Below are 216,808 nucleotides of genomic sequence, written 5' to 3' on the forward strand. Positions count from 1 at the left end.
TGGCCTTGGCCTGGCTGATCAACTGGTCGAGGTCCGGGTTGCAGTAGCGGGCGAAGTTCAGGCCCGACTGCACCGAGGCGCAGGCGAATTGAGGCGTGAGGAAGTTGTCCGGGTCGCCGTTATCGCCCGCCCAGCCCATGAACAGCAGGTCGTGCTCGCCGGCCTTGGCGCGCCGGATCAGTTCGCCCCACTCGATGACGCGGATGTCGGCGCGGATGCCCACCTTGGCCAGGTCGGCCTGCAGCATCTGCGCGCCCAGGTTCGGGTTGGGGTTGAGCACGCTGCCGGAGGGGCGCGTCCACAGGGTGGTGCTGAAACCGTCCGGCAACCCGGCTTCGACCAGCAGTGCCTTGGCCTTGCCAGGGTCGTAGGCGTAGCCGGGCAGTTCCTTGGCGTAGCCCCAGGTGGTGGGCGGGAACGGGCCGTCAGCCGGTGTGGCGGTGCCTTCGAACACGGCCTTTATATAGCTGGCCTTGTCGAAGGCGAGATTGATCGCCTGCCGCACCTTGGCCTGGTCCAGCGGCGGATGCTGGCTGTTCAGCGCGACGAAGGCGGTCATGAAGGCCGGGGTTTCCACGACCCGCAGGTTGCTGTCCTGGCGTGCCTGCCCCACATCCAGGGGCTTGGGCGACAGGGCGATCTGGCATTCGCCCCGGCGCAGCTTCTGCAGGCGCACATTGGCATCCGGGGTGATGGCGAACACCAGGTTGTCCACCGCCGGCTTGCCGGCGAAGTAGTCCGGGTTGGCGCTGTAGCGGATCGCCGCGTCCTTCTGGAAACGCTTGAACACGAAGGGGCCGGTACCGATGGGCTGGGCGTTGAGCTTCTCCGGCGTGCCAGCTTTCATCAGCTGGTCGGCGTATTCGGCGGAATAGATAGAAGCGAAGCCCATGCTGAGCATCGCCAGGAAGGTGGCATCGGGGTGAGTCAGGTTGAAGCGGACGGTGTGCGCGTCGACCTTCTCCACCGAGCGCACCAGGCCCGGCAGCTGCATGGACTGGGCGTGGGGGAAGCCGCTTTGCGCCACCTTGTGCCAGGGGTTGGCCGGGTCGAGCATGCGCTGGAAGCTGAACAGCACGTCGTCGGCATCCAGCTCGCGGTTCGGGGCGAAGTAGTCGGTGCGGTGGAAGCGCACCCCCGGGCGCAGATGGAAGCTGTAGCTGAGGCCGTCCTCGGACACCTCCCAGCGCTCGGCCAGGCCCGGCACCAGGCGGGCGGCCTGGGCATCGAATTCCACCAGGCGGTTGATCAGCACGTCGGCCGAGGCGTTGGTGGTGGTCAGGGCGTTGTACTGCACCACGTCGAACCCGTCCGGGCTGGCTTCGGTGCACACGCTCAGGTTGGCCGCCTGTGCCAGCAGCGGGGCGAACAGCAGGGGGAGCAGGGCAAGGCGCATGGCGGATTCCTCGGGATGCGTTGGCCAGGAGGCGAACGCTAGCCCAGCCAGCGCGGTGGGGCAATCGCAGTTGCCGACGAATGGTCGCCAGGGCGAGGCGCCCCGCCTCGCGGCGGAACGCACGCCGTGGCCGGGCGGCAGGGTGTGGGTAAGTTGGTGGAGCCCTTGCTGCACTAGGGGTGTTCTGGTATAAAGCAGCGCTCTTTTCTGGGGCCCGGTCTTTCGCAATCACTGTGCGGCCGGTAAGACCCTGACGAGACGGGCGCTAAACACGCCCACAATTGAGAGTTCAAGCGGCCAACCCATGCCGGGTTGGGCATGAGGTTTAGAGGGCTGAGGCATGTCTAGAGTCTGTCAAGTAACCGGTAAGGGTCCGGCTACCGGGAACAACATTTCCCACGCAAACAACAAAACCCGTCGTCGTTTCCTGCCGAACCTGCAGCACCATCGCTTCTGGGTCGAGTCCGAGAAGCGCTTCGTGCGTCTGCGCGTTTCCGCCAAGGGCATGCGCATCATCGACAAGCGTGGCATTGACGTCGTTCTGTCCGAGCTGCGCGCTCGCGGCGAAAAGGTTTAAGGAGCAAATCATGCGTGAACTGATCCGTTTGGTGTCCAGCGCCGGTACCGGCCACTTCTACACCACCGACAAGAACAAGCGCACCACTCCCGACAAGATCGAGATCAAGAAGTACGATCCTGTCGTGCGTAAGCACGTGATCTACAAGGAAGCCAAGATCAAGTAATTGATCCGGCCCTTGCGAAAAGCCCGCCTCATGGCGGGCTTTTTCATGCCCGCGATTTGGCGTGCCAGGCGCAGGACATAAAAAAGCCCGCTTTCGCGGGCCAGGGGTGACAAGCATCGGGTGTCGGCAGGCTTATTTGGCCTGCTCGAAGATGACGTAGACCTTGCGGCAGGCTTCCAGCACTTCCCAGGTGCCGGAGAAGCCGGCCGGGATCACGAAGCGGTCGCCCGCGCGCACGGTCTTGGCGCTGCCGGCGGCGTCGCGGATGACGGAGACGCCCTGGAGGATCTCGCAGTACTCATGCTCGGTGTAGTTCACCGTCCACTGGCCGACCGCGCCCTCCCAGATGCCGACGTTGAACTGCCCGCAGGGGCTGCCGTAGTGGTTGCGCACACTCTGTTCGGGGTCGCCCTTGAGGATCTTCTCGGGCGCGGGGCGGTAGTGCTCGGCGGTGGCGGGGCTGGTGGCGAAGTCGACGATGGATTCGATGTTCATGGCGATTCCGTAGCGGCGTTGTGGAGGTCGCGCAGGGCGGCCTGTTTCTTATTCTGCCCGGCAGGTGTTCGGAATCCCGCCATGCACGGTGGCGGGAAATGCTGAATGCGGGCGTACCGGTCCTGAGTCTATGTTTAATAAAATGAACATTACAAGGCCCCTGCTCCCGGCAGTGTCAAAAATATTGAAAATCCAGGGGCCTCTGGTTTAGGGTGTCGCACAGCTTTGGCCGCGTGTAGGCCTTGCAGAATTCTTGACAGTGTCGGTCCCTCCCCTGCCGGCACTTCCACTAATAAAAGTAAGAGGAACGCCCCATGACCACCCTCACTCGTGCCGACTGGGAACAGCGCGCCAAGTCCCTGCAGATCGAGACCCGCGCCTTCGTCCATGGCGAATACACCCCGGCTGCATCCGGTGCCACCTTCGAGTGCATCAGCCCTGTGGATGGTCGTGTGCTGGGCCTGGTCGCCAGCTGTGACCTGGCCGACGCCGAGGTGGCGGTCAAGGATGCCCGCGCCACTTTCGAATCCGGTGTCTGGTCGCGCCTCGCCCCGGTGAAGCGCAAGGAAGTGATGATCCGCTTCGCCGACCTGCTGGACGCCCATGCCGAAGAGCTGGCCCTGCTGGAAACCCTGGACATGGGCAAGCCGATCGGTGACTCGCTGAACATCGACGTGCCGTCAGCGTCCCGCGCCATCCGCTGGAGCGGCGAGGCCATCGACAAGATCTACGACGAAGTCGCCGCCACCCCGCACAACGAGCTGGGCCTGGTGACCCGCGAGCCGGTGGGCGTGGTCGCCGCCATCGTGCCGTGGAACTTCCCCCTGCTGATGACCTGCTGGAAGCTCGGCCCGGCGCTGGCCACCGGCAACTCCATCATCCTCAAGCCGTCCGAGAAGTCGCCGCTGACCGGCATCCGCATCGCCCAGCTGGCCATCGAGGCCGGCATCCCCGCGGGCGTGTTCAACGTGCTGCCGGGCTTCGGCCACACCGTCGGCAAGGCCCTGGCCCTGCACATGGACGTCGACACCCTGGTGTTCACCGGCTCCACCAAGATCGCCAAGCAACTGATGATCTACGCCGGCGAATCCAACATGAAGCGCGTCTGGCTGGAAGCCGGCGGCAAGAGCCCGAACATCGTCTTTGCCGACGCCCCGGACCTCAAGGCTGCCGCCGAGTCCGCCGCCGCCGCCATCGCCTTCAACCAGGGCGAGGTCTGCACCGCCGGCTCGCGCCTGCTGGTGGAGAACTCCATCAAGGAGAAGTTCGTGCCCATGGTGGTCGAGGCCATCAAGGGCTGGAAGCCGGGCAACCCGCTGGACCCGGCCACCAACGTCGGCGCACTGGTGGACACCACCCAGATGAACAACGTGCTGTCCTACATCCAGGCTGGCCATGACGACGGCGCCAAGCTGGTGGCCGGCGGCAAGCGCGTGATGGAAGAGACCGGCGGCACCTACGTCGAGCCGACCATCTTCGACGGCGTGACCAACGCCATGCGCATCGCCAAGGAAGAGATCTTCGGGCCGGTACTGTCGGTGATTGGCTTCGACAACGAGGCCGAGGCCGTCGCCATCGCCAACGACACCATCTACGGCCTGGCGGCTGCGGTGTGGACCAGCAACCTGTCCCGCGCCCACCTGGTGGGCAAGGCCCTGCGGGCCGGCAGCGTGTGGATCAACCAGTACGACGGCGGCGACATGACCGCGCCGTTCGGTGGCTTCAAGCAGTCCGGCAACGGTCGCGACAAGTCCCTGCACGCGTTCGATAAGTACACCGAGCTGAAGGCCACCTGGATCAAGCTCTGAACAGCGGCGGTCTGACCGCCTGACACGGCGCGGCCGGTTCCGGTCGCGCCAAGGTCCGCCCTCCTCTCGGGGAGGGCCGGCTCAGCGAGAGCCACACCTGCGGCCGGGTTTCCCTTCGGGAGCCCGGCCGTTTTTGCTTTTCCGCCAGCCAGTAGCCGTAAACGGGAGGAACACCGTCATGCGTTGGGGCACCTATTTCGCCGTGTGTGGCGCCGTCATCAGCATCGGTCTGGCGCTGGGCGTAACCATGCCACTGGTGTCGCTGCGCCTGGAGAGCTGGCACTACGGCTCGTTCGCCATCGGCGTCATGGCCGCCACCCCGGCGGTGGGCGTGCTCCTCGGCGCCTCCCTGGCCGGACGCCTGGCGGCGCGCTTCGGCACCGTCCCGCTGATGCAGCTGTGCCTACTGCTGGGGGCAGCCTCGGTGGCGCTGCTGGCGCTGGTGCAGAGTTACCCGGTCTGGTTGCTGCTGCGGTTGTTCATCGGCGTGGCGCTGACCGTGGTGTTCATCCTCGGCGAGAGCTGGATCAACCAACTGGCGGTGGAGCAGTGGCGTGGCCGCCTGGTGGCGCTGTACGGCACCGGCTATGCGCTGAGCCAGCTGTCCGGCCCCCTGCTGCTGACCCTGCTGGGCAGTGACACGGACCGCGGCTTCTGGACCGGCACCGGCCTGTTGATCGGCGGTTCGCTGCTCTTGCTCGGGCGGGGCGGCGCGCCCCAGGTCGACGAGCACGGCGCCTCCGGGCGTGGCCTCTGGGTCTTCTGCCAGCGCATGCCGACCATCGCCTGGGCGGTGGTGCTGTTCGCGGCCTTCGAAGCGATGATGCTCACCCTGTTGCCGGTCTACGGCCTGCGCCAGGGCTTCACCCAGGAGGTGGCCCTGCTGATGGCCAGCGTGGTGGTGGTGGGGGATGCGGCCTTGCAATTGCCCATCGGCTGGATGGCGGACCGAGTACCCCGGCGTGCGCTGTTCCGGGCCTGCGGCCTGGCCCTGCTGCTGTCCAGCCTGAGCGTGCCGCTGGTGCTGCACACGGTGCTGATCTGGCCGGTGTGGGTGGTGTTCGGCGCCAGCGCCGGCGGGCTGTTCACCCTGGCGCTGATCCTGATCGGCGAGCGTTTCCGGGACGATGAGCTGGTGCGGGCCAATGCCCATGTCGCCCAGCTCTGGGGCATCGGCTGCCTGATCGGGCCGCTGGTGACCGGCGCCGCCAGCCAGTGGATCAGCGGCCATGCGTTGCCGCTGATGATGGCCGTGGGGGCAGCGGGGTTCGTCTGGCTGGCCTGGACCCGGGAGCCGATGGGCGAAGACGCCCCGGCCGGCTCCCCAGGCGCCTGAGGGTCAGCGCGCCAGGCTGTTGCCCAGCGTCTCGCGCAGGCGGTACCAGAGCATCCCCAGCGCCAGCAGCGGCGAGCGCAGCAGCTTGCCGCCGGGGAAAGTGATGTGGGGCACCTTGGCGAACACCTCGAAACCGCTGCCCTGTTCGCCGCAGATGGCTTCCGCCAGCAGCTTGCCCGCCAGGTGGGTGGCGTTCACCCCGTGGCCCGAGTAGGCCTGGGCGAAGTAGACGTTCGGGTGTTCGGGCAGTCGGCCGATCTGCGGCAGGCGGTTGGCACCGATGCCGATCATGCCGCCCCACTGGTAGTCGATGCGCACATCGGCCAACTGGGGGAAGGTCGCCAGCATCTTCGGCTGCATGTAGGCAGCGATGTCCGCCGGATCACGCCCGGAATAGTGGCAGGCGCCGCCGAACAGCAGGCGGCGGTCGGCGGAAAGGCGGTAGTAGTCCAGGGCCACGCGCTGGTCGCAGACCGCCATGTTCTGCGGCAGCAGCTGCCGCGCCAGGTCTTCGGGCAGCGGCTCGGTGGCGATGATGTAGCTGCCGGCCGGGAGCACCTTGCCGCCCAGTGTCGGGTCGAGATCGTTGATGTAGGCGTTGCAGCCCAGCACCAGGGTGGCGGCCTTCACCTGGCCGCTGGCGGTGTGCACCGTCACCTCGGGGCCGTGGTCGATGCGCGTGGCAGCGGAGTGTTCGAATATCCGCACGCCCAGGGAGGTGGCCGCCGCCGCTTCGCCCAGGGCGAGGTTGAGCGGGTGCAGGTGGCCCGAGCCCATGTCGATGAGCCCGCCGGCATAGCGGTCGGACCCCACCACGCTGCGCATGTCACCGGGTTGCACCAGCTTCATCTCGTGGCGATAGCCGAGCCCGCGCAGCTCCTCCATGTCCTCGGCGAAGCCGGCGAAGTCACGGGCCGTGTTGGCCAGGTCGCAGTAACCCCAGGTCAGGTCGCAGTCGATGGCGAACTCGTCCACCCGCTGGCGCACCAGTTCCACGGCCTCCAGGCCCATCAGTTTGAGGGCACGTACGCCTTCGGCGCCGATCACCGGCGAGAAGTGGTCGACGTCATGGCCGACCCCACGGATCAGCTGGCCGCCGTTGCGCCCGCTGGCACCCCAGCCCACCTGGCGGGCCTCCAGCAGGACCACCGAAATGCCGCGGCGGGCCAGTTCGATGGCGGTGTTGAGGCCGGAGAAACCCCCGCCGACGATGCACACGTCGGCCCGGACCTCGCCCTGCAGGGGCGGGTAGGCCAGTTGGCGGTTGGCTGTGGCGGCGTAGTAGGAGGGGGCGTGGCGGTCACTGTGGACCGGTTGGCGAACGCGGGCGTTCATGGGCGCAATCCTGATTCTTGTGTTTGAAAAAAGCGACGCAGGATAGGCAGGCCCCTCTCCATGCGCCAAGGGGACTTCGGGAAAAATCCCTGTGCCCCCGGGGCAAGGATCGGTTCAGTCGGGAATGGGCAGGCTGAGGGTCTCCTTCACCTCTTCCATCACGATGTAGGACTTGGATTCGCGGACGTGGGGCAGCTTGAGGAGGATGTCCCCCAGCAGCTTGCGGTAGGAGGCCATCTCGTTGATGCGGGCCTTCACCAGGTAGTCGAAGTCGCCGGACACCAGGTGGCATTCGAGCACATGGGGCAGCTTGAGCACGGCGCGGCGGAACTCCTCGAAGGTGTCGCCGGACTTGTAGTCCAGGCTGATCTCGACGAACACCAGCAGGCTGGCCTTGAGGTGCTGCGGGTTCAGGCGGGCGTTGTAGCCCATGATGATTCCCTCGCGCTCCAGGCGGCGGACGCGTTCGGTGCAGGGCGTGGTCGACAGCCCCACCCGCTCGCCCAGTTCGGTGAAGGAGATGCGACCGTCCTCCTGGAGGATGCGTAAAATATTCCGGTCTATCTTGTCCAGCTCACGACGCGATTGATGCTGGGTTCTCATGGTGGATGCCCCTCCGCAAAAGCCGATATTGCCAAGAATTATCGCCAAATATAGCTGGCTATATAGTGAATATCACTGGTCACGCCTTCTTATACTGCCGACATCTACGCTCAAAATAACAAACGCGCCGGCAAGGCCGTCGCGGTGGAGGCAGACATGCGAGTAATGGTGCTGGGCAGCGGCGTGATTGGTACCGCGAGTGCCTACTATCTGGCCCGGGAAGGCTTCGAGGTGGTGGTGGTGGACCGTCAGCCGGCCGTCGCCATGGAAACCTCCTTCGCCAACGCAGGCCAGGTCTCACCTGGCTACGCATCCCCCTGGGCCGCCCCCGGCGTGCCGCTCAAGGCCATCAAGTGGCTGATGCAGCGCCACGCGCCCCTGGCCATCAAGGCCACCGGCAGCCTGGACCAGTACCTGTGGATGGCGCAGATGCTGCGCAACTGTACCGCGTCCCGCTATGCGGTGAACAAGGAGCGCATGGTGCGCCTGTCCGAGTACAGCCGCGACTGTCTCGACGAGCTGCGCGCCGAAACCGGCATCGCCTATGAAGGCCGCCAGCTCGGCACCACCCAGCTGTTCCGCACCCAGGCCCAGGTTGACGCCGCCGCCAAGGACATCGCCGTCCTCGAGCGTTCCGGCGTGCCCTACGAGATCCTCGACCGCGACGGCATCGCCCGCGTCGAGCCGGCCCTGGCCAGCGTCAAGCACAAGCTCGCCGGCGCCCTGCGCCTGCCCAACGACCAGACCGGCGACTGCCAGATGTTCACCACCCGCCTGGCCGAGATGGCCGTGCAGCTGGGGGTCGAGTTCCGCTTCGGCCAGGACATCCAGCGCCTGGACTTCGCCGGCGACCGCATCAACGGCGTGTGGATCGACGGCAAGCTGGAAACCGCCGACCGCTACGTGCTCGCCCTCGGCAGCTACAGCCCGCAACTGCTCAAGCCGCTGGGCATCAAGGCCCCGGTGTACCCGCTCAAGGGCTACTCGCTGACCGTGCCGATCACCAACGGTGCCATGGCCCCGACCTCGACCATCCTGGACGAGACCTACAAGGTCGCCATCACCCGTTTCGACGATCGCATCCGCGTCGGCGGCATGGCGGAGATCGCCGGCTTCGACCTGTCGCTGAACCCGCGCCGTCGCGAGACCCTGGAAATGATCACCACCGACCTCTATCCGGAAGGTGGCGACGTGGCCAAGGCCGAGTTCTGGACCGGCCTGCGCCCGGCGACCCCGGACGGCACCCCCATCGTCGGGGCCACGCCGTACCGCAACCTGTTCCTCAATACCGGACACGGTACCCTTGGCTGGACCATGGCCTGCGGTTCCGGCCGCCTGTTGGCGGACCTGATGGCGCGCAAGCGTCCGCAGATCAGCGCCGAAGGCCTGGACATCTTCCGCTACGGCAATTCCAAGGAGACCTCGAGCAATGCCAATCCAGCGACTGCACACTGAAACCCGCTACAGCGAAATCGTCATCCACAACGGCACGGTCTACCTGGCCGGCCAGCTTGACGAGAAGCTCAGCGCCGGGATCGGCCAGCAGACCCGCGAGACCCTCGCCAGCATCGACAAGCTGCTGGCCGAGGCCGGTACCGACAAGAGCCACCTGCTCTCGGTGACCATCTACCTCAAGGACATGGCGGCCGACTACGCCGCCATGAACGCGATCTGGGACGCCTGGCTGCCGAAGGGCGCCGCCCCGGCCCGCGCCTGTGTCGAGGCCCGGATGTATTCCCCCGAGGTGCTGGTGGAGATGACCGTCGTCGCCGCCCTGCCCTGACCCCTTCCTCAGCCCGGCGCCCGAGCCGGGTTTTTTCCATAACCAGAAGAAGTGCCCGCCATGCGTCCCGCCCGTGCCCTCATCGACCTCGAAGCGCTGCGCCACAACTACCGCCTCGCCCGTGAAGCCTCCGGTGCCCGCGCACTGGCGGTGGTCAAGGCCGATGCCTACGGACATGGCGCCGTCCGCTGCGCCCGTGCCCTGGAGGCCGAGGCCGACGGGTTCGCCGTGGCGTGCATCGAAGAAGCGCTGGCCCTGCGCGAGGCGGGCATCCGCGCGCCGATCCTGCTGCTCGAAGGCTTCTTCGAGGCCGACGAGCTGCCGCTGATCGAACAGCATGATTTCTGGTGCGTCCTGCATGCCCCCTGGCAGCTGGAAGCGGTGGAGCGAGCGACCCTCGCCCGGCCGCTGACCTTCTGGCTGAAGATGGATTCCGGGATGCACCGGGTGGGCTTCCACCCCGCCGAGTTCCGCGACGCCCACCAGCGCCTGCTGGCCAGTGGCAAGGCGGCCAAGGTGGTGCTGATGAGCCACTTCGCCCGTGCCGACGAGCTGGACAGCGACAGCTGCGCCCAGCAGGTCGCCGTGTTCCAGCAGGCCCGCGCCGGCATCGAGGCGGAAGTCAGCCTGCGCAACTCGCCGGCCCTGCTGGGCTGGCCCCAGGTTCCCAGTGACTGGGTGCGCCCCGGCATCATGCTCTACGGCGCCACCCCCTTCGAGCAGGCGCATCCCCTGGCCGACCGCCTCAAACCGGTGATGACCCTGGAGTCCAAGGTCATCAGCGTGCGTGAACTCCCGGCCGGGCAACCGGTGGGCTATGGCGCGCGCTTCGTCACCGAACGGCCGACCCGGGTCGGCGTGGTGGCCATGGGGTATGCCGATGGCTATCCGCGCCACGCGCCCACCGGCACGCCGGTGGCCATCGACGGCCAGCCCTCGCGGCTGATCGGCCGGGTCTCCATGGACATGCTCACCGTCGACCTCACCGACCTGCCCCGGGCCGGCCTCGGCAGCCGCGTCGAACTGTGGGGCAACCAGGTATCCGCCGCCGAGGTGGCGATGCACGCCGGGACCATCCCCTACCAGATCTTCTGCAACCTGCGCCGGGTCCCCCTGAGCGAGCGCTAAGCCTCGCCCAGCGGGGCCTGCGGACCATCGGTTGCTTGCCAACTTCCTGATTTTCCTGGGATTTCCCAGGGGGTTCGTTTTTTTGCGCAGTATTGACGGCCGAAGTGTTGTAAATACTGAACGCTAGCCGCATGATTGCGCGCACCAAGCCCCCCTAACAAGAATCCAGAGGAGGATCCCAGCATTGGACGTCGGTGTTCGACTGCAAGCTATCCGCAAGCTCAAAGGCCTTTCCCAGCGTGAACTCGCCAAACGTGCAGGCGTTACCAACAGCACGATTTCCATGATCGAGAAGAACAGCGTCAGCCCCTCCATCAGTTCGCTGAAGAAGGTGCTCGGGGGCATCCCCATGTCGCTGGTGGAGTTCTTTTCCCTCGACCTGGAACAGGACAACCAGACCCAGGTGGTCTATCGGGCCTCCGAACTCACCGACATCTGCAGTGGCGCCATCACCATGAAGCTGGTGGGCAAGGCCCATCCCAGCCGCGCCATCGCCTTCCTCGACGAGACCTACCCACCGGGCACCGACACCGGTGACGAGATGTACGCCCATGAGGGCGAAGAGGCCGGCATGCTGGTCGAAGGGCGTCTCGAACTGACCGTCGGCAACGACGTGTACATCCTCGAGCCGGGCGACAGCTACTACTTCGAAAGCAGCCGTCCGCACCGCTTCCGCAATCCGTTCGACCTGCCGGCTCGCCTGATCAGCGCGACCACTCCGGCAAACTTCTGAAAGACCGCTGCCGCCGATATCCCTGCGACGCGTTGGGTTGTTTCGGCCGGACGGCCATGACGTTATACTTGCGCCCGCTCGCGAAACCGTGGCCGCGGGCGTATCTAGCCACGATGAGGGTGAAAGGGTGAACCTGATAAATAAGATGCTGGCAGCGCATGTTGCCGTATTGGCCCTGTGGGCAGTTAGCGCCCAGGCCGCGACCGACGACGCCATCGCCGAGCGCATCAAGCCGGTGGGCGAGGTCTGCGTGCAGGGTCAGGAATGCAAGGGTGTCGGCGCCGTGGCAGCGGCTGCAGGCGGCGGCGCACGTACGCCGGACGACATCATCGCCAAGCACTGTGGCGCCTGCCACACCGCTGGCGTGCTGGGTGCACCGAAGATCGGTGACACCGCAGCCTGGAAAGAGCGCGCAGACCACCAGGGCGGCCTCGACGGCATCCTGGCCAAGGCCATCACCGGCATCAACGCCATGCCGCCGAAGGGCACCTGCGCCGACTGCACAGACGACGAGCTGAAAGCCACCATCAAGAAGATGTCCGGCCTGTAAGCGTCGCGAAGCATCGAAAAAGCCGCCCGAGGGCGGCTTTTTTGTGCCTGCGCGGTGCGACTCGTTGTCGCAGCGCCGCCGGGCCCGAGGTGTTCGGGCCCGGCAACGGGTCAGTCGATGAAGCTGACCTGGCCGTCCGCGAGGGAGGCCACACGAGCCAGCGACTCGATGCGGTAACCCTCCTCCTCCAGCAGGCGGCGCCCGTCCTGGAAGGACTTCTCGATGACGATGCCGAGGCCGGCGATGCTCGCGCCCGCCTGGCCGATCAGGTCGATCAGCGCCTTGGCCGCGTGGCCGTTGGCGAGGAAGTCATCGATCACCAGCACATGGTCGGCGGCCGTCAGGTGCTTGGCGGAGATGGCGATGGTGCTCTCGGTCTGCTTGGTGAAGGAGAACACCTTGGAGATCAGCAGGTCGTTCTTCAGCGTCAGCGACTGGAACTTGCGCGCGAAGATCACCGGCACGCCCAGCTCGAGGCCGGCCATCACGGCCGGGGCGATGCCCGAAGCCTCGATGGTGACGATCTTGGTGATGCCCTGGCCGCGGAAGCGCTCGGCGAACTCATGGCCGATGAACTGCATGAGCTTGGGGTCGATCTGGTGATTGAGGAAGGCGTCGACCTTGAGCACCTGGTCGGAAAGCACGATGCCTTCGGAAAGGATCTTTTCTTTGAGAATGTCCACGGGAGGGGCTTCCTGCGAAGCGGCTGTCGCTGATGAAGCGGCGCATTCTACCTTGGCCAGGGGCTATCGCGCGATGCCCTTCTGGCCGTTCGGTCAGACTTCTCCGCAGGCCCGGTCAGGGCTTCTTCAGCATCGCCCGGATGTCCGCCAGCGCCGTGTTGCCACGCACCGCCTTCACCTCGGTCGGCGTGTCGTCCATGCCTTCCCACTCCAGGTCTTCCGGCGGCAGCTCGTCGAGGAAGCGGCTGGGTGAGCAGTCGATGATCTCGCCGTACTGCTTGCGCTTGGCGGCGAAGGTCATCGCCAGGTTCTGCCGGGCGCGGGTGATGCCCACGTAGGCCAGGCGGCGCTCTTCCTCGATGGTGTCGGCCTCGATGCTGGAGCGGTGCGGGAGGATGTCCTCCTCCACGCCCATGATGAACACGTAGGGGAATTCCAGGCCCTTGGACGCGTGCAGGGTCATCATCTGCACCCCTTCGGCGCCCTCTTCCTCCTCCTGCTGGCGTTCGAGCATGTCGCGCAGCACCAGCTTGGCGATGGCTTCCTCGATGGTCATGCCGCCTTCCTCGTCGCGCTCGAGGGTGTTCTTCAGCGCATCCACGAGGAACCACACGTTGCCCATGCGGAAGTCCGCGACCTTGTCGCTGGAGGCGTTCTGGCGGATCCAGTTCTCGTAGTCGATGTCCATCACCATGCTGCGCAGGGCGGCGATCGGGTCGCTCTCGGCGCACTGTTGGCGGACCTTGTCCATGAAGCGCTTGAAGCGCTGCAGGCGCTCGGTGTAGCGGCTGTCCAGGTGCTCGGCCAGGCCGATCTCGTCGGCGGCGGCGTACATCGAGATCTTCCGCTCGGTGGCGTAGTTGCCGAGCTTCTCCAAGGTGGTGGAGCCGATCTCCCGGCGCGGCACGTTGATCACCCGCAGGAAGGCGTTGTCGTCGTCCGGGTTCACCAGCAGGCGGAAGTAGGACATCAGGTCCTTCACTTCCTGGCGCCCGAAGAAGCTGGTACCGCCCGAGAGCCGGTAGGGAATCTGGTGGTGCTGCAGCTTCAGCTCCATCAGCTTGGCCTGGTGGTTGCCCCGGTAGAGGATGGCGAAGTCGCTGTAGGGCCGCTGGGTGCGCAGGTGCAGGGTGAGGATCTCCATGGCGATGCGCTCGGCCTCGGCGTCTTCGTTGCGGCAGCGGATCACCCGGATCGGGTCGCCCACGCCCATCTCGCTCCACAGCTGCTTCTCGAACACGTGAGGGTTGTTGGCGATCAGCACGTTGGCGCACTTGAGGATGCGGCTGGTGGAGCGGTAGTTCTGCTCCAGCATCACCACCTTGAGGGAGGGGAAGTCCTCCTTCAGCTGCATCAGGTTCTCCGGCCGCGCGCCGCGCCAGGCGTAGATCGACTGGTCGTCGTCGCCCACCACGGTGAACTGCGCGCGGTGCTGCACCAGCAGCTTCACCAGCAGGTACTGGCTGGCGTTGGTGTCCTGGTACTCGTCCACCAGCATGTAGCGCACCCGGTACTGCCACTTTTCGAGGATGTCCGGGTTGTCCTGGAAGAGCTTCACCGGCAGCAGGATCAGATCGTCGAAGTCCACCGCGTTGTAGGCCTTCAGCGTGCGCTGGTAGTGCAGGTAGACGATGGCCGCGGTTTGTTCCTTGGGGTTGCGCGCGTTGGCCAGGGCCTCTTCGGGCAGCACCAGGTCGTTCTTCCAGTTGCCGATGCAGTTCTTGATCTCGTCGACGCCGTCGTCGCCCGAGTACTCCTTCTGCATGATGTCCGACAGCAGCGCCTTGATGTCCGTCTCGTCGAAGATCGAGAACCCCGGCTTGTAGCCCAGCCGCGCGTGCTCCTTGCGGATGATGTTCAGGCCCAGGTTGTGGAAGGTGGACACCGTCAGCCCACGGCCTTCGGCACCGCGCAGCAGGCTGCTGACGCGCTCCTTCATCTCGCGGGCGGCCTTGTTGGTGAAGGTCACGGCGACGATGTGCTGGGCGCGGATGCCGCACTGCTGGACAAGGTAGGCGATCTTGCGGGTGATCACGCTGGTCTTGCCGGAACCGGCACCGGCGAGCACCAGGAGCGGGCCGCCGACGTAGTTCACGGCTTCCTGCTGCCGGGGGTTGAGTCGGGACATGCGGGCTGTACGGGGGAAGGGAATGGCCGCGCATTCTACCAAACCCCGCCGGGCATGCCGAAGTCCGTTCCACAGTGTGATCCAGCCCCCCTTTGGGGCAGGTTGCGACTTGGCTATTTCCACACTTCCAGTACGATTGTTCCGGCACCTGGGTCTGAGAGGCGATCTCATTCGAGCCCGGTGAGCCAACAACGTGCCGGTAGTGCACGAATAAGACGACGTCGACTACGACGCGAACAGGCGCCTGGCGCCACTGCTTCTTGTGACCTGGGGAGGTCAGATTGTCTGCGCTCGCGAAGCCCCTGCACCTGTTGCTGCTGGCGGACACGCCTGGCTGGGCGGAAGGGGTTCGCCCGCTGTTCGAGGCCCTCGGGCCCGATTACCTCCTGATCACCGCCCCCACCTGGGAAGCCGCCTCGAGCCTGTTCGACGACGGCACCGAAGGCATCCTCTTCTGCACCGCCGAGCTGTTGCCCATGCCCGGCCGCTGCCACCTGCCCACCGTGCTGCTGCTGGAGCAGGACCCGGGCGAGCTGCCCGCCGGCGTCCATGACTGGCTGCCGCGCGAGCGCCTCGACCTGGACCTGCTGCGCCGCTGCCTGCGCTACCTCGGCGAACGCCAGCGGATGCAGGGCACCCTGCAGGGCCTGGCCGAGCAGGACCCGCTCACCGGCATCGCCAACCGCCAGGGCTTCCAGACCCTCCTGGCCGCGCGGCTGGTGGAATACGGCGGCACCGGCCTGACCCTCGGCCACCTCGACCTGGACAACTTCCGCCACGCCAACGATGCCCTCGGCTACCAGGCCGGCGACCGGCTGATCCTGCAGGTGGTGGCGCGGCTCAAGGCCGAGCTGTCCCCCGGTGACCAGGTCGCCCGCCTGGGCAGCGACGAATTCGCCCTGCTGCTGGACACCCGCCGCGACCCGCAACGCGCCGAGCGCCTGGCCTCGCGCCTGATGGAGGCCCTCGGCGAGCCCTTCTGGGTCGATGGCGAGAGCCTGCTGATCGGCTGCAGCCTGGGCCTGGCCCATGCCCGCCCGGACGAAGGCGCCGACCCGCTGATGTGGCACGCCCACATCGCCATGCAGCAGGCCAAGGGCGCCCAGGGCTGCACCTTCCACCTCTTCGACGCGCACCTCAACCGGGGCGCCCGCAGCCTTGCCGACCTGGAAGGCGAGCTGCGCCGGGCCCTGCGCCGGGACGAACTGGAGCTGCACTACCAGCCGCGCCTGTGCCTGAAGACCGGCCGCATCGTCGGCCTCGAAGCCCTGGTGCGCTGGCGCCACGCCGAGCGCGGCCTGCTGGCGCCCAGCGAGTTCGTGCCCCTGGCCGAGCAGAGCGGGCTGATCGTGCCGCTGGGCTACTGGGTCATCGCCCGGGCCCTGCGCGACATGCAGTGGCTGCGCGGGCGCGGCCTGCCGGCCTTGCACATGGCGGTGAACCTGTCGTTCCGCCAGTTCCAGGACAGCCAGCTGCTGCCCACCCTCACCCGCCTCATCGACGAGCGCGGCGTGGACGCCCGCTGGCTGGAGTTCGAACTGACCGAGACCGCCGTCATGCGCCGCAGCGAGCAGGTGCTCACCACCATGCAGGCACTGGGCAAGGTGGGCGTGCGCTTCTCCCTGGACGACTTCGGCACCGGCTTCTCCTCCTTCGTCCACCTCAACAGCCTGCCCATCACCCTGCTGAAGATCGACAAGAGCTTCGTCGGCGGCATGCAGGCGCGCCCGGAGAACCAGCAGCTGGTGCGGGCCATGATCAACCTGGCGCACAACCTCAAGCTCGAAGTGGTGGCCGAAGGCGTCGAGAACACCGACCAGCTCGCCCTGCTGCGGCAGTTCGGTTGCGACCAGGTGCAGGGCTACTGGATCAGCAAGCCCCTGCCGCTGGTGGAGCTGGCGCGCTTCCTGGTGTTCGGCGTGCGCCAGCCGGCCCTCGGCCAACCCGAGGGCTGAGCCTCAGGCCGCCACCGAAGCCCGGGCGGCAACCGCCGGCTCGACGCGCAACAGGCGGCGGGTCTTGAACTCGAAGCCCAGGGTCAGCCCCAGCGCCGCGCAGGCCAGCCCCGAGGCCAGCCCCCACCACACGCCCTGCGGGCCCCAGCCGAAGTGGAAGGCCAGCAGCCAGGCCGCCGGGGCGCCCACCAGCCAGTAGCAGCCGAGGCCGACCAGGAAGGTGGTCTTGGCATCCTTCAGCCCCCGGATGGCGCCCATGGCGATGGTCTGGATGCCGTCGAACAGCTCGAACCAGGCGGCGATCGCCAGCAGGCCCACGGCCATCTGCACCACCGCTTCGAACTCGGCGTTGCCACGCTCCAGGAACAGCCCCACCACCCACTCCGGCGCCAGCCAGAACAGCGCGGCGAAGCTCAGCATGCAACCGGCGCCCAGGCCGATGCCCAGCCGCCCGGCGCGGCGTGCGTCCTCCAGGCGGCCGGCGCCGAAGTGCTGGCCGATGCGGAAGGTCACCGCATAGGAGATACCCACCGGCACCATGAAGGCCACGTACACCGACATGATCGCCACCTGGTGCGCGGCTAGCGCCTGGCTGCCCAGGGCTCCCATGCACAGCGCAGCGAAGGCGAACAGGCCGGACTCCACCGCATAGGTGCCGCCGATGGGCAGGCCCAGGCGCAGCAGCTCGCGCAGGTCGTCCAGGCGCGGCTGCAGCAGGCCGTGGCGCAGCGAGTAGGCGGCATAGGCCGGGTGACGCGTCACGTGCCAGGCCAGCAGCAGTGCCATGGCGGTCATCACCAGCGCGGTGATCAGGCCGATGCCCGCCAGGCCCAGCCGGGGCAGGCCGAACCAGCCGTGGATCAGCACATAGTTGAGGGCGAAGTTGGCCAGCGCCCCGCCGATGCTGATGGCCATCACCGGGCCGGGCCGGCCGATGGCGCTGGTGAAGCCGCGCAGGGCCATGAAGGTCATGTAGCCGGGCAGCGCGAACACCAGGGTGGAGAGGAACTGCATGGCGCCCTCGATGTTGTGCGCCTCCTGGCCGAACACCCGCAGCAGCGGCGCCAGGTTCCACAGCAGCAGCCCGGCCGCCAGGGCCAGGCCCCAGCCCAGCCACATCCCGGCCTGGGTCAGCCGCGCGGCGCCGGCCACGTCCCCGGCGCCGTGGCGGATCGCCACCAGGTTGCCCACGGCGGCGATCACCCCCACGCAGAAGATCGAGACGAAGGAATAGCTCGCCGCGCCCAGGCCGCCGGCAGCCAGTTCGGCCGGGCCCAGCAGGCCCATCATCACCGTGTCGGTGAACACCATCAGCACGTTGGCCAGTTGCGCGGCGATCAGCGGGCCGGCAAGGCGGAGGATGGCCAGGAGTTCCGGCCGGAGGGATGCAGGCATGAGTAATGATCACCACGCAGGGGAGAGACGCCAGGCGGGCGGCCCTGATGCGGCGAATTCTCCCAGGCCTTGAAGCCCCGCCACAAAAGGAAAAAAATGATCCCTTCCATGACTCTGACTCATGCGAGAGTGTCGCCATGTCCCGCCGCCTGCCCCCGCTCTATGCCCTGCGTGCCTTCGAGGCAGCGGCACGCAACGCCTCCTTCACCCGCGCGGCCGAGGAACTGGCCATCACCCAGAGCGCGGTGAGCCGGCACATCCGCACTCTGGAGGAGCACTTCGCCTGCCGCCTGTTCGAGCGCCGGGGTCGCCACCTGCAACTGACCGAGGCCGCGCGGGTCATCCTCCCCGGCCTGCGCGAGGGCTTCGACGCCCTGGAGCGCGCCTGTTCCATCCTGCGGGTGGACGACGGCAACCTCTGCCTCAAGGCCCCCTCCACCCTCACCATGCGCTGGCTGCTGGCGCGGCTGTCGCGCTTCCGCCACCTCAGCCCGGAGAACGAGGTGCAGCTCACCAGCGCCTGGATGGACGTGGACAAGGTGGACTTCCAGCACGAGCCGTTCGACTGCGCGGTGCTGCTCTCCAACGGCCACTTCACCCAGGACTGGGAGGTGACGCGGCTGTTCCCGGAGTGGCTGATCCCGGTCTGCGAGCCCGCCCAGGCCCGGCAGCCCTGGACGGTGCAGCAGCTGCGCCAGGCCGAGCTGCTGCACCCCACGCCGGACCGCCGCGACTGGCGGCGCTGGCTGCAGCGCATGGGGCTGGAGGAGCAGGTCTCGCTGAAGGGCGGCCAGGTGTTCGACACCCTGGAGCTGGGCATCGTCGCCGCCACCCGGGGCTATGGGGTGTCCATCGGCGACCTGGTGATGATCGCCGAGGACGCCACCAGCGGCCGCATCGGCCTGCCCTGGCCGGCTGCAGTGGCCAGCGGCGAAAGCTATTACCTGGTCTGGCCACGCGGTCGCCGGGACCAGGAACGCCTGCAGCGGCTGCGGGATTTCCTCCTCGCCGAAGTGGCCGCCATGGACCTGCCGGCTGTGGAATTGCTGGACTGAGCGGCCGTTCGTCGGCCTGACGGCAACATCGGAAAGAACAGCTCGCAGCGAAGCACAGCCGTCCTATACCTCAGTAGGGCACTCAAGTATTCTCGCCGCCCCGCGAAGGGGGCAGAGACCTCCTCGCGTGTCGCCTTGCCCTATTTCCGGAGATTCCCCCCATGAACCAGCCCAGGTCACGCATTGCCTGGCAGCTCGCCGCCGCCCTCGCCCTGATCCTCGTGTTGCTGATCAGCGGCAGCACCCTCTTCGCCCTGCGCTCGCTGGACAAGGCCAACCTGGCCACCCGCGAGGAGCACCTGGCCAGCGAGGCCCGCCTGCTGGCCGACCAGCTCACCACCTTCCATGGCAGCCTGCGCGAGAGCACCCAGCGCCTGGCCAGCCTGTTCGAGCAGCGCTTTGCCCAGGGCCTCACCCTGCACAGCGGCGAGCGCGTACCGGTGGCGGCCCTGACCCCGCCGGCGCTGTACCTCAACGGCCAGGTGCTGAACAACGACTTCACCCTGGTGGACGAATTCCGCCAGCTCACCGCTGGCGTCGCCACGGTGTTCGTCCGCGATGGCGCCGACTTCGTGCGCATCACCACCTCGCTGAACAAGCAGGACGGCACCCGCGCCATCGGCACCGTGCTCGACCACGCCCACCCGGCCTACCAGCGCCTGCTGGCCGGGCAGAACTACGTGGGCCGGGCCCTGCTGTTCGACCGCTACTACATGACCCAGTACACCCCGGTGCGCGACGACACCGGTGCGGTGATCGCCGTGCTCTTCGTCGGCTTCGACTACACCGACGCGCAGAACGCCCAGTTCAGGAACCTGGAGCGCTTCCGCATCGGCCGCACCGGCTCCCTGGCATTGCTGGACGAAACCGGCAAATGGCTGGTGGCCCCCGCCGGCGTGCGCCGCCCGGAAGCCATCGGCGATGCCCTCAAGAGCCTGCAGGCCAACCCCGGCAAGGGGCTGTTCTGGAGCGACGGCACCGAGGACTTCTTCAGCATCGCCCTGCCCTTCGTCGACGGGCCCTGGCAGGTGGTGGCGAGCATGCCCGAGGAGGAGATCGGCGAGGTCACCTGGCGGGTCGGCAGCCAGCTGGCCCTCGGCAGCCTGCTGGCGATGGTGCTGGCGGTGGCTGCGGTGATCGGCCTGCTGCGCCTGCGCCTCAAGCCCCTGGGCGACCTGGTGGACCAGGCCCGCGCCCTGGGCGCCGGCAACCTCGGGGTGCGCCTGGACGTGTCCAGCCGTGACGAGATCGGCGAGCTGGCCGGCAGCTTCAACCAGATGGGCGAGGCGCTGTCGACCATGGTGGCGCACATCCGCAGTTCCGCTCAGCAGGTGAGCAGCCGCTCCCAGGTGCTCTCGGGCCTGGCCAGCGGCGCCCACGAGGGCATGGAGCAGCAGTCCGGCGAGATCAGCAGCATGGCCGGCGCGGTGGAGGAGTTCAGCGCCACCTCGCTGAACATCGCCGACAACATGCGTGCCACCGAGCGCCTGGCCAGCGACAACGCCCAGCAGACGCGCATCGGCCAGGTGGCGATGGACGAGGCGTCCACGGCCCTGGAACAGATCGCCAACGCGCTCAACGACACCGCCGAGGTGATCAACACCCTGGGCCAGCGCTCCCAGGAGATCGGCGGCATCGTCGGCGTCATCACCGCCATCGCCGACCAGACCAACCTGCTGGCCCTCAACGCCGCCATCGAGGCCGCCCGGGCCGGCGAGCAGGGCCGTGGCTTCGCCGTGGTGGCCGACGAGGTGCGCAGCCTGGCCGGCCGCACCCGCGAGGCGACCACCGAGATCTCCAGCATGATCGGCAGCATCCAGCAGGAGACCGCCAGCGCCATCAGCACCATGGAGCACGGCAAGGCGCTGATGCAGGAAGGCCTGGCACGCAACGCCAAGGTGGCCGACGCGCTGGCACGGATCGCCCAGCAGAGCGCCGCCGCCGGCGAGCAGGTCACCGCCATCACCACCGCCACCCAGGAGCAGAGCAGCACCGCGACCCTGCTCAGCAGCAACCTGCAGAGCATCGCCCTGGCCAACAGCGAGCAGCGTGAGGTGGTGGCGAACCTGGCGCAGACGGCCCGGGAGCTGGACCGCCTGGCCGAGGAGCTGCGCCAGGAAGTGGGCCGCTTCCGCTGACCCACCGGGGCCCGGCCAGGCCGGGCCCTGTCATCGGTGCCTAGCGCACCACGTGGAGGAAGTGCAGGTGCTTCTCGTACTGGTCGAGCAGGTCGCCGATCACTTCCTCCCGGCTCCAGCCCATCACGTCATAGTCCTGGCCGCCCTCGCGCAGGTACACCTCGGCACGGAAGTACTTGCGGGCGTCGCCGTTCTCCTCGCCCCCTTCGCGGGCCATGAAGCGCGGCAGCAGCAGCGAGCGCGGGCGCACCTCGTAGCTGAAGTCCACCTCCTCGCCATGGCCGACGTTGAGCTTGCAGCGGCCGTCCTCGCCGTTCAGCACTTCCACCGCGCAGCCCTGCTTGCGCAGCTCGTCGGCCACCTCCAGGCAGGCCGGGCGCACCACTTCGTCGATGAAGCGGGTGACGTGGCTGCGCCGGGGGAACATGAGGATGTTGCGCAGCCGCCGCTGCCAGCCGCCCAGCTGCTGCTGCGCCGGGCGCGAGAGGGCGAGTGCCTGGTAGCGGATACCGCGCTTGGTGGCGTCCAGCCGCAGGGCCTTGAGCAGGCCCCAGGTGGCGGCCAGCAACACCGCTGCGAAGGGCAGCGCGCTGGCGATGGTGGCGGTCTGCAGGGCCTTGAGGCCGTCGGCCAGCAGCAGCGCCATGGCCACCACGCCGGTGAGGATCGACCAGAACAGGCGCTGCCACAGCGGGGTGTTCTCTTTTCCCCCCGAGGCCAGCATGTCCAGCACCAGGGCACCGGAGTCGGCCGAGGTGACGAAGAACACCACCACCATCGCCACTGCCAGCAGCGACAACAGGGTGGACAGTGGGAAGTGGTCGAGGAAGGCGAACAGTGCCAGCGAGCTGTCCTGCTGCACCGTTTCCACCAGGTCGAGGTAGCCCTGGTTGAGCACCATGTGGATGGCGGTGTCGCCGAAGATGGTCATCCACAGCAGGGTGAAGCCGGCCGGGACGAACAGCACCCCGCAGACGAACTCGCGGATGGTGCGGCCGCGTGAGATGCGGGCGAAGAACAGCCCGACGAAGGGCGACCAGGACAGCCACCAGCCCCAGTAGAGCAGCGTCCAGCCGCCGATCCAGTCGGTGGGTTCGTAGGCGTAGAGGTTGAAGGTCTTGCTGACGATCTCCGACAGGTAGCCGCCGGTGTTCTGCACGAAGGTCTGCAGCAGGAACACCGTGGGGCCGAGGACCAGCACCAGCAGCATCAGCAGGGTCGCCAGCGCCAGGTTCAGTTCCGACAGGACCTTGATGCCCTTGTTCAGCCCACTGGCTGCCGAGAGGGTGGCCAGGCCGCAGGTGCCTGCGATCAGTGCCAGCTGCACCGGAGTGCTGACTGGGACGCCGAAGAGGTGGTGCAGGCCGCCGTTGATCTGCAGCACGCCGTAGCCCAGGGAGGTGGCGATGCCGAACACGGTGCCGAGGATGGCGAAGATGTCCACCGCATGGCCGATGGGGCCGTAGATGCGATCGCCGATCAGCGGATAGAGCGCCGAGCGCAGGGTCAGCGGCAGGTCATGGCGGAAGCAGAAGAACGCCAGGATCAGCGCGACGATGGCGTAGATCGACCAGGCGTGGAGGCCCCAGTGGAAGAAGGTCAGTTTCATGGCCTCCTTCGCGGCGGCCACGGTGTGGGGGTCGCCTACCGGCGGGTTGACGTAGTGCATCAGGGGTTCGGCGACGCCGAAGAACATCAGGCCGATGCCCATGCCGGCGGCAAAGAGCATGGCGAACCAGGTGCCGTTGCCGTAGTCGGGGCGGCTGTGGTCGGGGCCGAGACGGATGTCGCCGAAGCGGCTGACGGCGAGGAAGACGACGGTGATGAGGATCAGCGCGACGCTGAGGACGTAGAACCAGCTGGCATTCAGGACGATCCACTGCTGGATCTGGCCGAACAGCCACTGTGCCTGGTCGCGGGCCAGGGTGCTGTAGAGCACCAGGGCGATGACGAGGACGGCAGAGCCGTAGAACACCGGTGGGTTGAGGGTGGATGGGGAAGACGAACGTGCCTCCATTGAGCTAGCTCTCCTTTCGATCGGATGGCCGCCAAGGGCGGAAGGCGGCGCAGTCTAACAGAGTCGATAGATCGGCTCTTTCGGCACCTTGTTCCTCATAGTTTTTTCAGCTGCTGGTCGGCCGGTACTGCAGGGCCTCGGCCAGGTGGTGGCGCTGGATGTCGGGCGCGTCCGCCAGGTCGGCGAGGGTGCGGGCCACCTTGATCAGCCGGTGCGCGGCACGCAGGGACAACCCGAGGCGCTCGCAGGCCTGCTCCAGCCAATGCTGGTCGTCGGGCGTCAGCGGACAGTGCTGGTGCAGCCGGGACAGGTCGAGGAAGGCGTTGGCGCAGCCCTGGCGAGCCAGTTGCCGACGCCGGGCTCGTCCGACTTCCCCGGCAGCGGTGGCACTGTCGAGCCCGCCGCTGACGGGCGCGCCCAGGTGCGTGGCTTCGCGGGCGACCGTCAGGTGCAGGTCGATGCGGTCCAGCAGCGGGCCGGAGAGCCGGGCCCGGTAGCGCTGGATCTGCTCCGGCGTGCAGCGGCAGCGGTGGGTCTCGTCGACCAGGTAGCCGCAGGGGCAGGGGTTCATGGCCGCTACCAGCTGGAAGCGCGCCGGGAAGCGCACCCGGTCGTTGGCCCGGGCGATGATGATCTCGCCGCTTTCCAGGGGCTCTCGGAGGACCTCCAGCACCTTGCGGTCGAACTCCGGCAGCTCGTCGAGGAACAGCACACCCTGGTGCGCCAGGGTGATCTCGCCGGGTTTCGGACGACTGCCCCCACCCACCAGGGCCGGGCCGGACGCGCTGTGGTGAGGCTGCCTGAAGGGACGCTGGGGCCAGCACGCCAGCGGCGATTGGCTGGCCACCGAATGGATGGCGGCCACTTCCAGGGCCTCGTGTTCCTCCAGCGGTGGCAGCAGGCCTGGCAGGCGGCTGGCCAGCAGTGTTTTGCCGGTGCCGGGCGGGCCGGACAGCAACAGGTTGTGGGCTCCTGCGGCGGCCACCAGCAGCGCACGCTTGGCTGCCAGTTGGCCCTGGACATCGGCGAGATCGGGATAGGGCGCGGCCTGCAGCGGCAGGCCCTGGCTCTGGAACGGTGCCAGCGGCGACTGGCCGTTGAGGTGGGCGGCCAGCTCCAGCAGGTGACCCACGGCGAACACCGTCAGGCCGCTGGCCAGACTGGCCTCCTCGGCGTTTTCCCGGGGCACCACCAGCGCCCGTCCGGCAGCGCGCGCCGCCAGCGCAGCGGGCAACACGCCCTGCACCGGACGCAGGGCACCGGACAGCGCCAGCTCGCCGAGGCACTCCAACTGCTCCAGGGCTGCGGCGGGCACCTGGCCGCTGGCCGCGAGGATGCCGAGGGCGACGGCCAGGTCGAAGCGTCCGCCTTCCTTGGGAAGATCGGCTGGTGCAAGGCTGAGGGTGATGCGCCGCAGGGGGAATTCGAAACCGCTGGTGAGCAGGGCGCTGCGGACGCGGTCCTTGCTCTCCTTCACGGCGGTTTCCGGGAGGCCGACCAGGGCCAGGGACGGCAGGCCGTTGGCCAGGTGCGCCTCCACCGTGACGGCGGGTGCTTCCACGCCGACCTGGGCGCGGCTGTGGACGAGGGCCAGGGACATGGATCGCTCCTTGATCGGTCCGCCCGGCCGGAGTGGCTTACTCCGTGGGCGGCGGGTTCAGCTGGGCTTCCAGCTCCGCGACCTTCGCCTCCAGGGCTTCCAGGCGCGCGCGGGTACGGGCGAGCACCACCATCTGGCTGTCGAATTCCTCGCGGCTGACCAGGTCCAGCTTGCTGAAGGCGCTCTGCATCAGGGCCTTGAACTGGGCCTCGAATTCGGCGCGGGGCAGCGGGGTGTCGCCATTGAACAGGCGGGAGGCGTGGGAGCCGAGGGCATCGAGCAGGGCTTTGGGCGGCAGCATGGTGGGCATCCGTTGACAGGGCGGGCCGGAGTTTACCACGGGGTCCCGGCCGAGTCGGGCGACAGGCCGACGCACGATTTCCGAGCAATGGCTGAAGTGCGCGTGCACCTTTTCCGTGCATCGTTTTGGGGCAGTGCCGCCCGGCGCCACGGCCAAGGGCCACTATCTGCTTGAAAAACCGGGCTTTTGGGCGAGCTGGCAAGCTTTCTGCTTTAGCGCTGGTGAAGGGTGCACCGATGCAGTACCGGTGCGTCAGGCGAGGCGGGGGAGTGTTTCGCCAGGAGCGGTTGGTTGGCGTCGAAGCGGGCCGGGCCAGGGCGGTTCGACGCGTTACAAAGCCAGGCACTGCGCTTAGACTTGAGCCGGGTTCGTTTTCCTGGGGCAAGTCCACCAAATACGGGAGAAGTTTCATGAAGCTAGTCACTGCCATCATCAAGCCGTTCAAACTCGATGACGTGCGCGAGTCGCTGTCCGAGATCGGCGTGCAGGGCATCACCGTTACCGAGGTCAAGGGCTTCGGGCGCCAGAAAGGCCACACCGAGCTGTACCGTGGCGCCGAGTACGTCGTCGACTTCCTGCCCAAGGTGAAGATCGACGTCGCCATCGCCGATGACCAGCTCGACCGTGTCATCGAGGCCATCACCAAGGCGGCCAACACCGGGAAGATCGGTGACGGCAAGATCTTCGTCGTGAATCTGGAACAGGCCATCCGCATCCGTACCGGCGAAACCGGCACCGACGCGATCTAAGCCTCCGAACCCCAACGCCCCAGGAGAAAACCACATGACTCTGCGTAAAGCCGCAGGGCTAGGAGCCCTTTTGTCCCTCGTTACCCCCGGCCTGGCCATGGCCGCCGACGAGGTCGTGCTGAACAGTGGCGACACCGCATGGATGATCGTCGCCACGGCACTGGTGCTGTTCATGACCATTCCCGGCCTGGCGCTGTTCTACGGCGGCATGGTCCGCTCCAAGAACGTCCTCTCGGTGATGATGCAATGCTTCGCCATCACCGGCCTGATCAGCGTGCTCTGGGTCGTCTACGGCTACAGCCTGGCCTTCGACACCACCGGCATGGAGCAGGGCGTCGTCAACTTCAATTCCTTCATCGGCGGCCTGTCCAAGGCCTTCCTCAGCGGCCTGAACACCAGCAGCCTGGTGTACGCCGTGCCGGAAAGCGTGTTCATCACCTTCCAGATGACCTTCGCCATCATCACCCCGGCCCTGATCGTCGGTGCCTTCGCCGAGCGCATGAAGTTCTCGGCGATGCTGATCTTCATGGCCGTGTGGTTCACCCTGGTCTACGCGCCGATCGCCCACATGGTGTGGAGCGGCAACGGCGGCCTGATGTGGGACTGGGGCGTGCTGGACTTCGCCGGTGGCACCGTAGTGCACATCAACGCCGGTATCGCCGGCCTGGTGGCCTGCATCGTGCTGGGCAAGCGCAAGGGCTACCCGACCACCCCGATGGCCCCGCACAACCTGGGCTACACCCTGATCGGCGCGGCCATGCTGTGGGTGGGCTGGTTCGGCTTCAACGCCGGCTCCGCCGTGGCGGCCAATGGCACTGCGGGCATGGCCCTGCTGGTCACCCAGATCGCCACCGCGGCGGCTGCCCTGGGCTGGATGTTCGCCGAGTGGCTGACCCACGGTAAGCCGAGTGCCCTGGGCATCGCCTCCGGTGTGGTCGCCGGCCTGGTCGCCGTGACCCCGGCCGCTGGCACCGTCGGCCCGATGGGCGCCCTGGTGATCGGTCTGGCCGCTGGCGTGATCTGCTTCTTCAGCGCCACCAGCCTCAAGCGCAAGCTGGGCTATGACGACTCCCTGGACGCCTTCGGCGTGCACGGCATCGGCGGCATCGTCGGCGCCCTGCTGACCGGCGTGTTCGCAGCACCGGCCCTGGGTGGCTTCGGCACCGTCGAGAACATCGCGGCCCAGCTGTTCATCCAGTTCAAGGGCGTGGCCTTCACGGTCGTCTATACCGCTGTGGTCACCTTCGTGATCCTCAAGGTGCTGGACCTGGTGATCGGCCTGCGGGTCAACGAAGAGGAAGAGACCGTCGGCCTCGACCTGGCGCAGCACAACGAGCGCGGCTACAACCTGTAAGCCCGCCGGCCCCTCCGGGGCGTGCGAACCGCTGCCAAGGGCGCCGAAAGGCGCCCTTTGCTTTTTCAGAGGCCGCGCTAGAATGCGCGCCGAGCGAAATCCGAGGGAGTGGCGCCCATGTGGCACCAGACGCTGATCACCTTGAAGCCGCGTGCGCGAGGCTTCCACCTGGTCACCGACGAGCTGCTGGCCGGATTGCCGGAACTGGGTCGCTGCCGTATCGGTCTGTTGCACCTGCTGCTGCAACACACATCGGCTTCACTGAGCGTCAACGAGAATGCCGACCCCTCCGTGAGGCGCGATTTCGAGCGGTTCTTCAACCGCCTCGTGCCCCAGGGCGAGGGTGGCTACGAACATGACTACGAAGGCCCGGACGACCTGCCGGCGCACTTCAAGTCGAGCCTGCTGGGCTGCCAGCTGACCTTGCCGGTGCGTGACGGGGCGCTCGCCCTGGGTACCTGGCAGGGGATCTACCTCGGCGAACACCGCGATCAGGGCGGTGCGCGTCGGGTGCTGGCGACCCTCTACGGCGAGGCATCGTGATTTTTTCCGGGCGCGTAGAAACCTGGCGCGACTGGGCTATAACTAACCTGCTCTTGCAAGACACGAGGTAGAAGAATGAGCGACGAAGAACTGGAACAAGACGAGCTCGAAGCGGGCGACGAGGACGAAGGCGAGGAGCTGGCTGCCGCCGAGGACAGTGGCGACGACAGCGATGACGGCGAATCCCCCGCCCCTGCCGGCAAGGGCAAGAAAGCCGCTGCCGTCGAGGTCGAGGAGCTGCCCAGCGTCGAAGCCAAGCAGAAGGAGCGCGATGCGCTGGCCCGTGCCATGGAGGAATTCCTGGCCCGTGGCGGCAAGGTGCAGGAGGTGGAGCCCAACGTGGTCGCCGACCCGCCCAAGAAGCCGGACAGCAAGTACGGCAGCCGCCCCATCTGATTGAGTTGCCTGGAAGAGCCCGCTTGATGCGGGCTTTTTCATGCCTGCGATTCGGGGTCAGGCACCCCGGTGCCAGCGCTCCAGCAGTGTGGGTAGCTGGTCCAGGGTACGAATCTCCGCGTCGGGGTGGTCGTCGCCGTCCCAGGGTTTGCCCTGGGGGTTGAACCACACCGCGCGCATGCCGGCATTGCGGGCGCCCTGGATGTCGTCGCTGGGGTGATCGCCGATGTGCACCGCCTGGGCGGCGGGGACGCCGGCCCGGCGCAGCGCTTCTTCGAAGGGATGTGGGTCCGGCTTGCCGATGCCCAGTTCCTCGGCGCAGAGGGCGAACTGGAAGTAGTCCGCCAGGCCCAGGCGGCGGACGTCGGCGTTGCCGTTGGTGATCACGGCCAGCCGGTAGTGGTTGGCCAGGCGCTCCAGGGTCGGGTGCACCTCGGGGAACAGGTCGATGCGGTGCCGCGCCGCCAGGAACACCTGGAAGCCGGCCTCCGCCAGCTCTGCGGCCTCGGCCTGTGGATAACCGGCCTCTTCCAGGGCATGGAAGAGGATGCGCCGGCGCAGCTCGCTCAGGCGGTGCCTGAGCCCGGGGGTGGCGTCCACCAGGCGGGCGCGGATCGCCCACAGGTGCTCGATCGGCACGGGCCCCAGGCGCGGCGCCTCGTTGCCCAGCCATTCGCGCAGGGTGGCTTCGGCGCCCTGCATCACCACCGAGACGTCCCACAGGGTGTCGTCCAGGTCGAAGGTCACCAGTTGGATGCTCATTCCTCGTCCTTGGCTCCGTTGCGTCGTGCCCGGGGGTGGGCCTTGTCGTAGACCGCCGCCAGGTGCTGGAAGTCCAGGTGGGTGTAGATCTGCGTGGTGGAGATGTCGGCGTGGCCGAGCAGCTCCTGCACCGCCCGCAGGTCCTGGGAGGACTCCAGCATGTGGCTGGCGAAGGAGTGCCGCAGCATGTGCGGATGGACGTGCTGGCCCAGTTCGCGCACCCCGGCCACCCGCACCCGTTCGCGCACGGCGCGGGGGCCGATGCGCCGCCCCTGGCGGGTGACGAAGACGGCGCCGTCCACCGGGGACACGCTGGCGCGGTGGGGCAGCCAGCGCTCCAGGGCCTGGCGCGCCATGCGCCCGAGGGGCAGCTCGCGGATCTTGTTGCCCTTGCCGATCACCCGCACGCTGCCGTCGGCCAGGTCCAGGCGGTCCAGGTCCAGGCCCACCAGTTCCGAGAGGCGCAGGCCGGAGGAATAGAACAGCTCGAGGATGGCCTGGTCGCGGCGGGCCATGAATTCATCTTCCACTGCACCATCCAGCAACTGCTGGGTGCGGTCGGCATCCAGGGTGCGGGGCAGGCGTCGCTCGCCCTTGGGCGCACTGATGCCGCTGGCCGGGTCGTGACGGCAGCGGCCCTCGCGGATCAGGTAGCGGTACAGGCCGCGTACGGCGGAAAGCAGGCGGGCGAGGCTGCGAGCGGACTGCCCCTGCTGGTGCAGGCGCGCCACCATGCTGCGCAGCGGACGGGGTTGCAGCGTGGTCCAGTCATCGAGGCCGAAGCCTTCGGCCAGGGCCACGACCTTCTCCAGGTCGCGCCGGTAGCCTTCCAGCGTGTGCGGGGAAACCTGGCGCTCACTGCGCAGGTGTTCGAGGTAGCGCTCCAGATCGGCCTTCATCGGTCCTCCCGGCGCGCTGCGCTCAGCGCACCGAGCGCAGCGGAGTGGCGTGGCGCGGCAGCACCCGGGCCAGGACTTCGGCGATGTAGCTGAGGAACAGGGTGCCGAGGGAACTCTTGTAGTGCTGCGGGTCCGGGCTGCCGATGGCCAGCAGGCCGTGCTGGCCCTGGTGGTTGAGGGAGACGACGGCGGCCGAGCCGACCTTGGCGCCCTCTTCCGCGCCGAACAGGAACTCCAGCTCGTGGGTCCGCAGCACGCCGCAGATGGTCTTGCCCGCCACCAGCAGGCCACCGATGGCCTGGTGCGCTTCGGCGCTGGAGACGCTGCGGCCCACCGGCAGGGTGCTGTCGCTGAACAGGATCAGGCTGACGAAGGGCACCTGGAACTCATGGCGCAGGCTGTCCTCGATGGCACCGACCACTTCCTCCAGCGTATTGGCGTCCAGCAGGTCGAGCACCAGGCGGCGGGTCTTGTCGAACAGGCGGTCGTTGTCGCGGGCCACGTCCATCAGCTGGGACAGGCGGTGGCGCATCTCGATGTTGCGCTCGCGCAGCAGCTTCACCTGGCGCTCCACCAGCGAGACGGCCTCGCCAGGCTGGTGGGGGATGCGCAGTTCGGGGATCAGCTCCTCGTGGTCGACGAAGAACTCCGGGTGCTGGCGCAGGTAGGCCGCGACCGACTCGGAATCGAGGGCGCGCGGCGCGTCGGGGTGCTTCTCGCTCATGCTCTCGGCTCGTTCATAGGCGGACCTGGCCTTCGTACACGCGTACGGCCGGGCCGGTCATCATCACGGGCTGGCCGGGGCCGGCCCATTCGATGGTCAGCTTGCCGCCCGGCAGCTCCAACTGCACGGGGGAGTCCATCCAGCCCTGGCGAATGGCTGCGACGGCGGCGGCACAGGCGCCGGTGCCACAGGCGCGGGTTTCCCCGGCGCCGCGCTCCCAGACCCGCAGGCGGGCCTGGTGGCGATCCTGGACCTGCAGGAAGCCGACGTTGACCCGCTGCGGGAAGCGCGGATGGTGTTCGAGTTTCGGGCCCAGCTCGTGGACCGGGGCGCGGTCCACATCCTCGACGCGCAGCACGGCATGGGGGTTGCCCATGGACACGGCGGCGAGCTGGACGGTCTGGCCGTCCACGTCGACCGGGTAACTCAGGGCCTCGGCCTCGGCGACGAAGGGGATCTGCTGGGGCACGAGGCGCGGCGGGCCCATGTCGACCCGGACCTGGCCATCGGCGCGGACATCCAGCTCGATGATGCCGGCCTTGGTCTCGACGCGGATCTGCTTCTTCACGGTCAGGCGCTTGTCCAGCACGAAGCGGGCGAAGCAGCGGGCGCCGTTGCCGCACTGCTCCACCTCGGAGCCGTCCGAGTTGAAGATGCGGTAGCGGAAATCCACGTCCGGGTTGGTGGGGGCCTCGACGATCAGCAACTGGTCGAAGCCGATGCCGGTGTGGCGGTCGCCCCACTGCTTGGCGTGCTTGGGCTGGATGTGCGCGTGCTGGCTGACCAGGTCGAGCACCATGAAGTCGTTGCCCAGGCCGTGCATCTTGGTGAAACGCAGCAGCATGGACTTACTCCGGAAGCAGGCTTTCGCCGGCGTAGAGTTCCTCGAGGGTTTCGCGGCGACGCACTTCGTAGGCCTGTTCCCCATCCACCATCACCTCGGCGGCACGGCCGCGGGTGTTGTAGTTGGAGCTCATGACGAAGCCGTAGGCACCGGCCGAGCGCACGGCCAGCAGGTCGCCCTCGGCCAGGGCCAGGTCGCGGTCCTTGGCGAGGAAGTCGCCGGTCTCGCAGATCGGGCCGACCAGGTCGTAGCGCTGGGCCTCGCCGTCGCGCGGCTGCACCGGTACCACGTCCATCCAGGCCTGGTACAGGGCCGGGCGGATCAGGTCGTTCATGGCCGCGTCGATCACGGCGAAGTTCTTATGCTCGGTGTGCTTGAGGTATTCCACCTGGGTCAGCAGCACGCCGGCATTGGCGACGATGTAGCGGCCCGGCTCGAACACCAGCGCCAGGTCACGCCCGGCGATGCGCTCGCGCACGGCCTTGATGTAGTCGCCGGCAACGGGCGGCTGCTCGTCCTTGTAGCGCACGCCGAGGCCACCGCCGAGGTCCAGGTGGCGGATGTGCACGCCCTGGGTGGCGAGGCGGTCGACCAGTGCCAGCAGGCGGTCGAGGGCGTCGAGGAAGGGCGGCAGGCTGGTCAGCTGGGAGCCGATGTGGCAGTCCACGCCGATCACGTCCAGGTTCGACAGCGAGGCGGCGCGCAGGTAGACGGCCTCCGCCTGCTCGATGGCGATGCCGAACTTGTTTTCCTTCAGGCCGGTGGAGATGTACGGGTGGGTGCCAGCGTCCACGTCGGGGTTCACCCGCAGGGAGATCGGCGCTTTCACGTCCATCTCGGCGGCGACCACCTGCAGGCGCTCCAGCTCGTCCACCGATTCCACGTTGAAGCAGTGCACGCCCACTTCCAGTGCGCGGCGCATGTCGTCGCGGCTCTTGCCGACGCCGGAGAAGACGATGCGGTCAGCCGAGCCACCGGCGGCCAGCACGCGCTCCAGCTCGCCGCTGGAGACGATGTCGAAGCCCGAGCCCAGGCGCGCCAGCAGGTTCAGCACCGCCAGGTTGGAGTTGGCCTTGACCGCGTAGCAGACCAGGTGCGGCACGCCCTGCAGGGCATCGGCATAGGAGCGGTACTGCGCCTCGATGTGCGCGCGGGAATAGACGTAGGTGGGGGTGCCGAAGCGCGAGGCGATGGCGGACAAGGCCACGCCTTCCGCGAACAGCTCACCGTCGCGGTAAGTGAAAGCGTCCATCTAGACCCCTCAGTGCGCGTGTTCGGAGGAGGACTTGGTGTCGTCAGGCAGGTACAGCGGGCCTTTCTGGCCACAGCCGCCCAGCAGGCAGGCAACAGCGAGGAGCGCAACGATGGGGGTGAGCAGCCGCTTCATGGCGAGATCCTTGAACAATGCGTAATTGGGTCGGGAGTATACCGACCACCCATCGCCTTGCCTATGCGCCGAAACACCCGCCGGGCGGGCGCTGCGCCTAGCCAAACGGGCTTTCGCGCCACTAGGATGGGCGGCAAAAACGGAGGCCGAATGGACCCCTCTTCCCCCCTTGCCGGCTCGGTTTCGGTTGCCTACCTCCAGGGCCTGGTGGACCACGTGGCGCGCCACGGCATCGAGCCGGCGGCCTTCCTTGCCGGCATCCAGCTGACCCCTTCCATCCTCGCCCAGCGCGAACAGCGCATCGCCGCCAGTGCTTATCTCGAACTCCTGGGCCAGGCCATGGCGCGGCTGGACGATCCACGCCTGGGGCTGCACCTGGGCGAAGCGGTGCGCCCCGGTTACTACGGCGTGCTCGGCTACCTGCTGATGAGCTGCCCGACCCTTTCCGACGCCCTCCACCGCCAGGCGCGCTATGCCGCCCTGGTGGGCAACCTCGGCCAGGTGGAACTGGACGACGAGCCTCCGCGCGCCGGCCAGGAGCCCCTGGTGCGGCTGGCCTGGGAGCCGTCGCTGCCGCTGCTGCGCGACCAGGTGGCGGAGGAGTCCCTGGCCGGCTGGGTCACCTTCGGGCGCTGGATCAGCGGGCTCGATATACCGCCCACGGAGGTGCGCTTCCAGCACCCCGCGCCTGCCGACGCCGCCGAGCACCGTCGGGTATTCCGCTGCCCGGTGCTGTTCGGCCAACCCGACAACGCCCTGGTGTTCCCCCGCCGTCTGCTGGCCACGCCCCTGGGCCAGGCCGACTCACACGTCCGGCAGATGCTCGATGCCTACGCCGACCGCCTGCTGGGGGAATTGCGCCAGGGCCAGAGCGTGCTCGACCGGGCGCGCCTGGCACTGGCCGGGCGCCTGGTCGAGGACGGCGCCGACCTGGAACACCTGGCCGCCGACCTGGGCCTGAGCCCGCGCACCCTGCAGCGGCGCCTGCGTGACGCGGGCCTGACCTTCAGCCAACTGGTGGACGAGACGCGGCAGCAACTGGTGCTGCATTATCTGCGCGATCCGGCCCTGGAGCTGGCCGACATCGCCTTCCTGGTCGGCTTCAGCGAGGCCGGCTCCCTGGCGCGGGCCTTCCGCCGCTGGACCGGGCAGAGCCCAGGCGAGTACCGTCGCCACCTCGGGCGCTGAAAGGTCGCCCACGTTTCCATTTTTCCTGAGGTACATCCGATGAGTTTGAGCGAAGCGCGTTTCCACGATCTGGTCGACGAAGTCCAGGAGGCCGTCGAGGACCTCTTCGATGGCAGCGACCTGGACGTGGACCTGGAGAACAGCGCGGGCGTCCTCACCATCCGTTTCGAGAACGGCAGCCAGGTCATCCTCAGCCGCCAGGAGCCCCTGCGCCAGCTGTGGGTAGCGGCCCGCTCCGGCGGCTTCCACTTCGACTACGACGCGGAGTCGCAACGCTGGATCTGCGACACCAGCGACGAGCCGCTGGGCGAACTGCTCGCCCGCGTGACCCGCGAGCAGGCGGGCGAAGACCTTGAGTTCGACGAGCTCTGAGCCGCCGCCCGAGCCCCGGCCCGCGTCACCCTGCGTGCGTCGTTGCTGCCTGGACGACGCCGATATCTGCATCGGATGCGGGCGCAGCCTGAGTGAGATTCTGCAGTGGGGCGAAGCCAGCGACGACCGTCGCCGGCAGATTTGCCGCGACGCCGCCCAGCGCCTCGCGGTGCGACGGCCATGACCGGATGGTCTTGCCAAGAGCCTCCGTGGTGACGTAGTGTCGGTCGGGCCGTCGCCATGGCGTACGGCCTGAACAGCATCTGGAAACCCCGCCTTCGGGCGGGGTTTTCGCTTTTTCGAGCCTAGGAACCGGAGTATCGGATTTGCCATGACCACTCAACCCTCGATCATCATCACCCGCCTCGACCTTCAGCGACTGGAGCGTCTGCTCGATGAACTGGAGGAGTTCGGCCCCGGCGCCGAGGCGCTGGAGCGGGAGCTCGCCCGCGCCCAGGTGGTGGGCCACGACGAGGTGCCGCCGGGCGTGGTGACCATGAATTCCCGCGTGCATTGCCGCGAGGATGCCAGTGGCAAGGACTACCACCTGACCCTGGTCTACCCCCAGGACGCCGGTGGCGAAGGCAAGGTGTCGGTGCTGGCGCCGGTGGGCAGTGCGCTGCTCGGCCTCTCCGTGGGGCAGGACATCGACTGGCCGGTGCCCGGCGGCAAGACCCTCAAGCTGACGCTCCTGGCTGTGGAGTACCAGCCCGAGGCCGCGGGCGAATACGACCGTTGAGCCCCTCCGGGCCTGGCGTCAGGCCAGGCCCAGCGCCCGATTCAGTTCCCGTTCCAGCTCCGCCTTGTAGCGCAGGTAGTGCACCGTCTGCGCATGCCCCTCGCCGAGGACCCGCGACAGGTCCAGGTCGGTGATGTAGCAGGGATAGCGCTCGGCGGTGCTGCGCTGGGCGAGGATGTGGCGCGCCACGGCGGCGAACAGCTCGCCGCCATATTCCAGTTCGGAAAACTCCCGGTGGTTGCAGTAGAGCGTGATGTGGACGCGGTTCGCGTCCAGCGGCTCGACGATCGCCTGCACGTCGTAGAACGGGTGGCTCACCGGTGACTGCGGCGCAACCCGCCGTTCCACCTGCTGCGCGCGCAAGGGCGGCGACGGCAGCACCTCGTAATAAAGAACCTCAAGACCGCTCTGCGGGGCCGGTTGGTCCAGCGGCAGCAGCGCGTTGCGCCGGTAGAGCACCGACTGCAGGAAGCGCTGCAGCGGCGTCAGCAGGCTTTGCGGATCGCGGAAGGGCAGGCGCTGGCGCCACACGGCGTTGTGCTCGTCGAGCACCGTGAGCTCCGCCGTCTCGCCGTCCTGGCGGTAGAACACCTGGATGCAGCCCGGGCGCCCCAGTGGCAGGATCAGCGCCAGGTCCTCGTTCTCCAGGGCGTAGCGATCCAGCTGCAACGGGCTGTAGGCCGGCAGGTCCTCGCCCAGGTGTTCCAGCAGCGCCGGCAGGTCCGGCAGCGCGGTGTGGGCCACCTGGCCCGGCAGCAGTTCCAGCACGTGGTACTGCTGCTGCACCTGCAGCAGGTAGCGGGTCACCTGGCCGTTGCCGAGCAGGGCGAGGGTGTCGAGGAACAGATCCTCCACCCGCTGGGCGATGGGTTGCGCGCGGTTGCGGCAGAAGCAGCGCACCCGCAGGTCCGGTGGCGCAGCGGGGTCCACGCTGTTGAGGAATTCGCGCAGGCAGTCCAGCGGGGCGTAGGGCCCGTCGTAGCGGGTCACCAGCAGCTCGTTCCAGCTGTTCAGGGTCACCTGGTCGAGGGTCAGCACCAGGTTCTCCCGCGAGCCGGCGTAGCCGAGCGAATCGGTGCGCTCGGTGGTCATGTGCAGGTTCATCTGGCTGTGCTGCTTCAGCGGATCGATGCCCACGTTCACCAGCAGCAGCACCTGGCGCGGCACGCTCGGTCGCAGCAGCGCGGCCTCGTCCACCATCGGCAGCGGCAGCGGGAAGCCCTGCTGCAGGCTGCTGACCAGGTTGGACAGCTCGTACTCGGTGAGGTCGCTGTCGCCCGGGTGCAGGGACAGGCGCGTTGAGGCGTCGATCACCCCGTTGCGGTGACACCAGGCCAGCAGTTCAACCAGTTCGCGGGCCCGCTTGATCGGGGCGAAGTCGCGCCATTCGAGGGCGTTGAGGCTACCCGGGTAGAGCGCCCAGAGGGTCTCGCCTTCGCGCTCGGGGCTCGGGCTCTGAGCCAGGGTGAGGGTGTCCTCGGCCAGGTCCGGGGCGATGCCGGGGTTGATGAACTCCACCTTGCCCGCCTTGCGTTCGAAGGCGGCGTACAGGCGGCGGCCGAGCACGCCCAGGTCGCGGCTGTTGAGCGAGCTGATGGCGTGCTGGGCGCGGGCGAATTCGGAGAGGAAGCGGTAGCTGTAGGTCAGCTCGTTGACCAGCGCCCGGCGCTCGGTGCCCACCTGGCGCACCTTCCATTGGCTGCGGCTGTCGAGCAGCGCCAGTTGTCGGTCATCCCACCGCCACTCACGGGTCAGGCGCTCGAACAGCAGGCGTTGCCAGCTCTTGGCGCGGTTGCGTGGCGGGCGGCTGAGCTTCTTGTCGATCTTCAGGTAGAGGCAGCGGCGGATCAGCTCCAGGCGCTCGCGCTCGCCCCGGGCCAGCAGGTATTCCTCCAGACGGCGGTAGATCACGATGTAGGGGTCGAGCTCGTCCAGGTCCAGGTGGTTGGCGTACACCGCCTGCTTGAAGCGCAGCGACAGGCACTGCACTTTCGGGTGCTCGCTGGCGTAGACCTCGGTCAGCAGCAGCTTGAGCACCGACTTGTAGGGTGACTCGATGCCCTTGAACAGCTGCCACATCCCGGCCCCGACGAACTCGCCCACGGGGATGTGCGACAGGTGCCCCAGGTCCAGCACTTCCTCGGCACGGATGAAGCGACGCGAAAGCAGCTTGGCGGTGTAGTCGGCGTAGCGCCCTTCCTCATACACCGGTACCAGCCACCACAGCGGCGTGCGTCCGCCGAGCCAGATGGCGGTGCGGTAGAACTCGTCCAGCAGCAGGTAGTGCTGGGTGGTGCCGCAGTCGTCGGAGGTGAGGTGGGTCTCGCGGTCGCCCACCACGAAGCGCTGGGGGTCGATCAGGAAGAAGTGCGCCTCGGCGCCCAGGGTCGCGGCCCAGGCCTCCAGCAGGTCGCACTTGCGGCGCAGCTCGGCGATGGCCGGTGCCGGCAGCTCCGGGTCGTGGCAGACCCACAGGTCCATGTCGCTCTGCTCGGCCTGGGCCACGGTGCCCAGGCTGCCCATCAGGAACAGGCCCTGGATCGGTGTCGGCGCCGAACCGCGGCGGCCCTTGTAGGCGAACGAGCGGGTCAGGCGCTGGGCTTCGGCGAGTACGTCGTCGTCCGGCTCGTAGCCGCTGACCCCGGCAGGGGTCTGCCCCGAGACGTAGCCCGGCAACAGCGGGTGGTTGACGTGGAACAGCAGGGGCAGCAGGCGCAGCACTATCTGCTGGCGGCTGGAGAGACCGAGCAGGGCGCGTTCGAGCCGACCGGCGTTGACCTTCAGGAAGCGCGCGCGCAGCTGGGTCAGGACCTTGCGGTCGATGCCGTCGTCGATGTCGGGGCGGATTTCCTGAGTGCGGGTCATCGAAGCGTCTGCCGGAAGAATGCGCACAGCCTACCAGCCGGCGATGCCGGCGGGCAGGGGCGGTGCGGGGCGAGACGTCGCGGGGTCAGTTCGAAAGGGCGGGTGCGGTCGTGAGGATGGTCAGCAGGCCTTGTGCGTGTTCGGCTGCGTCCAGGCCGAGGCTGGTGAGGTAGCCGCCGTCGGGCTGGGTCAGCAGGCCCTTGTGGTGCAGGCGCAAGGCGGCTTCGATCAGGCTGGGGGCGGCGTTGTTGTGGACCTTGAGGCCTTCCTGGGTGTTGTCCAGGTTGAACAGGGTCAGCAGTTCCAGCTCGGCGATCAATTCGGGGGTGTACGACGTCATGTGGGGCTCCTGGTCGTCCTGTACCGGCCTTCGGACGGGCCGGCTCCCGGAGAGTGTAGATGCGGATTCAGCCGCCCACGCCCCACTGCGACAGAATCGCGCGGTAGCGGCCGTTGCCCTGGATGATCGCCATGCCCTCGTCGAAGCGCTGCAGCAGGGCCGGCGCCCCCGGATGCTGGCGCGAGAAGGACAGATAAAGCTCGGGTTGGTGCAGTGTGGCGACGGCGGTGAACAACCCGCGCAGCTCGGGGTTGTCGCGTACCAGCGCCTCGGTGGTGCCGCGGTAGGCGGCCACGTAGTCGACGCGGTCGTGCTGCAGCATCAGGAAGCCGCTGATGTCCTTGCGCACCGTCACGCGCACCACGTCGGCCAGGCGGTCGAAGGTTTCGCCGTACTCGTAGCCCACCGTCACGGCGACCCGCCGACCGGCGAGCTGGCCGAGGTCGGTCACCGGCGTGGCGCGGTAGCTGGGGGCCCAGAGCAGGATGTCGTCGCGGAACAGCGGGTGCCGGGGCAGCAGGTAGTCACGCTCGATCTCGGCATTGGGCGCGGTGTTGAAGCACGCGGCCAGGCGTCCGGACTGGGCCAGTTGCATGCAGCGTGCGTAGGGATAGGGCACCAGCTCCACGTCCTCGCCCACGGCGGCGAATGCCGCCCGCACGATGTCGGCGGACATGCCCTGGATGCGCCCGTCCCGCCAGGCGGTGTAGGGGTACCAGTCATCCTCGGCGCCCACTTGCAGCGGCTCCGCCTTTGCCACGTGGCCGCCAGCCACAAACAACAGGAGCAGGCCCAGGCGAAGAAGGCCCCGGAACGGGCACGCCGAACGCTTGGCCATGCAGGGGCTCCTGTGGGGGATGAGGGCGTGATGCTAGCGGCGGCAGCCCGCGCAAGCCGTGGCCTGGATCAATCCTGTGCTTCTTCCGGCAGGTCCGGCAGGGCCCGCAGTGCGCTTTCATACCAGGCCATGTCGAAAGGCTGGTCGGCCTCCAGGCGCTGGATGGCGCAGGCGAGCACCAGGGCCATCATCTGCAGGCATTCCTCGCGCTCGTAGCCCACCAGGGTCAGCTTGTTGAAGGTGGCCTTTGCTGCAGCGGGCTCGCCGGCCTCGATCTGGTTCTCCACGGCCTGGATCAGGGTTTCCTCGGCGAAGGCTTCTTCGCTGTCGTCGTGTTCGCTCATGGCGGGTTCCTGTTCGGTTCGGATGCGCAGTGTGCCACGGCGGCCGGCAGGTCGCCGCCGTCCATTCACCGGATCGATGCAACTGGCAGGCCACCGATGCCACGGCTATAACTGGCCGGTCCACGCACTGGCCCAGGAGGCCCCATGCTCAAGCTCCACGGATTCTGCGTCAGCAACTACTACAACATGGTCAAGCTGGCCCTGCTGGAAAAAGGCCTGCCCTTCGAGGAAGTGAAGGTTCACGCCAGCCAGGAGCCGGCCTTCCTCGCCTGCAGCCCACGCGGCAAGGTGCCGGTGCTGGAGACCGAGCACGGTTTCATCAACGAGACCAGCGCCATCCTCGACTACCTGGAAGAACGCTTCCCCGAGCACCCGCTGCTGCCTGGCGACCTGTATGCCCGTGCGGTGGTCCGCGCCCTGTGCCGGGAAATCGAGCTGTACATCGAGCTGCCGGCACGCACCTGCCACATGCAGGCGTTCTTCGGTGTTGCGGTGCCCGAGGCCATTCGCGAGAAGGCCCGTGTCGAGCTGACCGCCGGTTTCGCGACGCTGGGGCGTCATGCTCGCTTCGCGCCCTTCGTGGCGGGCGAAACGCTGACCCTGGCGGACCTGTATTTCCTCTACAGCGTCGACCTCGCTTACGAGGTGGGCCGCAAGGTGATGGGCGTCGACTTCCTGGCCGAACTGCCCGCCGCCCGCGCGCTGCTTCAGCAACTGGCGCAGAACCCCCACGTGCAGCGCATCGCCGAGGACAAGGCGCAGGACATGCCGGCGTTCCTGGCAATGATCAAGGCGCGGACCCAGGGCTGAGTGTTCTGGGCTGGAAATGAAAACGCCGGCTGATGCCGGCGTTTTCGTGTCCCGTTGCCTCAGCGGCTGGCCAGCAGTTGGCGGCCACGGGCAACGGCGGCGCGGACCTGGTTCGGGGCGGTGCCGCCGATGTGGTCGCGGGCGTTGACCGAGCCTTCCAGGGTCAGTACGGCGAACACGTCGTCGCCGATCTGGTCGCTGAAGCGGCGCAGTTCGTCGAGGCTCATTTCGGCCAGGTCCTTGCCGGACTCGACGCCGTACTTCACGGCATGGCCGACGATCTCGTGGCAGTCGCGGAAGGGCAGGCCCTTGCGTACCAGGTAGTCGGCCAGGTCGGTGGCGGTGGAGAAGCCGCGACGGGCCGCTTCGCGCATGACCTCACGCTTGGGCTTGATGGCCGGGACCATGTCGGCGAAGGCGCGGAGCGAGTCGCGCAGGGTGTCGGCGGCGTCGAACAGCGGCTCCTTGTCTTCCTGGTTGTCCTTGTTGTAGGCCAGCGGCTGGCCCTTCATCAGGGTCAGCAGGCCGGCCAGGTGGCCGAACACGCGACCGGACTTGCCGCGCACCAGCTCGGGCACGTCGGGGTTCTTCTTCTGCGGCATGATCGAGGAGCCGGTGCAGAAGCGGTCGGGCAGGTCGATGAACTGGAACTGGGCGCTGGTCCAGAGCACCAGCTCTTCGGAGAAGCGCGACAGGTGCATCATCGCCAGGGAGGCGGCGGCGCAGAATTCGATGGCGAAGTCACGGTCGGAGACGCCGTCCAGGGAGTTGCCGGAGATGGCTTCGAAGCCCAGCAGGCGGCAGGTGACTTCGCGCTGGATCGGGTAGGTGGTGCCGGCCAGGGCGGCGCTGCCCAGGGGCATGCGGTTGACCCGCTTGCGGCAGTCCACCAGGCGCTCGTGGTCGCGGCTGAGCATCTCGAACCAGGCCAGCAGGTGGTGGCCGAAGGTGACCGGCTGGGCGGTCTGCAGGTGGGTGAAGCCGGGCATGATGGTGTCCGCCTCGGCTTCCGCCAGGCCCAGCAGGCCCTCTTGCAGGCGGGTCAGCTCGGCGAGGATCAGGTCGATCTCGTCACGCAGCCACAGGCGGATGTCGGTGGCCACCTGGTCGTTGCGCGAGCGGCCGGTGTGCAGCTTCTTGCCGGTGATGCCGATGCGGTCGGTCAGCCGGGCCTCGATGTTCATGTGCACGTCTTCCAGGTCGACGCGCCACTCGAAGGTGCCGGCCTCGATCTCGGCCTGGATTTCCTTCAGGCCCTGCTCGATGGCATCGCGCTCTTCGACGGTCAGCACGCCGGCCTCGGCCAGCATGGTGGCGTGGGCGATGGAGCCCATGATGTCGTGGCGGTAGAGGCGCTTGTCGAAGTCGACGGAGGCGGTGAAGCGGGCGACGAAGGCGTCGACGGGCTCGCTGAAGCGGCCGCCCCAGGACTGATTGGTCTTGTCGGTGCTCATGACTGGGCTCGATAGCTGGCGGTGAAGGAAGGCCGAGGGCCGTGATGGGGGGCGATGATAGCAGCCTTGCCGGCAAAACCGGCGTGCCCCGATGGCGCGGCCGACCGGCCGGGGAGTGTCGGGTGCTTCACAGATTTGCAGTCGTGTCGGCGTTTCGGTGATCGATTTCGCCCGGCGAGTGTGTGCCGGCTTGCTGGCCATGCGCCGCCCGGTAACACTGCCCGGATGCCACGATCCCCTGCCCAGGGCCGCACAGTCGCCCCCGACGATGACTTCTTCCTGCCGGAGCTCTGCCAGCCGGAGGCCCTGCTCGGCCTGGTGCTGCTGGCGGAGCTGCTGGTGCTGGTGCTGGTGCTCGCCGAACCGCTGGTGCCGGACTTCAACTGGATCCGCCTGGCGCTGACCTCGTTATTCGTGCAGTGGATCGTCCTGCTGTCGGCGGCTTTGCTGTGCCGCCTGCGGCCATTCCTCGCCCGGCTGAGCCCGGCCACCGCCGGTATCGCCTGCTCGCTCCTCGTGGTGGGGCTGACCCTGGCCTGCACCGCCGTGGCGGACTACTACGAACTCGGCGGGCCGCTGCCAAGGGCCGGGGAAGTGAACCTCTACCTGCGCCACGGGCTCATCAGCCTGATCATGTCGACCCTGGTGCTGCGCTACTTCTACCTGCAGAGCCAGTGGCGGCGTCAGCAGCAGGCCGAACTGAAGGCGCGCATCGAATCCCTGCAGGCGCGCATCCGCCCGCACTTCCTCTTCAACAGCCTCAACAGCATCGCCAGCCTGGTCGCCATCGACCCGGTGAAGGCGGAGCAGGCGGTGCTGGACCTCTCCGACCTGTTCCGTGCCAGCCTGGCCAAGCCCGGCACCCTGGTGCGCTGGAGCGATGAGCTGGAACTGGCCAGGCGCTATCTCTCGATCGAGCAATATCGTCTCGGAGAACGACTACAGTTGGAGTGGCAGGTTGACGATGTGCCTGATGATTTGCCGATTCCGCAACTCACACTGCAGCCGCTGCTGGAAAATGCCCTGATCTATGGCATCCAGCCGCGGATCGAGGGTGGGCTGGTGCGGGTCGAAGCCGAGTACCAGGATGGGGTGTTCCTGCTCCGCGTGAGCAATCCCTTCGATGAAGGGGCGGAAAACCGGCCTTCGCGCGGAACCCATCAGGCACTGACCAACATTGATGCCCGACTCACGGCACTTTTCGGCCCCGGAGCCAGTCTCAGCGTGGAGCGCCGTGACGGTCGCCACTTCACCTGTCTACGCTATCCTTGTGCGAGACTCACGCAGGAAGCCCGAGCAATATGAATGTCCTGATCGTCGATGACGAACCACTTGCCCGAGAGCGCCTCAGCCGCCTGGTCGGAGAGCTCGATGGCTACCGAGTCCTGGAGCCCGCCGCCACCAATGGCGAGGAGGCTCTCACCCTGATCGACAGCCTGAAGCCGGATGTCGTGTTGCTCGACATCCGCATGCCCGGGCTCGATGGCCTGCAGGTCGCCGCGCGACTGTGCGAGAAAGAGGCACCGCCGGCCGTGATCTTCTGCACCGCCCATGACGAGTTCGCCCTGGATGCCTTCCAGGTCAGCGCCGTGGGCTACCTGGTCAAACCCGTCCGGCCCGAGGCCCTGGCCGATGCACTGAAGAAGGCCGAACGGCCCAATCGGGTGCAACTGGCTGCCCTCACCCGCCCGGCTGCGGAAAGTGGCGTGGGGCCGCGCTCCCACATCAGCGCGCGGACCCGCAAGGGCATCGAGCTGATCCCGCTGGACCAGGTGATCTACTTCATCGCCGACCACAAGTACGTGACCCTGCGCCACGAGCAGGGCGAGGTGCTGCTGGACGAGCCGCTCAAGGCGCTGGAGGACGAGTTCGGCGACCGCTTCGTGCGCATCCACCGCAACGCCCTGGTGGCCCGCGAGCGCATCGAACGGCTCCAGCGCACCCCGCTCGGACACTTCCAGCTCTACCTCAAGGGGCTCAATGGCGATGCGCTCACCGTCAGCCGTCGCCATGTGGCGGGTGTGCGCAAGCTGATGCACAACCTCTGACCAACCGCCGCCGGCGCGCGAGCCGTGCCTCGCGCGCCGGCCGTGCGTGGCCTGTTATCATGCCGGGCAGTCTCGCTTCCGGAATTCCTACATGCCCCGCGAAATCCGCATTGCCACCCGCAAGAGTGCCCTGGCCCTGTGGCAGGCCGAATACGTCAAGTCCGCCCTGGAACAGGCCCATCCCGGCCTGCGCGTCAGCCTGGTGCCCATGGTCAGCCGGGGCGACAAGCTGCTCGACGCGCCGCTGGCGAAGATCGGTGGCAAAGGCCTGTTCGTGAAGGAACTGGAAACTGCTCTGCTGGAGAACGAGGCCGACATCGCCGTGCACTCCATGAAGGACGTGCCGATGGACTTCCCCGAAGGCCTGGGCCTGTTCTGCATCTGCGAGCGCGAAGACCCCCGCGACGCCTTCGTCTCCAACCGTTTCGACAGCCTCGATGCCCTGCCCGCCGGCAGCATCGTCGGCACCTCCAGCCTGCGCCGCCAGGCCCAGCTGCTGGCCCGTCGCCCGGACCTGCGCATCCACTTCCTGCGCGGCAACGTCAACACCCGCCTGGCCAAGCTGGATGCCGGCGAGTACGACGCCATCATCCTCGCTGCCGCCGGCCTGATCCGCCTGGGCTTCGAGGACCGCATCCGCTCCTCCATCAGCGTCGACGACAGCCTGCCCGCTGGCGGCCAGGGTGCCGTGGGCATCGAGTGCCGCACCGCCGATGCCGAAGTGCACGCCCTGCTCGCCCCGCTGCACCACCGCGACACCGCCGTACGTGTGAACGCCGAGCGCGCCCTCAACAAGCGCCTCAATGGCGGTTGCCAGGTGCCCATCGCCTGCTACGCCGTGCTCGAGGGCGACCAGCTCTGGCTGCGCGGCCTGGTGGGCCAGCCCGATGGCGGCCAGCTGCTGCGTGCCGAGTCCCGTGCGTCGGCGGACGAAGCCGAGCAACTGGGCGTGCGCGTAGCCGAAGACCTGCTCGGCCAGGGCGCGGAAACCATTCTCAAGGCGGTCTATGGCGAGGCTGGCCATCCGTGACAGGCTGGCGCCTGCTGATCACCCGTCCTCGCGACGACAGTGAAGCCCTGGCCGCCCTGCTGGCCGACCGGGGCGTGCACAGCGCCTGCCTCCCGCTGCTGGAGATCGAGCCGCTGGACGAAGCCCCCGGGCAAAGCCAGTCCCTCCTCGAACTCGACCGTTACAACGCCGTCGTCGTGGTCAGCAAGCCGGCCGCGCGCCTCGGGCTGGCCCGCATGGACCGCCATTGGCCGCAGCCGCCTGCCGGCCCGGTGTGGTTCAGCGTCGGCGCCGCCACCGGCCAAGTGCTGGCCGAGCGTGGGCTCGACGTGCACTGGCCAACCGGCGGCGACGACAGCGAAGCCCTGCTGGCCCTGCCCCGTTTCACCGAGGTGCTCGCCGGCCCGGCACCCCGTGTGTTGATCATGCGTGGCGAGGGTGGCCGAGAATTCCTGGGCGAGCGTTTGCGCGGCCAAGGCGCCTCGGTGGACTATCTGGAACTCTACCGCCGCCGTTTGCCGGCCTACCCGGAAGGCGCCCTGCCGCGCCTCATCCAGGCGGAACGCCTGAACGGCCTGGTGGTCAGCAGTGGGCAGGGCCTCCAGCACTTGCTGGAGCTGGCGGCCGACGCCTGGCCGCACCTGGCCCGTCTACCCTTGTTCGTTCCCAGCCCCCGAGTGGCCCAGTCGGCCCGGGACGCCGGGGCGCTTGATGTTGTGGATTGCCGCGGTGCCAGCGCCGCGGCTCTTTTGGCGGCACTGGAGAACCAACCAGCCCCGGCCCCCTGATGCAAAGGATGGATACGTGAGCGAAGCAGACCTGGTGAAACCCGAGCAGCAATCCCCGGCTTCCGAGGCCGTCGTGCCCCCCACCGGCAAGCCCGCCGCGCGAGGCAACGGCCTTGCCCTTCTCGCCCTGCTCATCGGCGCCGCCGGTGCCGGCGTCGGCGGCTTGAGCCTCTGGCAACTGCACGCCATCGAGGCCCGTGACCAGCAGCAGCAAAGCCTGGTGCAGGACGCCCAGGGGCGCGCCCAGAGCCTGGAGCAGAGCGACAAGCGCCTGGCCGAGCGCATCGACCGCCTGCCGACCCCCGAGGAGCTGGACGAGCGTCGCCGCCTGCTGGCCAACCTGCAGAACGACCAGCAGCGCCTGAGCCAGCGGGTGGAAAGCGTCCTCGGCGCCAGCCGCAAGGACTGGCGCCTGGCCGAGGCCGAGCACCTGCTGCGCCTGGCCAGCCTGCGCCTCTCCGCCTTGCAGGACATCACCAGCGCCAAGGCCCTGGTGGAAGCCGCCGACGACATCCTCCGCGAGCAGGACGACCCGGCCGCCTTCGGCGCCCGCGAGCAGCTTTCCCGCAGCCTCGAAGCCCTGCGCACCACCCCGCAGCCGGACCGCACCGGCCTGTTCCTCCAGCTCGGCGCCCTGCGCGAGCAGGCGGCCAGTTTGCAGCCCCTGGCCCCGGCTTTCGAGGACAAGGGTGGCGTGCTGCGCAACATGGCTGCCGAAGGCGACGGCGGCAGCTGGTGGGGTGAATGGCTGGAGAAGCTCTCCCACTACTTCCGCATCCAGTTCGATGCTGACCAGAACATCAAGCCGCTGCTCAGCGGCCAGGGCCTGTCCCAGGTCCGCCTGGCCCTCTCCCTGGCCCTGGAGCAGGCCCAGTGGGCGGCGCTGCATGGCCAGACCCAGGTCTACCAGCAGTCGCTGAAGCAGGCCCGGGACGTGCTGGACACCCAGTTCAACGACGAGAACCCCGAGAGCCGCGCCCTCATGGCCCGCCTTGGCGAGCTCGCCGAGCAGCCGGTCGAAGTCAGCACGCCGGACCTGGCCCCGGCCCTGGAGGCCGTCCAGGCCTACCTCGCCCGTGGCCAGCGCATCGCCGAGCCCAAGGGCCAGGCCAAGGCCCCGGCGCAGGCTGAGCCGGCCGCCGGCCAGGACCTCGAAGACACGCCGGCAGCGGAGGGCCAGGGCCAATGAGACGCATCGTCCTGATCCTCCTGCTGGTGGCCGCTGCGGTCGCCCTGGTGGGCGTCGCCGTGGTCCAGCACCCCGGCTACGTGTTGTTCGCCTACAAGGGCTTCCGCTACGAATCCAGCCTCTGGGCCTTCCTCGCCCTGGTCGCCGTGCTTGCGCTTCTGGTGTGGGGCGTACGCCTGGTGCTGAGCCTGATCTTCGTCTCCGGCGGGGTGATCAACCCCTGGTCGCGACGCAATGCCCGGCGCCGTGTGCGCCTGGCCTCGGAGCAGGGCCTGCTCGACCTGGCCGAAGGCCGCTGGGCCCGTGCGTTGCGCCACCTGCGCCGCGCCGCCGAGGCGGATCCGCAACCGCTGATGTTCTACCTGGGCGCGGCCCGCGCGGCCAACCGCATCGGCCAGTACGAAGAGAGCGACCAACTGCTGGAGCGAGCCCTGGAGCGCCAGCCCCAGGCCGAACTGGCCATCGCCCTGGCCCATGCCGAGCTGCAGCAGGAGCGTGGCGACCTGAATGGCGCGCTCGACACCCTCAAGGCCATGCATGAGCACCACCCCAAGCACCACCAGGTGCTGCGCCAGCTGGTCCAGCTGCAGCGCCAGCGCGGCGACCTGGCGGCCCTGGTGGGGCTCGTCCCAGAGCTGCGCAAGAACAAGGCCCTGCCGGAGTCGGAGATCGCCCAGCTGGAGCTGAATGCCTGGAGCGAGCGCCTGGTGCATGCCGGGCAGGCCGGCTTGAACGAGGGCGAGAACGCCCTCAACCCCCTGATCCAAGCCTGGCAGCACCTGTCTGCCGCCCAGCGTGCCGAACCGCGCCTGGTGCTGGCCTTTGCCGAGCAGCTGCGCCACCTGGGCGCCGAGCCCGAAGCCGAGGAAGCCGTGCGCATCGCCCTCAAGCGCGGCTACGACCGCGAGCTGGTGCGCTTCTACGGCCGCCTGCGCGGGGCTGACCCGGCACGCCAGCTGCAGACCGCCGAGGGCTTCCTCAAGGAGCAGCCGGGCGATCCGGTGCTGTTCCTCACCCTGGGCCGGCTGAGCCTGCAGAACAGCCTGTGGGGCAAGGCCCGCGACTACTTCGAGACGGGCCTGAGCTTCGGCCGCGAGCCGGAACTGTGTGGTGAGCTGGCACGCCTGCTGGCGCACATGGGCGAGCTGGAGCGCAGCAACCAGCTGTTCCAGGAGGGCCTGGCGGAGCGCCTGCCCCGCTTGCCGCAACCCGCCGATCAGCGCGCCTGATCGGCGTCGTAGCGAATGCGGTAGATCGCCCCGGCCTGGTCGTCGCTCACCAGCAGCGACCCGTCAGGGGCCACCAGCACATCGGCAGGCCGGCCCCAGGCCTGCTGCCCCTGCAGCCAGCCTTCGGCGAACACGCTCTGGCGTTTCAGGCTGCCGTCCCCATTCAGTTCCACGCGCTTGATGCGGTAGCCGATCTTCTGGCTGCGGTTCCATGAGCCGTGCTCGGCGATGAACAGGTTGTCTCGGTATGCCGCCGGGAACTGCGTGCCCGTGTAGAAGCGCAGGCCCAGCGGGGCCACGTGGGGCCCGAGCCTGGCCACTGGCGGCACGAATTCGCTGCAGGCCCGCCCGCCGAATTGCGGGTCGGCCACCGTGCCGGCGTGGCAGTAGGGGAAACCGAAATGCGGGTTGGTGGTGCTGATCCGGTTGAGTTCGCAGTCCGGCACGTCGTCGCCCATCAGGTCGCGGCCGTTGTCGCTGAACCACAGTTCCCCGGTCTTCGGGTGCCAGTCGAAGCCGACGGTGTTGCGGATGCCCCGGGCCACCAGCTCCAGCCCGCTGCCGTCGGGGTTCATGCGGTGCAGGGCAGCGTACAGGTCCGGGTCGCGCTCGCAGACGTTGCAGGGCGCGCCCACCGGCACGTACAGCTTGCCGTCGGGGCCGAAGGCGATGAACTTCCAGCCATGGTGGGTCTCCGTGGGGAAGTCCGGGCCGACCTGCTCGGGGCTGGGTGGCGCGTCCAGCCGCGACTCGATGTCGCGCAGGCGGAGGATGCGGCTGACCGCCGACACATAGAGGTCGCCCTGGTGGAAGGCGACGCCCACGGGCATCTGTAGGCCCTTGGCGATGATGCGTGCGCGACCGTTGCCCGGGTCCACTGCATAGACGTTGCCGGCGGCGTTGCTGCCGACGAACAGGGTGCCGTCCTCGCCCCAGGCCATTTCCCGGGCGTTGGGCACCTGGTCGCTGAGCACCTCGATGCGAAAACCCGGTGGCAGCCGGATCTGTTCCAGGGGCAGCCGGGCCTCGGCCAGCAGCGGGGCGAGCAGCAGGAGCGGGATCAACCGACGCATGGCGTTCTTCTCCGGATGGGTACCCGCTGCAGACTAGCCCGTCGTCTTGAAAGGCCAAGGCCCTTCCTCTACCGTAACGGCCTTTCATTTCCCTGGGAGCCGCCATGAGCCTGGCCAGCCCGCGTCCGCTTTTCTTCGCCGCCTTCCTCGCCTGCGTCGCCGTGATGGCCGGTGCCCTCTACCTGGAGCACGTGGAGGGGCTGGAGCCCTGCCCGCTGTGCATCGTCCAGCGCATCTTCATCATTCTGTTCGGCATCGCCTGCCTGGCGGCGGCGCTGCACAACCCGCAGGTCAAGGGCCGTCGCGTCTACTCGGTGCTGGCGCTGCTGTTTGCCGCCGGTGGTGCCGCCACCGCCGGGCGCCAGGTCTGGCTGCAGGGTGTTCCGGCCGACCAGCTGCCGGCCTGCCTGCCGAGCCTGGAGTTCATGATGGAGGCGCTGCCGTTCCAGGAGATCGTCAAGCTGATGCTCCATGGCACCGCCGATTGCGCCGAGGTCACCTGGACGCTGTTCGGCATGAGCATTCCCGAGTGGAGCCTGCTGGCCTTCGCCGGTTGCATCCTCTTCTCGCTGTACCAGCTGCTGCGCCGCGCCTGACTTCCCCTCCCGCCATGCCTGGCCCCAGCGGGCCAGATATGGCGCGGTTCGACGATCAAACGCCTGTATGAAATTTTCCCGCCGGGTGCCTTGAAGGCCCGTCGGCAGCGGCATACTCTGGCCCGCACGTGACGTCGGAAAGCTGCCGCTTCCATGTCCCGTCTCCCTTCATATGCCCCGATCGACAAAAAACCGTCTCGGCGCAGACGACAGCATCAATGGTTAGGGACGCGAGGTCATCATGCTCGAGAGCTGCAAGAACGCCCAGGAACGCTGGGGTGGCGTACACCAGTTGATCGACCGCTGGTTGCAGGAACGTCAGGAACTCATCGGGGTCTTCACCCGCCTGGATCACAGCCCCGAAGTGCCATCGCCCGAGGCGCTGCAAGGCTTCTGCGAAGTGCTGGTGGACTACGTCTCGGCCGGTCATTTCGAGGTCTACGAGCAACTGATGAACGAGGCGCGGGCCTTTGGTGATCAGCGTGGCCTGGAACTGGCCAAGCAGATCTACCCGCGCATTGAGGCCATCACCGAGGCCGCGCTCGGCTTCAACGACTGCTGCGACGGCAGCGAGAACCGCGAGATCTGCTTCAAGACCGAGCTGAAACGCCTGGGGCAACTGCTGCACGAGCGTTTCGACCTGGAGGACTGCCTCATCGAGGTGCTGCACACCGCCCATCAGGACCAGGCGACCCAGCTCGCCTGATCACTTCGTTTCGAGTAGCTCCAGCTCGAACACCAGGGGCGCATGGGGTGGGATCACATCCCCGGCGCCCTCCGCTCCATAGGCCTTATCCGAAGGAATCACCAGCCGCCAGCGTGCGCCCACCGGCATCTGCTGCAAGGCTTCCCGCCACCCCGCGATGACGCTGTCCAGGCGGAACCACTGCGGCGTGCTGCTCTCGTCGAACACGCTGCCATCGGCCAGCTGGCCGCGATAGGTCACGCGCACCTGGCCGTTGGCCGAAGGCTTCGGGCCGCTGCCGTGGTGCAGCTCGGTCACCAGGATGCCGCCGGGCAACTCCTTCACGCCGTACTTGCCCCGCTCCAGGGCCAGGAAATACTTCTCTGCCGTCTGCGCCCGCTTCGTACTCGAGCCGGCCTGCTCCAGGCTCGCTTCGTGGTGTTCCAGAAGCTTCTCCATGCGCGTCGGGTCCAGCTCGGGCTTCTCGCCCTTGTAGGTCCGCGAAAGCCCGCGCAGCAGCTCGTCCAGCGGCAGCCCCGGCGCCTCGGCGCGCAGACGCTCGCCGATCTTCGCGCCCATGCTGTAGGCGAGGTCCTTCTGGTCGTCCGCCGCATGCGCGGCACCCAGCAGCAGGCACAGGGGCAACAGGGCGAGACGGCGCATGGAAAACACTCCGGAAGGCAGGGGCTGCGATTATGCCAGCGCCGTGAACCGGTGCGCGGCAGGGAGCTAGCGACGCGTTGAATCGGGGTCTAGTATGGGCCGCACCATCGACCGCCCGGAGGCGCGCCATGTCGGCCAAGAAGAAGCCCGTTAGCACCCCGCTGCACCTGCTCCAGCAACTGTCCCACAGCCTGATCGAACACCTCGAGAACGCCTGCAGCCAGGCGTTGGTCGATGCCGAGAAACTGCTGACCAAACTGGAGAAGCAGCGCGGCAAGGCCCAGGAGAAACTCCACGGCGCCCGCACCAAGCTGCAGGACGCTGCCAAGGCCGGCAAGGCCAAGGCCCAGGCCAAGGCGAAAGACGCCATCGCCGAGCTGGAGGAGCTGCTCGAAGCCCTCAAGGCCCGCCAGGCCGAGACCCGTGCCTACATCATCGAGCTCAAGCGTGATGCCCAGGAAAGCCTCAAGCTGGCCCAGGGCGTCGGCAAGGTGAAGGAAGCCGCCAACAAGGCCCTCGCCGCCCGTGAAGCCAAGGCCAAGCCGGCCACCAAGGCCGCTGCCAAACCTGCTGCCGCCAAACCGGCTGCCAAGCCCGCCGTGAGCAAGGCCGCGCCCGCCAAGGCCGCGAAGCCGGCTGCGGCCAAACCCGCCGCCAGCAAGGCCGCCGCGAAACCCGCTGCCAAGCCTGCCGCGAAGGCGCCGGCCAAGGCCGCGAGCAAACCGGCCGCCAAACCGGCCAGCAAGCCTGCCGCTGCCAAGCCGGCTGCCAGCAAGGCCGCCCCGGCCAAGCCGGCTGCAGCAGCTGCCAAGCCTGCCGCCAAACCAGCGGCAGCCAAAGCACCGGCCGCCAAGGCCCCGGCCAAGGCAACCGCCGCGAAACCGGCTGCTGCCAAGCCCGCTGCTGCCAAGCCCGCTGCGGCCAAGCCTGCTGCTGCGAAACCCGCCGCCAAGCCGGCCGCCAAACCCGCTGCCAAGCCCAAGGCTGTAGCCAAGGCTCCTGCCGCCAAGCCGGCCACACCGGCTGCACCCGCCGCGGCTCCGGCAGCTCCTGCTGCGGCCCCCGAGTCCGCCGCTCCGGCGACGCCGTCCGCCTAAGGCATCCGGCCTGCGGCGCGCAGTCGATCCAGCGCGTCGCAGGCCTTCCCGGCATCCCCCGCCAAGGCCTCCAACCAGCAACCCTGCTCGTCCTGGCTCGCCGGCCAATGCGCGGCAGCCTGCTCCAGGCGCGCCAGCAATGCCCGCTCCGCGTCCAGCTCCAGGTCCTTCAACCGCTGCCGCAGGGCCGCCCGTTCCCCATCCTGTTGCGCACCGTCTCGCCAGTCCTGGCGCAGGCGACGCAGGGGCATCACCACGTCTCGCTGCCAGGGTTCCGCCAGATTGCGCAGGGCGTCGCAGCGCTCGGGCGTGCAGGTGACGCCGCGCGCCTCCAGCCAACGGGCTGCCAGCAACAGGCAGACGTCCGCGCCCTCTTCCTGAAGCGCCAGACAGGCCGCCTCGACGCCGGGCCGGGCGTAGAGTTGCAGGGCGAAATTCCATAGATCGGGGGGCATGGCGTGTACCGGGCGGTGGCGGAATGAAGCTGATAAACTCCGCCGCCATTATGATCCGACTCCAGAACCTCACTCTACAGCGCGGTCCCCAGCGCCTGCTCGAAGGCGCCGAACTGACCCTGCACACCGGCCAGAAGGTCGGCCTCATCGGCGCCAACGGTGCCGGTAAATCCAGCCTCTTCGCCCTGCTGCGCGGCGAGCTCGGCCCCGACGCCGGCGATTGCTTCGTGCCGGCCGACTGGCGCATCGCCCACATGCGCCAGGAGGTGGATACCCTCGACCGCCTGGCGGTGGACTATGTCCTCGACGGCGACGTGCACCTGCGTCGCGTGCAGGCCGAACTGGCCGCCGCCGAGGCCGGCCACGACGGCACCGCCATCGCCCGCCTGCACATCGAACTGGACAGCGCCGACGGCTACACCGCCGATGCCCGCGCCCGCAAGCTGCTGGCCGGCCTGGGCTTTACTGCCGAGCAGATGGACCGCCGCGTCGGCGACTTCTCCGGTGGCTGGCGGATGCGCCTGAACCTGGCCCAGGCGCTGATGTGCCCGTCCGAGCTGCTGTTGCTCGACGAGCCCACCAACCACCTGGATCTCGACGCCATCCTCTGGCTGGAGGAGTGGCTCAAGGGCTACCCCGGCACCCTGCTGCTGATCTCCCACGACCGCGACTTCCTCGATGCCGTGGTGGACAACGTCGCCCACCTGGAACAGCAGAAGCTGACCCTCTACCGCGGCGGCTACTCGGCCTTCGAGCGCACCCGCGCCGAGCGCCTGGCGCAGCAGCAACAGGCCTACGAGAAGCAGCAGGCCCAGCGTGCGCACATGGAGAAGTACATCGCCCGCTTCAAGGCCCAGGCCACCAAGGCCCGCCAGGCGCAGAGCCGGATCAAGGCCCTGGAGCGCCTGGAGGAACTGGCGCCCGCCCACGTCGATTCGCCCTTCGACTTCGTCTTCCGCGAGGCGGACAAGATCTCCAGTCCGCTGCTGGACGTGTCCGAAGGCCAGCTCGGCTACGGCGACAAGGTGGTGCTGCAGCAGGTCAAGCTGCAGCTCGTTCCCGGTGCGCGCATCGGCCTGCTCGGCCCCAATGGCGCGGGCAAGTCCACCCTGATCAAGACCCTTTCCGGTGAACTGGCGCCTGTGGCCGGACGCCTGGCCCGGGGCGAGAACCTCGCCATCGGCTACTTCGCCCAGCACCAGCTGGACTCCCTCGATCCCAAGGCCAGCCCGTTGCTGCACCTGCAGCGCATCGCCCCGGCCGAGCGCGAGCAGACCCTGCGCGATTTCCTCGGCGGCTTCGACTTCCGCGGCGACCGCTGCGACGAGCCGGTGCTGAACTTCTCCGGTGGCGAGAAGGCGCGCCTGGCCCTGGCGCTGATCGCCTGGCAGAAGCCCAACCTGCTGCTGCTCGACGAACCCACCAACCACCTGGACCTGGAAATGCGCCTGGCGCTGACCATGGCCCTGCAGGAGTTCGCCGGCGCGGTGCTGGTGGTCTCCCACGATCGCCACCTGCTCAAGAGCACCACCGACGAGTTCCTGCTGGTGGCCGACGGCCGCATCCAGCCCTTCGATGGCGACCTCGACGACTACGCCCGCTGGCTCGTCGACTACCGTGCCCGCCAGGCCCCGGCCAGCAGCGCTCCCTCGGCCCCCAATGGCGCCGGCACCGACAAGCGCGCCCAGCGCCAGGCCGCCGCCGCCCTGCGTCAGCAACTGGCGCCGTTCAAGAAGCAGGCCGAGAAGCTGGAGAAGGACCTGGGCAAGGTCCACGAGCAACTGGCCGAGGTGGAAACCCGCCTGGGCGACGCCGGCCTCTACGAATCGGCGCGCAAGGACGAGCTGCGTGAGGCCCTGGCCGAACAGGCCCGCCTGAAGGCCCGCGAGGCTGAACTGGAAGAGCAGTGGCTGGAAGCCCTGGAGCACCTCGAGTCGCTGCAGGCCCAACTGGAGGCCGCCGACTGATGGACGAGCTCGACCTGCTGGCCGCCTGGAGCGAGCCGCTGATCCGCAGCGCACAGGTGCTGCTCATCCTGTTCCTCGCCTGGCTGGTCCAGCGCCTGGTGACGCGGGGCATCACCCGCCTGGGCAATCGCTACCCGCAGCTGCCCCAGGAGCTGCTGCTGCCGCTGCGCGGCCTGCTGCGCTGGATGATCCTGGGCAGCGCCTTCATGTTGGTGCTGGAGCGCCTGGGGGTGTCCGCCGAGGTGCTGTGGACGGCCATCACCGGCTTCACTGCCGTGGCGGCGGTGGCGTTCTTCGCCATCTGGAGCGTGCTCTCCAACATGTTCTGCGCGGTGCTGATCTTCTCCCTCGGGCCGTTCCGTCTGGGCGACACGGTGGAGGTGGTGGAGAGCGCCGACAAGCCCGGCGTGAAGGGCCGCGTGGTGGCCATCAACCTCTTCTACACCACCCTGCAGGACGTCACCGAAGGGGCCGCTGGCGCGCTGATCCAGGTGCCCAACAGCCTGTTCTTCCAGAAAGCCGTGCGCCGCTGGCGCTGAGCGCCGGCCGGGGGCTGTGCAGCGAACCCGCTGCGGAGTAGGCTGCCTGACCCCAACCCTGAAATTCCCGAGGTCCTGCCATGGCTCTGCACACCTGGCTCGCATTTCTGGTCGCCTGCTGGGTGATCAGCCTGTCCCCTGGCGCGGGCGCCATCGCGTCCATGTCCTCCGGCCTGCAATACGGCTTCCTGCGTGGCTACTGGAACGCCATCGGCCTGCAACTGGGCCTGGCGCTGCAGATTGCCATCGTCGCTGCCGGCGTGGGCGCCATCCTCGCCACCTCGGCCATGGCCTTCGGCCTGATCAAGTGGTTCGGCGTGGCCTACCTCGCCTACCTGGCCTACCGCCAGTGGCGCGCGCTGCCCAGTGACCTCGACGCCGGTGCCGGCGAGCGTCCTCTGGGCCGACCGCTGACCATGGTGCTGCGCGGCTTCCTGGTGAACGTGAGCAACCCCAAGGCGATCGTCTTCATGCTCGCCGTGCTGCCGCAGTTCATCGATCCCCACGCCCCGCTGCTGCCGCAGTATCTGGTGATGGGCGCGACCATGATCACCGTCGACCTGATCGTCATGGCCGGCTACACCGGCCTGGCTGCCAAGGTGCTGCGCCTGCTGCGCTCCCCGGCCCAGCAGCGCACCATGAACCGCACCTTCGCTGCGCTGTTCGTCGGCGCTGCCGCCCTGCTGGCCACCGTGCGCCGCGCCCCGGCGTGATGCAGTCGATGCCCCAAGCGTGACCCGGCGCCGCGACAGCGCGGCGCCCGGCCAATAGGCTGCCGGTCTTCTTTTGCGGAGCACCGGCATGCCGCCATCCCATACCCACGCCGGGGTCTACGGCGACTCCCCCGACCTCGCCATCGCCCCCGTCAGCCACCCGCCGCTGGAGCGTGCGCTGCATGCCGCCTGCCGTGACATGGGCTTGACCGAGGCCTACCTGGCCGCCCTGCGCGACCCCGCCATCGGCCCCGAGCCGCGCCTGCTGCTGGGCGTGACGGGCTCCGACCTGGGCGGCCGTCGGCGCCTGGCGACGCTGGTGGCGCAGATGCTGCCGGATGAGCTGGAACTGGACCTGATCGAACTGGAGGACGACAGCCTCTCCAACGCCCTGCGCGAGTGCTGCCAGGCGTTCTACCGGGTCTGAGGGGATCGGACGGGCGACCCCTGTGGGCCGCCCGTCGCGCCGGGTCAGCGCAGGATGCGCGCCGGCTCGTCCGGCGGCAGCGCCGGCTGCATGGGCTGGACGTCGAAGGTGGTGGTGCCACCGCCCAGCTGCTCTTCCATCTGCCGGGCGACGTCTTCGCCCAGCGAGCGCGACACCTCGCGCACCACGCGGCCACGGTTGTGGCTGATGCGTGCATCACGGCCGTTCACCAGCTTCACGTCCTGGGCTTCGCCCATGGCGGTGAAGGCCGAGGACACCTGGAAGGTCTTGGTGTCGATCAGGCTGAAGTCTGCCACCAGGGTCAGGCCCAGCACGCTGGAGTAGCTGTCGGTGTTGTCCAGGGCGTTGGTGTCCTGGCGGAAGTCCGCATCCGACACGGTGCCGAACAGCACGTAGTCGGCACCGGGGAACTGCCCGTCACGGATGCGCTGGATCACGTCGTAGATCGCCTGGCTTTCCGGGTCGCCGCTGAAGGGGCGGGCCTGGACGAGCTGGAAGCGCCCGCGCTTGATGATCTCGCCACGGATGTCCCCGGAGAACTTGCGCAGCTCACCGCGCTCGACGTAGCTGTAGTTGCCCTCTTCCTCGTGGTAGCTGCTGGAGGAGTGCCCGGTGTAGGGGCCGTACTGGGTATTGTCCTTGGAGTCGACGGTGCGGAAGTACTGGCTCACCTGCTGCTCGTAGGCCAGGTCCGCCACCGCCACCTTGGGTGCGGCCTGGCTGGCGAAGGCCAGGGCCGCGGCCAACAGGCCGATCAGTGCTCGCATGGGTCAGCGCTCCGTGGTCTTGCGGATTTCCTTCTCGTCCATCCACTCCGCCAGGCCGCTTTCCACGTCGATCAGCTGCAGGCTGAACTTGTAGAACACGTCCTTGTAGTCGCTGCTGCGCTTGACGATGGAGCTGATGGAGCCTTCGAGACGGTACTTGGCGGCGACCATGTTGCCGGTCTTGGCGACGGTGGAGTTCTTGTACAGGCCGCTCTGGTTCTGCAGCTTGAGCTGGTCCACCTGGCTCTGCATGTCGGTGTTGTCGCTGGCGAAGCGGGCGGTGCCGGACTTCAGCAGCTGGGTCTTGATGCTGGTGGTGATCTCGCGGGTGTCGATGTATTCGCTGGTCTTGTTCTTCACGTCGTAGACCTGGATCACCGGGCGGCCGCGCAGCACGCCGGACTGGGCCAGGGAACGGGTCATGGACTCGGCGATCATCTGCAGGTCGGTGGAGCCGAATTCGTTGGTGATCAGCTCGACGGCCTTGCTGTCGCCGTAGCTGATGTTGCCGCCGCCGAGCACCGGCGAGGGCTTGGAGGCGCAGCCGGAAACGGCGATGACGAAGGCGGCGATGCAGGTGGTGCGGAAAAGGCGCATGGGGGCTCTCGCTTGACGGTCGGGTTCAGGGTCAGTCAGGGGTGTTCATTTCCAGGCGGAAGTCGGTGGCCTGGGGCACCGGCGCGATGGCGGGCAGGTAGGTGGTCTGCGAGCCGTAGAGGGGCAGGGCCTTCCAGGCTTCCTCGCCAGCGACCGGGAAGCCGTCCTTGTCCAGCCAGGCGAAGCGGTAGTAGAGGGTGCGGTTCTGCTTGTGGGTGTTGACCAGCTTCACCTTGACGGTGAGGAAGCCGTTCTCGCGGGCGACGCGCATGGTGTCGACCTCGATGTCCTCCACCTCGCCCATGGGGGCCAGCTTGCTGGAGGCGGTTTCGTGGCTGCAGCCGGTGAGCAGGGCCAGGGTGAGCCCGGCGATCAGTAAGGTGCGCATGTGTGTCCTCAGGGCGTGTGGGTGCTGGCCACGGCGGGCACGCCGGGCGTTGGGGTTCGGGTGGCGGCGCCGTGGGCGAAGACCTGGCCGGCCACCACGCGGACGGGGATGACCTGGTAGGGCCGTTCCACCTTCAGGTCCAGCTCGGCGAGCCCGTGGGCGGTGGGCAGGGTGAGGCGGTGCTCGCCCCGGCTCAGGCGCAGGCGGGCGACGCGGATGCTGTTGGGCAGGGTGCGCCAGGTGCGCTCGTCGGCGCCTTCGGTGAGGGTCGACATCAGGCCCACGGCGAGGCTCGCCCAGGGGTTGCCGTTGTCGTTCAGCTGCTTCTGTGCCACCCCATGGGAGACGGCGCGTACGGTGGTGCGCAGGATGATCCCGGGCATGTCGTCCAGCAGGGCGCGGTAGGACATGGCGCGGATGCTGCCCAGCTCGGTGAGCTCGGCGGCCTCGCCGTCGATCAGCAGGTCGGAAGGCGGGCGGGTGGTGTTGTCGTCCCGCAGTATCGGGAAGGACACGGTGCTGACCACCAGGCCCGAATCCAGGGGCAGCGGCAGGGGGATGCGCACCGAATCACGGGCCGGGGCGAAGCCGCTCTGGATCACCACCAGCACCTCGCTTTCGTCCGCCTCCGGTGGCGGTGAGTCGAGGTCCAGCAGGGCCTGTTCCAGCAGCGGCGTCTCCGGGCGCAGTTCGGCGGCCTTGCGGTAGCCGGGGGCGGCCAGGCCGCGCTCGCCGAGGGCTTCGTAGACGAAACCGGCGAGGTAGTGGCTGAAGGCGCTCTGGTAGCTGTTCTTCAGCCCCAGCACCTCGGGGGCGTTGAGGGCGCCCACCGGGTAGCCGTTGAGGTCCTTCAGCTCGGTGGTGACGCCCTGGCGCTCGGCCTCTTCCTCGCGCTCGAGGTATTCCTTGTCGCGCAGCTCGGCGATCAGCGCCTCGCGCTCGTGGGTCTTCTTGATCTCGGTGCGGGCGCTGTCGAAGTCGTTGAGGGCCAGGTCGTTGAGGGCCATCTGCGTGGTCAGCATGACCTTCTCGTAGTCGTAGCCCTCGTAGCGGCGCATCTTGTCGTTGATCAGGTAGGCGCTGAACTCGGCCAGGTAGCGGCCCGGGTCGGCCTTGACCGCCTCTTCCCACTGGTACACCTGTTGGTCGGCCTGGCGCCAGGCGGCCTGGCTGCCGGCGAAGTCGCCCCGGGAGCGCAGCAGCTCGCCCTTCTCCAGGTAATACAGCAGGTCCTTGTCCTCGCCGTCGTTGTTGGCTTCGAGCAGGCCGATGGCGCCGTCGACGTTGCCGCTGGCGAGGTACTGGCTGGTTTCGGTGAGTTCGCTCTGGTAGCTGCGAAAGACGGTACAACCGCTGAGCGCGAGGGGGATGCAGACCGCGAGGGCGGTAAGTGCACGGGGGAGCATGACGGCCTCTTCCAATCCTTGATACTGCCAGCCGGTGAGGGCTGATCCAGGCGTGCACTGGCTGTACGGCGGCGTCCTGCCAATCCCCACGCGAGGGGGCTTCGTCACGGTGCCGGGACGAGCCGGCGCAGTATATGCGAAAAGGTCGGGCGGTGATGGCGCCCCGATGGCAACGAAGCCGCGTACGATTCGTCTCCCGTCGGCGTCGGAGCCCGTCCGCTGGCATACTGCGCGCCCATTTCCCTGCAGGAGACGCCCATGCGTGTGTGGATCGATGCCGATGCCTGCCCCCGGGCAGCCAAGGACCAGGTCATCAAGTTCGCCCTCAAGCGCCACTTCGAGGTGGTGCTGGTGGCCGGCCAGAGCCAGGTCAAGCCGGCCTTCGCCTGCGTGCGCCTGGTGGTGGTGCCCAGCGGGCCGGATGCGGCGGACGATCACCTGGTGGAGCAGGCCGAGCCGGGCGACCTGGTGATCTGCAGCGATGTGCCGCTGGCCGACCGGCTGATCAAGAAGGGTGTGGCGGCCCTTGACCCTCGGGGGCGCGAGTTCGACGAGCGCAACATGGGCGAGCGCCTGGCGGTGCGCAACCTGATGACCGACCTGCGCGACCAGGGCCAGATGGGCGGCGGCCAGGCCCCCTATGGCGAGCGCGAGCGCCAGGCCTTCGCCAATGCGCTGGACCGCCTGCTGACACGCCTCAGCCGGGGCTGATCAGCCGCAGAGGTAGGTACCCGTCCCCACCGCCACCAGCGTGCCGTCGTCGGCATGCAGTTCCGAGCGCACCACCGCCACCTTGTTGCCCGCGCGCAGCGGCACCGCCGTGGCGGTGAACCGCGCGCCGCGCCCGGGGCGCAGGTAGTCGATGCGCAGGTCGATGGTGCCGAGCTTCGAGAGCCGCGCCATGCGCTCGCCGGTGGACAGGTGCTGGTGCCGCTGGAAGGCGCCGATCAGCGCCATGGCGCCGCCGGTCACGTCCAGCAGCGAGGCGATCACGCCGCCGTGGAGGATGCCGTGGACGAAGTTGCCGATCAGCTCGGGCTTCATCGGCAGGTGCATGGTCACCCGCTCGGCGGACAGCTCGTCCAGCTGGATGCCGAGGGACTGGTTGAAGGGGATGCGCTCGAAGAACTGGCGCACCGCGTCCTGCAGCTCCGGGGTGAGGATGAAGGCGTTGTCGGGCATGGCGCACCTGGGCACGAAAGGCAGGGATTCGACGCTGCCGCAGCCGTGGGTGCTCGGACAAGGGGGCTGGCCCGTGCAGCGGAAGGAATGGCCGGATCGGCCTGGAGGGGCGGCCGGGCGGCCGCTCCTCACGGGTCAGGCGTGGGTCAGGCGTGGGTCAGTTCCAGCACCCGGTCCACCAGCTTGTAGATGCCGGAGGCGGCTTCGCTGATGGATTGCGCCAGCATGTAGGCCGGGGTGCTCACCAGCTTGCGGCCTTCGTCCTCGACGATGTCGCCGACGGCGCATTCGACGTGCTGGGCGCCCATGCTTTCCAGGGCCTTGGCGGTGTCGGCGTCGTTGCCGATGGTGCAGGCGACGCCCTCGCCGTAGATCTTCGCCGCCAGGTGCGGCGCGATACAGATCAGGCCAACGGGCTTGCCGGCCTGGGCGAAGGCCTGGGCGGCGGCGAGTACGTCCGGCTGGACCTGGCAGGCAGGGCCGTTGAAGGCGAAGTCGCTGAGGTTCTTCGCGGCACCGAAGCCTCCGGGGATGATCAGCGCGTCGAAGTCCTCGGCCTTCAGCTCGCGCACGTCCTTCACGGCGCCACGGGCGATCCGCGCGGACTCGGTGAGCACGTTGCGGCTCTCGGGCATTTCCTCGCCGGTGAGGTGGTTGAGCACGTGGTGCTGGGCGACGTTGGGGGCGAAGCACTGCACCTTGGCCCCGCGCTGGTCCAGGCGCAGCAGGGTGATGACGCTCTCGTGGATCTCGGCGCCGTCGTAGACACCGCAGCCGGACAGGATGACGGCAACGTGCTTGTTCATGGTTCTCTCCTTTTCACGGGGCTGCCCCCAGGGTCTCCTGGAGGAAGGCCTGGGCTTGCCGATGGGCATCCTCGGCCAGCCCGGGTTGGTAGGTATTCAGGTCACTGCGCTGGTCGAACACATGGCCGGCCCCGGCGTACTGCACCACCTGCAGCCGCTCCGGCGAAAGCCCCTCCATGGCTGATAGACACTGGCGCGGGTCGGTGATTCGATCCGCCGTGCCGAGGAACATCAGCACCGGGGCGCTATGGGCCACGCCCTGGCGCAGGTGGGCGGGGAAACCGCAGTAGGGGTAGAAGGCGATGGCGCCGCGCACGCCGTCGAGCGCGCCGTCTCCGGCAGCGGGGAAGCCGTGGCCGGCAGCGCCGTCGTAGGCGAGCGCGTCGAGAACGGTCCAGCCGCCATGGGAGTAGCCCAGCAGGGCCAGGCGCTGGCGGTCCACCTTGGGCATCGCGCGGGCCAGGTCGAGGGCGGCGTAGACATCCAGGGCGCGCTCGTTGCCCCACAGGCGCTTGCCGTCGCAGACCGGGTGCCAGTCGCGGATGTCGCGGGCGCCGAAGCTGTCGACGAACAGCAGGGCATAGCCCTGGGGCAGCAGCCAGTCGCGCACGTTGTCGACGAAGCCGGGGCTCTGCCCGCTGCAACCGTGGAACACCAGCACCGTGGGGAACGGGCCGTCACCGGCGGGGGTGTACAGGCTCAGGTGGTCGGCCAGGCGCTGGCGCGCGGTGGGCAGGTCGTCCGCCACCGGCAGCAAGGCCTGGCGATAAGGGTAGAGGCCCAGCAGGGCGGCGCTGGCGGTGGCCAGCAGGAGAAGCGAGAGCAGTCGTCTGAGAGGTGTACGCATCTGTCGTCATATGCCGGTCGGGCTGTCATGCCGCGCCAGGGGCGGCGGGCCGCTCGGGCGTAGCATCGAGGCTGGCAATCCTAGCCCCTGCAACGTCCGAACGATACGGCCTTCCCATGAATTACGTCCTCTACGCGGTTCCCGTGTTCTTCCTGCTGATCGGCCTTGAACTGCTCGCCGACCGCTGGCGTGGCGTGCGCACCTACCGCACCGCCGATGCGATCAACAGCCTCAGCGCGGGGGTGCTGTCCACCACCTGCGGGCTGCTCACCAAGACGGTGGGCGTGCTCACCTACACCCTCGCCTGGCAGCACCTGGGGTTGCTGGCGCCGGACCCGACCAGCCCCTGGACCTGGGTGGCGGCCTTCGTCTTCTACGACTTCTGCTACTACTGGAACCACCGCCTGGGCCATGAGCGCAACGTGCTCTGGGCGGCGCATTCGGTGCACCACCAGAGCGAGGAGTACAACCTGTCCACGGCGCTGCGGCAGACCAGCACCGGCTTCATCTTCGGCTGGATCTTCTACCTGCCGATGGCTTTGGCCGGCATCCCGCCGCTGGTGTTCCTGACGGTGGCGGCGATGAACCTGCTCTACCAGTTCTGGGTGCACACCCGCCATGTGCCGAAGCTGGGGCCGCTGGAGTGGGTGTTCATCACCCCGTCCAACCACCGGGTGCACCACGCGCAGAACCCGGTGTACATGGATCGCAACTACGGTGGCGTGTTCATCCTCTGGGACCGGCTGTTCGGCACCTTCCAGGAGGAGCTGGACGAGGAGCCGGTGGTGTTCGGGGTGACCACGCCGCTGGCCAGCTGGAACCCGCTGTGGGCCAACCTGCAGTTCTACGCCCAGCTGTGGCAGGACGCGGCGCGGGCGCGCTCCTGGTGGGACCGGCTGCGCATCTGGTTCATGCGCACCGGCTGGCGACCGGCGGACGTGGCCGAGCGCTATCCACTGGCCAAGCCGGACCTAGCCCGCTTCCGCAAGTACGAGGTGCCGTTGTCGCCGGCCCGCACCGCCTACGCAGCGCTGCAGTTCACGCTGTACCTGCTGGGGGGCAGCTACCTGTTGGCAAAAGGAGACGGGATGGGGCTGCCGGCATTGCTGCTGGGTGGGGGCTGGTTGGCGTTCGGCCTGTTCGCCATCGGTGCCTGGCTGGAGAACCGGCCCTGGGCTATGGGTCTGGAGCTGGCGCGGCTGGCGTCCTGCGGGGTGCTTGCTGGCGTGGCTGGGCCGGTGGGGCTGGGTGTGGTGACGATGCCAGTCGGTGTGGGCCTGGGGCTGTACCTGGTGGTCAGCCTTGGGCTGCTGGCCGGGCTGCGCATGGCCCGGCCGGTGACGGCCTGAGTCAGCCTTCCTCGCTGCTTTCCCGGCGGCGTTCCTCACGGATGGCGCGGCTGTTGCGGATGCGACGGCGCAGCCAGAGCGCCAGGCCGATCAGCACCAGGCCACCCAGCACCATCAGCTCGTAGCGCTTGAGGTTGCCGAGCATGCCTTCGAGCACGGCGCCGAAGTGGTAGGCGGCAAAGCCCAGGGCCAGGGCCCAGACAATGGCACCGATGCCGTTGAGGATGAGGTAGCGCAGCGGCGGGTAGCCGGACAGGCCGATGGCCACCGGCATCACGGTGCGCAGGCCGTAGACGAAGCGGAAGCTCAGTACCCAGATGTCCGGGTGGCGGCGGATGTGGTCCAGCGCCTTGTCGCCCATGGCCTGCCAGCGCGGCCGGCGGGAAAGGATCTGGCGGCCCTTGTGGCGGCCCAGGTAGTACCACAGCTGGTCACCGGCGTAGCTGCCGCAGAAAGCGGTGGCGACGACCACGTTGATGTCCATGTAGCCGCGGAACGCGAGGAATCCGGCCAGGACGAGAATGGTCTCGCCCTCGAAGAAGGTACCGAGGAAGAGGGCGAAGTACCCGAAATCCTGGAGGAATTGTTGCAGCATCATCAGGCAGCGCGGCAAAAATGAACGCGAAGCCTAACCGGGATGTGGTTGCGGGGAAAGCTCCCCGGGTTGGCCAATGGCCAGCCGATGGTCGGCTTGTGAACCCGTCGGGGCTTGCGCGGTCGGGTTTTGCGCCTGTCGACGCGACCAAGGGTCGCTGTCATGCATTGTTACCATTCGGTCATAATTGCCCGCTTAAAATGTCGCACTGTGTCCGCCCCCGGACCCTGGAGTATGCCGTGAGCTTTACCCCCGCCAACCGCCTGTTCCCTGCTACCCGCCTGCGCCGCAACCGCCGTGATGACTTCTCCCGCCGCCTGGTGCGCGAGAACACCCTGACCGTCGATGACCTGATCCTGCCGGTGTTCGTGCTCGATGGCGAAAACCGCCGTGAAGCCGTGCCCTCGATGCCGGGCGTGGAGCGCCTGTCCATCGACCTGCTGCTGGACGCGGCCGAGCATTGGGTGGCCCTGGGGATCCCGGCGCTGGCGCTGTTCCCGGTGACCCCGCTGGAGAAGAAGTCCCTCGACGGTGCCGAAGCCTGGAACCCGGACGGTATCGCCCAGCGCGCCATCCGTGCCCTGCGTGCCCGCTTCCCGGAGCTGGGGGTGATCAGCGACGTGGCCCTGGACCCGTTCACCACCCACGGCCAGGACGGCATCCTCGACGAGGACGGCTACGTCCAGAACGACATCACCGTGGACGCACTGGTCAAGCAGGCCCTGTCCCATGCCGAGGCGGGTGCCCAGGTGGTGGCCCCCTCCGACATGATGGACGGCCGCATCCAGGCCATCCGCGAGGCTCTGGAACTGGCCGACTTCCCCAACGTGCGGATCATGGCCTACTCGGCCAAGTACGCCAGCGCCTACTACGGCCCCTTCCGCGACGCAGTCGGTTCGGCGGCCAACCTGGGCAAGGCCAACAAGGCCAGCTACCAGATGGACCCGGCCAACGGTGATGAAGCCCTGCACGAAGTGGCAGCGGACCTCGCCGAAGGCGCCGACATGGTCATGGTCAAGCCGGGCATGCCCTACCTGGACATCGTCTGGCGCGTGAAGGAGGCCTTCCGCGTGCCGACCTTCGCCTACCAGGTCAGCGGCGAGTACGCCATGCACATGGCGGCCATCCAGAACGGCTGGCTGAGCGAATCGGTGATTCTCGAATCGCTGACCGCATTCAAACGCGCCGGCGCCGATGGCATTCTTACCTACTTCGCGGTGCGTGCCGCAGAAATGCTCAAGAAGGGAGCCTGACTCCCCAGCAGGAACTTGAATGAACACCGACGGATTGAATACAGCCGCAACCCCCGACACCCAGACCGCCCCGGAGCAGCCGGTGGTGGAGGCCCAGGTTCCCGCACCGGCTCCCGTGGAGGCACCCCCGCCTCCCGCGCCGATCCCGGGCCTGGATGACAGCAGCCTGTACATCCATCGGGAGCTGTCGCAGCTGCAGTTCAACATCCGTGTCCTGGAGCAGGCGCTCGACGAGACCTACCCGCTGCTCGAGCGCCTCAAGTTCCTGCTGATCTTCTCCAGCAACCTCGACGAGTTCTTCGAGATCCGCGTCGCCGGCCTGAAGAAGCAGATCAATTTCGCCCGTGAGCAGGCCGGCGCCGACGGCCTGCTGCCGCACCAGGCGCTGGCCCGCATCAGCGAGCTGGTGCACGAGCAGGTGGGGCGGCAGTACAGCATCCTCAACGACGTGCTGCTGCCGGAGCTGGCCAAGCACCAGGTCAACTTCATCCGCCGCCGCTACTGGACGCCCAAGCTCAAGACCTGGGTACGCCGCTACTTCCGCGACGAGATCGCGCCGATCATCAGCCCCATCGGCCTCGACCCGACGCACCCCTTCCCGCTGCTGGTGAACAAGAGCCTCAACTTCATCGTCGAGCTGGAGGGCGTCGATGCCTTCGGTCGTGATTCCGGCCTGGCCATCATCCCGGCACCGCGCCTGCTGCCGCGTGTGATCCGCGTGCCGGAGGAGATCAGCGGGCCGGGGGACAACTTCGTGTTCCTCTCCTCGATGATCCACGCCCACGCCGACGACCTGTTCCCCGGCATGAAGGTGAAGGGCTGCTACCAGTTCCGCCTGACCCGTAACGCCGACCTCGCGGTGGACACCGAGGACGTGGACGACCTGGCCCGCGCGCTGCGCGGCGAGCTGTTCTCCCGTCGCTATGGCGATGCGGTGCGCCTGGAGGTGGCGGACACCTGTCCGAAGCACCTGTCCGACTACCTGCTCAAGCAGTTCGGCCTCTCCGAGGGCGAGCTGTACCAGGTCAACGGGCCGGTGAACCTGACCCGCCTGTTCAGCATCACCGGGCTGGACAGCCACCCCGAGCTGCAGCACCCGAGCTTCACGCCGGTGATCCCCAAGCTGCTGCAGAAGGCCGAGAACCTGTTCAACGTGGTGGGCAAGCAGGACATCCTGCTGCTGCACCCCTTCGAGTCCTTCACCCCGGTGATCGACTTCCTGCGCCAGGCGGCCAAGGACCCCAACGTCCTCGCCATCAAGCAGACCCTGTACCGCGCCGGTGCCAACTCCGAGATCGTCGACTCCCTGGTGGAAGCGGCGCGCAACGGCAAGGAAGTGACGGCGGTGATCGAACTGCGCGCGCGCTTCGACGAGGAGTCCAACCTGCAGCTGGCCAGCCGCCTGCAGCAGGCCGGCGCCGTGGTTATCTACGGCGTGGTGGGCTTCAAGACCCACGCCAAGATGATGCTCATCCTGCGTCGCGAAGGCGGTGAGCTGCGCCGTTACGCCCACCTGGGCACCGGCAACTACCACGCCGGCAACGCGCGCCTGTACACCGACTACAGCCTGCTGACGGCGGACGAGGCCCTCGGCGAGGACCTGCACAAGCTGTTCAACCAGCTCATCGGCATGGGCAAGACCCTGCGCATGAAGAAGCTGCTGCATGCGCCCTTCACGCTGAAGAAGACCATCCTCGACATGATCGCCCGCGAGGCCCAGCACGCCAGCGAGGGCAAGCCGGCGCACATCATGGTGAAGGTCAACGCGCTGACCGACCCGAAGGTGATCCGCGCCCTCTACAAGGCCAGCCAGAGCGGCGTGAAGATCGACCTGGTGGTGCGTGGCATGTGCTGCCTGCGCCCGGGTATCCCCGGGGTGTCCCACAACATCCAGGTGCGCTCGATCATCGGCCGCTTCCTTGAGCACAGCCGGATCTACTACTTCCTCAACGACGGCGACGAGAAGCTCTACCTCTCCAGTGCCGACTGGATGGAGCGCAACCTCGACATGCGGGTGGAGACCTGCTTCCCGGTGGAAGGCAAGAAGCTCATCACCCGGGTGAAGAAGGAGCTGGAGACCTACCTGGCCGACAACACCCACAGCTGGGCCCTGCAGCCCGATGGCCGCTACCTGCGCAACAGCCCCAGCGGCAACCAGAACCCGCGCAACGCGCAGGCCATCCTGCTGGACAAGCTGCTCAACCCGCCGATCAGCGCGCGCTGAACGCGGACATGAAAACGGGGCCTTCGGGCCCCGTTTTTCTTGCCTGGCGAATCGCCCCGGTCAGCGCACGCTGAAGGTGAAGTCGATGCGCTTGAGCCAGGTGGCTTCCTGCTCGAAGTCCGCCTGGGTCAGCGGGTTGGCCGCCAGCCAGTTTTCCGGGAACTGCACGTCCAGGCTCTGCGGGCCCACTTTCAGGCGGACCTGGGGCGTCTCCTGGTTGGTGCGGATGTGGTGGAAAAGGATGGCGAAACGCAGCAGCACGCAGAGGCGGATCAGCTTCTCGCCCTCGTCGCCGAACTCGGCGAATTTGTCCTTGGGGATGTTGCGCCGGTGGCCGCGTACCAGCAGGGCCAGCATCTGCTGGTCCTGGCGGGAGAAGCCCGGCAGGTCCGAGTGCTCGATCAGGTAGGCGCCGTGCTTGTGGTACTGGTAATGGGCGATGTCCATGCCGATCTCGTGGACGCGCGCGCCCCACACCAGCAGGTCGCGGTGCCACTCGTCGTCCAACTGCCAGTCGCCGGCCACCTGCTCCAGGGCTTCCAGGGCTTTGGCCTCGACCCGTGCCGCCTGCTCCAGGTCCACGTGGCAGCGCTCCATCAGCGCGCTCAGGGTGCGCTCGCGCACGTCCTCGTGGTGGTGGCGACCGAGCAGGTCGTAGAGCACGCCTTCGCGCAGGGCGCCTTCGGAGTGGGTCATGTGCTTGAGTTCGAGGGCCTCGAAGATGGCTTCGAGGATCGCCAGGCCGGCCGGGAAGATGGCGCGGCGGTCGGGCTTGATGCCGTCGAGGTCGATCTTCTCCACCTCGCCCAGCTTGAACAGCTTGCGCTTGAGCCAGGCGATGCCTTCCGGGTTGATCTCGCCATTGCCCAGGCCGGCGGCCTGGATCGCCAGCCCCACGGCGCGGATGGTGCCGGAGGCGCCCACCGCCTGCTGCCAGCCGAGGCGGCGCAGGCTGTACTCGATGCCCATCAGCTCCAGGCGGGCGGCCGTGTAGGCCTGGGCGTAGCGCGCCGGGGTGATCTTGCCGTCACGGAAATAGCGCTGGGTGAAGCTGACGCAGCCCATCTGCAGGCTCTCGCGCAGCTGCGACTCGAAGCGCTGGCCGATGATGAACTCGGTGCTGCCACCGCCGATGTCCGCCACCAGGCGCTTGCCGGGGGTGTCGGCGATGCTATGGGACACGCCCAGGTAGATGAGGCGGGCCTCCTCGCGGCCGGAGATGACCTCCACCGGGTGGCCGAGGATGGCTTCGGCGCGGCGGATGAATTCGCTGCGGTTGCGGGCCTCGCGCAGGGCGTTGGTACCGACCACGCGCACGGCGCCTTCCGGCAGGCTGTTGGTCATCTGGGCGAAGCGCCGCAGGCAGTCGAGGCCGCGTTGCATGGCCTCTTCGCTGAGCACGCGCTCTTCGTCCAGGCCTGCGGCCAGTTGTACCTTGTCCCCCAGGCGCTCGAGGATGCGGATCTCACCGTGGTCGACCTTGGCCAGCACCATATGGAAGCTGTTGGAGCCGAGGTCGATGGCGGCGATCAGGGACAGGTTGGCGGGGCGTCGGGTCGAGGGCATGGTCCGGTGTCTCGTTTCTTAACCGCGCCATCCTGCCACGATCACGGTGACACGCCAACGCGCGCCTTCCCCACAGGCCGTCTCCGCTGATCGGCCGGCGCGCCATCCCGCTGCCCGGCCGGACCTGTGACCTGCGCGACCGATCGCCGCGCGGCCCTTCGCGATCCGCTATCGATCAACTTTCGCCAGCGAGCCCATAGGCACACTCAATCGGCCGCGGCTTTCGGTCACGCCCGAGGCGGGCTATGATGGCCGCCTATTTCCGCTTCCGAATCCGGAGAACATCCATGAGCGAACTCATCTCCCACGTCACCGACGCCAGCTTCGAGCAGGACGTACTGAGCGCCGAGGGCGCGGTGCTGGTCGACTACTGGGCCGAATGGTGCGGTCCGTGCAAGATGATCGCCCCCGTCCTGGACGAGATCGCCAAGGACTACCAAGGCAAGCTGAAGGTCTGCAAGCTGAACATCGACGAGAACCAGGACACCCCGCCGAAGTACGGCGTGCGTGGCATCCCGACCCTGATGCTGTTCAAGAACGGCAATGTCGAGGCCACCAAGGTCGGCGCCCTGTCCAAGTCCCAGCTGGCTGCCTTCCTGGACGCCAACATCTGATTTTCCCTCCGGGAATCTCCGTAAAAACCCCGCTCGATGCGGGGTTTTTTGTCGGCGCAGTACTGGACGCCCCCGAAACCCGGTGTTAAATTCGGGCCCGCAGCGTCATTCCGCTGCCCTCTGCAAGCCGCCGTCGACGCATTCCAACTCGAATCACGCGCAGCGATCTGTCGCCTCCCTCGGCGCGGCCTCTCAAGCTCACAAGCTTTCCTTCCCTCATTTCTCATCTACGTCATTCCTATGAATCTGACCGAACTCAAGCAAAAGCCGATTGCCGAACTGCTGGAAATGGCCGAACAGATGGGCCTCGAGAACATGGCCCGTTCGCGCAAGCAGGATGTGATCTTCGCCCTGCTGAAAAAGCACTCGAAGAGCGGCGAAGAAATTTCGGGCGACGGCGTGCTGGAGATTCTGCAGGACGGTTTCGGCTTCCTCCGCTCCGCCGACTCCTCCTACCTGGCCGGCCCTGACGACATCTACGTCTCGCCCAGCCAGATCCGCCGCTTCAACCTGCGTACCGGCGACACCATCATCGGCAAGATCCGCCCGCCGAAAGAGGGCGAGCGCTACTTCGCGCTGCTGAAGGTTGACTCGATCAACTTCGACCGCCCGGAAAACGCCAAGAACAAGATCCTGTTCGAGAACCTCACGCCCCTGTTCCCCAACGAGCGCCTGAAGATGGAAGCCGGCAACGGCTCCACCGAAGACCTCACCGGCCGCGTGATCGATCTCTGCGCCCCGATCGGCAAGGGCCAGCGCGGCCTGATCGTCGCCCCGCCGAAAGCGGGCAAGACGATCATGCTGCAGAACATCGCGGCCAACATCACCCGCAACAACCCCGAGTGCCACCTGATCGTCCTGCTGATCGACGAGCGCCCGGAAGAAGTGACCGAGATGCAGCGCACCGTGCGCGGCGAAGTGGTCGCCTCCACCTTCGACGAGCCGCCGACCCGCCACGTGCAGGTCGCCGAGATGGTGATCGAGAAGGCCAAGCGCCTGGTCGAGCACAAGAAGGACGTGGTCATCCTGCTGGACTCCATCACCCGCCTGGCGCGTGCCTACAACACCGTGATCCCCAGCTCCGGCAAGGTGCTCACCGGTGGTGTCGACGCCCATGCCCTGGAGAAGCCCAAGCGCTTCTTCGGTGCCGCCCGTAACATCGAGGAAGGCGGTTCGCTGACCATCATCGCCACCGCGCTGGTCGAGACCGGCTCGAAGATGGACGAGGTGATCTACGAAGAGTTCAAGGGCACCGGCAACATGGAGCTGCCGCTGGATCGTCGCATCGCCGAGAAGCGCGTGTTCCCCGCCATCAACATCAACAAGTCCGGTACCCGCCGCGAAGAGCTGCTGACCGCCGAGGACGAACTGCAGCGCATGTGGATCCTGCGCAAGCTGCTGCACCCGATGGACGAGATCGCCGCCATCGAGTTCCTGCTCGACAAGCTCAAGGACACCAAGACCAACGACGAGTTCTTCATGTCCATGAAGCGCAGCAAGTAACAGGTCGTGGTACCACGAAGGCCGGGGAAACCCGGCCTTCGCGTTTCCGGGTGTTCATTCGTCCTTCTGGAAGGCCCCCATCGGCGCTAAACTCTGCGCCCCGACCTGCACGCCCCGAGAGGCTCACGCATGCAGTATCGCGACCTGCGCGAATTCATCAGCGGCCTGGAACAGCGTGGCGAGCTCAAGCGCGTCACCGCCCCGGTCTCGCCGATCCTGGAAATGACCGAAATCTGCGACCGCACCCTGCGCAAGCAAGGCCCGGCGCTGCTCTTCGAGAACCCCACCGGCTACGACATCCCCGTGCTCGGCAACCTGTTCGGCACGCCCGGACGCGTGGCCCTCGGCATGGGCGCGGACGACGTCTCCGAACTGCGCGAGATCGGCAAGCTGCTGGCCTTCCTCAAGGAGCCCGAGCCGCCCAAGGGGCTCAAGGACGCCTGGTCCAAGCTGCCGATCTTCAAGAAGGTCATCAGCATGGCGCCCAAGGTTCTCAAGGACGCCCCCTGCCATGACGTGATCGAAGAAGGTGACGACGTCGACCTCGGCAAGCTGCCGATCCAGCACTGCTGGCCCGGCGACGTGGCACCGCTGATCACCTGGGGCCTGACCATCACCCGCGGCCCCAACAAGGAGCGGCAGAACCTCGGCATCTACCGCCAGCAGGTGATCGGCCGCAACAAGGTCATCATGCGCTGGCTCAGCCACCGTGGCGGCGCGCTGGACTTCCGCGAGTGGTGCCAGAAGCACCCGAACACGCCCTACCCCGTCTGCGTCGCCCTCGGCGCCGACCCGGCGACCATCCTCGGCGCGGTGACCCCGGTGCCGGACACCCTCTCCGAGTACGCCTTCGCCGGCCTGCTGCGTGGCCACCGTACCGAACTGGTCAAGGCCATCGGCTCCGACCTGCAGGTCCCGGCCAGTGCCGAGATCGTGCTGGAAGGCGTGATCCATCCCGGCGAGACGGCACCGGAAGGCCCCTACGGCGACCACACCGGCTACTACAACGAGGTCGACACCTTCCCGGTGTTCACTGTCGAGCGCATCACCCGTCGCCGCAAGCCCATCTACCACAGCACCTACACCGGCCGCCCGCCGGACGAGCCGGCCATCCTCGGTGTGGCGCTGAACGAAGTCTTCGTGCCGATCCTGCAGAAGCAGTTCCCCGAGATCACCGACTTCTACCTGCCGCCCGAAGGCTGCTCCTATCGCATGGCGGTGGTGACCATGAAGAAGCAGTATCCCGGCCACGCCAAGCGCGTGATGCTCGGCGTCTGGTCGTTCCTGCGACAGTTCATGTACACCAAGTTCGTTATCGTCACCGACGACGACATCAACGCCCGCGACTGGAACGACGTGATCTGGGCCATCACCACCCGCATGGACCCCAAGCGCGACACGGTGATGATCGACAACACCCCCATCGACTACCTGGACTTCGCCTCGCCCATCTCCGGCCTCGGCTCCAAGATGGGCCTGGATGCCACCCACAAGTGGCCGGGCGAGACCACCCGAGAGTGGGGCCGCGCCATCGTCAAGGACGATGCGGTAACCCGTCGTGTGGACGAGATGTGGTCCAGCCTGGGTATAGATTGAGCACAGGGGCCAGGGCGCCCCTGAACGCCCGCCATAACAAAGAGAACACCTCTTGAGAGTGACCTTGCAGCCCTCCGGAGCGGTCCTGCAAACCGCCCCCGGGGAAAACATCCTCGCCGCCGCCCGGCGCCTGGGCTACGACTGCCCGCAGAGCTGCCGCAACGGCAATTGCCACGTCTGTGCCGCCCTGCTGGTGGAAGGCCGGGTGCGCCAGGGCGGCCGCGAGCTGGACCACGGCGAGCTGTTCACCTGCCTCGCCGAACCCCTGGAAGACTGCGTCCTGCACTGGGACGGCGTGCTCGCCCCCGGCGAACTGCCGGTGCGCAGCCTGAGCTGCCAGCTCACCGCCTGCACCCCGGTCGGCGGGGACGTCTGGCGGATCGGCCTGCGTGCCCCGGCCGGCAAGCCGCCGCGCTACCACGCCGGGCAGTACCTGCTGATCGAGCGGGACGATGGCGAAGCGTCCGCCTTCTCCATCGCCTCCGCCCCCAGCGCCGGGCGTGAACTCGAACTGCACGTCCTCGGCCGTGAGCCCAGCGCCGCCGCCCTCCTGCAGCAACTGCAGCGCGACGGCCTGGCGCGGGTACGCCTGCCCTTCGGCGACACCCACCTGGCCGAGCTGCCCGACGGCCCCCTGGTGCTGATCGCCGCCGGCACCGGCATGGGCCAGATGCAGAGCCTGATCGAACATTGCCGCGCTGCCGGGTTCGCCCACCCCGTGTACCTGTACTGGGGCATGCGCCGGCCGGAGGATTTCTACGAGCTGGCGCACTGTGACGCCTGGCAGGGCCTGCCGAACCTCACCTTGCACCGGGTGGTCAGCGACCCCTGTGACTGGCCCGGCCGCCATGGCCTGCTGCACGAGGCCGTGCGCGAGGACTTCCCCGACCTCAAGCCGTTGCACGTCTACGCCAGCGGTTCGCCCGCGATGGTCTATGCCACCCTCGATGCCCTGGTGGAGGCCGGCATGGATGCCCACCAGATGCGCGCCGACGTCTTCGCCTACGCGCCCCGCTGAACCCCGCGACGCCGGGCGTGCCCGGCGTCAGGCCAGCTCCGGGAACTCCCGGCGCAGCTCCGCCGACAGCCAGTCGATGAACCACTCCACGTCCGTGCTGTGCGGCCCGGGCGGCAGCAGCGCCTGGTAGCGCTCCAGCGGCGCCTGCAACGGCAGCGCACGCACCAGGCTGCCGGCGGCCAGCTCCTGGTGCACCAGCACCTCGTTGGCCAGGGCGATGCCGTGGCCCTTCTCCGCCATGCTCAGGGCGTGGTCATTGCTGATGTAGAGCACCTCGGAGCTGACCCGCAGCGGGCAGCCCAGTGCCGCCAGCCAGGCGTTCCACCACTCGCCGTCGTCGACGTGGATCAGCTTGTGCGTGGCCAGCTCTTCCGGGCCCGCCAGCGGGCCATGGGCCGCCAGGTACGCGGGCGAGCAGACCGGGAACACGTTGGGGTGCAACAGGGTGATCGTGCGGCGGCCGTATTGCCCGGGCAGGCCGTAGGCGATGCCCAGGTCCGTCCGCTGGCCGTCCACCGCCTCGAAGGTGGGGTTGGGCTCGATGGCGATCTTCAGCCCCGGTCGCTGTTCCAGCAGGGCCTCCAGGCGCGGCATCAGCCAGCGCTTGGCGAAAGCCGGCACCACCATGATCTTCAGCCAGCGCGCCGTCCCGCCCGGGGTCAGCTCGTGGCCGGCATCGGCGATCTGTTGCAGCGCGCTGGCGATCTTCTCGTAGTAGCGCTGCCCGGCCGGGGTCAGCGACACGCCGCGTGGCGTGCGGTCGAACAGGCGCACCCCCAGCCACTCCTCCAGCAGCTTCACGTGGCGGCCGATGGCCGGCTGGGTGACGTGGAGGTCCCGCGAGGCGGCAACATAGCTGCCCAGGCGGGCGGCGGCCTCGAAGGCACGCACGGCATTGAGCGGCGGCAGGCGCTGGATCGACATGGCTGAAAGGCTCGCGGTTAGGTATTAAATTTTTTAACAGCGACTGTAAGAAAATTGAGCTTTCTGCTCAACCGCCTTTCCCCGACCATCCGTCCCCAGCAGCCCCACAACAACCGGGCTCCGAGCCCGACGCTGCACCTGTCTCTAGTCCTGCCAGAACAACGACAAGACCCCCGCCCACCGGGCGCAGGGGAAGGAACCGGAGGTATTCATGAGTGCCCTGCACAGTCCGTCGACCACCGCGGCGGTGTCCATCCGCGCCGTGCGCAAGGTCTACGGCGACCCCCAGAGCGGCCCGGTGGCGTTGAAGCGCGTCGACCTGGACATCCGCGACAACGAGTTCTTCACCCTGCTCGGCCCTTCCGGCTGCGGCAAGACCACCCTGCTGCGCATGATCGCCGGCTTCGAGTTCCCCACCGAAGGCGAGATCCGCCTGTTCGGCGAGAACATCGCCGACCGGCCGCCTTACGCCCGCCCGGTGAACACCGTGTTCCAGCACTACGCGCTGTTCCCGCACATGACGATCGCCGAGAACCTCGCCTTCGGCCTGGAATCCCACCCCATGGGCCGGCGCCTGAGCAAGGCCGCCGTGGCCGAGCGGGTGCGCGAGATGCTGGCGCTGGTGCAGATGGAGGCCTTCGCCGAGCGCCGCCCGGCCCAGCTCTCCGGCGGGCAGCAGCAGCGCATCGCCCTCGCCCGTGCCCTGGCGCCGCAGCCCAAGGTACTGCTGCTGGACGAGCCGCTCTCCGCCCTCGACCTGAAGCTGCGCCAGGCCATGCGCGAGGAGCTGAAGAGCATCCAGACCCGCACCGGCATCACCTTCATCTTCGTCACCCATGACCAGGAAGAGGCCCTGGCCATGTCCGACCGCATCGCCGTGCTCGCCCAGGGCGAGGTGCAGCAGGTGGGCGGCCCGGACGACATCTACGAGCGCCCGCGCAACCGCTTCGTCGCCGACTTCATCGGCGAGACCAACTTCCTCCCGGCCCGCCTCGAAGCACTCGACGGCCAGGTCGCGCGCTTCCGCCTGCCCGGTGGCGCGGCGCTCGAGGCACCGGCCTGCAACGGCCTGGCCATCGGGGCCGAGGCCAGCCTCTCGGTGCGCCCCGAGCGCCTGCACCTGCTGGCGGACGCCACGCCCGACAGCCTGCCGTGCCAGGTGCTGGCACGGGTCTACCTGGGCACCGACCTGCAGTACCGGGTCGCCCTGGACGACGGCACGCCGCTCACCGTGCGCCTGCCCAACAACGCCATCCAGGGACGCCAGCCCGAGGTGGGCGCCCGTGCCGGCCTGCGGGTCGAACCGGGCAGCGCCTGCGTGCTGCTGGACTGAGGAGGACAGGACCATGCGCACCCTCACCCACAGCCTGGAACGCCGCCGCGCCCTGGCCAGCCTGCTCGGCGTTTCGCCGGCGCTGGTCGCCATCGGCCTGTTCCTGGTGGTGCCGATCCTCATCGTGGTCGGCTATTCCCTCATGCAGGCCAACCCCTACGGCGGGGTGAACCCCCAGTTCAGCGTCGAGGCCTATGTCTCGCTGCTGTTCGAACGCCAGCTGGACGACAGCCTGGCCTTCGCCGATGCCTACCTGGTGATCGCCCTGCGCTCCATCGGCATCGCCGCTGCCACCACCCTCATCACCCTGCTGGTGGGCATTCCGGTGGCCGTCTGGCTGGCGATGCAGCCGGCGCACCGGCGGGGCCTGCTGATCTTCCTCATCACTGTGCCGTTCTGGGCCAACCTGCTGATCCGCACCTACGCCTGGATCCTGCTGCTGCGCGGCACCGGCGTGGTCAACGGCACGCTGATGGGCCTCGGCCTGATCCACCAGCCGCTGAACCTGCTGTACACCGACGGCGCCGTGCTGCTGGGGCTGGTGTACACCTACGCGCCCTTCGTGGTGCTGCCGATCTACGCCACCCTGGAGCGCATGGACCTGCGCCTGCTGGAGGCCGCCCAGGACCTCTACGCCGGGCGCTGGCGCACCCTGCGCAAGGTGGTGCTGCCCATTGCCCGGCCCGGCATCCTCGCCGGCGCCATCCTCACCTTCGTGCCCTGCCTGGGGGCGATGGTGGCTCCTGAGCTGCTTGGCGGCGGTACCCGCATGATGCTGGGCAACCTGATCTTCCGGCAGTTCAGCGACGCCCGTAACTGGCCGCTGGGCTCCGCCCTGTCGCTGGTGCTGATGGCGGCGGTGATGCTGGTGCTGATGGTCTACGCCTGGCGCGCCGGCCGTGCGGCGGGAGGTGCCCGATGATCCGTGCTCTGTTCCGCAGCCGTCGCTCCGGCGTGCGTGATTTTCCCGGCTTCGGCGCTCTCAGCCTGCTGTTCTACCTGTACCTCTACGCGCCGATCCTGGTGCTGGTGGTGCTGTCGTTCAACGCCAACCAGTCGGCCACCGTGTGGACCGGCTTCAGCCTGGACTGGTACCGCGCCGCCTTCGCCAACCAGGCCCTGCGCCAGGCGGCCGGCAACAGCCTGCTGATCGCCGTGTGCGCCAGCCTGGCAGCCACCGCCATCGCCACCCTGGCGGCCCTGGGCACCTCGCGCGGGGCGCGCTTCAAGGGGCTGCGGCTGTCCATGGGGACGATCATGCTGCCGTTGGTGCTGCCTGAGATTGTGGTCGGCGTCGCCACCCTGGCGCTGTTCTCCACCCTCGGCCTGTCGCTGGGCTACGGCAACCTGATCATCGCCCACACGGTGTTCTGCATCCCGTTCGCCTACCTGCCGATCCGCGCCCGGCTGAACGACATGGACCTCTCCCTGGAGCAGGCCGCCGCCGACCTCTACGCCGGCCCCTGGCGGACCTTCCGCAAGGTCACCCTGCCGCTGCTGGCACCGGGCATGGTCTCGGGGCTGATGCTGGCCTTCATCGTCTCGCTGGATAACTTCGTGATCTCGATGATGGTGGCTCAGGCCGGCACCACCACCCTGCCGATCTTCATCTTCGGGCTGTTGCGCATGGGCGTGACGCCTGACGTCAACGCCGTTTCCACCTTGATCCTCGGGGTCTCCGTGCTGTTCGTGACCCTCTCTTATCTGCTCGGCAAGAAGAAGGCCTGAGCCCAAACCGGAGCAAGACGATGAACACATTGAGCGCTGTTGCAGGTATTTCGCTGGCCCTGGGCCTGGCGTCGGCCACCCAGGCGGCCGAGCAGTTGAACGTGGTGAGCTGGAGCGGCTACTTCTCGCCGCCGATCCTGGCCAAGTTCGAGCAGGAGACCGGCATCAAGGTCACCGTGGACTCCTACGACTCCAACGAGACGCTGCTGGCCAAGCTCAAGCAGGGCGGCGCGGGCTACGACGTGGCCATCCCCTCCCACCAGTTCGTGCCGATCCTGGTGCAGGAGAAGTTGCTGGAACGCTTCGACCCGGCCAGCCAGCCCTACTACGCCAACATCCAGGACCAGCTGAAGAAGCCCGCCTGGGACCCGGAAGGCGCCTACGCCGTGCCCTTTATCTGGGGCACCACCAGCGTGGTGCTCGATCGCGCCCGCTACGACGGCCCGGCCGACAGCTACGCCGTGCTGTTCACCCCGCCCGCTGCGCTGCAGGGGCGCATCAACATGTTCGACTCGGCCAGCGAGGTGATCGACACCGCCAGCCTCTACCTGGGCATCCCGCTGTGCAGCGAGGACCCGAAGCAGATGCAGCAGGTGCTGACGCTGCTGAAGAACCAGAAGCCCTTCGTGAAGACCTACAGCTCCAAGGCCGGCTCGATCCGCGAGAACCTGGCCTCGGGCGAGGTGGACATGTCGATGTTCTGGGGCGGTTCGTCCATGCGGGCGCGGGAGATGAAGCCGAGCCTCACCTACCTCTACCCGAAGGAGGGGGTGATGGCCTGGGTGGATAACCTGGTGATCCCCGCCGGGGCGAAGCATCCGGAGAACGCCAAGCGCTTCATCGCCTTCCTCAGCCAGCCGGAGAACGCGGCGCTGACCCAGAACTTCCTCAAGCACCAGAGCCCGATCAAGGGTGTGGAACCCTACCTGGACGCCAGCCTCAAGGATGCGCCGGAGTTGCACATTCCCGAGGGCACCCGCGTGGTGTTCAGCCAGACCTGCGGCGAAGGGGCGATCCGCCTGGCGGACCGCATCTGGACCAGCCTGATGCGCTGACCCGACTCACCTGAGGCCAGACGATGCGCGCCTGCCCCGGCAGGCGCAGCGGCATCGCTCGCCTCGGCAACGCGCCCGCACCGCGAGCGACGCGACCCGAACCCCGATGGAACTGGAAGAAGGCTGCACGCCATGAGCCCGAACACGCTTCACCCCGAACTCGTCCAGCTGCAGGCCCATGAGCTGGCCGAACGCATCCGCCTGCGCCAGGTGTCCTGCCGCGAGGTGATGCAGGCCTACCTGGCGCAGATCGAGCGCTTCAACCCCGAGGTCAACGCCCTGGTCAGCCTGCAACCGGAGGCGCAGTTGCTGGCCGAGGCCGACCAGCGCGACGCCGAGCTGGCCCGCGGCGAGTACCGCGGCTGGATGCACGGGCTGCCCCACGCCATCAAGGACCTGTCGCTGACCCGGGGCATCCGCACCACCTTCGGTTCGCCGCTGTTCCGCGACCATGTGCCCGAGCGCGACGGCATCATGGTGGAGCGCATCCGCGCGGCCGGCGCGATCCTCATCGGCAAGACCAACACCCCCGAGTTCGGCCTCGGCTCCCACAGCTACAACCCGGTCTTCGGCGTCACCGGCTGTGCCTACGACCCTGTTCGCAGTGCCGGTGGCAGCAGCGGCGGCGCGGCGGCGGCACTGGCGCTGCAGATGGTGCCGGTGGCCGACGGCAGCGACATGATGGGGTCGTTGCGCAACCCGGCGGCGTTCAACAACATCGTCGGCTTCCGCCCGTCCCAGGGACGGGTGCCCTTCGATGACAGCGCCGACCTGTTCGTCGACCAGCTCGGCTACGAGGGCCCCATGGGTCGCAGCGTGCGGGACGTGGCCTTGCTCCTCTCGGTGCAGGCCGGCTTCGACGCCCGCGCGCCGCTGTCCATCGCCGAATCCGGTGCGGCCTTCGCCGGTGCGCTGGAGCGGGACTTCAAGGGCGCGCGCCTGGGCTGGCTCGGCGACCTGGGCGGCTACCTGCCCATGGAGCCCGGCGTGCTGGCGCTGTGCGGCAGTGCTCTGGCGGATTTCGAGGCACTGGGTTGCCAGGTCGAGGAAGCGGCCCTGGGTTTTGCTCCGGAGCGCCTCTGGGCCTGCTGGCGAACCCTGCGCCACTGGCTGGTGGCCGGCTCGCTGGCGGCGGCCCATGCCGATCCGGCGCGGCGCGAGCGGCTCAAGCCCGAGGCGGTGTGGGAGGTGGAGAACGGCCTGCAGCTGTCGGCCATGGAGGTGTACCGCGCGTCCGTCACCCGCAGCGACTGGTACCGCGCCATCAGCCGGCTGTTCGAGCGTTATGACTTCCTGCTGCTGCCCAGCGCCCAGGTGTTTCCCTTCGACAAGCACTGGGATTGGCCGAAGGCCATCGCTGGCAGGTCCATGGACACCTACCACCGCTGGATGGAGGTGGTGATCCCCGGAACCCTGTCCGGCTGCCCGGTGGCCAGCGTGCCGGTGGGGTTCAACGAGATGGGGTTGCCGATGGGGATGCAGGTCATCGGCCGGCACCACGCGGACCTGGCGGTGCTGCAACTGGCCCATGCCTACGAGCAGGCGACGCAGTGGTACGCGCGTCGCCCGCCACCCCTGCTGGCGCAGGGGTGATGGGGCAGGCCCCGGCGCTGCCGGGGCCAGGGTTCAGCGGACGGTGACCACGACCTTGCCCACGGCCTTGCGCTGGCCGAGGGCGTTGATGGCCTCGGCGGCCCGCTCCAGGGGGAAGGTCTGGGACACCAGCGGCTTGAGCTTGCCTTCGGCATGCCAGGCGAACAGCTGCTGGAAGTTGGCCAGGTTGTCCTGGGGCTGGCGCTGGGCGAAGGAGCCCCAGAACACGCCGACCACCGCTGCACCCTTGAGCAGGGCCAGGTTCACCGGCAGCTCGGGGATGCGGCCGCTGGCGAAGCCGACCACCAGCAGGCGGCCGTTCCAGGCGATGGAGCGGACGGCTTCGTCGAACAGGTCGCCCCCCACCGGGTCGTAGATCACGTCCGCACCCTGACCGCCGGTCAGTTCCTTGACCTTCTCCTTCAGGCTGCTGGTGCTGTAGTTGATCAGCAGGTCGGCGCCGGCAGCCTTGGCCACTTCCAGCTTCTCGTCACTGCTGGCGGCGGCGATGACCCGCGCGCCCATGGCTTTGCCGATCTCCACCGCCGCCAGGCCGACGCCGCCGGAGGCGCCGAGCACCAGCAGGGTTTCCCCCGGTTGCAGGTTGGCGCGCTGCTTGAGCGCGTGCATGGAGGTGCCGTAGGTCATGCCGAAGGCGGCGGCGGAATTGAAGTCGATGCCCTTGGGGATCGGCATCACGTTGTAACCGGGCACGGCCACCTGCTCGGCGAAGCTGCCCCAGCCGGTCAGCGCCATGACCCGGTCGCCGGGCTTGAGGTGGGTGATCTTCTCGCCGACGGCAGCGACGGTGCCGGCGGCTTCGCCACCCGGGGAGAAGGGGAACGGCGGCTTGAACTGGTACTTGCCTTCGATGATCAGGGTGTCGGGGAAGTTGACCCCGGCGGCGTGTACGTCGATCAGCACTTCGTTCTTCTTCGGCTCGGGGCTGGCAACCTCTTCGAGCACCAGGGTCTCGGCGGGGCCGAAGGCCTTGCACAGGACGGCTTTCATGGGGGGATTCGATCCTCGTTGGCGACCGGCCCGGCGCCGGCCCTGTGGTCAGGCAGTGTAGGCGGGGGGCAGGGTCGGTCAACGAGCATGGCCGGTCCTGATAGGGCTGCATAAGCATCGGGCTTGGGCTCGCCCCGGGCTGTGGCTATGCTAGCGGGCACGCCCCATCAGGAATCCCTCCCGTGAAAACCACTCTCGCTCTGCTGCTGGCCCTGTTGATCCCCTTCTCCGCCTTCGCCTCGGAATCCAAGGAGGAGCCCAAGGAAGGTGAGGCGCCCAAGGTGCTTTATCTCGACCTGGTGCCCGCGCTGGTAGGTAACTACGGCGCCGGGCCGAAGCTGAAGTACTTCAAGGCCGACATTTCCCTGCGGGTCACCGGGGAGGACGCGAAGAAGTCGGTGGAGTACCACGAGCCGCTGATCCGCAACCAGCTGGTGATGCTGTTCGCCCAGCAGACCGATGAGTCGCTCAGCTCGGTGGAGGGCAAGGAAGCGCTGCGCCAGGAAGCGCTCAAGCAGGTGCAGCAGGCGCTCAACCAGGAAGAAGGCAAGCCGCTGGTCGAGGACCTGCTGTTCAACAACCTGATCGTGCAGCCCTGACGGGCTGCGGTTTCAGCGCAGGGCCAGCACGGCCTGCCATTCGGCATCGGTCACCGGCATCACCGACAGGCGCGAGCCCTTCTGCACCAGTGGCATTGCCTGCAGGGCTTCTGCCTCGCGCAGCTGCGCCAGGGGGATGACCCGCGCGAAGGCCTCGACGAATTCCACGTCCAGGGCGCTCCAGGGGTTCTTCTCGTGGCTGGCCTTGGCGTCGAAGTAGTGGCTCTGCGGGTCCAGGGCCGTCGGGTCGGGGTAGGTGGCGCCGACGATGCGGGCAATCCCGGCGATGCCCGGCTCCGGGCAGCTGGAGTGGTAGAAGAAGAACAGGTCGCCCGGGTTCATCGCGCGCATGAAGTTGCGCGCCTGGTAGTTGCGCACCCCGTCCCAGCGCGCTTGGCCGAGGCGTTGCAGATCGTGGATCGACAGTTCGTCGGGTTCCGATTTCATCAGCCAGTGGGGCATGAACTTTGCTCCTGAAAAGTGGTCCTTGCGCCAACGGAAAGAAATGTAACGATTAGCCGACAATCGGTTGGCGTCATAATTGCGCGTTATCACGGCTTGCCTGAAAATGCCGCGCTTCGAGCCGGACGTTGCCGCACAGCCCACTCAAAAAACCAGAAAATCGCCGCAAGTCATCGCGGGCACCATGCCTTGAAGGGGGAGGCATTTCGATGAAGCGTAAACCCGATCTTCTCTGGGTACTGGTCATCATCTTCGGCCTGGGCGTGGTCACCACGGGCTACACCCAGAGTCTCTGGGAGCAGCGCCAGGGCAGCGCTCCCGCTGGCGTGATCACCCAGCAGCAACAGCCCTGACCCCTGGGCGCCCGTCCTTCCGGCGCCCTCAGCTGTACCAGCCGCCGTCCGTCACCGTGCCCTGGAGGCGGACGTCCCAGCTCGCCAGCGGCAGCCGATCCACCTTCTGGCATTCATGGGCCAGGCCCAATAACGTCGGTTTCTGCCCCTGCTTGCGGCGTGACCGGTAGGCCAGGCTGCGGTCGTAGAAGCCGCCGCCCATGCCCAGGCGGCCGCCCTCCTCGTCGAATCCCACCAGCGGCATCAGCACCAGGTCCAGCGTCCACACCGGGCGCTGCCGCGCCGTATTGGTGCGCGGCTCTTCGATGCGGAAGCGGTTGCGCACCAGGCGCTCGCCGGGCATCAGGCGCTGGAAGGCCATGCGCGTGCGCGGCCAGGCATTGAGCACCGGCAGGTAGGTGGCCTTGCCCCGTCGCTGGGCCTCGCGCAGCAGCGGTCGCGGATCGATCTCGCCGTCGTTGGGCAGGTACAGCGCCAGGTGGCGGGCACGGCGGAACAGCGGGTGCTGCGCGAGCTGACGGTACAGCGCACGGGCGGCTTTCTTCTGCTGGAGTGGGGAGAGCTGGCGGCGTTGTTGCCTGAGGAGGCGCCGCAGGGCCGGGCGGGAGAGGGTGCCGGCAGTGACCATGAAAATATGACTCCCCGGTTATGCCGCTGTCGGGTTAGCCCTTGAACCCGAAAGTTCAAGGTGGAGGTTGCAGGAGGCGTTAAGGCTTTCCGTCAGGCGGACATGCACACCGGCCCCACTTACAACCCCCGTGGTTGTGCGTATCGGCTCAGGGACATCACCGACTGGCAAACACACCAGGGAGCTGGCGGCGAGTATACCCCAAGAAAGGTCGGTGGCGTCAGGCCCCGGGTGCATCCTGATCGGTGGCCAGGGCGTGGTCGACCCGTTCCAGCAGGTCGCGCACCCGTTCACGGGTGGACGTGGCCTCCTGGTCGAGGCGCTGCTGCTTGTGCAGGAGCTCGTGGGTGATGTTGAGCGCCGCCATCACGGCGACGCGATCGGCGCCGATCACCTTGCCGCTGTTGCGGATCTCACGCATCTTGCCGTCCAGGTAGCGGGCGGCGCTTTCCAGGTTGGCGCGCTCGTCCGAGGGACAGGCGATGCAGTAATCCTTGTCGAGGATGTGGACGGTGACGGTATTGGACTGGGTCATGAATCCTGCTCCAGGGCTTTCAGGCGCGAAATCATCGCTTCGACCTTCTGCCGGGCCAGTTCGTTCTTTTCGATCAGATGAGCGCGTTCTTCTTTCCACATCCTCTCGTTCGCGAGCAGTTGCCGGTTGTGCGCCTTGAGCTGCTCCACGCGCTGGATCAGGTGTTCCAGGCGGGTGGCGAGTGCTTTCAGGTCGGCATCTTCCATGGGCTTTCTACTCGGCGATGAGTGGACGGGGACTATACAGGACCGGCCCGATCCAGGGACAAACCCCGCGGCGACGTCGCATGGTCTTGGCGCGCGTGCCGATGCTAGGATACGAGGCCGTCATTCTAGTGATTGCGCCCCCCGGCGCCTAGCCACCCATGCCCAGCCCGAACTCCCCGTATTCCGCATTCGCCGCGCTGCTCGCCAGCACCGGCCAGCCCGTTTCCCCTGCCGAACTCCACGGCCTGCTCCTGGGGCGCAGTTGCGCCGGAGCCGGCTTCGAGCCCGAGCCCTGGCTGGAGGACGCTGCCGAGCTGCTCGGCGCCTCGCCCGAGGACAACCTGCGCCAGGCCCTGATCGGCCTGCAGGAGATGGTCAAGGGCGAACTCACCGGCGGCGAGATGGCCGTCGTGCTGTTGCTGCCCGACGACGAAACGCCCCTGTCCGAACGCGCAGCGGCCCTGGGCCAGTGGTGCCAGGGTTTCCTTGGCGGCTTCGGCCTCACCGCGCGTGAAGGTGCGCTGTCAGGCGAAGCGGTCGAAGTCCTACAGGACCTTGCTTCCATCGCCCAGGTGCAGAGCGCCCTGGAAGATTCCGAGGACGGCGAGACCGACTACATGGAAGTGATGGAGTACCTGCGCGTCGCCCCCCTGCTGCTGTTCAGCGAATGCAACCGGGGCGCCGCACCGGCGCCGAAGACCTCCCTGCACTGACCCGCGTCACGGGTGCCATCCCGGCACCCTCGATCAAGGAGCGCGCATGACCCGTATCCCGAAGTCCGAATTCGCCCGTCGCCGCAAGGCGCTGATGGAGCAGATGGTGCCCAACAGCATCGCCATCCTGCCCGCCGCGCCGGTCTACATCCGCAACCGCGACGTCGAGCACGTCTACCGCCAGGACAGTGACTTCCAGTACCTCAGCGGCTTCCCCGAGCCGGAAGCGGTGATGGTGCTGATCCCCGGACGGGAACACGGCGAGTACGTGCTCTTCTGCCGCGAGCGTGACCCCGAGCGTGAACTGTGGGACGGCCTGCGTGCCGGCCAGGACGGCGCCACCCGCGACTACGGCGCGGACGACGCCTTCCCCATCGGCGACATCGACGACATCCTTCCCGGCCTGATCGAAGGCCGCTCGCGGGTCTACTACTCCATCGGCACCAACCCCGAGTTCGACCACCATCTCATGGAGTGGGTCAACGTGATCCGCTCCAAGGCCCGTCAGGGCGCCCAGCCGCCGAACGAGTTCGTCGCCCTGGACCACCTGCTGCACGACATGCGCCTGTACAAGTCCGCCGCCGAGATCAAGGTCATGCGCGAGGCCGGCGAAGTCTCCGCCCGTGCCCATGTCCGCGCCATGCAGGCCGCCCGCGCCGGTCTCTACGAATACAGCCTGGAAGCCGAGCTGGAATACGAGTTCCGCAAGGGCGGCGCGAAGATGCCCGCCTACGGCTCCATCGTCGCCGCCGGCAAGAACGCCTGCATCCTGCACTACCGCGAGAACGACGCCCTCCTCAAGGACGGCGACCTGGTACTGATCGACGCCGCCTGCGAGCTGGATTGCTACGCCAGCGACATCACCCGCACCTTCCCCGTCAGCGGCCGCTTCAGCCCCGAGCAGAAGGCCATCTACGAGCTGGTGCTGGCCGCCCAGGAGGCTGCCTTCCTCGAGATCGCCCCCGGCAAGCACTGGAACGAAGCCCACGAAGCCACCGTGCGGGTCATCACCGCCGGCCTGGTGGAGCTGGGGCTGCTGCAAGGCGAGGTGGACGAGCTGATCGCCCGCGAAGCCTACAAACCCTTCTACATGCACCGCGCCGGCCACTGGCTGGGCATGGACGTGCACGACGTCGGCGAATACAAGGTCGGCGGTGAATGGCGCGTCCTCGAGCCCGGCATGGCGATGACCGTCGAGCCCGGCATCTACATCGGCGTCGACAACCAGGACGTGCCGAAGAAGTGGCGCGGCATCGGCGTGCGCATCGAAGACGATGTCGTGGTCACCCGGAAAGGCTGCGAGATCCTCACCGGCGGCGTACCCAAGACCGTCGCCGAGATCGAAGCCCTGATGGCCGCCGCCCGCAGCGAGGCCGCCTGACATGGCCCGCACCCAACTGGCGATCGTCGGCGGCGGCCTGGTGGGTGCCAGCCTGGCCCTGGCCCTGCAGCAAGGTGCCCGCGAGCGGGGCTGGAAGATCGTCCTGATCGAGCCCTTCGCCCCCGGCAACAGCTACCAGCCCAGTTACGACGCCCGCTCCTCCGCCCTCTCCTTCGGCACCCGGCGCATCTACGAACGCCTCGGCCTGTGGCCGGCCATCGCCCAGCGCGCCGAGCCCATCCTGCAGATCCACGTCTCCGACCGCGGCCGCTTCGGCGCGGCGCGGTTGGCCGCCATCGAAGAGGGCGTCCCCGCCCTCGGCTACGTGGTGGAGAACGCCTGGCTCGGACAGTGCCTCTGGCAGGCCCTGGATCCGGACGTGGTCACCTGGCACTGCCCGGCGGAAGTGGTGCGCATGGAGCCGCTGGAAGGCGGCTACCGCCTCAGCCTCAACGACGAGACCCAGCTCGAATGCGACCTGGCGATCCTTGCCGACGGCGGCCGCTCCAGTCTGCGCGAGCAGCTGGGCATCGGCGTGCGCCGCAACCCCTACGGGCAGACCGCGCTGATCGCCAACGTCAGCCCGCTGGAATCCCACCGTGGCCAGGCCTTCGAGCGCTTCACCGACGAAGGCCCCATGGCCCTGCTGCCGTTGCCGGAAAACCGCTGCGCGCTGGTCTGGACCCGGCCGGGCAATGACGCCCAGCGCCTGGCCGGCCTCGACGACCGCGCCTTCCTCGGCGAACTGCAGGCCACCTTCGGCTACCGCCTGGGCGCCTTCTCCCAGGTCGGCGCCCGCCACCTCTACCCGCTCACCCTGATCGAGGCCGAGGAGCAGGTGCGCCCCAACCTGGTGGTGCTCGGCAACGCCGCCCACAGCCTGCATCCCATCGCCGGCCAGGGCTACAACCTGTCCCTGCGCGACACCGTGGCCCTGGCGGAAACCCTGCTGGCCAGCACCGCGCCCCTGGGTGACCTCGCCACCCTGCAGGGCTACCTCGCCAGCCAGCGCCTGGACCAGGACCTCACCGTCGGCTTCTCCGACCAGGTCACGCGGCTGTTCTCCAACAAGGAGCCGCTGCTGGCCACCGGGCGCAACCTGGGCCTGCTCGGCCTCGACCTGTTGCCCCCGGCCAAGCGCTGGTTTGCCCGCCAGGCCATGGGCCTGGGCACCCGCCCGGTCTGACCGCGCCATGGCGGACCGCCGACTGGCGCGCAAGGCGCGCATCCTGCGCTGGGCCTTGAACCTCTACCCGCCCTACCTCGGGGCGGGTATCCGCGTGCGGCAGATCAGCGCAGACTTCCGCCGGGTGCGGGTCAAGATGGGCCTGGGCTGGTACAACCGCAACTACGTCCGCACCCAGTTCGGCGGCTCGCTCTACAGCATGACCGACCCCTTCTACATGCTCATGCTGATGCAGCTGCTGGGGCGCGACTACATCGTTTGGGACAAGGCCGCCCACATCGACTTCATCGCCCCCGGGCGCGGGCCGGTGTACGCCGAGTTCCACATCGATGACGCGCTGATCGAGCGCATCCGCCAGCACACCGCCGGCGGCGACAAGTACCTGCCCGACCTGCACGTCGACGTGCACGACGGCCAAGGCACCCTGGTGGCCCGGGTGCGAAAGACCCTCTACGTGCGGCTCAAGCCGCAGGCGCGACAAGGCGCATAAGGAACGGACATGCAAGCGGATCTGATCATCGTCGGTGCAGGCATGGTGGGCAGCGCCCTGGCCCTGGCACTCAAGGACAGCGGGCTGGATATCCTCCTGATCGACGGCAGCCCCCTCAGCGTCAAGCCCTTCGATGCCGAGGCTGCATTCGAGCCCCGTGTCAGCGCCCTGTCCGCCGCCAGCCAGCGCATCCTCGACCGCCTCGGCGCCTGGCCGGGCGTCGTCGCGCGTCGCGCCAGCCCCTACGGCGAGATGCAGGTCTGGGATGGCACCGGCACCGGCGCCATCCACTTCTCCGCTGCCAGCGTCCATGCCGACGTGCTCGGCCACATCGTCGAGAACCGCGTGGTTCAGGACGCCCTGCTGGAGCCCCTGCACGACAGCGGCATCGGCCTGATGCCCAATGCCCGCCTCGAACACCTGCGCCATTCCGGCGACGACTGGCTGCTGACCCTGGTGGACGGTCGCCAGCTCCGTGCCCCGCTGGTGATCGCCGCCGACGGCGCCAACTCCGCCGTACGCCGCCTGGCCGGCTGCGCCACCCGCGAGTGGGATTACCTGCACCACGCCATCGTCACCAGCGTGCGCTGCGAGCAGCCGCACCGGCGCACCGCCTGGCAGCGCTTCACCGACGACGGCCCGCTGGCCTTCCTGCCGCTGGACCGCCAGGGCGACGAGCACTGGTGCTCCATCGTCTGGTCCGTCACCCCGGAAGAAGCCGAGCGGCTCATGGCGCTGGACGACGAAGCCTTCTGCAGCGCCCTCGGCGAGGCCTTCGAGCACCGCCTGGGGCGCGTCGAGCACAGCGACCCGCGCCTGTGCATCCCCCTGCGCCAGCGCCATGCCAAGCGCTACGTCGAGCCCGGCCTGGCGCTGATCGGCGATGCCGCCCACACCATCCACCCGCTGGCGGGCCAGGGGGTCAACCTCGGCTTCCTCGACGCCGCCGTGCTGGCCGAAGTGCTGCTGCACGCCCACGCCCGTGGCGAGCGCCTGGCGGACGAGAAGGTGCTCAGCCGCTTCGAGCGCCGCCGCATGCCCTACAACCTGGGGATGATGGCGGCCATGGAGGGCTTCGAGCGCCTGTTCCAGGCCGACCCGCTGCCCCTGCGCTGGCTGCGCAATGCCGGCCTGCGCTGGGTCAACCAGCAGCCCGAGGCCAAGGCGCTGTTCGTGCGCCAGGCCCTCGGCCTCTCCGGGGACCTGCCGGACCTCGCCCGCGCCTGACCGTCCGGGGCCTCGCGCCCCGGAGAAACACCCGGTCATACATGGCCGGCCTGCATGCAACTGAGATTGATTACTATCGCCAGCCTTTCCGACCACGAGAGGCATGAGCAATGAAGGCGCGCAAGACCCTTCTCACCCTGATGGCCGTCGGCCTTGGCATCCCCAGCGTGCAAGCCGCCGACGAGGTGGTGGTGTACTCCTCGCGCATCGACGAGCTGATCAAGCCGGTGTTCGATGCCTACACCGCCAAGACCGGCGTCAAGGTCCGCTTCATCACCGACAAGGAAGCGCCGCTGATGCAGCGCATCAAGGCCGAGGGCGAGAACGGCGTGGCCGACCTGCTGCTCACCGTCGACGGTGGCAACCTCTGGCAGGCCGAGCAGATGGGCATCCTCCAGCCCCTGGGCTCGGATGCGGTCAAGGCCAACATCCCCGCCCAGTACCGTTCCAGCAGCGACCAGTGGACCGGCCTCTCCCTGCGGGCCCGCACCCTCGTCTACTCCACCGAGCGGGTGGAGCCCGAAGACCTCTCCACCTACGAAGCCCTCGCCGGCCCGGAATGGGAAGGCCGCCTGTGCCTGCGTTCCTCGAAGAAGGTCTACAACCAGTCGCTGACCGCCGCGCTGATCGAAGCCCAAGGCGCCGAGCGTGCCGAACAGGTGCTCAAGGGCTGGGTCGCCAACCTGGCCACCGACCCCTTCGCCGACGACAACGCGGTGATTCAGGCCGTGGACGCCGGCCAGTGCGACGTCGGCATCGTCAACACCTACTACTACGGGCGCCTGCACAAGCAGAACCCGCAGCTGCGCGCCAAGCTCTACTGGCCCAACCAGGCGGACCGTGGCGTGCACGTCAACCTCTCCGGCATCGGCCTGACCCGCCACGCGCCGCACCCGGAGGCTGCCCGCGCCCTGGTGGAGTGGATGACCGGCCCCGACGCCCAGGGCCTGTTCGCCAGCCTCAACCAGGAGTTCCCCGCCAACCCCAAGGTGAACCCGTCTGACGAAGTGGCCGCCTGGGGCCCCTTCAAGGCCGACGACATGCCGGTGGAAGTCACCGGCCAGCGCCAGGCCGAGGCCATCCGCATGATGGACCGGGTGGCGTGGCGCTGAGCCCCGCCCAAGGGGTTCTGACGAACCCCGCCAGCGGTGAGCCGGCGCCCCCGCGCTCGCCGCGCCTTCACTGGCACTGGCCGGCATTCGCCGCCGCCAGCCTGGTGGTCCTGCCGTTGCTGGTGCTGCTGCTGGCTTGGCAGGACGTGGACCGGGAGATCTGGGCCCACCTCTGGGACACCCAGCTCCCCCGCCTGCTGGGCAACAGCCTGGTGCTGGTGCTCGGCGTCGGCACCGGCGTCACCCTGCTCGGGGTGAGCCTGGCCTGGCTGGTGGCGCTCTGCGAATTCCCCGGCCGGCGCTGGCTCGACTGGGCGCTGATGCTGCCCTTCGCCATCCCGGCCTATGTCCTGGCCTTCGTCTTCATCGGCCTGTTCGACTTCGCCGGCCCGGTGCAGAGCGCCCTACGCGAGTGGTTCGGCAGCGGCGTGCGGCTGCCCCGGGTGCGCTCCACCGGGGGCGTCATCCTGGTGCTGTCGCTGGTGTTCTACCCCTACGTCTACCTGCTGGCGCGGGCCGCCTTCCTGGCCCAGGGGCGCGGCCTCATGGAAGCCGCCCGCACCCTCGGCCAGTCCCCCTGGCAGGCGTTCTGGCGGGTCGCCCTGCCGGTGGCCTGGCCGGCCATCGGTGCCGGGCTGGCACTGGCCATGATGGAGACCCTGGCGGACTTCGGCGCCGTCTCGGTGTTCAACTTCGACACCTTCACCACTGCCATCTACAAGACCTGGTACGGCTTCTTCAGCCTGTCCAGCGCTGCCCAGCTGGCCAGCCTGCTGCTGCTCGGCGTCGGCCTGGTGCTCTACGGCGAGCGCCGTGCCCGGGGCGTGCCGCGTCCGGCCAAGGAGCGCGGTCGCGGCGCACCGCTCTACCGGCTGCAGGGCTGGCGCGCCCTGGCCGCCAGCGGCTGGTGCACCCTGGTGTTCGCCTGCGCCTTCGTCATTCCCCTGCTGCAGCTGCTGGCCTGGTTCTGGCAGCGCGGCCGCTTCGACCTGGACGAGCGCTACCAGGCACTGGTGCTGCACAGCCTGGCCCTGGCCGGCCTGGCGGCGCTGATCACCGTGGGCGTCGCCCTGCTGCTGGTGTTCGCCCGGCGCCAGCAGCCGACGCGGCCGGTGCGGGCCGCTGTGGGCCTGGCCAACCTCGGCTACGCCCTGCCCGGTTCGGTGCTGGCGGTGGCGCTGATGCTGGTGTTCAGCCACCTGGACCGGGCCGTCGTCGTGCCGCTGTCCTCCGCCCTCGGCGGAGCCGGCAAGCCGCTGCTGCTGGGTGGGCTCAGTGCCCTGCTGGTGGCCTACCTGGTGCGCTTCCTCGCAGTGGCCCACGGTCCGCTGGAAGGTGCGCTGGCGCGGGTCCGCCCGTCACTGCCGGAGGCGTCCCGCAGCCTGGGCGTGGGCGGGCTCGGCCTGTTCCGCCGGGTCTACCTGCCGCTGCTCACACCGGGGCTGCTGAGCGCCGTGCTGCTGGTGTTCGTCGATGTGCTCAAGGAAATGCCCGCCACCCTGCTGATGCGCCCCTTCGGCTGGGACACCCTGGCCGTGCGGGTCTTCGAGATGACCAGCGAAGGGGAGTGGGCACGGGCCTCGCTGCCGGCCCTCAGCCTGGTGCTGGTGGGGCTGCTGCCGGTGGTGCTGCTGATCCGCCGTTCGGCCCGCCCGATGGGTGGCGGATAGCCGCTCGACCAGCCGGTCACCCGTCGGGTGTCCAGTCTCCGACCTTGCAGCTACAATGCGCGCCATTCGTTGCGGCCCGCCCCTCGGACCCCGTGTCACGAAAGGCCCCCGGCAGCCCTGAACGCCAGGATTGGCGGGGCTTGAGCGCGGATCGCAGTTCGCCAAGCCCGGAAGGAGAAACCCATGGGACAGCGCACACCGCTCCATGACCTGCACTTGGCCCTTGGCGCCAAGATGGTCGATTTCGGCGGTTGGGACATGCCGCTGCACTACGGCTCGCAAGTCGAGGAGCACCACCAGGTGCGCAGCGACTGCGGCGTCTTCGACGTGTCCCACATGACCGTCGTCGATGTTGCCGGCAGCCAGGCCACGGCCTACCTGCAGCGCCTGCTGGCCAACGACGTGAGCCGCCTGCAGAGCCCCGGCAAGGCGCTCTACAGCGTCATGCTCAACGAGCGAGGCGGCGTGGTGGACGACCTCATCGTCTACCTCACCGTCGAGGGCTACCGCGTGGTGGTCAACGCCGCCACCCGTGACAAGGACATCGCCTGGATGCAGCGCCACGCCGAAGCCTTCGACGTGCGCCTGGCCCTGCGCGACGACCTGGCCCTGCTGGCCATCCAGGGCCCCACCGCGCGCCAGCGCCTGGCCGACCTGGTGAGCAGCCCGCGCGCCGCGCTGATCCATGAACTCAAGCCCTTCCAGGGCCTGCCCGAAGGCGACTGGTTCATCGCCCGCACCGGCTACACCGGTGAAGACGGGCTGGAAATCATGTTCCCCCGCGACCAGGCCGTGGACATGCTCAACGAGCTGGTCGGCGCCGGCATCTCCCCCATCGGCCTCGGCGCCCGCGACACCCTGCGCCTGGAGGCCGGCCTGAACCTCTACGGCCAGGACATGGACGAGAACACCTCGCCCCTGGCCTCCAACCTCGGCTGGACCATCGCCTGGGAGCCCGCCGAGCGCGACTTCATCGGCCGCAGCGCCCTGGAGGCCGAGCGTGCTGCCGGCCCCCACCCGAAGCTGGTGGGCCTGGTGCTTGAGGAGCGCGGCGTGCTGCGCGCCCACCAGGTGGTGCGGGTCGAGGGCATCGGCGATGGCGAGATCACCAGCGGCAGCTTCTCCCCCACCCTGGGCAAGTCCATCGCCCTGGCGCGGGTCCCGGCGGCCACCGGTGAGCGCGCCGAAGTGGAGATCCGTGGCAAGTGGTACCCGGTTCGCGTGGTCCAGCCGAACTTCGTTCGCAATGGCAGGGCCTTGATCTAAATTTCCCAGGCGGGCTGCCCGCCACTGTCCTTAGGAGCCAGAACAATGAGCAACATTCCCGCCGACCTGCGTTATGCCGCCAGCCACGAGTGGGCGCGCCTGGAAGCCGACGGCACCGTGACCGTCGGCATTTCCGACCATGCCCAGGAGGCCCTGGGTGACGTGGTCTTCGTCGAACTGCCGGAGCTGGGCAAAGCCCTGGCCGCTGGCCAGGAAGCCGGTGTGGTGGAGTCGGTGAAGGCCGCGTCCGACATCTACGCGCCGGTCTCCGGCGAAGTCATCGCCATCAACGAAGAACTGGCCGACTCGCCCGAGCTGGTCAACAGCGACCCCTACGGTGCCTGGTTCTTCAAGCTCAAGCCGGCCAACACCGCCGAGCTGGACAAGCTGCTGGACGCTGCCGGCTACGCCGCCGTCGCCGAAGCCTGATCACGCCTGCGCCCCGCAATGGGGTGCGCCCGGCCGGTGTCATCACCGGCCGGGGCTGCGTTTGTTCCCAATCGTTTGCCTTTAGATGCCAGAGTGCTGCCCCTGCAGGGCGGTGGTGGCGTGCGCTCAGTTTTCGTCCTTCAGCTGCAGCCGCGAGAGCAGCCCGATCAGCAGCACGTTGAAGAGGATCATCAGGGCGTTGCTCATCATGGCGATGAGGCTGATCAGCTTTTCGGGGAGGATCTCGTAGAAGCTGAAGCCGAAGATCGACAGCAGGCGGTCGCCGAACCAGAACATGTCGACGGCAATGGTGAGGATCAGGATGACCTTGAGGGTGGGAATCGGATTGCCCATGGGGCGCGGTCCTTGTGCCGGTTGCGGGAGGCCAGTCTAACCCGGCCTCCCGTTGCGTTCCGTGCGGCGTATCGTCCGTTTCGCGTTATTCGCTGGCGAGGATGGCGCTGGCCAGCTCCTCGTCGCTGGCGGTGAGGCCGGGGTTGTCGGCGCGCACCTGGCGCAGTGCGGCCTCCAGGTAAGGGCCACGGATCTGCCCGTCGCTGGCGACGAAGCTACTGGCATCCTCGCGGGCCGCGACAATCAGCTTGTGGTCCTTGAAGGTGACGTAGGTGGAGGCGGTGGTGGCGCCGGAGGAGATCACGTTGCGCCAGAAGGTGTCGGCCATGGCCGAACCGGCGGGGAGGGCGATCAGGGCGAGGACGGTGGCAGCAAGACGGGTACGCATGGCGGGCTCCAGGGTGTTGGGGGGGACCTGACACCTTGGATTCTAGGCCCGTGCCCGGAGTTCCGCCGGCTCTATGCGAACCGTCGTGGCGTCACTCGCGACGCAGCGCCGGGTCGTCCGGGTTCAGTTGCTCCAGCTCGGCCAGCAGGGCCTGCACCCGCTGGATCTGCCCCGCCTCGCGCCAATAGGCGATCAGCGCCAGGCGGGCCTCGCGGTGGGCCGGCTGGCTTTCCAGTACCAGCTCCAGGCGCCGGCAGGCCTCCTCCAGCCGGCCGGCATCGTGCAACAGCGTGGCCAGTGCGTAGCCGTAGCCTGGGTTGCCCGGCTCCAGCCGGACGGCGTGTTCGAGGGCCTGCAGCGCGCCGCTGCGATCACCCCGGCGCAGCAGGGCCAGGCCCCGTGCATGGTGCAGGGCGCCCGCCTCGGGGTGCCGGGCCAGGGCCTGGTCCAGCAGGGCCAGGGCTTCGTCGCCGCGCTGGTTGGCGTCCAGCCACTGGGCCAGGGCGACGGTGCCGGGCAGGTAGTCCGGGTTGCGTGCCAGCAGGGTGCGCAGGCGGCCTTCCACCTGGTCGGCGCGGCCGTCGGCCTGTTGCAGCGCGGCCAGGGCCAACTGCACCTCCGGGCGCTCGGCCTGGCTGCTTAGGGCCGCCTCGTATTCACCGATGGCCTGGCTCCAGGCGCGCTGGTAGTTGCCCAGCCCGGTGGTGCGCATGCCCAGCAGGTCGCGGGCGGCGGCGATGCGCACGGCGCGTACCCGATCGCTCAGCAGCGGGCCCAGCAGGTCGCGGCGTTGCTCCGGCGGCAGCAGGGCACTGACGGCGCGGATGGCCGCCTCGCGCACCTGGGGCGCGGCGTGGTTGAGGTCGTTGGCGGCCACTTTCAGCGCCCGCTCGCTGGGGTAGGCCGGCAGCTCCGCCAGCAGGGTGGCGCGGCGGATGGCCGGCAGGTCGGCACGCTCCAGCTGCTGGAACAGCGCCCGCGAGGCGCCCGGCTTGCCCTGGCGCACCAGGGCCAGGCTCTCGTCATAGCGTGGCGCACCGGCCTGGGGGCGGCCGTACCAGCGCTCGAACTCGCCCACCAGGGTCTCGTTGGGCAGGTTGGCGTGGCAGGCCTGGCAGGCATCCGAGGTGCCCAGCTTCAGGGCGTGGGCCGGGTCCGGCAGGCTGAAGCGGTGGTCGTGGCGCAGGTCGTTGCCCAGCAGCGTGCGTGACGGCATGTGGCAGTCGACGCAGCGCGAGCCGGCCTCGCCGGAGCGGTGGTGATGGTGGTCGGGGCTGCTGTAGTCCCGCGCCCGCAAACCCCTGTCGTCGATGCCGGCGACGCGGCTGCGGCCCTCGGGGTTGTGGCACTGGGTGCAGAGGCCGTCGCCTTCCACCTTCAGGGTGCCGGCGTGGGGATCGTGGCAGGTGGTGCAGCTCAGGCCGCGCGCGTACATGCGGCTCTGGGTGAAGGCGCCGTATTCGTAGACCTGCTCCTTGAAGTGGCCATTCAGCTCATACAGTTCGCGGGTCAGGGCGGCGGGCAGGTAGTCGTCCATGAAACGGTCCTGCACCTGGTAGCCCTCGCCCAGGGGCGTGCGACGGGCGTGGCAGCGCGCGCAGCTTTCCACCTGGAGGCGGCTGCTGGCGCGGCTGAGGTCCAGGCTGAAGCCGGCCTGGGCGTGCAGGCCGCTGAAGCGCGCCCACTCCAGGTGGCGCGAGGCCGGGCCGTGGCAGGCCTGGCAGCCGACGCCGGGGCTCTGCCACTGGCTGGCATAGCGGTCGGTCGCGGCGTCGTAGTTCTTCTGGAAGCCGCTGGTGTGGCAGTCGATGCACTGCAGGTTGGCGTTCTGCCCGGGCTGGGCCCAATGGCTGTCGGCCCTGCTGTCGACGCCCTGGCCCGCCGGCAGGCGGAACCAGGCCTGGCGCTGCACGTCCCAGGCGATGTCGAGGGCCTGGTAGCGCCCGTCCGGGAAGGCCAGCAGGACCTGCTGCAGCGGTTCGACGCCGATCACCCAGGCCACCCGGTAGTCGCCTTGCTGGCCGTCCGCTCCTGCCGTGTTCACCCAGAAGCCGCCGTCGCGCTGGAAAAAGCGCGTGGCGCCGGCGCCGTCCTCGAAGCGGGCGTCGTTGAAGTCGCCCTTCACCGTACTGGCGCTGGCTTCCTGCAGGGCGAGCTGGTGGTGGGAGCCCTTCCAGGCACGGGCCTGGGGCGCATGGCAGGTGGCGCACTGCTGCTCGTCCACCCACTGCGCGGGGCTGTCGTCGAGGCTGGCGCGGGGCGTGCTGGCCGGCGTGTAGGGACGCCCGCCGGCGATCCACAGCCAGCTGCCCAGCCCCAGCAGCACCGCCAGCGACAGCAGCACCGGCAGCACGTAGCTGCGGCGTGGGCGGGTGGAGGGCGAGGGGCTCGGATCAGGCATGCAGACGTCCGCTGTGGCGCATGGGCACGGAAGGCGGCAGCTTCCGTGAAGGCGTGGGGGCTGTCAAACCAGCGCCTGCGGCTCGCCCGGGTGGGGGCGCTCGCGGCGCAGGTCGCCGGTGGTGGCCTGCAGCTGGTGCCGCACCCAGTTGCCGAAGGCGCGCACCGCCGGGCGTTCCGCCTTCAACGGGTCGGCCACCAGGTAGTAGCCCCGGGGCGAATCGATGCTGGTCTCGAAGGGACGCACCAGCAGGCCCCGGACCAGGGCATCGCCGCTGAGCAGGTTGTCACCGATGGCCACGCCCTGGGCGGCGATGCAGGCCGACTGGGCGCAATGGGCATCGGAGAAGACGATGCCGCTGGAGGCGTCCACCTGGGAGGCGCCGGCGGTGGCCAGCCAGACCCGCCAGTCGCTGTGGTCGTTCATGTGCAGCAGGGGGAAGCCCGCCAGCTCGGTTGGGTGCTTGAGCCCGCCGTGGGCATTGATCAGGCGCGGGCTGCACACCGGGAAGAAGCGCAAGGCGACGATCTGCTCCACCCACTGGTCCGGCCAGTCGCCCATGCCGTAGGCGATGAACAGGTCGGCCTGGGGGTTGCGGGTGTCGTCCGGCGTGCGCGGCGAGACCACCTGCAGCTGCACCTGCGGGTACTGGCGCTGGAAGGAGCCGATGTGGTGGCACAGCCAATAGGTGGCGAAGCCGGGGTTGCAGCTCACGCAGAGCCGCCCGGAGACCTCCTGCTGGTCCAGCCCCAGCGCGGCCTCGCGCAGGCTGGACAGCGCCCGCTGCACCTCCCGGGCGTAGCGCTCGCCCCGGTAGGTGAGGCCGATGCCACGGCCGATGCGCTCGGTGAGGGCGAAGCCGAGGGCCTCTTCCAGGCTGCTGATCTGGTGGCTGATGGCGCTGCGGGTCAGGCTCAGCTCGCGGGCGGCGGCGGAGACGCTGCCCAGCCGGGCGACGGCGTCGAGGGCGCGCAGGGCGGTCATCGAGGGGAAGCGCATGGGCGGCTCCAGGGCGGCGGTAAAGGCTGAATGGTGAGCAGGATCGAACAATAAGGCAAAAACAATTCGATTGTAGTTGCGTGTCGTTCACCAATACTGGAGCCCTTCCTCCGGCGGAAGCCGGGAGCCCATAACCAGAACAAGAGGTGCTCGCATGGCCCGTTGTGCCCAGGCGCTCGTCCAGTTGCTCGAAGGCTACGGTGTCGACACCGTCTTCGGCATTCCCGGCGTGCATACCGTCGAGCTGTATCGCGGCCTGCACGGCAGCCGCCTGCGGCATGTCAGCCCGCGCCACGAGCAGGGGGCCGGCTTCATGGCCGACGGCTATGCCCGTGCCAGCGGCAAGCCGGGGGTGTGCTTCATCATCACCGGCCCGGGCATGACCAACATCCTCACCGCCATGGGCCAGGCCTATGCCGACTCGGTGCCCATGTTGGTGATCTCCACCACCAGCCGCCGCGAGCACCAGGCCCTGGGCCACGGCTACCTCCACGAGCTGCCGGACCAGCGCGCCATGGTCGCCGGCGTCTGCGCCTTCAGCCACACCCTGCAGCGCCCCGACGAACTGCCCGAGGTGCTGGCCCGCGCCTTCGGCCTGTTCCGTTGTGCCCGCCCGCGCCCGGTGCACATCGAGATTCCCCTGGACGTGCTGGAGATGCCCGCCGACGGCCTGGACCTGCGTCCGCGCCCGCTACCCGAGGCCGCCGCCCCGGCACCGGCCGCCGTGGCCGAGGCGGTCGCCCTGCTGGCCCGCGCCCGGCGCCCGCTGATCCTCGCTGGCGGCGGGGCCCGGGATGCCGGCCCTGCCCTGCGTCACCTGGCCGAGCGCCTGCAGGCGCCGGTGGCCCTCACCACCAACGCTCGGGGCCTGCTGGAGCCCGGGAATCCGCTGCTGCTCGACGGGGTGCAATCCGCTGCCCACGGCCGGGCGCTGTTCGCCGAGGCCGATGCGGTCCTGGCCGTCGGGACCGAGCTGGGCGAGACCGACTACGACTTCTTCGGCCTCGGCCCCTTCCGCGTCGAGGCGCCGCTGATCCGCCTGGACATCGACCCGCTGCAGGTGCTCGGTGCCGCTCGGGCCGACGCCGGCCTGCTGGGCGATGCCCGTCTTGGCCTGGAGGCGCTGCTGGCGGCACTGCCCGCCGGAGCGGGCGACGGTGACTGGGCCCGGGCCGCCGTGGCGCGAGTCAATGCCTGCGAGCGCGACGGCTGGAGCCCCCGGCAACGGGCGATGCAGGCCCTGCTGGACACCCTGCGCGACAGCCTGCCGGCACCGATCCTGGTGGGCGACTCCACCCAGCCGGTCTACCAGGGCGCCCTGGGCTACCGGGCCCCGGCGCCGGCCAGCTGGTTCAACGCCGGCACCGGCTACGGCACCCTCGGATACGCCCTGCCGGCTGCCATCGGCGCCAAGCTGGCCTGCCCTCGTCGCCCGGTCCTGGCGCTGGTGGGCGATGGCGGCCTGCAGTTCTCCAGCGCCGAGCTGATCGCCGCCCGCGAGGCCGGTGCCGGGGTGATCCTGGTGCTGTGGAACAACCGCTGCTACGGCGAGATCCGCGACAGCATGCTGGCCCGCGAGGTGCCGCCGCTGGGGGTGGACATCCTCGCGCCGGACTTCGCCGCCCTGGCCCGTGCCTGCCATGTCCGCCACCACCGCGTGGCCGGCCTGGAGGCGCTGGGTGCGCTGCTCGGCGAGCTGGACCGGAGCGCCGAGCCGCACCTGGTCGAGCTCGACGCCGCCGACTTCCTGCCTGCCTGAGCCCGGAGCGCCCATGTCTGCCAAAGCCTTTGCCCTCGATTGGGTGGAACGCCATCGCCAGCCGCTGTCCGACTGGCACCAGGTGATCTGGCACTTCGCCGAGCCGGCCTTCCGCGAGTACAAGTCCTGCGCCTGGTACGTCGACCTGCTGCGCCGCGAGGGCTTCACCGTGGAGGAGGCCAGCGGTGGCATGCCCACGGCCTTCTGCGCCACCTTCAGCACCGGCGACGGACCGGTGCTGGCCAGCTACGCCGAGTACGACGCGGTGCCCGGCAACTGCCAGGCCGCCACCACCCGGCCGATGCCCCGCGAGGGCCTGTCGCGCTTCGCCCCGGGCCACACCGACCCGCACTCGGCCCTGGGCATCAGCGCCCTGGGCGGGGTGCTGGCCGCCAAGGCCGCCATGCAGGCGCATGGCCTCAAGGGCACCCTGCGCTTCTTCGGCGAGCCGGCGGAGAAGCTGCGCGCCTCCAAGCCGGTGCACGCGGCCAAGGGGTACTACGACGGCCTCGACGCGGCCATCAGCTTCCACCCCACCTACATGCTGCCGCTGAACAACACCACCACCTGGGACACCCACTGCGGCATCGCCTACGCCTTCATCTACAGCTTCACCTGCGAGGCGCCCCAGGACTGGATCGCCGCCGACGCCTACAGCCCGATCCCGCAGAACCACCTGGCGGCCCGCGCGCCGGGCGCCAACGACGCGCTGGTGCACTTCTACACCCTCAACGAGAGCCTGCGTCGCTCCACCCTGCCGTTCACCGGCCTGTGGAGCTTCAACGAGGCCATCCTCACCGCCGGCCAGGCCACCGCCGACAACCTGCCGCCGCACCTGGCGCAGATCCAGTACCTGCTGCGCTGCGATTCCATCGAGCAGGCCGAGACCATCTGCCGGGTGATGGACAACAACGCCGCTGCGGCGGCCCTGGCCACCGGCTGCCAGTGGAAGAAGACCTGGGTGTGCAAGTCCCGTGGCGGGCTGCCCAACCACGTGCTGGCCCAGGCCACCTACGACAACCTGGCCGCCGTCGGTGCGCCGCAGTGGGGCGAGGCGGCCATCGCCGTGGCCCGGGAGATCCAGGCCAACCTGGGGCTGGAGCCCATGGAGCGGCCCTTCCTCGCGGCCACCGAGGCCCTCATCGACCCCCGCGAGTGCGAGCGCCAGTTGCGCCTGCAGATGCCGGCCTGGCAGCGCCACCTCACCTCCGACGACTACCCGGAGTACACCTGGCATTGCCCGACGGTGCGCCTGCTGGTGGCGCGGCCGATGCTCGCCGCCGCCGGCACGCCCTACCCGGACTGGGTGGCCAATGCCCTGGGCGGCATCCGCGAGACCATCGACCCGATGATCCAGGTGGCGGCCAAGACCATCGCCGCGACCCTGGTGGACCTGCTCACCCGGCCCGAGCTGCTGGGGGCCGCGCGGGACGAGTTCGTCCGGCGCACCGGTGGCGGCATCGGCGGCGAGCACTGGCAGGTACCGCTGCTGCCGGCCGATTTCGAGGCGCCGCACCGGTTCCGCTGGCCGGAGTACATCCGCACCGTGCGGGGCGAAGAGTGGTGGATTCCGGCGCGGGACGACGAATGAACGGGAGCGAAGCGATGAACCAGGCATGTGACGGCGCCACCCCGGTGGTGGCCATCGAGGGGCTGCACAAGAGCTACGGCGACCATGCCGTGCTCAAGGGCATCTCCCTGGAGGCGCGGGAGGGCGACGTGGTGTCGCTGATCGGCGCCAGCGGCTCGGGCAAGAGCACCCTGCTGCGTTGCATCAACCTGCTGGAGATTCCCGATGCCGGCAGCCTGCGCATCAACGGCGAGGCCGTGCTGCTCAAGCGTGACCGCCACGGCCATGGGCGCATCGGCGACCCGCGCCAGGTGGAGCGGCTGCGGGCGCGGCTGGCGATGGTGTTCCAGAACTTCAACCTCTGGCCCCACCGTACGGTGCTGGAGAACGTCATCGAGGCGCCCGTGCACGTGCTCGGCGAGCCCCGCGCGGAGGCCATTGCCCACGCCGAGCAGTTGCTGGAGCGGGTCGGCCTGGCGGACAAGCGCCACGCCTACCCGGCCTTCCTCTCCGGCGGCCAGCAGCAGCGCGTGGCCATCGCCCGGGCGCTGGCCGTGCGGCCCCGGGTGATGCTGTTCGACGAGCCCACCTCGGCGCTGGACCCGGAGCTGGTGGGCGATGTGCTGCGGGTGATCCGCAGCATCGCCGAGGAGGGCCGCACCATGATCCTGGTCACCCACGAGATGGCCTTCGCCCGTGATGTGTCCAGCCAGGTGGTGTTCCTCCACCAGGGCCGCATCGAGGAACAGGGCCCGCCCGAGCAGGTGCTGCTGGACCCGCGCAGCGAGCGCTGCCGGCAGTTCGTGATGGCCCAGGACAACCGCTGAATCCCCTGACAACAACGACCACAACCGAGGGAATCCACATGAAGAAAACCCTTCTCGCCCTGCTCCTGGCCACCGCCAGCCACGCAGCGACGGCCCAGGAGACCATCGTCTTCGGCATCGCCCTGGAGCCCTACCCGCCGTTCTCCTTCAAGAGCGGCAAAGGTGACTGGAGCGGCTTCGAGCCGGAGCTGATCCGTGCGGTGTGCGAACGCCTGCAGGCCCAGTGCCCGCTCAACGAGATGGCCTGGGACGGGCTGATCCCGGCGCTCAAGGCGCAGCAGGTGGACGTGGTGCTGAACTCCCTGTCGATCACCCCCGAGCGGCGCCAGGTGGTGGACTTCAGCGAGCCCTATTTCTTCACCCCGGCGCTGTGGGTCGCCGACCGCAGCCTGGACGTGGCGCCCACGCCGGAGGGGCTCAAGGGCCTGATCATCGGCGTGCAGGGCTCCACCACCCACTCGGCGTACGTCAAGGCGTACTACGGCAAGACCTCCACGGTGCGCTACTACAACGACCAGGACGACCTGCTCGCCGACCTGCGCAGCGGCCGGGTCGACATCCTCCTCGCCGACCAGCTGGCGGTGGAGCCGCTGCTCGATCTTCCGGACAACGCCATGCTCGCCAGCAAGGGCGTGGCGCCCCAGGACCCGCTGTTGGGCGAAGGCGTCGGCGCGGCGGTGCGCAAGGGCAACGATGCCCTGCGCGAGCGCCTCAACCAGACCCTGCAGGCGCTGCGCGACGACGGCACCTACGACGCCATCCGCAGTCGCTACTTCAAGACCGACATCGCGGCGCGGCCATGATGGCGCCCGACTTCTCCCAGCTGCTGTTCGCCGACGGCTGGCTGCAGGCCCTGGCCGAGGGTGCCATCCGCACCCTGGGCATCTCCCTGGGGGCGTTCGTCCTCGGCCTGGTGCTGGGGCTGAGCGTGGCCCTGCTGAAGCTGTGGGGGCCGCGCTGGCTGGTGATCTGGGCCAACTGCTACACCACGCTGTACCGCGCGGTGCCGGAACTGCTGCTGATCCTGCTGCTGTACTACGCCGGCTCCGACCTGCTCAATCTGCTGATGGCCGCCGCCGGCCAGCCGCCGGTGGAGGTCAACGGCTTCCTCGCCGCCATCGTGGTGCTGGGCATCGTCCAGGGCGCCTACTCGGCGGAGATCATCCGTGGCGCCATCGAGGCCATCCCGGTGGGCCAGGTGGAGGCGGCGCGGGCCTACGGCATGCGCCCGCTGCTGGTGCTGCGCCGGGTGCTGCTGCCGAGCATGCTGCCCCACGTGGTCGCCGGGCTGTCCAACCTCTGGCTGGTGCTGGTCAAGGACAGCGCGCTGATCAGCGTGGTGGGGTACAGCGAACTGCTGGGCGCGGGTCGCCAGGCGGCGGCCTCGACCAAGCACTACCTGATGTTCTACCTGGTGGTCGCGGCCTTCTACTACGTCATCACCCTGTGTTCCGGGCTGGTCTTCCGCCGTATCGAAGCGCGCTTCGAGCGGTGGATGCCCCGGCTCGCCTAGGAGGCCCCATGGACTTTTCCTGGCTGGACGGTTTCATCGGCGAGCTCTCCCGTGGCGTGCTGCTGACGGTGCAGCTGCTGCTGGTTTCGGCGGTCTTCGGCTTCCTGCTGGCCGTTGCAGTGGCCCTGGCGCGCCTGGCCCGCAACCCGCTGCTGGCCGGCGCGGCGCGGTTCTACACCAGCGTGCTGCGGGGCACGCCGCTGCTGGTGCAGATCTACATCCTCTACTACGGCCTCGGCAGCGTGTTCGCCAGCTTCCCGCTGATCCGCCACAGCCTGCTCTGGCCCTACCTGCGCGAGGGCTTCTGGTACGTGGCGCTGGCCCTGACCCTGAGCGTGGGGGCCTATGTGGGCGAGGTGCTGCGCGGTGGCCTGCGGGCGGTGCCCCGGGGCGAACTGGAGGCGGCGCGGGCCTATGGCATGCGACCCGGGCAGGTGCTGCGGCGGGTGTGGATGCCACGGGCCCTGCAGATGCTGCGCCCGGCCTTGGCCGGGGAGAGCGTGATGCTGCTCAAGTCCACGGCGCTGGCCTCCACCGTGGCGGTGACCGACCTGCTGGGGGCGGCGAACCTGGTGCGCGCGCAGACGCTGAAGGTGTACGAGCCGTTGCTGGTGGTGGCGGTGGTGTACATCGTCCTCGCCTTCCTCATCGAACAGGGCTTCGCGCGCATCGGCCGTACGCCGCAGCGCCAGGCCTGAACCCATGGACCCGGACCCCAAGGAGCCGTGCATGAAGTATTCATCCCTGGTCGGGCGCATCAGCGGCGAGACCGTCAGCGCCTGGGACATCCACTACGCGGCCTGTGCCGCCCAGGCGCGCGGCGAGGACGCCATCGTGCTGAGCATCGGCGACCCGGACTTCACCACCGCCGAGCCGATCCGCACGGCGGCCGTCGAGGCCCTGGCCCAGGGCGACACCCACTACACCGAAGTGATCGGCCGCGCTGCCCTGCGCGAGGCCATCGCCGCCAAGCAGCGCCGGCTGCTGGACATCCCGGTGGGCGCCGAGCAGGTGGCGGTGGTCGCCGGGGCGCAGAACGGCCTGTTCGCCACGGCGCTGTGCCTGTTCGAGGCCAGCGACGAGGTGCTGGTGCCGGAGCCGATGTACCTGACCTACGCTGCCAGCATCCAGGCCTCCGGCGCCCGCCTGGTGAGCATCCCGCAGCCGGCGGAGGGCGACTTCCGCCTCACCGCCGAAGCCCTGGAGGCGGTGCTCACGCTGCGCACCCGGGGCATCGCCCTGGCGACGCCGAACAACCCCACCGGCAACGTCTACACCGCCGAGGAGCTGCAGGCGGTGGCCGAGGTGGCCCGTCGTCATGACCTCTGGGTGATTTCCGACGAGGTGTACGGGCAGCTCACCTACGAGCGCAGCCACCGCAGCATCGCCAGCCTGGAGGGCATGGCGGCGCGCACCGTGGTGCTCAACAGCCTGTCCAAGACCCATGCGATGACCGGCTGGCGGGTGGGCTGGGTGGTGGCGCCGCCGGCGCTGATCGGCCACCTGGACAACCTGATGCTGTGCATGATCTATGGCCTGCCGGGCTTCATCCAGGCCGCTGCGCTGAAGGCCCTGGAGCTGGACGATGCGGTGGTGGGGGACGCCCGCGAGACCTACCGCCGCCGCCGCGACCTGGTGGTGCGGGGGCTCGCCGATGTGCCGCTGCTGCGCTGCAAGGTGCCGGAAGCGGGCATGTTCATGCTGGTGGACGTCCGCGAGACGGGGCTCTCGGGCATGGACTTCGCCTGGCAGCTGTTCCGCGAGACCGGCGTCTCGGTGCTTGATGCCGAAGCCTTCGGCGCCAGTTGTCGGGGCTTCGTGCGGCTCTCGTTCACCGTCTCCGATGCCGAGCTGGAGGAAGCCTGCCGTCGCATCTCCGGCTTTATCCAGCGCCTGCAACGCTCGCGCTGACCCACCGCAATTCCTGACCGAACCAGGCTCACGGTGCCTTCGCGCGCCGGGCCTGGCCACGCCCGAAAATCACAAGGTGCCGCCATGACTGACGCCGACAACTTCTCCTCGACCCATTCGGCCACGGGCCATTTTGCCGACCTGATCCTCGACAACGGCCGCTTCTACACCCAGGACCCGGCGCAGCCCTGGGCCGAGGCGGTGGCCATCGGCGGGGGGCGCCTGCTGGCCGTGGGCAGCCGTACCGCCGTGCAGGCGCTGCGTGGCCCGCAGACCCGCGTACACGACCTCGACGGGGCCTTCTGCATGCCCGGCCTGCACGACATGCACACCCACCCGGACCTGGCCCTGGCGCCGCGCTACAGCGACGACCTCGATGTCGGTATCGAGGACCCGACGCCGGCGCAGCTGGAGGCGGCGATCCGCGCCTATGCCGATGCCCACCCCGGCGAGGGCTGGATCCACGGGCAGTACTGGGTGCGCTACACCTTCCGCGAGGCGGGCCTGGTGCCCGGCCGCGCCTGGCTCGATGCGGTGATGCCGGACCGCCCGGTGGCGCTGCTGGACCGCATGTGGGGCACCATGATGGTCAACTCGAAGGCGCTGCAGCTGGCGGGCATCGACCGCCATACCCCCGACCCGCGCAACGGCTACCTGGAGCGCGACCCGCTGACCGGCGAGCCCACCGGGCTGATGATCGACGGCGCCTACGCGATGATCCACGCCGCCATGCCGCCGACCCCGGTGGCGGTGCTGCGCCGGGCTTACCGCGATGGCGTGCACTTCCAGAGTTCACGCGGGGTCACGGCGAGCAAGTACGTGCACGTCTGCGAACACCGCCTGCAGGCGCTGAAGGCGCTGGACGACGCCGGCGAGCTGACGGTGCGCATCGAGGCGGCGATCAGCTGGCAGGACGATATCTTCCCGGTGCGTCGGCGCTGGGAGCTGCTGGCCGGCGAGCGCCACTACTACCGCAGCGCCCGGCTGAGCGCCAACGCGGTGAAGTTCCACTTCGACGGCACGGTGGAGCCGCGCTCCTCCTTCCTGCTGACGCCCTGGCCGAACGAGTCGGACTGGCGCGGCAAGCTCAACCTCACCCCGGAACACATCACCGACATGCTGGTGGACATGGACCGCCGGGGCATCCGCGTGATCGCCCACTGCACCGGCGATGGCGCGTCCGACGTGTTCCTCGATGCGGTGGCGGAGGCGCGGCGGCGCAACGGCTTCAGCGGGGTGCGCCACCAGTGTGCCCACAGCACGCTGCTGCACCCGGGCAACCTGGCGCGCTTCCAGGCGCTGCAGGTGATCGCCGAGTTCTCCCCGGCGGCCTGGTACCCGACGCCCTTCGCCAGTGGCGCGCGTTCGGGCTATGGCCAGGAGCGGCTGAAGCGCATCTACGACTTCAAAGGGGTGCTGGAGGCCGGCGGCACGGCGGTATTCGGCACCGACTGGCCGGTGGCGTCCATCGATCCCTGGCTGGCGCTGGAGACGATGGTGACCCGGCAGAACCCCTGGAACGACGACCCGGCCTGCTTCGGCGAGCCCATCAGCCTGCCCCAGGCGTTGCGGGTGGCCACCCTGAACGGGGCGCTCGCCATGGGGCTGGAGGCCAGCACCGGCAGCCTGGAAGTGGGCAAGGCGGCGGACCTGATCGTGCTCGACCGCGACCTGTTCGCCCAGCCGGCGCGCAATTACATCCACCGCACCCAGGTGCTGCTGACCTTCGTCGAGGGGCAACTGGTGTACGACCGGGGCGAGGCGCTGGCGGGCCTGGGGCTGCAGGCGGTGTGGCGCGGCGAGCCGCCGGTGATCGAGTCGGGGGCACGCCAGGATGGCTGAGCGCATCGCGGTCACGGTGGTGGCGGGCTTTCTCGGCGCGGGCAAGACCACGCTGCTCAACCGCATGGTGCGGCAGGCCGGGGACAGCCGGCTGGCGGTGATCGTCAACGATTTCGGCGCGCTGAACATCGATGCGGCGCTGGTGGCCGAGGTGACCGATGCGGTGTACAGCCTGCAGAACGGCTGCATCTGCTGCACGGTGCAGGAGGACCTGCTGGCGCAGCTGGCCAGCCTGGCGCAGCTTTCGCCGCGCCTGGAGCGCATCGTCATCGAGTGCAGCGGTGTTTCCGACCCGCAGCGCATCGTGCAGACCCTGGGTTATCCGCAGTTGCGTGACCTGCTGCGGCTGGACCTGGTGATCACCCTGGTGGACGCCACGCGGCATCTGGCGCTGGAGGGCGACTACGCACGCCTGGCCCGCGCCCAGGTGGCGGCGGCCGATGTGCTGCTGCTGAACAAGGCGGACCTGGTGGACGAGGCCACCCTGGCCGCCGTGCGGCAGGTCCTGCCGGGGCGGGCGCTGGTGCATGTCGGGGTGCAGGCCGACCTGCCGGAGGCGCTGTGGCTGGAGCCGGCGCAGCGGGCGCCGGGGTTGGTGCCGGTGGCGGGCGTGGCCCACGCCGGGCTGTTCGAGAGCTGGCTGTGGCGCAGCGGCGAGCGCTTCGACGGTGCGCGCCTGCAGGCCTGGCTGGGGCAGGTGCCGGCGGAAATCTTCCGCATCAAGGGCTGCATACGCCTGGCCGGGCGGGAGGAGAGCCTCTGGCTGCAGCAGGTGGGCGGACGCAGCCAGTTCGAGGCGATGCGGGAGCGGGCGGAGGGTTCACAGCTGGTGTTCATCGCCCGGCAGGGGTTTGCCGGGCGTGAAGCCCTGGAGCGCGGTCTGCGCGACTGCCTGGGCTGAATGGCTCAGCGGCCGTCGCGGAAGGCGGTCCAGATCTCGTCGCGGGTGGCGCCGAGCTTCTCGGGCAGGGGTTCCAGGGCGAACAGGCGGCGCTTGGTCTCCTTGTCCGGGTAGAGGCCGGGCTGGTCACGCAGGCTGGGTTCGAGGAACTGGCGCGAGTCGACGTTGCCGTTGGGGTAGAGCGTTTCGCTGGTGATCCGGGCGGCGACCTCGGGCTGCATCAGGAAGTCGATGAAGCGGTGGGCCAGGTCGGCGCGGTTGGCGCTCTTGGGGATGACCAGGTTGTCGATGAACAGCACCGAGCCTTCGTCGGGCACCACGAAGCGGACCGGCTGGCCGGCGGCTGCGGCGTTCAGGGCGTCGCCGACCCAGGCCATGGCGACGCACAGGTGGCCCTTGTTGAGGTCCTCGATGTAGCGCTCGCTGTCGATGTAGCGCAGGTTCGGGCGCAGGCCTGCCAGGACTTCGGCCGAGCGCTTGAGGCGGCTGGGCGCGGTACGGGCGAGGCTGCGGCCCTGGTAGGTCATGAGCACGGAGAGGGCTTCGTCCGGGGCGTCCAGCACGCTCATGCCGCAGCTGGAGAGGCGCTTGCTCTGCGCGGGATCGAAGAGCACGGCCCAGCTGTTGGGCAGCGGGCCGCCGAAGGCTTTCTCGGCCTGCGGGCCGTTCACGGCGAGGCCGACGGCGCCCCACAGGTAGGGCACGGCGTAGCGGTTGTCGGGGTCGACGCCGGCGAGCTTGCTCATCAGCTGCGGGTCGAGGTGCTTGCGGTTGGGCAGGCGGGCGAGGTCCAGCGGCTGCAGCTTGCCGGCGCGGATCAGCTCGGGAAGGTTGTTGTGGGAGGGCACCACCACGTCGGCCGCTTCGCCGCTGTCGATGACCTTGAGCAGCTCTTCGGCGCTGGTGTAGGTGCGGTAGTCGATGCGGATGCCGGTCTGCTGCTCGAAGTCCTTGAGGACCTGGGGCGCGATGTAGTCGTTCCAGTTGTAGACGCGGATGCTCTCGTCGGCGGCGGCAAGGGTCGGCAGCAACGCGAGCAGCAATGGGGCGAGGAAGCGGGGCATGGAGTCCTCCCTGGTGGATGGCGCAGCATTGTGCGGCGGCATGAGGTTCAGCAGGTTGATTCACATCAGCGCCTGGGCCTCTCTAGCTCGGGCCTTTGCGCGTTTTCCACTGCCCATTCCGCACGCAGGGAGGCGGATTGCAGGCAAAAAAACGCCGGCCCTGGGGCCGGCGCTTCTGGACTCGATTACACGGTATGCAGGTACCAGTTGTATTCGAGGTCGGAGATGGAGTGCTCGAACTCCTCCAGCTCGCTTTCCTTGCACGCGACGAAGATGTCGATGTAGTCCGGGCTGATGTACTTGGCCAGGATTTCACTGTCATCCAGTTCGCGCAGGGCGTCGCGCAGATTGTTCGGCAGGCTCTGCTCCAGCTGCTCGTACGAGTTGCCTTCGATGGGCGCACCGGGCTCGATCTTGTTGGTCAGGCCGTGGTGGATGCCGGACAGGATGGCCGCCATCATCAGGTACGGGTTGGCGTCAGCACCGGCTACGCGGTGTTCGATGCGCACTGCGTCGGAACTGCCGGTGGGCACGCGAACGGCCACGGTACGGTTGTCCAGGCCCCAGCTCGGCGCGTTCGGCACGTAGAACTGTGCGCCGAAGCGGCGGTAGGAGTTGACGTTGGGGCAGAGGAAGGCCATCGAGGCGGCCATGGTCTCGAGCACACCGCCGACCGCATGACGAAGGGCGGCGTTCTGCTCGGGATCATCGGCAGCGAAGATGTTCTTGCCGGTCTTCTTGTCGATCAGGGAGATGTGCACGTGCAGACCGTTGCCCGCCTGGCCCGGGTAGGGCTTGGCCATGAAGGTGCTGTCCATTTCATGGTCGTAGGCGATGTTCTTGATCAACCGCTTGAGCAGGACCGCGTAGTCGCACGCCTTGAGGGCGTCGGTTACGTGGTGCAGGTTGACTTCGAACTGGGCAGGGGCGCTTTCCTTGACGATGGCGTCGGCCGGGATGTCCTGGACCTTGGCACCTTCGAGGATGTCCTGCAGGCAGTCGGCGTACTCGTCGAGGTCGTCGATGAGGTAGACCTGGGTGGACTGCGGGCGCTTGCCGGAGATCGGGGAGCGCGGCGGCTGCGGACGGCCGTTCACGTTCTCCTGGTCGATCAGGTAGAACTCCAGCTCGAACGCGGCGCAGATGGTCAGGCCCAGCTCGTCGAACTTCTCCACGACCTGGCGCAGGACTTCACGCGGGTCGGCGAAGAACGGCTCGCCTTCGATTTCGTGCATGGTCATCAGCAGTTGCGCGGTGGGGCGCTTCTGCCAGGGCTCGTCGCACAGGGTGCCGGGGATCGGGTAGCAGATACGGTCCGCATCGCCGATGTCCAGGCCGAGGCCGGTGCTTTCGACGGTGGAGCCGTTGATGTCGAGGGCAAATAAGGAGGCGGGGAGGTTGATACCTTTTTCGTAGACCTTGTGGAGACTGGCGCGTTCGATTCGCTTGCCTCGAACCACACCATTCATATCTGCGATCAGGAGATCGACGAACTGGACCTCAGGATGTTCCTTAAGGAACTCGTTCGCTTCTTGAAGCTGAACGGCACGCGGGGGTACCGACATGATGCAACACCTTTCTTGTTAAAAATATCAATCACGTATTGACTAGGGGTTGAGTCAATCGAAAAGCCCCCTGGATGTCAATAGCGCCCTATTTTGCCCTAAAGCGGGGCTCGATGGCCAATTTTGGGGCGTTTCAGGGCATCTTGGCCCTGCTCGGAGCCATGCCCGGCGCGGCGTCCAGTGGGGTGTGTTCAATTTTTTACAGCCCTATTGTGTAAAAAAATGAACAACGCTAAGCTCGGCCGAAACCCATAACAGCAATAAAACGGGTGCCCCATGTCTCGCCTGCCGTTGATCGGCGTAACCGCTTGCACCAAGCAGATCGGTCCACATCCCTACCATGTTGCAGGTGACAAATATCTTCGGGCGGTAGCCCTTGGGGCTGGCGGTATTCCCCTCATCATTCCGGCGCTGGGCGATATTCTGGACATCGATGCCCTGCTGGAGAGTCTAGACGGACTCCTGTTCACCGGTTCGCCTTCCAACGTAGAACCTCATCTTTATTCCGGCCCGGCCAGCGCGCCCGGCACCCTCCACGACCCTGATCGCGATGCCATCACCCTGCCCCTGCTGCGTGCTGCAGTGGAGCGTGGCGTGCCGGTGCTGGGCATCTGCCGGGGCTTCCAGGAAATGAACGTGGCCTTCGGCGGCTCGTTGCACCAGAAGGTGCATGAGGTCGAGGGCTTCATGGACCACCGCGAGCCTGAAGACCAGCCGCTGGAGGTCCAGTACGCACCGCGCCACCCGGTTTCCGTGCAACCGGGTGGTGTGCTCGCCGGCCTCGGTGTGCCGAGCGAGTTTCTCGTCAATTCCATCCACGGCCAGGGCGTTGAACGTCTGGCGCCCGGCCTTCGAGTTGAAGCGCTGGCGCCCGACGGGTTGGTCGAATCCGTATCGGTCGAAGGCGCCAGGTCCTTCGCACTCGGCGTACAGTGGCACCCCGAGTGGCAGGTTCGCTCCAACCCCGTATATCTCGCCATCTTCCAGGCCTTTGGTGAGGCTTGCAGGGAGAGGGCGGGGCAACGCTGAGCCCGGCTATTCCAGTCGAGGCTCTCAAACCCTGAGGTCTTTATGACTACCAAGCTCGACCAGCTCACCAGCTGGCTGAAAGAACGCAAAATCACCGAAGTTGAATGCTTGATCAGCGACCTTACCGGCATTGCGCGCGGCAAGATCTCGCCGACCAACAAGTTCCTCGACGAGAAGGGCATGCGCCTCCCCGAGAGTGTGCTGCTGCAGACCGTCACCGGCGACTATGTCGAGGACGACATCTATTACGACCTGCTCGACCCGGCGGACATCGACATGTTCTGCCGCCCGGACGAGAAGGCCGTCTACCTGGTGCCCTGGGCCATCGAGCCCACCGCCATGGTCATCCACGACACCTTCGACAAGCAGGGCAACCCCATCGAGCTGTCGCCCCGCAACCTGCTGAAGAAGGTGCTCAAGCTATACGCGGACAAGGGCTGGAAGCCGATCGTCGCGCCGGAGATGGAGTTCTACCTGACCAAGCGCTGCGACGACCCGGACTTCCCGCTGCAGGCCCCGCTGGGCCGCTCCGGCCGTCCTGAAACCGGCCGCCAGTCCTTCTCCATCGATGCCGCGAACGAGTTCGACCCGCTGTTCGAGGACATGTACGACTGGTGCGAGACGCAGGACCTGGACCTGGACACCCTCATCCATGAGGAAGGCCCGGCGCAGATGGAGATCAACTTCCGTCACGGCGATGCCCTGGACCTGGCCGACCAGATCCTGGTGTTCAAGCGCACCATGCGCGAGGCCGCTCTCAAGCACAACGTGGCCGCCACCTTCATGGCCAAGCCGATCACCGACGAGCCGGGCAGCGCCATGCACCTGCACCAGAGCGTGATCGACATCAAGACGGGCAAGAACGTCTTCTCCAACGATGACGGTTCGATGAGCGACCTGTTCCTCCAGCACATCGGGGGCCTGCAGAAGTACATCCCCGAATTGCTGCCGCTGTTCGCCCCGAACGTGAACTCCTTCCGTCGTTTCCTGCCCGATACCTCGGCGCCGGTGAACGTGGAATGGGGCGAGGAGAACCGCACCGTGGGCCTGCGCGTGCCGGATGCCAACCCGCAGAACCGCCGCGTGGAGAACCGCCTGGCCGGCGCCGACGCCAACCCCTACCTGGCCATCGCCGCCAGCCTGCTGTGCGGGTACATGGGGATGGTGGAAGGCGTGAAGCCGAGTGCGCCGGTGAAGGGTCGTGGCTACGAGCGCCGCAACCTGCGCCTGCCGCTGACCATCGAGGCAGCACTGGAACGGATGGAATCCTGCCGGGAGATCGAGAAGTACCTGGGCAGCAAGTTCATCAAGGCCTACGTGGCCGTGAAACGTGCCGAGCACGAAAACTTCAAACGGGTGATCAGCTCCTGGGAACGTGAGTTCCTGCTGCTCTCCGTCTGATCAGGAACCGGCACGCCGGCCGTGAAGGCCGGCGTCGCCGAAGAGTGTTTAACGAGGTATGGAAATGAACAGCCAAGTGACCAATCCAAGGACCCTTGAGTGGCAGGCCCTCAGCCGTGACCACCACCTGCCGCCCTTCACCGACTACAAGGCGCTGAATGCCAAGGGTGCACGCATCATCACCAAGGCCGAAGGTGTCTACGTCTGGGACAGTGAAGGCAACAAGATCCTGGACGGGATGGCCGGCCTGTGGTGCGTGAACGTCGGCTATGGTCGCGAGGAGCTGGTGCAGGCCGCGGCCAACCAGATGCGCGAACTGCCCTTCTACAACCTGTTCTTCCAGACCGCCCACCCGCCGGCCATCGAACTGGCCAAGGCCATTTCCGAGCTGGCGCCGGAAGGCATGAACCACGTGTTCTTCACCGGCTCCGGCTCCGAGGCCAACGACACCGTGCTGCGCATGGTCCGCCACTACTGGGCGACCAAGGGCCAGCCGAAGAAGAAAGTGGTGATCGGCCGCTGGAACGGCTACCACGGCTCCACCGTCGCCGGCGTCAGCCTCGGCGGCATGAAGGCCCTGCATGGTCAGGGCGACCTGCCGATCCCCGGCATCGTTCACATTCCCCAGCCCTACTGGTACGGCGAGGGCGGCGACATGGCCCCGGCCGAGTTCGGCGTCTGGGCGGCCGAGCAGCTGGAGAAGAAGATTCTCGAAGTCGGCGAGGAGAACGTCGCCGCCTTCATCGCCGAGCCCATCCAGGGCGCCGGTGGCGTCATCGTCCCGCCGGAAACCTACTGGCCGAAGATCCGCGAGATCCTCGCCAAGTACGACATCCTGTTCATCGCCGACGAAGTGATCTGCGGCTTCGGCCGTACCGGCGAATGGTTCGGCAGCCAGTACTACGGCAACGCCCCGGACCTGATGCCGATCGCCAAGGGCCTGACCTCCGGCTACATCCCCATGGGCGGCGTCATCGTCCGTGACGAGATCGTCGAGGTCCTCAACCAGGGCGGCGAGTTCTATCACGGCTTTACCTACTCCGGTCACCCGGTGGCCGCCGCCGTGGCCCTGGAGAACATCCGCATCCTGCGTGACGAGAAGATCGTCGAGAAGGTGAAGGCGGAAACGGCACCATATTTGCAGCAACGCTGGCAGGAGCTGGCTGACCATCCCCTGGTCGGTGAAGCGCGTGGAGTGGGCATGGTTGGCGCACTCGAGCTGGTCAAGAACAAGAAGACCCGCGAACGCTTCAACGACCTGGGCGTGGGCATGCAGTGCCGCGAGCACTGCTTCCGCAATGGCCTGATCATGCGGGCGGTGGGCGATACGATGATCATTTCGCCCCCCCTGGTGATCACCAAGGACGAGATCGACGAACTGGTGACCAAGGCTCGCAAGTGCCTTGACCTCACCGCGAGTGCAGTTCTGGGTTGAGCAAATGGGCGAGTTTGCAAACAATCGCTACCGCGAGCTGTTGTAAGCACCGCCCCCCACCCTAGACTGTGCCAGTGCGTTGGCCAGGCTCACCGGGCGGTGGCGTATTCGGTTACGACGCCGCTCGGACACTTAAACAACAAACGGAGCTACCCGCATGTTCAAAACCTTCGGCAAGACCCTGCTCGCCGTGACGCTGGCTGGCGCTGTGGCCGGCGTGGCCCAGGCAGAAGAAAAGGTGTTGCACGTCTACAACTGGTCTGACTACATCGCCCCGGACACCGTGGAGAAGTTCACCAAGGAAACCGGGATCAAGGTGGTCTACGACGTCTTCGACTCCAACGAGACCCTCGAAGCCAAGCTCCTGGCCGGCAAGTCCGGTTATGACATCGTGGTGCCCTCCAACAACTTCCTGGCCAAGCAGATCAAGGCCAAGGTCTACCAGCCGCTGGACAAGTCCAAGCTGCCGAACTGGAAGAACCTGGACCCGAACCTGCTGAAGACCGTCGAAGTGTCCGACCCGGGCAACCAGTACGCCTTCCCCTACATGTGGGGCTCCATCGGCATCGGCTACAACCCGGAGAAGGTCAAGGCCGTCCTGGGTGACAATGCCCCGGTGAACTCCTGGGACCTGCTGTTCAAGCCCGAGAACATCGAGAAGCTGAAATCCTGCGGCGTCTCCTTCCTCGACTCGCCGACCGAGATCCTCCCCATCGCCCTGCACTACCTGGGCTACAAGCCCACCAGCCAGGACCCGAAGGAGCTGAAGGAAGCCGAGGCCCTGTTCCTCAAGATCCGTCCCTACATCACCTACTTCCACTCCTCCAAGTACATCTCCGACCTGGCCAACGGCAACCTGTGCGTGGCAGTCGGCTACTCGGGTGACGTGTACCAGGCCAAGTCCCGCGCCGAAGAGGCCAAGGGTGGCGTGAAGGTCGCCTACAACATTCCGAAGGAAGGCGCCGGCACCTTCTTCGACATGGTCGCCATCCCCGCCGATGCCGCCAACCCCGACGCCGCCTACGCCTTCATGAACTTCATCATGAAGCCGGAGATCATGGCCGAGATCACCAACGTCGTTCAGTTCCCGAACGGCAACGCCGCCGCGACCCCGCTGGTGGATGAGGCGATCCGTACCGACCCGGGCATCTACCCGAGCCAGGAAACCATGGCCAAGCTCTACGCCTTCCCGGACCTGCCGGCCAAGGTGCAGCGCGTGATGACCCGTACCTGGACCACCATCAAGTCGGGCAAGTAAGCCGTCGTACCCCGTCCCCTGGTTGAACCGGGGGACGGTCATCCCCGAGAGGATCGCTCATGCGAAAACGTCCCTGGCTGTACGGGTTGCTGGCCAGCGCCCTCCTCATGTCCGCCGTCAGCGCGGAAGAGCGGGTGGTGCGCGTCTACAACTGGTCGGACTACATCGCCCCCGGCACCCTGGAGAACTTCCAGAAGGAGACCGGCATCCGGGTGGTCTACGACGTCTTCGACTCCAACGAAACCCTCGACGGCAAGCTCGCCACTGGCCATTCCGGCTACGACGTGGTGGTGCCCACCAACCACTTCCTGGCCAAGCAGGTGCGGGCCGGTACCTACCAGAAGCTGGACAAGTCCAAGCTGCCCAACCTCGCCCATCTCGATCCCGCCGTGCTGGAACGCCTGGCCAGTGGTGATCCGGGCAACGAATACTCCGTCCCCTACCTGTGGGGGACCAACGGCATCGGCCTCAACGTCGACAAGGTCCGCGCCATCCTCGGCAACGACACGGCCCTGGATTCCTGGTCGCTGCTCTTCGATCCTGCCGTGGTGAAGAAGCTGCACGCCTGCGGCGTCGCCCTGCTGGACACCGGCGACGAAGTCATCCCGCAGATGATCAACTACCTGGGCATGTCGCCCCACAGCCACGAGCGGGCCGACTTCGACAAGGCCACCGCCGCGTTGCTCCAGGTCCGCCCCTCGGTCACCTATTTCCACTCCTCCAAGTCCATCGCCGACCTGGCCAACGGCGACATCTGCATCGCCTTCGGTTATTCCGGCGACATGCTCCAGGCCGCCACCCGCGCCCGGGAAGCCGGGCGCCAGGACGAGATCCGCTACGTGATCCCCAGGGAAGGCACCGCCATGTGGGCGGACATGCTGGCCATCCCCCGCGACGCCCAGCATGTCGAGGAGGCCCATGCCTTCATCAACTACCTGATGCGGCCCGACGTGATCGCCAGCATCAGCAACTACGTGTCCTATGCCAATGCCAACAAGGACGCGACGCCGCTGGTGGATGCCAGCGTGCGCGACAACCCCGGCGTGTACCCTGCGCCGGACGTGATGGCCAAGCTTTACGTGGCCCGGGAACGCCCCCGCGAAGTGCAGCGTTGGCTGACCCGTGACTGGACCCGGATAAAGAGCGGGCGCTGAACCCCGAACCCAATGACTGCCGCCCTGCCTGCGTGCGGGCGGCCCGGCGCAAACAAGAGGACTGAAGTGTGCGAGTTTCCTTCGGCAAAACCCTGATCACCGCTGCCGTCCTGACCCTGGCCAGCCAGGCCCAGGCAGAGCAGACGGTGCACATCTACAACTGGTCCGACTACATCGGCGAGACCACCCTGGCCGATTTCCAGAAGGAAACCGGTATCCGCCCGGTCTACGACGTCTTCGACTCCAACGAGACCCTCGAGGGCAAGCTGCTGGCTGGGCGAACCGGCTATGACGTGGTCGTCCCCTCGAACCACTTCCTCGGCAAGCAGATCAAGGCCGGCGCCTTCCAGAAGCTCGACCGCGCCCAGCTGAAGAACTGGGACAACCTCGACCCCGCGCTGCTCAAGCGCCTGGAGGCCAACGACGCCGGCAACCAGTACGCCGTTCCCTACCTGTGGGGCACCAACGGCATCGGCTACAACGAAGAGAAGGTCAAGGCGGCGCTGGGCGTCGACAAGATCGACTCCTGGTCCGTGCTCTTCGAGCCCGAGAACATCAAGAAGCTCAGCAGCTGCGGCGTCGCCTTCCTCGACTCGGCCGACGAGATGCTGCCGGCCGTGCTCAACTACCTGGGCCTGGACCCCAACAGCAAGAACCCTGCCGACTACAAGAAGGCCGAGGCCAAGCTGATGGCGGTGCGCCCCTACGTCACCTACTTCCATTCCTCCAAGTACATCGGCGACCTGGCCAACGGCGACATCTGCGTGGCCGCCGGCTTCTCCGGTGATATCTTCCAGGCCGCTGCGCGCGCCGAGGAAGCCGGCAAGGGCGTGAAGATCGCCTACGCCATCCCGAAGGAAGGTGCCAACCTCTGGTTCGACATGATCGCCATCCCGGCCGACGCCACCAACGTCAAGGAGGCCCACGCCTTCATCGACTACCTGCTGCGTCCCGAGGTGATCGCCCAGGTCAGTGACAGCGTCGGCTATGCAAACCCCAACACCAAGGCCGGCGAGTTCATGAAGCAGGAAGTACGGACCGATGAGTCCGTCTATCCGCCACAAGCGGTCCTGGACAAGCTCTACGTATCGGCAGAGCTGCCGCCCAAGGTCCAGCGGCTGATGACCCGCACCTGGACCAAGGTGAAATCGGGCAAGTGATAACAGGGGCGCCGCGCGGCAGGGAGCGTGCGGTGCCTACACAAGCGGGCGCAGGGCGAACCAGGATGAATGGCTCGCGCCTTTCAGGCAGTACTGAACGCGACCGGCCATAATGGCCGGCTAAGCAAGAATCTGGGAGTGTGTGGTAATGGCTATAGCCTCCGGCGCCTACAAGAAAGCCCTCGAGGGCGGCCAGCAACCCAAAGAGGTGCTGGTCAAGATCGACCGGGTAACCAAACAGTTCGACGAGACCCTCGCGGTCGACGACGTCTCGCTGACCATCAACAAGGGCGAGATCTTCGCCCTCCTGGGGGGCTCGGGCTCGGGCAAGTCGACCCTGTTGCGGATGCTCGCCGGTTTCGAACGCCCGACCGAAGGGCGCATCTACCTGGACGGTGTCGACATCACCGACATGCCGCCCTACGAGCGCCCCATCAACATGATGTTCCAGTCCTATGCGCTCTTCCCGCATATGACTGTCGCGCAGAACATCGCCTTCGGACTCAAACAAGATCGCCTGCCCGCGGCCGAGATCGAAGAGCGGGTCAACGAGATGCTCAAGCTCGTGCAGATGACCCAGTACGCCAAGCGCAAGCCGCACCAGCTGTCCGGCGGCCAGCGCCAGCGCGTGGCCCTGGCCCGCTCCCTGGCCAAGCGACCCAAGCTGCTGCTGCTCGACGAGCCCATGGGCGCCCTGGACAAGAAGCTGCGTTCGCAGATGCAGCTGGAACTGGTGGAGATCATCGAGCGCGTGGGCGTGACCTGCGTGATGGTGACCCACGACCAGGAAGAGGCCATGACCATGGCCCAGCGCATCGCCATCATGCACCTGGGCTGCATCGAGCAGATCGGCAGCCCGGTGGACATCTACGAGACCCCCATCAGCCGCCTGGTGTGCGAGTTCATCGGCAACGTCAACCTGTTCGACGGCGAAGTGGTGGATGACGCCGAAGACCATGCCCTGATCGCCTGCGCCGAACTGGAGCGCCCGATCTACGTCGGCCACGGCGTGACCACCTCCGTGCAGGACAAGCGCATCACCTACGCTCTGCGCCCCGAGAAGCTGCTGGTCACCACCGAGCAGCCCACCTGCGAGTACAACTGGTCCCGCGGCAAGATCCACGACATCGCCTACCTCGGCGGCCACTCGGTGTTCTACGTGCAGCTGCCCGGCGGCTCCATCGTCCAGTCGTTCGTCGCCAACGCCGAACGTCGCGGTGCCCGGCCGACTTGGGAAGATGAAGTCTTCGTATGGTGGGAGGACGACAGCGGGGTGGTGCTGCGGTCATGAAAATATCCAGCATAAAGAAGCGCCTGCCCACGGGCCGGCATGCGGTGATCGGGGTCCCGTTCCTCTGGTTGTTCCTGTTCTTCCTGCTGCCCTTCGCCATCGTGCTGAAGATCAGCTTCGCGGAAGCGGACGTGGCCATCCCCCCGTACACCGAGATCTACACCTGGGTCGACAACCAGCTGCAGATCGCCCTCAACCTCGGCAACTACCTGATGCTGAACGAGGACGAACTCTACCTGGCGGCCTACCTGGGCTCGCTGAAGGTCGCCTTCTTCAGCACCCTGCTCTGCCTGCTGATCGGCTACCCGATGGCCTACGCCATCGCCCGCGCCAGCAAGGAGTCGCAGACCGTGCTGCTGCTGCTGATCATGATGCCGACCTGGACCGCGATCCTGATCCGCGTCTACGCGTGGATGGGCATCCTCAGCAACAACGGCCTGCTCAACGGCTTCCTCATGACCATCGGGGTCATCAGCGAGCCGCTGCAGATCCTCAACACCAACCTCGCGGTGTACATCGGCGTGGTCTATTCGTACCTGCCGTTCATGGTGCTGCCGCTGTACGCCAACCTGGTCAAGCACGACCTCAGCCTGCTGGAAGCCGCCTCCGACCTCGGTTCGAGCAACTTCAACAGCTTCTGGAAGATCACTGTGCCGCTGTCCAAGAACGGCATCATCGCCGGCTCCATGCTGGTGTTCATCCCGGTGGTGGGCGAGTTCGTGATCCCCGAGCTGCTCGGCGGACCGGAGACGCTGATGATCGGCAAGGTGTTGTGGCAGGAGTTCTTCAACAACCGCGACTGGCCGGTGGCATCCGCCCTGGCGGTGGTGATGCTGGCGATCCTGATCGTCCCGATCATCCTGTTCAACCGTAACCAGGCCAAGGAACTGGAGGGCAAGGTATGAAGCGCTTCAGTTTCTCCAACCTGATGCTGTGGGTGGGTCTGCTGTTCATCTACCTGCCGATGGTCATCCTGGTCATCTACTCCTTCAACGCCTCCAAGCTGGTGACGGTGTGGGGCGGCTGGTCGATCAAGTGGTACGTCGGCCTGCTGGACAACACCCAGTTGATGACCTCGGTGATGCGCTCCCTGGAGATCGCCTTCTACACCGCCATCTCCGCCGTGGCCCTGGGCACCCTGGCGGCCTTCGTGCTGACCCGCATCCCGCGCTTCCGTGGCCGCACGCTGTTCGGCGGCATGGTCACCGCGCCGCTGGTCATGCCCGAGGTGATCACCGGTCTGTCCCTGCTGCTGCTCTTCGTGGCCATGGCCCAGCTCATCGGCTGGCCCCAGGAGCGCGGGCTGGTGACCATCTGGATCGCCCACACCACCTTCTGCTCGGCCTACGTGGCCATCGTGGTGTCGGCGCGCCTGCGGGAGCTGGACCTGTCCATCGAGGAAGCGGCCATGGACCTGGGCGCGCGCCCGTGGAAGGTGTTCCTGCTGATCACCATCCCCATGATCGCGCCGTCCCTGGCGGCGGGCGGGATGATGTCCTTCGCCCTGTCCCTGGACGACCTGGTACTGGCGAGCTTCGTCTCCGGCCCCGGCTCCACCACCCTGCCGATGGAGGTCTTCTCCGCCGTGCGCCTGGGCGTGAAGCCGGAGATCAACGCCGTCGCCAGCCTGATCCTGCTGAGCGTGTCGTTGTTCACCTTCCTGGCCTGGTACTTCAGCCGCAAGGCCGAAGAGCGCCGCAAGCGCGCCATCCAGGAGGCCATGGAAGCCATGGCCCTGGAAGCCGCTTCCAGCAACAAGCGCAGCGCCCAGCCGGCTTCGGCCTGATCGCCGCGTGAAACGAGAAAGGCCACCTTCGGGTGGCCTTTTTCGTGGGCGTGTCCTGGCGTGGAGCTGTACAGGCCGGCCGTACCCTGTGCGTGGGCGAAGCAAGCGGGCCTGACGTACCACGAGCACGCCGTAGCAACGACAACGCCCCCGGCCCGCTGGGGCCGGGGGCGTGTTCGGGTCACTGGGCGCGTGGCACCAGCTTCAGCGTGTCGCGGGTATTGGCCTGCACGTCCTCGTCGCTCATGTGCATCGGCACGTACCGGCCCTCGATGTAGCGCTCGGCCTGGTCCGCGTAGTGACGGTCGAACGGCACGCCACTCTGTCCCACCGGGTTGATGCCGAGCCCGTGGGCCGGGTCGGCGAGGTCGATCAGGCGGCGGGTGGACGGCCCGTAGACCACCTCCCACGGCGCCGGGCCGACCCGGTTGGCCAGGTTGTTGGGCATCTCGTGGGCGCCCGGTGCCGCGAAGGGGCCGACGTTGAACAGACGATCCAGCGGCTTCTGCTGACCCAGCGGGTGGCCGTGGGTGAGGGTGTGGGCCCGGCCCCAGGTCCAGTTCGCGCGGTCGGCGCCGAAGGTCTTCTCCAGGTGCGCCAGGCTGGCCTGCCAGGCGGCCTTGACCACATCCGCCCGGCTCTCCCGGGCCTCGGTGCCGCGCACGTCCCACCAGGGCGACTGGGCGTCGGCGGCCAGGCGCGGCAGGGCCACGTCCAGCACGCGGGTCGACAGCAGGTTGTCGAAGAAGGCATCGCCCAGTTCGTCGTGGAAGGCGCCCTTGGCCAGTTCGTAGATCAACTGCTCGAACAGCGTGGCGGCGGTGGACTCCAGCGGGTGATCGCCCTTCCAGGCGGCCAGTTGCTCCACCAGTGCGCGCTCGTCGTCGTTGCCGGCGGCGGCCCGCAGGTCGTCCAGCAGCGGTGCCAGCAGGCGCGGGCCGTAGCCGGTGGCGGTGTCCAGCTGCAAGGCCTGGCTGTTGTTCAGATCCCACTTCACGCTGGCGTCGGCCAGGCGGCTGTCCAGGCGCTGGCCGCGGTCCGGCAGGTTGTAGTAGCCGGGGATGGCCACGCCGGTAGGCGATTGCGGCTGGTAGTTGGCCGAGACGATGTAGCCGCGCGCCGGGTTCTCCTCATGGGGGTTGGCGCTGAAGGGCAGGAAGCCCGGCTTGTCCGCCTCGCCCTGGCTGCCGTCGAGGATGAAGTACGGGTTCACCCCGGCCGGGCGGTTCGGCAGGCGTGCGGCGGCCCACCAGCCGATGTCACCGTCGGCATTGGCCCAGACCACGTTGAGGCCGGGGGCGTGGATCTTCTCCGCCGCCGCTCGGGCCTTGTCCAGGGTGTCGGCGCGGTTGAGCTGGTAGAAGGCGTCCAGCACCGGGTTCTCGGTTTCCAGGAAGGCCCACCACATGGCGATCGGGGTCTTGCCGGCGGTGGCGCCCAGGGCGTCGTTGACGATGGGGCCGTGGGGTGAGCGGCGCAGGGTGAGGGTGATGGGGTCGGCGCCCTTCACCTTCAGCACTTCCTCGCGCTGGGTCATGTCCACCCACTGGCCCTGGTACCAGACCTGGTTGGGGTTGTCCGGGTTGACCTTCTCCGCCACCAGGTCCAGGTCATCGTTCTGGAACATGGTCAGGCTCCAGGCGAAGCGGGCGGTGTGCCCCAGCGACGCGGTGGGGTTGAGCGCCTGCAGGTGGCCGTAGAGGTCGAAGCCCGGGTAGCTCATCTGCGCCTCGTACCACACGGCCGGCACGGCGAAGCGGATGTGCGGGTCGCCGGCCAGCAGTGGCTTGCCACTGGCGGTGCGGCTGCCGGAAACCGCCCAGGCGTTGCTGCCCTCGAACTGCGGCAGGCCGGCTTCCACCAGCGCCTGGTGGCTGACCCGGGCGAGGCTGTTGAGGGCCTTCCAGTCGGCAGCCGCCAGCTTCTGGCCCACCACCCCTTCGGGGTGCCAGTCCAGGTCGAAGGCGCGCAGGTAGTCCGCGCCCAGCTCGTCGCGGATGTAGGTCAGCACCGGCTCGGTGCGGAAGGCTGCGGCAAAGCTGTAGGCCATGTAGCCGGCTACGGCGAAGGTGTCCTCGACGGTGAACGGCTGCTTCTGGATACCCAGCAGGTCGAACTCGACCGGGGCCGGACGGCTGGCCTGGTACTGGTTGATACCGTCCAGGTAGGCCTCCAGCGCCTTGGCCGACGGGCTGTTGCGGTCCATCCGGCGCACGTATTCCTGGGCGTGGTGGCGCAGTTCGAGGGTGCGGAACAGGCGGTCGGTCTCCACCAGGCGCGGGCCCAGCACTTCGGCCAGCTCGCCCTTGGCCAGGCGGCGCAGCATCTCCATCTGGAACAGGCGGTCCTGGGCGTGGACGAAGCCCAGCGCGCGGTACATGTCGGCTTCGTTCTCGGCGCGGATGTGCGGCACGCCGCGTTCGTCGTAGCGGACGCTCACCGGGGCCTGGAGGTTGCTCAGGGCCAGTTCGCCATCGCGCACCGGCTTCTTGCTCTGGGTGTACCAGGTGGCGCCGGCAGCGGCGGCGGCCACCACCACGGCAAGGACGGTCAGGGTACGTTTCATGGGCGGATTCTCCTTGTTGTAGTGGGCGCCATTCTGCGCAGCGGCCGCTGCGCTGGCATTGACCAGATGCTGCGAAGCGCAGAGCATTTGGTCACTCCGGAGGTGCCATGGATTTCTCGCCGTTCCCCCGCCCTGCCCTGACCCATTCCTCAACCCTGCGCCGCCTGCTCTACGAAGCATTGGCCGAGCTCGGCCTGGACCCCACCGACACCTACCGCCGGGTGTTCGGCCTGGCGCCGTCCGTGCCCTGGCTGGACGGCCGCGAGGACCACGACAGCGCCCCGCGCTTCTGGCTGGCCATGGCCGGCATGACCGGTGACGACGACATCGGCCTGCACCTGGGCGAGGTCATGCGCCCCCGGCCGATGGACGTGATGGGCTACCTGCTGCAGGCCGCCCGCGACCTGCGCCAGGGGCTGGAGGCCTTCGTGCGCTACCAGCACGTCGCCTCCGGCGGCTTCGCCGCGCGTCTGGAGGAGCACAGCGAAGTGGCCCGGTTGGTCATCGACCTGCACTACGTCGGGGTGGGGCACCTGCGCCAGCAGGTGGAGTGCGTCGCCCTGCTGCTGAGCCGCATGCTCGGCGCGGTGCTGGGGGAGCCGCTGCCGCTGCTGGGTGTGTGCTTCCGCCACCCCGCGCCGCGGCGCCTGGCTGAGCACCGTCGGCTGTTCGGGGTGGAACCGCTGTTCGCCCAGCCCCACGATGCGTTGCTGTTGCCCCGGTCGCTGCTGGCCCGCCCCCTGGGCAGCGCCAGCCCGAGGGTGTTCGAGGTACTGGAGCGGGAGGCCGAGCGGCAACTGGCGGAGCTGGTGGAGAACCAGCTGCAGGAGCGGGTGCGCTATTGGCTGGCCCTGCGCCTGGAGCGTGGTGACTGCACCCTGGCTGCCTGCGCCCAGGCCCTGGGCATGACCCGCAGTGCCCTGCAGCGCAGCCTGGCCGAACAGGGCACGGGCTTTCGCGCCCTGCATGACGAGGTGCGGCGCATGCGTGCCCGTGAGCTGCTCGACGCCGGCCACGGCGTGCGCGAGGTGGCCCGGGCCTGCGGCTTCGCCGAGCTGTCGCCGTTCTACCGGGCCTTCCAGCGCTGGGAGGGGCATACGCCGGGCACCCGGCACCTGTCGGTCGCATCGGCTGGTCTATGCTCGGAATGACACCGCGTCCTCAAGGGCCATCGCGGTGGCGGCAGGGAAGGCGACCGTAGTGACAGGGGCGTCGGTCAGACCTGGATGAGGGCGGTGCAATGCTCAGATGTGTGGCAATGCTGTGGCTGCTGGCCGGGGGTGCAGGCGCCTGGGCGGCGGAGCCGGTGAAGATCTGCCTCGGTGGCGGCAACGAGTGGCCACCCTTCACCTATTGGGAGCGCCATGACGGCAAGCCCGATCAATCGCGGCTCACCGGTTCGGCCGCGACCCTGGTGCTTACTGCACTGAAGCACCTCGGATACGACTACGACGTGAGCTACCTGCCCTGGGCGCGCGTGCAGCAGGAACTGGCGGACTACGCCTCCCGCCAGAACTGCGAGGTGACCTGGGACGCCAGCTACACCCCCGAGCGAGCGGCGTTCGCCCACTACAGCGAGCCGCTCTACCACACCCGCCTCGGGCTGTTCTATTCCGCCACCCGCTTTCCCACGCCGCCGGACATCAAGGCGCCGGGTGCCCTGGCCAGCCAGCGGCTGTGCGGCGTGATCGGCTACAACTACGACCCCTACGGCATCACCGATGAGCCCCAGCGGGTGGCCAGTGTGCAGCAGGCTTTGGACCTGGTGACGCGCCAGCGCTGCGACCTGTTCCCCAGCGAAATCGAACCGCTCTACGGCGGCATCGAACTCGGTGCCTACCGGGCCGACGGGACCCTGCGCTACCTCGTGCTGCCGTCGCGCAAGGCCTTCTACCTGCTGGTGGCACGCAGTTCGCCCCGGGGTGAGGCGCTGGTGAAGGCGCTGAATGGGGAGCTGCGTGCGATGAACGCCAGTGGTGAAACGGAGGCCATCTTCCAGCGCTTCCGCCCGGCCGGGCTGGATCAGCCGCCGGCCGGCGCCCATTCGCAGTAGCAACCAACCGCCAGGGTGTGGGTCGCTTCCACGGCTCGGCCGGCGAGCAGCGCCTCGATGATGGGTTCGATGAAGCTGTTGGCCGAGTTGCACACCGCCCCCTCGCTGTAGGGGCCGAAGTAGGCCAGCTTGCCGTCGCGGTCCCAGATGCCCACGGCAGGCGTGGCGGGAATGGCCTCGGCCCCCGGCAGTCCGGCCAGCAGCTGCATGCGCTGCAGGTTCTGCGGCAGGTGCCCCTGGCTGCCGGGTTTCTGCACCGCATAGAAGGTCACGCCCTGGTCGGCGAAGCGTTCGATCAGCTCCCCCAGGTGCTGCTGGTTGCCGACGTTGCACGGGCAGGCGGGGTCGAAGAAATGCACCAGGCGGATCGGCCCCGGCCCGGCGAGGGAGGCCGGCAGGTGCAGTGCATCGCCGGAGAACAGCGCCGTGCGCTCGTCGAAGGGGCGGATGTAGCGCCCCTCGTACCAGCGGTAGGCCAGGCCCAGGGCAATGACGACGGCCAGGGCCAGCAGGCCGAGGAGCAGGGACTTGAGGGGAAATGAACGCATGGGAGCCGACCTTGTGCGGGGCGCATAGCTTGCCATGGCCGGCCGTGCAGCTGAATATCGGCAGCCACTGCCGCCCCGAGAAGCGGCGAGCCCGACTGCCCTGCCGCCTGGAAGCCCCGATGTCCGACGCTCCGCAACCCGAACAACTGCGCCCGCTGTTGCGCCCGCTGGCCGCCGACGCCCCAGACCTGGAGCTGGCTGCGACCTACCGTCGCTACTACGGGCTGGACCTGGCGATGCGCAAGCCGGCGCCCCATGTGCGCCTCGGCAGCCTGGACGTGGGCGGCTACCGCATTGCCACCCAAGCCTGGTGGCCGGCACAGCCCCGCGCCACCCTGGTGATGCTGCACGGCTATTACGACCACATGGGGCTTTACCGCCACCTGGTGGACTGGGCGCTGGAGATGGGCTTTGCGGTGATCGCCTGCGACCTGCCCGGGCACGGCCTGTCCAGTGGCGAGCGGGCCAGCATCGGCGATTTCGCCGAGTACCAGGCGGTGCTGGTGGCGCTGCTGGGCGAGGCCGGGCGGCTGGGGTTGCCGCAGCCCTGGCACCTGGCCGGGCAGAGCACGGGCGGGGCCATCCTGCTGGATTTCCTGCTCACCGGCTCGCCGCCGCCCGGGCTGGGCCGCACCCTGTTGTTCGCCCCGCTGGTGCGCCCGCGTGCCTGGGGCTGGTCGCGTTTCAGCTACCTGATGCTGCGCCCGTTCGTGGAGTCCATCCCTCGGCGCTTCAGCGTCAACTCCAGTGATGCCGAGTTCATCGACTTCGTCCACAACCGCGACCCGCTGCAGCCGCGCAGCCTGCCCACCGCCTGGGTTGGTGCCCTGTCGCGCTGGGTGCCGCGCATCGAGGCTGCCCAGCGCAGCCCGCACCGGCCGCTGGTGATCCAGGGCGATGGCGACATGACGGTGGACTGGCGGCACAACCTGCAGGTGCTGCAGGCCAAGTTCGATGCGCCCGAGGTGCTGATGCTGCCCGGCGCCGGGCATCACCTGGTGAACGAGTCGGCGGCCTACCGCGAGCGCTACTTCGAATTCCTCAGGCAGCGCCTGGCGTGAGTGGGCGGGCCTCGCCTCAGGGGGCGAGGCTGGAGGCGTCCTGCCCCACCGCCAGGCTGGCGCGCACGGCGGCCAGGGCGGCCTGGTAATAGGCGCGGCCTTCGCGGGATTCGGCGAAGGTGACGAACTCTTCCATTTCCGGGTCCGACAGCCCGCGATAGACGTACAGCAGGGTGTTGTCCAGGTCGTTGCCGATCTGCTCCATCAGGCGCTGGCGCTGGCCGTCGAGCATGCCCTGGGCCTGGCCGCCGCCCAGCAAGCCGGGGAGCATCTGGCTCAGGCTGTCGGCGGCGACGCCGGCCAGGGCGAGGCTGACCTCGGCACCCGCCTCCCGCGCCGGCAGGGCCTGGGCCAGGTGGCGCACCTGCAACTGGCGGGTGGCGCTGGCTTCCATGCGCGGCAGGCCGTTGGCGTTCTTGGCGAGCTGGTCACGGCGGGTGGCCAGAACCTCGGCGGCGGTGATCTTGCGCCCCAGCGGCGACTGGAAGAAGGCCAGGGCCGGGCGTGGATCGTTCAGGTTGGCTCGCAGTGCGGCGAGGGCGCGCTGGTCCATGGCCTGGCCTTGGAAGCGGCGGTTGCTGTTGTCCACCAGCGCCTGGTAGACGGCCGGCGGCAGGCTCTTCTGGTAACGCTGCTGCGCGGCGCTCAGTGCGTCGGTGAAATGCGCCCGCTGTTCCGGCCAGCCCGCCGCCTGGTAAAGGCTGGCGTGGTCGTCGGCCAACGCCGGCAGACCGAGTAGCAGGAATGTGACAGCGAGAAGCAGGCGCATGGGATCTCCTGGGGGGAAACGAGAGCCGGTGTTGTTCTAGGACCCGGAGGGGCGGGCTCGGTTCGGCCGGGGTGCCGACGATTCACGGGGGTGGTGCGGCGCGGGCTATTTTCCGGGGGCTGGGGGTGCTTGTCGAGGCATGCCGGGGCCCTGCGCATGAAATTCGTTCTAGGCTATGAACGCCAGGCCTGGCGGGCGGTTGCAGGGGCGGTGAAGCGTGCTTGCAGGAGGCTTTCGTCGGGCGTGAAAGATTTTTCCATCCGCCCTGTAGGCGGCGTTATAGCGCCCATTTAGAATGCCCCGACCATGCCGACCCCCCCCTTCGAATTTTCCCCGGACACGCTTGCCGATGGCCTTGCCCGCCAAGGCTGGTGCCTGCTCGCCAGCGCATTGGACAACGACTTCGTGGCGGCGCTGGCCGGCGAATGCAGGGCGCGTGCTGCGGCTGGGGTGCTGAGCCAGGCCGGCATCGGTCGTGGCGATGCGCTGCAGGTCCGCGAGGGCATCCGCGGCGACAGCATCGATTGGCTGGAGCCGGGGCAGGCCGAGGTTTCCGATCGCTACCTGGCGCTGATGGACGAGCTGCGGCTGGTGCTCAACCGCGAGCTGTTCCTGGGGCTGGAGGATTTCGAGGCGCACTTTGCGCTCTACCCGCCCGGCGCCTTCTACCGGAAGCACGTAGACCGCTTCCGCGATGACGACCGCCGCACGGTCTCCGCCGTGCTCTACCTCAATCCCGATTGGCAGCCCGAGCAGGGTGGCCAGTTGCGCCTCTACTTCGCCGACGGCTCGATCCGTGACGTGGAGCCGGAGGCCGGGACCCTGGTGGTGTTCCTCTCCGGCGACCTGCCCCACGAGGTGCTGCCGGCCAACCGCGAGCGGCTGTCCCTCACCGGCTGGTTCCGCCGCCGGGGCGATACGCCGCTCTGATCGCCAGGGGGCTCAGTGCCCCCAGACCTTGAGGGTGCCGCGCAGGTCGACGATGTCGCGCACCTCGATGCTGCCCAGGCTGCTCTCGCCGACGTACATGTCGGCGGCCACCCGCATGCGGATGCGCTGGGCCGGCAGCCCGGACTGGATCAGCTGGTCGTTGATGGTGGTCAGGTCCGGCAGGGTCAGCACCATCTGCTCGACGCCGCTGGCGTTCTTGATCACATCCACCATCAGGGTCGGCTGGTCGACGTTGAACACCGGCAGGGTCAGGCCCAACTGCGCCGGGCCGAGGGCGAAGCTGCCACCGGCGCCGTTGGGGCAATCGGCGGCGCTGAGGCAGCCGTTGTCGATGCGGATGTTGCGCAGGGAGGCGTTGCCGCCGTCATCGGTCCAGGTCAGCCGGTCGATGCGGGACATCACGTCCAGGCGGATGCTCAGGCCGGATTGGCCGGTCACCTGGCCGAGTTGGCCGTTGTCCAGGACCTGGAGGTCCGCGTGGCTGGTGTTGGCGGCCAGCAGGGTGAGGCAGGCGAGGAGCGGGGGCAGGGCTTTTCTTGTTATGGGCATGGCGACTGTCCTTCGCGAAGGGGCGGCCGCAGTGTGGGCGGGGCCTGTGGCGGATGCCAGGGCCGGACGGCGTTTCCCGCCGAAGGATGGGCCAGCCAAAGGTGGGTGTGACGGGGTGTGGGGCCTCGGGCTGTTACCGGGTGTGGCCCGGGAGTACCCTGCGCGCCGAGGAGATCACCATGCAGAAGATTCTGATCAGCCGCTGCCTGCTCGGGCAGCGGGTGCGTTACGACGGCGGCGCCCACGGCCCCTATGACCTGCTGCAACGCTGGCAGGACGAGGGGCGGGTGGTGCCGGTGTGTCCCGAGGTGGAAGGCGGGCTGCCGACGCCGCGCCCGCCGGCCGAGATTCCCGGTGGGCAGGGCCTCCAGGTGCTGGAGGGGCAGGCGCGGGTGATGACCGATGGCGGTGAGGACGTCACCACGGCTTTCGTCGCGGGTGCGCGCCTGGCCCTGGAGCTGGTGCGGCGCCACGGCATCGCGGTAGCCGTGCTCAAGGCGCGGAGCCCGTCCTGCGGGAACGAAGAGGCCTACGACGGCACCTTCACCGGCACCCGTATCCCCGGGGAGGGGGTGACAGCCGCCTTGTTACGGCAGGCCGGGGTGCGTGTGTTCAACGAGACGCAGCTGGAGGCCGCGCAGGCCTGCCTCGCAGCCCTGGAGGCGGACGACCTACTCTGAGGCCGCCGGTTCGGGGGTGGGCTCCGGCGCCGAGGCGGGCGCCTGCGGTGCTGCCACGGCGGGTGTCTCGTGGCCGCCGTGCCATTTCTGCTCCAACTGCTCCAGGTGGCCCGTGCTGCGGAGCTTGCCCAGTGCATTGTTCAGGGCGCTGCGGAAGGCCGGGTTGTCGCGGCGGAAGGGAATGCCTTCCGCCGGGGCGGCTGGCTTCGACGGGCTGGGCGCCAGGCCCTGGGTGGCCGGGTTCGTGGCGGCAGTCGGTGGGGCAGGTGTGTGGGTGTAGGGCTCGCTGAGTTCCAGTTGCGGGTCCTCGCCGGCGGTCTTCAGGCTGCTGCCGAGGGCGATGTCCACCTTGCCGCTGCGCAGGCTCTCCATCAGCTCGTCGGGGCTGACCGGGATGAAGTCCGCCTTCACGTTCAGCTCGTCGGCCAGGGCGTTGCCCAGGTCCACCCCGTAGCCCTGCAGCTGTTCGCCGTCGCGCAGGGCGAAGGCTGCATCGTTCTCCACCAGGGCGATCCGCAGGCTGCCCCGCTCCCACACATCGTCGATGAGGTCCGCCCGGACCGACGGCGAAGCCAGGGGCAGTAGAAACAACAGGCAGTACAACAGGCGCATGGGAAAACCTCGGTTATGGTCTGATGGGTGCCTTCCCGCTTCTCCAGCGTAGACCCGGCGGAACGGTCCGGCGGTGAACCTACGCAGCGGCGGGAGGTCTGTGTAGCTCACGAAACAAGGAGATTCGTCATGAAGCTTGCGTACGCCCCCCTTGGCCTGGCGGCCCTGCTCTCGGCCTTTTCCGCGGCCGTTCTTGCGGACATGCCCCGCACGCCAGCACCCGAGGGTGCCAAGGTCTACTTCATCGAGCCCGCCAACGGCGCCACTGTGGACAAGACGTTTACCGTCAAGTTCGGTCTCAAGGGCATGGGCGTCGCGCCGGCAGGCGTGGATGCACCGGCGACCGGCCACCACCACCTGCTGATCGACCTGGATCAGGAGCCGGCGATGAACATGCCGCTGCCGATGACCGACAACCTCAAGCACTTCGGCAAGGGCCAGACCGAAACCGAAGTGACCCTGCCGCCGGGCAAGCACACCCTGCAACTGCTGGTGGGCGACAAGAACCACGTCCCGCTGGACCCGCCGGTGATCTCCGAGAAAATCACGGTCACCGTGAAATGAGCGTGAAAACGCACGCATGAGAAAGGGAGGCCGAGGCCTCCCTTTTTACTGTCCAGCTTCGTCGTCAGGGCTCGCGAGCTAGAGCGATACAAGGCGGGAATGGTCGAGAAGCGCGGAGTTTACGACAGTAAATGAGCACTTCGAGACCGTTCTCACGCCGCATCGTTGATGCACGTGAAATCGCAAGCACGAAAAAGGAGGCCTCCCTTTTTACTGTCCGGCTTCGTCGTCAGGGCTCGCGAGCCAGAGCGATACAAGGCGGGAATGGTGCGAGAGGCACGGCGTTCCCGGCTGTAAGTGAGCACGTCGAGGCCATTCTCACGGCGCATCGTTGATGCACGTGAAGTCGCAGGCACGAAAAAGGGAGGCCGAGGCCTCCCTTTTACTGTCCAGCTTCGTCGTCAGCGCTCGCGAGCTAGAGCGATACAAGGCGGGAATGGTCGAGAAGCGCGGAGTTTACGACTGTAAATGAGCACTTCGAGACCTTTCCCAACGCCGTATTGCCGACGCGCAGCAGCCCTGAGGTTAGAACAGGACGCGGCTGCGGATCGTGCCGTTGACGTGCTGCAGCTTCTCCAGCGCCAGGTCCGAGTACTCGGCGTCGACGTCGATCACCACGTAGCCGACCTTGTCGTTGGTCTGCAGGTACTGGCCGGAGATGTTGATGCCGTTGTCGGCGAACACCTTGTTGATCTCGCTCATCACACCCGGAATGTTCTGGTGAATGTGCAGCAGGCGGTGCTTGCCCGGGTGCGACGGCAGGGCCACTTCGGGGAAGTTCACGGAAGACACGGAGGTGCCGTTGTCGCTGTACTTCACCAGCTTCTCGGCCACTTCCAGGCCGATGTTGGCCTGGGCTTCGGCGGTGGAGCCGCCGATGTGCGGGGTCAGGATCACGCGGTCCAGGCCACGCAGCGGGCTGGCGAATTCCTCGTCGTTGGACTTGGGCTCCACCGGGAACACGTCGATGGCGGCGCCGATCAGGTGCTCGTCCTTGATGGCTTCGGCCAGGTGGTCCAGCTCGACCACGGTGCCGCGTGCGGCGTTGATCAGGATGCCGCCCTTCTTGATGGCGCGGATTTCCTTCTCGCCGATCATCCACTGGGTGGACGGCAGTTCCGGCACGTGCAGGGAGACGATGTCGCTCATGCCCAGCAGCTCGTGCAGGTTGCCCACCTGCTGAGCGTTGCCCAGGGGCAGCTTGGTGACCACGTCGTAGAAGTAGACCTGCATGCCCAGGGCCTCGGCGAGGACGGACAGCTGGGTGCCGATGGAGCCGTAGCCGACGATGCCGAGCTTCTTGCCACGGATCTCGAAGGAGTTGGCTGCGGACTTGATCCAGCCGCCACGGTGGCAGGAGGCGTTCTTCTCCGGAATGCCGCGCAGCAGCAGGATGGCCTCGGCCAGGACCAGCTCGGCGACCGAGCGGGTGTTGGAATAGGGGGCGTTGAACACCGCGATGCCACGGGCACGGGCGGCGTCGAGGTCGACCTGGTTGGTGCCGATGCAGAAGCAGCCCACGGCGATCAGTTTCTTCGCGCAGTCGAACACTTCTTCGGTCAGTTGGGTACGGGAGCGGATGCCGATGAAGTGGGCATCGGCGATCTTTTCCTTCAGCTCGTCACCCGAGAGCGCGCCCTTGAGGTACTCGATGTTGCTGTAGCCGGCGGCCTTCAGGGTGTCGACGGCGTTCTGGTGGACGCCTTCGAGGAGAAGGAACTTGATCTTGCTCTTTTCGAGAGAGGTCTTGCTCATCTGCGTACCTATTTGTCCCGGTAGTGAAGTCAGAAGCAGGCTGTGCGGCAGCTACCCCGTAAAACGCCTGTAAGGCATGATTCACGGGGTGCGTATGCTAGCATGCCTTCCTTTTTCCTTGCTCGGTTGCGACCTGAAACGTTCTCAGGGCGACCATGAATGATTCGAGAGTTCCTCTGATGACCAACGCCGCCCTGATCGAAGAACTGAAGACCCTGGTCGAACCCGGCAAGGTGCTGACCGACACCGCCTCCCTGGAGGCCTACGGTAAGGATTGGACCAAGCATTTCGCCCCGGCACCGACCGCCATCGTCTTCCCCAAGACCATCGAGCAGGTGCAGGCCATCGTGCGCTGGGCCAACCAGCACAAAGTGGCGCTGGTGCCGTCCGGCGGGCGTACCGGGCTCTCGGCCGCTGCGGTGGCGGCCAACGGCGAGGTGGTGGTGGCGTTCGACTACATGAACCAGATCCTCGCCTTCAACGAATACGACCGCACGGCGGTGTGCCAGCCGGGCGTGGTGACCGAGCAGCTGCAGAACTTCGCGGAAGAGAAGGACCTGTACTACCCGGTTGATTTCGCCTCGGCAGGTTCCAGCCAGATTGGCGGCAACATCGGTACCAATGCCGGCGGGATCAAGGTCATTCGTTACGGCATGACCCGCAACTGGGTGGCTGGCCTGAAGGTGGTCACCGGCACCGGCGAGCTGCTGGAGCTGAACCGCGACCTGATCAAGAACGCCACCGGCTATGACCTGCGCCAGCTGTTCATCGGCGCCGAGGGCACCCTGGGCTTCGTGGTCGAGGCCACCATGCGCCTGGATCGCGCGCCGAAGAACCTCACCGCCATGGTCCTCGGCACCCCGGATTTCGATTCGATCATGCCGGTGCTGCACGCCTTCCAGAACAAGCTGGACCTCACCGCCTTCGAATTCTTCTCCGACAAGGCCCTGGCCAAGGTGCTGGCCCGTGGTGACGTGCCGGCGGCCTTCGAGACGCCCTGCCCCTTCTATGCGCTGCTGGAGTTCGAGGCCACCACCGAGGAAGTCGCCAACGATGCCCTGGCCACCTTCGAGCACTGCGTCGAGCAGGGCTGGGTGCTGGACGGCGTGATGAGCCAGAGCGAGCAACAGCTGCAGAACCTGTGGAAGCTGCGCGAGTACATCTCCGAGACCATCTCCCACTGGACGCCGTACAAGAACGACATCTCGGTCACCGTCGGCCAGGTCCCGGCCTTCCTCCACGACATCGACCGCATCGTCGAGGCCAACTACCCCGACTTCGAAGTGGTCTGGTTCGGCCATATCGGCGACGGCAACCTGCACCTGAACATCCTCAAGCCGGATGCCCTGTCCAAGGATGAGTTCTTCGCCAAGTGCGCCACCGTGAACAAGTGGGTGTTCGAGACCGTGCAGAAGTACAACGGCTCGATCTCCGCCGAGCACGGCGTGGGCATGACCAAGCGCGACTACCTGGGCTACAGCCGTTCCGAGCCGGAGATCGCGATCATGAAGGCGATCAAGGCGGTGTTCGATCCGAACGGGATCATGAACCCCGGCAAGATCTTCAACTGACCAGGCAGGCGGTGGAGCGATCCACCGCCTGTTTCGTATTCACCGTTCAGGAGTCGGTTAATGAGCTACCAGCACCAGTACGTCGACGGCACCCGTATCCACTTCCCCCTCGGCAAGGTCGTATGCATCGGCCGCAACTACGCCGAGCACGCCAAGGAACTGAACAACCCGGTGCCCACAGAGCCGCTGCTGTTCATCAAGCCGGCGTCCAGCGTGGTGGCCATCGAGGGCGGGTTCTCCATTCCCGAGGACCGGGGTGCCGTGCACTACGAGGCGGAGATCGCCGTGCTGATCGGCAAGCCGCTGTCGCGCCACCCCAGCGTCGAAGAGGCCCGGGACGCCATTTCCGGCTTCGCCCCGGCGCTGGACCTGACCCTGCGTGACGTCCAGGCCAAGCTGAAGGAAAAGGGCTGGCCCTGGGAAGTCGCCAAGGCCTTCGACGGTGCCTGCGTGCTGGCGCCCTTCGTTCCGGGAGATGCCGTCGAGGCCCTGGACGACATCGGCATCCGCCTGACCATCAACGGCGAGGTGCGCCAGGACGGCAACAGCCGCGACATGCTCAACCCCATTCTTCCGTTGCTCCAGGCCATCAGCCAGCACTTCAGCCTGCAGCCGGGCGACGTGGTATTGACCGGCACGCCGGTCGGCGTCGGCCCGCTCAGCAAGGGCGATGCGCTGGTGCTGGAGCTGGTCGGCCACAGCACCTTCGAAAGCGGCGTCATCTGAAATTCACTGGCCGGGAACTTTTAGGCTGGCGTAGGATCAGACGGCCATTCGCCCGAAGCAGTCGTCGGCCATGAAGTTCCCCCGCACCCTCCGCTATTCCCTCCTGGGCGCCGCGCTGATCCTCGGTGGCGGCGCCCTGCGCTACCTGCACCTCGATGACCGTGCCCAGCTCTGGCTGAGCGAGCGCAACCTGAGCAAGGGCGAGCAGGCCGACAGCATCTGGCTGCCGGGCTACCGGGCGGTCCTCCAGGGCAAGCCGCTGGCGGGCCTGGAGAATGATGAAGCCTCGGACCTGGCCTACAACCCGGTGACGCGCACCCTGTTCACCGTGACCGGCAAGACGCCGATGCTGGTTGAAATCTCCCGCGAGGGTGACGTGCTGCGGCGCATCCCGCTCAACGGGTTCGCCAACCTCGAAGGCGTGGCGGTGCTGGAGAACGGCAATGTCGCCGTGACGGACGAACGCCGTCGCACCCTGTCGATCTTCACCCTCGATCCGCTAACCCGTGAGCTGGACGTCCACGACGCCGACGAGTTCGACCTGGGCTTTGCCGACTCCGGCAACAAGGGTTTCGAAGGCATCGCCTGGGATCCGGCCCAGGGGCGTTTGCTGTTGGGCAAGGAGCGTGAGCCCACCGCGATGTTCAGCCTTGCTTCCGATGGCAGCCGCAGCCTGGCGGGTGAACTCCAGCCCCTGCCCAGCTATGGGCTGGGCATGCGCAACCTGTCGGCCCTCAGTGTCGACCCGCGTACCGGGCACGTCCTGGCGCTGTCCGCGCAATCCAACCTGCTGCTGGAGCTGGACGAGGCCGGTGAGCCGGTGAGCTTCATCAGCCTGCTGGGTGGCTTCAATGGCCTGGAAAGCCGCATCCCCCGGGCCGAAGGCGTGGCCATGGATGAGGCCGGTGACATCTACATGGTCAGCGAGCCCAACCTGTTCTATGTCTTCCGCCGCAGCGAGCCTGAGGTAGCGGAGCGCGGTTGAGTCGCCCTGCCCGCTTAAGGTTCGCTTAAGGGGCTTTTAAGCCTCGTTTCAGCGCCCGGCCCTAGCCTGATCCCGTCAACCACACACCGATACGGGATCACAACCATGAACGCCAAATACCTTGCCCTGCTGATCGCCCCGCTGTTCTCCACCGCCGCCCTGGCGTCCACCTACACCGGCCCCGGCGCCAACCAGGCGATCACCACCGTCGCCGCTGCCATGCAGGCCAGCGACGATGCGACCGTTGTCCTCCAGGGGCAGATCGTCAAGCGCATCAAGGGCGATATCTACGAGTTCAAGGACGCCACCGGCACCATCAAGGTTGAGATCGACGACGAGGATTGGCCGACCCAGTCCATCGACGACAAGGCCACCGTGAAGCTCACCGGTGAGGTGGATCGCGACCTGATGGGCCGCGAGATCGACGTGGAGTTCGTCGAGCGGGTGAACTGATCGCTCACGCGGAGTCGTCTCCCCTCCCCAGGGCGCACCAGTGTGCGCCCTGCGTTCCATCCGGCGGCAGCGCTGTCATTGATCTGGGGAATGGCGTGTTCCGCCGGGAACATTCCTCAAGCCGAAGTGGGGTTCGCCTACAGCGGCCCCTTGAACCGAGTCACTACCATCGCCTCTCGCTCGAAGACTTAGTCATAGACCGACGAGGTGAGTCAGATGAATGTCCTGATACTCGGCCTGGGGTTGCGCGAGGATCGTTTCGTCCGTGAGCTGATTCATGAGGCGGGCACACGCTCCGGATTGGCCATCCATATTGTCGAGGACCTCTCCCTGCCTTCGCTTGAGCGCTGCGACCTGGTGGTGCTCTCCCCTGATTCCCCCTTCTCCCGCTATGCGACCGAACTGGGCCGCCGCAAGGGCCTGTCGTTGAAGGTCGTTCCTTTCATTGCCGATGGCGGCCCGCAGGACCCGCACCTCAGCTTCGCCAGTACGGTCGATGACCTTCTCCGTTTGGTCCGCCGTGCAGACAGGTCTTTCGACGGAACGCTGGTCGAGCAGCTCTGGGATATCGTCCGCCTGCAACTGGGCGGCTGCTACGTGCTCAGCGGCGCGCGCCACTCGCTCTATCTGGACTTCGATGCCGGGCGCTTCTGCGTGGAATCGGACACCGCGCCCAGTGCCTCGGAACTCCGTGCCCTGCTCCTGGAAGGCGGAACGCTGCTGGTTGCCCGGCACAAGCCCCAGGCAGAGCAGATCAACTGGCGCTCGCTGGGCGGACTGCTCTGGCAGGCCGGCCTTGCGCACCCCCGCTTGCTCAAGGGGTTGGATGGCGATGGGGCATTCTCCCTGACCAGCTGGCCCCTTCAGCCGTTGCGATCTGGCGCCTTGCAACTCGCGTCCCTGCTGAGGCGCGGTTACCTGAGCGTGGACCAGATGGCCCGGCACGTGAGTCTTGCCCGTGCGGATATCCATGGTTTGCTGAATGCCTGCGCACTGAGTGGCAAGTTGCAGCAGAGGAGCGCGGATGCCGCCAGCCAGATCTCGGGTATCGGCAGGGGGTTCTTCCAGCGCCTGCGCAGCACCTTGGGGCTGAGCCTGTGACCGTGGCGACTTACAAGATCCTCTTCCTCGGCGCGAGCGGTGCCGGCAAGACGACGGCCATCGGCAGCATCAGCAACACACCACCGGTACGCACCGAGGTGGCGAACAACGATCCGTCCTTGTCCAAGGCGTTGACCACCGTGGGCCTGGATTATGGGGAAGTCACCGCCCCGGGCCAGGGCGATCAGTTGATGCTCTACGGCTGCCCGGGCCAGCAGCGCTACGAATTCATGTGGGAGATCCTCGCCCGGGGCTCCCTGGGTGTGGTGATTCTCTGTGACAACCAGTCCGCGGACCCCCTGGATGAGCTGCGCCACTACCTGGATGTGCTGCAGCGCTACCTGGAGGGCGACGTGGCCGTCGTGATCGGGGTGGTCAAGATGGACCTCTCCCCGACCCCGGAGCTGGAGCGCTATGCGGAGGTCCTGGAGGCTCAGGGGCTCGCGTTCCCCGTGATGGGGGTGGATGTTCGTCAGCGTGACGAGGTGCTGCTCCTGCTCGAAGCAGTGGTCTGCCAGGTTGAGGCCCGTGCCCTGTTGGAAGGTGCCCATTGAAAGAGATGACGGACATGACCAGGCGCCTGCTGGAGCGCCTGATCAACCGGTTCCGCGAAGAAAACAGCGAGATACGGAGCCTGCTCCTGACCACCGAGGACGGCTTCGTGGTGACGGCCAGCCATCACGAGGGCGATGAGTATTCCCGCCGCCTGGCGGCCATGAGCAGCTCAGCCCAGGCCATCGGCCAGGCCATGCTGCGTGAGCTCGGTGCGAGGGACTACAAGCGCACCGTTCTGGAGAGCAGTGACCGGGTCGTGGTCCTGCTGTCCGTGCCTTTGCCCACCTCCATGCTGGTGCTGATGTCGGTGTCCACGAAAGACACCGCGCTGGGCCAGCAGCTCTGGAAGCTGGAGCGGTTGGTGACGAGCCTGGCTCAACTGACTGCAGATGCCTTTGAATCGTGAACCCAAGGAGTAAGGAAGACCCATGAGCAATCATCAGCAACTACTGGAAAGTCTGATCAGTGAAACCACTGGCTCCCTTTGTGCGGCACTGGTCGACAGCAACAGCGGCATGATCCTGGCGTCGGCGGGGAGCGGGCTGGACCTGGAGATCGCCGCAGCGGGCAACACGGAGGTGGTGCGCGCCAAGCTCAAGACCATGAAGCTGCTGGGCGTGAAGGACCAGATCGACGACATCCTCATCACGCTGGGCAAGCAGTATCACATCCTCTGCCCGATCTCCCGCTTCGAGGGCGTGTTCGTCTACTTCGTGCTGGACCGGTCCCAGGCCAACCTCGCGCTGGCGCGCCGAATGGTCCACGAAACCGGCGAGCGTCTTGACTGACATGCGATCGGCCCGCTCTTGAGCGGGCCGATCAGCTGGAGATGCATTCACACAGCCCCCTGCCAGCATGTGCCGGCAGGGGGCTGCTGGTTCAGGGCCTGGCGCTTTCGAAACCCTGCAGCACGTTGACGGCGTTGATGCCGATCTCCTCCACCGCATACCCCCCCTCCATCACGAACAGGGTCTGCAGGCCGAGCTGGCCGATGGCCTCGCCCATGCGCAGGTAGTCCGGGCTGTCCAGCTGGAACTGCGAGATCGGGTCTTCCTTGAAGGTATCCACCCCCAGCGACACCACCAGCGCGTCCGCGCCGTAGGCGGCGATGCGGCGGCAGGCATCGTTCAGCGCCTGGCCCCACACCGACCAGTCGCTGCCCGAGGCCAGCGGGTAGTTGACGTTGAACCCCTCGCCCACACCGGCCCCGCGCTCATCGGCAAAGCCGAGGAAGTACGGGTACTCGAAGCGCGGGTCGCCGTGGATCGAGGTGAAGAGCACGTCGGCACGGTCGTAGAAGATGTCCTGGGTGCCGTTGCCGTGGTGGTAGTCCACGTCGAGGATGGCCACCCGCTTGGCGCCGGCGTCCAGCAGGGCCTGGGCGGCGATGGCAGCGTTGTTCAGGTAGCAGTAGCCGCCCATGTAGTCGGCGGCGGCGTGGTGGCCCGGCGGGCGGCACAGGGAGAACACGCCCCGCGCGCCCTTGCGCAGTTCCGCCTGCCCGGTGAGGGCGACGTTGGCCGAGCTGGTGATGGCCTGCCAGGTGCCGGCGGTGATCGGCGCGCCGGCGTCGAAGGAGTAGTAGCCCAGGCGGCCGTCGATATCGGTGGGTTCGGTCTGGCGCAGGCGGCGGGTCGGCCAGGCGATGGGCAGCATGTCGTGGTTGCGGCCCTTGGCCTGCCAGTCGCTCCAGGCCGTGCGCAGGAAGTTCACGAAGCCCTCGCTGTGCACCCGCAGGATCGGCTCCAGGCCGAAATCGACAGGTGCTTGCACCGCGCCCAGGTTCACCGCACGGGCGCGGTCCAGCACCATGTCGGCGCGGCTGGGCTTCTCGAAGCAGGGGGTGAACTGGCCGCCGATGAGTTCGTGCTTGCCGTGGTGCAGGTGGTGGTCGTCGCTGTAGATGACGAGCATGTCGTGTCCTCCTTGGGGTCAGTGCTCGGAAAACTGCACCTGCGGCGCCGGACGGCGGAACCCGCGGGTGAAGACGGTGAGGTAGATGAAGCCGATGGCGAACCAGGCCAGGCCGAAGACCAGGGTCTGGTGGCTGAGGCTGGTCCACAGCCAGGCGATCAGGCCGAAGCCGACCAGTGGCACCAGCCCGTAGCGGAGCAGGTCGGCCGGGCCGTGGCGCTGGCCGTCCAGCAGGTGGGTGCGGATCACCGCCAGGTTCACCACCGAGAAGGCCACCAGGGCGCCGAAGCTGATCATCGAGGCCAGGGTGCCGAGGTCGATCACCACTGCCAGCAGGGAAATCAGCGACACCAGCAGGATCGCCAGGGTCGGTGTGTGGAAGCGCTGGGACAGGTGGGCGAACACCCGGCGCGGCAGGATGCCGTCGCGGCCCATGCTGTAGAGGATGCGCGACACCGAGGCCTGGGAGGCCAGGGCCGAGCCGGCCGCACCCGCCACGTAGGCAGCGGTGAAGAAGGCCTGGAGGAAGCCGCCCCCGGCCTTGAGCATCACCTCGGCGGCCGCGGCGTCGGCGTCCTGGAAGTGGCTGCCGGGGAACACCAGCTGGCTGACCATGGCCAGCAGGATGAACAGCACCCCCGCGCCCAGGGTGGTGATCAGGATCGCCCGGGGGATGTCCCGGCGCGGCTCGCGGGCCTCCTCGGCGAGGGTCGACACTGCGTCGAAACCGAGGAACGACAGGCAGAGGATCGCCGCGCCCGCCATCACCGGGGCGAAGCCCGCCTGGGAGCCATCACCCTGCCAGGGCGCCATCCAGTCGATCGGCGCGCCCCCCAGCAGGCGCCAGGCCATGGCCAGGAACACCACCACGAACACCAGCTGTGCGATCACGATCAGGTTGCTCATGCCCGATACCGAGCCGATGCCCAGCAGGTTGAGCACGGTGACCAGGCCGATGGCACCGACCACGAAGACCCAGGCCGGCACTTCGGGGAAAGCGATGTTGAGGAACAGGCCGATCACCAGGTAATTGATCATCGGCAGGAACAGGTAGTCGAGCAGCAGCGACCAGCCGGCGAGAAAGCCGATGCCGGGGCCGAAGCTGAGGCTGGCATAGGAGTAGGCCGAGCCTGCCACCGGGTAGCGGCGCACCATGAAGCCATAGGACAGCGCGGTGAACAGCATCGCCGCCAGGGTCACCACGTAGGCCAGGGCGGTGCGCCCGCCGGTGGTCTCGGTGACCACTCCGTAGGTGGTGAAGACCGTCAGCGGCACCATGTAGACCAGGCCGAAGAAGACCAGGGCCGGCAGCCCGAGGATGCGCCGCAGGCGGGTGCCCTGGGCGCTGTGGACGAAGGCTCCGCTGGCGGAGGCGGTGTCGAGGGTGGACGTGTTCATGGCAGTACCTCGCTGGGCAGCCTGCAGGGCAGGCCGCCAGTCTGGGGAATCGGCGGTTCGGGTCGGGTCCGGGACGATCCGGCGCGTCAGTCGGCGGGCAGTCCGCCGGTCAGCAGGAGGGTGGTGCGGGTCAGGCAAGGCATGGCGGTTTCTCTCTTTCTTCGATGGCCAGCGGGTGCGCCGCATCGGGCAACATCCTCGGGTGCGGCATGCACCGGCCTGTGCATGCCGTGCGGCGACCCGCCGAGGCGGGCCGCTGCGGGATCACTTCTTCAGCTTGGTCCACACCTTGCTGCGCAGGGACAGCGCCTTGGGCGAGCAGAGCTTGAAGGTCTTCAGGTGGTCCAGCTTGTCCTGCGGGGTGTTGATGGCCGGGTCATCGAACAGCTCCTTCTCCATGAACTGCTCGGAGCCGGCGACGGCGTTGTTGTACTTGGCGAAGTTGGAGGCTGCGGCGATGTTCTCCGGCTGCATCATCCAGTTGATGAAGGCGTGGGCCTCCTCGACGTTGACCGCGTCCTTGGGGATCACCAGGTTGTCGATGAAGACGTGGATGCCTTCCTTCGGATAGACGTAGACCAGGCTGTCGCGCTGGGCATGGGCGCGGTGGTAGGCACCGTTCCACTGCATGTGCATGGCGACTTCGCCGGCGGCCATGCGCTCGATCGTGCCGTCGCTGTTGTACATGGCCAGCAGCGGCTTCTGGCCCAGCAGCAGGTCCTGGATCTTCTTCGCGTCCTTCGGGTCCTCGGTGCACTGGTCGATGGACAGGTAGTGGGACGCGGCGATGTACAGGTCCTCTATGGAGTTCAGCGCCACCACCTTGCCCTTGAGTTCGGCCGGCGGTTCGAAGAAGGGCTTCCAGCTTTCCTCCAGCGTGCCGCCGGGCACCTGCTTGCTGTCGTAGCTGTAGCCGGTGGTGCCCCAGAGGTAGGGCACGCTGTAGTCGTGGGCGGGGTCGAAATCCAGGGTCTGGAAGTTGGGCTTGAGGTTCTTCAGGTTCGGCAGCTTGCTCTTGTCGAATTTCTGCAGCAGACCGTCCTGCACCATGATCTGGATGAAGCTGTCGGAGGGCACCACCACGTCGTAGGCGCCACCGCCGGCCTTCAGCTTGGCCAGCAGGGTCTCGTTGCTGTCGTAGGCGTCCAGGGTGGCCTTGATGCCGGTGTCCTGCTCGAACTTCTTCAGCAGCTCCGGCGGGTAGTAGTCGGACCAGTTGGCGAAGTGCAGGGTGCCGGCCGCCTGGGCGGTACCGGCCAGGCCGAGGGTCAGCAGCAAGGACAGGGCGAACGGTGGGGTACGGCTCATGTCGGGCTCCTTGGGCTCAGCGCTTGCGCTGGCCGATGTAGTAGGACAACGCAACGAACGCAATGGAGATCACCAGGATCAGTGAGGAAATGGCATTGATCTTCGGGGAAATGCCCATCCGGATGGAGCTGAAGATGTACACCGGCAGGGTCGTCGAGCCGGCCCCGGCGACGAAGTAGGTGATGACGAAATCGTCCATCGAGATGATGAAGGCCAGCATCGCCCCGGAGAGGATGCCGGGCATCAGCAGGGGGAAGGTCACCTTCCAGAAGGCCTTCCACGGCGAGGCGTAGAGGTCGGCGGCCGCCTCCCCGAGGCGCGGGTCCAGGCCCTCCAGGCGGGCGCGGATCGGCAGGTAGGCGAAGGGGATGCAGAACACCACGTGGGCGATGAGGATGGTGAACAGCGACAGCTTCAGGCCGATGAAGGCGAAGAACATCAGCGTGGCCACTGCAGTGACGATCTCCGGCACCAGCAGCGGCAGGCCCAGTACCCCGCTCATCAGCCCCTGGCCGCGGAAGGTGCGGCCGCGCATGCCCAGGGCTGCCAGGGTCGCCAGGGTGGTGGCGATCAGGGTGGCCAGGCTGGCGACGATCAGCGAATTCTTCGCGGCGCGGACGATCTCCGGGTCATTGGCCACCACCGCGTACCACTTCAGGCTGAAGCTCTCCCAGATGGTCGCCGACTGGCCACCGTTGAAGCTCAGCACCACCAGCACCAGGATCGGCACGTAGAGGAAGGCGAAGAACAGCCAGGCGACGGGGCGCACACCGGTGAAGCGCCACAGCGGGTTGCGCATGTTCATGGGTGGCCTCCGGCGGCGCCCTTGAAGCGCAGGCTGTAGAGCAGCATGGCCGCCAGCACGAAGCCGAGCAGGGCGAACGACAGGGCGGCACCCAGGGGCCAGTTGTGCGAGGCGCCGAACTGCAGCTGGATGAGGTTGCCGATCATCAGCGACTTACCGCCCCCCAGCAGCTCGGGAATGATGTAGTTGCCGAGCGAGGGGATGAACACCAGGATCACCCCGGCCATGATGCCCGGCATGGCCAGCGGCACGATGACCCGGCGCAGGGCGTGGAAGCGGTTGGCACCCAGGTCGAAGGCCGCCTCCACCAGGCGCCAGTCGAGCTTCTCCAGGCTGGTGTAGATGGGGAGCACCATGAACGGCAGGAAGGTGTAGAGCAGGCCGATGATCACCGCCGTGTCTGTGTAGAGGACGCCCAGCACCCCGTCGGTCAGGCCCAGGCCATGCAGGCCGCTGTCCACCAGGCCGCCGTTGCGCAGCAGCAGGATCCAGGCATAGACCCGCACCAGCAGGTTGGTCCAGAACGGCACGGTGACCAGGAACAGCAGCAGGTTGCGCCGGCGTTCGTCCTGCAGGGCCAGGTAGAGCGCCGTGGGGAAGCCGATCAGCAGGCAGCCGGCGGTGGTCATCACCGAGAGCCAGAAGGAGCGCTGGAAAATCTGCAGGTAGTCGGTGTTGAAGGCGAGGCTGTCGTCCAGGTCGCGCTCGTAGAGGAAGTTGATGTACGCCTCCAGCGAGTACTCGCCCCACTTCACGCCGCCGTAGTCGCCCGGCTGCAGGAAGGACACCAGCAGCATGATGCCCAGCGGCAACAGCAGGAACAGCACCAGGCAGAGCATGGCCGGCGACACCAGCGCCAGGCGGCGCCTCAGGTGCCGCGCCTCGGCCAGCACGCGCGGGCTGCTCATCGCGGCAGCACCCGGATGGCGGTGGGCGGGACCTGCACGCGCACGCGGGTGCCGGTGGCCAGGGCATCGCCCGCGCCGTCGCGGTTCTGCCGGCGGACGCGGAAGCCGCTCTGGCCGGCGACCCGCAGCAGGTAGAGGGTGTCGGTGCCGACGTAGACCACGGTTTCCACCTCGCCTTCGAGGTTCCCCGCCGCATCCAGCTCCACCCGCTCCGGGCGGATGGCCAGGGTCACCGGGCCACGGCGTTCGCCTTGCGCAAGGCCCAGGCGCTGGCCGTCGCCGAGCAGCAGGCCGCTCTCGCTGGCTTCGGCGTCGAGGAAGTTGGTCTCGCCGATGAAGTCGGCCACGGTGCGGTCCACCGGGGCTTCGTAGATTTCGGTGGGCGAGCCCACCTGCAGCACCTGCCCCTTGCTCATCACCGCGATGCGGTCGGACATGGTCAGGGCTTCTTCCTGGTCGTGGGTGACGAAGATGAAGGTGATGCCGGTCTCGTGCTGCAGGCGCTTGAGCTCGATCTGCATCTCCTTGCGCAGCTTCATGTCCAGTGCAGAGAGGGACTCATCCAGCAGCAGCACCTTGGGCTGGCTGGCCAGGGCACGGGCCAGGGCGATGCGCTGCTGCTGGCCGCCAGAGAGCTGGTCGGCGCGGCGCTTGCCCACGTCCGGCAGCTTCACCAGCTGCAGCATGCGTTGCACAGTGGCGTCGATCTCCGCGCGGGGGCGGCCCTGCATCTCCAGGCCGAAGGCGATGTTCTGCGCCACCGTCATGTGCGGGAACAGCGCGTAGCTCTGGAACACGGTATTGACCGGGCGGCGGAAGGGCGGCAGGTCCTGCATTTCCTCGCCGTAGAGGCGGATGGCACCGGAGGTGGGTTGCTCGAAGCCGGCGATCAGGCGCAGCAGGGTGGTCTTGCCGCAGCCGGAGGGTCCCAGGAGGGTGAAGAACTCGTTGGGGCGGATTTCCAGGGAGACCTCGTCCAGGGCGCGCACGCCGTGCCCCGGGTCGCCGAACTCCATGCACACTCGGTCGATGCTGATCGCGCTGGACATGCTGATCACACGCTCTAAGGGATTGTTCTTATTGGGGTTTGCGGGCGCTGCTGGCCACCCCTGATGGCTTCGATTCTGTCAGCGGCGAGGGAGGGCCAGAACGATAGAAACGGTCAAAAGGGGATAATTCCGGACAACCTGTCGAGGCCTTCTGCGCGTCCTACGCGGCGCGAAGGCGAGCGCCCGCGGCCGCGTAGGCGGGCGGTGACGGAATGGGTGGGCGGGCTTTTTCCGAGGGCGTCGGTCAGCGGCGATATTGGCTCGGCGGCTGGCCGCTCCAGCGCTGGAAAGCGTGGCGGAAGCTGGCGGTTTCGGCGTAGCCGAGCTGCTCGGCGATCAGGTAGATCGGCAGGTCCGTCTGCAGCAGCAGGTGGCGGGCCTTCTCGTAGCGCACCTGGTCGAGCAGGCGCTGGTAGCTGGTGTTCATGCGCTGCAGGTGGCGGCGCAGGGTGCGTTCGGAGCGGTGCAGGCGGCGGGCGATGCCGTCGAGGTTGATGTCCTCGGCGAGGTTGTCCTCCAGCTGCTCGCGGATCTGCTCCAGCACGTCGTGGCGCTGGGTGAGCTGGGCCGAGAGCCGCTGGCACTGCTGCAGCCCGTGGTGGCAGCTGACCGGGTCGGCCAGGGGCAGCGGGCGGTCCAGCAGGGAGGCGTTGAAGCACAGGGCGGTGTGGGCGGCGCCGAAGTCCACCGGGCAGCCGAGCCGCTCGGTGTAGGCCGCCGCATGCAGCGGCGGGCGATAGGGCAGCGCCACCCGGCGCGGGCGGATGGCCTCGCCGAGCAGGTCGCGGATCACCGTGAGCAGCGAGGTCAGGCACAGCTCGCTGTTGAACACCATCAGCTCCGGCGCATAGCGGTAGCGGGTGGCCACCAGGCGCGCTTCGGCGCCGTCCTCTTCCAGGGTCAGCTTGAAGTAGCTGCCGAGCAGCGCCGAGTGGGTCAGGGCCAGGTTCAGCGCGTCACGCAGGGTGCGGCTGGCGAGCATGGTGTAGCCGAGGATGCCGTAGGCGGAGACGTGCATCCGCAGGCCCAGGGACAGCCCCAGCGCCGGGTCGCGGGTGCAGGCCAGGGCATTGGCGAAGACGCGCAGTTCCTGGGCGTGGTTGATCAGCTTGTCAGGGGTGTCGAGATCGCGGCAGGCGACACCGCTGCCTTCCAGCAAGCGCGTGCGCGGCACCTCGTCGGCCAGTGCCTGGACCGCGAGTGCGACGGTGTGGAGGGTGGTCAGGACCCGTTCGGGTAGCAATGACGCCGCCATGGTTCGTCCCCTTTGGTAACGGTGGGGGCTGGTTCGTGCGCTGTGGGTGGGCATTAAGGTTGGTTTCAGGCATCACCCTGGCGCACTGCGGTATTCTCGCCGCGCCTCCTGAATCCCCTGAGTCCGTCCCGATGCGCTCCTTCCTGCGTCCCCGTTGGCTGGTTTCCGGCCTGTTGTTCTGTGTGTTCGTGGTGCTGGGCATCGCCGCCCAAGAGTTTCGCCTGTTCGAGCGAGGCTGGTTCAGCTTGCAAGAATGGCGCCACGCCTCGGAATGGCGGGAGCGCTCCATCTGGTTGCCTGACTATCAGGTGACGGTGGAGGCGCGCCCCATCGAGGGGCTGGATGCCGATGTGTCGGCGCTGACCTACGACCCGGAGCGCCACAGCCTGCTCACGGTGACCAACAAGCGTCCGCAGATCATCGAGCTCTCGCTGGACGGCCGCATCGTCCGGCGCATCGACCTGGACGGTTTCGGCGACCCAGAGGCCATCGAATACGTCGCGCCCGGCACCTACGTCATCACCGACGAGCGCCAGCAGCGGCTGATCAAGGTGAAGCTGGACGAGCACACCACCCGCGTCGATGCCGCCGAGTCCCAGCAGCTCTCCCTGGGCATCGGTCTGAACGGCAACAAGGGCTTCGAGGGCCTGGCCTACGACACGGCGGGCCAGCGCCTGTTCGTGGCCAAGGAGCGCGACCCGGTGCGCATCTACGAGATCCACGGCTTCCCCCACACCAACCCGGATAAGCCCTTCGCCGTGCACGTGGTGGATGACCCCGAGCGCGACGCCGGGCTGTTCGTTCGCGACCTGTCGAGCCTGCAATACGACGACCGCAGCGGCCATCTGCTGGCGCTGTCCGACGAGTCGCGGCTGGTGCTGGAAATCAACGCCGACGGCCGCCCCATCAGCACCCTGTCCCTGCTGCGCGGCATGCACGGGCTGAAGGCCAGCGTCCCCCAGGCGGAGGGCGTGGCGATGGATAACGAGGGGAACCTGTACCTGGTGAGCGAGCCGAACCTGTTCTACGTGTTCAGCTGGCCGGCCAGGGATTGAATCCGGGCGCCTCGGGAGAGGCGCCCGGACAGCCCCGTCAGTACCAGGGGCGTTCGACCAGGGGAAGGTCGAGGGATTTGTCGCGGTAGTTCGCCTGGGCGGTCTTGATGTCGCTGCGCAGGGTCTTGGCCTGCTGGACGAGGTCGTTCATTTCTGCCTCCGACGGGCTGTAGCCGGCCCCCGCCAGCAGCACCAGGGCCGTTTTGCCGTCCTGGTTGCCATCGGCCAGGGCCACGCTGGCCCAGATGAACGTCTGCTTGAAGTCGCGCTTGAGCAGGTTGAGGGCGGTGGCGTTGCTCTGGCCAAAGGCTGAGCCCGTGCGGGCGTCGGCATCGCACCAGGCCAGCACCTGTTCCGCCTGGGCGGGGTCGCCACGACCCATCTTGCGTTTCAGGGGCGGGGCAAACAGGCGGCAACCCAGTTCGGAAGCGAGTCGATCGCCTTTGGCGGATGTCTCGGCCAGCAGCGCGCGATAGTCGGCCTCGCTGATCAGGGCGCCCTCGCCATCGCCGATGGCACCGGCCAGGTAGAGCAGCTTCACCCGGGCGTTGCTATCGGCGTACTGCTCGAAGACGGCGCGGCGGCGGGCTTCATCCGCCAGCGCGGGGATGTGGCCGTCGAACAGACCCATGAGGATCGGCGGGTAGCCGTAGGGCCCGTGTTGCGCCAGGTATTCATAGGCCGTAACGACCTTCTCCGGGGCGAGCTTGCCCAGAGTGGGGTTTGCATAGAGGTTGGCCAGCCCCAGGTTGGCGTGCAGGCGGTGGCCTTCCACTGGGTCCTTCTCGGCGACTTCGAGCAGGAGGCGTTCGCCCTGGTCGACGTCCTGGCGGAACGGCGGGTTGCCGTTCAGCAGGGCCAGGCCCAGCAGCAGCTTGGCGGTGTAGGAGCCCTGGCTGGCGCCCTTTTCCAGGAAGTTCTTCGCCTGCTGCACGTCCACCTTCTGGCCGAACTGCGCGTCTTCGACGTAGCGGCTCAGCATGTAGGAGGCGTCGCCGTTGCCGTTGAGGGACGACTGGGTATAGAGCGCGAAGGCCTTGTTGTAGTCCTGGGCGACGCCGTCGCCACGCTCGTACATCTTGGCCAGCATGTACTGCGCACGGGGCTCCTTGTCTTCGGCAGCGCTCTCCAGCAGCTCATGGGCTTCCTGCAACTGCTGCGCAGCGGTGGTGTCGGGGCGGTAGAGGCTGATGGCCTTGTCGGTCTTCTCGATGGGGGTTTCGAAGCAGCCAGTCAGCAGGGCGCACAGCGCCAGGGGGATGAAGGTTTCCTTCTTCATGGCATTCCTTGAGGGGTGGGGGATGTATCGCGGCGCAGAGCCTAACAGAGCCTCAAGGCTGATGGCACTTTGATGGTCGATGGCGAGCGTCTGAAGACGCCGGTGCTGCAGGGCGGCCCGGCGCGTTGCGCGCCGGGCGCTGTTGGTCAGGCCTTGAGCGTCTTCACGCCTTCGGCGGTGCCGAGCAGCAGCAGGTCGGCCGGGCGGGCGGCGAAGAGGCCGTTGGTGACCACGCCGACGATGGCGTTGATCTGCGCTTCCAGGCTCTTCGGGTCGACGATGGAGAGGTTGTGCACGTCGAGGATTATGTTGCCGTTGTCGGTGACGACACCTTCGCGGTAGACCGGGTCGCCGCCCAGTTTCACCAGTTGGCGGGCCACGTGGCTGCGGGCCATGGGGATGACTTCCACCGGCAGCGGGAAGGCGCCGAGCACCGGCACCAGCTTGCTGGCGTCGGCGATGCAGATGAAGGTGCGTGCCACGGCGGCGACGATCTTCTCGCGGGTCAGTGCGGCACCGCCGCCCTTGATCAGGTTCAGGTGCTCGTCGCTCTCGTCGGCGCCGTCCACGTAGAACTCCAGGGCGTCCACGGTGTTCAGGTCGTAGACCGGGATGCCATGGCCCTTCAGGCGCTGCGCAGTGGCCTCGGAGCTGGCGACGGCGCCGTCGAAGGCCATCTTGTGGCGGGCCAGGGCGTCGATGAAGAAGTTGGCGGTGGAGCCGGTGCCGACGCCGATGACGCTTTTGCTGTCGATCAGCGGAAGGATGTGGTCGACGGCGGCCTGGGCGACGGCCTGCTTGAGCTGGTCCTGGTTCATGCGGGGGTCCACGTTGTGAGGGGTATCCGAGGGCGCGCAGTATAGCCGCTCGCCACGGCAAAACCCCGCATCCCGTGTGGTCGGTCGACGGACGCCTGCGGTAGACTCGCCGCTCCCGCCCCGCCCGCCAGTGAAGCCGTGATGCTCGAAGACTACGTCAAGAAGACCCTCACCTCGCGCGTTTATGACGTCGCGGTGGAAACCCCGCTGCAACGCGCGCCACGCCTGACCGAGCGCCTCGGCAACCAGGTGCTGCTCAAGCGCGAGGACCTGCAGCCGGTCTTCTCCTTCAAGATCCGCGGGGCCTACAACAAGCTGGCCCAGCTGTCCGCCGAGGAACTGGCCCGGGGCGTGGTCACTGCCTCGGCCGGCAATCACGCCCAGGGCCTGGCCCTGGCGGCCCGCGAGCTGGGTATCGAAGCCACCATCGTCATGCCGCGCACCACCCCCGAGCTGAAGGTCCAGGGCGTGCGCGCCCGGGGCGGCAAGGTGGTGCTGCACGGCGACGCCTTCCCCGAGGCGCTGGCCTATTCGCTGAAGCTGGTGGAGGAGAAGGGCTTCGTCTACATCCACCCCTACGACGACCCCCATGTGATCGCCGGGCAGGGCACCGTGGCGATGGAGATCCTCCGCCAGCACCCGGGGCGCCTGGACGCCATCTTCGTGCCGGTGGGCGGCGGCGGCCTGATCGCCGGCATTGCCGCCTACGTGAAGTACCTGCGCCCGGAAGTGAAGGTGATCGGCGTCGAGCCGGATGACTCCAACTGCCTGCAGGCCGCCATGGCCGCCGGCGAGCGAGTGGTGCTGGGCCAGGTCGGGCTGTTCGCCGATGGCGTGGCGGTGGCGCAGATCGGCCAGCACACCTTCGACATCTGCCGCCATCACGTCGATGAAGTGGTGACCGTCAGCACCGACGAGATCTGCGCGGCGATCAAGGACATCTACGACGACACCCGCTCCATCACCGAGCCCGCCGGCGCCCTGGCCGTGGCGGGCATCAAGCGCTACGTCGAGCGCGAGGGCATCGAGGGCCAGACCCTGGTGGCCATCGACTCCGGCGCCAACATCAACTTCGACCGCCTGCGCCACGTGGCCGAGCGCGCGGAGCTGGGCGAGAAGCGCGAGGCGATCATCGCGGTGACCATTCCCGAACGCCCGGGCAGCTTCAAGGCGTTCTGCGAGGCCATCGGCAAGCGCCAGATCACCGAGTTCAACTACCGCTACAACACCGACAACGAGGCGCACATCTTCGTCGGCGTGCAGACCCACCCGCTCAACGACCCCCGCGAGGCGCTGGTCAACGGCCTGCGCGAGCAGGGCTTCCCGGTGCTGGACCTGACCGACAACGAGCTGGCCAAGCTGCACATCCGCCACATGGTGGGCGGCCGTGCGCCCCGGGTGGAGGACGAGTCGATCTTCCGCTTCGAATTCCCCGAGCGTCCCGGTGCGCTGTTCAACTTCCTCGACAAGCTGGGCGGGCGCTGGAACATCACCCTGTTCCATTACCGCAACCACGGCGCCGCCGACGGCCGCGTGGTGGCGGGGCTGCAGGTGCCGGCGGATGAGCGCCACCTGGTGCCCGAGGCTCTTGCCGCCATCGGCTACCCCTACTGGGATGAAACGGAAAACCCGGCCTACCGGCTGTTCCTCAGCTGAGGCCGCAGACCGGGCGACTACACTGAGCCCGTCGCCCGATTGGAGGAAGGATGATGGACGCTGACCTGCTGCTGGGCCTCAACGGCCTGGCGATCGCCCTGCTGATGGCGGTGGCCCTCCTGCTGTTCTGGTTCGTCCTGCGAGCCTGGCACGGCGCCCTGCCAGGCTGGGCACCGAGCCCGCGCCAGGCCGCGCTGTTCGGCGTGCCGGCCTTGCTGCTGCTGGGCCTCGCTGCGCCGGTGTCCGGCTGGCTGGTGCTGGACCAGCGCGGCATTCCCCTGGGCCTGACCTGGGTACTGGGCAGCAGCCTGCTCTACCTGCTGGCTGGCATCGCCTGGCTGCTGGCCAGTCGCCGCCTGCTGGTGCTGCATGCCGGCCCGGCCGAACTGGCCGCCCCGCGCGGGCGCTTCCTCGGCTTCAGCCTTGGCTATGCCGCCCTGGGCCTGATCCTGCTGCTGGTGATCCTCGGCCTCATCCTCGTGCGGCCGGTCTGACTTGGCGTTCAACCGCATCCTGCTGGTGGGTGCCAGCGGTTTCATCGGCCAGCGTCTGCTGGCCGCTCTCCTTGGTGCGGGTCACAGCCTGGTGGCCACGTCGCGCACCGGCAGCGGGACTCCCTGCCCGGGCGTGGAGTGGCGCGCCCTCGACCTCGAGCGCTTGGCGGACGACCCCGACGGCTTCCCCTGGCCGGCGGGCGTGAACCTGGTGATCAACGCCGCCGGCGCGCTGTTGCCCGATTCCGCACGACTGGAAAGGCTGCAGGCGGATGGGCCCAAGGCTCTCTTCGACCTCGCGGCCCGCCATGGCGCGGCGGTGCTGCAGCTTTCCGCGCTGGGGGCGGGTGATCACCCGGATGTGCCCTTCCTGGCCAGCAAGGCGCGGGCGGATGCGCACCTGCTCGGCCTCGGCATACCCGCCGTGGTGCTGCGCCCGTCCCTGGTGCTGGGTGAAGGCGGCGCCAGCAGTGGCTGGCTGGAAGCCCTGGCCTGCCTGCCCGTCGCGCCCCTGCCGGATGTCGGCGCGCGCAGCCGCCCGGTGCATGTGGACGACCTGGCCGGCGCAGTACTGGCGCTGGTCCTCCACTGGCCGGCACAGCCCTGCGCTGTGCCGCTGGTGGGTCCCGACATCCTTACCCAGGGTGGCCTGCTGGACCTGCTCCGCCGTGTGCGCGGGCGTGGCCCCGGTCGCTGGCTGCGTCTGCCCGGTGCGCTCGCGGCGCTGGGCGCGCGGGCGGCTCGTGGGTTCGGCTGGCGGGCTCTCGACCCTCAACTGATGACCCTGGCACGGCGCGACAACCTCGCCGAGCCGGATGCCCTGGCGGCGCTCTGCGGCTATCGCGCGGTACCCCTGGCCCTGCGCCTGACGGGTGGCTGGCCGCAGCCGGAGCGGGTGATCACCCGCCTGATGCGCCCCGCGATGCTGGCCGTGCTGGCACTGATCTGGCTCGGGACGGCCTTCGTCTGCCTGGGGCCGGGGTACGACTGGGGGCTGCGCATCATGGCCGACATGGGCGTGAGCGGCTGGCCGGCGAGCCTGGCGGTGGTCAGCGGTTCGCTGCTGGATGCCGCGCTGGGGCTCGGGCTGCTGGTCCGTCGCTGGCGCGTGCGCGCCTTGCAGGCCCAGCTGGGCCTGATGCTGGTCTACACCCTGCTGATCACCCTGCTGCTGCCCCACTACTGGGCCGACCCCTACGCGGCGGTCGGCAAGAACCTGGTGCTCATGGTCGCCACCCTCTGGGTGCTGTGGCTGGAGCCCCCACCACGGACGCCTGCCCGATGAGTCTGTACCTGCTGCTGAAGACCCTGCACATCCTCTCCTCCACCCTGCTGTTCGGTACCGGGCTGGGGTCGGCCTACTACGCCCTGCGGGCCTGGCGCAGCCAACGGCTGGAGGTGATCGCGGTGACCTTCCGCCATCTGGTCACCGCCGACTGGCTGTTCATCGCCACCACGGCGGTGTTCCAGCCCCTCAGCGGGCTGGCGCTGGCGAAGGTGGCGGGCTGGCCGCTGAACCAGTTCTGGATTCTGTGGAGCGTGGGGCTCTACGTGTTCGCCGGGCTGTGCTGGCTGCCGGTGGTGTGGCTGCAGATCCGCGTGCGCGACATGGCCGCCCAGGCGCTGGCCGGCGGCCAGGCCCTGCCGGAGCGGGCCTTCCTCTATATGCGCATCTGGTTCGTGCTGGGCTGGCCGGCGTTCATCGCCTTCTTGGCGATCTTCTTCCTGATGGTGGCCAAGCCGCTCTGACGGGCCGCCGGGCGCGGCCCGCGTGGGTCAGCGCAGCGAGATCACCGCCCAGCCACGGGCCTGGGCCTCGGCACGCAGGCGGTCGTCCGGGTCGACGGCCACCGGGCGGCTGACCCGCTCCAGCAGGGGCATGTCGTTCACCGAGTCGCTGTAGAAGCTGGCGTCGTCCAGGCTCAGGCCGTTCTCCGCCAGCCAGCGCTCCAGGCGCACCACCTTGCCTTCGCGGAAGCACGGCACGTCGGTGCTGCGGCCGGTGTAGCGGCCGTCCACCACCTCGCACTCGGTGGCCAGCAGGTCGTCCACGCCCAGGCGCTCGGCGATCGGGCCGGTGATGAAGCGGTTGGTGGCAGTGATGATCACCAGGCGGTCGCCGGCGGCGCGGTGCTCGGCCAGCAGTGCCTCGCCCTTGGCCAGCAGGATCGGCTCGATGCGGTCGCGCATGAACTCACGGTGCCAGGTGGCCAGCTGCTCCAGGTCGTGGCGGCCGAGGATCTCCTGGCAGAAGTCCTGGTAGGCCTGTACGTCGAGGGTGCCGGCCAGGTAGTCCTGGTAGAAGGCGTCGTTGCGCGCCCGGTAGGTGGAGGCGTCCACCAGGCCGCGTTCGCAGAGGTACTCGCCCCAGGCGTGGTCGCTGTCGCCGCCGAGGAGGGTGTTGTCGAGGTCGAAAAGGGCCAGGCGCACGTCTATCACCTTGCTGGAAGCTGCCGAAGGCCGCGCAGGATACCCCCTTTTCCGGGGGCTGCCCATTGCGTGAACAGCCCGCATTGCCGCGTTTACAGGCTTTGTGGAACAATGCCGCGACATGCGCAAGCGAGGTTGTCCGCTGTGATCGATCCCGATGGTTTCCGCCCTAATGTCGGCATCATTCTCGCCAATGATGTCGGGCAGGTGCTGTGGGCGCGACGCATCAATCAGGACGCCTGGCAGTTCCCCCAGGGGGGCATCAACCCGCGCGAAACGCCCGAAGAAGCGCTGTTCCGCGAATTGAACGAAGAAGTCGGCCTCGAAGAGCAGGATGTGAAGATCCTGGCATGCACCCGTGGCTGGCTGCGCTATCGTCTGCCGCAGCGCCTGGTGCGCACGCACAGCCAACCGCTGTGCATCGGCCAGAAGCAGAAGTGGTTCCTGTTGCGCCTGAAGTCCGATGAGACCCGGGTGCGCATGGACCTGACCGGCAAGCCCGAGTTCGATGGGTGGCGCTGGGTCAGCTACTGGTACCCGCTTGGACAGGTCGTGACCTTCAAGCGAGAAGTCTATCGTCGCGCCCTCAAGGAACTCGCCCCGCGCCTGCTGGCGCAAGACTGACCCGGAGAAAGGCTACACGGCCATGCTCAATACCCTGCGCAAGATCGTCCAGGAAGTGAACGCCGCCAAGGATCTCAAGGCGGCGCTGGCGATCATCGTGCAGCGGGTGAAGGAGGCCATGGGCAGCCAGGTCTGCTCGGTGTACCTGCTCGACCCCGAGGCCAACCGCTTCGTGCTGATGGCCACCGAGGGCCTCAACAAGCGCTCCATCGGCAAGGTCAGCATGGCCCCCAACGAAGGCCTGGTGGGCCTGGTGGGCACCCGCGAAGAGCCGCTGAACCTCGAGAACGCCGCCGACCACCCCCGCTACCGCTACTTCGCCGAGACCGGCGAGGAGCGCTACGCCTCTTTCCTCGGCGCGCCGATCATCCACCACCGTCGGGTGATGGGCGTGCTGGTGGTGCAGCAGAAGGAGCGTCGCCAGTTCGACGAGGGCGAGGAAGCCTTCCTCGTCACCATGAGCGCCCAGCTCGCGGGCGTCATCGCCCATGCCGAGGCCACCGGCTCCATCCGTGGCCTGGGGCGCCAGGGCAAGGGCATCCAGGAGGCCAAGTTCGTCGGCGTGCCCGGTGCGCCGGGCGCTGCCGTGGGCACCGCCGTGGTGGTGCTGCCGCCGGCCGACCTGGAGGTGGTGCCCGACCGCCCGGTGGATGACATCGAGGCCGAGGTCGCCCGCTTCAAGCAGGCCCTGGAGTCCGTGCGCGAGGACATGCGCCGCCTCTCCAGCAAGCTGGCCAGCCAGCTGCGCCCGGAAGAGCGTGCCCTGTTCGACGTCTACCTGATGATGCTCGACGACGACTCCATCGGCCTGGAAGTGAAGAAGGTCATCCGCTCCGGCCAGTGGGCCCAGGGTGCCCTGCGCCAGGTGGTGATGGAGCACGTCAAGCGCTTCGAGCTGATGGACGATGCCTACCTGCGCGAGCGCGCCTCCGACGTCAAGGACCTCGGTCGCCGCCTGCTCGCCTACCTGCAGGAAGAGCGCAAGCAGAACCTGGTCTACCAGGACAACACCATCCTGGTCAGCGAGGAGCTGTCCCCGGCCATGCTCGGCGAAGTGCCGGAAGGCAAGCTGGTGGGCCTGATCTCCGTGCTCGGTTCCGGCAACTCCCACGTCGCGATCCTGGCACGGGCCATGGGGATTCCCACGGTCATGGGCGTGGTCGACCTGCCCTATTCCAAGGTCGACGGCATCGAGCTGATCGTCGACGGCTACCACGGCGAAGTTTTCACCAACCCCTCCGAGGAACTGCGCAAGCAGTACGGCGAAGTGGTCGAGGAGGAGCGCCAGCTGGTCAAGGGCCTCGACGCCCTGCGCAGCCTGCCGTGCGAGACCCTCGATGGCCACCGCATGCCGCTGTGGGTCAACACCGGCCTGCTGGCCGACGTGACCCGCGCCCAGGAGCGCGGTGCCGAAGGCGTCGGCCTGTACCGCACCGAAGTGCCGTTCATGATCAACGAGCGCTTCCCCAGCGAGAAGGAGCAGCTCGCCATCTACCGCGAGCAGCTCGCCGCCTTCCACCCGCTGCCGGTGACCATGCGCACCCTGGACATCGGTGGCGACAAGGCGCTGTCCTATTTCCCCATCAAGGAAAGCAATCCCTTCCTCGGCTGGCGCGGCATCCGCGTCACCCTCGACCACCCGGAGATCTTCCTGGTGCAGGTGCGCGCCATGCTCAAGGCCAGCGAAGGCCTGAACAACCTGCGCATCCTGCTGCCGATGATTTCCGGCGTGCAGGAGCTGGAAGAGTCTCTGCACCTGATCCATCGCGCCTGGGGCGAGGTGCGCGACGAGGGCGTGGACATCCCCATGCCGCCGGTCGGCGTGATGATCGAGATCCCCGCCGCCGTGTACCAGACCCGCGAGCTGGCGCGCCAGGTGGACTTCCTCTCGGTCGGCTCCAACGACCTCACCCAGTACCTGCTGGCGGTGGACCGCAACAACCCGCGCGTGGCCGATCTCTACGACTACCTGCACCCCGCCGTGCTCCAGGCGCTGCTCAAGGTGGTCAACGACGCCCATGCCGAAGGCAAGCCCGTCAGCATCTGCGGCGAGATGGCCGGTGACCCGGCGGCCGCCGTGCTGCTGCTGGCCATGGGCTTCGACAGCCTGTCGATGAACGCCACCAACCTGCCCAAGGTGAAATGGCTGCTTCGTCAGCTCAGCCTGAGCAAGGCCCGCGAGCTCCTTGACCAGTTGATGGGCATCGACAACCCTCAAGTCATCCACAGCGCGCTGCACCTCGCCCTGCGCAACCTGGGCCTGGGCCGCGTGATCAATCCGGCCGCGACCATCCAGGCCTGAGCCGCCTCCACCGGGCGGCTCCGCGTGCCGCCCGACCCGATGTCCCGCGCTTGCGGGCATCCAGGAGCTGCCGCTTATGGACGAGCCCTCCGCCACCGACCGCGATGTGGAACGCACCCTGCGCCACGCCCTGGAGATCGTCAGCGACGGCATCTGGGACTGGGACATGCGCAGCGGCCACGTCACCCGCAGCCCCGGCTGGTACGCCATGCTCGGCTTCCCCCGCAACAGCCTGCCCGAGGACGTCGACACCTGGGAGAACATCATCCACCCCGACGACCTGCCTCGCGTCATGCAGAGCTTCAACGCCTACCTGGAAGGGCGTTCCGAGGTCTATGAAGAGGAATACCGCTGCCGCTGCCAGGACGGCCGCTACCTGTGGATCAGCGATCACGGGCGCTTCGTCGAGTTCGACGAGGACGGCCAGCCAACCCGCATGATCGGCGCCCACCGGGACGTCCACCAGCGCAAGCTCGCCGAGCTGGAGCTGCAGCAGCGCAACCAGGAACTGCTGCGCATCAATGGCGACCTGGAGGCCCTGGTGGCCTGCCGCACCGAGGCCCTGGCCCAGGCCAACCGGGCCCTGGCCGAGCAGGTGGAGGCCGCCATCCGCCTCAGCGAGACCGACCCGCTCACCGGCATCGCCAACCGCCGCTGCTTCGAGACCCGGCTGCAGCGGGAATGGCAGCGCTTCCAGCGGCACCACTGCCCCACCGGCCTGGTGATGCTGGACCTCGATCACTTCAAGCGCATCAACGACGAGCACGGCCATGCCGAAGGCGACCGCATCCTCCAGGCCGTGGCCGAGCAGATTCGGGCTGTGTTGCGGGAGGAGGACTGCTTCGCCCGTTGGGGAGGCGAGGAATTCATCCTGCTGCTGCCGGACACCGGCCCCGAGGCCCTGCTGCAGCTGGCCCGGCGTCTGCACCGGCGGATTCCCGAGGCCGGGACGGACCTGCCCCGGCGTCTCAGTGCCAGCTTCGCCGTGGCCAGCCTGGTGGCGGGCGAGGACATCACCGCCCTGCTCAAGCGGCTGGACGACGGCCTCTATCGCGCCAAGCAGCAGCGCGACTGCGTCATCGTCTGCCCGTCGCCCTAGCGGGTGCGCAGGTTCAGGTGCACATCGTCCAGCGGCTTGCCGAACGGGCCGAAGCCGCGCTCCACCACTTCGCGGCTGCCGTCCCCGCGCACGATCAGGGCCGTCGTGGCGCGGGTGCCATAGGTGCGGCTGGCGATGAACACCGGCGACAGCATGCGCTCGGTCTCCAGCCCTACGCCGGTGTCCGGCAGGGTCGCGTCCGAGGCCGGCTGCGGGTCGTGCATGAGGTTGAGCAGGTCCGCCGGGCGCACCACGTCCAGGCACTCGGCCAGGGCGGCCTTGGTCTTGCGCACCTTCGGCCAGGGTGTGTCGAGGTCGGCGTTGGACAGCCCGTAGAGCCCCGCCTCCAGGCGACGCGGGCCCGGGCCTCGGGAATGCAGGAACCACAGCTCGCGCCCGTCGCCCACCAGCAGGTTGAAGCCGGCGTAGTCCGCCGCGCGGCGGTGCGCCTCGGCCATGAAGGCCTCCGGGGTCTGGGTGCCGCCGAGGAAGCCCACGCACAGCTCGCCCCGTGAGCGGCCGGTGGCCGGATGGCGTGGGTCGCGGATGTTGGTCAGCGCCGCGAAGCGCCCGCCCTGCCCCAGGCCGAGCCAGGTGCCGCCGGCTTCCAGGTCACGCCCGGCATGCAGGCCCGGCACGTCGTGCCAGGCGCCGAGGGCGCGGGTCGGTCGCTCGTAGAACTCGTCGCGATTGGCGGCCAGTACCAAGGGGGTGGCATGTCCCGGGCGCCAGGCGAAGGTAATCAGGCACATGGTGAGGCTCCTTCTCCGTGATCCTCGGCCGAGTCTAGGGGCTGTAGGAAAAGGCGTCGAGAATACCGACGATTCGCGCAGCGGGGCGGGAACGGCCGTCGCCCTGATTGGAGCGGCAAGCGGCCTTCCGTTACCATGCCGCTTTGCTTCCGGGGGTGTCGCTTGGAATTCCTGCTCTACCTGGTGCTCGGCGCCTTCGCCGGGGTGCTGGCCGGCCTGTTCGGCGTCGGCGGCGGCATGATCATCGTGCCGGTGCTGGTGTTCAGCTTCACCGCCCAGGGGTTCGATCCGAGTGTCCTCACCCACCTGGCGGTGGGCACCTCCCTGGCGACCATCATCTTCACCTCGATCAACGCCGTGCGCGAACACCACCGCAAGGGCGCGGTGCGCTGGGCGATCTTTGCCTGGATGACCCTGGGCATCCTGCTCGGCGCCGCCATCGGCGCCTACACCGCCAAGCTGATCCAGGGCCCGATGCTGCAGAAGATCATCGGCTGCTTCGCCATCCTGGTGTCCCTGCAGATGGCCCTCGACTTCAAGCCCAAGGCCAGCCGTGACGTGCCCGGCAAACCCGGCCTCACCGCCGCCGGCGTGTTCATCGGCTGGGCCTCGGCGATCTTCGGCATCGGCGGCGGCTCCCTCACCGTGCCCTTCCTCAGCTGGCGCAGCGTGCCGATGCAGCAGGCCGTGGCCACCTCCTCCGCCTGCGGCCTGCCGATCGCCATCGCCAGCGCCCTGTCGTTCATGGTGCTGGGCTGGAACCACGAACACCTGCCGCCGCACAGTTTCGGATACGTCTACCTCCCGGCGCTGGTGGGGATCGCCCTCACCAGCATGTTCTTCGCCCGCCTGGGCGCGCGCCTGGCCCACCGGCTGCCCCCGCGTCTGCTCAAGCGCCTGTTCGCCCTGCTGCTGTTCGCGGTCGGGCTGAGTTTTCTGATCTAAGGAGTCGTGATGCTGGCTTATCCCCAGATCGATCCGGTGGCGTTCAGCCTCGGACCCCTGAAAATCCACTGGTACGGGCTCATGTACCTGATCGGCATCGGCGGTGCCTGGTTGCTGGCCTCGCGCCGGCTGGAGCGCTTCGACCCGACCTGGACCAAGGAGAAGCTCTCCGACCTGGTGTTCTGGGTCGCCCTCGGGGTGATCGCCGGCGGGCGCCTGGGCTACGTGCTGTTCTACGACCTGCCCGCCTACCTGGCCAACCCGCTGCTGATCCTCGAAGTCTGGAAAGGCGGCATGTCCTTCCACGGTGGCCTGATCGGCGTGATGCTCGCCACCCTCTGGTTCGGCAAGCGCAACAACAAGAGCTTCTTCCAGCTCATGGACTTCATCGCCCCGCTGGTGCCCATCGGCCTCGGCGCCGGGCGCATCGGCAACTTCATCAACGCCGAGCTGTGGGGCAAGGCCAGCGACGTGCCCTGGGCGATGATCTTCCCCACCGACCCGGCGCACCTGCCGCGCCACCCGTCGCAGCTCTACCAGTTCGCCCTGGAAGGCGTCGCGCTGTTCGTCATCCTCTGGTGCTACTCGCGCAAGCCGCGCCCGACCATGGCGGTTTCCGGGATGTTCGCGCTGTTCTACGGCATCTTCCGCTTCGCCGTGGAGTTCGTCCGCGTACCGGACGCCCAGCTCGGCTACCTGGCCTTCGGCTGGGTCACCATGGGCCAGATCCTCTGCCTGCCGATGATCATCGGCGGCCTCGCACTGATCGTCTGGGCGCACCGTCGTGAAGCCGCCCAAGGAGTCACCCCGTGAAGCAGTACCTCGACCTGATGCGCCTGGTGCGCGAAACCGGCACCTTCAAGAGCGACCGCACCGGCACCGGCACCTACAGCGTGTTCGGCCACCAGATGCGCTTCGACCTGGCCGAGGGCTTCCCCCTGGTGACCACCAAGAAGTGCCACCTGAAGTCCATCATCCACGAGCTGCTGTGGTTCCTGCAGGGCGACACCAACATCCGCTACCTCAAGGAAAACGGCGTCTCCATCTGGGACGAGTGGGCCGACGAGAACGGCGACCTGGGCCCGGTCTATGGCTACCAGTGGCGCAGCTGGCCGGCGCCCAACGGTGAATCCATCGACCAGATCGCCAAGCTGATCGAGATGATCCGCAAGAACCCCGACTCGCGCCGCCTGATCGTCTCCGCCTGGAACCCGGCCCTGGTGGACCAGATGGCCCTGCCGCCCTGCCACGCGCTGTTCCAGTTCTACGTGGCCGACGGCAAGCTCAGCTGCCAGCTGTACCAGCGCTCGGCGGACATCTTCCTCGGCGTGCCCTTCAACATCGCCAGCTACGCCCTGTTGACCCTGATGGTGGCCCAGGTCTGCGACCTGGCCCCCGGCGAGTTCATCTGGACCGGCGGCGACTGCCACCTGTATGCCAACCACATCGAGCAGACCGACCTGCAGCTCACCCGCGAGCCGCTGCCGCTGCCCACCATGAAGCTCAACCCCGAGGTGAAGGACCTGCTGGCCTTCAAGTTCGAGGACTTCGAACTGGTCGGCTACCAGGCCCACCCGCACATCAAGGCCCCGGTCGCCGTCTGACCCCCGGCCGGGGCGCCCGCCCCGGCCCGCCTGCTCCAGGACAGCCCGCCATGAACGCCCCGCTCGCCGCCCTGCTCACCGGCCTCGTCGGCCTCTGGACCCTCGCCGCCCATGCCGAGCCCGCCCAGGGCGGCTTCGTCGCCTCGCAGCGTTGCGAGGCCTACCAGTCGATCCGCAAGCGCAGCAACCCCGATGGCGCCACCCTGCAACCGGGGCAGCGCTACCGGGTGGTGGAGGTCAACAAGCGGGACTACGACTGGCTGCGGGTGCGCTTGCCGGACAACGCTACGCCGCTGCGCTGGGTGCCGGTCGGCTGCGGCCAGGTGGAAGACCTCAGCCTTGGCGCCCGCCAGGGCACCGGGAATGCCGCCCAGGGCGAGGCCTGTAACGTGCCGGGCCAGCACGACGGCTACGTCCTCGCCGCCACCTGGCAGCCCGGCTTCTGCGAGCACGTCGCCTACAAGGGGCGCAAGCCGGAGTGCGACGCCCTGGCCAGCGGTGACCTGCAACTGAACCACCTCACCCTCCACGGCCTCTGGCCCAACCGCCAGGCCTGCGGCACCCGCTATGGGCACTGCGCAGGGCCGGCGCTGGTGCTGGACGAAAGCACCCGCGCGACCCTGCGGCCGTGGATGCCCAACGTCGGCTACGGCGACGACTTCAGCCGCTACCAGTGGGAGAAGCACGGCACCTGCCAGACCGACATGGACGCCAACGCCTACTTCCGCCGCGCCGCCGAGCTGGTGGCCCAGCTGGATGCCACCCGCGCCGGGCAGTACATCGCCAGCAACGTCGGCGGCGCCATCTCCCAGGCCGCGTTCTACCAGAAGGTCAGTGAGGAGTTCGGCAACCCCCGGGCCGGCAACAACTTCCTGCTGGTGTGCACCCGGGGTGGCTATCTGCAGGAGGTGCGGGTGAGCCTGCCCCGCGCGCTCAAACCCGCCGACAGCCTGGTGGGGGTGATGGATGGCCAGTTCGCCGAGCGCCGTCCCGGTGACCGCAATGCCTGCCGGGACGATCGCGTTCTCATCGAGGCCCCGGGCCTCTAGCCGCCCACGCCAACGTTCTTAAGCGGCCAGTTCGGCTGCCAGGCGCTCCAGCTCGGCCTGGCGCTCGGCCTGCTCCAGCTCAGCGCCGAGGTTCAACGAGGACCATTCCGGGTGGGCCCGCGCCTTGCCCAGGGCGGCAGGCAGCTTGCCCTGGCGCCATTGCTCGTCCGCCGGCGCGTCCACGCGGATCGCCTCGAACGCCGCATGGCCGCGCAGCTCCAGTGCCCGCAGCAACTCCATCTGGCGCAGCGCCAGGAGCCGCAGGATGCCGTCGTCCACCGTCAGCTCGCGGTGCCCGCGCAGCTTGCCCAGCAGGCGCTGGCCGTAATGCCCGACCGTCTGCCAGGCGCCGCCGGCCAGTGCGCCGATGGCGGCCGCAGCCCCCAGGGTCAGCCCGCCCACCAGCAGGTCCACCCCGGCACCGGCCGCCGCGCCTGCGGCCACGCCGCTGCCCAGGCGCACGCCGAGCTGGCGCAGGGTTTCCGGGTTGAACAGGTCATCACCCCAGCGCCCGTCCAGCAGCGGCAGGTCGCTGGCGGCGGCATCCTCGCGGCTGAAGGCGTACAGCCGCAGCAGGGCTTCCACGCAACGCTGCTCGCGCTGTCGCACCTGCTGGCGCAAGGCCTCGGTTGCGGCCTGCAGGGCATTGGCCTCGGTGGCCACGCTGCGGCGGCAGGCCGCCACGTCCAGCAGCAGCTCGGCCACCAGGCGCTCACCGGCCTGGCGGCGCAGCTGGCGCTGGGCCTGCTGGTCGTCCACCAGCCGCTGCAGTTGCGGGCGGCCCCGCTCCAGCAGCAGGGCCAGGCTGTCGTAGAGGCGCGGCTCGCCGTCCAGCGGCGGCGCCACGCTGTCGAAGCGCACCAGGGCGTGCAGGCCCAGCCGGGCCAGGGCCTCGCGCCAGGGCTCGCCGCGCTGGTCGTGGCCGGCCACGAAGTTCAGCACCGGCAGCAGCGGCCGGCCGCACATGGCCAGCACCGCCAGCTCGTCGCGGTACTTGGCCAGCACCGGCTCGCGGGCGTCGATGACGTACAGGCCGGCGTCGGAGGCCATCAGCTGGCGCAGCACCTTGGCTTCCTGCTCGAAACGCTGGCGCGCCTCGGCGCTGTCGAGGAAGCGCGCCAGGCGGGCCGGGCCGTCCAGGCGCTCGCCGGGCCGGTCCAGGCGCTCCAGGTAGTCCAGCAGGGCGATGGCGTCCTCCAGGCCGGGGGTGTCGTACAGCTCCAGCAGTGGCTGACCGTCGACGGACAGCCGCGCGCCCTCGACATGGCGGGTGGTGCTGGGGCGGTGGGAGACCTCGCCGAAGCTGCGGTCCCGCAACAGGGTGCGCAGCAGCGAGGTCTTGCCGACGTTGGTGTGGCCGACCACGGCCAGGCGCAGGGGCTCAGTCATGGCCATGCTCCAGCCAGTGGAAGGGGGCGCTGTCGGCGTGGCGCAGGCCTTGGCGGTCGAGGGCCTGGTGCCATTCCTCCAGGCGCCGGCTGTCCAGCGCCTCGCCGGCCGGGGCCGGCAGCAGCCAGACCCGGGCCTCGACGGTGCTGCGCGCCAGTTCGCCGATCAGCGCCAGGGTGCCCCGGTCCGGCGAGCGGCGCGGGTCGCAGGCGATCGCCAGGCGCTGGGGCGGGAAGCGGCTGAGCTGGTCCAGCAGGCGCTGGCGCTGCTCGCGGCTGTCCAGCACCCCGGCGTCGCCCACGCCCTTGGGCAGCGCGGGCGGCCAGGGGCGGCTGTCGTCCAGTTCGATCCCCACCAGCAGGGCACCCGCCCCTTCGAAGGGCAGTGCGGCCTCGGTCATCGGCCCTTGGGGGCCGGGGTCGGCGTCCACCACGCCCAGGCGTTGGCTGGCCGGGTTGAGGCGTTCGCGCAGCAGGGCATAGCCGGGCAGACCGGGCTCAACCGCCAGCCCGGCGCGGCCACGGCTCCAGCGCCATAGGCACAGCAGCATCAGGCCCAGGCGCGGCAGCAGGCCGTAGACCAGGGTGACCCCCAGCAGCCAGCCGGACCAGGCCTGGCGGGGCGCGGCGTCGGCGAGCATGTCGCTGCTGGCGCGGATGGTGTCGCTGTCCGGCAGGCTGAAGCCGAGCAGCGCCGGCAGGGCGCCGAGGCCCTGGGTGAGGGCGACGAAGGTATCGCTGCCAAGCAGCGTGGTTTCCCAGACGAAGCCATAGCGGCGGGTGGAAAGCAGGGCCAGCAGGGTCAGCAGCGCGGTGCCCAGCACCAGCGTCCAGAAACCATGGACCAGCACGCCCAGGCCCCAACGCGTCAGGCGGCGGCGCTGCAGCATCACCAGCAGCGCCGGGCCCAGCTGGGCGGCCGCGGCATCCCGCGAGAGGCGTGCGCACAGCCACCACCACAGGCGGCCGAGGGCGCTGGCATGGCCGCCGGCCAGGAGACCCAGGCTCCAGCCCAGCAGGGTCAGCAGGTGCAGGCCGAGCAGCCCGCCCAGGGCCCAGAACACGTTGACCGGGCGCTGCCCGTCGCCCAGGGCCGCTGCCGCCAGGGTGGCGCCGCTGGCCAGGGCCAGCAGCACCAGGGCCCAGGCCGCCAGGCGGGCGCCTTGCAGCCAGTGGACGAGGGCGCCGAGCTGGCCGTCGCGCTGGGCGAGGAACAGCGCACGGGCCTGGATGCGCTGGGCGAGGTCGCCCCCGCCGGCGTTGGCGCGGCGGTTGGCTTCGCTGTCCTCCAGCGGGCCGGCGTGCTCTTCGCGCAGGCGGATCGCTTCGGTGAGCCAGAGGCGTTGCAGATCGGTGAGGGTGGGGTTCGCGGAGTCGGTCACGCGGCTTCTCTTCCCATGGGACGAGGCAGAAGCATAACCGCTGACGCCAGGGGTGGTGCAGCGGGCGGCCGGTGGACCGCCCGCCGGGGCGCGCACTACGGCGCCGCGCGCGCGTCGCGGACCTGCACGGCCAGGTCCGGCTGGTCGATGAACAGCCCGTCGATGCCGGCGTCGAGGAAGGCGCGGATCTCCGCCTGGATGTCGCCCCGTGCCTGCGGGTCGCTGCCCTGGCGCAGGTTGGTGGGGAGGAAGGCGTTCTCCGCGCGGAAGGTGTAGGGGTGCACCTTGAGTCCCGCCGCATGGGCGTCGGCGACGAAGCGGGTGGGCTGGCCCAGGTTGCCGGCGGCATCGCGGGGAATTATGTAGCCCTTCTCCGGCCCGACCCCGGCGGCGTAGCGGGCGACGGCGCGCAGGCCGTCGGGGCTGGCCATCCGTGCATAGGTCAGGCCGGTGCCCAGCACCTGCTGGTCGTAGGGCTGCCCGCTGCCATACAGCTGCACCAGACGCAGGCTGCTCTGCCGGGCGATGCGCTGCAGGTTGTCCACCTCGAAGGACTGGATGTACACCGGCGCGCGGCGGTCGGTGTAGCCGTTGCGCTGCAGGGTGCGCAACAGCGGTTTCTCCATGGCCAGGCCGAGCTGCTGGAAGTGGGTGGGGTGCTTGGTCTCGATGTACAGGCCGATGCGGCGTTGCTGGCTGAGCTGGAGGCTTTTCACCAGGTCGATGATCTCCTGCAGGGTGGGGATCTCGAAGGCACCGTCCAGCCGCGCATTGCCGGGGCGTACCTGGGGGATGCGCTCGATGGCGCGCAGGGTCTTCAGCTCGGCCAGGGTGAAATCCTCGCTGAACCAGCCGGTGAGCGGCACGCCGTCGACGCTCTGGGTGCGCTTGCGGTCGGCGAACTCGGGGTGGCGGCTGACGTCGGTGGTCAGCCCCAGCTCGTTGTCATGGCGGGCCACCAGGTGGCCGTCGCGGGTCATCACCAGGTCCGGCTCCACGTAGTCGGCGCCTTGCAGGGCGGCCAGGGCGTAGGACGCCAGGGTGTGCTCCGGCACGTAGCCGCTGGCGCCACGATGTCCGATCACCAGGGGCTGGCCCTCGGCGCGCGCCGGGGCGCGGGTGGCCTGGGGCTGCTGGGTGGTCCAGTCGAGGGCAGATTGCACCGGGTCCGGTGCGGCGAAGGTGCAGAGGGGCAACGTCAGGCTGCAGGCCGCCAGCCAATGCCGCAGGGTCGGGGTGGATGCCATGGGGGCGTCTCCTTGCGGTAGGGAAGCGCAAGCCTGCGGCAGGATAGATGACGGTTTGTCGTGCGCCGCCCGGGCATGTGTTGCCGGGCGTGACACCGTTGGCGGTGACAGAAGGAAAGGCCGGCTGGCGGTGGCCATGGCCTCTGGTATTCTCGCCGCCATGAAAAAGACCCTCCCCCTCGCCCTCATCGCCGCCCAGGCCCGCAACCGGGTCATCGGCCGCGACAACCAACTGCCCTGGCACCTGCCGGCGGACCTCAAGCACTTCAAGGCCCTGACCCTGGGCAAGCCCATCATCATGGGCCGCAAGACCTGGGACTCCCTGGGCCGCCCGCTGCCGGGGCGCCTGAACTTGGTGGTCAGCCGCCAGGCCGGCCTGCAGCTGGAGGGCGCCGAGGTGTTCGCCAGCCTGGAAGAGGCCGTGGCCCGCGCCGAGGTGTGGGCCCGCGAGGAGGACGCCGAGGAAGTGATGCTGATCGGCGGCGCCCAGCTCTACGCCCAGGGCCTGGCCCATGGCGACCGCCTGTACCTGACCCAGGTGGAGCTGGAGCCGGAAGGCGATGCCTTCTTCCCCGAGGTGCCCACTGCCGACTGGCACCTGGCTTCCAGCATCGAGTACCCCGTCAGCGACACCACCCCCGCCTACGCTTTCCAGGTGTGGGAGCGGCGCTGAGCCGGTTGGCACAGCGCGGGTGGACGTAAGAAACGACGTCCACCCCATGCCCGGATCAACCCTTTAGGCGGGCCGGGCGCCCCCGTTCAGATGTCCAGCTCGCGCAGTTCCGCGCGGACTCGTCCGTCCTCGATCAGCAGCGACCCCACCGCTATCGGCAGCTTGAAGCGCCGGGGCCCGGCGCTGCCCGGGTTGATGTGGAGGATGCCGTCGCGCTGGGTGATCAGCGGCTTGTGGGAGTGGCCGGTGACGATGGCGTCGACGCCGCGCGTGGCGAGGTCGGCGGGGATATCGGCCTGGTCGTGGACCAGGTAGAGGTGGGCTCCACCCAGCTGCAGGCTGAGGTCGTGGGGAATGGCCTGGGCCCAGTCCTGGGTGTCGTTGTTGCCGCGCACCACGCTGAGGGGCGCGAGCTGGCGCAGGGCGTCGAGGATCTCGGGCTTGCCGATGTCACCGGCGTGGAGGATGTGGTCGCAGCCTTCCAGGGCCGCCAGGGCCTGGGGCCTCAGCAGGCCGTGGGTGTCGGCGATCAGGCCGATGCGCAGGGTCATGGAAGGGGCCTCGTGGGGAAACGAGGCCCATTCTGCCTCACGCGGCGGAGCGCGGGGTTTCCGGCAGGAACCAGTTCAGCACCAGGGCGCACAGGCCGCCGGTGGCCACGCCGGACTCCAGCACGTTGCGCACCGCTGCCGGCATGTGGGCCAGGAACTCCGGCACCTGGGACACGCCCAGGCCCAGGGCCAGGGACACGGCGATGATCAGCAGTGCGCGGCGGTCCAGCTCGATGCCGGCGAGGATGTTGATGCCCGAGGCGGCCACGGCGCCGAACATCACCATCACGGCGCCGCCGAGCACCGGTTCGGGCATGGCCTGGAGCACGCCGGCCACGGCCGGGAACAGGCCCAGCAGGATCAGCATCAGGGCAATCCAGCCGCCGATGTGGCGGCTGGCGATGCCGGTGAGCTGGATCACCCCGTTGTTCTGGGCGAACACCGAGCTGGGGAAGGTGTTGAGCACGCCGGCCAGCAGGGAGTTGGCGCCGTTGACCAGCACGCCGCCCTTGATCCGTTGCATCCACAGCGGGCCTTCCACCGGTTGGCGGGAGACCTTGCTGGTGGCGGTGACGTCGCCGATGGCTTCCAGGGAGGTCACCAGGTAGATGACCAGCATCGGCACGAACAGCGACCAGGAGAAGCCCAGGCCGAAATGCAGCGGGGTCGGCACCTGGATCAGCGGCGCCTCGTGCATGCCGCTGAAGTCCAGGCGGCCCAGGGCGCCGGCCAGGGCGTAGCCCACCAGCAGGGCGATGACGATGGCGCAGCTGCGCATCCACACCACCGGGATGCGGTTGAGCACCAGGATCACCGCCAGCACGGTACCGGAGAGCAGCAGGTTCTCGCCGTTGGCGAAGGTGCCGTTGGCCATGGCGCCGAAGCCGCCGCCCATGCTGATGAGACCGACCTTGATCAGGGTGAGGCCGATCATCAGCACCACGATGCCGGTCACCAGCGGGCTGATCAGGCGCTTGATGAACGGCAGGATGCGCGACACGCCCATCTCGATGAAGGCGCCGGCCATGACCACGCCGAAGATCGCCGCCATCACCGCTTCCACCGGGGTGCCCTGCTTGACCATCAGCGCGCCGCCGGCGATCAGCGGGCCGACGAAGTTGAAGCTGGTGCCCTGGACGATCAGCAGCCCGGCGCCGAAGGGGCCGAAGCGGCGGCACTGCACGTAGGTGGCGATGCCGGAGACCACCAGGGACATGGAGACGATGAGGTTGGTGTCGCGGGCCGACACGCCCAGCGCCTGGCAGATCAGCAGGCCGGGGGTGACGATGGGGACGATGATCGCCAGCAGGTGCTGCAGGGCAGCCAGGATCGCCGCCAGCGGGCGCGGCTTGTCCTCCAGGCCGTAGACCAGTTCGTTGCGGGACTCGGGGGCGGAGGGGTTTTCCAGTGGGGTCATGGTGGTGGCGGCCGGCGAAAAAGCGGCGATTCTACCTGAATGGTCAAGTGCGGCGAGGGGCGTTGAGCGCTTCGTAGGAGCGAGCTCTGCTCGCGAATCGCCTGCTGCGGGCGCGTTCGTGTAGGGGCGAATTCATTCGCCCGCTGCCGGCCGGGCATGGGGCCGCAGCACGGCCTTGGGCGACTGAAGTCGCCCCTACATGACAGGTGCACCCTACGGAGCACTGAAGGCGCGAATGATCAGGCTCGTTTCGCGGTTATCGGTGGAGCGTTGGCACCGGTCCAGTGCATCGATCATGCGTTGTAGCGTGGGCTGTGGGTCTATGCCGAGTTCGGCCAGGGCGTCGAGCTCGTCGAAGTCTTCCAGAACCTCCATCAACTCCGTGCTGATAGAGGTGGTTGCCAGGGCGTTGCGCAATACAGGGCGGCCCAGGGACCAGATTCCGGTCTCCGCAGTCAGGGCGCCGCTCTTGATGCCTTCGAGAATTCCTCTCGCAAGCGAGGCGATGTAGAACTCGACGGCGTTCTCTTCGAATTCGAGCTTCAGGTTCTGCATGAGGTCCGGCAGGCTCCTGATGAACAGCAATGGGAATAAAAAGCCCGGCACGAGGCCGGGCTTTTCCGTTCGCAGGCAGCGCTTACAGGTCTTCCAGCATCGCCTTGTTGCGCACGGCGCCCTTGTCGGCGCTGGTGGCCAGCAGGGCGTAGGCCTTGAGGGCGGTGGAGACCTTGCGGGCGCGGGGCTGCGCGGGTTTCCAGCCTTTCTTGTCCTGCTCGGCGCGGCGGGTGGCCAGCTCTTCATCGGAGACCAGCAGGTTGATGCTGCGGTTGGGGATGTCGATCAGCACCTTGTCGCCGTCCTGCACCAGGCCGATGGCGCCACCGGCGGCGGCTTCCGGGGAAGCGTGGCCGATGGACAGGCCCGAGGTGCCGCCGGAGAAGCGGCCGTCGGTGAGCAGGGCGCATTGCTTGCCCAGGCCCTTCGACTTCAGGTAGCTGGTGGGGTACAGCATTTCCTGCATGCCCGGGCCGCCTTTCGGGCCTTCGTAGCGGATGATGACGATGTCGCCCGGCTTCACTTTGTCAGCGAGGATGCCCTTCACGGCGCCGTCCTGGCTTTCGAAGATCTTCGCGGTGCCTTCGAACACGTGGATGGACTCGTCCACGCCGGCGGTCTTCACCACGCAGCCGTCCAGGGCGATGTTGCCGTAGAGCACGGCCAGGCCGCCCTCCTGGGAGTAAGCGTGCTCGACGGAGCGGATGCAGCCGTTGGCGCGGTCGTCGTCCAGGCTGTCCCAGCGGGTGCTCTGGCTGAAGGCGACCTGGGTCGGGATGCCGGCCGGGCCTGCCTTGAAGAAGGTGTGCACGGCTTCGTCGTCGGTCTGGGTGATGTCCCACTGGGCGATGGCGTCGGCCATGCTCGGGCTGTGCACGGTGGGCACGTCGGTGTGCAGCAGGCCGCCACGGGCCAGCTCGCCGAGGATGCTGAAGATGCCACCGGCACGGTGTACGTCTTCCATGTGGTACTTCTGGATGTTCGGCGCCACCTTGCACAGCTGCGGCACCTTGCGCGACAGGCGATCGATGTCGCGCAGGTCGAAGGCCACTTCCGCCTCCTGGGCGGCGGCCAGCAGGTGCAGGATGGTGTTGGTGGAGCCGCCCATGGCGATGTCCAGGGTCATGGCGTTCTCGAACGCTTTGAAGCTGGCGACATTGCGCGGCAGCACGGAGGCGTCGCCTTCGCCGTAGTAGCGCTGGCACAGCTCGACGGCCAGGCGGCCGGCACGCAGGAACAGCTGCTCGCGGTCGCTGTGGGTGGCCAGGGTGGAGCCGTTGCCCGGCAGCGACAGGCCCAGGGCCTCGGTCAGGCAGTTCATGGAGTTGGCGGTGAACATGCCGGAGCAGGAACCGCAGGTGGGGCAGGCGCTGCGCTCGTACTCGGCGACCTTCTCGTCGGAGCAGGAGTCGTCGGCGGCCACCACCATGGCGTCCACCAGGTCGAGGCCGTGGTTGGCCAGCTTGGTCTTGCCGGCTTCCATCGGGCCGCCGGAGACGAACACCACGGGGATGTTCAGGCGCAGGGCGGCCATCAGCATGCCGGGGGTGATCTTGTCGCAGTTGCTGATGCAGACGATGGCGTCGGCGCAGTGGGCGTTGACCATGTATTCCACGGAGTCGGCGATGATCTCGCGGCTCGGCAGGGAATAGAGCATGCCGTCGTGACCCATGGCGATGCCGTCGTCCACGGCGATGGTGTTGAATTCCTTGGCCACACCGCCGTGCTTCTCGATCTCGCGAGCGACCAGTTGGCCCAGGTCCTTCAGGTGCACGTGGCCGGGCACGAACTGGGTGAAGGAGTTGGCGATGGCGATGATCGGTTTCTTGAAGTCTTCGTCCTTCATCCCGGTGGCGCGCCAGAGGGCGCGGGCGCCGGCCATGTTGCGGCCGTGGGTGGAGGTCTTCGAGCGGTAATCGGGCATTTCGGTGTCCTGCAGGCTGATCAGGTAATGGTCGTGTCGTGAGCGTGAAGGTGCCGGTGGAGAGGGGATGTACCCGTCGTGTCCGGAGATGGCGTGAGGGCGCTGCGGGATCACCGTGCGCTCGGCCGGGGCTCACTGGCCCGCCTGAGGGTGTGGCAGGGGGAGTCGGGATTCTAATCCCAGGCAGGCGCCGGGCGGAAGGCCGGCGCGACCGGTGCTCAGGGCTGCCGGCGACAGGCCTGCATCAGCGCGTCGGCACTGTGCAGCAGCGTGCCGTAGTGGCCGAGGCCGGGGTGCCAGCGCAGGGTGGCGGCACGCAGGTGCTGCACCAGCCCCCGGGCCATGCCCGGAGGCGCCCAGCGGTCGTCCTCGCCGTGCCAGAGGCTGACGGGTACCGCCAGGTTGTCCAGTTCATCGGCCCAGGGCTGGCAGTAAAGCTGCACATCCCGCAGGTAGGCGCTTGGTCCTTCGGCCAGGGCGCCTTCAAGCACGGCCTTCAACTGGGGGCGCTGTTCCCGTGCGAGGTGGCGCTCGGCACGGCCGACGCCCTGGAACAGCAGGCGTGCCAGCAGCCCGGGGGCGTGCCGGGCCAATACGCATTGCAGGCGGGTGATCCGTGCCAGGCGTTCGGGGTGGCGCTGGGCGAGGCGGAAGGTGTGGCGTCCGGCGCCCATGCCGTCCCAGCTCTGTGGCCATTCCAGTGGTGCGGCAGCGGAGACCAGCAGGCACTGCAGGTCGGCGCCGGACATTGCCGCGGCGACGCGCAAGGCGAGGTGCGCGCCGATGGAGAAGCCCACCAGGCTGGCCGGTTGCCCGTCCAGGGTGCTGGCCGTCCAGTCGATCAGGGTGTGGAGGTAGTCGTGCCCGGTCCGGCCCGGTGCCAGGCTGGCGCGGTCCAGGGCGAGCAGGTGGATGCCGTGGCGCTGGGCGGCGGCCTCCAGCCAGCAGGCCTCCCGGGCGCAGCCCGGGGTGCCGTGGAAGTACAGAGCCAGGGGACCGTCGGCGCTGCCGAAGGCCCGGACCTGCGGGGTGGTCATGCTCAGCTGTTGGGCAGCAGGCGGACGGTGAGGCTCTTGATGTAGCGGGTTTCGGCGATGGCCGGGTGCACCGGGTGGTCCGGGCCCTGGCCGCCGCGCTCCAGCAGCTGGATGTTGCGGTCCAGGTGGCGGGCGCTGCCGAGCAGGATGTTCTGCAGGTCGTCCTCGGGCAGGTGCATGGAGCAGGAGGCGCTGACCAGGATGCCGTCCTTGTTCAGCAGGCGCATGGCCTGTTCGTTGAGGCGGCGGTAGGCGGCCTCGCCGTTCTTCAGGTCCTTCTTGCGCTTGATGAAGGCCGGCGGGTCGGCCACCACCACGTCGAAGCGCTCTTCGGCGGCCTTCAGCTCCTTCAGGGCTTCGAACACGTCGCCTTCCACGCAGGTGACCTTCTCGGCCACGCCGTTGAGGGTGGCGTTGCGCTCGACGCCGTCTAGGGCGAAGCCGGAGGCGTCGACGCAGAACACTTCACTGGCGCCGAAGGCCGCGGCCTGTACGCCCCAGCCGCCGATGTAGCTGAACAGGTCGAGCACGCGCTTGCCTTCCACGTAGGGGGCCAGGCGGGCGCGGTTCATGCGGTGGTCGTAGAACCAGCCGGTCTTCTGGCCTTCCAGCACCGGGGCTTCGAACTTCACGCCGTTCTCTTCCAGGGCGACCCACTCGGGCACCACGCCGAAGGCGGTGTCCACGTAGCGCTCCAGGCCTTCGGCATCACGCGCGGCGGAGTCGTTCTTCCACAGCACGCCACGGGGCTTGAGCACCTGCACCAGGGCATCCAGCACGGCGTCCTTGTTGCGCTCCATGGCGGCGGAGGCCAGTTGCACCACGAGGTGGTCGCCGAAGCGGTCCACCACCAGGCCGGGGAGCAGGTCGGAGTCGCCGTAGACCAGGCGGTAGAAGGGTTTGTCGAACAGGCGCTCGCGCAGGCTCAGGGCGACGTTGAGGCGGTGCACCAGCAGGGATTTGTCCAGCACGTGCTTGACGTCGCGGGAGACCAGGCGGGCGCAGATCAGGTTGTTCGGGCTCAGGGCGACCACGCCCAGGGGCTTGCCGCCGGCGGCTTCGAGGATGGCCTGGTCGCCCGGCTGGAAGGCGTTCAGCGGGGTGGCGACCACGTCCACCTCGTTGCTGTAGACCCACAGGTGGCCGGCGCGCAGGCGTCGATCGGCATTGGCTTTGAGGCGCAGGCTGGGCAGGGACATGGGTCGCTCTCCGGAAAAAAGAGCGGAAGTATACCCGAAGGTGCCCGCCGAGCCTGCTACCGGCGGGCGTCGGCTCAGGCGGCCAGGGCCTCCAACAGGCGCTGGTTGAAGGCGGGGATGTCGTCGGGCTTGCGGCTGCTGATCAGCCTGCCGTCGACCACCACTTCCTGGTCCACCCAATGGGCGCCGGCGTTCCTCAGGTCGTCGGTGAGGGACGGCCAGCTGGTGAGGGTCTTGCCCTTGACCAGGTCGGCGCTGGCCAGCAGCCAGGCGCCGTGGCAGATCACGGCGATGGGCTTGTCGGCCCGGGCGGCGTCGCGCACCAGTTCCTGGGCCAGCGGGTCCGTGCGCAAGGTGTCGGCATTGACCACGCCACCGGGCAGGACCAGGGCGTCGTAGTCGTCGATGCGCACGCTGTCGAGGGTGTGGTCGACCCGGAAGCGGTCCGCCGGGGTGGTGTGGTGCCAGCCGGTCACGGTGCCGGCCGTCGGGGCGAGGATGTGGACAGTGGCGCCGGCCTGCTCCAGCGCCTGGCGGGGGCCGGTCAGTTCCACCTGTTCGAAGCCGTCGGTAACCAGCAGCGCCACGCGCTTGCCCTTGATCGAGGGGTTCATGCTGCCTCCTGTTCGCGTTGGGGGTATGCAGGTTCCGAGCCGTGTTGCCGCCGGAAAGTTCAGCTCAAAGGAGTGTTCTGGCCATCGCCGGCTAGAGTTAGACTGTCGTCCCGAATTCCCTCCCTTGGTCTCCGTTGTCATGGCCCAAGAACTCTCCGCCGAACAGATCCGCCACTTCCTCCAGGGGATCAGCGTGCCGCCGCAGCCGCAGATCATGGTGGACCTGCAGATGGAACAGGTCATGCCCAACCCGGACCTGCGCACCATCGCCAAGCTCATCAGTCACGACCCGGGGCTCTCCGGGGCGCTGCTGAAGATCGTCAACTCGCCGTTCTACGGGCTCACCAACCGCATCGCCTCGATCCAGCAGGCGGTGAACCTGCTGGGCTGCAACACGGTGATCAACCTGATCAACGCGCAGTCGATCAAGGGCGAGATGACCGACGAGACCATCGTCACCCTCAACCGCTTCTGGGACACCGCCCAGGACGTGGCCATGACCTGCCTGACCCTGGCCAAGCGCATCGGCTACCAGCAGGCGGACGAAGCCTACGCGCTGGGGCTGTTCCACAACTGCGGCATCCCGCTGATGCTCAAGCGCTTCCCGGACTACATGACGGTGCTGGAGGAGGCCTATGCCAGCGCCTGCGACGAGCGCCGCATCGTCGACACCGAGAACCGCCTGCTGAACACCAACCACGCGGTGGTGGGCTATTTCACCGCGCGTTCCTGGCGCCTGCCCGAGCACCTGTGCGAGGCCATCGCCAACCACCACAACGCCCTGGCCATCTTCAGCGACGACTCCGGTCGCGACGCGCCGCTGAAGACCCTGCTGGCGATCCTGAAGATGTCCGAGCACATCTGCTCGTCGCACCTGGTCCTGGGTGGCCAGGCGGACGACCACGAGTGGGACAGCATCCACCGGCTGGTGCTCGACTACGTCGGTCTCTCCGACTACGACTTCGACAACCTCAAGGAAAACATCCGCGAACTGGGCGCCAACTGAGCGCCCTCCCCGCTGTCTGCCGAGATCCACATGCCTGAACTACCCGAAGTCGAAACCACGCGGCGGGGCATCGCCCCCTACCTCGAAGGGCAGCGCGTGAGTCGCGTCGTCGTGCGTGAGCGCCGCCTGCGCTGGCCCATCCCCGAGGACCTGGACGTGCGCCTGTCCGGGCAGCGCTTCGTCGCCGTCGAGCGGCGGGCAAAGTACCTGCTGCTGCAGGCCGAGGCGGGAACGCTGATCAGCCACCTGGGCATGTCCGGCAGCCTGCGCCTGGTGGAAGCCGGGCTGGAGGCCGCGCGCCACGAGCACGTGGACATCGAGCTGGAGTCGGGCCTGGCGCTGCGCTACACCGACCCGCGCCGCTTCGGTGCGCTGCTCTGGAGCCTCGACCCCCATGGGCACGAGCTGCTGCGCAACCTGGGGCCCGAGCCGCTGACCGAGGCCTTCGACGGCGACCGGCTGTTCAGCCTGTCGCGCGGACGCAGCATGGCGGTGAAGCCCTTCATCATGGACAACGCGGTGGTGGTGGGCGTGGGCAACATCTACGCCACCGAGGCGCTGTTCGCCGCCGGCATCGACCCGCGCCGGGAGGCCGGCAGCGTGTCCCGCGCCCGCTACCTGAAGCTCGCCGGGGAGATCAAGCGCATCCTCGCCAATGCCATCGAGCGCGGCGGCACCACGCTGCGGGACTTCGTCGGCGGCGATGGCCAGCCTGGCTACTTCCAGCAGGAGCTGTTCGCCTACGGGCGTGGCGGGGACTTCTGCAAGGTCTGCGGCTCCACCCTGCGGGAGGTCAGGCTGGGCCAGCGCGCCAGCGTCTACTGCCCCCGCTGTCAGCGCTAGGGGCTGCTCCACCGACACCTGCCGAGAACAAGAACAAGAGGTGAACGATGTCCGGCAACTACCTGCCCCGCAACGCGTTTGCGGAGGCACTCGGCCATGCCGTCTTCCGGCTCATGGGCTGGCGCATCGAGGGACAGCTGCCGCCCCTCGACAAGTTCGTGGTGATCGGCGCCCACCACACCTCCAACTGGGATTTCGTGCTGTTCATCGCTGCCAAGTTCATCCTGCGGTTGAACGCCCGCTGGTTCGGTAAGCACAGCATCTTCCGCTGGCCCTTCGGCGCGCTGATGCGCTACTGGGGCGGCATTCCCATCCGCCGGCACCTGAAGCTCAACACCGTGGAGCAGGCCATCGAGGCCTTCGCCGAACACCGCCAGTTCATCCTGGTGCTGTCGCCGGAGGGCACGCGGCGCAAGGTGGAGCGCTGGAAGAGCGGCTTCTACCACATCGCCTGCGGAGCCGGCGTGCCCATCGTGCCGGCGGCGCTGGACTTCCAGCACCGGCGCATCGTCATCGGTGCGCCGTTCCAGCCCACCGGGAACGAGGAGGCCGATCTGCGCCAGTTGCTGGCCTTCTACCGCCCCTATGTGCCGAAGAATCCCGACTACGCTTTTAACGGCGATTGATGGCCGTCACGCTGACAAGGCAAACGGCGCTGTTATAGTTAGTCGCACGATTACTCCTACAAATAGCCGAAGGATTGCATCATGAACCTGTTTCGCACTTCCGCTGCCGTCCTGGCGCTGACCACCGGCCTCATGGCGCTCCCGGCGCAGGCCGAGACGGTGCAGCAGCAGAATGCCAGCGGCGACCCCACCTACACCGTCAACGCTCCGTCTGGTTTTGCCATGGCCGGTGACCTGCTGATCGCCCGCCCGCTGCTGATCGGCGCCACGGCCATTGGTGCCGGGCTGTTCGTGGTCAGCCTGCCGTTCAGCGCCCTGGGCGGTAACGTCGGCGCCGCCGGCAAGGCCCTGGTGGTGGAGCCGGGCAAGGAAGCCTTCGTGCGTTGCCTGGGCTGCACCAGCAGCGGCTACCAGAAGGACTGATCCGTTTCGGCTGCGGCCTGCCAGGCCGTTCACGGCCCCTTGCCCGGTAGCGGGCAAGGGGCCGTTTGCATTGGGGCCGGCGCTGGACCGGCCCCGCCAGGGATGGAGGGAGTGGATGAAGGGGTTTCAACTGATCGCGCTGCTGGTGCTGGGGGCGGCCGGGCTGGCGGCGAGCTTCTGGTACAGCCCGGGCTGGCTGCAGCTGTGCGCGGGGCTGGCGCTGTTCCTGTTCGGCATGCAGTGCCTGGAGGACGGGCTGCGGCAACTGGCCGGCGGCAAGCTGGAGCAGGTGCTGGCCCGCAGCACCGCAACGCCCTTCAAGGGGCTGATGTTCGGCGTGGGCGGCACGCTGTTGCTGCAGTCGAGCACCCTGGTGGCGCTGCTCACCATCGCCTTCATCAGCACCGGGCTGATCCAGCTGGCCGGCGGCATCGCCATCCTCTTCGGCGCCAATCTCGGCGCCACCAGCGGCATCTGGCTGCTGGCCATGGCCGGGCAGAACCTCAGCCTCTCGCCACTGGCCCTGCCGTTGCTGGTGTTCGGGGTGCTGGCGGGGTTCATCGGCCCGCGCAGCAAGGCCGCCGGGCGCATCGTGCTGGGCATCGCCTTCGTCTTCCTCGGCATCGACCAGATCAAGGACGGCTTCTCCACCTTCGGTGACGGTTTCGACATGACCGGGCTGCGGGTCGATGGCGTGCTCGGCAGCCTGCTGTTCATGGCGGTGGGGATGCTGGTGACCGTGGTGCTGCAGTCCAGCCACGCGGCCCTGATGCTGACCCTCGCGGCCCTGGCCGGCGGGCAGCTGGAGCTGGGCCAGAGCCTGGCGATCGCCATCGGCTCCAATGTCGGCAGCAGCGTCACCACGGCGTTCGTCGGCTCCCTCGGGGGCAACCGCAGCGGCCAGCGGCTGGCCCTGGCTCACGTGCTGTTCAACGTGGTGACGGCGGTGGTGGCCTTCACCCTGCTCACGCCGCTGACCTGGCTGGTACGGGCGCTGGCCGAGCCGGTGGGGCTGGAAGGCAACGCGCTGATCCAGCTGGCGATGTTCCACACCCTGTTCAACGCCCTGGGCGTGGCCCTGTTCTGGCCCTGGCAGCAGCGCCTGGCCGGGTTGCTGGTGCGCTGGCTGCCGGAGCGTGAGGAACCCCAGGTGCTGATCACCGAGCTGGTGGCCGGGCCGGTGGAGCCGGAGCGGACCACGGCCCGCTACCTGAGCGCTCGGGCGCTGGACTCCTCCGAGGCGGCCTGCAGCGCGGTGCTGCAGGAGCTGCGGCACCTGGGGCGGCTGAGCCTGGAGGTGATCTGCCACGCGCTCTACCTGCCGGTGGACCAGCTCAACCGCTCGCGCCCGGACGAGGCCGCCCTGCAGATCATCCCCGAGCGCCTGCACCTGGATGCCGAGGCGCTCTACCAGCGCCATGTGAAGGGCGTCTACGGCGACCTGCTGAGTTTCATGGGGCGCCTGGAAGTGCAGCTGGACGAACCCCACCAGCGCCTCTGGCTGAGCTGCCAGGTGGCGGCCCTGCAGCTGGTGGACGCGGTGAAGGACGCCAAGCACCTGCAGAAGAACCTCGGCCGCTACCTCGGCGAAGGCCCCTCATCGGTGCGCGATGCCTACCTGGACCTGCGTCGGCACCTGCTGGGCGCCTTGCAGAAGGTGCGTGAGCTGGGGCGTTCGGAGCTGCCCGAGGAGGTCTGGAACCAGCACCTGGAGTGGCTGGACGAGCAGGCGGCGGCTTTCGACGGCGCCTTCCGCGAACACCTGTTCGCGGCAGTGCGGGCGGGGCAGCTGGACGGCTTGCAGACCAGCTCGCTGATGAACGACCTGGGCTATGCCAGCCGCATCATCCAGAGCCTGCGCAACGTGCTGATGATCGGCCAGGGACAGGGGCTGTTCAGCGTGATGCGCACCCTCGAGGACGAGGGCGAAGGGAGCCTCATCGAGCTCCGCTGACCGCCTCGGGCGTCCGGGGTGCCAGGGTTTCCGCCAGGCCCACGCCCCGTGGGTCGCTAGCCACCTCGATCTGCCCGCCGCGCTTGTCCCAGAGCAGCACCTGCTGGTTGCCGTAGCGGCGGTCCACCTGCTTGAGGCTGTAGCCACGGGCCTGCAGCTCGGCCTTCTCGGCGGCGCTGAAGGTGTCCGGCTCGTGCTCGACCACGTCCGGCAGGTACTGGTGGTGGTAGCGCGGCACCGCTGCCCAGCGGCTCACCGGCTGGTCGTCGAGGTATTCGAGGATCGACAGCAGCACCATGCTGGGGATGCGGCTGCCGCCCGGGGTGCCGAAGGCGGTGAACTGCGCGTCGCTCTCGACGAAGGTGGGGCTCATGCTCGACAGCGGGCGCTTGCCGGCGGCCACGGTGTTGGCCTGGCTGCCGGCCAGGCCGTAGGCGTTGGCGCCGTTGGGATCGGCGGCGAAGTCGTCCATCTCGTTGTTGAGCAGCACGCCGGTGCCGGGCGGCACGAAGGCTGCACCGAAGGGCAGGTTCACCGAGAGGGTGGCGGCAACCGCGTTGCCGTCCTGGTCGATGACCACGAAGTGGGTGGTGTGGTCGCCCTCGCGCCAGGCGGGCGCGGGCGGCAGGCTGGCGCTGGGGGTGGCCCGGCGTGGGTCGATGCCGGCGGCGAGCTGCTTCAGGTAGGCCGGTGCGAGCAGGTTGTCCAGCGGGTTGCGGACGAAGTCCGGATCCCCCAGCAGGCCCCGGTCACGGTAGGCGCGGCGCAGCGCCTCGACCACGTAGTGGGTGCGTTGCAGGCGGTCACCGTCGCGCCAGGGCAGTTGCTGCAGCATCGCCAGGCTCTGGGCCAGGGCCACGCCACCGGCGGAGGGTGGCGGTGCGCCGATCAGTTCGCGGCCGTCGGCCAGGGGGTAGCGCAGCGGCTGGCGCTCCACCACGCGGTAGCTGTCCAGGTCCTTCAGGGTCCAGATGCCGCCGGCCTTGCGCACGCCGGCCACCAGCTTCTCGGCGGTCTCGCCGGCGTAGAAGCCGGCCTTGCCGTAGCGCGCCAGGCGTTCCAGGGTCCGCGCCAGCTCCGGCTGGCGCAGCAGGCTGAATTCTTCGGGCACCTGGCCCTTGGCGTCGAGGAAGATGCGCGCGGTCTCGGGGTCGTCGCGCATGGCGGCGGCCCGGAAACCGGCGCGTTCGATGTACACCCGGTCCACCGAGATGCCGTCCTTTGCCAGGCGGATCGCCGGAGCCAGGCTGTCGGCCAGGGGCAGGCGGCCGTGGTGGCCGGCCAGGTCCGCCAGGGCGGCGGGCAGGCCGGGAATGGCGGCGGCCAGCGGCCCGTTGATGGACAGCTGCGGCTGCACCTTGCCGTTGCGTACGTAGAGGTCGGGGCGGGCCGCCAGGGGCGCTCGCTCGCGGGCGTCGAGGAACAGGTACTCGGGCTTGGCGCCACCCTTGCGCAGCAGGAAGAAGCCGCCGCCGCCGAGACCCGAGCCATGGGGCTCGGTGACCGCCAGGGCGGCGCTGATGGCGACGGCGGCGTCGAAGGCATTGCCGCCCAGGGCCAGGGTTTCCAGGCCGGCGACGCTGGCGGCGGGCTGGGCGCTGGCGACGGCGGCGCGTTGCGGGGTGGCGGCCTGGAGGGCGGTGCTGGCCAGCAGGGCCAGGGCCGCGATCAGCCCCCGCTGCCAGGGTCTGCCGAGCACCGGGCTGCCCATGCCGGTCAGGCCTTGCCGGTGAGCTTGAGGTACTTGGCCATCAGCTCGTCGCGGCTTTCGACGTTGGCGTCGTCGAGGGGGATGCAGTCCACCGGGCAGACCTGCTGGCACTGCGGTTCGTCGTAGTGGCCGACGCACTCGGTGCAGAGGTTGGGGTCGATGACGTAGATCTCTTCACCCTGGGAGATGGCGCCGTTGGGGCACTCGGGTTCGCAGACGTCGCAGTTGATGCAATCGTCGGTGATCTTGAGGGACATGGAACAACTCCAGCCGTCCAAACACGGCGGTCTATCGGAACAGGAGCGGAATTGTGCCGGAATGCGGGGGCCGGCGCACCACCTGTGCGCGCCGGCCGGCGGTCAGCGCTTGAAGCGCTCGGCCAGGGCGTCGGCCACGGCGGGGTGGACGAACTTGCTGATGTCGCCGCCCAGGGCCGCGATTTCGCGCACCAGGGTGGAGGAGATGAAGGAGTACTTCTCGGACGGTGTGAGGAACATGCTTTCCACGTCCGGGGCGAGCTGGCGGTTCATGTTGGCCAGCTGGAATTCGTACTCGAAGTCGGAGACGGCGCGCAGCCCACGGAGGAACACGTTGGCGTTCTGTTCCTTGACGAAGTGCGCCAGCAGGGTGGAGAAGCCCACCACTTCGACGTTGGGCAGGTGCTTGGTGACTTCCTTGGCCAGCCCGACGCGCTGCTCCAGGGAGAACAGGGGGTTCTTCTTGGGGCTGGCGGCGACCGCGATGATCACGGTGTCGAACAGGCGGGAGGCACGCTCGATCAGATCGGCATGGCCCTTGGTAATCGGGTCGAAGGTGCCCGGATACAGCACTCGGTTCATCGCTACGTCCTGGGGTGGGTCCGTAAGGGAGTCGGATGGTAGCGCAGGCCGCACCCTGCGGCAAAGGCGCACAGGTGCGGTTCACGCGGTCCGTCGGATGCCGGGCCCGCCGGGCGCGGGCCCGGGGGGCGTCAGGCCTTGCCCAGGCGCTTGGCCAGCTCGGTGGAGAGCTGGGCGGTGAGGCCGTAGACCGACAGCTGGGGGTTGGCGCCGATGCTGGTGGGGAACAGCGAACCGTCGTGGATCGACAGGTTTTCCAGCTGGTGGTGGCGTCCGAGGCTGTCGGTGACGGCCTGTTTCGGGTCCTCGCCCATGGCGCAGCCGCCCATGACGTGGGCGCTGCCCAGGCGGGTGCGGTACAGCTCCAGGGACAGGCGGTCGATCAGTTCGCGGGCTTCGGCCGGGGTCTTCACGTAGTCGGCGTCGGCGTGCAGCGGCAGCACGGCCTTGGCGCCGGCGGCGAACTGGATCTCGGCCATGGTGTGGAAGGCCCGGCGCAGGCCGTCCCAGGTGTAGTCGGTGAGGCGGTAGTCGAGCACCGGGCTGCCGTCGCCGCGCAGCTCCACGGTGCCTTCGGCGCTCTCCGGGTGGAAGCCGTCGCGCAGCAGCGCCAGCATCACGTTGGTGTGGGGCAACTGCTCCATGCGCAGGGCGTTGTCCTCGCCGAAGCGGCCGAGCAGGGTGGCGGTGAGCGCCGGTTGCAGCGGCGGCACTTCGAGCTTGTAGGACATGCGCCCGGTGGTGCCGTCGTCCCACTGGTAGTGGTCGGAGTAGATGGATTGCGGCGCGCCGTAGAACGGGTTGATGACCTGGTCGAACTGCGCGGCGGAGAAGTTCACCAGGTGCAGGAAGGTGCGCTTGCCGGCGCGGCCATGGGGGTCGGGGGCGTCGGAGCGCAGCAGCAGGCCGGGTGTGTTGATGCCGCCGCCGGCCAGCACGTAGTGGCGGGCCTTGACGGTGATGGTGCGGCCGGTGGGGGCGACGCAGCGCTCGTCCATGGCCTGGCATTCGATGCCGGTGACCTTGTCGCCCTGGATCAGCAGGCGCTGGGCACGGGCGAGGTAGAGCAGCTCGCCGCCCTTGTCGAGGGTGGCGGGGATGGTGGTCACCAGCATCGACTGCTTGGCGTTGGTCGGGCAGCCCATGCCGCAGTAGCCGAGGTTCCAGCAGCCGCGCACGTTGCGCGGGATGACCTTCCAGTGCAGGCCGAGCTTCTCGCAGCCCTGGCGCAGCACGTCGTTGTTGGCGTTCGGCGGGATGGCCCAGGGCGCGACGCCCAGGCGCTGTTCCATCTTCTCGAACCAGGGGGCCATCTCGGCCGGGCTGTGCCCTTTGACGCCGTGCTCCTTGGCCCAGTGCTCCAGGGTCGGCTCGGGGGTGCGGAAGCTGGAGGTCCAGTTCACCAGGGTGGTACCGCCTACGGCGCGGCCTTGCATGATGGTGACGGCGCCGTCCTTGGACATGCGGCCGATGCCTTCCTGGTAGAGGGAGGGGTAGGCCTCGGCTTCCTGCATCTTGAAGTCGCTGCTGGTCTTCAGCGGACCTTCCTCGATGATCAGCACCTTGTAGCCGGCGGCGCTGAGGATCTCGGCGGTGGTGCCGCCACCGGCGCCGCTGCCGACGATGGCGACGTCGGCTTCCAGGGTCAGGTCCTGCTCCAGGCGGGAGCCGTTGTGGGTTTTCCAGCCGCGGGCCAGGCCCTCGGCGAACAGATCAGGTACGGGCATCAGCTCAATCCTCGGTCGCGCCGGCCGACCTGGCGGTCGGGGCGCGGGGTTCTTGTTGTGGTAGCGGCGCTCAGACGGTCGGCGGACCGGGGTAGCCGCAGTGCGCCCAGGCTTCCTGCCGGCTGTACCAGGCCATCATCACCAGCTGCAGCAGGGAGGCGTGCCCCATCTTCAGCAGGCCGATGAAGCTGTTCTGCCAGCGCGAGAGGAAGGTGCGCACGTCGTCGGCGCTGGCGTTCTCCCAGCTGCCCCAGATGCCGGTGAGCGGGCCCCGGGTGATGGGCAGGGCGAGCACGTCGAACAGCTGCACGGTGAGCTTGAGCATCTCCGGGGAGAGGTGGGCCAGGGCGTTGTCCAGGCTCTGGATGGTGCCGGCGACGGCCTGGGGCATCTGCTCGGCGGCGACGGCGCCGGCGAGCATCACCGGGATCAGTGCCTTCAGGCAGGGCAGGTCGGAGTCCCGCAGTACGACCATGCCGTTGGCCGGTGTGGAGGCGGAGCAGCCGGTGAGGGTGGCGGTGACCCCGGCGGTGGCGAGGAATGCGCCGCCGACGAGGCCGACTTTCAGCAGGCCGCGCCGGGTAAGCCCCGGCGCTTGGAGGGTGGTGTCTGTCATTGTTGTTGTGACCCCATCAGGTCCCTTGCAGGGTTAGCGAACGAACAGCTTGTAGACCAGTTTCTGAATGGCTTTGCCGTAAGGCGGGTAGATCATCCGGGCGGCGTTGAAGCGTTGCTTGGCGAACACCGCCTTGGCCTTGCTGAAGGTGAGGAAGCCTTCGTGGCCGTGGTAGTGACCCATGCCGGACGGGCCGATGCCGCCGAAGGGCATGTCGTCCTGGGCGACGTGCAGCAGGGTGTCGTTCAGGCAGACGCCGCCGGAGTGGGTCTGCTCCAGCACGTGCTGCTGCTCGCGCTTGTCGTAGCCGAAGTAGTAGAGGGCCAGGGGGCGCGGGCGCTGGTTGACGTAGGCGAGGGCGTCGTCGAGGCGGTCGTAGGGCACCACCGGCAGCAGCGGGCCGAAGATCTCGTCCTGCATCAGCTTCATGTCGTCGTTCACGTCCAGCACCAGGGTGTGGGCCAGGCGGCGGGCCTGGTCGCCGGGGAACAGCGGGATGAGCCGCGCGCCCTTGGCTTCGGCGTCCTGCAGGTAGCCCTTCAGGCGCTGCAGCTGGCGCTCGTTGATGATGGCGGTGTAGTCGGGGTTGTCCGCCAGCTTCGGGTAGAAGCGGTTGACCGCCTCGCGGTAGGCGTCGATGAAGCCCTGCACACGGTCCCGCGGGACCAGCACGTAGTCGGGGGCGACGCAGGTCTGGCCGGCGTTCATGGTCTTGCCGAAGGCGATGCGTTCGGCGGCGTCCGCCAGGGGGACGCCGGCGGAGACGATGGCCGGCGACTTGCCGCCCAGCTCCAGGGTCACCGGGGTGAGGTTCTCGGCGGCGGCACGCATCACGTGGCGGCCGATGCTGGTGGCACCAGTGAACAGCAGGTGGTCGAAGGGCAGCTTGGAGAAGGCGACGCCCACGTCGGCCTCGCCCAGCACCACGGCGACCTGGTCCTCGGGGAAGATGCGCGCCATCAGCTCCTTGAACAGCTGGGAGGTGGCCGGGGTGGATTCGCTCATCTTGATCATCACCCGGTTGCCGGCGGCCAGCGCACCCACCAGCGGGCCGATGGCGAGGAACAGCGGGTAGTTCCACGGCACGATCACGCCGACCACGCCCAGAGGCTGGTAGACCACCTTGGCGGAGGCGGGCTGGAAGGCCAGGCCGACGGCGCGGCGGGAGGGCTTCATCCAGCGGCGGATGCGGCGGCGGGCGTAGTGGATGCCGTGCAGGCTGGGCATGATCTCGGCCAGCAGGGTCTCGTCCGCCGAGCGGTTGCTGAAATCCTGGCTGACGGCGCGGATCAGGGCGTCCTGCTCGTTGAAGATCAGGTCGCGCAGCGACTGCAGCCACTGCATGCGCTGCTCGGCGCTGGGCATCGGGTGGTTGCCATAGGCGGCACGTTGGCGGGCGAACAGTTCTTCCAGCTGGCTGATCTGCTGCTGGGTCTGCTGCAGGTAGGCGACATCGGCGACCATGGCGGCACCTCTTCGTTATTGTTGGACATGCCGATTTCTAGAGTAATTGCTCTAGAGTGTCAAATAGCATGACGCGGCCGGCCGACGCTTGCCTACCAAACGAAAAGTTGGGCTGCCCGCCCCCGGGGCGCCGATTCACGGCCTCTGGGTAGTTTTGTTACCCTCGGCCACCTTTTTGGCGCCTGTGAGACCGACCCGCCCATGGCCCCACGCATCAAGACCCGCGAACGCATCGTGCAGAGCAGCCTGGAACTGTTCAACGCCCAGGGCGAGCGGACGGTCACCACCAACCACATCGCCGCGCACCTGGGGATGTCACCGGGCAACCTGTACTACCACTTCCGCAACAAGCAGATGATCATCGCGGAGCTGTTCGCCGAGTACGAGGCGCGGGTTGACACCTTCCTGCGCCTGCCCCAGGACCGGCCGCTGAACATGGACGACAAGACCTTCTACCTGGAGGCGCTGCTGGCGGCCATGTGGCACTACCGCTTCCTGCACCGCGACCTGGAGCACCTGCTGGAGTCCGATGACGACCTGGCGGCGCGTTACCGGGTGTTCGCCCAGCGCTGCCTGGGGCATGCCCAGGCGATCTACCGGGGCTTCGTCGAGGTGGGGATCCTGCGCATGGATGCGGCGCAGATCGAGGCGCTGGCACTGAACAGCTGGATCATCATGACCTCCTGGGTGCGCTTCCTCTGCACCACCCGCAGCGCCCCGGGCGACCTGGACCAGCGCCTGCTGATGCGTGGCATCTACCAGGTGCTGGCGCTGGAGGCGGGCTACGTCACCGAGGGCTGCCGGGAGGCCGTGGCGGCGCTCCAGGCCCGGTTGTTCGTGCCGCTGGAGCAGGTGGTGCCGCCGCTGGGCTGACGTTGGCCAGGCGCAGGCCTGTCAGCGCGGCAGCGCGGCCAGCCAGGCGGGGATGCGCCGTTCCAGGTAGTAGTCGGGCTGGCGCGGCGAGCCGCCGATGAAGCCCACATGCCCCCCCTTGTCGTGCAGCTCCAGCCGGGTGCTGGCGGACAGCTCGTGGGCCTCCGGCACGCTGTGGCGGAACACGAAGGGGTCGTCCGCCGACTGGATCAGCAGCGTCGGCACGCGGATGGCACCGAGGAAGAAGCGGCTGGAGGCGCGCCGGTAGTAGTCGTCGGCATCGGCGTAGCCGTGCAGCGGCGCGGTGATGCGCCCGTCGAAGTCCCAGAAGGTGCGCAGGCCGTCCAGCGGGCCGAGCTGCTCCAGCACCGACAGGCGGTCGGCCATGCCCTGGTGGGCGAACAGGCGCTGTTTGTCGCGCACGTAGGCGACCATCTCCCGCATGAAGTGCCGCTGGTAGACCCTGGAGAAACCCAGGCCGATGCGGTCGGCGCACTGATCCAGGCGGAACGGCACCGACACCGCCACCGCGCCCTGCAGCGGGCAGGCCTCGCCGGACTCCCCCAGGTACTTCAGCAGCACGTTGCCGCCCAGGGAGTAGCCCACCGCATGGAGCGGCGCCAGGGGGCGAGTGCGGCGCAGGTGTTCGACGGTGGCGGCCAGGTCTTCGCTGGCGCCGGAGTGGTAGCCCCGGGGCAGCAGGTTGGGCTCGCCGGAGCAGCCGCGCCAGTTGATCGCCACGCTGGCCCAGCCCTGCTCCGCCAGGCGTTGCTGCAGGCCGAGCACGTAGAGCGAGCTGGACGAGCCGGTCAGCCCGTGGAGCACCAGTACCAGCGGGGCATGGGCGTCATGGGGGCCGTACCAGTCCAGGTCGATGAAGTCGCCATCCTCCAGCCACAGGCGCTCGCGCTGGCGTTCCAGCCGGGGCGGGTTGCGGAAGAAGGGCGACCACAGCGTCTGCAGGTGCGGGCCGGGCAGCCACCAGGCGGGGCGGAAGTCGTTCACGCGGTGCGGTGCCAGAGGGCGTAGTGGACGTTGCCGGTCTTCTTCTCCCGGTGCAGCCGCCAGTTGCCGGGCAGGCCGAGGGAGGAAGGCGCCGCTTCGCTTTCGGTGTAGACCCAGGCGTCGTTGGCCAGCCAGCCGCGCTCCTCCAGCAACGTGCACACCGGCTGCAACAGACCGAGGTTGAACGGTGGGTCGAGGAACACCAGGTCGTAGGGCGTGGCGGCCTGGTTGGCCAGGTAGCGCAGGGCGTCGGCCTGCAGCAGTTGGCCGGTGCCGCAGCGCAGGGTGTCCAGGGTGCCACGCAGGGCGGCTACCGAGTCGGGGTTGAGGTCCAGCGCCAGCGCTTCGCGGGCGCCACGGGAGAGTGCCTCCAGGTAGAGCGCGCCGCTGCCGGTGAAGGGGTCCAGCACCCGCGCGCCTTCTATATAGGGGGCGAGCCAGTTGAACAGCGTTTCGCGGACGCGGTCAGGCGTCGGGCGCAGGCCGGGACCGTCGGGGAAGGCGAAGCGGCGCGAACGCCACTCGCCGCCGATGATGCGCAGCTGGCCCTGGCCGCCATGGGCCGAGGGCTTCTTCGGGGTACGTGTGGCCATCAGTGCTCCGGGATGCCAAAGCTGGGTTTGAAGCGCTTCTCGGTCGGTGCCGGCAGTTCCTTCTGGGGAACCGTGGGGCCGGCGGTGACGATGATGAAGCGGTCCGGGTCGAGGTGGCGGGCCATGGCCGCCTTCACCTGGTCAACGCTGAGGCCCTGGACCTGCTTCATGAAGTCTTCCAGGTAGGTCAGCGGCAGGCCGTAGAAGCCGATGGCGCCCAGTTGGCCAACGATGTCGGCGTTGCTGGCGGTGGACAGCGGGAAGCTGCCAGCCAGTTCGCGCTTGGCGTCGTCCAGTTCCTTCTGGGTCGGGCCCTGGGCCAGGTAGTCGCGGACGATGTCCTTGACCAGCTTGAGGGTGCCGTCGCTGAGTTCGGCGCGGGTCTGCAGGCCGATCATGAACGGGCCCTGCACCTGCATGGCGGTGAAGCCGGAGCTGACGCCGTAGGTGAGGCCGCGCTTCTCCCGCACTTCTTCCATCAGGCGGGTGCCGAAGCCACCGCCGCCGAGGATCTGGTTGCCCAGGTAGAGCGCGGCGTAGTCCGGTTCGGCGCGGTCGATGCCGAGCTGGGCCAGCAGCAGGTGGGTCTGCGCCGAGGGGAACTCGATGTGGGTGGTGCTTGGCTCCGGCACCTTGGGCGCCTCGGTCCTGGCCAGGCGCGGCCCCTTGGGTAGCGCCTGGGAAACGCGGTTGGCGATGGCCTCGGCTTCCTCGCGGGAGAGGTCGCCGACCAGGGCGATCACCACGTTGCCGGCGGCGTAGCCCTTCTGGTGGAAGGCCTTGAGCTGGGCGACGGTGATGCCCGGCACGCTCTTCGCGTCGCCTTCGCTGGGGTGGGCGTAGGGGTGCTGGCCGTAGAGCTTCTCGAACAGGGCGAGGCCGGCGAGCTTGCCGGGGTTCTGCTTCTGGTACTCGAAGCCGGCGAGCATCTGGTTCTTGATGCGGGCCAGGGAGTCCTCGGGGAAGGTCGGCGCGCCCACCACCTGGGTGAACAGCTCCAGGGCCGGCTCGCGCTGGGCCGGGTCGGTGAGGCTGCGCAGGCCGGCGATGGCCATGTCGCGGTAGGCGCCGTTGCTGAAGTCCGCGCCCAGGCCTTCGAAGCCCTGGGCGATGGCGGTGACGTCCTTGCCCTTCACGCCTTCGTTGAGCATGGCGTTGGTCAGGGTGGCCAGGCCGGGAGTGTCACCGTCCTGGCTGCTGCCGGCGGCGAAGGTCAGGCGCAGGTCGAACATCGGCAGCTCGGGGGCGGCGACGAACAGCACCCGGGCGCCTTCGGCGGTTTGCCACTGCTGGATGTCCAGCTTGCGGCTGGCCGGGGCCTTGCCGTCGAGTTCGGTGATGGAGGCCAGCTTGGGGGCGTCGCTCGCCTCGGTGGCGGCCACGGCCTCCCCGGGGCGGTTGACGATCAGGACGAGCACGCCCAGCAGGGCGATCAGGGCCAGGCCGAGCAGGCCGTAACGCAGGCCGTTGCGCTCACTCATGGCGGGGTTCCTCGGGCAGTACGTGGGCGACGCTGAGGCGGTCGCGGGTGAAGAAGGTGCGGGCGGCGGCCTGGATATCCGCCGGGGTGACGGCTTCCAGGGCGGCGAGGTCCTGCTCCATCAGGCGCCAGGACAGGCCGACGGTCTCCAGCTGGCCGATGGTGGAGGCCTGGCTGGTGATGGAGTCGCGCTCGTAGACCAGGCCAGCGATCACCTGGGCGCGCACGCGCTGGAGTTCGTCCTCGCTGGGCGGCGTCTGTTTGAGGGCCTCCAGCTCTCGCCAGAGGCCGGCTTCGGCCTGCTCCAGGGTCTTGCCCTTCTGGGCGTTGGGGGTGGCGCTGAGGGTGAACAGGCTGTCGCCCCGGCTGTAGCCGTCGTAGCTGGCGGATGCGCCGCTCACCAGTTCTTCGCCGCGCTCCAGGTGGCTGGGCAGGCGCGCGCTGTAGCCGCCGTCGAGCAGGGCCGAGGCCAGACGCAGGGCGTGCACCTGGCGGGCGTCCTTGGCGGTGGCCAGGCTGGGCACGTTGAAGGCCATCATCAGGCTGGGCAGCTGGGTCTTCACGTGCACGACGAGGCGTCGCTCGCCGGGCGTGGGCAGCTCCAGGGGCTGCTTCGCCGGCGGCACCGGGCGCGCGGGGATGGCGCCGAACCAGCGCTGGGCCAGGGCCTTGACCTCGTCACCGGTGACGTCGCCGACCACCACCAGCGTGGCGTTGTTGGGCACGTACCAGGCCTCGTACCAATGGCGCAGCTCCTCGACCTTCATGCGTTCGAGGTCGGCCATCCAGCCGATGGTGGGGGTGTGGTAGCCGCTGGCCGGGTAGGCCATGGCCTTGAAGCGTTCGAAGGCCTTGGCGCCGGGGCGGTCGTCGGTGCGCAGGCGGCGCTCTTCCTTGATCACCTCGATCTCGCGCTGGAACTCCTCGGGCGGCAGGCGGAGGCTGGCCATGCGGTCGGCCTCCAGCTCGAAGGCCACGCCGAGGCGGTCCTTGGCCAGCACCTGGTAGTAGGCGGTGTAGTCGTCGCTGGTGAAGGCGTTCTCCTCCGCGCCGAGGTCGCGCAGGACGAGGGATGCCTCGCCGGGGCCGAGCTTGCTGCTGCCCTTGAACATCATGTGTTCGAGGGCGTGGGAGAGGCCGGTCTGGCCGGGCGTTTCGTAGCTGGAGCCGACCTTGTACCAAAGTTGTGAAACCACCACGGGGGCCCTGTGGTCTTCTCTGACGATGACTTTCAGGCCGTTTTCGAGGGTGTATTCATGGGTGGGTTGGGTCTCGGCGGCGAAGGCCGCCATGGGCAGCAACAGGCTGCCGAGCAGCAGGCCGGTGGCCTGGCGGGTGATCGCTTTCATCAATACTGGGGACCTGTCCGACGGGCCCGCGGGGCGTACCGCCTGCGGGCGAAGAGGTGCTAGGATACTCCATCCTTTTCCGGCGCGGCCAAGCTGTCGGGCCAGGCCCGCAGCGGCCGCTCCTTGAGATGCAAGCTACCCATGTTTGGTTCCAACGACGACAAGAAGACGCCGGCCGAGTCGGCCGAGAAAAAATCCCTGTTCGGCTGGTTCCGCCGCAAGTCCCAGGACGCGGCGCCGGCCCAGCCCGAGCCCACCCCTGAGGCCGCACCGGCCGTCGAAGCCGCCGAGGTTCCGACGCCCGCTCCGGCGTCCGAGTCGGTGAGCGCCGCTCAGCCCGAGCCGGTTGCGCCCGCGCCCATCGTCCCCGAGCCTGCTGCACCTGCACCTGCACCTGCACCTGCACCTGCACCTGCACCTGCACCTGCACCTGCACCTGCACCTGCACCGGAAGTGGTCGCCCCCGCCGAGCCGACGGTACTCGTCGAACCGGTTGCGCCGGTCGAGCCCGTCGCGGCCCAGACCGAGCAGCCCGTTGCAGAGGCCCCCGCCGTGGTGCCCTCGCCGGCGCCGGTTGCCGTGCCGGTTGCGCCGCTGCCCGAGGTGGCGGCGGTCGCTCCGGCCGCCGAGGCTCAGCCCGTGGCCGAGGCCGTCCCCGAGGCGGCTGCACCGGTGGCCGCCGAGCCAGCCCGCGCCGGCTTCTTCGCCCGCCTCAAGCAAGGCCTGTCGAAGACCAGCGCCAGCATCGGCGAGGGCATGGCCAGCCTGTTCCTCGGGCGCAAGGCCATCGATGACGACCTGCTGGACGAGATCGAGACCCGCCTGCTGACCGCCGACGTCGGCGTCGAGGCCACCACCGCCATCGTCCAGAGCCTGACCCAGAAGGTCGCGCGCAAGCAGCTGGCCGACGCCGATGCGCTGTACAAGGCGCTGCAGGACGAGCTGGCCAGCCTGCTCAAGCCCGTCGAGCAGAAGCTGGTGATCGACAGCGCCAAGCGTCCCTACGTGATCCTCGTGGTCGGCGTGAACGGCGTCGGCAAGACCACCACCATCGGCAAGCTGGCCAAGAAGCTGCAGCTGGAGGGCAAGAAGGTCATGCTCGCCGCCGGTGACACCTTCCGCGCCGCTGCCGTCGAGCAGCTGCAGGTGTGGGGCGAGCGCAACAACATCGCCGTGATCGCACAGCACACCGGTGCCGACTCCGCCTCGGTGATCTTCGATGCCGTGCAGGCCGCCAAGGCCCGTGGTGTGGATGTACTGATCGCCGACACTGCCGGGCGCCTGCACACCAAGGACAACCTCATGGAGGAGCTGAAGAAGGTGCGCCGCGTGATCGGCAAGCTGGACGAGAGCGCTCCCCACGAAGTGCTGCTGGTGCTGGACGCCGGCACCGGCCAGAACGCCATCAACCAGGCCAAGCAGTTCCACCAGGCGGTGAGCCTGTCGGGCCTGGCGCTGACCAAGCTGGACGGCACCGCCAAGGGCGGCGTGATCTTCGCCCTGGCCAAGCAGTTCGCCCTGCCGATCCGCTACATCGGCGTCGGCGAGGGCATCGACGACCTGCGCGACTTCGAGGCCGAGGCCTTCGTCCGCGCCCTGTTCGCCGAGCAGGAGCGCGCATGATCCGCTTCGAGCAGGTCGGCAAGCGCTATCCCAATGGCCATGTCGGTCTGCATGAACTGAGTTTCCGCGTCCGCCGGGGCGAGTTCCTCTTCGTCACCGGCCACTCCGGCGCCGGCAAGAGCACCCTGCTGCGGCTGCTGCTGGCCATGGAGCGTCCCACCACCGGCAAGCTGCTGCTGGCCGGGCAGGACCTTTCCACCATCACCAACTCCCAGATCCCCTTCCTGCGCCGGCAGATCGGTGTGGTGTTCCAGAACCACCAGCTGCTGTTCGACCGCACCGTGTTCGACAACGTGGCGCTGCCGCTGCAGATTCATGGCCTGTCCAAGCCGGAGATCGCCAAGCGCGTGGGCATCGCCCTGGAGCGCGTGTCCCTGTCGGACAAGGCCGAGCTGTTCCCGGCCGACCTGTCCACCGGCCAGCAGCAGCGCGTGGGCATCGCCCGCGCCGTGGTGCATCGCCCGGCCCTGCTGCTGGCGGACGAACCCACCGGCAACCTGGACCCACGCCTGGCCGCCGAGATCATGGGCGTTTTCGAGGACATCAACCGCTTGGGCACCACGGTTCTGATCGCCAGTCACGACCTGGCACTGATCGCCCGCATGCGCCACCGCATGCTGACCCTGCAACGCGGCCGCCTGATCGGCGACGGGGAGGCCGGCTGATGAGCGCATCCCGCATGCCGCCGCCCAAGCCCGCCGAGCGCGTGGGCGCCACGGCCCGTCCCGAGGAGCCGCATAAAGACGGCGATGACGGCCCGGATTTCCGCACCCTGCTGGCGGCCTGGCTGGAAAGCCACCGTGCCAGCCTGATGGACAGCCTGCGCCGCCTGGGCCGGCAGCCCATCGGCAGCTTCTTCACCAGCCTGGTGATGGCCATTGCCCTGAGCCTGCCCATGGGGCTGTCGCTGCTGCTCAACAACGTCGAACGCCTGGGCGGTTCCTGGCAGCGCGCGGCGCAGATTTCCCTGTTCCTGCAGATGGACGCCAGCGAAGCCGACGGCCGCAAGCTGCGCGACGAGATCGCCGGCATGCCCGACGTGGCCGAAGCCGAGTGGATCAGCCGCGAGCAGGCGCTGGAAGAGTTCCAGCAGCAGACCGGCCTGGGCCAGGCACTCAAGGAACTGCCGGAGAACCCCTTGCCCGGCGTGATCCTGGTGACGCCCAAGGAAGTCGACAAGACCACCCTGGAAGCCCTGCGCCTGCGCCTGGCCGAGCTGCCACGGGTGCAGCAGGCCCAGCTGGACCTGGTGTGGGTCGAGCGCCTGAGCGCCATCCTCAAGCTGGGCGAGCGTTTCATCTTCGGCCTCACCGTGCTGCTGGTGCTGGCGCTGTTGCTGGTGATCGGCAACACCATCCGCCTGCACATCGAGAACCGCCGGATCGAGATCGAAGTGATCAAGCTGGTGGGTGGAACCGACAGCTACGTGCGGCGTCCCTTCCTTTATATGGGCGCGCTGTATGGCGTGGGTGCCGGCCTGCTGGCCTGGCTGGTGCTGGCCTACGGGCTGGACTGGCTGAACGACGCCGTGGTGCGCCTGGCCGGTTTGTACGGCAGTGACTTCGCCCTCGCCGGCGTGCCGCTGGGCGACGGATTGTCGCTGTTGCTCGGCGCCATCCTGCTGGGCTACATCGGCGCCTGGCTGGCGGTGGCGCGCCACCTCAGCGAGCTGGCGCCGCGCTAGCAGAACCGCCCCGGGACGGGGCGGAAACGAGGGGTGTAACGAAACTTTTACGCCCCCTTGCAGTCATAAAGGCCAGTGCTACACTGCGCGAGCTTAGTGAATCGGAGGATTCGCATGACCACTTCCCTGCAACCTGTCTATGCCCTGGCCCCCGGTGCGAACCTGGATGCCTACGTGCATGCGGTCAACGGCATCCCGCTGCTGACGGTCGAACAGGAGCGCGAACTGGCCGAACGCCTCTTCTACCAACAGGATCTGGAAGCGGCGCGGCAAATGGTGTTGGCGCACCTGCGCTTCGTTGTACACATCGCCAAGAGTTATTCCGGTTACGGCCTGGCCCAGGCCGACCTGATCCAGGAAGGCAACGTCGGCCTGATGAAGGCCGTGAAGCGCTTCAACCCCGAGATGGGCGTGCGCCTGGTGTCCTTCGCGGTGCACTGGATCAAGGCCGAGATCCACGAATTCATCCTGCGCAACTGGCGCATCGTCAAGGTCGCCACCACCAAGGCGCAGCGCAAGCTGTTCTTCAACCTGCGCAGCCAGAAGAAGCGCCTGTCCTGGCTGAACAACGAAGAAGTCCATGCCGTGGCCCAGAGCCTGGGCGTGGAGCCCCATGAAGTACGCGAGATGGAAAGCCGGCTGACCGGCCATGACATGGCCTTCGACCCGGCGGCGGATGCCGACGACGACGCGGCCTACCAGTCCCCCGCGCACTACCTGGAAGACCACCGCTACGACCCGGCGCGTCAGCTGGAGGAAGCGGACTGGAGCGACAGCTCCACCGCCAACCTGCACGAAGCGCTGGAAGGCCTGGACGAGCGCAGCCGCGACATCCTCTACCAGCGCTGGCTGGCCGAGGAGAAGGCCACGCTGCACGACCTGGCCGCCAAGTACAACGTCTCCGCCGAGCGTATCCGCCAGCTGGAGAAGAACGCGATGAACAAGCTCAAGGGCTTCATCCAGGCCTGAGCCGTCGCATGATCGAAAGCCGCCCCTACGGGCGGCTTTTTTCTGCCCGGAGAAATCGACCATGGCGATGCCGTCCCTGCGCCCCGCCCACGGCGTGTTGTTTGTGCTGGTAGCCGTGCTGTTCTTCGGCCTGGCGATGTGGATGCAGCGAGGTGGCGAGCCCGCTCCCCCCCTGGCCTGCCTGGAAGCCTGGCAATCGCCGCTGCTGGAACCCATGGCCGAAGGCACGCTGACCCTGGCGGCGCTGGACGGCCAGGCCCACGGCGAGCTCTGGCTGCGCAACGCCGGCGAAGGCCCGCAACTGCTGTTCCGCAGCGAAGGGGAAGGCGAGGATGCCTGCAACCTGGAAGGTGAACTGGCCCTGGACGACGCCGAGCGCGCGAGCCTGCTCAAGGCCCTGGGCGGGCACTCCCCGGAGGGCGAGCAGCCCCTCAGCCGGCAGATGCTGGACCAACTGGGGCAGCACCGCTTGTCAGCCCTGGAAGTCCGCCCCCAGCAGCTGCCGGACGCGGAGCGGCTGGTGGCCAGCGTCGGCCAGCCCCGCCTGCGGCTCCAGTTGGGAGTGGGAGAAGCCTGGGTCTACCCGGTGGAAGGCCTGACCGCCCAGGTGGTGGATGGCCAGGTGCACCGCATCCGCGTGGTGCCCCGCGCCACCCTCAAGCAGTGATCAGAACGGCACGGCCGGCTTGAGCTGCTCCAGGTATTGGCTGCCCCCCAGCTGGCTCATCTGCTGGCGGATCCAGCCAGCGCGGCGGGCGACGTAGCTGCCCGGACGCCCGGCATTCCATTCCCGGGGGTTGGGCAGCACGGCGGCCAGCAGGCTGGCCTGGCGCCGTGACAGGTAGGGCGCGCCGATGCCGAAGTGGTGGCGCGCGGCGGCCTCGGCGCCGAACACGCCGTCACCCCATTCCACGCTGTTGAGGTAGACCTCGAGGATGCGCTGCTTCGGCCAGAGCGTCTCGATCAGCACCGTGAACCAGGCCTCCAGCCCCTTGCGCAGCCAGCTGCGGCCGGACCAGAGGAACAGGTTCTTGGCCACCTGCTGGCTCAGGGTGCTGGCCCCGCGCAGGGAGCCGCCGCGCTCGTTGTGTGCCAGGGCAGCACGGATGGCGGGTACGTCGAAGCCCCAGTGCTCGGCGAACTTCTGATCCTCGGCGGCGATCACCGCCACCTTCAGGTCGTCGGGCAGTTCCTTCCAGGGACGCCAGGTGCGCTGCAGGTCGATGGGTTCGCCATCGAACCACGACTCCACCTTGCGCTCCACCATGATCATGCTGCCGGGCGGCGGCACCCAGCGGAACAGCAGCACCAGCAGGACGGAACCGGCGGCGAACCAGATCAGCAGCTTGAACAGGCGACGACTCAGGGATCGGATCATGCGTGGCTTGGCCTGGGCGGGTTGGCGCGCCATTATAGCGGCCGCTCTCATCCTGTCTGGAGTGCCCAATGGCCCGGTTGTTCCTGCTGCTCGCCGCCTTCACCGGCTTCACCGGCGTCGCCCTCGGCGCCTTCGCTGCCCACGGCCTCAAGGCCCGACTGAGCCCGGAGCACCTGGCGGTGTTCCAGACCGGCACTCACTACCAGCTGATCCACGCCCTGGCGCTGTTCGGCGTCGCCCTGCTCAGCCTCCATGCACCGGGGCGCCTGGTGAACGCGGCCGGCGGCTGCTTCGCCCTCGGCATTCTGCTGTTCTCCGGCAGCCTCTACCTGCTCACCCTCAGCGGCATCGGCAAGCTGGGCATCATCACCCCCTTCGGTGGCGTGTCCTTCCTGGCCGGCTGGCTGTGCCTGGGCCTCGCTGCGTGGCGCCTCGCCGCGCGCTGAAGCAGGCCTGACCCTGGCGTCAAAAAGCAGGACGAATGGCGTCATTCAGCCTTGGTCATCCCCAGGGTTCGGGGCTAGAATGCGGGCCCCCCAATGTTGTGACCGTCCCGTCATGCGCATCCAGTTGAACGGCGAATCCCACGAACTGCCCGACGGCCTGACCGTCGCGGACCTGATCGTCCGACTCGACCTGGCTGGCCGCCGTGTCGCGGTCGAGCTCAACCTCGACATCGTGCCGCGCAGCCAGCATGCCGCCACCGTCCTGCGCGATGGCGACCAGGTGGAAGTGGTACACGCCATCGGAGGCGGCTAGCCGCCCGCAAGGAGTCCACATGAGTCAGAAGCCGATCGACAAGCCATTCACCCTGGCAGGTCGGACCTATGAGTCGCGCCTGCTGGTCGGCACCGGCAAGTACAAGGACCTCGACGAGACCCGTCTGGCCATCGAGGCCTCCGGCGCCGAGATCGTCACCGTGGCGGTGCGCCGCACCAACATCGGCCAGAACCCCGGCGAGCCCAACCTGCTCGACGTGATTCCGCCCAGCCGCTACACCATCCTGCCGAACACCGCTGGCTGCTACGACGCCATCGAGGCCGTGCGCACCTGCCGCCTGGCCCGTGAGCTGCTGGATGGCCACAACCTGGTGAAGCTGGAAGTCCTGGCCGACCAGAAGACCCTCTTCCCCAACGTCATCGAGACCCTCAAGGCCGCCGAAGTGCTGGTCAAGGAAGGTTTCGACGTGATGGTGTACACCAGCGACGACCCCATCGTCGCCCGCCAGCTGGCCGAGATCGGCTGCATTGCCATCATGCCGCTGGCCGGCCTGATCGGCTCCGGCCTCGGCATCTGCAACCCCTACAACCTGCGGATCATCCTCGAGGAGACCCGCGTGCCCGTGCTGGTCGACGCCGGTGTCGGCACCGCCTCCGACGCCACCATCGCCATGGAGATGGGCTGCGACGCGGTGCTGATGAACAGCGCCATCGCCCACGCCCAGGACCCGGTGATGATGGGCGAGGCCATGAAGCACGCCATCGTCGCCGGCCGCCTGGCCTACCTGGCCGGCCGCATGCCCCGCAAGCTCTACGCCAGCGCCTCCTCGCCGCTGGATGGTCTGATTCGCTGAGAACCTCCATGACTGAACAGCTGGATTCGCCGAACGAGAACGGCGAAGTACGCCACCGCACCATCAAGAGCTTCGTGATGCGCGCCGGCCGCATGACCGACGGCCAGCAGCGCGGGCTCGACCAGGGCCTGCCGCGCTTCGGCCTGGAGCTGGCCGACGGCCTGCAGGACTTCGACGCGGTGTTCGGACGCCGCGCACCGCGCACCTTCGAGATCGGCTTCGGCATGGGGCACTCGACCCTGGAAATGGCCGCTGCCTCGCGGGACGAGGACTTCATCGGCGTCGAGGTGCACCGACCCGGCGTCGGCGCGCTGCTCAACGGCATGCTGACCCAGAACCTCGACAACATCCGCGTCTACACCTGCGATGCCCTCGAAGTCCTGCGGGACTGCGTCGCCGACGCCAGCCTCGACCGCGTCCTGCTGTTCTTCCCGGACCCGTGGCACAAGGCCCGCCATCACAAGCGCCGTATCGTCCAGCCCAGCTTCGCCGAACTGGTGCGCAGCAAGCTCAAGGTCGGCGGCGTGCTGCACATGGCCACCGACTGGGAGCACTACGCCGAGCACATGCTCGAGGTGATGAACGCCGCCCCGGGCTACCGCAACCTCGCCGAGGACGGCCGCTACGTGCCGCGCCCCGAAGAGCGCCCGGTGACCAAGTTCGAACGCCGTGGCGAGCGCCTCGGCCACGGTGTCTGGGACCTGAAGTTCCAGCGCATCGACTGATCCACCGCAGTACCCGCCCCGTGCCCTGGCAGCACGGGGCATCCAGGAACGACCCCATACACAGACCGGGACCACCCGGCCGCCAGGACGGCACCCCTCACCTGATCCGACATTGAACAGGCCCCGCCCCGCCGGCGGTGGCACAAGAACAAGAGCGACGCCACCCGTGAGCGCCGCGAGGAGAAGGCTGTGTTGAGAAAGTTAGCAATTCTGCTGCTGGCGTCCTGCGCCCTGCAGGCCCAGGCCAAGGTCGACGCCGACCAGGCCGCGCGTTTGGGAGGGGAGCTGACGCCGCTGGGCGGCCAGCGCGCCGGCAACGCCGAGGGTTCCATTCCCGCCTGGGACGGCGGCCTGTCCACCCCGCCCGCCAGCTACCAGCCGGGCATGCACCACCCCGATCCCTACGCCGGCGAATCGCCCAAGTACGTGATCACGGCCCGCAATGCCAGCCAGTACGCCGCGCACCTGCCTGCCGGCCTGAAGGCGCTGGTGGAAACCTACCCCGACTATTCCATCCGGGTCTTCCCGACCCACCGCAGCGCAGCCGCACCCCAGCGTATCTACGACGCGACCCGCCTCAATGCCCTCAATGGCGAGCTGATCGCCGGCGGCAACGGCGTGCAGGGTGTGGCGGCGGGCATCCCGTTCCCGATCCCGGCCAGCGGGCTGGAGGTGATCTGGAACCACATCCTGCGCTACCGCGGTGACCAGATCCATTTCGTCACCAACCAGGCGGCGGTGCTGGCCAACGGCAGCTACAACCTGCTGAAGCTGGATCGCAACATCTACTTCGTCTACGGCCGCGACGGCGTGACCCCGAAGGACCTGGAAAACACCATCTTCTATTACAAGTACGCGGTGGTGGCCCCGGCCAAGCTCGCGGGCTCGGCGCTGGTGGTGCAGGAAACCCTCGACCAGGTGCTGTCCATCCGCAAGGCCTGGCGCTTCAACCGGGGCGAGCGTCGCGTCCGCCGCCTGCCGATGCTGGCCTACGACACCCTGCAGCCGGACACCAACGGCATGGCCACTGCCGATGTGGTCGACTCCTACAACGGTGCACCGGAGCGCTACGACTGGACGCTGGTGGGCAAGCAGGAAATGCTCGTGCCGTACAACAGCTACGCGGTGCACCAGAAGGGCATCCCCTACGATCAGATCCTCAAGACCAAGTTCGTCAACCCGGACCTGCTGCGCTACGAGCTGCACCGCGTCTGGATCGTCGAAGCCGCGCTGCGCAAGGGCTTCACCCATCCCTACGCCAAGCGCCGCTTCTACATCGATGAGGACAGCTGGCAGATCCTCGCGGTGGACCTGTACGACAAGGACGGAAAACTGACCGGCCTGCAGGAAAGTCATCCGATCAGCTACTACGATGTCCCCATGTTCGGCAGTACCCTGGAGACCATCTACGACTTCGCCGGCTCGCGCTATTTCGCCGATGGTCTGGACAACAACGAACCGATGTACGACTTCAAGGCGCCCCTCGGTCCGCGTGACTTCACGCCCCAGGCCCTGCGCCGCGAAGGCAACTGATATTCCGGCCTGCCTGGCCACGCTCCAACCGCCCTTCGGGGCGGTTTTTTATTGGTTGTTTCCCTGTACCGTGCGGAACGGTTGATTGCTGAGTTTTGTTGATATCGCCTGTTTCGCCTTGCCGGGCGAGCAACCGTGTTCAGCGTCAAGCCACTTGAGGCCTGAAATGTGCCTGATCACGGAGCATCGCATTGAGGATGGTGAGCAGTTTCCGCATGCAGGCGACGACCGCTACTTTGCCGGGTTTCCCCTGTTCTTTTAGTCTCCGATAGAAGCTGTGCACGACCTCGTTGCGGCTGCGAATGGCCGACAGCGTGGCCATGTAGAGCACCTTCCTGACTTCGGATCGCCCACCCCAAACTCGCCGGGTACCCCGGTAGTAGCCGCTGTCCCGGTTGAAGGGCGCGACACCCACCAATGCCGCAATCTGCTTGCGGTTCAGGTGGCCCAGCTCTGGTAGTAGAGCCAGCAACGTGATTCGACATACGGGCCCAATACCTTTCACTTCAGCCAGCAAGTCATCCTTGGCCCGCCAGATCTCTGATTTTTGAATGGCATCATTCAACCCTGCATCGCTGGCTCTGAGGCGCTTTTCCAGCCACTGGATATGCAGCTTGATGTCACGCCGCAAGGCCTTGCCTGCTGCCTGCTGCAAGCGCAGCTTCTCGGCGACCATCATGTCGACCAATTGACGCCGACGCCCAACTAGATCCGCCAGTTCGAGCGCTTGCTCCTCGGGTAGCGGCCGTACGGTGGGACGAATGGCAATCCCGAATGTGGCGAGAACCCGAGCATCCAACGCGTCAGTCTTGGCCAGTTGGCCCGATGCCTTGGCAAAGTCACGGACCTGCCTTGGATTGGCCAGTACCAACGGCAATTGCTGTGCAGCCAGCTCCGCAATCAGGAGACGCTCCAGGCCACCCGTTGCCTCAGCCACGATGAGGTTGGGTGCCAAGGCCAGCATATCGGTGGCCAGTTGGGCCCTGCCTGAAGCGTCGTTGGCATAGCGCTGGAGCGTGGCGCTGCCACTGACGAAGACATCGAGAAAGTTCTTCGAGATATCGATTCCGACAACGAGGAGTTCTTGGTTCATGGCATTCCTCTCTCACCCTGACTTGCAGAAACGAGCTTTGAGCTCAGGCAACCGTTCGGGTTAATCAAGAAGAACCTGCTCCGACCCTCGCTCGCCCACGATCTGGAGATCTAGTTTCTGGCGGTCTGAAGCAGGTGTGGAACAACTTACAAGTTTCTTTTTTCAGTCGCCAAAAAAGAAACCAAAAAGGCTCGCCCCTGCATCCGGCCCGACTGCCGTCGGGTTCCCTCGTTCCATCGTCGCTCCAGGGGCCCGCGCTGACGGGCCATCCATGGCCCGGCAGCGCTCTCGCGACATCCATGTCGCTCAACCCCTTACGCGATGATTCCACTCGGCCTCCTGAAGGGGCATTTTTCCTGCCTCACCTCCGTGGCTCGGCACGACTCCAGCGTGCGCGCCCATCACGCTCCACACTTTTCCATGAGGAGAGACTGGAGGAGAGAGCAGTTGTTTGCTTTGGCCCGGACTCAGCTCCGATCAGCCAGGACGCCGATCAGGAAGAACACCAGCAGCAGCACGGGGGCCAGGGTGTAGTTGTTGAAGTAGCCCAGGCCCTTGGCCAGCCAGGGCGTGAGGAAGATCATCGCCAGCCCGTAGCCCAGCGCGCAGAGGGTGACGAACAGCAGGGTGCGGAAGAGGAAGTTGAGCCCGCCGATGCGCTGCTGGATCCAGGCGTTGATGCCCGGGCCGAGCAGCACCAGCAGGGTGGCCATGATGGCAAGGGAAATGTCGTAGAGGTGGCCACGGCTCCAGCGCGAGAGGGTGGCTACCAGGTCCAGGATCAGGTCCATCGATCGTCCTTAGCCCTCAGGGCAGGAAGCGTTGCAGCAGGTCGTTGAGAAACAGCTGGCCCTTGGGCGTGGCCGCCAGGCGCGCGGGGTCGGCCTGGAGCAGGCCCTGGGCCTCGGCCTCGCGGCGTGAGGCTGCCAGGTCGGCCAGGGGCAGCCCGGTGCGCTGGGGGTAGAGCCCGGCGGGAACGCCATCGGTGAGGCGCAGGGCGTTCATCAGGAACTCGAAGGGCAACTCGTCGGCGTCCAGCTCCCGTGCGCCTGCCTGGAAGACCTTGGCCGGGTCGAGGTAGTCCTTGGGCAGGCGGGTCTTCCAGGTGCGCTGGATGCGGCCCTCGGGGCTGCTCAGCTTGGCGTGGGCGCCGGCGCCGATGCCGAGGAAGTCGCCGAAGGTCCAGTAGTTGAGGTTGTGCCGGGCCTGGCGCCCGGCGCGGGCGTAGGCGGACACCTCGTACTGGGCGTAGCCGGCCTCGGCCAGCAGGGCCTGGCCGGCTTCCTGGATGTCCCACAGCAGGTCGTCTTCCGGCAACTGGGGCGGCTGGGACCAGAACACCGTGTTCGGCTCCATGGTCAGCTGGTACCAGGAGAGGTGGGTCGGCCCCTGGGCGATGGCGGTGCGCAGGTCGTACAGCGCGTCCTCCAGGCTCTGGTCCGGCAGGCCGTGCATCAGGTCCAGGTTGAAGTTGTCGAAGCCGGCGTTGCGCGCCATGTCGGCGGCGCGGATCGCCTCGCTGCCGTCGTGGATGCGCCCCAGGGCCTTGAGCTTGTCGCCCTGGAAGCTCTGCACGCCGATGGACAGGCGGTTGATGCCGAGCTGGCGGTAGGCGGAGAACTTGGCCTGCTCGAAGGTGCCCGGGTTGGCTTCCAGGGTGATCTCGATGTCAGGGGCGAAGGGCACCCGGCGCTCGATGCCCTCCAGCAGCCGGCCCAGGGCCGCGGCGCTGAACAGGCTGGGGGTGCCGCCGCCGAAGAAGATCGAGGTCAGCGGGCGGCCGTGGACGTGGACGAGGTCCTGTTCCAGGTCCGCCAGCACGGCGTCGACGTAGTCCGTCTCGGGCAGCTCCGGGCCGGCGGCGTGGGAGTTGAAGTCGCAGTACGGGCATTTGCGCACGCACCAGGGGATGTGCACGTAGGCCGCCAGGGGCGGCAGCTGGAAGCCCTGGGGCAGGTGCTCCGGTGCGTCGGATGTGGCGTGCGACGCGGGGCTTCCGGCGTCCGGCTTCATATCCCCAACCGCTGCTTGAGCAGGGCCATGGCGCGGGCGCGGTGGCTCAGGCGGTTCTTGTCCGCCGGGGCCAGTTCGGCGGCGGAGGCGTTGCATTCGGCGACCCAGAACAGCGGGTCGTAGCCGAAGCCGTGCTCGCCGCGTGCCTCGAAGAGGATGCTGCCGCGCCAGAGGCCCTCGCAGAGGATCGGCAGCGGGTCGTCGGCGTGGCGCATCAGCGCCAGGGAGCAGATGAACTGCGCACCACGGGCGGCTTCCGGTACGTCCTTCAGGGCGTCCAGCAGCTTGGCGTTGTTGGCGGCATCGCCCTGGCCACCGGCGTAGCGCGCGGAGTAGATGCCCGGCGCGCCGCCGAGGACGTCCACCGCCAGGCCGGAGTCGTCCGCCAGGGCCGGCAGGCCCGAGACGCGCGCGGCGTTGCGGGCCTTGAGGATGGCATTCTCGACGAAGGTCAGGCCTGTCTCCTCGGGTTCGATGTCGCTGAACTCGCCAATCGAGCGCACGCGCACGCTGTCACCCAGCATGGCCTGGAGTTCCTTGAGCTTGCCGGCGTTGTGACTGGCCAGCACCAGTTCCTTGAAGGGCATCATTCGTCTGGGAAGAATTCCTGGTCGAAGGTGAAGGTGTGCGGGGCGCCGTCGCCCTGCTGCACCGTGAGGGAGAAGTTGAGCATTTCGCGCTGGGTGAAGGGGAACTGCGCCAGGTAGTAGATGGCGCCCCCTTCGCTGACCTGGCGGAAGGCCAGGGGCGTGACCTTGCCGAGCAGGTCCTTGACCTGGCCGCTGACCTGGGCGGTGCTGGGCTTGCCGGCCTTGAGCACGGCGATGTTCACCACGCCCTGGGTCTTGCTGCGCACCAGGCCGGCTGCGGCGGCGATGTCCGGCTGCAGGAAGCCGGAGTTGAAGGCGCTGTAGTGCACGTCGAGCTCGCCGAAGGTCTGTTTGCGCTCCGCGACGGCGGGCAGGGACAGGCAGAGGGCGAAGAGGCAGAAGATGAGGCGACGCATGGTGGAGGTCCTCCAGGTCAGATCGCGATGCGGCTTTCAGGCAGGCCGGGGCCACTGACTCGATAGATGCCGATTTCGCCCAGCAGGTTGGGCCACAGGCGGCTCGGCAGATTGTGCCTGTGCAGGCGGTCGACGGCCAGGCGATCCAGCACCCGCACCCGGAGGTCCTGACAAAGGGCCTCGAAGTCGTGGAAGGTGCAGAAGTGGATGTTCGGCGTGTTGTACCAGGTGTAGGGCAGGAAGTCGGAAACCGGCATCCGCCCGTTGCGCGCCAGGTACCAGCGGCAGCGCCAGTGGCCGAAGTTGGGGAAGGTGATGATGCACTCGCGGCCGACGCGGAGCATTTCCTCCAGCAGCTTGTCCGGGTAGTGCACGGCCTGCAGGGCCTGGGTCATGACCACCACGTCGAAGCTGTTGCTGGCGAAGTTGCCGAGGCCCTTGTCCAGGTCCTGTTCGATGACGTTGACGCCGTTCTGCAGGCAGCGGGCGATGTTGTCCGGGTCGATCTCCAGGCCGTAGCCGGTGACCTCCTTGTGGTCACGCAGCCAGGCCAGCAGGTCGCCGTCGCCGCAGCCCAGGTCGAGCACGCGGCTGCCGGCGGGGATCCAGTCCTTGATGATTTCGAGGTCGGCTCGCACGGGAGGGCTTCCTAGTCAGAGGGCGATGCGGTTCATGTAGCCGCTGAAGGCCTGCAGATAACGCGGGATCGGTATGAGGAAGGCGTCGTGGCCCTGGGGCGCGTCGATTTCCAGGTAGCTGACGTTCTTCCGCGCGGCGGTCAGGGCGTCGACGATCTCCCGCGAGCGGGCCGGGGAGAAGCGCCAGTCGGTGGTGAAGGACATCACCAGGAAGTTCGCCTTGGCCGCCGACAGGGTGCGCGCCAGGTCACCGCCATGGGCGGCGGCGGGGTCGAAGTAGTCCAGCGCCTTGGTCATCAGCAGGTAGGTGTTGGCGTCGAAGCGCCCGGAGAACTCCTCGCCCTGGTAGCGCAGGTAGCTTTCCACCTGGAACTCGACGCTGTGGAAGTCGTAGTTGAGCTTCTCGCTCTTCAGGCCACGGCCGAATTTCTCGCCCATGGCGTCGTCGGAGAGGTAGGTGATGTGGCCGACCATGCGCGCCAGCATCAGGCCGCGCTTGGGGATCACGCCCTGTTCCTGGAAGTGCCCGCCGTGGAATTCCGGGTCGGTGAGGATGGCCTGGCGGGCCACCTCATTGAAGGCGATGTTCTGGGCCGACAGCTTGGGCGCCGAGGCGATGGCCAGGCAGTGACGGACGCGGTCCGGGTAGCTGATGGTCCACTGCAGCGCCTGCATGCCACCGAGGCTGCCGCCTACCACCGCGGCCCACTGGCCGATGCCCAGGGCGTCGGCGAGGCGGGCCTGGCTGTGCACCCAGTCTTCCACCGTCATCACCGGGAAGTCGGCGCCATAGGGCTTGCCGGTGGCCGGGTTGAGGCTGGAGGGACCGGTGGAGCCGTTGCAGCCGCCGAGGTTGTTGAGGCTGACGACGAAGAAGCGGAGGGTGTCGATGGCCTTGCCGGGGCCGATGCAGCTGTCCCACCAGCCGGGCTTGCGGTCTTCCATGCTGTGGTAGCCGGCGGCGTGGTGGTGGCCGGACAGCGCATGGCAGATGAGGACCGCGTTGCTGCTGCTGGCGTTGAGTTCGCCGTAGGTCTCGTAGACCAGTTCGTAGTCGGTGAGGGTGCGGCCGCAGGCCAGCGACAGCGGTTCGCTGAAGCGCTGCACCTGGGGCGTCACCAGGCCGACGGAGTCTTCGGGAATGACGGTGGGCATCGCAACCGCTGCTCTTTTTTCAGGAAGGGCGCCAGTCTAAAGAGCACCGCAGCACCCGGCAAGCGCGCGGCTGCGCGTGCCGGGAGAGGGCTGGATCACTGCTGGCGGGCCACTCGCGGCAGGGTGACCACCTTGCCCTGGCGCTGGATCGGCGCCGGGCGGCGCAGGGCGCGGAGCATGTCGTTGGCCTGGCTGAGCTGGCGCTCCAGCTCGTCCACGTAGCGGGTCAGCTGGAGCACGCGCTGGCGGGCCTGCTGGGTGTCCTGGGCGAGGGCCTTGAGGCGCAGCATGTGGGTTTCCAGCAGCTGCTTGTGCTCCAGGGTGTTCTGCATCAGCGGCATCAGCGCTTCGGCAGCCCATTGGGCGACCTCCTGGCGCAGGCGCTGGTGCAGGCCGATCACTTCCTGCACCAGGGTGGAGAAGAAGCGCCGGGTCAGCAGGCGCTGCTCGGTGAGCAGGGTCTTCAGGTGCAGGCGGAACTGATCGCCCTTCTGCCGCAGCTGCCCCAGTTCGCGGTAGTAGCGGGTGAGGTCGAACTGTGGCGCGTCGACGCCCTGCAGCGGGCTTTCCTCGTTATGCCGGCGGTACAGCGCGGCGACCATGCGGTTGGCGGCGTCGGCCTCGTGGTCGAGGGCGTGCAGGTCGGTCTCCACGGCGCGGAAGAAGTGCAGGATGGCCTGGTTGATGCCGACGGTGGTCCAGCTGCCGGTCAGGTCGCGGCGCACGCGCGCCAGGTGTTCCTCCAGGCGCTCGGGGCGCACGGCGGCGCGTAGCAGTTCGCCCTGGCGCTTGACCAGGCGCTGGTTGGTCTTCAGGCCCAGCAGCCGGCGATGGTGCCGGGCGTGGTCTTCCTTGGTGCGGGCGGTCAGCTCGAACAGCAGCTGGCCGTTGTCGTTCTGGTGGGTGCTGAGCAGCGCCTGCTGCTCGCGGACCTTCTCCAGGCGCAGGTTGAGCACGTGCTGGCTGTTCTGCAGCAGCGCCAGGACCTGGTTGACCACACGGGTCTCCAGCAGGCGTTCCTTCTGGGCGACGATGCGCTCGCAGAGCAGGCGCTCGAGGTTGGCCATCTGGCTGCGGGCGAGCAGTTCGTCGTCCTTGCGCACCTTGGCCAGCAGGGCCTGCTTGGCCGAGAGCGGCAGCACGTCCTCGCGGCGGATGCCGAGCTGGCGGGCGGTGGCGTCCTGGATCTGGCGGATGGCGTTCTGCACGAAGGTCTCGCCGGCCAGGTCGTCCCAGAGCACGTCGATCTTGTTCAGCACGGCGAACAGGCTGGTCTGGGTGTCGTCATCCAGCTGGCGGATGTGTTGCAGCCAGATGTCCATGTCGCTGGCGGTCACGCCGGTGTCGGCAGACAGCAGGAAGATCACCGCCTGGGCGGCGGGCAGCATGGACAGGGTGAGTTCGGGTTCGGCACCCAGGGCGTTCAGGCCGGGGGTGTCGAGGATGCGCAGGCCCTGGCGCAGCAGCGGGTGGTCGAAGTTGACCATGGCGTGGCGCCAGGCGGGCACCAGCACCATGCCGGGACGGCCAGCGGGTTCCAGGGTGTCGGGGTGGAAGCCGAGCTGGATGGCCTGTTCCACCGGCATCGGCTTGGTCTTGGCCACTTGGGTGAAGGCCTGGACCATGTTGTCCGGGTCGCTGGTGTCCAGGGGGATGTTCACCCAGTGGCGGGGGATGCGCTTGAACTGGGCGACGCTGGCCGAGGCGGTGCGGGTCTCGATGGGCAGCAGGCGGATGTAGGGACGTTCCGAGCGCGGGTCGTGGAACAGCTCGGTGGGGCACATGGTGGTGCGCCCGGCCTGGGACGGCAGCATGCGCTGGCCGTACTCGGAAAAGAACAGGCTGTTGATCAGCTCGGTCTTGCCGCGGGAGAACTCGCCGACGAACGCCAGGGTGATGTGGTCGGTGCGCAGCAGGCGCAGGGCGCGCTCGAGCTTGTCCTGCACGGCGGCGGTGCTCAGGCGGCTGTGTTCCAGCCAGCTGCGGTAGCGGGTGATTTCCCGCATCAGCTCGCGCTTCCAGGCGACGTAGGCGTCCACCTGCTGACTCAGTCGTTCCATGCTCATCCTGGCTCTCCTTCCGCTCACGCGTCCTGCGTTCAGAAACTAAGGGGGGAACTCGACAACGATGGTACGGCCGTCTCGACAGCGGGCCGATGCCTGGGCGGGCGTTCGGCAATTATCCGCCGTCCCGGCTGGCCGTCAATCGAGCGGCTTCACAGTCCCGCCTTAAGGTCTGTCAGGGTTGCCGAGCGGTCAGGCCGGGCAACTCCGGCAGGGTGCGCGGGGTGCGGATGCGCACGCGCTTCTGGCGGTTAAGCTCGCCGCCTTCCAGGCTCACCTGGCTCTTGGCGACGCCGAAGGCGTCGGCGAGGAAGGCCATCAGGTGGGCATTGGCCCGGCCTTCGATGGGCGGTGCGGTGAGGCGGATCTTCAGGCGATCCCCGTGCAGCCCGGCGAACTCGTCGCGGCTCGCCTTGGGCTGCAGGTGGCAGGCGAGGATCAGGTCCTCGCCGTCCCAGCGGAACCAGCTCATCAGAGGAAGGGGCTGAGCTGCGGCGGCATCTGGGTCATGGCGGCCAGGCCGCCGATGACGAAGCGATCCAGCAGGTTCAGCGCGATGAAGGCGAAGATCGGCGAGATATCCAGCCCGCCCAGGTTCGGCAGCAGCTTGCGGAAGGGGGCCAGCAGCGGCTCGCAGATCTGGTTCACCAGCTGGGCGCCGGGGTTGTAGCTGCCGGGGGAGACCCAGGAGAGGATCACGCTGATGATCATGGCGAAGAAGAACACCTTGAGGAACAGCGAGGTGATGCTGATCACTGACCACACCAGGAGCTGCGGCAGCGCGCCCAGGGGGTTGGCGCCCATCAGCAGCACCACCACGATCATCAGCAGCCATTGCAGCAGCACGGCCAGCACCAGGGAGGCCAGGTCGAGCCCGCCGAGGCCGGGGATGACCTTGCGCAGCGGGTTCAGCAGGGGCTTGGTGGCCCGCACCACGAACTGGCTGAGGGGGTTGTAGAAGTCGGCCCGTACCAGCTGCAGGATGAAGCGCAGCAGTACGACCAGCAGGTAGAGGCTGCCAAGGGTCTGGATCACATAGATCGCGGCGGAGGCGAGTCCGGTCATTGGGCGTTCCTTGTGGAGGTGGGCGCACGGCCAGCGGGGGTGCCGGCGATGCGGGCTACTTTATCGGGATTCCCGGTGCGCATGGAGGGTGTCACTGCCCGGCCATCAGGTCCGGTCCGTTACAGCGCGTGTCCTCATGGTCGCCGAGGGTCATCAGGGTGAAGCCGTCGGGTCGCTGGAGGATGGTGGCGTAGGCATAGGCCAGGTCGTGCAGGTCCTTCTTGCTGTCGTACAGCTGGATCTCCACCTGGAAGCGGCCGGCGTCCTTGCAGGCACGTACCGGGCCGTAGAGCAGGGTGATGCCGGGCTCAGCGCGCTGCGCCTTGAGCTGTTCGCGGGCGGTCAGGTTCTGCTGGCGCTGTTCCGGGGCGCTCCAGTCGCCGGCCAGCGCATCGTCCACCATCAGCCATTCGTCGACGAAGCCCCGGCCGTTGCTGGCGGCCGGCTGGATGCGCTGCAGGGCGTCGCCATCCAGGCGGTAGCGGTAGATGCCGGCGCGGGTCATGCGGTCGGCGTCCAGGCTGCCCACTTCGGCGCGTAGCTCGAAGCCGTCGGGCCGGGCCTTCAGGCGTGGCTCGGTTTCGTCGCGCACGTAGCCCTGCTGCAGGTGGTGCAGGGTGCGCTGGGCGGTCTCGCCATTGCGCGGTTGCACCACATCCACGGCCAAGCGGCTCCAGCGCGAGGTGCACCAGGGGGTGCCGTGGGCGATGACGAACTGCCCGCCGGCCAGGCGCACGTATTGGTAGAAGTCGCCGTAGGCGTCGGAGAGTTCCTTCAGCGGCGGGCTGCGCCATTCCAGGGTGCGCACCCAGCGGTCGCCTTCCCGGGCATAGCCGAGCAGCAGGATGTCGCCGCCGCAGGGGATGGAGGTGGCGGCCTGGACCACCACCATCGGCGGCAGCCCCGGCTCGTCGTGACGCGCCACGGCATAGGGGCTCACCGAGGTTTCCTCGCCTTCCGGCGCCGGCTGGGCGGGCATCAGCTCGCGGGCCATTTCCTGCTGCAGGGCGTCGGCATCGAGGTCGGCACCGCTGCACGCCAGGCGCGCATCCAGGGCGCGGGTGATGGCGTCCTTGTGGGCCTCCACGGCGGTGGCGATGGCCGGGGAAACGTCGGTGGGCAGCTCTTCGTCCTGCCCGTCCAGGCCGGCCTGGACCTGCTCGAAGGCGGTGCGGGTGGCCTGGGCCAGGTCGGGTTGCAGGGCGCAGGTGTCCGCCAGCGCCGGCAGGCCCAGCGAGAGCAGCAGGGGTGCCAGTGACCAGGCGACTGAGCGCGGCATGCTCATTGCCCGAGCTGGTCGGCCAGTTCGGCGGAACGGCGGTCGGCGGCACCCAGGGCCTGCTCCACCAGGGATTCGAAGCCGTTGCCCTGGAAGGATTTGATGGCCGCCTCGGTGGTGCCGTTGGGGGAGGTGACGCGGCGGCGCAGTTCGGCCGGGCCGACATCGCTGCCCACGGCCATGCGTGCGGCGCCCAGGGCGGTCTGCAGGGTCAGCCGGGCGGCCACCTCGGGGCTCAGGCCCAGCTTCTCGCCGGCGGCGGTCATGGCTTCCATCAGCAGGAAGAAGTAGGCCGGGCCGCTGCCGGAGACGGCGGTGACGGCGTCGATCTGCTTCTCCTCGTCGAGCCACAGGGCGATGCCCACGGCTTGCAGCAGTTGCTCGGCCTGGCGGCGCTGCTCGTTGCTGACGGCGGCGGTGGCGTACAGGCCGCTGGCGCCCTCGCCCAGCAGGGCCGGGGTGTTGGGCATGCAGCGCACGATGGAGTCGACGCCCAGCCAGCGGGCCAGGCTGGCGCAGGGGATGCCGGCGGCGATGGACACGATCAGCTGGCCAGCGGACAGGCTCGGGGCCAGCGCTTCGCACACGGCCTTCATGACCTGGGGCTTGGTGGCCAGGACCACCACATCGGCGCCGCGCACGGCGTCGGCGTTGCTCTCGACCACTTCGATGCCGTGCTCGGCGGCGATGCGGGCGCGCTGCTCGGCGCCGGGGTCGCTGGCGCGGATGTGGTCGGCCGGAACGCCCTGGGCGCGCAGGCCACCGATCAGGCTGGCAGCCATGTTGCCGGCGCCGATGAATGCAATGCGGGGAGTGCTCATGTCGTGTTCCTTCCTTATTAGGGGGCCGGCTGCCCGTAGTCGCGGGCGCCGAACAGGGCGGTGCCGATGCGCACCCAGGTGGCGCCTTCGGCGATCGCCGCTTCGAGGTCGTGGCTCATGCCCATGGACAGGGTGTCGAGGGCGAGGTCCAGGTCGGTCATCAACTGGCGCAGGCGGGCGAAGGCAGCGTGCTGGGCTGCGACGTCGTCGGTGGGCTCGGGAATCGCCATCAGCCCGCGCAGGCGCAGGTTCGGCAGGCCGGCCACGGCCTTGGCCAGTGCCGGGAGGTCTTCCGGTGCACAGCCCGACTTGCTGGCTTCGCCGCTGACGTTGACCTGCAGGCAGATGTTCAGCGGCGCCAGGTGGGCGGGGCGCTGGGCGGAAAGGCGCTCGGCAATCTTCAGCCGGTCCACCGAGTGCACCCAGTGGAAGTGCTCGGCGATGGGCTTGGTCTTGTTCGACTGGATCGGGCCGATGAAATGCCAGGTCAGCGGCAGGTCGGTGAGTTCGGCCTGCTTGGCCAGCGCTTCCTGGAGGTAGTTCTCGCCGAAATCGGCCACGCCCTCGGCGTGGGCCTCGCGAATGGCGTCGGCGGGTTTGGTCTTGCTCACGGCCAGCAGGCCGATGGTGGATGAATCCCTTCCAGAGGCTTGCGCCGCCTCACGGATACGCGCGCGAACCTTTGCAATATTCTTTGCTATCGTGGACATTACCTGCGCTCTACAGCCCGGCCTGAGTGGGTCTGCGGCATTCTAACCGCTTGGAATTGGGGAGTCCCATGGATATTACTGAGCTGCTTGCGTTCAGCGCCAAGCAGGGCGCTTCGGACCTGCATCTCTCGGCCGGGCTGCCGCCCATGATCCGCGTCGACGGTGATGTTCGCCGTATCAACCTGCCCCCCCTGGACCACAAGCAGGTGCACGCGCTGATCTACGACATCATGAACGACAAGCAGCGCAAGGATTACGAGGAATTCCTCGAAACCGACTTCTCGTTCGAAGTGCCCGGCGTGGCCCGCTTCCGGGTCAACGCCTTCAACCAGAACCGCGGCGCCGGCGCCGTGTTCCGGACCATTCCCTCCAAGGTGCTGTCCATGGAGGACCTGGGCATGGGCGAGATCTTCAAGAAGATCTCCGACGTGCCGCGGGGCCTGGTGCTGGTCACCGGCCCCACCGGTTCGGGCAAGTCCACCACCCTGGCGGCGATGCTCGACTACCTCAACGGCACCAAGTACCACCACATCCTGACCGTGGAAGACCCGATCGAATTCGTCCACGAGTCGAAGAAGTGCCTGATCAACCAGCGTGAGGTGCACCGCGACACCCTCGGCTTCAACGAGGCGCTGCGCTCGGCCCTGCGGGAAGACCCGGACATCATCCTGGTGGGCGAGATGCGCGACCTGGAGACCATCCGCCTGGCGCTGACCGCCGCGGAAACCGGTCACCTGGTATTTGGCACCCTGCACACCACCTCCGCCGCCAAGACCATCGACCGGGTGGTCGACGTGTTCCCGGCCGAGGAAAAGGCGATGGTGCGCTCCATGCTCTCCGAATCCCTGCAGGCGGTCATTTCCCAGACCCTGCTGAAGAAGATCGGCGGCGGCCGGGTGGCGGCCCACGAGATCATGATCGGCACCCCCGCCATCCGTAACCTGATCCGCGAGGACAAGGTGGCGCAGATGTATTCCGCCATCCAGACCGGCGGCGCCCTGGGCATGCAGACCCTGGACAGCTGCCTGAAGGGCCTGGTGGCCAAGGGCCTGGTCAGCCGCGAAAGCGCGCGCGAAAAGGCCAAGACGCCGGAAAACTTCTAGACCCGACAGGGCGCCCCGGCAGGCGCCCTGTCTGCTTGAACGGGGCGGCTGCCCGAACTGGCCTGTACGCGAGCGAACAGGTCGGCCATCCACATTGCGAGAAAGACCATGGAATTCGAGAAACTGTTGCGCCTGATGGTCGAGAAGGGCGGTTCGGACCTGTTCATCACGGCCGGTGTGCCGCCGTCGATGAAGGTCAACGGCAAGGTCATGCCGGTCACCAAGAACCCCATGTCGCCGGAGCAGACCCGGGAAACCGTGCTGGGGGTGATGAACGAGCAGCAGCGCCGCGACTTCGCCGAGAACCACGAGTGCAACTTCGCCATCAGCGCCCGGGGCATCGGCCGTTTCCGCGTCAGCGCCTTCTACCAGCGCAACCTGGTGGGCATGGTGCTGCGCCGCATCGAGACCAACATTCCCACCCTGGAGCAGCTCAAGCTGCCCGAGGTGCTGAAGAAGCTGGCCATGACCAAGCGCGGCCTGGTGCTCTTCGTCGGTGCCACCGGCACCGGCAAGTCCACGTCCCTGGCGGCGATGATCGGCTACCGCAACAAGAACAGCTCCGGCCACATCATCTCCATCGAAGACCCCATCGAATACATCCACCAGCACCAGGGTTGCATCGTCACCCAGCGTGAAGTGGGGATCGACACCGAGTCCTTCGAAGTGGCCCTGAAGAACACCCTGCGCCAGGCGCCGGACGTGATCCTCATCGGTGAGGTGCGGACCCGCGAGACCATGGACCACGCCGTGGCCTTCGCCGAAACAGGCCACCTGTGCCTGGCCACCCTGCACGCCAACAACGCCAACCAGGCGCTGGACCGGATCATCAACTTCTTCCCTGCCGACCGTCAGCAGCAGGTGTGGATGGACCTGTCCCTCAACCTCAAGGCCATCGTCGCCCAGCAACTGGTGCCGACCCCGGATGGCAAGGGGCGCCGCGCGGTGATCGAGGTGCTGATCAATACCCCGCTGGTGGCCGACCTGATCCGCAAGGGCGAGGTCCACGAGCTCAAGCCGCTGATGAAACGCTCCACCGAGCAGGGCATGCAGACCTTCGACCAGGCGCTGTACAACCTCTACTCCCAGGGCGAGATCACCTACGAAGACGCCCTGCTCTACGCCGACTCGGCGAACGACCTGCGCCTGATGATCAAGCTCGGTTCCGAGACCGACGGCGAACACCTGACCAGCATCAGTGGCGGGCTGTCCCTGGAAGTCTCGGAAGACGATCCGGGCCGTCGCTTCCGCTGAGTGGCGCCAGCCACTGCGCCGCCCGGCGCGCCAAGGCCTCCAGTGTGTCGTTCCCCGCAGGCCAGGGAACCGCGAACCAGGCGCCGAAAGGCGCCTGGATCGTTTCCAGCACCTCGCCACTGTGTTCCGCCAGGTGCGGTGGAATGAAACCGCGCAGGGCCGCACGGGCGCCGTCGCCCAGGGCGATCACCAGTCGTGGCCGGACCTGTTGCAGCTCCGCCTCCAGCCAGGGGGCACAGGCCGTCAGTTCGGCTTCCGTCACCGGCAGCGCCTCGCGCTCGCTGCGCAGCCCCTGGCTGTGCCAGGCGAAGTGTTTCACGGCGTGGGTGAAGTACAGGCGTTCGCGGGCCAGCCCGGCGTTGGCCAGGGCTTCGCGCAGGCGGATGCCGGCGGGGTCGCTGAAGGGCTGCCCGCTCAGGTCGTCCTGATCGGAAGGCTGGCTGCCGAGCACCATCACATCGGCGGTTTCCGGGCCCTGTCCGGCCACGGCGCAGGTCGCGGCGTGCCAGCGCGGGCAGGCCTGGCAGCGTTCCAGGGCCGAGGTGGCCTCGCGCACCGGCTGGGCTTTCAGCGGGCTGATCAGCACTGCCTTGCCGTCCTGGGCGCCGACTGCCGGTGCCTGGGCCAGGCGCTGCTGGCTGGTGCGGGCCGCGCTGACCAGGGCGGGGATCAGCGGCCCTTCCGGCAGGTGGCGCCAGAAGCGTGCGGGCATGTGGCCGCGCATCACCTTCGGGTTGAGCCGGGCCGGGTTGAAGGTGCTGCGGTAGTAGGCCTGCCACAGCGATTGATCCGGGTCGGCGCGCTCCTCGATGGCGGCCTGCAGGCCGGGTGGCCCCGGGGGCAGGTAGGCCAGGCGCTCGCCGTTGAAGCAGGCC

Annotated in this window: 217 protein-coding genes, 1 other RNA gene and 1 pseudogene (2 of these 219 running past the window's edge); 121 read left to right on the forward strand and 98 right to left on the reverse strand. The window is 68.1% G+C overall.

Annotated elements, in window-relative coordinates:
* Positions 1-1,396: the 5' portion of an ABC transporter substrate-binding protein gene (locus PotMrB4_RS00835; RefSeq protein ID WP_172432271.1), read on the reverse strand. 182 nt of this gene lie to the left of the window's left edge; the window shows 1,396 of its 1,578 coding nt (coding positions 1-1,396); it begins with the start codon at positions 1,394-1,396; the stop codon falls past the left edge of the window.
* A 340-nt stretch (positions 1,397-1,736) separates the two neighbouring features.
* Here PotMrB4_RS00835 and rpmB point away from each other — a divergent pair, with 340 nt between their 5' ends.
* Both rpmB and rpmG read left to right on the forward strand, forming a co-directional pair.
* Positions 1,737-1,973, forward strand: a complete 237-nt coding sequence (gene rpmB, locus PotMrB4_RS00840) for a 50S ribosomal protein L28 (RefSeq protein ID WP_044400708.1) — start codon at positions 1,737-1,739, stop codon at positions 1,971-1,973.
* Between the two features lie 10 nt (positions 1,974-1,983).
* Positions 1,984-2,139, forward strand: coding sequence for a 50S ribosomal protein L33 (rpmG, locus tag PotMrB4_RS00845; protein ID WP_012703270.1), 156 nt, complete (start codon positions 1,984-1,986; stop codon positions 2,137-2,139).
* A gap of 132 nt (positions 2,140-2,271) precedes the next feature.
* Here rpmG and PotMrB4_RS00850 read toward each other — a convergent pair whose 3' ends face one another.
* Positions 2,272-2,634, reverse strand: a complete 363-nt coding sequence (locus PotMrB4_RS00850) for a cupin domain-containing protein (protein WP_044400718.1) — start codon at positions 2,632-2,634, stop codon at positions 2,272-2,274.
* A gap of 314 nt (positions 2,635-2,948) precedes the next feature.
* Between PotMrB4_RS00850 and PotMrB4_RS00855 the strand changes: the two genes are divergently transcribed.
* Both PotMrB4_RS00855 and PotMrB4_RS00860 read left to right on the forward strand, forming a co-directional pair.
* Positions 2,949-4,442 (forward strand): aldehyde dehydrogenase, encoded by a 1,494-nt coding sequence (locus PotMrB4_RS00855; RefSeq protein ID WP_044400721.1) that lies wholly within the window; start codon positions 2,949-2,951, stop codon positions 4,440-4,442.
* Between the two features lie 178 nt (positions 4,443-4,620).
* Entirely contained in the window at positions 4,621-5,778 is a 1,158-nt protein-coding gene (locus PotMrB4_RS00860; protein ID WP_044400724.1) for an MFS transporter, read from the forward strand.
* A gap of 3 nt (positions 5,779-5,781) precedes the next feature.
* Here the strand turns inward: PotMrB4_RS00860 and PotMrB4_RS00865 are convergent, their stop codons facing one another.
* A complete protein-coding gene (locus PotMrB4_RS00865; protein ID WP_172432272.1) occupies positions 5,782-7,113 on the reverse strand; it encodes an NAD(P)/FAD-dependent oxidoreductase in 1,332 nt (443 codons plus the stop codon).
* A 114-nt stretch (positions 7,114-7,227) separates the two neighbouring features.
* On the reverse strand, positions 7,228-7,716 hold the full coding sequence (dadR, locus tag PotMrB4_RS00870; RefSeq protein ID WP_044400730.1) for a transcriptional regulator DadR: 489 nt from the start codon (positions 7,714-7,716) through the stop codon (positions 7,228-7,230).
* Between the two features lie 156 nt (positions 7,717-7,872).
* Here dadR and dadA point away from each other — a divergent pair, with 156 nt between their 5' ends.
* The 5 genes from dadA (at position 7,873) to PotMrB4_RS00895 (ending at position 11,910) form a co-directional block, all read left to right on the forward strand.
* Positions 7,873-9,171 carry a D-amino acid dehydrogenase gene (gene dadA, locus PotMrB4_RS00875; protein ID WP_044400733.1) on the forward strand — a complete coding sequence of 433 codons (1,299 nt, stop codon included), beginning with the start codon at positions 7,873-7,875 and terminating at the stop codon, positions 9,169-9,171.
* Positions 9,146-9,499 (forward strand): RidA family protein, encoded by a 354-nt coding sequence (locus tag PotMrB4_RS00880; protein ID WP_044400736.1) that lies wholly within the window; start codon positions 9,146-9,148, stop codon positions 9,497-9,499. The genes dadA and PotMrB4_RS00880 overlap by 26 nt, the downstream gene beginning before the upstream one ends.
* 60 nt (positions 9,500-9,559) lie before the next feature.
* Positions 9,560-10,627, forward strand: coding sequence for an alanine racemase (alr, locus tag PotMrB4_RS00885; protein ID WP_172432273.1), 1,068 nt, complete (start codon positions 9,560-9,562; stop codon positions 10,625-10,627).
* A gap of 184 nt (positions 10,628-10,811) precedes the next feature.
* Positions 10,812-11,360, forward strand: a complete 549-nt coding sequence (locus PotMrB4_RS00890; RefSeq protein WP_044400741.1) for a cupin domain-containing protein — start codon at positions 10,812-10,814, stop codon at positions 11,358-11,360.
* 127 nt (positions 11,361-11,487) lie between these two features.
* The gene (locus PotMrB4_RS00895) at positions 11,488-11,910 is read left to right on the forward strand and encodes a c-type cytochrome (RefSeq protein ID WP_044400744.1); all 423 of its coding nucleotides are present in this window, start codon (positions 11,488-11,490) and stop codon (positions 11,908-11,910) included.
* Positions 11,911-12,020: 110 nt separating this feature from the next.
* Here PotMrB4_RS00895 and PotMrB4_RS00900 read toward each other — a convergent pair whose 3' ends face one another.
* Together PotMrB4_RS00900 and rep are read right to left on the reverse strand one after the other, a co-directional pair.
* Positions 12,021-12,593, reverse strand: a complete 573-nt coding sequence (locus PotMrB4_RS00900; protein ID WP_107329317.1) for a xanthine phosphoribosyltransferase — start codon at positions 12,591-12,593, stop codon at positions 12,021-12,023.
* Positions 12,594-12,708: 115 nt separating this feature from the next.
* Positions 12,709-14,721 carry a DNA helicase Rep gene (gene rep / locus PotMrB4_RS00905; RefSeq protein WP_044400749.1) on the reverse strand — a complete coding sequence of 671 codons (2,013 nt, stop codon included), beginning with the start codon at positions 14,719-14,721 and terminating at the stop codon, positions 12,709-12,711.
* Positions 14,722-15,002: 281 nt separating this feature from the next.
* Between rep and PotMrB4_RS00910 the strand changes: the two genes are divergently transcribed.
* Positions 15,003-16,676, forward strand: coding sequence for a putative bifunctional diguanylate cyclase/phosphodiesterase (locus PotMrB4_RS00910; RefSeq protein ID WP_172432274.1), 1,674 nt, complete (start codon positions 15,003-15,005; stop codon positions 16,674-16,676).
* 3 nt (positions 16,677-16,679) lie between these two features.
* Here the strand turns inward: PotMrB4_RS00910 and PotMrB4_RS00915 are convergent, their stop codons facing one another.
* Entirely contained in the window at positions 16,680-18,071 is a 1,392-nt protein-coding gene (locus PotMrB4_RS00915) for a NorM family multidrug efflux MATE transporter (RefSeq protein ID WP_074966968.1), read from the reverse strand.
* 137 nt (positions 18,072-18,208) lie between these two features.
* Here PotMrB4_RS00915 and PotMrB4_RS00920 point away from each other — a divergent pair, with 137 nt between their 5' ends.
* Positions 18,209-19,126: a LysR substrate-binding domain-containing protein gene (locus PotMrB4_RS00920; RefSeq protein WP_172432275.1), complete on the forward strand. Its 918-nt coding sequence runs from the start codon at positions 18,209-18,211 to the stop codon at positions 19,124-19,126.
* A gap of 161 nt (positions 19,127-19,287) precedes the next feature.
* Complete coding sequence (locus PotMrB4_RS00925; protein ID WP_172432276.1) at positions 19,288-21,264, forward strand: methyl-accepting chemotaxis protein; 1,977 nt, start codon at positions 19,288-19,290, stop codon at positions 21,262-21,264.
* 40 nt (positions 21,265-21,304) lie between these two features.
* Here the strand turns inward: PotMrB4_RS00925 and betT are convergent, their stop codons facing one another.
* The 3 genes from betT to PotMrB4_RS00940 all read right to left on the reverse strand — a co-directional run bounded on the left by betT (position 21,305) and on the right by PotMrB4_RS00940 (position 25,182).
* Entirely contained in the window at positions 21,305-23,281 is a 1,977-nt protein-coding gene (gene betT, locus PotMrB4_RS00930; protein WP_044400764.1) for a choline BCCT transporter BetT, read from the reverse strand.
* A gap of 106 nt (positions 23,282-23,387) precedes the next feature.
* The gene (locus tag PotMrB4_RS00935) at positions 23,388-24,881 is read right to left on the reverse strand and encodes a YifB family Mg chelatase-like AAA ATPase (protein ID WP_172432277.1); all 1,494 of its coding nucleotides are present in this window, start codon (positions 24,879-24,881) and stop codon (positions 23,388-23,390) included.
* 37 nt (positions 24,882-24,918) lie between these two features.
* Entirely contained in the window at positions 24,919-25,182 is a 264-nt protein-coding gene (locus tag PotMrB4_RS00940; RefSeq protein WP_044400771.1) for an accessory factor UbiK family protein, read from the reverse strand.
* Positions 25,183-25,592: 410 nt separating this feature from the next.
* Between PotMrB4_RS00940 and glnK the strand changes: the two genes are divergently transcribed.
* The 4 genes from glnK (at position 25,593) to sutA (ending at position 28,224) form a co-directional block, all read left to right on the forward strand.
* Entirely contained in the window at positions 25,593-25,931 is a 339-nt protein-coding gene (gene glnK / locus PotMrB4_RS00945; protein ID WP_003457590.1) for a P-II family nitrogen regulator, read from the forward strand.
* A 34-nt stretch (positions 25,932-25,965) separates the two neighbouring features.
* Positions 25,966-27,285: an ammonium transporter gene (locus PotMrB4_RS00950; protein ID WP_044400778.1), complete on the forward strand. Its 1,320-nt coding sequence runs from the start codon at positions 25,966-25,968 to the stop codon at positions 27,283-27,285.
* A gap of 117 nt (positions 27,286-27,402) precedes the next feature.
* Entirely contained in the window at positions 27,403-27,828 is a 426-nt protein-coding gene (locus tag PotMrB4_RS00955) for a secondary thiamine-phosphate synthase enzyme YjbQ (RefSeq protein WP_044400781.1), read from the forward strand.
* 75 nt (positions 27,829-27,903) lie between these two features.
* Positions 27,904-28,224: a transcriptional regulator SutA gene (gene sutA / locus PotMrB4_RS00960; protein WP_044400784.1), complete on the forward strand. Its 321-nt coding sequence runs from the start codon at positions 27,904-27,906 to the stop codon at positions 28,222-28,224.
* Between the two features lie 57 nt (positions 28,225-28,281).
* Here sutA and PotMrB4_RS00965 read toward each other — a convergent pair whose 3' ends face one another.
* From PotMrB4_RS00965 to lptM, 6 genes are read right to left on the reverse strand one after another with little or no spacing between them, the layout of a single operon-like run.
* The gene (locus PotMrB4_RS00965; RefSeq protein ID WP_172432278.1) at positions 28,282-28,986 is read right to left on the reverse strand and encodes an HAD family hydrolase; all 705 of its coding nucleotides are present in this window, start codon (positions 28,984-28,986) and stop codon (positions 28,282-28,284) included.
* Positions 28,983-29,885, reverse strand: coding sequence for a tyrosine recombinase XerC (xerC, locus tag PotMrB4_RS00970; protein WP_044400790.1), 903 nt, complete (start codon positions 29,883-29,885; stop codon positions 28,983-28,985). The genes PotMrB4_RS00965 and xerC overlap by 4 nt, the downstream gene beginning before the upstream one ends.
* Positions 29,886-29,907: 22 nt before the next feature.
* Positions 29,908-30,609, reverse strand: coding sequence for a DUF484 family protein (locus PotMrB4_RS00975; RefSeq protein ID WP_172432279.1), 702 nt, complete (start codon positions 30,607-30,609; stop codon positions 29,908-29,910).
* A 13-nt stretch (positions 30,610-30,622) separates the two neighbouring features.
* Positions 30,623-31,453 (reverse strand): diaminopimelate epimerase, encoded by an 831-nt coding sequence (dapF, locus tag PotMrB4_RS00980; RefSeq protein WP_044400797.1) that lies wholly within the window; start codon positions 31,451-31,453, stop codon positions 30,623-30,625.
* 4 nt (positions 31,454-31,457) lie between these two features.
* Positions 31,458-32,705, reverse strand: coding sequence for a diaminopimelate decarboxylase (gene lysA / locus PotMrB4_RS00985; protein ID WP_044400800.1), 1,248 nt, complete (start codon positions 32,703-32,705; stop codon positions 31,458-31,460).
* A 9-nt stretch (positions 32,706-32,714) separates the two neighbouring features.
* Positions 32,715-32,840, reverse strand: a complete 126-nt coding sequence (lptM, locus tag PotMrB4_RS00990) for an LPS translocon maturation chaperone LptM (RefSeq protein WP_074966982.1) — start codon at positions 32,838-32,840, stop codon at positions 32,715-32,717.
* A gap of 150 nt (positions 32,841-32,990) precedes the next feature.
* Here lptM and PotMrB4_RS00995 point away from each other — a divergent pair, with 150 nt between their 5' ends.
* From PotMrB4_RS00995 to rnk, 4 genes are all read left to right on the forward strand, one after another.
* Positions 32,991-34,028, forward strand: coding sequence for an AraC family transcriptional regulator (locus PotMrB4_RS00995; protein WP_172432280.1), 1,038 nt, complete (start codon positions 32,991-32,993; stop codon positions 34,026-34,028).
* Positions 34,029-34,067: 39 nt separating this feature from the next.
* The gene (cyaY, locus tag PotMrB4_RS01000; protein ID WP_044400810.1) at positions 34,068-34,400 is read left to right on the forward strand and encodes an iron donor protein CyaY; all 333 of its coding nucleotides are present in this window, start codon (positions 34,068-34,070) and stop codon (positions 34,398-34,400) included.
* Positions 34,381-34,584 (forward strand): DUF1289 domain-containing protein, encoded by a 204-nt coding sequence (locus tag PotMrB4_RS01005; RefSeq protein ID WP_172432281.1) that lies wholly within the window; start codon positions 34,381-34,383, stop codon positions 34,582-34,584. Before cyaY ends, PotMrB4_RS01005 begins: the two co-directional genes overlap by 20 nt.
* A gap of 147 nt (positions 34,585-34,731) precedes the next feature.
* Positions 34,732-35,139 (forward strand): nucleoside diphosphate kinase regulator, encoded by a 408-nt coding sequence (gene rnk / locus PotMrB4_RS01010; RefSeq protein ID WP_074966986.1) that lies wholly within the window; start codon positions 34,732-34,734, stop codon positions 35,137-35,139.
* A gap of 18 nt (positions 35,140-35,157) precedes the next feature.
* Here rnk and PotMrB4_RS01015 read toward each other — a convergent pair whose 3' ends face one another.
* From PotMrB4_RS01015 to PotMrB4_RS01030, 4 genes are all read right to left on the reverse strand, one after another.
* Positions 35,158-38,004 (reverse strand): class I adenylate cyclase, encoded by a 2,847-nt coding sequence (locus PotMrB4_RS01015; protein WP_172432282.1) that lies wholly within the window; start codon positions 38,002-38,004, stop codon positions 35,158-35,160.
* Between the two features lie 85 nt (positions 38,005-38,089).
* Entirely contained in the window at positions 38,090-38,344 is a 255-nt protein-coding gene (locus PotMrB4_RS01020; RefSeq protein ID WP_044400821.1) for a TIGR02647 family protein, read from the reverse strand.
* A 67-nt stretch (positions 38,345-38,411) separates the two neighbouring features.
* Positions 38,412-39,182 (reverse strand): substrate-binding periplasmic protein, encoded by a 771-nt coding sequence (locus PotMrB4_RS01025; protein WP_172432283.1) that lies wholly within the window; start codon positions 39,180-39,182, stop codon positions 38,412-38,414.
* Positions 39,183-39,250: 68 nt separating this feature from the next.
* Positions 39,251-39,526 (reverse strand): hypothetical protein, encoded by a 276-nt coding sequence (locus PotMrB4_RS01030; protein WP_044400827.1) that lies wholly within the window; start codon positions 39,524-39,526, stop codon positions 39,251-39,253.
* Positions 39,527-39,670: 144 nt separating this feature from the next.
* Here PotMrB4_RS01030 and PotMrB4_RS01035 point away from each other — a divergent pair, with 144 nt between their 5' ends.
* Entirely contained in the window at positions 39,671-40,336 is a 666-nt protein-coding gene (locus PotMrB4_RS01035) for a glutathione S-transferase family protein (RefSeq protein ID WP_142013029.1), read from the forward strand.
* A gap of 59 nt (positions 40,337-40,395) precedes the next feature.
* Here PotMrB4_RS01035 and argH read toward each other — a convergent pair whose 3' ends face one another.
* Entirely contained in the window at positions 40,396-41,790 is a 1,395-nt protein-coding gene (gene argH / locus PotMrB4_RS01040; protein WP_044400833.1) for an argininosuccinate lyase, read from the reverse strand.
* Between the two features lie 225 nt (positions 41,791-42,015).
* Between argH and PotMrB4_RS01045 the strand changes: the two genes are divergently transcribed.
* The 6 genes from PotMrB4_RS01045 to PotMrB4_RS01070 all read left to right on the forward strand — a co-directional run bounded on the left by PotMrB4_RS01045 (position 42,016) and on the right by PotMrB4_RS01070 (position 48,053).
* A complete protein-coding gene (locus tag PotMrB4_RS01045) occupies positions 42,016-43,095 on the forward strand; it encodes a sensor histidine kinase (RefSeq protein ID WP_172432284.1) in 1,080 nt (359 codons plus the stop codon).
* The gene (locus PotMrB4_RS01050) at positions 43,092-43,838 is read left to right on the forward strand and encodes a LytR/AlgR family response regulator transcription factor (RefSeq protein ID WP_044400839.1); all 747 of its coding nucleotides are present in this window, start codon (positions 43,092-43,094) and stop codon (positions 43,836-43,838) included. The genes PotMrB4_RS01045 and PotMrB4_RS01050 overlap by 4 nt, the downstream gene beginning before the upstream one ends.
* A gap of 91 nt (positions 43,839-43,929) precedes the next feature.
* Entirely contained in the window at positions 43,930-44,868 is a 939-nt protein-coding gene (gene hemC / locus PotMrB4_RS01055; protein WP_172432285.1) for a hydroxymethylbilane synthase, read from the forward strand.
* On the forward strand, positions 44,865-45,635 hold the full coding sequence (locus PotMrB4_RS01060) for a uroporphyrinogen-III synthase (protein WP_172432286.1): 771 nt from the start codon (positions 44,865-44,867) through the stop codon (positions 45,633-45,635). The genes hemC and PotMrB4_RS01060 overlap by 4 nt, the downstream gene beginning before the upstream one ends.
* A gap of 16 nt (positions 45,636-45,651) precedes the next feature.
* On the forward strand, positions 45,652-46,824 hold the full coding sequence (locus tag PotMrB4_RS01065) for a uroporphyrinogen-III C-methyltransferase (RefSeq protein ID WP_172432287.1): 1,173 nt from the start codon (positions 45,652-45,654) through the stop codon (positions 46,822-46,824).
* Complete coding sequence (locus tag PotMrB4_RS01070; RefSeq protein ID WP_107328748.1) at positions 46,821-48,053, forward strand: heme biosynthesis HemY N-terminal domain-containing protein; 1,233 nt, start codon at positions 46,821-46,823, stop codon at positions 48,051-48,053. Before PotMrB4_RS01065 ends, PotMrB4_RS01070 begins: the two co-directional genes overlap by 4 nt.
* On the opposite strand, the gene PotMrB4_RS01075 is transcribed toward PotMrB4_RS01070, so the two are convergent.
* Complete coding sequence (locus PotMrB4_RS01075) at positions 48,041-49,126, reverse strand: PQQ-dependent sugar dehydrogenase (RefSeq protein ID WP_172432288.1); 1,086 nt, start codon at positions 49,124-49,126, stop codon at positions 48,041-48,043. The two genes, PotMrB4_RS01070 and PotMrB4_RS01075, sit on opposite strands and share 13 nt — an antisense overlap.
* A 104-nt stretch (positions 49,127-49,230) precedes the next feature.
* On the opposite strand from PotMrB4_RS01075, the gene PotMrB4_RS01080 reads away from it, so the two are divergent.
* Positions 49,231-49,722, forward strand: a complete 492-nt coding sequence (locus PotMrB4_RS01080) for a disulfide bond formation protein B (RefSeq protein WP_044400857.1) — start codon at positions 49,231-49,233, stop codon at positions 49,720-49,722.
* 241 nt (positions 49,723-49,963) lie between these two features.
* A complete protein-coding gene (locus tag PotMrB4_RS01085; protein WP_044400860.1) occupies positions 49,964-50,428 on the forward strand; it encodes an Rsd/AlgQ family anti-sigma factor in 465 nt (154 codons plus the stop codon).
* Here PotMrB4_RS01085 and PotMrB4_RS01090 read toward each other — a convergent pair whose 3' ends face one another.
* Positions 50,429-51,070 (reverse strand): FKBP-type peptidyl-prolyl cis-trans isomerase, encoded by a 642-nt coding sequence (locus tag PotMrB4_RS01090; RefSeq protein WP_172432289.1) that lies wholly within the window; start codon positions 51,068-51,070, stop codon positions 50,429-50,431. It lies immediately after the preceding gene.
* 128 nt (positions 51,071-51,198) lie between these two features.
* Here PotMrB4_RS01090 and PotMrB4_RS01095 point away from each other — a divergent pair, with 128 nt between their 5' ends.
* Positions 51,199-52,167, forward strand: coding sequence for an AlgP family protein (locus tag PotMrB4_RS01095; RefSeq protein WP_172432290.1), 969 nt, complete (start codon positions 51,199-51,201; stop codon positions 52,165-52,167).
* Here PotMrB4_RS01095 and PotMrB4_RS01100 read toward each other — a convergent pair.
* On the reverse strand, positions 52,164-52,622 hold the full coding sequence (locus tag PotMrB4_RS01100) for a TIGR02444 family protein (protein ID WP_172432291.1): 459 nt from the start codon (positions 52,620-52,622) through the stop codon (positions 52,164-52,166). The two genes, PotMrB4_RS01095 and PotMrB4_RS01100, sit on opposite strands and share 4 nt — an antisense overlap.
* A 50-nt stretch (positions 52,623-52,672) precedes the next feature.
* Between PotMrB4_RS01100 and PotMrB4_RS01105 the strand changes: the two genes are divergently transcribed.
* From PotMrB4_RS01105 to PotMrB4_RS01120, 4 genes are all read left to right on the forward strand, one after another.
* Positions 52,673-54,589 (forward strand): ATP-binding cassette domain-containing protein, encoded by a 1,917-nt coding sequence (locus tag PotMrB4_RS01105; protein ID WP_044400871.1) that lies wholly within the window; start codon positions 52,673-52,675, stop codon positions 54,587-54,589.
* Positions 54,589-55,128, forward strand: coding sequence for a mechanosensitive ion channel family protein (locus PotMrB4_RS01110; protein WP_074967019.1), 540 nt, complete (start codon positions 54,589-54,591; stop codon positions 55,126-55,128). The genes PotMrB4_RS01105 and PotMrB4_RS01110 overlap by 1 nt, the downstream gene beginning before the upstream one ends.
* Positions 55,129-55,208: 80 nt before the next feature.
* On the forward strand, positions 55,209-55,841 hold the full coding sequence (locus tag PotMrB4_RS01115; RefSeq protein WP_044400877.1) for a LysE family transporter: 633 nt from the start codon (positions 55,209-55,211) through the stop codon (positions 55,839-55,841).
* 88 nt (positions 55,842-55,929) lie between these two features.
* A complete protein-coding gene (locus tag PotMrB4_RS01120; protein WP_044400880.1) occupies positions 55,930-56,268 on the forward strand; it encodes a hypothetical protein in 339 nt (112 codons plus the stop codon).
* Positions 56,269-56,312: 44 nt separating this feature from the next.
* Here the strand turns inward: PotMrB4_RS01120 and PotMrB4_RS01125 are convergent, their stop codons facing one another.
* Genes PotMrB4_RS01125 through PotMrB4_RS01140 form a run of 4 tightly spaced genes read right to left on the reverse strand, consistent with a single transcriptional unit; the run spans position 56,313 to position 59,447 of the window.
* A complete protein-coding gene (locus tag PotMrB4_RS01125) occupies positions 56,313-57,056 on the reverse strand; it encodes a penicillin-binding protein activator LpoB (protein ID WP_172432292.1) in 744 nt (247 codons plus the stop codon).
* Between the two features lie 3 nt (positions 57,057-57,059).
* On the reverse strand, positions 57,060-57,653 hold the full coding sequence (gene lpoB / locus PotMrB4_RS01130) for a penicillin-binding protein activator LpoB (RefSeq protein WP_044400886.1): 594 nt from the start codon (positions 57,651-57,653) through the stop codon (positions 57,060-57,062).
* A gap of 31 nt (positions 57,654-57,684) precedes the next feature.
* Positions 57,685-58,041, reverse strand: coding sequence for a YcfL family protein (locus PotMrB4_RS01135; RefSeq protein WP_069559515.1), 357 nt, complete (start codon positions 58,039-58,041; stop codon positions 57,685-57,687).
* An 8-nt stretch (positions 58,042-58,049) separates the two neighbouring features.
* On the reverse strand, positions 58,050-59,447 hold the full coding sequence (locus PotMrB4_RS01140) for a COG3014 family protein (protein ID WP_172432293.1): 1,398 nt from the start codon (positions 59,445-59,447) through the stop codon (positions 58,050-58,052).
* Positions 59,448-59,705: 258 nt separating this feature from the next.
* Here PotMrB4_RS01140 and PotMrB4_RS01145 point away from each other — a divergent pair, with 258 nt between their 5' ends.
* Entirely contained in the window at positions 59,706-60,158 is a 453-nt protein-coding gene (locus tag PotMrB4_RS01145) for a YaiI/YqxD family protein (protein WP_044400895.1), read from the forward strand.
* Here PotMrB4_RS01145 and PotMrB4_RS01150 read toward each other — a convergent pair whose 3' ends face one another.
* The 3 genes from PotMrB4_RS01150 to PotMrB4_RS01160 all read right to left on the reverse strand — a co-directional run bounded on the left by PotMrB4_RS01150 (position 60,159) and on the right by PotMrB4_RS01160 (position 62,282).
* Positions 60,159-60,629: a thioesterase family protein gene (locus tag PotMrB4_RS01150; protein ID WP_172432294.1), complete on the reverse strand. Its 471-nt coding sequence runs from the start codon at positions 60,627-60,629 to the stop codon at positions 60,159-60,161.
* A gap of 146 nt (positions 60,630-60,775) precedes the next feature.
* Positions 60,776-61,435: an isoprenoid biosynthesis glyoxalase ElbB gene (gene elbB, locus PotMrB4_RS01155; protein WP_044400901.1), complete on the reverse strand. Its 660-nt coding sequence runs from the start codon at positions 61,433-61,435 to the stop codon at positions 60,776-60,778.
* Between the two features lie 13 nt (positions 61,436-61,448).
* Positions 61,449-62,282 (reverse strand): dienelactone hydrolase family protein, encoded by an 834-nt coding sequence (locus PotMrB4_RS01160; RefSeq protein ID WP_172432295.1) that lies wholly within the window; start codon positions 62,280-62,282, stop codon positions 61,449-61,451.
* A 116-nt stretch (positions 62,283-62,398) separates the two neighbouring features.
* On the opposite strand from PotMrB4_RS01160, the gene PotMrB4_RS01165 reads away from it, so the two are divergent.
* Positions 62,399-63,631, forward strand: coding sequence for a sterol desaturase family protein (locus PotMrB4_RS01165; RefSeq protein WP_172432296.1), 1,233 nt, complete (start codon positions 62,399-62,401; stop codon positions 63,629-63,631).
* Between the two features lies 1 nt (position 63,632).
* Here PotMrB4_RS01165 and PotMrB4_RS01170 read toward each other — a convergent pair whose 3' ends face one another.
* On the reverse strand, positions 63,633-64,226 hold the full coding sequence (locus PotMrB4_RS01170; RefSeq protein ID WP_394352171.1) for a DedA family protein: 594 nt from the start codon (positions 64,224-64,226) through the stop codon (positions 63,633-63,635).
* A gap of 239 nt (positions 64,227-64,465) precedes the next feature.
* Between PotMrB4_RS01170 and hemB the strand changes: the two genes are divergently transcribed.
* Entirely contained in the window at positions 64,466-65,479 is a 1,014-nt protein-coding gene (hemB, locus tag PotMrB4_RS01175; protein WP_044400911.1) for a porphobilinogen synthase, read from the forward strand.
* 19 nt (positions 65,480-65,498) lie between these two features.
* Positions 65,499-67,703 carry a polyphosphate kinase 1 gene (gene ppk1 / locus PotMrB4_RS01180; protein WP_044400914.1) on the forward strand — a complete coding sequence of 735 codons (2,205 nt, stop codon included), beginning with the start codon at positions 65,499-65,501 and terminating at the stop codon, positions 67,701-67,703.
* A gap of 60 nt (positions 67,704-67,763) precedes the next feature.
* On the opposite strand, the gene ppx is transcribed toward ppk1, so the two are convergent.
* Entirely contained in the window at positions 67,764-69,269 is a 1,506-nt protein-coding gene (gene ppx / locus PotMrB4_RS01185) for an exopolyphosphatase (RefSeq protein WP_044400917.1), read from the reverse strand.
* Between the two features lie 287 nt (positions 69,270-69,556).
* Here ppx and trxA point away from each other — a divergent pair, with 287 nt between their 5' ends.
* From trxA to PotMrB4_RS01205, 4 genes are all read left to right on the forward strand, one after another.
* Positions 69,557-69,883: a thioredoxin TrxA gene (trxA, locus tag PotMrB4_RS01190; protein ID WP_044400919.1), complete on the forward strand. Its 327-nt coding sequence runs from the start codon at positions 69,557-69,559 to the stop codon at positions 69,881-69,883.
* A gap of 240 nt (positions 69,884-70,123) precedes the next feature.
* Positions 70,124-71,386 (forward strand): transcription termination factor Rho, encoded by a 1,263-nt coding sequence (rho, locus tag PotMrB4_RS01195; RefSeq protein WP_044400922.1) that lies wholly within the window; start codon positions 70,124-70,126, stop codon positions 71,384-71,386.
* A 129-nt stretch (positions 71,387-71,515) separates the two neighbouring features.
* Complete coding sequence (ubiD, locus tag PotMrB4_RS01200) at positions 71,516-72,982, forward strand: 4-hydroxy-3-polyprenylbenzoate decarboxylase (RefSeq protein ID WP_172432297.1); 1,467 nt, start codon at positions 71,516-71,518, stop codon at positions 72,980-72,982.
* Positions 72,983-73,034: 52 nt separating this feature from the next.
* Positions 73,035-74,000 (forward strand): CDP-6-deoxy-delta-3,4-glucoseen reductase, encoded by a 966-nt coding sequence (locus PotMrB4_RS01205; RefSeq protein WP_172432298.1) that lies wholly within the window; start codon positions 73,035-73,037, stop codon positions 73,998-74,000.
* A 27-nt stretch (positions 74,001-74,027) separates the two neighbouring features.
* Here the strand turns inward: PotMrB4_RS01205 and PotMrB4_RS01210 are convergent, their stop codons facing one another.
* The gene (locus PotMrB4_RS01210) at positions 74,028-74,924 is read right to left on the reverse strand and encodes a LysR substrate-binding domain-containing protein (protein ID WP_172432299.1); all 897 of its coding nucleotides are present in this window, start codon (positions 74,922-74,924) and stop codon (positions 74,028-74,030) included.
* 211 nt (positions 74,925-75,135) lie between these two features.
* On the opposite strand from PotMrB4_RS01210, the gene PotMrB4_RS01215 reads away from it, so the two are divergent.
* The 5 genes from PotMrB4_RS01215 to PotMrB4_RS01235 all read left to right on the forward strand — a co-directional run bounded on the left by PotMrB4_RS01215 (position 75,136) and on the right by PotMrB4_RS01235 (position 80,633).
* Positions 75,136-76,257 (forward strand): ABC transporter ATP-binding protein, encoded by a 1,122-nt coding sequence (locus tag PotMrB4_RS01215; protein WP_172432300.1) that lies wholly within the window; start codon positions 75,136-75,138, stop codon positions 76,255-76,257.
* A gap of 13 nt (positions 76,258-76,270) precedes the next feature.
* A complete protein-coding gene (locus tag PotMrB4_RS01220; protein WP_172432301.1) occupies positions 76,271-77,179 on the forward strand; it encodes an ABC transporter permease in 909 nt (302 codons plus the stop codon).
* Entirely contained in the window at positions 77,176-77,985 is an 810-nt protein-coding gene (locus PotMrB4_RS01225; RefSeq protein ID WP_172432302.1) for an ABC transporter permease, read from the forward strand. The genes PotMrB4_RS01220 and PotMrB4_RS01225 overlap by 4 nt, the downstream gene beginning before the upstream one ends.
* Positions 77,986-78,005: 20 nt before the next feature.
* On the forward strand, positions 78,006-79,040 hold the full coding sequence (locus PotMrB4_RS01230; protein ID WP_044402118.1) for an ABC transporter substrate-binding protein: 1,035 nt from the start codon (positions 78,006-78,008) through the stop codon (positions 79,038-79,040).
* Between the two features lie 132 nt (positions 79,041-79,172).
* Positions 79,173-80,633 carry an amidase gene (locus PotMrB4_RS01235; RefSeq protein WP_107328766.1) on the forward strand — a complete coding sequence of 487 codons (1,461 nt, stop codon included), beginning with the start codon at positions 79,173-79,175 and terminating at the stop codon, positions 80,631-80,633.
* Between the two features lie 33 nt (positions 80,634-80,666).
* On the opposite strand, the gene PotMrB4_RS01240 is transcribed toward PotMrB4_RS01235, so the two are convergent.
* Complete coding sequence (locus PotMrB4_RS01240; RefSeq protein WP_172432303.1) at positions 80,667-81,644, reverse strand: NADPH:quinone oxidoreductase family protein; 978 nt, start codon at positions 81,642-81,644, stop codon at positions 80,667-80,669.
* Positions 81,645-81,826: 182 nt separating this feature from the next.
* Here PotMrB4_RS01240 and PotMrB4_RS01245 point away from each other — a divergent pair, with 182 nt between their 5' ends.
* A complete protein-coding gene (locus tag PotMrB4_RS01245; protein WP_074967051.1) occupies positions 81,827-82,243 on the forward strand; it encodes a flagellar basal body-associated protein FliL in 417 nt (138 codons plus the stop codon).
* 12 nt (positions 82,244-82,255) lie between these two features.
* On the opposite strand, the gene PotMrB4_RS01250 is transcribed toward PotMrB4_RS01245, so the two are convergent.
* Entirely contained in the window at positions 82,256-82,705 is a 450-nt protein-coding gene (locus tag PotMrB4_RS01250; protein WP_160479867.1) for an EVE domain-containing protein, read from the reverse strand.
* Between the two features lie 209 nt (positions 82,706-82,914).
* Between PotMrB4_RS01250 and PotMrB4_RS01255 the strand changes: the two genes are divergently transcribed.
* Positions 82,915-83,058, forward strand: a complete 144-nt coding sequence (locus PotMrB4_RS01255) for a hypothetical protein (RefSeq protein WP_164707296.1) — start codon at positions 82,915-82,917, stop codon at positions 83,056-83,058.
* A 28-nt stretch (positions 83,059-83,086) separates the two neighbouring features.
* Here PotMrB4_RS01255 and PotMrB4_RS01260 read toward each other — a convergent pair whose 3' ends face one another.
* The 4 genes from PotMrB4_RS01260 to PotMrB4_RS01275 form a co-directional block, all read right to left on the reverse strand.
* Positions 83,087-83,686 (reverse strand): 5-formyltetrahydrofolate cyclo-ligase, encoded by a 600-nt coding sequence (locus tag PotMrB4_RS01260; RefSeq protein WP_172432304.1) that lies wholly within the window; start codon positions 83,684-83,686, stop codon positions 83,087-83,089.
* Between the two features lie 7 nt (positions 83,687-83,693).
* Positions 83,694-83,872: non-coding RNA, 6S RNA (gene ssrS, locus PotMrB4_RS01265), on the reverse strand.
* Between the two features lie 34 nt (positions 83,873-83,906).
* Positions 83,907-84,221, reverse strand: a complete 315-nt coding sequence (locus PotMrB4_RS01270) for a cell division protein ZapA (protein ID WP_044402134.1) — start codon at positions 84,219-84,221, stop codon at positions 83,907-83,909.
* On the reverse strand, positions 84,218-84,427 hold the full coding sequence (locus tag PotMrB4_RS01275) for a TIGR02449 family protein (RefSeq protein WP_044402137.1): 210 nt from the start codon (positions 84,425-84,427) through the stop codon (positions 84,218-84,220). Before PotMrB4_RS01275 ends, PotMrB4_RS01270 begins: the two co-directional genes overlap by 4 nt.
* A gap of 158 nt (positions 84,428-84,585) precedes the next feature.
* On the opposite strand from PotMrB4_RS01275, the gene PotMrB4_RS01280 reads away from it, so the two are divergent.
* The 9 genes from PotMrB4_RS01280 to gcvH all read left to right on the forward strand — a co-directional run bounded on the left by PotMrB4_RS01280 (position 84,586) and on the right by gcvH (position 93,901).
* Positions 84,586-85,140, forward strand: a complete 555-nt coding sequence (locus tag PotMrB4_RS01280; protein WP_044402140.1) for a YecA/YgfB family protein — start codon at positions 84,586-84,588, stop codon at positions 85,138-85,140.
* Between the two features lie 46 nt (positions 85,141-85,186).
* Complete coding sequence (pepP, locus tag PotMrB4_RS01285; protein ID WP_044402143.1) at positions 85,187-86,521, forward strand: Xaa-Pro aminopeptidase; 1,335 nt, start codon at positions 85,187-85,189, stop codon at positions 86,519-86,521.
* Between the two features lies 1 nt (position 86,522).
* A complete protein-coding gene (gene ubiH, locus PotMrB4_RS01290) occupies positions 86,523-87,707 on the forward strand; it encodes a 2-octaprenyl-6-methoxyphenyl hydroxylase (protein ID WP_107328502.1) in 1,185 nt (394 codons plus the stop codon).
* 7 nt (positions 87,708-87,714) lie between these two features.
* Positions 87,715-88,197 (forward strand): DUF4442 domain-containing protein, encoded by a 483-nt coding sequence (locus tag PotMrB4_RS01295; RefSeq protein ID WP_074967061.1) that lies wholly within the window; start codon positions 87,715-87,717, stop codon positions 88,195-88,197.
* Between the two features lie 9 nt (positions 88,198-88,206).
* Positions 88,207-89,424: a 2-octaprenyl-3-methyl-6-methoxy-1,4-benzoquinol hydroxylase gene (locus PotMrB4_RS01300; RefSeq protein ID WP_172432305.1), complete on the forward strand. Its 1,218-nt coding sequence runs from the start codon at positions 88,207-88,209 to the stop codon at positions 89,422-89,424.
* A 110-nt stretch (positions 89,425-89,534) separates the two neighbouring features.
* Positions 89,535-90,536, forward strand: a complete 1,002-nt coding sequence (locus PotMrB4_RS01305; protein WP_172432306.1) for an extracellular solute-binding protein — start codon at positions 89,535-89,537, stop codon at positions 90,534-90,536.
* 101 nt (positions 90,537-90,637) lie between these two features.
* Positions 90,638-92,206, forward strand: a complete 1,569-nt coding sequence (locus PotMrB4_RS01310) for an ABC transporter permease (RefSeq protein ID WP_232060830.1) — start codon at positions 90,638-90,640, stop codon at positions 92,204-92,206.
* A gap of 183 nt (positions 92,207-92,389) precedes the next feature.
* Positions 92,390-93,472, forward strand: a complete 1,083-nt coding sequence (gene gcvT / locus PotMrB4_RS01315; RefSeq protein ID WP_074967067.1) for a glycine cleavage system aminomethyltransferase GcvT — start codon at positions 92,390-92,392, stop codon at positions 93,470-93,472.
* Positions 93,473-93,517: 45 nt separating this feature from the next.
* Complete coding sequence (gene gcvH / locus PotMrB4_RS01320) at positions 93,518-93,901, forward strand: glycine cleavage system protein GcvH (RefSeq protein ID WP_044402162.1); 384 nt, start codon at positions 93,518-93,520, stop codon at positions 93,899-93,901.
* Positions 93,902-94,027: 126 nt separating this feature from the next.
* Here gcvH and PotMrB4_RS01325 read toward each other — a convergent pair whose 3' ends face one another.
* The 4 genes from PotMrB4_RS01325 to PotMrB4_RS01340 all read right to left on the reverse strand — a co-directional run bounded on the left by PotMrB4_RS01325 (position 94,028) and on the right by PotMrB4_RS01340 (position 98,043).
* The gene (locus PotMrB4_RS01325; protein WP_172432307.1) at positions 94,028-94,255 is read right to left on the reverse strand and encodes a hypothetical protein; all 228 of its coding nucleotides are present in this window, start codon (positions 94,253-94,255) and stop codon (positions 94,028-94,030) included.
* A gap of 85 nt (positions 94,256-94,340) precedes the next feature.
* Entirely contained in the window at positions 94,341-94,643 is a 303-nt protein-coding gene (locus PotMrB4_RS01330; protein ID WP_044402169.1) for a DUF2388 domain-containing protein, read from the reverse strand.
* A 91-nt stretch (positions 94,644-94,734) separates the two neighbouring features.
* Complete coding sequence (locus PotMrB4_RS01335) at positions 94,735-97,044, reverse strand: tetratricopeptide repeat protein (RefSeq protein ID WP_172432308.1); 2,310 nt, start codon at positions 97,042-97,044, stop codon at positions 94,735-94,737.
* Between the two features lie 63 nt (positions 97,045-97,107).
* Positions 97,108-98,043: a LysR substrate-binding domain-containing protein gene (locus PotMrB4_RS01340; RefSeq protein ID WP_172432309.1), complete on the reverse strand. Its 936-nt coding sequence runs from the start codon at positions 98,041-98,043 to the stop codon at positions 97,108-97,110.
* Positions 98,044-98,197: 154 nt separating this feature from the next.
* On the opposite strand from PotMrB4_RS01340, the gene PotMrB4_RS01345 reads away from it, so the two are divergent.
* The 9 genes and pseudogenes from PotMrB4_RS01345 (at position 98,198) to PotMrB4_RS01385 (ending at position 108,366) form a co-directional block, all read left to right on the forward strand.
* Positions 98,198-99,802: a 5-guanidino-2-oxopentanoate decarboxylase gene (locus PotMrB4_RS01345; protein WP_172432310.1), complete on the forward strand. Its 1,605-nt coding sequence runs from the start codon at positions 98,198-98,200 to the stop codon at positions 99,800-99,802.
* Between the two features lie 13 nt (positions 99,803-99,815).
* On the forward strand, positions 99,816-101,393 hold the full coding sequence (locus PotMrB4_RS01350; protein ID WP_172432311.1) for a zinc-binding metallopeptidase family protein: 1,578 nt from the start codon (positions 99,816-99,818) through the stop codon (positions 101,391-101,393).
* A gap of 83 nt (positions 101,394-101,476) precedes the next feature.
* Positions 101,477-102,199, forward strand: a pseudogene (locus PotMrB4_RS01355) (ABC transporter ATP-binding protein); the annotation flags it as partial.
* Between the two features lie 38 nt (positions 102,200-102,237).
* Positions 102,238-103,002: a transporter substrate-binding domain-containing protein gene (locus PotMrB4_RS01360; RefSeq protein ID WP_172432312.1), complete on the forward strand. Its 765-nt coding sequence runs from the start codon at positions 102,238-102,240 to the stop codon at positions 103,000-103,002.
* The gene (locus PotMrB4_RS01365; protein ID WP_107328505.1) at positions 103,002-103,712 is read left to right on the forward strand and encodes an ABC transporter permease; all 711 of its coding nucleotides are present in this window, start codon (positions 103,002-103,004) and stop codon (positions 103,710-103,712) included. Before PotMrB4_RS01360 ends, PotMrB4_RS01365 begins: the two co-directional genes overlap by 1 nt.
* Before the next feature lie 8 nt (positions 103,713-103,720).
* Positions 103,721-104,410 (forward strand): ABC transporter permease subunit, encoded by a 690-nt coding sequence (locus tag PotMrB4_RS01370; protein WP_044402190.1) that lies wholly within the window; start codon positions 103,721-103,723, stop codon positions 104,408-104,410.
* A 31-nt stretch (positions 104,411-104,441) separates the two neighbouring features.
* Entirely contained in the window at positions 104,442-105,623 is a 1,182-nt protein-coding gene (locus PotMrB4_RS01375) for a pyridoxal phosphate-dependent aminotransferase (protein ID WP_172432313.1), read from the forward strand.
* Positions 105,624-105,707: 84 nt separating this feature from the next.
* The gene (locus PotMrB4_RS01380) at positions 105,708-107,465 is read left to right on the forward strand and encodes an amidohydrolase (protein WP_172432314.1); all 1,758 of its coding nucleotides are present in this window, start codon (positions 105,708-105,710) and stop codon (positions 107,463-107,465) included.
* Positions 107,458-108,366: a CobW family GTP-binding protein gene (locus PotMrB4_RS01385; protein ID WP_172432315.1), complete on the forward strand. Its 909-nt coding sequence runs from the start codon at positions 107,458-107,460 to the stop codon at positions 108,364-108,366. The genes PotMrB4_RS01380 and PotMrB4_RS01385 overlap by 8 nt, the downstream gene beginning before the upstream one ends.
* Before the next feature lie 5 nt (positions 108,367-108,371).
* Here PotMrB4_RS01385 and PotMrB4_RS01390 read toward each other — a convergent pair whose 3' ends face one another.
* A complete protein-coding gene (locus PotMrB4_RS01390; protein WP_172432316.1) occupies positions 108,372-109,430 on the reverse strand; it encodes a polyamine ABC transporter substrate-binding protein in 1,059 nt (352 codons plus the stop codon).
* Between the two features lie 185 nt (positions 109,431-109,615).
* Positions 109,616-110,995, reverse strand: coding sequence for a glutamine synthetase family protein (locus PotMrB4_RS01395; protein ID WP_074967085.1), 1,380 nt, complete (start codon positions 110,993-110,995; stop codon positions 109,616-109,618).
* 276 nt (positions 110,996-111,271) lie between these two features.
* On the opposite strand from PotMrB4_RS01395, the gene PotMrB4_RS01400 reads away from it, so the two are divergent.
* The 9 genes from PotMrB4_RS01400 (at position 111,272) to PotMrB4_RS01440 (ending at position 121,509) form a co-directional block, all read left to right on the forward strand.
* On the forward strand, positions 111,272-112,024 hold the full coding sequence (locus tag PotMrB4_RS01400) for a gamma-glutamyl-gamma-aminobutyrate hydrolase family protein (RefSeq protein ID WP_172432317.1): 753 nt from the start codon (positions 111,272-111,274) through the stop codon (positions 112,022-112,024).
* 42 nt (positions 112,025-112,066) lie between these two features.
* Positions 112,067-113,425, forward strand: coding sequence for a glutamine synthetase family protein (locus PotMrB4_RS01405; RefSeq protein ID WP_044402210.1), 1,359 nt, complete (start codon positions 112,067-112,069; stop codon positions 113,423-113,425).
* Positions 113,426-113,489: 64 nt separating this feature from the next.
* Positions 113,490-114,860, forward strand: a complete 1,371-nt coding sequence (locus PotMrB4_RS01410) for an aspartate aminotransferase family protein (RefSeq protein WP_172432318.1) — start codon at positions 113,490-113,492, stop codon at positions 114,858-114,860.
* A gap of 157 nt (positions 114,861-115,017) precedes the next feature.
* On the forward strand, positions 115,018-116,118 hold the full coding sequence (locus tag PotMrB4_RS01415; RefSeq protein ID WP_074967087.1) for a polyamine ABC transporter substrate-binding protein: 1,101 nt from the start codon (positions 115,018-115,020) through the stop codon (positions 116,116-116,118).
* Positions 116,119-116,177: 59 nt separating this feature from the next.
* Entirely contained in the window at positions 116,178-117,272 is a 1,095-nt protein-coding gene (locus PotMrB4_RS01420) for a polyamine ABC transporter substrate-binding protein (protein WP_172432319.1), read from the forward strand.
* A gap of 68 nt (positions 117,273-117,340) precedes the next feature.
* The gene (locus tag PotMrB4_RS01425) at positions 117,341-118,432 is read left to right on the forward strand and encodes a polyamine ABC transporter substrate-binding protein (protein ID WP_107328484.1); all 1,092 of its coding nucleotides are present in this window, start codon (positions 117,341-117,343) and stop codon (positions 118,430-118,432) included.
* A 148-nt stretch (positions 118,433-118,580) separates the two neighbouring features.
* Positions 118,581-119,723, forward strand: a complete 1,143-nt coding sequence (locus PotMrB4_RS01430; RefSeq protein WP_074967092.1) for an ABC transporter ATP-binding protein — start codon at positions 118,581-118,583, stop codon at positions 119,721-119,723.
* Entirely contained in the window at positions 119,720-120,628 is a 909-nt protein-coding gene (locus PotMrB4_RS01435) for an ABC transporter permease subunit (RefSeq protein WP_394353065.1), read from the forward strand. The genes PotMrB4_RS01430 and PotMrB4_RS01435 overlap by 4 nt, the downstream gene beginning before the upstream one ends.
* Positions 120,625-121,509 carry an ABC transporter permease subunit gene (locus PotMrB4_RS01440; RefSeq protein WP_044402221.1) on the forward strand — a complete coding sequence of 295 codons (885 nt, stop codon included), beginning with the start codon at positions 120,625-120,627 and terminating at the stop codon, positions 121,507-121,509. Before PotMrB4_RS01435 ends, PotMrB4_RS01440 begins: the two co-directional genes overlap by 4 nt.
* A gap of 181 nt (positions 121,510-121,690) precedes the next feature.
* Here PotMrB4_RS01440 and PotMrB4_RS01445 read toward each other — a convergent pair whose 3' ends face one another.
* Positions 121,691-124,075: a penicillin acylase family protein gene (locus tag PotMrB4_RS01445; protein WP_172432320.1), complete on the reverse strand. Its 2,385-nt coding sequence runs from the start codon at positions 124,073-124,075 to the stop codon at positions 121,691-121,693.
* 107 nt (positions 124,076-124,182) lie between these two features.
* On the opposite strand from PotMrB4_RS01445, the gene PotMrB4_RS01450 reads away from it, so the two are divergent.
* Together PotMrB4_RS01450 and PotMrB4_RS01455 are read left to right on the forward strand one after the other, a co-directional pair.
* A complete protein-coding gene (locus PotMrB4_RS01450) occupies positions 124,183-125,226 on the forward strand; it encodes an AraC family transcriptional regulator (protein WP_172432321.1) in 1,044 nt (347 codons plus the stop codon).
* A 107-nt stretch (positions 125,227-125,333) separates the two neighbouring features.
* Positions 125,334-126,128: a substrate-binding periplasmic protein gene (locus PotMrB4_RS01455; RefSeq protein WP_197939504.1), complete on the forward strand. Its 795-nt coding sequence runs from the start codon at positions 125,334-125,336 to the stop codon at positions 126,126-126,128.
* On the opposite strand, the gene PotMrB4_RS01460 is transcribed toward PotMrB4_RS01455, so the two are convergent.
* Positions 126,098-126,712, reverse strand: a complete 615-nt coding sequence (locus PotMrB4_RS01460; RefSeq protein WP_394328311.1) for a DUF6436 domain-containing protein — start codon at positions 126,710-126,712, stop codon at positions 126,098-126,100. The genes PotMrB4_RS01455 and PotMrB4_RS01460 overlap by 31 nt on opposite strands.
* 83 nt (positions 126,713-126,795) lie before the next feature.
* Between PotMrB4_RS01460 and PotMrB4_RS01465 the strand changes: the two genes are divergently transcribed.
* Positions 126,796-127,737 carry an alpha/beta hydrolase gene (locus PotMrB4_RS01465; protein ID WP_142012927.1) on the forward strand — a complete coding sequence of 314 codons (942 nt, stop codon included), beginning with the start codon at positions 126,796-126,798 and terminating at the stop codon, positions 127,735-127,737.
* Positions 127,738-127,753: 16 nt separating this feature from the next.
* On the opposite strand, the gene PotMrB4_RS01470 is transcribed toward PotMrB4_RS01465, so the two are convergent.
* Positions 127,754-128,506, reverse strand: coding sequence for a DUF2059 domain-containing protein (locus PotMrB4_RS01470; RefSeq protein ID WP_107328479.1), 753 nt, complete (start codon positions 128,504-128,506; stop codon positions 127,754-127,756).
* Positions 128,507-128,812: 306 nt separating this feature from the next.
* Between PotMrB4_RS01470 and PotMrB4_RS01475 the strand changes: the two genes are divergently transcribed.
* Complete coding sequence (locus PotMrB4_RS01475) at positions 128,813-129,436, forward strand: 2OG-Fe(II) oxygenase (protein WP_044402234.1); 624 nt, start codon at positions 128,813-128,815, stop codon at positions 129,434-129,436.
* Between the two features lie 12 nt (positions 129,437-129,448).
* Here PotMrB4_RS01475 and PotMrB4_RS01480 read toward each other — a convergent pair whose 3' ends face one another.
* Positions 129,449-130,006 carry a DUF6160 family protein gene (locus PotMrB4_RS01480; RefSeq protein ID WP_074967103.1) on the reverse strand — a complete coding sequence of 186 codons (558 nt, stop codon included), beginning with the start codon at positions 130,004-130,006 and terminating at the stop codon, positions 129,449-129,451.
* Between the two features lie 179 nt (positions 130,007-130,185).
* Here PotMrB4_RS01480 and PotMrB4_RS01485 point away from each other — a divergent pair, with 179 nt between their 5' ends.
* Positions 130,186-130,686, forward strand: coding sequence for a DUF523 domain-containing protein (locus PotMrB4_RS01485; RefSeq protein WP_107328478.1), 501 nt, complete (start codon positions 130,186-130,188; stop codon positions 130,684-130,686).
* Here the strand turns inward: PotMrB4_RS01485 and PotMrB4_RS01490 are convergent.
* Positions 130,678-131,298 carry a transporter substrate-binding domain-containing protein gene (locus PotMrB4_RS01490; RefSeq protein WP_172432323.1) on the reverse strand — a complete coding sequence of 207 codons (621 nt, stop codon included), beginning with the start codon at positions 131,296-131,298 and terminating at the stop codon, positions 130,678-130,680. The two genes, PotMrB4_RS01485 and PotMrB4_RS01490, sit on opposite strands and share 9 nt — an antisense overlap.
* A gap of 129 nt (positions 131,299-131,427) precedes the next feature.
* Between PotMrB4_RS01490 and PotMrB4_RS01495 the strand changes: the two genes are divergently transcribed.
* Positions 131,428-131,862 (forward strand): DUF4399 domain-containing protein, encoded by a 435-nt coding sequence (locus PotMrB4_RS01495; protein ID WP_172432324.1) that lies wholly within the window; start codon positions 131,428-131,430, stop codon positions 131,860-131,862.
* Positions 131,863-132,387: 525 nt separating this feature from the next.
* Here the strand turns inward: PotMrB4_RS01495 and serA are convergent.
* Positions 132,388-133,617, reverse strand: coding sequence for a phosphoglycerate dehydrogenase (serA, locus tag PotMrB4_RS01500; RefSeq protein WP_044402243.1), 1,230 nt, complete (start codon positions 133,615-133,617; stop codon positions 132,388-132,390).
* Between the two features lie 179 nt (positions 133,618-133,796).
* On the opposite strand from serA, the gene PotMrB4_RS01505 reads away from it, so the two are divergent.
* The 8 genes from PotMrB4_RS01505 to PotMrB4_RS01540 all read left to right on the forward strand — a co-directional run bounded on the left by PotMrB4_RS01505 (position 133,797) and on the right by PotMrB4_RS01540 (position 139,796).
* A complete protein-coding gene (locus PotMrB4_RS01505) occupies positions 133,797-135,188 on the forward strand; it encodes an FAD-binding oxidoreductase (protein WP_172432325.1) in 1,392 nt (463 codons plus the stop codon).
* A gap of 60 nt (positions 135,189-135,248) precedes the next feature.
* A complete protein-coding gene (locus tag PotMrB4_RS01510; protein ID WP_172432326.1) occupies positions 135,249-135,914 on the forward strand; it encodes a fumarylacetoacetate hydrolase family protein in 666 nt (221 codons plus the stop codon).
* A gap of 70 nt (positions 135,915-135,984) precedes the next feature.
* A complete protein-coding gene (locus tag PotMrB4_RS01515; protein ID WP_172432327.1) occupies positions 135,985-136,899 on the forward strand; it encodes an SdiA-regulated domain-containing protein in 915 nt (304 codons plus the stop codon).
* A 105-nt stretch (positions 136,900-137,004) separates the two neighbouring features.
* Positions 137,005-137,352 carry a NirD/YgiW/YdeI family stress tolerance protein gene (locus PotMrB4_RS01520; protein WP_142012912.1) on the forward strand — a complete coding sequence of 116 codons (348 nt, stop codon included), beginning with the start codon at positions 137,005-137,007 and terminating at the stop codon, positions 137,350-137,352.
* A gap of 216 nt (positions 137,353-137,568) precedes the next feature.
* Entirely contained in the window at positions 137,569-138,453 is an 885-nt protein-coding gene (locus PotMrB4_RS01525; protein ID WP_172432328.1) for a hypothetical protein, read from the forward strand.
* 2 nt (positions 138,454-138,455) lie between these two features.
* Positions 138,456-139,007 carry a GTP-binding protein gene (locus PotMrB4_RS01530; RefSeq protein WP_160479920.1) on the forward strand — a complete coding sequence of 184 codons (552 nt, stop codon included), beginning with the start codon at positions 138,456-138,458 and terminating at the stop codon, positions 139,005-139,007.
* Between the two features lie 14 nt (positions 139,008-139,021).
* Complete coding sequence (locus PotMrB4_RS01535) at positions 139,022-139,414, forward strand: roadblock/LC7 domain-containing protein (protein ID WP_044402258.1); 393 nt, start codon at positions 139,022-139,024, stop codon at positions 139,412-139,414.
* 22 nt (positions 139,415-139,436) lie between these two features.
* Positions 139,437-139,796, forward strand: coding sequence for a hypothetical protein (locus PotMrB4_RS01540; protein WP_044402260.1), 360 nt, complete (start codon positions 139,437-139,439; stop codon positions 139,794-139,796).
* Positions 139,797-139,887: 91 nt separating this feature from the next.
* Here PotMrB4_RS01540 and PotMrB4_RS01545 read toward each other — a convergent pair whose 3' ends face one another.
* From PotMrB4_RS01545 to PotMrB4_RS01575, 7 genes are all read right to left on the reverse strand, one after another.
* On the reverse strand, positions 139,888-140,922 hold the full coding sequence (locus PotMrB4_RS01545; RefSeq protein WP_172432329.1) for a histone deacetylase family protein: 1,035 nt from the start codon (positions 140,920-140,922) through the stop codon (positions 139,888-139,890).
* An 18-nt stretch (positions 140,923-140,940) separates the two neighbouring features.
* The gene (locus PotMrB4_RS01550) at positions 140,941-142,320 is read right to left on the reverse strand and encodes an APC family permease (protein ID WP_172432330.1); all 1,380 of its coding nucleotides are present in this window, start codon (positions 142,318-142,320) and stop codon (positions 140,941-140,943) included.
* A gap of 264 nt (positions 142,321-142,584) precedes the next feature.
* Complete coding sequence (locus PotMrB4_RS01555) at positions 142,585-143,628, reverse strand: ABC transporter substrate-binding protein (protein WP_172432331.1); 1,044 nt, start codon at positions 143,626-143,628, stop codon at positions 142,585-142,587.
* 16 nt (positions 143,629-143,644) lie between these two features.
* Positions 143,645-144,433, reverse strand: coding sequence for an ABC transporter permease (locus PotMrB4_RS01560; RefSeq protein ID WP_044402266.1), 789 nt, complete (start codon positions 144,431-144,433; stop codon positions 143,645-143,647).
* A complete protein-coding gene (locus PotMrB4_RS01565; protein ID WP_044402268.1) occupies positions 144,430-145,341 on the reverse strand; it encodes an ABC transporter permease in 912 nt (303 codons plus the stop codon). The genes PotMrB4_RS01560 and PotMrB4_RS01565 overlap by 4 nt, the downstream gene beginning before the upstream one ends.
* Positions 145,338-146,390 carry an ABC transporter ATP-binding protein gene (locus PotMrB4_RS01570; protein WP_172432332.1) on the reverse strand — a complete coding sequence of 351 codons (1,053 nt, stop codon included), beginning with the start codon at positions 146,388-146,390 and terminating at the stop codon, positions 145,338-145,340. The genes PotMrB4_RS01565 and PotMrB4_RS01570 overlap by 4 nt, the downstream gene beginning before the upstream one ends.
* Positions 146,391-146,634: 244 nt before the next feature.
* Positions 146,635-147,645, reverse strand: coding sequence for an AraC family transcriptional regulator (locus PotMrB4_RS01575; protein WP_044402271.1), 1,011 nt, complete (start codon positions 147,643-147,645; stop codon positions 146,635-146,637).
* Positions 147,646-147,776: 131 nt separating this feature from the next.
* Here PotMrB4_RS01575 and PotMrB4_RS01580 point away from each other — a divergent pair, with 131 nt between their 5' ends.
* A complete protein-coding gene (locus PotMrB4_RS01580) occupies positions 147,777-148,700 on the forward strand; it encodes an SdiA-regulated domain-containing protein (RefSeq protein ID WP_172432333.1) in 924 nt (307 codons plus the stop codon).
* 37 nt (positions 148,701-148,737) lie between these two features.
* Here PotMrB4_RS01580 and PotMrB4_RS01585 read toward each other — a convergent pair whose 3' ends face one another.
* Together PotMrB4_RS01585 and rpiA are read right to left on the reverse strand one after the other, a co-directional pair.
* Positions 148,738-149,979, reverse strand: coding sequence for a tetratricopeptide repeat protein (locus tag PotMrB4_RS01585; protein ID WP_172432334.1), 1,242 nt, complete (start codon positions 149,977-149,979; stop codon positions 148,738-148,740).
* Positions 149,980-150,125: 146 nt separating this feature from the next.
* Positions 150,126-150,797 (reverse strand): ribose-5-phosphate isomerase RpiA, encoded by a 672-nt coding sequence (rpiA, locus tag PotMrB4_RS01590; RefSeq protein ID WP_172432335.1) that lies wholly within the window; start codon positions 150,795-150,797, stop codon positions 150,126-150,128.
* Positions 150,798-150,938: 141 nt separating this feature from the next.
* Here rpiA and ilvA point away from each other — a divergent pair, with 141 nt between their 5' ends.
* Genes ilvA through PotMrB4_RS01610 form a run of 4 tightly spaced genes read left to right on the forward strand, consistent with a single transcriptional unit; the run spans position 150,939 to position 154,696 of the window.
* Positions 150,939-152,453: a threonine ammonia-lyase, biosynthetic gene (gene ilvA, locus PotMrB4_RS01595; RefSeq protein WP_232060781.1), complete on the forward strand. Its 1,515-nt coding sequence runs from the start codon at positions 150,939-150,941 to the stop codon at positions 152,451-152,453.
* A 53-nt stretch (positions 152,454-152,506) separates the two neighbouring features.
* Complete coding sequence (locus PotMrB4_RS01600) at positions 152,507-152,947, forward strand: DUF2269 family protein (protein ID WP_044402283.1); 441 nt, start codon at positions 152,507-152,509, stop codon at positions 152,945-152,947.
* A 1-nt stretch (position 152,948) separates the two neighbouring features.
* Positions 152,949-154,232 carry an SDR family oxidoreductase gene (locus PotMrB4_RS01605; RefSeq protein ID WP_172432336.1) on the forward strand — a complete coding sequence of 428 codons (1,284 nt, stop codon included), beginning with the start codon at positions 152,949-152,951 and terminating at the stop codon, positions 154,230-154,232.
* Positions 154,229-154,696 carry a DUF2269 family protein gene (locus PotMrB4_RS01610; protein WP_172432337.1) on the forward strand — a complete coding sequence of 156 codons (468 nt, stop codon included), beginning with the start codon at positions 154,229-154,231 and terminating at the stop codon, positions 154,694-154,696. Before PotMrB4_RS01605 ends, PotMrB4_RS01610 begins: the two co-directional genes overlap by 4 nt.
* 27 nt (positions 154,697-154,723) lie before the next feature.
* Here the strand turns inward: PotMrB4_RS01610 and PotMrB4_RS01615 are convergent, their stop codons facing one another.
* Positions 154,724-155,377: a histidinol-phosphatase gene (locus PotMrB4_RS01615; protein ID WP_074967129.1), complete on the reverse strand. Its 654-nt coding sequence runs from the start codon at positions 155,375-155,377 to the stop codon at positions 154,724-154,726.
* 144 nt (positions 155,378-155,521) lie between these two features.
* On the opposite strand from PotMrB4_RS01615, the gene PotMrB4_RS01620 reads away from it, so the two are divergent.
* The 3 genes from PotMrB4_RS01620 to PotMrB4_RS01630 all read left to right on the forward strand — a co-directional run bounded on the left by PotMrB4_RS01620 (position 155,522) and on the right by PotMrB4_RS01630 (position 159,402).
* Positions 155,522-156,001, forward strand: a complete 480-nt coding sequence (locus PotMrB4_RS01620; RefSeq protein ID WP_044402295.1) for an RNA pyrophosphohydrolase — start codon at positions 155,522-155,524, stop codon at positions 155,999-156,001.
* 22 nt (positions 156,002-156,023) lie between these two features.
* Complete coding sequence (gene ptsP, locus PotMrB4_RS01625) at positions 156,024-158,303, forward strand: phosphoenolpyruvate--protein phosphotransferase (protein ID WP_044402299.1); 2,280 nt, start codon at positions 156,024-156,026, stop codon at positions 158,301-158,303.
* Between the two features lie 76 nt (positions 158,304-158,379).
* Complete coding sequence (locus PotMrB4_RS01630; protein WP_172432338.1) at positions 158,380-159,402, forward strand: GGDEF domain-containing protein; 1,023 nt, start codon at positions 158,380-158,382, stop codon at positions 159,400-159,402.
* Here PotMrB4_RS01630 and PotMrB4_RS01635 read toward each other — a convergent pair.
* A complete protein-coding gene (locus PotMrB4_RS01635; RefSeq protein ID WP_044402303.1) occupies positions 159,399-160,154 on the reverse strand; it encodes an NRDE family protein in 756 nt (251 codons plus the stop codon). The genes PotMrB4_RS01630 and PotMrB4_RS01635 overlap by 4 nt on opposite strands.
* 162 nt (positions 160,155-160,316) lie before the next feature.
* Between PotMrB4_RS01635 and PotMrB4_RS01640 the strand changes: the two genes are divergently transcribed.
* From PotMrB4_RS01640 to PotMrB4_RS01655, 4 genes are read left to right on the forward strand one after another with little or no spacing between them, the layout of a single operon-like run.
* Positions 160,317-161,099 (forward strand): sulfite exporter TauE/SafE family protein, encoded by a 783-nt coding sequence (locus tag PotMrB4_RS01640; protein WP_172432339.1) that lies wholly within the window; start codon positions 160,317-160,319, stop codon positions 161,097-161,099.
* Positions 161,100-161,108: 9 nt separating this feature from the next.
* On the forward strand, positions 161,109-161,912 hold the full coding sequence (gene lgt, locus PotMrB4_RS01645; RefSeq protein ID WP_172432340.1) for a prolipoprotein diacylglyceryl transferase: 804 nt from the start codon (positions 161,109-161,111) through the stop codon (positions 161,910-161,912).
* The gene (locus PotMrB4_RS01650) at positions 161,909-162,703 is read left to right on the forward strand and encodes a thymidylate synthase (protein WP_142012884.1); all 795 of its coding nucleotides are present in this window, start codon (positions 161,909-161,911) and stop codon (positions 162,701-162,703) included. The genes lgt and PotMrB4_RS01650 overlap by 4 nt, the downstream gene beginning before the upstream one ends.
* A 50-nt stretch (positions 162,704-162,753) precedes the next feature.
* Complete coding sequence (locus tag PotMrB4_RS01655) at positions 162,754-163,752, forward strand: ribonuclease T2 family protein (protein WP_172432341.1); 999 nt, start codon at positions 162,754-162,756, stop codon at positions 163,750-163,752.
* 18 nt (positions 163,753-163,770) lie between these two features.
* Here PotMrB4_RS01655 and PotMrB4_RS01660 read toward each other — a convergent pair whose 3' ends face one another.
* The 3 genes from PotMrB4_RS01660 to PotMrB4_RS01670 form a co-directional block, all read right to left on the reverse strand.
* On the reverse strand, positions 163,771-165,141 hold the full coding sequence (locus tag PotMrB4_RS01660) for a GTPase/DUF3482 domain-containing protein (RefSeq protein WP_172432342.1): 1,371 nt from the start codon (positions 165,139-165,141) through the stop codon (positions 163,771-163,773).
* Positions 165,134-166,522 (reverse strand): DUF2868 domain-containing protein, encoded by a 1,389-nt coding sequence (locus PotMrB4_RS01665; RefSeq protein ID WP_172432343.1) that lies wholly within the window; start codon positions 166,520-166,522, stop codon positions 165,134-165,136. The genes PotMrB4_RS01660 and PotMrB4_RS01665 overlap by 8 nt, the downstream gene beginning before the upstream one ends.
* A gap of 95 nt (positions 166,523-166,617) precedes the next feature.
* Complete coding sequence (locus tag PotMrB4_RS01670) at positions 166,618-167,769, reverse strand: glycerophosphodiester phosphodiesterase (protein WP_172432344.1); 1,152 nt, start codon at positions 167,767-167,769, stop codon at positions 166,618-166,620.
* 160 nt (positions 167,770-167,929) lie between these two features.
* Between PotMrB4_RS01670 and PotMrB4_RS01675 the strand changes: the two genes are divergently transcribed.
* The gene (locus tag PotMrB4_RS01675) at positions 167,930-168,442 is read left to right on the forward strand and encodes a dihydrofolate reductase (RefSeq protein WP_139233538.1); all 513 of its coding nucleotides are present in this window, start codon (positions 167,930-167,932) and stop codon (positions 168,440-168,442) included.
* A gap of 86 nt (positions 168,443-168,528) precedes the next feature.
* On the opposite strand, the gene PotMrB4_RS01680 is transcribed toward PotMrB4_RS01675, so the two are convergent.
* From PotMrB4_RS01680 to PotMrB4_RS01710, 7 genes are all read right to left on the reverse strand, one after another.
* A complete protein-coding gene (locus tag PotMrB4_RS01680) occupies positions 168,529-168,993 on the reverse strand; it encodes a metallophosphoesterase family protein (protein ID WP_172432345.1) in 465 nt (154 codons plus the stop codon).
* 37 nt (positions 168,994-169,030) lie between these two features.
* Positions 169,031-170,410: a uracil-xanthine permease family protein gene (locus tag PotMrB4_RS01685; RefSeq protein ID WP_172432346.1), complete on the reverse strand. Its 1,380-nt coding sequence runs from the start codon at positions 170,408-170,410 to the stop codon at positions 169,031-169,033.
* Positions 170,411-170,623: 213 nt separating this feature from the next.
* Positions 170,624-170,965 carry a hypothetical protein gene (locus tag PotMrB4_RS01690; RefSeq protein WP_139233540.1) on the reverse strand — a complete coding sequence of 114 codons (342 nt, stop codon included), beginning with the start codon at positions 170,963-170,965 and terminating at the stop codon, positions 170,624-170,626.
* A gap of 82 nt (positions 170,966-171,047) precedes the next feature.
* Complete coding sequence (gene ilvD / locus PotMrB4_RS01695) at positions 171,048-172,889, reverse strand: dihydroxy-acid dehydratase (RefSeq protein WP_172432347.1); 1,842 nt, start codon at positions 172,887-172,889, stop codon at positions 171,048-171,050.
* A gap of 218 nt (positions 172,890-173,107) precedes the next feature.
* Positions 173,108-173,926, reverse strand: a complete 819-nt coding sequence (locus tag PotMrB4_RS01700; RefSeq protein WP_172432348.1) for an alpha/beta fold hydrolase — start codon at positions 173,924-173,926, stop codon at positions 173,108-173,110.
* 2 nt (positions 173,927-173,928) lie between these two features.
* Entirely contained in the window at positions 173,929-175,125 is a 1,197-nt protein-coding gene (locus tag PotMrB4_RS01705; protein WP_044403647.1) for a class I SAM-dependent rRNA methyltransferase, read from the reverse strand.
* Between the two features lie 74 nt (positions 175,126-175,199).
* Positions 175,200-175,739 carry a type 1 glutamine amidotransferase domain-containing protein gene (locus PotMrB4_RS01710; RefSeq protein ID WP_044403646.1) on the reverse strand — a complete coding sequence of 180 codons (540 nt, stop codon included), beginning with the start codon at positions 175,737-175,739 and terminating at the stop codon, positions 175,200-175,202.
* A 139-nt stretch (positions 175,740-175,878) separates the two neighbouring features.
* Between PotMrB4_RS01710 and PotMrB4_RS01715 the strand changes: the two genes are divergently transcribed.
* The 5 genes from PotMrB4_RS01715 (at position 175,879) to PotMrB4_RS01735 (ending at position 180,591) form a co-directional block, all read left to right on the forward strand.
* Complete coding sequence (locus tag PotMrB4_RS01715) at positions 175,879-176,745, forward strand: HDOD domain-containing protein (protein WP_074967154.1); 867 nt, start codon at positions 175,879-175,881, stop codon at positions 176,743-176,745.
* A 30-nt stretch (positions 176,746-176,775) separates the two neighbouring features.
* Positions 176,776-177,588, forward strand: a complete 813-nt coding sequence (gene mutM / locus PotMrB4_RS01720) for a bifunctional DNA-formamidopyrimidine glycosylase/DNA-(apurinic or apyrimidinic site) lyase (protein ID WP_074967157.1) — start codon at positions 176,776-176,778, stop codon at positions 177,586-177,588.
* A 47-nt stretch (positions 177,589-177,635) separates the two neighbouring features.
* Positions 177,636-178,214 carry a lysophospholipid acyltransferase family protein gene (locus PotMrB4_RS01725; RefSeq protein ID WP_074967160.1) on the forward strand — a complete coding sequence of 193 codons (579 nt, stop codon included), beginning with the start codon at positions 177,636-177,638 and terminating at the stop codon, positions 178,212-178,214.
* 81 nt (positions 178,215-178,295) lie between these two features.
* A complete protein-coding gene (locus tag PotMrB4_RS01730; RefSeq protein ID WP_172432349.1) occupies positions 178,296-178,637 on the forward strand; it encodes a multidrug transporter in 342 nt (113 codons plus the stop codon).
* A gap of 115 nt (positions 178,638-178,752) precedes the next feature.
* Positions 178,753-180,591 (forward strand): Na/Pi cotransporter family protein, encoded by a 1,839-nt coding sequence (locus PotMrB4_RS01735; RefSeq protein WP_142012864.1) that lies wholly within the window; start codon positions 178,753-178,755, stop codon positions 180,589-180,591.
* On the opposite strand, the gene ggt is transcribed toward PotMrB4_RS01735, so the two are convergent.
* From ggt to PotMrB4_RS01765, 6 genes are all read right to left on the reverse strand, one after another.
* The gene (gene ggt / locus PotMrB4_RS01740; RefSeq protein WP_172432350.1) at positions 180,575-182,302 is read right to left on the reverse strand and encodes a gamma-glutamyltransferase; all 1,728 of its coding nucleotides are present in this window, start codon (positions 182,300-182,302) and stop codon (positions 180,575-180,577) included. The two genes, PotMrB4_RS01735 and ggt, sit on opposite strands and share 17 nt — an antisense overlap.
* A gap of 5 nt (positions 182,303-182,307) precedes the next feature.
* Positions 182,308-182,559 carry a YfhL family 4Fe-4S dicluster ferredoxin gene (locus tag PotMrB4_RS01745; RefSeq protein WP_044403636.1) on the reverse strand — a complete coding sequence of 84 codons (252 nt, stop codon included), beginning with the start codon at positions 182,557-182,559 and terminating at the stop codon, positions 182,308-182,310.
* A 102-nt stretch (positions 182,560-182,661) separates the two neighbouring features.
* Complete coding sequence (gene coaD / locus PotMrB4_RS01750) at positions 182,662-183,141, reverse strand: pantetheine-phosphate adenylyltransferase (protein WP_044403635.1); 480 nt, start codon at positions 183,139-183,141, stop codon at positions 182,662-182,664.
* A gap of 131 nt (positions 183,142-183,272) precedes the next feature.
* Positions 183,273-184,868 (reverse strand): GMC family oxidoreductase, encoded by a 1,596-nt coding sequence (locus PotMrB4_RS01755; RefSeq protein WP_044403634.1) that lies wholly within the window; start codon positions 184,866-184,868, stop codon positions 183,273-183,275.
* A gap of 70 nt (positions 184,869-184,938) precedes the next feature.
* Positions 184,939-185,484, reverse strand: coding sequence for a twin-arginine translocation pathway signal protein (locus tag PotMrB4_RS01760; protein WP_074967169.1), 546 nt, complete (start codon positions 185,482-185,484; stop codon positions 184,939-184,941).
* 33 nt (positions 185,485-185,517) lie between these two features.
* Positions 185,518-186,948 carry a coniferyl aldehyde dehydrogenase gene (locus PotMrB4_RS01765; protein WP_044403632.1) on the reverse strand — a complete coding sequence of 477 codons (1,431 nt, stop codon included), beginning with the start codon at positions 186,946-186,948 and terminating at the stop codon, positions 185,518-185,520.
* A 201-nt stretch (positions 186,949-187,149) separates the two neighbouring features.
* On the opposite strand from PotMrB4_RS01765, the gene PotMrB4_RS01770 reads away from it, so the two are divergent.
* The gene (locus PotMrB4_RS01770) at positions 187,150-187,821 is read left to right on the forward strand and encodes a TetR/AcrR family transcriptional regulator (protein ID WP_107330110.1); all 672 of its coding nucleotides are present in this window, start codon (positions 187,150-187,152) and stop codon (positions 187,819-187,821) included.
* A 21-nt stretch (positions 187,822-187,842) separates the two neighbouring features.
* On the opposite strand, the gene PotMrB4_RS01775 is transcribed toward PotMrB4_RS01770, so the two are convergent.
* Genes PotMrB4_RS01775 through PotMrB4_RS01790 form a run of 4 tightly spaced genes read right to left on the reverse strand, consistent with a single transcriptional unit; the run spans position 187,843 to position 192,248 of the window.
* Positions 187,843-188,826, reverse strand: a complete 984-nt coding sequence (locus tag PotMrB4_RS01775; protein WP_044403630.1) for a hydrolase — start codon at positions 188,824-188,826, stop codon at positions 187,843-187,845.
* Positions 188,823-189,419: a 16S rRNA (guanine(966)-N(2))-methyltransferase RsmD gene (gene rsmD / locus PotMrB4_RS01780; protein ID WP_074967175.1), complete on the reverse strand. Its 597-nt coding sequence runs from the start codon at positions 189,417-189,419 to the stop codon at positions 188,823-188,825. Before rsmD ends, PotMrB4_RS01775 begins: the two co-directional genes overlap by 4 nt.
* Positions 189,419-190,900 (reverse strand): M16 family metallopeptidase, encoded by a 1,482-nt coding sequence (locus PotMrB4_RS01785; protein ID WP_172432351.1) that lies wholly within the window; start codon positions 190,898-190,900, stop codon positions 189,419-189,421. Before PotMrB4_RS01785 ends, rsmD begins: the two co-directional genes overlap by 1 nt.
* Complete coding sequence (locus PotMrB4_RS01790) at positions 190,893-192,248, reverse strand: M16 family metallopeptidase (RefSeq protein ID WP_172432352.1); 1,356 nt, start codon at positions 192,246-192,248, stop codon at positions 190,893-190,895. Before PotMrB4_RS01790 ends, PotMrB4_RS01785 begins: the two co-directional genes overlap by 8 nt.
* Before the next feature lie 141 nt (positions 192,249-192,389).
* On the opposite strand from PotMrB4_RS01790, the gene ftsY reads away from it, so the two are divergent.
* The 5 genes from ftsY to PotMrB4_RS01815 all read left to right on the forward strand — a co-directional run bounded on the left by ftsY (position 192,390) and on the right by PotMrB4_RS01815 (position 197,191).
* On the forward strand, positions 192,390-193,871 hold the full coding sequence (gene ftsY / locus PotMrB4_RS01795) for a signal recognition particle-docking protein FtsY (protein ID WP_172432353.1): 1,482 nt from the start codon (positions 192,390-192,392) through the stop codon (positions 193,869-193,871).
* Positions 193,868-194,536, forward strand: a complete 669-nt coding sequence (ftsE, locus tag PotMrB4_RS01800; RefSeq protein WP_044403625.1) for a cell division ATP-binding protein FtsE — start codon at positions 193,868-193,870, stop codon at positions 194,534-194,536. Before ftsY ends, ftsE begins: the two co-directional genes overlap by 4 nt.
* The gene (gene ftsX, locus PotMrB4_RS01805; RefSeq protein ID WP_107330244.1) at positions 194,536-195,555 is read left to right on the forward strand and encodes a permease-like cell division protein FtsX; all 1,020 of its coding nucleotides are present in this window, start codon (positions 194,536-194,538) and stop codon (positions 195,553-195,555) included. The genes ftsE and ftsX overlap by 1 nt, the downstream gene beginning before the upstream one ends.
* Positions 195,556-195,669: 114 nt before the next feature.
* Positions 195,670-196,524: an RNA polymerase sigma factor RpoH gene (gene rpoH / locus PotMrB4_RS01810; RefSeq protein WP_044403623.1), complete on the forward strand. Its 855-nt coding sequence runs from the start codon at positions 195,670-195,672 to the stop codon at positions 196,522-196,524.
* Positions 196,525-196,585: 61 nt separating this feature from the next.
* Positions 196,586-197,191, forward strand: coding sequence for a hypothetical protein (locus PotMrB4_RS01815; protein WP_172432354.1), 606 nt, complete (start codon positions 196,586-196,588; stop codon positions 197,189-197,191).
* Here the strand turns inward: PotMrB4_RS01815 and mtgA are convergent, their stop codons facing one another.
* Positions 197,192-197,902 (reverse strand): monofunctional biosynthetic peptidoglycan transglycosylase, encoded by a 711-nt coding sequence (gene mtgA, locus PotMrB4_RS01820; protein WP_172432355.1) that lies wholly within the window; start codon positions 197,900-197,902, stop codon positions 197,192-197,194.
* A gap of 68 nt (positions 197,903-197,970) precedes the next feature.
* On the opposite strand from mtgA, the gene PotMrB4_RS01825 reads away from it, so the two are divergent.
* From PotMrB4_RS01825 to PotMrB4_RS01845, 5 genes are all read left to right on the forward strand, one after another.
* Positions 197,971-198,348, forward strand: coding sequence for a DUF423 domain-containing protein (locus PotMrB4_RS01825; RefSeq protein ID WP_074967184.1), 378 nt, complete (start codon positions 197,971-197,973; stop codon positions 198,346-198,348).
* 112 nt (positions 198,349-198,460) lie between these two features.
* Positions 198,461-198,661 carry a sulfur carrier protein ThiS gene (thiS, locus tag PotMrB4_RS01830; RefSeq protein ID WP_044403619.1) on the forward strand — a complete coding sequence of 67 codons (201 nt, stop codon included), beginning with the start codon at positions 198,461-198,463 and terminating at the stop codon, positions 198,659-198,661.
* A gap of 19 nt (positions 198,662-198,680) precedes the next feature.
* Positions 198,681-199,475 (forward strand): thiazole synthase, encoded by a 795-nt coding sequence (locus PotMrB4_RS01835; RefSeq protein WP_044403617.1) that lies wholly within the window; start codon positions 198,681-198,683, stop codon positions 199,473-199,475.
* An 8-nt stretch (positions 199,476-199,483) separates the two neighbouring features.
* Entirely contained in the window at positions 199,484-200,200 is a 717-nt protein-coding gene (gene trmB / locus PotMrB4_RS01840; RefSeq protein WP_044403615.1) for a tRNA (guanosine(46)-N7)-methyltransferase TrmB, read from the forward strand.
* 189 nt (positions 200,201-200,389) lie between these two features.
* Positions 200,390-201,733, forward strand: coding sequence for a DUF1329 domain-containing protein (locus PotMrB4_RS01845; RefSeq protein ID WP_142012839.1), 1,344 nt, complete (start codon positions 200,390-200,392; stop codon positions 201,731-201,733).
* Between the two features lie 145 nt (positions 201,734-201,878).
* Here the strand turns inward: PotMrB4_RS01845 and PotMrB4_RS01850 are convergent, their stop codons facing one another.
* The 13 genes from PotMrB4_RS01850 to PotMrB4_RS01910 all read right to left on the reverse strand — a co-directional run bounded on the left by PotMrB4_RS01850 (position 201,879) and on the right by PotMrB4_RS01910 (position 213,576).
* Positions 201,879-202,826, reverse strand: coding sequence for an IS110 family RNA-guided transposase (locus PotMrB4_RS01850; protein WP_172432356.1), 948 nt, complete (start codon positions 202,824-202,826; stop codon positions 201,879-201,881).
* Between the two features lie 467 nt (positions 202,827-203,293).
* Positions 203,294-203,617 (reverse strand): DUF3392 domain-containing protein, encoded by a 324-nt coding sequence (locus PotMrB4_RS01855; RefSeq protein WP_044403610.1) that lies wholly within the window; start codon positions 203,615-203,617, stop codon positions 203,294-203,296.
* Between the two features lie 16 nt (positions 203,618-203,633).
* Positions 203,634-204,839: a radical SAM family heme chaperone HemW gene (gene hemW / locus PotMrB4_RS01860; protein WP_172432357.1), complete on the reverse strand. Its 1,206-nt coding sequence runs from the start codon at positions 204,837-204,839 to the stop codon at positions 203,634-203,636.
* Positions 204,836-205,429 (reverse strand): RdgB/HAM1 family non-canonical purine NTP pyrophosphatase, encoded by a 594-nt coding sequence (rdgB, locus tag PotMrB4_RS01865; RefSeq protein WP_172432358.1) that lies wholly within the window; start codon positions 205,427-205,429, stop codon positions 204,836-204,838. The genes hemW and rdgB overlap by 4 nt, the downstream gene beginning before the upstream one ends.
* Positions 205,426-205,845 (reverse strand): DUF4426 domain-containing protein, encoded by a 420-nt coding sequence (locus PotMrB4_RS01870; RefSeq protein WP_044403606.1) that lies wholly within the window; start codon positions 205,843-205,845, stop codon positions 205,426-205,428. Before PotMrB4_RS01870 ends, rdgB begins: the two co-directional genes overlap by 4 nt.
* Positions 205,846-205,862: 17 nt before the next feature.
* Entirely contained in the window at positions 205,863-206,483 is a 621-nt protein-coding gene (gene metW / locus PotMrB4_RS01875; RefSeq protein ID WP_044403603.1) for a methionine biosynthesis protein MetW, read from the reverse strand.
* Between the two features lie 15 nt (positions 206,484-206,498).
* Positions 206,499-207,638 carry a homoserine O-succinyltransferase MetX gene (gene metX / locus PotMrB4_RS01880; RefSeq protein WP_172432359.1) on the reverse strand — a complete coding sequence of 380 codons (1,140 nt, stop codon included), beginning with the start codon at positions 207,636-207,638 and terminating at the stop codon, positions 206,499-206,501.
* A gap of 95 nt (positions 207,639-207,733) precedes the next feature.
* Positions 207,734-209,704, reverse strand: coding sequence for a dynamin-like GTPase family protein (locus PotMrB4_RS01885; RefSeq protein WP_044403599.1), 1,971 nt, complete (start codon positions 209,702-209,704; stop codon positions 207,734-207,736).
* Positions 209,705-209,876: 172 nt separating this feature from the next.
* Positions 209,877-210,173 (reverse strand): DUF167 domain-containing protein, encoded by a 297-nt coding sequence (locus PotMrB4_RS01890; RefSeq protein ID WP_172432360.1) that lies wholly within the window; start codon positions 210,171-210,173, stop codon positions 209,877-209,879.
* Entirely contained in the window at positions 210,173-210,766 is a 594-nt protein-coding gene (locus PotMrB4_RS01895) for a YggT family protein (RefSeq protein WP_074967194.1), read from the reverse strand. Before PotMrB4_RS01895 ends, PotMrB4_RS01890 begins: the two co-directional genes overlap by 1 nt.
* A gap of 91 nt (positions 210,767-210,857) precedes the next feature.
* Positions 210,858-212,045 carry a hypothetical protein gene (locus tag PotMrB4_RS01900; RefSeq protein WP_172432361.1) on the reverse strand — a complete coding sequence of 396 codons (1,188 nt, stop codon included), beginning with the start codon at positions 212,043-212,045 and terminating at the stop codon, positions 210,858-210,860.
* 2 nt (positions 212,046-212,047) lie between these two features.
* Positions 212,048-212,866 (reverse strand): pyrroline-5-carboxylate reductase, encoded by an 819-nt coding sequence (proC, locus tag PotMrB4_RS01905; RefSeq protein WP_172432362.1) that lies wholly within the window; start codon positions 212,864-212,866, stop codon positions 212,048-212,050.
* Between the two features lie 17 nt (positions 212,867-212,883).
* A complete protein-coding gene (locus tag PotMrB4_RS01910; RefSeq protein WP_160480527.1) occupies positions 212,884-213,576 on the reverse strand; it encodes a YggS family pyridoxal phosphate-dependent enzyme in 693 nt (230 codons plus the stop codon).
* Between the two features lie 68 nt (positions 213,577-213,644).
* On the opposite strand from PotMrB4_RS01910, the gene pilT reads away from it, so the two are divergent.
* Together pilT and PotMrB4_RS01920 are read left to right on the forward strand one after the other, a co-directional pair.
* The gene (gene pilT, locus PotMrB4_RS01915) at positions 213,645-214,679 is read left to right on the forward strand and encodes a type IV pilus twitching motility protein PilT (protein ID WP_044403590.1); all 1,035 of its coding nucleotides are present in this window, start codon (positions 213,645-213,647) and stop codon (positions 214,677-214,679) included.
* Positions 214,680-214,787: 108 nt separating this feature from the next.
* Positions 214,788-215,933 (forward strand): PilT/PilU family type 4a pilus ATPase, encoded by a 1,146-nt coding sequence (locus PotMrB4_RS01920; RefSeq protein WP_044403589.1) that lies wholly within the window; start codon positions 214,788-214,790, stop codon positions 215,931-215,933.
* Here PotMrB4_RS01920 and PotMrB4_RS01925 read toward each other — a convergent pair.
* Positions 215,875-216,808 carry the 3' portion of a TIGR03915 family putative DNA repair protein gene (locus tag PotMrB4_RS01925; RefSeq protein WP_172432363.1) on the reverse strand. The gene runs 512 nt beyond the window's last position, so 934 of the gene's 1,446 nt are visible here — the last part of the coding sequence; its start codon lies beyond the right edge, outside the window; its stop codon occupies positions 215,875-215,877. The two genes, PotMrB4_RS01920 and PotMrB4_RS01925, sit on opposite strands and share 59 nt — an antisense overlap.

The sequence above is a fragment of the Metapseudomonas otitidis genome (genome assembly GCF_011397855.1).
GTDB classification, from domain to species: Bacteria; Pseudomonadota; Gammaproteobacteria; order Pseudomonadales; family Pseudomonadaceae; genus Metapseudomonas; species Metapseudomonas otitidis.

Bases quoted from the DNA above. Each gene is read 5' to 3' on its own strand.
- rpmB (WP_044400708.1), top strand. From the start codon at position 1,737: ATGTCTAGAGTCTGTCAAGTAACCGGTAAGGGTCCGGCTACCGGGAAC.
- rpmG (WP_012703270.1), top strand. From the start codon at position 1,984: ATGCGTGAACTGATCCGTTTGGTGTCCAGCGCCGGTACCGGCCACTTC.
- PotMrB4_RS00850 (WP_044400718.1), bottom strand. From the start codon at position 2,634: ATGAACATCGAATCCATCGTCGACTTCGCCACCAGCCCCGCCACCGCC.
- PotMrB4_RS00855 (WP_044400721.1), top strand. From the start codon at position 2,949: ATGACCACCCTCACTCGTGCCGACTGGGAACAGCGCGCCAAGTCCCTG.
- PotMrB4_RS00860 (WP_044400724.1), top strand. From the start codon at position 4,621: ATGCGTTGGGGCACCTATTTCGCCGTGTGTGGCGCCGTCATCAGCATC.
- PotMrB4_RS00865 (WP_172432272.1), bottom strand. From the start codon at position 7,113: ATGAACGCCCGCGTTCGCCAACCGGTCCACAGTGACCGCCACGCCCCC.
- dadR (WP_044400730.1), bottom strand. From the start codon at position 7,716: ATGAGAACCCAGCATCAATCGCGTCGTGAGCTGGACAAGATAGACCGG.
- dadA (WP_044400733.1), top strand. From the start codon at position 7,873: ATGCGAGTAATGGTGCTGGGCAGCGGCGTGATTGGTACCGCGAGTGCC.
- PotMrB4_RS00880 (WP_044400736.1), top strand. From the start codon at position 9,146: ATGCCAATCCAGCGACTGCACACTGAAACCCGCTACAGCGAAATCGTC.
- alr (WP_172432273.1), top strand. From the start codon at position 9,560: ATGCGTCCCGCCCGTGCCCTCATCGACCTCGAAGCGCTGCGCCACAAC.
- rep (WP_044400749.1), bottom strand. From the start codon at position 14,721: ATGTCCCGACTCAACCCCCGGCAGCAGGAAGCCGTGAACTACGTCGGC.
- PotMrB4_RS00915 (WP_074966968.1), bottom strand. From the start codon at position 18,071: ATGCCTGCATCCCTCCGGCCGGAACTCCTGGCCATCCTCCGCCTTGCC.
- PotMrB4_RS00920 (WP_172432275.1), top strand. From the start codon at position 18,209: ATGTCCCGCCGCCTGCCCCCGCTCTATGCCCTGCGTGCCTTCGAGGCA.
- PotMrB4_RS00925 (WP_172432276.1), top strand. From the start codon at position 19,288: ATGAACCAGCCCAGGTCACGCATTGCCTGGCAGCTCGCCGCCGCCCTC.
- betT (WP_044400764.1), bottom strand. From the start codon at position 23,281: ATGGAGGCACGTTCGTCTTCCCCATCCACCCTCAACCCACCGGTGTTC.
- PotMrB4_RS00935 (WP_172432277.1), bottom strand. From the start codon at position 24,881: ATGTCCCTGGCCCTCGTCCACAGCCGCGCCCAGGTCGGCGTGGAAGCA.
- PotMrB4_RS00940 (WP_044400771.1), bottom strand. From the start codon at position 25,182: ATGCTGCCGCCCAAAGCCCTGCTCGATGCCCTCGGCTCCCACGCCTCC.
- glnK (WP_003457590.1), top strand. From the start codon at position 25,593: ATGAAGCTAGTCACTGCCATCATCAAGCCGTTCAAACTCGATGACGTG.
- PotMrB4_RS00950 (WP_044400778.1), top strand. From the start codon at position 25,966: ATGACTCTGCGTAAAGCCGCAGGGCTAGGAGCCCTTTTGTCCCTCGTT.
- PotMrB4_RS00955 (WP_044400781.1), top strand. From the start codon at position 27,403: ATGTGGCACCAGACGCTGATCACCTTGAAGCCGCGTGCGCGAGGCTTC.
- sutA (WP_044400784.1), top strand. From the start codon at position 27,904: ATGAGCGACGAAGAACTGGAACAAGACGAGCTCGAAGCGGGCGACGAG.
- PotMrB4_RS00965 (WP_172432278.1), bottom strand. From the start codon at position 28,986: ATGAGCATCCAACTGGTGACCTTCGACCTGGACGACACCCTGTGGGAC.
- xerC (WP_044400790.1), bottom strand. From the start codon at position 29,885: ATGAAGGCCGATCTGGAGCGCTACCTCGAACACCTGCGCAGTGAGCGC.
- PotMrB4_RS00975 (WP_172432279.1), bottom strand. From the start codon at position 30,609: ATGAGCGAGAAGCACCCCGACGCGCCGCGCGCCCTCGATTCCGAGTCG.
- dapF (WP_044400797.1), bottom strand. From the start codon at position 31,453: ATGCTGCTGCGTTTCACCAAGATGCACGGCCTGGGCAACGACTTCATG.
- lysA (WP_044400800.1), bottom strand. From the start codon at position 32,705: ATGGACGCTTTCACTTACCGCGACGGTGAGCTGTTCGCGGAAGGCGTG.
- lptM (WP_074966982.1), bottom strand. From the start codon at position 32,840: ATGAAGCGGCTGCTCACCCCCATCGTTGCGCTCCTCGCTGTTGCCTGC.
- PotMrB4_RS00995 (WP_172432280.1), top strand. From the start codon at position 32,991: ATGGACCCCTCTTCCCCCCTTGCCGGCTCGGTTTCGGTTGCCTACCTC.
- cyaY (WP_044400810.1), top strand. From the start codon at position 34,068: ATGAGTTTGAGCGAAGCGCGTTTCCACGATCTGGTCGACGAAGTCCAG.
- rnk (WP_074966986.1), top strand. From the start codon at position 34,732: ATGACCACTCAACCCTCGATCATCATCACCCGCCTCGACCTTCAGCGA.
- PotMrB4_RS01015 (WP_172432282.1), bottom strand. From the start codon at position 38,004: ATGACCCGCACTCAGGAAATCCGCCCCGACATCGACGACGGCATCGAC.
- PotMrB4_RS01020 (WP_044400821.1), bottom strand. From the start codon at position 38,344: ATGACGTCGTACACCCCCGAATTGATCGCCGAGCTGGAACTGCTGACC.
- PotMrB4_RS01025 (WP_172432283.1), bottom strand. From the start codon at position 39,182: ATGGCCAAGCGTTCGGCGTGCCCGTTCCGGGGCCTTCTTCGCCTGGGC.
- PotMrB4_RS01030 (WP_044400827.1), bottom strand. From the start codon at position 39,526: ATGAGCGAACACGACGACAGCGAAGAAGCCTTCGCCGAGGAAACCCTG.
- PotMrB4_RS01035 (WP_142013029.1), top strand. From the start codon at position 39,671: ATGCTCAAGCTCCACGGATTCTGCGTCAGCAACTACTACAACATGGTC.
- argH (WP_044400833.1), bottom strand. From the start codon at position 41,790: ATGAGCACCGACAAGACCAATCAGTCCTGGGGCGGCCGCTTCAGCGAG.
- PotMrB4_RS01045 (WP_172432284.1), top strand. From the start codon at position 42,016: ATGCCACGATCCCCTGCCCAGGGCCGCACAGTCGCCCCCGACGATGAC.
- PotMrB4_RS01050 (WP_044400839.1), top strand. From the start codon at position 43,092: ATGAATGTCCTGATCGTCGATGACGAACCACTTGCCCGAGAGCGCCTC.
- hemC (WP_172432285.1), top strand. From the start codon at position 43,930: ATGCCCCGCGAAATCCGCATTGCCACCCGCAAGAGTGCCCTGGCCCTG.
- PotMrB4_RS01070 (WP_107328748.1), top strand. From the start codon at position 46,821: ATGAGACGCATCGTCCTGATCCTCCTGCTGGTGGCCGCTGCGGTCGCC.
- PotMrB4_RS01075 (WP_172432288.1), bottom strand. From the start codon at position 49,126: ATGCGTCGGTTGATCCCGCTCCTGCTGCTCGCCCCGCTGCTGGCCGAG.
- PotMrB4_RS01080 (WP_044400857.1), top strand. From the start codon at position 49,231: ATGAGCCTGGCCAGCCCGCGTCCGCTTTTCTTCGCCGCCTTCCTCGCC.
- PotMrB4_RS01085 (WP_044400860.1), top strand. From the start codon at position 49,964: ATGCTCGAGAGCTGCAAGAACGCCCAGGAACGCTGGGGTGGCGTACAC.
- PotMrB4_RS01090 (WP_172432289.1), bottom strand. From the start codon at position 51,070: ATGCGCCGTCTCGCCCTGTTGCCCCTGTGCCTGCTGCTGGGTGCCGCG.
- PotMrB4_RS01095 (WP_172432290.1), top strand. From the start codon at position 51,199: ATGTCGGCCAAGAAGAAGCCCGTTAGCACCCCGCTGCACCTGCTCCAG.
- PotMrB4_RS01100 (WP_172432291.1), bottom strand. From the start codon at position 52,622: ATGCCCCCCGATCTATGGAATTTCGCCCTGCAACTCTACGCCCGGCCC.
- PotMrB4_RS01105 (WP_044400871.1), top strand. From the start codon at position 52,673: ATGATCCGACTCCAGAACCTCACTCTACAGCGCGGTCCCCAGCGCCTG.
- PotMrB4_RS01110 (WP_074967019.1), top strand. From the start codon at position 54,589: ATGGACGAGCTCGACCTGCTGGCCGCCTGGAGCGAGCCGCTGATCCGC.
- PotMrB4_RS01115 (WP_044400877.1), top strand. From the start codon at position 55,209: ATGGCTCTGCACACCTGGCTCGCATTTCTGGTCGCCTGCTGGGTGATC.
- PotMrB4_RS01120 (WP_044400880.1), top strand. From the start codon at position 55,930: ATGCCGCCATCCCATACCCACGCCGGGGTCTACGGCGACTCCCCCGAC.
- PotMrB4_RS01125 (WP_172432292.1), bottom strand. From the start codon at position 57,056: ATGCGAGCACTGATCGGCCTGTTGGCCGCGGCCCTGGCCTTCGCCAGC.
- lpoB (WP_044400886.1), bottom strand. From the start codon at position 57,653: ATGCGCCTTTTCCGCACCACCTGCATCGCCGCCTTCGTCATCGCCGTT.
- PotMrB4_RS01135 (WP_069559515.1), bottom strand. From the start codon at position 58,041: ATGCGCACCTTACTGATCGCCGGGCTCACCCTGGCCCTGCTCACCGGC.
- PotMrB4_RS01140 (WP_172432293.1), bottom strand. From the start codon at position 59,447: ATGCTCCCCCGTGCACTTACCGCCCTCGCGGTCTGCATCCCCCTCGCG.
- PotMrB4_RS01145 (WP_044400895.1), top strand. From the start codon at position 59,706: ATGCGTGTGTGGATCGATGCCGATGCCTGCCCCCGGGCAGCCAAGGAC.
- PotMrB4_RS01150 (WP_172432294.1), bottom strand. From the start codon at position 60,629: ATGCCCGACAACGCCTTCATCCTCACCCCGGAGCTGCAGGACGCGGTG.
- elbB (WP_044400901.1), bottom strand. From the start codon at position 61,435: ATGAACAAGCACGTTGCCGTCATCCTGTCCGGCTGCGGTGTCTACGAC.
- PotMrB4_RS01160 (WP_172432295.1), bottom strand. From the start codon at position 62,282: ATGCGTACACCTCTCAGACGACTGCTCTCGCTTCTCCTGCTGGCCACC.
- PotMrB4_RS01165 (WP_172432296.1), top strand. From the start codon at position 62,399: ATGAATTACGTCCTCTACGCGGTTCCCGTGTTCTTCCTGCTGATCGGC.
- PotMrB4_RS01170 (WP_394352171.1), bottom strand. From the start codon at position 64,226: ATGCTGCAACAATTCCTCCAGGATTTCGGGTACTTCGCCCTCTTCCTC.
- ppk1 (WP_044400914.1), top strand. From the start codon at position 65,499: ATGAACACCGACGGATTGAATACAGCCGCAACCCCCGACACCCAGACC.
- ppx (WP_044400917.1), bottom strand. From the start codon at position 69,269: ATGCCCTCGACCCGACGCCCCGCCAACCTGTCCCTGATCGCCGCCATC.
- trxA (WP_044400919.1), top strand. From the start codon at position 69,557: ATGAGCGAACTCATCTCCCACGTCACCGACGCCAGCTTCGAGCAGGAC.
- rho (WP_044400922.1), top strand. From the start codon at position 70,124: ATGAATCTGACCGAACTCAAGCAAAAGCCGATTGCCGAACTGCTGGAA.
- ubiD (WP_172432297.1), top strand. From the start codon at position 71,516: ATGCAGTATCGCGACCTGCGCGAATTCATCAGCGGCCTGGAACAGCGT.
- PotMrB4_RS01210 (WP_172432299.1), bottom strand. From the start codon at position 74,924: ATGTCGATCCAGCGCCTGCCGCCGCTCAATGCCGTGCGTGCCTTCGAG.
- PotMrB4_RS01215 (WP_172432300.1), top strand. From the start codon at position 75,136: ATGAGTGCCCTGCACAGTCCGTCGACCACCGCGGCGGTGTCCATCCGC.
- PotMrB4_RS01220 (WP_172432301.1), top strand. From the start codon at position 76,271: ATGCGCACCCTCACCCACAGCCTGGAACGCCGCCGCGCCCTGGCCAGC.
- PotMrB4_RS01225 (WP_172432302.1), top strand. From the start codon at position 77,176: ATGATCCGTGCTCTGTTCCGCAGCCGTCGCTCCGGCGTGCGTGATTTT.
- PotMrB4_RS01230 (WP_044402118.1), top strand. From the start codon at position 78,006: ATGAACACATTGAGCGCTGTTGCAGGTATTTCGCTGGCCCTGGGCCTG.
- PotMrB4_RS01235 (WP_107328766.1), top strand. From the start codon at position 79,173: ATGAGCCCGAACACGCTTCACCCCGAACTCGTCCAGCTGCAGGCCCAT.
- PotMrB4_RS01240 (WP_172432303.1), bottom strand. From the start codon at position 81,644: ATGAAAGCCGTCCTGTGCAAGGCCTTCGGCCCCGCCGAGACCCTGGTG.
- PotMrB4_RS01250 (WP_160479867.1), bottom strand. From the start codon at position 82,705: ATGCCCCACTGGCTGATGAAATCGGAACCCGACGAACTGTCGATCCAC.
- PotMrB4_RS01255 (WP_164707296.1), top strand. From the start codon at position 82,915: ATGAAGCGTAAACCCGATCTTCTCTGGGTACTGGTCATCATCTTCGGC.
- PotMrB4_RS01260 (WP_172432304.1), bottom strand. From the start codon at position 83,686: ATGGTCACTGCCGGCACCCTCTCCCGCCCGGCCCTGCGGCGCCTCCTC.
- PotMrB4_RS01270 (WP_044402134.1), bottom strand. From the start codon at position 84,221: ATGACCCAGTCCAATACCGTCACCGTCCACATCCTCGACAAGGATTAC.
- PotMrB4_RS01275 (WP_044402137.1), bottom strand. From the start codon at position 84,427: ATGGAAGATGCCGACCTGAAAGCACTCGCCACCCGCCTGGAACACCTG.
- PotMrB4_RS01280 (WP_044402140.1), top strand. From the start codon at position 84,586: ATGCCCAGCCCGAACTCCCCGTATTCCGCATTCGCCGCGCTGCTCGCC.
- pepP (WP_044402143.1), top strand. From the start codon at position 85,187: ATGACCCGTATCCCGAAGTCCGAATTCGCCCGTCGCCGCAAGGCGCTG.
- ubiH (WP_107328502.1), top strand. From the start codon at position 86,523: ATGGCCCGCACCCAACTGGCGATCGTCGGCGGCGGCCTGGTGGGTGCC.
- PotMrB4_RS01295 (WP_074967061.1), top strand. From the start codon at position 87,715: ATGGCGGACCGCCGACTGGCGCGCAAGGCGCGCATCCTGCGCTGGGCC.
- PotMrB4_RS01300 (WP_172432305.1), top strand. From the start codon at position 88,207: ATGCAAGCGGATCTGATCATCGTCGGTGCAGGCATGGTGGGCAGCGCC.
- PotMrB4_RS01305 (WP_172432306.1), top strand. From the start codon at position 89,535: ATGAAGGCGCGCAAGACCCTTCTCACCCTGATGGCCGTCGGCCTTGGC.
- gcvT (WP_074967067.1), top strand. From the start codon at position 92,390: ATGGGACAGCGCACACCGCTCCATGACCTGCACTTGGCCCTTGGCGCC.
- gcvH (WP_044402162.1), top strand. From the start codon at position 93,518: ATGAGCAACATTCCCGCCGACCTGCGTTATGCCGCCAGCCACGAGTGG.
- PotMrB4_RS01325 (WP_172432307.1), bottom strand. From the start codon at position 94,255: ATGGGCAATCCGATTCCCACCCTCAAGGTCATCCTGATCCTCACCATT.
- PotMrB4_RS01330 (WP_044402169.1), bottom strand. From the start codon at position 94,643: ATGCGTACCCGTCTTGCTGCCACCGTCCTCGCCCTGATCGCCCTCCCC.
- PotMrB4_RS01335 (WP_172432308.1), bottom strand. From the start codon at position 97,044: ATGCCTGATCCGAGCCCCTCGCCCTCCACCCGCCCACGCCGCAGCTAC.
- PotMrB4_RS01340 (WP_172432309.1), bottom strand. From the start codon at position 98,043: ATGCGCTTCCCCTCGATGACCGCCCTGCGCGCCCTCGACGCCGTCGCC.
- PotMrB4_RS01345 (WP_172432310.1), top strand. From the start codon at position 98,198: ATGGCCCGTTGTGCCCAGGCGCTCGTCCAGTTGCTCGAAGGCTACGGT.
- PotMrB4_RS01350 (WP_172432311.1), top strand. From the start codon at position 99,816: ATGTCTGCCAAAGCCTTTGCCCTCGATTGGGTGGAACGCCATCGCCAG.
- PotMrB4_RS01360 (WP_172432312.1), top strand. From the start codon at position 102,238: ATGAAGAAAACCCTTCTCGCCCTGCTCCTGGCCACCGCCAGCCACGCA.
- PotMrB4_RS01365 (WP_107328505.1), top strand. From the start codon at position 103,002: ATGGCGCCCGACTTCTCCCAGCTGCTGTTCGCCGACGGCTGGCTGCAG.
- PotMrB4_RS01370 (WP_044402190.1), top strand. From the start codon at position 103,721: ATGGACTTTTCCTGGCTGGACGGTTTCATCGGCGAGCTCTCCCGTGGC.
- PotMrB4_RS01375 (WP_172432313.1), top strand. From the start codon at position 104,442: ATGAAGTATTCATCCCTGGTCGGGCGCATCAGCGGCGAGACCGTCAGC.
- PotMrB4_RS01380 (WP_172432314.1), top strand. From the start codon at position 105,708: ATGACTGACGCCGACAACTTCTCCTCGACCCATTCGGCCACGGGCCAT.
- PotMrB4_RS01385 (WP_172432315.1), top strand. From the start codon at position 107,458: ATGGCTGAGCGCATCGCGGTCACGGTGGTGGCGGGCTTTCTCGGCGCG.
- PotMrB4_RS01390 (WP_172432316.1), bottom strand. From the start codon at position 109,430: ATGCCCCGCTTCCTCGCCCCATTGCTGCTCGCGTTGCTGCCGACCCTT.
- PotMrB4_RS01395 (WP_074967085.1), bottom strand. From the start codon at position 110,995: ATGTCGGTACCCCCGCGTGCCGTTCAGCTTCAAGAAGCGAACGAGTTC.
- PotMrB4_RS01400 (WP_172432317.1), top strand. From the start codon at position 111,272: ATGTCTCGCCTGCCGTTGATCGGCGTAACCGCTTGCACCAAGCAGATC.
- PotMrB4_RS01405 (WP_044402210.1), top strand. From the start codon at position 112,067: ATGACTACCAAGCTCGACCAGCTCACCAGCTGGCTGAAAGAACGCAAA.
- PotMrB4_RS01410 (WP_172432318.1), top strand. From the start codon at position 113,490: ATGAACAGCCAAGTGACCAATCCAAGGACCCTTGAGTGGCAGGCCCTC.
- PotMrB4_RS01415 (WP_074967087.1), top strand. From the start codon at position 115,018: ATGTTCAAAACCTTCGGCAAGACCCTGCTCGCCGTGACGCTGGCTGGC.
- PotMrB4_RS01420 (WP_172432319.1), top strand. From the start codon at position 116,178: ATGCGAAAACGTCCCTGGCTGTACGGGTTGCTGGCCAGCGCCCTCCTC.
- PotMrB4_RS01430 (WP_074967092.1), top strand. From the start codon at position 118,581: ATGGCTATAGCCTCCGGCGCCTACAAGAAAGCCCTCGAGGGCGGCCAG.
- PotMrB4_RS01435 (WP_394353065.1), top strand. From the start codon at position 119,720: ATGAAAATATCCAGCATAAAGAAGCGCCTGCCCACGGGCCGGCATGCG.
- PotMrB4_RS01440 (WP_044402221.1), top strand. From the start codon at position 120,625: ATGAAGCGCTTCAGTTTCTCCAACCTGATGCTGTGGGTGGGTCTGCTG.
- PotMrB4_RS01445 (WP_172432320.1), bottom strand. From the start codon at position 124,075: ATGAAACGTACCCTGACCGTCCTTGCCGTGGTGGTGGCCGCCGCCGCT.
- PotMrB4_RS01450 (WP_172432321.1), top strand. From the start codon at position 124,183: ATGGATTTCTCGCCGTTCCCCCGCCCTGCCCTGACCCATTCCTCAACC.
- PotMrB4_RS01455 (WP_197939504.1), top strand. From the start codon at position 125,334: ATGCTGTGGCTGCTGGCCGGGGGTGCAGGCGCCTGGGCGGCGGAGCCG.
- PotMrB4_RS01460 (WP_394328311.1), bottom strand. From the start codon at position 126,712: ATGGCAAGCTATGCGCCCCGCACAAGGTCGGCTCCCATGCGTTCATTT.
- PotMrB4_RS01465 (WP_142012927.1), top strand. From the start codon at position 126,796: ATGTCCGACGCTCCGCAACCCGAACAACTGCGCCCGCTGTTGCGCCCG.
- PotMrB4_RS01470 (WP_107328479.1), bottom strand. From the start codon at position 128,506: ATGCGCCTGCTTCTCGCTGTCACATTCCTGCTACTCGGTCTGCCGGCG.
- PotMrB4_RS01475 (WP_044402234.1), top strand. From the start codon at position 128,813: ATGCCGACCCCCCCCTTCGAATTTTCCCCGGACACGCTTGCCGATGGC.
- PotMrB4_RS01480 (WP_074967103.1), bottom strand. From the start codon at position 130,006: ATGCCCATAACAAGAAAAGCCCTGCCCCCGCTCCTCGCCTGCCTCACC.
- PotMrB4_RS01485 (WP_107328478.1), top strand. From the start codon at position 130,186: ATGCAGAAGATTCTGATCAGCCGCTGCCTGCTCGGGCAGCGGGTGCGT.
- PotMrB4_RS01490 (WP_172432323.1), bottom strand. From the start codon at position 131,298: ATGCGCCTGTTGTACTGCCTGTTGTTTCTACTGCCCCTGGCTTCGCCG.
- PotMrB4_RS01495 (WP_172432324.1), top strand. From the start codon at position 131,428: ATGAAGCTTGCGTACGCCCCCCTTGGCCTGGCGGCCCTGCTCTCGGCC.
- serA (WP_044402243.1), bottom strand. From the start codon at position 133,617: ATGAGCAAGACCTCTCTCGAAAAGAGCAAGATCAAGTTCCTTCTCCTC.
- PotMrB4_RS01505 (WP_172432325.1), top strand. From the start codon at position 133,797: ATGACCAACGCCGCCCTGATCGAAGAACTGAAGACCCTGGTCGAACCC.
- PotMrB4_RS01510 (WP_172432326.1), top strand. From the start codon at position 135,249: ATGAGCTACCAGCACCAGTACGTCGACGGCACCCGTATCCACTTCCCC.
- PotMrB4_RS01515 (WP_172432327.1), top strand. From the start codon at position 135,985: ATGAAGTTCCCCCGCACCCTCCGCTATTCCCTCCTGGGCGCCGCGCTG.
- PotMrB4_RS01520 (WP_142012912.1), top strand. From the start codon at position 137,005: ATGAACGCCAAATACCTTGCCCTGCTGATCGCCCCGCTGTTCTCCACC.
- PotMrB4_RS01525 (WP_172432328.1), top strand. From the start codon at position 137,569: ATGAATGTCCTGATACTCGGCCTGGGGTTGCGCGAGGATCGTTTCGTC.
- PotMrB4_RS01535 (WP_044402258.1), top strand. From the start codon at position 139,022: ATGACCAGGCGCCTGCTGGAGCGCCTGATCAACCGGTTCCGCGAAGAA.
- PotMrB4_RS01540 (WP_044402260.1), top strand. From the start codon at position 139,437: ATGAGCAATCATCAGCAACTACTGGAAAGTCTGATCAGTGAAACCACT.
- PotMrB4_RS01545 (WP_172432329.1), bottom strand. From the start codon at position 140,922: ATGCTCGTCATCTACAGCGACGACCACCACCTGCACCACGGCAAGCAC.
- PotMrB4_RS01550 (WP_172432330.1), bottom strand. From the start codon at position 142,320: ATGAACACGTCCACCCTCGACACCGCCTCCGCCAGCGGAGCCTTCGTC.
- PotMrB4_RS01555 (WP_172432331.1), bottom strand. From the start codon at position 143,628: ATGAGCCGTACCCCACCGTTCGCCCTGTCCTTGCTGCTGACCCTCGGC.
- PotMrB4_RS01560 (WP_044402266.1), bottom strand. From the start codon at position 144,433: ATGAACATGCGCAACCCGCTGTGGCGCTTCACCGGTGTGCGCCCCGTC.
- PotMrB4_RS01565 (WP_044402268.1), bottom strand. From the start codon at position 145,341: ATGAGCAGCCCGCGCGTGCTGGCCGAGGCGCGGCACCTGAGGCGCCGC.
- PotMrB4_RS01570 (WP_172432332.1), bottom strand. From the start codon at position 146,390: ATGTCCAGCGCGATCAGCATCGACCGAGTGTGCATGGAGTTCGGCGAC.
- PotMrB4_RS01575 (WP_044402271.1), bottom strand. From the start codon at position 147,645: ATGGCGGCGTCATTGCTACCCGAACGGGTCCTGACCACCCTCCACACC.
- PotMrB4_RS01580 (WP_172432333.1), top strand. From the start codon at position 147,777: ATGCGCTCCTTCCTGCGTCCCCGTTGGCTGGTTTCCGGCCTGTTGTTC.
- PotMrB4_RS01585 (WP_172432334.1), bottom strand. From the start codon at position 149,979: ATGAAGAAGGAAACCTTCATCCCCCTGGCGCTGTGCGCCCTGCTGACT.
- rpiA (WP_172432335.1), bottom strand. From the start codon at position 150,797: ATGAACCAGGACCAGCTCAAGCAGGCCGTCGCCCAGGCCGCCGTCGAC.
- ilvA (WP_232060781.1), top strand. From the start codon at position 150,939: ATGCTCGAAGACTACGTCAAGAAGACCCTCACCTCGCGCGTTTATGAC.
- PotMrB4_RS01600 (WP_044402283.1), top strand. From the start codon at position 152,507: ATGGACGCTGACCTGCTGCTGGGCCTCAACGGCCTGGCGATCGCCCTG.
- PotMrB4_RS01610 (WP_172432337.1), top strand. From the start codon at position 154,229: ATGAGTCTGTACCTGCTGCTGAAGACCCTGCACATCCTCTCCTCCACC.
- ptsP (WP_044402299.1), top strand. From the start codon at position 156,024: ATGCTCAATACCCTGCGCAAGATCGTCCAGGAAGTGAACGCCGCCAAG.
- PotMrB4_RS01630 (WP_172432338.1), top strand. From the start codon at position 158,380: ATGGACGAGCCCTCCGCCACCGACCGCGATGTGGAACGCACCCTGCGC.
- PotMrB4_RS01635 (WP_044402303.1), bottom strand. From the start codon at position 160,154: ATGTGCCTGATTACCTTCGCCTGGCGCCCGGGACATGCCACCCCCTTG.
- lgt (WP_172432340.1), top strand. From the start codon at position 161,109: ATGCTGGCTTATCCCCAGATCGATCCGGTGGCGTTCAGCCTCGGACCC.
- PotMrB4_RS01655 (WP_172432341.1), top strand. From the start codon at position 162,754: ATGAACGCCCCGCTCGCCGCCCTGCTCACCGGCCTCGTCGGCCTCTGG.
- PotMrB4_RS01660 (WP_172432342.1), bottom strand. From the start codon at position 165,141: ATGACTGAGCCCCTGCGCCTGGCCGTGGTCGGCCACACCAACGTCGGC.
- PotMrB4_RS01670 (WP_172432344.1), bottom strand. From the start codon at position 167,769: ATGGCATCCACCCCGACCCTGCGGCATTGGCTGGCGGCCTGCAGCCTG.
- PotMrB4_RS01675 (WP_139233538.1), top strand. From the start codon at position 167,930: ATGAAAAAGACCCTCCCCCTCGCCCTCATCGCCGCCCAGGCCCGCAAC.
- PotMrB4_RS01680 (WP_172432345.1), bottom strand. From the start codon at position 168,993: ATGACCCTGCGCATCGGCCTGATCGCCGACACCCACGGCCTGCTGAGG.
- PotMrB4_RS01685 (WP_172432346.1), bottom strand. From the start codon at position 170,410: ATGACCCCACTGGAAAACCCCTCCGCCCCCGAGTCCCGCAACGAACTG.
- PotMrB4_RS01690 (WP_139233540.1), bottom strand. From the start codon at position 170,965: ATGCAGAACCTGAAGCTCGAATTCGAAGAGAACGCCGTCGAGTTCTAC.
- ilvD (WP_172432347.1), bottom strand. From the start codon at position 172,889: ATGCCCGATTACCGCTCGAAGACCTCCACCCACGGCCGCAACATGGCC.
- PotMrB4_RS01700 (WP_172432348.1), bottom strand. From the start codon at position 173,926: ATGACCACCCCGCAGGTCCGGGCCTTCGGCAGCGCCGACGGTCCCCTG.
- PotMrB4_RS01705 (WP_044403647.1), bottom strand. From the start codon at position 175,125: ATGTCCCTGCCCAGCCTGCGCCTCAAAGCCAATGCCGATCGACGCCTG.
- PotMrB4_RS01710 (WP_044403646.1), bottom strand. From the start codon at position 175,739: ATGAACCCCTCGATCAAGGGCAAGCGCGTGGCGCTGCTGGTTACCGAC.
- PotMrB4_RS01715 (WP_074967154.1), top strand. From the start codon at position 175,879: ATGGCCCAAGAACTCTCCGCCGAACAGATCCGCCACTTCCTCCAGGGG.
- mutM (WP_074967157.1), top strand. From the start codon at position 176,776: ATGCCTGAACTACCCGAAGTCGAAACCACGCGGCGGGGCATCGCCCCC.
- PotMrB4_RS01725 (WP_074967160.1), top strand. From the start codon at position 177,636: ATGTCCGGCAACTACCTGCCCCGCAACGCGTTTGCGGAGGCACTCGGC.
- PotMrB4_RS01730 (WP_172432349.1), top strand. From the start codon at position 178,296: ATGAACCTGTTTCGCACTTCCGCTGCCGTCCTGGCGCTGACCACCGGC.
- PotMrB4_RS01735 (WP_142012864.1), top strand. From the start codon at position 178,753: ATGAAGGGGTTTCAACTGATCGCGCTGCTGGTGCTGGGGGCGGCCGGG.
- ggt (WP_172432350.1), bottom strand. From the start codon at position 182,302: ATGGGCAGCCCGGTGCTCGGCAGACCCTGGCAGCGGGGGCTGATCGCG.
- PotMrB4_RS01745 (WP_044403636.1), bottom strand. From the start codon at position 182,559: ATGTCCCTCAAGATCACCGACGATTGCATCAACTGCGACGTCTGCGAA.
- coaD (WP_044403635.1), bottom strand. From the start codon at position 183,141: ATGAACCGAGTGCTGTATCCGGGCACCTTCGACCCGATTACCAAGGGC.
- PotMrB4_RS01755 (WP_044403634.1), bottom strand. From the start codon at position 184,868: ATGCCCGTACCTGATCTGTTCGCCGAGGGCCTGGCCCGCGGCTGGAAA.
- PotMrB4_RS01760 (WP_074967169.1), bottom strand. From the start codon at position 185,484: ATGACAGACACCACCCTCCAAGCGCCGGGGCTTACCCGGCGCGGCCTG.
- PotMrB4_RS01765 (WP_044403632.1), bottom strand. From the start codon at position 186,948: ATGGTCGCCGATGTCGCCTACCTGCAGCAGACCCAGCAGCAGATCAGC.
- PotMrB4_RS01770 (WP_107330110.1), top strand. From the start codon at position 187,150: ATGGCCCCACGCATCAAGACCCGCGAACGCATCGTGCAGAGCAGCCTG.
- rsmD (WP_074967175.1), bottom strand. From the start codon at position 189,419: ATGGCCACACGTACCCCGAAGAAGCCCTCGGCCCATGGCGGCCAGGGC.
- PotMrB4_RS01785 (WP_172432351.1), bottom strand. From the start codon at position 190,900: ATGAGTGAGCGCAACGGCCTGCGTTACGGCCTGCTCGGCCTGGCCCTG.
- PotMrB4_RS01790 (WP_172432352.1), bottom strand. From the start codon at position 192,248: ATGAAAGCGATCACCCGCCAGGCCACCGGCCTGCTGCTCGGCAGCCTG.
- ftsY (WP_172432353.1), top strand. From the start codon at position 192,390: ATGTTTGGTTCCAACGACGACAAGAAGACGCCGGCCGAGTCGGCCGAG.
- ftsE (WP_044403625.1), top strand. From the start codon at position 193,868: ATGATCCGCTTCGAGCAGGTCGGCAAGCGCTATCCCAATGGCCATGTC.
- ftsX (WP_107330244.1), top strand. From the start codon at position 194,536: ATGAGCGCATCCCGCATGCCGCCGCCCAAGCCCGCCGAGCGCGTGGGC.
- rpoH (WP_044403623.1), top strand. From the start codon at position 195,670: ATGACCACTTCCCTGCAACCTGTCTATGCCCTGGCCCCCGGTGCGAAC.
- PotMrB4_RS01815 (WP_172432354.1), top strand. From the start codon at position 196,586: ATGGCGATGCCGTCCCTGCGCCCCGCCCACGGCGTGTTGTTTGTGCTG.
- mtgA (WP_172432355.1), bottom strand. From the start codon at position 197,902: ATGATCCGATCCCTGAGTCGTCGCCTGTTCAAGCTGCTGATCTGGTTC.
- PotMrB4_RS01825 (WP_074967184.1), top strand. From the start codon at position 197,971: ATGGCCCGGTTGTTCCTGCTGCTCGCCGCCTTCACCGGCTTCACCGGC.
- thiS (WP_044403619.1), top strand. From the start codon at position 198,461: ATGCGCATCCAGTTGAACGGCGAATCCCACGAACTGCCCGACGGCCTG.
- PotMrB4_RS01835 (WP_044403617.1), top strand. From the start codon at position 198,681: ATGAGTCAGAAGCCGATCGACAAGCCATTCACCCTGGCAGGTCGGACC.
- trmB (WP_044403615.1), top strand. From the start codon at position 199,484: ATGACTGAACAGCTGGATTCGCCGAACGAGAACGGCGAAGTACGCCAC.
- PotMrB4_RS01850 (WP_172432356.1), bottom strand. From the start codon at position 202,826: ATGAACCAAGAACTCCTCGTTGTCGGAATCGATATCTCGAAGAACTTT.
- PotMrB4_RS01855 (WP_044403610.1), bottom strand. From the start codon at position 203,617: ATGGACCTGATCCTGGACCTGGTAGCCACCCTCTCGCGCTGGAGCCGT.
- hemW (WP_172432357.1), bottom strand. From the start codon at position 204,839: ATGAAGCCGGACGCCGGAAGCCCCGCGTCGCACGCCACATCCGACGCA.
- rdgB (WP_172432358.1), bottom strand. From the start codon at position 205,429: ATGATGCCCTTCAAGGAACTGGTGCTGGCCAGTCACAACGCCGGCAAG.
- PotMrB4_RS01870 (WP_044403606.1), bottom strand. From the start codon at position 205,845: ATGCGTCGCCTCATCTTCTGCCTCTTCGCCCTCTGCCTGTCCCTGCCC.
- metX (WP_172432359.1), bottom strand. From the start codon at position 207,638: ATGCCCACCGTCATTCCCGAAGACTCCGTCGGCCTGGTGACGCCCCAG.
- PotMrB4_RS01885 (WP_044403599.1), bottom strand. From the start codon at position 209,704: ATGAGCATGGAACGACTGAGTCAGCAGGTGGACGCCTACGTCGCCTGG.
- PotMrB4_RS01890 (WP_172432360.1), bottom strand. From the start codon at position 210,173: ATGAGCTGGTTCCGCTGGGACGGCGAGGACCTGATCCTCGCCTGCCAC.
- PotMrB4_RS01895 (WP_074967194.1), bottom strand. From the start codon at position 210,766: ATGACCGGACTCGCCTCCGCCGCGATCTATGTGATCCAGACCCTTGGC.
- PotMrB4_RS01900 (WP_172432361.1), bottom strand. From the start codon at position 212,045: ATGCCGCGCTCAGTCGCCTGGTCACTGGCACCCCTGCTGCTCTCGCTG.
- proC (WP_172432362.1), bottom strand. From the start codon at position 212,866: ATGAGCACTCCCCGCATTGCATTCATCGGCGCCGGCAACATGGCTGCC.
- PotMrB4_RS01910 (WP_160480527.1), bottom strand. From the start codon at position 213,576: ATGTCCACGATAGCAAAGAATATTGCAAAGGTTCGCGCGCGTATCCGT.
- pilT (WP_044403590.1), top strand. From the start codon at position 213,645: ATGGATATTACTGAGCTGCTTGCGTTCAGCGCCAAGCAGGGCGCTTCG.
- PotMrB4_RS01920 (WP_044403589.1), top strand. From the start codon at position 214,788: ATGGAATTCGAGAAACTGTTGCGCCTGATGGTCGAGAAGGGCGGTTCG.